Genomic DNA, 230,686 nt, shown 5'->3' with positions numbered 1-230,686 from the left:
AATAGCGTACCACTTCGTAAAGGAAATGTTAGAAGAAGATGGTCTTAACTATGGTTTTTATCCAAAGGGCCTGCTTCCTTTTCATAAGTACGATTCAGGTTCGGCTACTCCTTTTGAGGAGCATTTAAAGGAAGCAGCTTTATATGCGAAAACGGAGGGTAAGGCCAATTTGCATTTTACCATTTCTGAGCAGCACGAAACCATGTTCAAAGCTGAAGAGAAAAATAGTGGCCCAAAGGTTTCAAAAAGTAACAATACTACTTTTGATATTACCTACTCTAATCAAAAACCATCGACCGATACCTTGGCGGTAACCGTGGATAATGGGCCTTTTCGGAATCCTGATGGGTCTATTTTATTCAGACCAGGAGGGCATGGGGCATTGATTGAAAATCTCAATGACCAAGATGCCGACATTATCTTTATCAAAAATATTGACAATGTTGTTATTGAAGAAAATCTAAGTGCCGTGTCTGATAGCAAGAAGGTATTGGCTGGGTTATTAATTAGACAACAAGCAAAGGCTTTTGAGTATGCCAGACTTTTAGATACAGAACAGATTACTTCAGAACAAGTTGCCGAGATTTCCAGTTTTTTAGAGAAAGAATTGAACGTAAAGATTGCAGAAGACATTAATGGCAAGAGCAATGCAGAAATAATCAAAATATTAAAGGATAAGATAGACAGGCCAATACGAATCTGTGGTATGGTCAAAAATGAGGGTGAACCGGGTGGTGGTCCTTTTTGGGTGAAAGGCGCAGATGGTACGATTTCTCTTCAAATTATTGAATCTGCTCAAATTGATATGAACGATACGACCCAAGTTGCTATTTTGAAAAATGCTACCCATTTTAATCCCGTAGACTTGGTATGTGGTATTCGCAATTATAAGGGAGAGAAATATAATTTGTTGGATTATATAGATACCAAACAAGGTTTTATTACCGGAAAAACCAAAGAAGGAAAAGAATTAAAGGCTTTGGAGCTTCCAGGGCTATGGAACGGCGCAATGGCCTACTGGAACACTATTTTTGTTGAGGTACCTTTGGTGACGTTTAATCCCGTAAAAACGGTAAACGATTTATTGAAACCGACACATCAGGTATAATTTTCGATTTTGCACTTGGTAATAGTGTGTAAAAAGTATACGTTTTTTTAAACTAGTATACATGTTTACACAGTTTCTGCTTTCTCAAATAAATTGCAATACACTAAAAATCAATAACTTAAATAATTATTTGCAAAATAACTTAGATGGCATTGTTTTTCCTTTAGACTAAGCAATTAAAGTTTAATCTAAATATAAAGAGAATGAAAAAGTTATTTTTTGCTACGGCATTAGTTTTAGGAAGTTTAACGGCAATCAGTGCCTCAACAACAGTTATCGAAGATGATAAGGGTATCGAGGTAAAAGTTAGTGAGTTTAAAGAGATTTCAGCTTCTGACTTGCCTGCTGCGGTTGTTAAAGCTTTAGAAACCGATTTTGCTGGTGCAACTATCAATAAGGCATATGTAAACGAAGAAAATCAGTACAAGCTAGAGGTGACCGCTCAAGACGGAACTGATGGAACTTTGTATGCAGATGCAGAAGGTAATTGGTTAGAAATGTAGTCGATTTTGGTTTGAGTTTTTCGTAACTAGATTTAAGGGGTGCATTTGCACCTCTTTTTTTATGATAATTTTACAATAAACACATACATAGGGCATTGTATCTTTACAATAATAAGATTGCCCCATGCCCCAAAAAATCTTAATTATTGAAGACGACATTGCGTTTGGTCAAATGTTGAAGAATTTCTTTTTAAAGAATGCCTGGCAAAGCGAGGTTTGTTCAACGGCAAAAGATGCTCGAGCAAACATTGACTCTAGCACTTATGATATTATTCTTTCTGACCTTAGACTTCCGGACAGTAATGGTATTGATTTGTTGTGCGAAATTAAAGAGATACATCCTAATACACCAGTTGTTTTGATGACGGGTTATGCCGAAGTCGGTACTGCGGTTGCCGCTATGAAAAAAGGCGCAGATGATTATATATCCAAACCGTTTACACCTGACGAGATTTTGATGGTTATCAATCAAGCCATGCAATTATCAAGAGCTACAACGATTCAGAAATCAGCTGATAGTTTAGTTTCTAAAGTGAAAAGTGATACTCAAGAGAATATTCTAGAGGGGGTTGATGAAAAATCTAAAAAGCTCCAAGAGCACATTCAATTGGTCGCTCCAACCGATATGTCCGTACTCATTACTGGTGAAAGCGGCACGGGAAAAGAAGTAGCTGCCAAGGCCATACATGAAAATAGCAACCGAAAACGTAATAATTTCATAGCTGTCGATTGTGGGGCTATACCCAAAGAATTGGCAACAAGTGAATTTTTTGGTCATTTAAAAGGAAGTTTTACGGGAGCAGTAAATGATAAAATAGGTCATTTTGAAGCAGCCAATGGGGGCACCTTGTTTTTAGATGAAATTGGTAATCTGAGCTACGAAAATCAAGTTCAGTTACTCAGGGCAATTCAAGAACGAAAAATTAAGCGAGTAGGCAGCACTGATGAGATTTTAATAGATGTCAGAATTATAAGTGCTACTAATGAGAACCTGCAAAATGCCGTTAAAAAGAATGCGTTTAGAGAAGATTTATACCATCGGTTGAATGAATTTTCTGTTGAGGTTCCGGCTTTAAGGGAACGCCTTGAAGACTTGTTAGTATTTGCCGAACATTTTTTAAAGAAGGCCAACGATGAGCTGAATAAGGACATTATAGGTTTTTCTAAAGAAGCGATTGCGCTTTTTCAAAAATACAGTTGGCCCGGAAATTTAAGAGAACTTAAAAATGTAATTAAAAGGGCCGTTCTACTATCCACAAAGACATACATTGATATTGATGCTTTACCAAAAGAGGTAATAAATGTCGATAATTACAATGATGGGTTCTCAGCTTCCTTTTCTAAATCAAATTATGAAAAAGAGCAAATAGTTAGGGCCTTAAAAAAAACTAACTTTAACAAATCAAAAGCTGCGGAACTACTTCAAATTACAAGAAAAACACTTTACAATAAAATCAGTCATTACAATCTTGATGTATAATGAAATCGTTTTGTATTGTTCTCACGAGGTTATTTACATGTTTTTTTAAAACATTAAATATAGCTGTCATTTTTTCTGAATCGCTTTGTTGTGCCATTACTTCAAGTTGTTCTAAGTAAGGAACGATTTTATATGCTTTGAGCTGCCGAAACATCGGTAACATTTGATGGGCTAGTTCATTTACCTTTTTAACCTTTCTAAGTGCAATAAATTCCTTAAGTCTTCTAATGTTTTCTTGGCTTGTTTGTGAAAAGGTTGTTAGCACATCTTTTACAATAAGGGTGTCATCCCCTAAAAAAGCTTTAATATCGGTTAGGTCGTATAAACCGGCCTCTTTATTTAAAGTAGTTTTTGCTGTTTTTTTATCACGCGTGTAGTTGTTTTTTACTTTTGGGAAGCTCTTAACTAGCTTCTCTAGAAAAACCTCTTTTGTAAATGGCTTTTGTACAACTTTAGTGAACCCCTTAGAAATATAGAATTGTTCATCAATATGTGTTTGCCCCGTCATGGCCAAAATGGGTTGTTGGTTGTAGTGCTGATAATCGCCTGACCGTAATTTTTTAGCCACCTTAAAACCATCTACGGTAGGCATTTGAATATCGGTAAGCACTGCATCGTAATGGATAGCATCATTTTTTTGAATACTATCGAAATTCGAAAAGGTATGGGCGCCAATTCCTAAGGTGTTGCACATTTCTTTTAGCATATCTAACAGGGCCAAATCGTCATCAATAATAAGTAAGGTGATGCTATTCAATTTAGCATGTTCAATTTTGGCAGGGCTTTTTTGAGCAAAAACAAAGGGAATGGTAAAAGTGAAGGTGCTGCCTTTACCTTCTTTACTTTTCAATTGTATGGTACCGCCAAGTAGCTCAATGAGTTTTTTTGAAATGGTCAATCCCAATCCATAACCCCCATACTTTTTCCCAATAGTATCTTCTCCCTGTGAAAATTCTTGAAAAATGGCTTTCTGTAGTTCCTTTTTAATACCGATTCCGGTATCCGCCACGTCTATACGAAGTGTATTTTCTTTTTCAATATTTGCTTTAATGGTAACTGAACCTTTGTGCGTAAACTTTATTGCATTGCCTATTAGGTTGGCCAGAATCTGCTTTACACGAAGGGCATCACCAATAATTTCATTTTTAAGTTTGTGAGAAATATCTAAGATTAATACTACCCTTTTTTTATCATGAAATTCCTTTAGGTCTTCGGCGAGTTGAGTTATTAATTGATCAATTCGAAAAGAACTATCTTCTAACTTTATTTTTCCTGCCTCAATTTTCGAAAAATCCAAGAGGTCGTTTACCAAACCATCAACATATTTAGATGCTGATGCTACGCTTTCTACATAATTTAGCTGAGTATCATTTAAAGGAGTTGTGTGCAGTAAATCTGAATAACCGAGTATAGTATTTAAAGGGGTTTTAAGATCATGGCCAACAGTGGCGATTAATTGTTCTCTACTCCTTAAAACCGATTCAGAAAAAGCTTTTTCAGATTCAAGTTTGCGTCGATACGTCTGAATTCTCCAAAAATCTTTATTGATTAAAAAGGTGAACAGGGCAACCACTAAAAGTCCTATTATTGCAGTTATTCCAGCCAGGCGAATACTTTTTGCCAAGGCATTGTTCTTTATTTTTTCGTTCGTAATGGTATTTGATGTAATCTCTTCACTAATTACTGAAATTATACGCTGCAGTTTAAGTGATAGGGTAAGGTTTGCATTTGAAAGCTCTCTTTCTTTTTTACTCAGCTCATAGTTTGTTTTCTCACTTTGAAGTTTGGCTTCGGATAATATAAGCTTTGAAGCAGCCAAAACGGAATCCAATTTTTTAGATTTTTCGTCATCCGGGATATTCTTGTTTAGAAAAGAAACATAATTTTTTATAACCTCCCTGCTTTTATCGGGCAACTTTTTAAAGTTGGAAACGAAAGATTCAGGAGTAATATGACCAATTGAAACTTCAATCTTACCAAATTCTTTTAAAAGAGAGTCTATTGAATTGCTCGTGTTATTTTTTCTGCGCAACTTTCTTAGTTCACTTACATTAAAGACTTTTTGTTGTAATAAAAGTTGAATACTATCCAGCAACTGCTTTTGCGTGTCGCTTTTTGAATTTACTTTTAAGGTATCTATTTCTGAAAAAAGCGAGTCTACCTTTTGGGTATATTTCTTAAGGCTTGTATTGGTATTTCTTTGTTGCGCTAGGGTAGAAAGGTTCTCTGAGATATATATTCCTGTTAGTAGTGAACTGGTTTTCAATAGTTTTTCATCATTTCTTTCTAAAAGATCAGAAGAAGTATATGTTTTAATTTCTGAGTAAATAAATATACTTGCAATAAGCCCCAAAAGCACCAGCAATGCATAGCTAACAATTATTTTTGCCGTAAAACTTCTGCGGGATCTATCTTTCATAAGCCCTAAGTTCTCTTTTTGATATAATACCTACGTTTTAAGGCTGCTGTTAGATACCAATGGTATGTTAATACTGTCGATACCATTTTTAGGGTTCGTTTCTTCGATTTTTTAAAAAATGTGACTTTTTAAAAACACTTGTGTCTTATATAATGAACAAACAGAAGAATGGAAGATATTTTTAAATCAGGGTTGTTAGGACTAGCATTAATAGGAGCATTGGCACTTGCTTCGGCCAATTCGAGCGAATCTGAAAACTCAAATAACGATTACACAGAAAGTAAAACAGAAGAAGTAACGATGGCGGTAGAAGAGACAGTTACTGAAGAAGCTAAGATAAAAAACAAAAAAGATTTTCACATTCCGCTGTAGCCGTTCTGGCTCGCGGATTTTGGTTGGTTGATTGGTTGTAGGGCCGCACTGATTATGCGGCCCTTTTTTTAACAAAAAAAGAAATTTTAGAAAGGATGCTAGCTATGTTACACTAACCATGCGTATTCCTAGACCATCAATAATTTGATAGGTTGTTAAAGGCTGCTTCGGCAGCCTTTTTTACTTTGGGATAGGGGAATAAAGTACTTTAAAAATCCATCAGACGTTTTACTTCGTACATAGTTCGTCCTTAAAATTTAAAATTGTTTTAAAAATGAAAAGCGTTTTTTTATTTATCATAGCGATTATAACGTTCAATAATGTCAACGCGGGCAGCACCATACGCCATTTGCATATTGAGACAATCGGTATTACTGATGAGTTTAAGAAAATAAAGTCTTCTGAATTGCCCCCAGCCGTGGTCGAAGAAATATTGAAACAGTACCCAACCTCAAAGTTACGCCAGGCATATAAAGACAATAGAAATACGTACAAATTGGTAATGGTTTTAAGCAGCGGTACCGCTAGAACAGTTTATATCGATGCTTATGGAAGATGGATCCAAAAGAAGAAGAATTAACTACTTTTACACGCTTCTTGTTTTCTATAGAATTGCGCATTACATTTGCCCCGTCTCAAAGGGGTGCTATACAAGTTCCAGGTTTTGAGTTTAAAGTTTTAAGAAAGCATCTCTTAAAACTTTTAGCTTTTAACCAATAACTTTAAAAGGCTGAGATTATACCCAATGAACCTGGGCAGGTAATGCTGCCAAGGGACAAACAAATAAAAAGGTCTAGCAGACCTTTTTATAAGTAGTGAGATGGTGCGGCTGCAAAGAGTTTAAAGCTTCGTCATTTTTCAAAGTAAGGTATATAAATTACTGAAAATCAAATTTTAACTTAGAATAATAGCCCCTTTTATTCGTAATAATTTTTACGGATGAAACACACTATTTTAACTATGTCGGCTTTTTTTGTATTGGCCACGAGTGTTTTTGCTCAACAAAACCCAACAGATTCTTTAGTAGGCAAAAAAGTAGTGCTCGATGAGGTTTTTGTTTCGGCAGTGCGTGTCACTAAAGAATCACCGGTAACTTTTTCGAATCTTACAAAAGAAGATATCAAGCCAAGAAATTTGGGGCAAGATATTCCTATTCTTATGAACTTTCTCCCTTCTGTGGTTACAACTTCAGACGCTGGGGCTGGCGTGGGTTATACAGGCATTCGTGTTAGAGGTAGTGATGCTACGAGGGTGAACGTAACCATAAATGGTATACCGTATAACGATGCCGAATCACAGGGCACTTTTTGGGTAAACATGCCCGATTTTGCTTCATCTGTTGAAAGTTTGCAACTCCAAAGAGGCGTAGGTACCTCAACTAATGGGGCTGGTGCTTTTGGCGCAAGTTTGAATTTGTTGACAGACGCTTTTTCTGAAGACGCCTACGGACAAATTTCATCATCTTTTGGAAGTTTTAATACCCTCAGAAACAATATTAAGTTCAGTACAGGATTACTTAATGACCATATAGAAATTTCAGGAAGATTGTCTAGAATAACCTCTGATGGCTACGTAGATAGGGCATCATCTGAACTCGATTCTTATTTTTTACAAGGGGCGTATAAAGATGACAATACCTTGATAAAAGCATTGCTTTTTGGCGGCCATGAAATAACTTACCAATCTTGGTTCGGGTTAGATCCTGAAACCTTGGCGACCGATAGAACATTTAATCCAGCGGGTATTTATACCGATGAGGATGGCAATACCCGTTTTTATGAGAACGAGGTGGACAATTACAAACAAGACCATTTTCAATTATTATGGAATGAGCAGCTTTCAGATTTCTGGAGTACGAACATAGCATTGCACTACACTCGTGGAAGGGGTTATTTTGAGCAATTTCGCGAAGATGACGATTTTGCCACGTATGGTTTTGAACCGATTACGGTGGATGGCGAAGAAGTAAACACCACAGATTTGATTAGAAGAAGATGGCTCGATAACGATTTTTATGGCACTGTTTTTTCTGCTAATTATTCTAAGGATAAACTAGATTTAATTATTGGTGGTGGCTGGAATACGTATAAAGGAGACCATTTTGGTGAGGTCATTTGGGCGCGTTTTGCCAGTGATAGCCAATATAATGAGCGTTATTACGACGATAATTCCACAAAAACAGATTTCAACATTTATACCAAGGCCAACTATAGATTAACGAACAAATGGTCTTTGTATGGGGACCTTCAATATCGAACTGTTGGGTACGAGGCTAATGGAGAAGATACGGGCTTGGTAGACGATACCTTCAATTTTTTCAACCCTAAAGCGGGCCTGACCTTTGATTTGAATACAAACAACAACTTCTATTTGTCTTACGCGGTTGCGAATAGAGAACCGAACCGTAACGATTATGAAAACGGAAACCCTAGACCAGAGCGATTAAATGATCTTGAATTGGGTTGGCGCTATGTTTCTTCTGATGTTCAGGTAAATACCAATATCTATTACATGAACTATAAAGACCAATTGGTTTTAACGGGTGAATTAAATGATGTTGGCGCTCCTTTAAGAGCAAATGTTGGCGACAGCTATCGTCTGGGGCTAGAGATAGATGCCAATATTCGATTTAATAATCAATTTAGTTTGCGTCCGAATATCGCCTTAAGCACAAACAAAAATCGAGACTTTTTGTTTCAACGTGATGGGGTGGTTCAAAATTTAGGAAATACGAATATTGCTTATTCGCCTAATATTATAGCAGGTAATATGTTCGTGTACAGTCCGGTTTCTCAGATGCAAATAAGCTTATTGTCAAAATATGTAGGTAAACAATATATGGGTAATATAGATGCGGAAGCCTCCGTTTTAGATGCTTATTCACAAACGGATTTTAACTTGCAGTATGAACTGGAATGTGATGGCTTTTTAAAGAGCATCGTGTTCTCTGGCTTGGTGAATAATCTTTTTAACGCTGAGTTCGAATCTAATGGGTACTTTTTCACTTTTGACGACGATTTTTCAAACCCTGGTACTATCACAACAATTGAAGGAGCCGGCTTTTACCCACAAGCGGGTATCAATTTTCTATTAGGGGCAACGGTTAATTTTTAAAAAATGAAAAATTTTAAAGTTGCACTCGATTGGACAGCAAATACAAATCACAGTGGCTTTTATGTTGCTAAAGAAAAGGGCTGGTATGCAGACCAAGGCTTAAAGGTGGAATTGTTAACCCCAGATGCGGATAATTACATGGTAACACCTGCTAAAAAAGTAGAACTCGGTTTGGCCGATGTAGCCCTTTGCCCTTTTGAGAGTGTTATAAGTTACAATACCAAATCAAAGCCTTTTGAGGCTGTTGCCATTTCAGCCATTTTTAGGGAAGATATTAGTGCAATCGCGGTTCTTGAAAATAGCGGAATTGATAGGCCAAAAGCCCTAGATGGCAAATTGTATGCATCTTATAAGGCACGCTATGAGGACCATATTGTTTCTCAAATGATAAAAAATGATGGAGGTGAAGGTTCGTTACAACTGGCCTATCCCGATAAGTTAGGTATTTGGGAAACCTTGCTTTCGGGTACCTACGATGCAACTTGGATTTTCACCAATTGGGAAGGCGCGCATGCCAAAGCAAAAGGGGTTAAACTGCGTTTGTTCAAAATGGCTGATTATGGTATTCCATATGGCTATTCGCCAGTTTTAATGGCAGACAAAGAATGTGTAGCGAAGAATGAGGATTTATTCAAAAAATTTCTAGCGGCAACAAAAGCCGGGTTTTTATATGCTCAAAATCATCCAGATTTTGCCGTAGCTTCTTTAAAGGCTTTTATATCGGAAAACGATAGGGGAATCGATTTACTTCAAAGTCAACTCATGACCAATCCATTTTATGGTAATGAAACCAACTGGGGTATTTTAGAACAAGACGAAGTAAAACGTTTTATAAATTGGTTACATGACAATGGTTTAGAAAAAGCTTCATTGGAATATCATAGTTTAGTATACTCCGGACTTTTATAGTACTCTATATTTTCCATAACTTCATAGTGCCATGTTTGAAAATAAGGATAGCATTCGCTGGGGTATAATCGGTTGTGGTAATGTCACCGAAGTGAAGAGTGGCCCCGCTTACCAAATTACAGAAGGTTTTGAGCTTTTTGGTGTGATGAGACGTAATCTAGATAAAGCTGAAGATTATGCCAAACGACACAAGGTTTCTTTTTATACAGATGATGCAAATGCCTTGATTCATCATCCTGAGATAGATGCTATTTATATTGCAACGCCCCCAGATACGCATAAATTATATGGTTTACAGGTTGCGGCGGCTGGCAAACCCTGCTGTATAGAAAAACCCATGGCACCAACGTATGCAGAGAGCTTGGCGATTTATAATGCTTTTAAAGAAAAAGATATCCCGCTATTTATTGCTTATTACAGGAGGTCTTTACCGCGATTCTTAAAAATTAAAGAATGGTTGTCAGAGAATATGATAGGGGAAGTGCGCCATATTAAATGGTATAAAAGTAGGACGGCAAGTCCATTGGATATAAGTGGGGAATACAATTGGCGGACAGATGCCAAGATAGCCCCAGCAGGTTATTTTGATGACTTGGCAAGTCATGGCCTGGATCTTTTTATCTTTTTGCTAGGGGATGTCGTAAAAGCAAATGGCTTTGCTACAAATCAACAAGGCTTATATTCGGCATATGATGCCGTTTCAGGTAGTTGGATGCATAAAAATGGAGTTATGGGTTCGGGCAGCTGGAATTTTGGGGCAAATGAGGCAAAAGACGAGGTTGAAATTATAGGTAGTGATGGAATAATACGATTTTCTGTTTTAGATGAAGAACCGGTCGAATTGCTAACACCTGAAAAGAGTATAGTTGAGGTAATAGAACACCCCAAGCATTTACATGAATTTCATGTATTAAATATGAAAAAGCATTTAGCTAAAAAAGGAACGCATCCTTCCACTGGGGAGTCAGGCTTACATACAGCTTGGGTAATGGATGCAATTCTTAATTAAAATTAATTTGTAAGAAAATACGTATTATATTATTTTCTTTCCTACCTTTACTTAGAGACAACTATATGATTCTTTAAACTTGTCAATGAACGAAAGTGAGCGACTTCAAGATTTATTGAGTTATAAAATATTAGATACTCCGGCTTCAAAAGAATTGGATGAGTTGGTGCAGATTGCTTCTGCGGTTTGTGACACCCCTATTTCTCTTATCTCTTTGGTAGACAATGGCCGACAGTGGTTCAAATCCAAAAAAGGCTTGTCGGTTCAAGAAACTCCTAGAAGAGATGCTTTTTGCCAACATGCACTTCACAGACCTTCTGAAGTTTTGGTAGTAGAAGAGCCTTTGGCCGATGAAAGGTTTAAGAACAATCCATTGGTTAACGGAAATCCCAATATCAGATTTTATGCAGGTGCACCCTTACGTACTCCAAAAGGTAATGTTTTGGGCACCTTATGTGTTATCGATACCAAGCGACGTGCAATTACCGAAGAACAGAAGAAAGCCTTGCAATTACTTTCCAACAAGGTGATGGATTATTTAAATCAAAGAAAACTTTTATTAGACCAAAAGCTACAACTAGAATTAGGAAAATCTCGTTTAAATAAGCTGACGAATCAGGTCCCTAGCTTTTTTCTTCATTTAGAGATAGATTCCGTGGGCGAAATTTCCTTTCCTTTTGTGAGTGAGGGTATTGCAACGGCCCATCCCAAACTTACAGAAAAAGCCCTGAGAACAAATCCTGAATTGGTTTTTGAGATTATTCATCCTGAGGACAAACAAAAATTTGCAACGGGAATTAAAGAATCATTTACAAATCATTCCATATGGCGTCAAGAATTTAGGGTTACCGCAGAAAATGGAGTCGTACAATGGTATCTAGGTAAGGCAATACCTGAGGAAAAAGAAGATGGCACCGTGGTTTGGTACGCGACTTTTCAAAATATCAGCATTAAAAAAGACTATGAACAGGCCTTAGAAGACATTTTATTTTATATTTCACATGTACTGCGTAAACCTGTGGCCAATCTACTTACTATAGCTGCGGTAATTGAAAAAGAGAAAAATATTGATGAAGATGCCTTAAAGCTATATTCTGGTTACATTAAAACCGCTAGTGAAGAACTGGATTCATATACCAGAATGCTCAACAAAGATTATTTTGACCGAAAAATCAAGCTATAATTTAGTTAGAAATGCTAACCGTATTTCCACTTTGGGTTGTTCTGTAAAATAAGAGGTCATAATACCTATTGCCGTCGTCAGGCCTATTTAACTGCCCACCGGTAAAAAGGCTATACTCAAAATCTTCACAAGAACAAATCACATTTTGCCCTTGAATAGTCATTGTAGAGCAGTTGTTAGGAGTGTGATTCGGACAACTGGCTTCAAAAGCTAGAAAAGTATCAATGCCTGTGCGCATAACAAAAGCTCCCCTGGTACCAACACCGTTATTACCTACGTAAACAGGATTTCCGATATTGTTCAAGCCATTGTATAGCGGTAGGTTCAGGTTTAGATCAAAACGAAATGATACTTCCTGTAAAAACGGATTTCTGTTGGAAGTATTCTTTTCACAAGAAATAAACAATAAGAGTAATACTAGTCCAAAAAAGGGTTTCATCAATAGTACTTTAGAAGCAAAAATGGCTAAAAATTATGTATATTTGCGTTAAATCCTCGCTAAAAAAACTATAGAAATATAGGTGTAGCAGAGGATTTTTCGATTAAAACATAACATAAGACATTGGGAAAACAATTGCTGTTTTCTTCAATGTTCTTTTGCATAAAAATAAACGACATGAGCAAAGTATCTTACTACACACCAGAAGGGTTAAAGAAATTGCGCGAAGAATTAGATTATTTACGTGATATAGAGCGACCTAAGGCTTCACAGGCTATTGGTGAAGCTCGGGATAAGGGCGATTTATCTGAAAATGCAGAATATGATGCTGCAAAGGAGGCTCAGGGTTTGTTAGAAATGAAGATTTCTAAAATGGAAGAAACTTTGGCCAATGCCAGACTTATTGATGAATCACAATTGGATACTTCAAAAGTTTTGGTTCTTTCAACGGTGAAGTTAAAAAACCAAACCAATGGTATGGAAATGAAGTATACCTTGGTAGCCGAAAGCGAGGCTGATTTAAAAGCGGGAAAAATATCGGTAAACTCTCCAATAGGTAAAGGCCTATTAGGTAAAACAGTGGGTGAGGTAGCCGAAATAACCGTGCCGAACGGAACTTTAAAGTTTGATATTTTAGAAATCACACGTTCGTAATTATCAGGCTATGACTAGCTGTCGATGGATAGTTCTTGGTCGAAACTCACTATATTTGGTTATATTTAATCCTATCCGACCGATAGGATTTTTTTATTTAAGCCAAAACCAATGCCAAGTATTTTTACAAAAATCATAAATGGGGAAATACCTTGCTATAAGGTAGCCGAAGATGACGAATTCTTTGCTTTTTTAGATATTAACCCTAATGCTGCCGGGCATACACTATGCGTGCCCAAAAAAGAAGTAAATAAAATATTAGATTTAGATGAAGCTTCCTATATGGGTTTAATGGCTTTTAGTAGAAAAGTTGGTAAGGCTATTGAGGCTACAATTCCATGTGAACGAGTGGGAATGACGGTTATCGGATTAGAAGTTCCACATGTACATGTACATCTCATTCCCCTACACAGCATGAAAAATGCTACGTTCCAACATAAGGAAAAATTAGAACCAAAAGAATTTGAAGAAATTGCGAGTAAAATTAGAGCGGCACTTAAATAATACCCTCTAGGTGTAGATATACACCTGTTCCGATAAGGGCAAGTATTAAGAGTAGAATTACATAGAATAAAGTTGTAAACCGGGTCGATTTTTTAGCGGGTTCAACCAGTTTATTATAATACTCAAAAACACGTTCTATATCAGGTGTCCAATTAACGGGATAAATAATGGAGTAGCATTTTCTGCACTTGATTTCGTGGGTTACCTCACCAGTAGTTTTATGGTAGAAAGCGTTGTAGGTGTGCTTTTGGTAAAAAGTAAGCTTTAGCTTTTGGTTAAAACATTCAGGGCAGTTGTTGGTAATCTCCGCATCCTTTATCGCTAGCTGTTTTTCCTTTGCCATGATTATACATTTGCTTTAAGGGAAATTTGCATGATTGTTCCTTCTTTACTTGACGAAAATACTTTAATTTTTCCTTTATGGTACTCTTCGATTATCCTTTTAACTAAAGAAAGACCAAGTCCCCAGCCTCTTTTTTTAGATGTTACCCCCGGATTGAAGATATTCTGAAACTCACTTTTTACAATGCCATGGCCTGTATCAGATATCATAATGTGAACAAAATTGCCTTGCCGTTCTATCTGTATGGCAATATTGCCTTTGCCTCGCATGGCGTCAATACCGTTTTTGACCAAGTTTTCAATACTCCAATTGTATAGCGGCGGATTTAATAGCACAGGAAGTTCTTCAATTTCAGAACTAAAAGAAAAGTGGATGAGTTTAGAGCTTCTACGCTTTAAATATTGGTAAGCTTTTTCAGTTTCTTCAACGATATCGTGTACCTCTAAAGTTGGTATAGAACCTACTTTTGAAAAACGTTCTGTAATAGTCTGTAACCTCGAAATATCCTTTTCAATTTCTTTTGTAATATCAGGATTTATATTTTCAGATTTTAATAGTTCGTTCCATCCTAAAAGTGAGGTGAGGGGCGTGCCAATTTGGTGCGCGGTTTCTTTGGCCATACCTGCCCAGACCTTGTTTTGTTCTGAAGCTTTGTTGGTCTTGAAAAAGAAAAATATAACCGCTGCGAACAGAAAGATGATGAGCAGTAAAGCTATTGGGTAATACTTGAGTTTATTCAAAACATCAGAATTGCCATAATATAACATAGCTAGCTCTTCGCCTTTATAAGACATGGCTATAGGTTCATTCTCTTTGCTGAATTTTTTTATTTTCTTTTGAAGTTTTATAGAGTCTTCTTCTAGCTCCTTTGGCATGTTGTGTGTTTTTACAGTACCATCTTTATTGACTAAAATCATGGGAGTAGATGAGTTGTTCTGTAGAATTTGTACGGGCAGGTTCCCTAATTCTTGATCAACGGGAGAGTTATCAATTTCAGCCTGGGCCGCCGCCCAATTTTCTATTTTCAAGCGTTCTTCTTGCTTAAATTTTTCAAAGAAAATGTTAGTGTTCCACAGAATGAGGCTTACAATAACGAATGCTGAAATCAGTAAAATGATATTCGAAGTCCTGCGTTTTGGATTGAATTCCATTAAAAGGTCAATATTGTATTTAAAGATAACGTAAAAAGACTGGAATTGTTGAAAAGGAGTTCATAAACTCTTTTCTAAAAGTGATGCTTTTCATGTATTTTTGAACCTTATACTAAAGCGACACACATGGAAGTTCAGGGAAGAATAAAAATGATCGGGGAAACTAAGACTTTTGGCAATAATGGTTTTAGAAAAAGAGAGTTGGTGGTTACAACCGAAGAGCAATACCCGCAACATATTTTGGTGGAGTTTGTTCAAGACAAATGCGACCTGCTGAACAACTATGCTGATGGACAAATGGTTAAAGTTAGTATCAATCTAAGAGGTAGAGAATGGGTAAACCCTCAGGGTGAAACCAAATATTTCAACTCTGTTCAAGGATGGCGCATAGAAAATCTTCAACAAGAAAATACAACTGAAAACATGCCTCCCGTTCCACCAATGGAAGCTTTTGAGCCAGCTGACAATATTAATGAAGAAGACCACGACGACCTTCCGTTCTAAGGAATGGCCATCACCAAGCTTATAACACATCTGTTTAGAAGGTATTTGCCTTCACCCTTTACAATTGCAGTGTTATTGACATTACTTACAATAATTCTTGCCATTGTTTTTACTGAAAATACTACAGGAGATAGTCATATAGTTGCTGTTCTTTCGTATTGGGAGAATGGAATCTGGAATAATGGTCTTTTGGTATTTGCTTATCAAATGATGTTGATTCTGGTGCTGGGGCATGTATTGGTTTTGAGCAAGCCCATGGAGCGCTTGATTCTTAGCATCACTAAATACGTTAAGAATACTTCTAATGCCGCAGTTTTGGTTGCGTTATCAACAATGCTGGTATCTTTTTTCAATTGGGGGCTAGGACTTATTTTTGGCGCAATCCTCGCGAGAAAGGTTGGCGAATATGCCCAAGAAAATAATATACCGATCAACTACCCTCTAATAGGTGCATGCGGTTATGTAGGGTTAATGGTATGGCACGGGGGCATTAGCGGATCGGCTCCCATCAAAGTTTCTGAAGCCGGTCACCTTAAAGAGTTACTAGAAAATATCACAACTACGGATATTGTGGACCATTTTCCAGAGTCCGTTTCTACTGCACTTACGGTCTTTAGCTATTCGAACCTCAGTATATTTTTCACGGTTTTGGTTGCAATTTCATTTTTGGTGTATTTTTTAGGGAAAAGAGTTGCCCCGAGTACAATAGCACTTAATAAATATCAATTTAAGTCTTCAGATAAGGAAAATCATATAGGGGCCGAAAAATTAGACCATTCAAAGAGCTTTTCAATGCTATTTGGCATTTTGATATTAAGTGTTTTTTTAATTCAATATTTACCTGCAATACGCACTCTAAATATCACCCCGAATATGCTCAACTTTTTTATGTTCGGTCTGGCAATCATACTTCACGGAAGTTTTAAGAGCTTTTTACTTGGTGTTGAAGAAGCCATTGGTGATGTTTCGGGTATCCTTATTCAGTTTCCATTGTATTTTGGAATTATGGGCATTATGGGAAGCAGCGGTATGATCAATCAAATCTCTGATTTTTTTGTATCCGTAAGTACGACTACCACCTTACCAATTTTTACTTTTTTCAGTGCTGGCCTAGTTAATATTTTTGTGCCTAGTGGCGGTGGACAATGGGCAGTTCAAGGGCCGCTGGTATTGCAATCGGCATTGGCATTGAATGTACCATTACCTAAAGCAATTATGGCACTGGCATACGGTGATCAAATTACAAATATGCTTCAACCTTTTTGGGCGCTGCCGTTATTGGGTATTACAAAACTAAAAGCCAAAGAAATTCTGCCCTATACACTTCTATTTATGCTTGTTGGCAGTATTATTTACATTGCAGGGTTGCTTATTTTCTAGTGGCTATTCCATAACTTTATTAAAAAATTGCACCCTTGGATAATAATGGCAAAAATCGCCCTTTATTTTTTTTAAATGACCGTTTGGAGTTTCCACCCTTGGAGACTGCAAATGAAGATGGTCTTCTGGCCGTTGGTGGCGATTTATCGCCCGAACGCTTACTGCTAGCGTACAAAAAAGGTATTTTTCCGTGGTTTAACGAAGACGCTTTAATTTTATGGTGGAGCCCAGATCCGCGAATGGTCTTATATCCTGAGAAACTTAAGGTTTCTAAAAGTATGCGAAAAGTACTTAAAAACAATCAATTTAAGGTCACACAAAATACTTGTTTCCGTGTGGTAATAGAGCAATGCGCCCAACTAGTTCGTAAAGGACAGGAAGGTACTTGGATTACCCCAAACATGATTGATGCCTATTGTACACTTCATGAAAAAGGCTTCGCAAAATCTTATGAGGTGTGGCAAAAAGATAAACTTGTTGGGGGGTTGTACGGTATTGATTTAGGTCATGTTTTTTGCGGTGAAAGTATGTTCAGTTTAGTGTCTAATGCATCTAAAGTTGCCTTTGTAAATTTGGTGGAGGAATTTAAGGATCAGGGAGGAAAACTAATTGATTGTCAGGTTTACACGGAGCATTTAGAAAGTTTAGGGGCCGAAGAAATGGGCAGAAAAGCTTTTGAAAAAGTATTACAGGGAAATGTTTAGACCTGTTAAAAAAAACAGTACCTGTTCTAGGTCTTGGCTATAGTCTTCTAAACGATATTCCGTGCCTATTTGAAACTTAGTTTTTTCGCTTAGTTTCCATCCAAAATTTAATGTAAAACGAGTATCGTATTGGGGTTTTGATTTTGAAACACTTAAGAGCTTTTCGACATTAGCAACAAAGTACGGTTCACCTAAATCTAATTTTTCACCTTTTAGAGGGCGATCTAAAGAAAATCGATATCGAAATCGATGAATGGTCTTGGTGCGGGTAATACGCTGCTCACTTCGCAATCGATGACCATACCTTACAATGTTTGGTTTTAATTTGATATTATATTGCTGGGTCAAACGCAGTTCGTTGTTGCCACCATCAAAATTTTCACGAAAGCGATACAGAATTCCAAAAGCCAAGCTTTGATTGTCTTGAATCTGAAAATTAGAAAAGTGGGCAATATCAATTTGTCTAACCTCTAAAACAGCCCTTTCATCATTATAAATATAGTTTCTATTTTGAACGGATAAATTATGGGAATACGTTGCGGAAACATGATAATTTAGACCAATAGCAGGTTGCCAGTAGGTGGTAAAATTTTCTTGTCCAAAACTGATTGCAGTCATTGCACCAAGAATACCAAAGAGAAGCGATTTTGACAGTTTAGTACAAGACATGATCATAGCCTTGTTTAACTAGTCTTCTTGAGAGTATGTGTGCTCCGTCGGCATTAAAAGTGACTTCATGTTCAACATAGCCACTATCATCTTTTGACGCGATGATTATTTCATAGTTGATTTCTGGCAAAATAAGATTCTGAAAAGCAGTTTTCAAGACTTCAGAAGCATTGCCAGTTTTACAAGGGTACTGCTGCTGTATTTTCTTAATGCGATATTTTTGATGATTCGATTCAAGATAGTTTTTAATCGTCTCAAAAGTACTATCGGGGATGTCGGCTGATTTAATTATAAACTCAGCATCTTCCAAGTTTCCGTTTTGATCAAATTCAATGCTATAACGAAGACGGTCTTTTTTGAATTTGGCTTCATAAGAAACTTTTTCTCCATCGAATTCTTTGTAATATTTTATGCGCTTAGTGCCCGTTAAAAAGGGTCGTAATACTTCGGCGGCATTTGTTGGGAATAGTTCTTCGTCAATTCTAAATTCTTGTTCTTTTTTGGTTTGGGCCTTCAAAGCCATCCCCATAAAAATAAAAAGACCAATAAGTAATACTTTAAACTTCATTGTACCTAAAACAGTTTATTTCATGATCATTTACCATTCCCGTTGCTTGCATATGTGCATAGACCACAGTACTGCCAACAAATTTAAAGCCTCTTTTTTTTAAGTCTTTACTAATGGTATCTGAAAGTGCGGTGTTGGTTGGAGCATCCTTGTAGTTTTTAAGTTTGTTTTTAATGGGTTTTCCGTCTACAAATCCCCATATGTATTTGCTAAAGCTTCCAAATTCCTTTTGAACATTCATAAATGCCACAGCATTGGATACGGTGGCATTTATTTTTAGTTTATTCCGAATAATTCCAGCATCTTGTAATAGCTCAGCTATTTTAGGCTGTTCGTAGTTCGCTATTTTTTTATAATCGAAGTTGTCGAACGCTTTTCTGAAATTTTCTCGCTTTCGAAGAACAGTAATCCAACTTAAACCTGCTTGAAAAGTTTCTAGAATAAGAAATTCGAACAAAGATTTATCATCTTTTACAGGCACGCCCCATTCATGGTCATGGTAGGCTTCATAAAGGGTGTCTCCTTCGCACCAACCACATCTGTGTTTTTGCATTTTGTACTAAAAGTTTTGTACAATATACATATAAAGTGGCATGCCAAGGGTTATGTTGAACGGAAAGGTAATCGCTAGCGCCATAGGTAAATACAAACTCGGATTCGCCTTTGGTGCCGCTAAGCGCATAGCAGCGGGTACAGCAATGTATGAGGCACTTCCTGCAAGTATCGCAAACAGAAAACGGTTGCCTTCGGCCCCGGTAATGAATTGACTAAACCAGGCTACATAGACTCCGTTAATGATTGGAACTACAATTGCGAAGATTAAAGCAAAACCACCCTTTTTAATAAAGTCTTTAAGCTTTTTGCCGCTCGTTATGCCCATGTCTAGAAGAAACACCGCCAAGAAACCTTTAAAGATATCCGTGGTAAAAGGTTTAATGCCCTGAGCTTGATGGTCGTTGGCCAAAAAGCCAATAACAAGACTACCCAATATGAGCAGCACACTACCATTGGTTAAAGCATGGTGAAATACTTTTTTTACTTCGCCATTCTTTGGCTTATCTTTTCTAAAGAGCGCCATCAAAAGAACACCTACGATAATAGATGGTGCCTCCATTAAGGCCATCACAGCCACCATATGCCCGCCAAATTCTACTTGCTCCATCTCTAAGAATGAGATTGCGGTTACAAAAGTAACGGCACTTACAGAACCATAGGCCGCAGCAATAGCCCCCGAGTTTTCTACTGAAAATTTGCGCCTAAGAATGAAATAAGCGTAAATGGGTACGGCCACAGCCAATAATATTCCAAAGAGAAGTGACCAAACGATTTCCATATTAAGGTCACTGTGAGAGAGTTCTTGCCCCCCTTTGAAACCAATGGCAAAAAGAAGGTAAAGTGAAATGAATTTTGATGAGTTTTGAGGAATCTCAAGATCACTTTTTAATTGCACTGCTATAATTCCTAAAAAGAAAAATAACAGTGCGGGGTTGGTGAGGTTATCTATTAACAAGTGTAAGTCCATGCAATTTCTTATTCTTCTAAAGTGATGTTTAGAACACCATCGATACGAAGTTTTTTACCTTCGTTACGGACCGATGCGATGAATTCTTTCGCGATGCGTTTCTCTTCTTGAAGTTCTTGAATTCTTCCATCAGGATAGTTGGTGTTCGCATCTGAACTACCTTCGCACCAAGAAATACGTTGCAATTTGTGAAAGTTTATTTTTTCATCGATTAAGGCTAAGATTACATCTCCCGCTTCTGAAGGTGTAAAAGTTCCATCGACCAATTGAATCTTCTGTTTTGTTTTTATCATTGTTTCCATAATTTTTGAATTTTAATTTTTGAATCTTTTTGTTTGTTGTTCTCCTATTAAATGAATTGTCATTAGGCCAAAAATGATTGCCATTGAAATGGCCAGCCAGCCAAAAAACAAGAAATTGTTAATTGCAGATAAAAGTAGAACACCACCAAAGATGAGCCCCATTAGGGTGTAATAGATAGGATAAAGAACGTCATGCGATTTTGATGCTTCTTTTTTCTGTGTGAGTTTCTGTGTAATCGGAAGTTTAAATAACATGTTTTAAAATTTTTGACAAAGTTGAGGCAAATAATTCATTAATAATTATTTATATTTATAATGATATATATAAATATTACTTATGAATTATACTTTAAACCAGTTGCGAGTTTTTCAGAAAGTAGCTCAAAATCAGAGTATTACAAAGGCATCGGAGGAACTACATTTAACCCAGCCGGCAGTATCTATTCAGCTGAAAAATTTTCAAGATCAATTCCCAATTCCATTGACCGAGGTGGTAGGTAGAAAACTTTACCTCACCCAATTCGGTAAAGAGATAGCTGTGGCTGTAGAACGTATTTTAAACGAGGTTTACGCCATGAACTATAAGACTTTGGAGTACGGTGGAAAACTAGCGGGGCGTTTAAAAATTTCTGTGGTTTCTACCGGAAAATACGTAATGCCCTATTTTTTATCGGGTTTTATGGAGTTGCACCCTGGAGTGGAGTTGGTGATGGATGTAACCAATAAATCTTCGGTAGTAGAGCATTTAGAAAACAATGCTGTAGATTTTGCCTTGGTTTCTGTATTGCCCAATCATTTGAAGGTCGATACCATTAAACTGATGGAGAATCACCTTTACTTGGTAGGGAGCCCCCATGTGGTAGGTTCGCCAAAGAAGCCCACATTAAAAAATTTGGACAAGGCTCCACTGATTTTTAGGGAAAATGGTTCGGCAACAAGAATGGCAATGGAGAATTTTCTTAAAAAGAGGCAGATAGAGGTATCAAAAAAAATAGAATTAACTTCAAATGAGGCGGTCAAGCAAGCGGTTTTAGCAGGGTTGGGCTATTCTATAATGCCTTTGATCGGGATTAAGAATGTGATAAAAACGGGTGATTTACAGGTTCATCCTATGAAAGGCTTGCCTATTAAAACTAATTGGAACTTAACTTGGATGGCTTCTAAAAGATTTTCACCAGTAGCTCAGGCCTTTTCGGAATACATCCTTGCAGAGAAGCAAAATATTATTCAAACTCGCTTCAAGTGGTTTGAAGAATACCCAAATTCCATTGACTAGTTATTTTGCCTTGATTGTAGGGTAATGTTCAAATCACTTTGAATTATCATTTCTTGATTATTCTTACGCGCATCTAACACCAAATTGGTCAACTTTACTTTGGCTTTTTTTAATTCTTCTATGCGCTCTTCAGAACTTTCGATAGTAGTTTCACATCCGTTCTGTAAGTTTAGCAGCTGTAATGAATGAAACTTGATCTTGTAGTTAATTAAAGAGAGTAAAACTTCGGCGGCATCTTGCGGCGAAAATAGTCCTTCAACTAGTTTTATGGTCTCATCAGGGTTTGTTTTTGAACCAGAACTAAAAAGATTGTACTTTTTTAGTTTAAACTTAAAATCCTTTTGATTGCTCATGGTTCGACTATATAATAATTGATGAAGATTTGGTGTATTGTCAATTTTTGTAAAGGCTTAGCGTGATGCTTCTTGTTGCGAATTCTTATTTGATAAAACCGCTTTTATGGTTTGCTTAAAACCATAGAATTCTTTACCGTCCTCTCTTCTAAGAACCAATTGCATATCTCCATTGGGTAAAGTTTGCATTTGGTCTACAACCACTATGGTTCCATAATAATTGAATGTTGGTCCTAAGCCGGAATTTGAGTTGAGGTTGTCATGCAATCGTATAATCTCTTGGTACGGAAGCGTTAATATTCGCCCGTTTTCAGAATCTCCTCTACTCTCTGAAAAATGCTCAAACCGCTTTACATATTCTCTTTCTTGCGCAAAGATTGATACACTTGCAAGTAGAAAAATGATAAGATATTTCATATTGCCTCATATTAATTAAATAAAGATAGTATCAATATTAATAAAAGAAAGTAATGCATAGTTAAAAGAAAGTTAAACTATTATATAATGATAGTATTACTATTATATTTGTGCTAACAATTAGTAAACTAACATGGAAAGGTTATTACAAACAGTTAAAATTGCCATAAACGATAAGATATATGTGAAAGATCCTGAGTCTTCTGATTTGGGTAAAAGAATTGTCGAACATAGTATCTTGATGATAGACGAAATAGGTTTTGAAAGCTTTACCTTTAAGAAATTGGGTAGAAAAATAGATTCTAATGAGAGCTCCATCTATCGTTATTTCGAAAACAAGCACAAGTTATTAGTATACTTGACTTCATGGTACTGGGGCTGGTTAGAATATCAATTGGTTTTTGCTACCAACAGTATTTCAGACCCTACAGAAAAGTTGACTAAAGCAATCAATATTGTTAGTAAAACCGTAGTACAAGATAATTCTTTTTCACATGTTAACGAGGTGTTGCTCAACAAGATTGTAGTAAACGAATCTTCTAAATCCTTTTTGACCAAAGAAGTAGACGAAGAGAATAAAGAAGGCTACTTCACAATTTATAAAAGAATGGTAAACAGGTTAGAAGAAATGATAAAGACTGTCTCTCCGAAATACGAGTATCCTTCAAGTCTGGCAAGTACGGTTTTAGAGAGTACCCTACATCAGCATTTTTTAAAGGAACATTTTCCGACCCTGACGAATTGCAATACTTCAAAAACCCCAGGAGATTTTATTTCCGACCTCGTTTTTAAAACACTTAACCAATCCAATCATGGCTAAAACAATATTGACCTCTTGGCAACGTCTAATAGGTCTTCTCTCACTGGATAAAAAAGATGTTTTCCAGGTATTCTACTATGCAATCTTTGCAGGTCTTGTAAACCTTTCTTTACCGTTAGGGATACAAGCGATCATTAACTTGATACAAGGGGCGCAGGTAAGTACTTCATGGATAGTTCTTGTGGTATTGGTAACACTTGGCGTAGCCTTTGTTGGTGCGCTCCAACTTATGCAGATAAGAATTATTGAGAATGTACAGCAGAAAATTTTTACTAGGGCTTCTTTTGAATTTGCCTATCGCTTTCCAAAAATTAAGATGAGCGAGTTAAGAAACTATTATCCGCCAGAGTTGGCCAATCGTTTTTTTGATACGCTTACCATTCAAAAAGGGCTTTCTAAAATTTTAATAGATTTCCCAGCGGCACTTTTACAGATTATTTTCGGATTGTTATTGCTTTCTTTTTACCATCCGTTCTTCATTATATATGGAATCTTATTACTGCTTTTAATTTATGTGGTATTTAAGTTCACCGCACAAAAAGGTTTGGAAACTAGTTTAGATGAATCAAAGAACAAGTATAAGGTTGCCCATTGGATTCAAGAAGTGGCCCGTTCTATCATAAGTTTTAAACTCTCTGGTAAAACCTCACATGCCATTAATAAAAATGATGCATTAGTTACAAATTATCTAGAAGCTAGAGAAGGTCACTTTAGAATACTGGTCATTCAATTTATTCAAATGATCGGGTTTAAGGTTTTGGTTACTGCAGGTTTACTGTTAATAGGTGGTCTTTTGGTATTGAATCAAGAGATGAATATTGGTCAGTTTGTAGCGGCAGAAATCATTATTCTATTGGTTATTAGCTCCGTTGAAAAGTTGATTCTTGGGCTAGAAACCTTTTACGATTTGTTGACTTCACTTGAAAAGTTAGGCCAAGTTGTTGATAAAGATCTAGAGCTTCAAGAAGGCGAAAAACCATTTAAAGAGAATGATGGGTTTACAGTAGAATTGCAAAATGTCACCTATCAAGTACCTGATAGAGAGAAAAAAATTATAGATGATGTTTCATTGACCATCACTCCCACTTGTAGTATTCTGTTGAGAGGTTCAAGTGGCTCGGGCAAGTCAACACTGCTAAGACTAATAGCGGGCATATTAGAGCCCGATGAAGGCAAGATTTTTATTAACGACGTTTCTTTAAAAGGGATCAATCTTAGTTATTATAGATCACATCTAGGACAATCTCTAACGGAAGAATCTCCTTTTGAGGGAAGCATTCTTAATAACATCACCTTTGGTGATACAACCATTCCTCAAGAAGATATTTATTGGGCCTTGGAAAAAACCAACTTAACATCATTCGTGAAGGAACAACCAGACGGGTTGAATACTATTTTATATCCGGAAGGAAAACAAATACCAAATTCGATAGCCAAGAAGATAGTCTTGGCCCGTAGTATCATCCGCAGACCAAAACTATTGATTCTTAAAGACCCTCTTGATCAGTTTAATGAAGCCGAAGCGGAACAAATTATAGATTTCTTAAGCGATAAGGCCAATGGTTGGGCCTTGGTTATTGTTAGTGAAAACGCTAAGTGGGCCAAGCATTGCAGTAGGATAATAACGATGGAAAATGGACGATTGTTGAACGAAAAAACGAATAAAGATGCTTAACATTTCACCTAATAAGTTAAATGAAAAGGTAGACTTGCTTAGTTTTAAAGCTGCGCAAAAGGTATTTCATAAGCGCCACTATAAGCAGTTTAATCGATTTTTATTGGCCTTTTCGCTACTGGGGATTATTGTACTTTTTCTCCCTTGGACACAAAATATTACAGGTAAAGGCTATTTGACCACGCTGACCCCAGATCAAAGACCACAGACCATACAATCTCCCATTCCTGGGCGAATTGAAAAGTGGTATGTAAGAGAAGGAGACTTTGTTCAAAAAGGGGATACCATCTTATTCTTTTCAGAGATTAAGAACGAGTATTTTGATCCAAACCTAGTTGAAAGAACGGGGCAGCAGATAAAAGCAAAAGAAATGTCGGTCACCTCATATCAAGGTAAGGTAAAAGCTTTGAACAACCAGATTGGAGCTTTGGCAAATGAACGTTCTTTAAAGTTACAGCAGGCAAAGAACAAGTTACTTCAGTCTAAATACAAGGTTCAAAGTGATAGTATAGACTTAGAAGCTGCAAAGACGAATATTGCTATTGCCGAGAGACAATACGATCGTACCGTACAGCTACAATCTGAAGGCTTAAAAGCGGTAACGGATGTTGAAGAAAAACGCCTAAAACTGCAGGAAACACAGGCAAAACTGATTTCTCAGCAAAACAAGCTTTTAGCTAGCAAGAATGAAGTTATTAATGCCGAGGTCGAAATAAATAGGGTACAGGCTTCCTACACGGATAAGATTTCTAAAGCGCAGAGCGATATGTATACGGCCCAATCGAATCAATTTGATTCTGAAGCACAGGTCACCAAGTTGGAGAATGAATTTACCAACTACTCCATGCGAAATGATATGTATTATATAAAGGCACCCCAAACGGGCTACATTAACAGAGCCATACAAGGTGGATTGGGGGAAACTTTTAAAGAGGGGGACAAACTCGTTGGCATTATGCCGGCCAATTATGATATGGCGGTTGAAACTTATGTAGAACCTATCGATTTGCCTTTGGTGCATCTAGGTGAAAAAGTACGTATTCAGTTTGATGGTTGGCCCGCAATCGTATTTAGCGGTTGGCCCAATGCATCATACGGTACCTATGGTGGAACCGTAATAGCCATTGAAACATTTATTAGTGATAATGGTAGATACCGTATTTTATTGGCTCCAGATAAAGAAGACCATCCATGGCCCAAAGATTTAAGGGTCGGTTCTGGAGCAAATACCATCGCACTTTTAGAAGATGTTCCTATCTGGTTCGAATTATGGAGGCAACTTAACGGATTCCCACCAAATTATTATCAGCCAGAAAACGATATGGCAAAAGCAGCAAAAAAATGAGAATACTCTTTTTCATATTATGTTTTTGCTTAGCACTACCTATGGGTGCCCAGCAAGATACCCTAAGACTTCAGTTCAATGAGTATCTAGGCTATGTAAAAAAATACCATCCCATAGCAAAACAAGCTCAGCTAACAATTTCTATCGGTCAGGCCAATTTGATGAAGGCCAGAGGTGGTTTTGATCCCAAGGTCGAGGTCGATTATGATAGAAAAGAGTTTAAAGAGACCGAATATTGGGACCGATTGAATGCGACCTTTAAAATTCCGACCTATTTCGGAATTGAGTTGAAAGGAAATTTTGAGCAGAATGAAGGACAATTTATTAATCCTGCTGAGTTTTTACCGGAAGACGGGCTGTATAGTGCAGGGGTATCCATGTCTTTGGGCCAAGGTTTTTGGATCAATGAGCGTATGGCAACCTTAAGGAAGGCCAAGTTTTTTAGAGAGCAGGCCAAGGCCGATCAAGACCTATTGGTAAACGAAGTGCTATACAAAGCTTCATTGGCCTATTTTAATTGGTTGCAGGCCTATAACGATGCTGAAATCTTCAGAGATTTTCTACAGAATGCCCGAATAAGATTTGAAGGGGTGAAAACAAGTGCCTTATCAGGGCAGGTAGCTGCTATAGATACTGTTGAGGCTAAAATAGCAATGCAGAACAGGGCGCTGAATTTAGAGCAGGCAAAGGTAAAGCTCATGAAAAAGTCATTGGAGTTATCGAATTTTCTGTGGATCAATGATGTGCCGGTAGAGCTGCAACCTAACGTTATTCCCGATACCGAAGTTGCAGATGAGATTGATCTCACTTTAGAGATAATGGGTAAACCTTTGGATAGTTTTACTTTAGAAAATCATCCTAAACTAAAATCTCTTAATTTTAAGATTGACGGTCTTACTGTGGATAAAAGGCTAAAAGCAAATAAACTGCTTCCTAAAATCGATGTAGAGTATAATTTTCTAACCGAAACTCCAGATCAGATAAGGTCTTTTGAAACACAGCAGTATAAAGGCGGACTCAGTTTTAGGTTCCCACTTTTTTTGAGAAAGGAACGCGGTGATTTAAAATTGGCGAAATTTAAATTACAAGATGCACAGTTTGAGCGAGACAATGCCGAGGTTCAAATTCAGAATAAAGTAATCGCCATTTATCGAGAACTGGATTCTTACGTGGTTCAAAACGAATTAATCGATAATATTGTAACCGATTACAATACCTTACTTGCAGCAGAAGAAAGAAAGTTTAGCTTTGGAGAAAGTTCGCTATTCCTCATCAATTCTCGAGAAAGTAAACTTATAGATGCCGAATTAAAGCAAAACGAGGTTCAGAACAAATTCTTTAAAACGAAGGCCAATCTCTTTAAAAGTTTAGCGGTCAACCCTCAGAATTTGTAACTTAAGGTTTAAAACCAACTAATTTGAATACTACAGCAAGTATTACCAACAAAACCCTTTTAAAAGATACTTTTTTTATTGTCTTAGGTATTTTTACCGCTGCTTTTGGGTTAGAGAGTTTCTTGCTTCCCAATAGTTTTATAGATGGCGGGGCAACAGGTATATCGCTATTGCTAACTACAATTTCTTCTTTGCCCCTATACGTGCTGATTATTTTGGTGAATATCCCTTTTATGGTTCTTGCCTATAAAGTGATCGGCAAAATGTTCGCCATAAAAACTACAATTGCCATTTTAGGGCTTTCCTTGGTACTGGCCTTTGTCCATTTCCCTGAAATAACAGAAGACAAATTGCTTGTTGCAGTTTTTGGGGGATTTTTTCTTGGTGCCGGAATTGGACTTTCAGTAAGGGGAGGTAGCGTTTTGGACGGTACTGAGGTACTGGCAATTTATTTAAGCCGAAAGTTGGGCACCACCATTGGTGATATTATTGTGCTTATTAATATTCTTGTATTTCTGGCTGCTGCTTACTTATTATCCATTGAGACGGCATTATATTCTATGCTAACATATTTGTCCGCTTCAAAGACTTTAGACTTTGTCATAGACGGTATAGAAGAGTATACGGGCGTTACCATTATCTCACAATCAAATGAAGAAATACGCCAGATGATTACCGAGAAAATGGGCCGTGGGATTACCATTTACAAAGGCAAAGGCGGGTATGGCACCCATGGTACTCAAAAAGATCATGATGTGATTTTTACCGTAATCACGCGATTAGAGATACGCAAACTTAATATTGAAATCTCAAAAATAGACCCTAAAGCTTTTGTGGTAATGCACCGAATTAACGACACTCGAGGGGGGATGATTAAGAAACGCTCCCTATAATAAATAATTTAGCTATGAAAATAAGTAAGTTCTTAGTAATCATTTTCTTATGCTTTGGCCTGTATTCTTGTGGTAATTCTGATTCGAAAATCACAGATACCAATAGCGAAGAACAAACTCAGCAAGAGGAAAATGATGCTAATGAAAATGAAGCAAAAGGATTGGTTTTTGTGGATGAATATAGTATTCCTGCTGATTTAAGTTTCGAGGAGACTCGAGTTGGCGGTTTATCAGGTATCGATTATGCAAATGGGCAATGGTATCTCATAAGTGACGACCCCAATACGTCTAGATTTTATACCGCTGATATCGTCTACAATAGCTCGGGATTTACTGATTTTCAATTCAGTTCGGTAGTAATTTTTAAAGATACTTCAGGGGTGATTTTTAATGATGGTTTTAATGATCCCGAAGCGATTAGAATAGATGGAGAAACGATTATTTGGACCTCAGAAGGCAATATTAATAACAATCAGCCTCCATCGGTTAATTTTTCTAACGGCGAAGGCGATTTAATCAATACTGCAACACTGGCATCGCGTTACAATGATTTTTCCGAAAATAACGGGCCACTGCAAAATGGGGCTTTTGAAGGACTTTCTTTAAGTGCAGACAATCAAGGGTATTGGGTCAGTATGGAACTGCCACTACAGCAAGATGGCCCAGCACCTACAACTGCCAGCACCAATTCACATGTTAGAGTGGCCTTTATAGATAAAACTACAGGGGCAATGGGAGAGGAATTTGCGTATAAATTGGATCCAGTCGCAAGAGCAGCAACATTAGGGACTTCTTTTGAGCTAAATGGTGTTGTAGAAATACTTGCTGTAAGTAGTACCAAGTTTCTTTTTTTAGAACGTTCTTTTGCCACAGGCTATGCCGATGGAGGGTATAATATTAAAATTTATGAAGTTGATACATCCAATGCTACGGATATTAGTTCAATTGAAGCTTTAGATGGCGCGGATTTTATATCGGCTACCAAAACGCTGCTTTTTGATTTTGAGGATATAAGGCCTGAATTAACCAATGGATTGCTCTATAATTTAGAAGGAATGACTTTTGGCTCCAATTTTGAAAATGGAAATAGATCATTGCTCATTATTGCCGATAATAATTTTAATGCAATTGTACCTCAATTAAATCAATGTATTCTTTTAGAGTGGATAGACTAAGCTTCGTTGTAAGTTTTTTTAATGAACTACTACAAATACCCTGTTAGAAGGAAAAAAATGCAAACAACACAAGATACAAATACCATAGATATTATAAACGAGAGCTTATCAAGGTCTTGGTCTTACGAAATTTATAGAGAGAAGGTTCATGAACTCGCAATGAACGGTAAGACGATAGGTGAGGTTCAATCGGAAGCTTTAATAAATTATACCCAGCTGAATGATAGGCGTATGAGCCGTTGGGATAAAACTTTAAAGATTCCCGCAGCTATTCAAGAAAGTATTGCGCAGCTAAATAAAAGCCTTCTTTTTTTAGTGATTACGGAAAGTTGGTGTGGAGATGCTTCCCCTAGTTTGCCTGTTATAAATAAAATAGCGGAGCTCAACCCAAATATTGAGTTAAGAATTGTGCTTAGAGATGAGAATTTAGATTTAATGAATCGTTTTCTGACCAATAACGCCATGTCTATTCCAAAACTGATTATTGTAGACCATGATACCGAAGAAGTTATTGCAGACTGGGGCCCAAGACCAAGTATGGCGACTAAATTGGTAGAAGACTATAAGACCTTGCATGGTATGCTCACTCCAGAATTTAAACAAGACTTACAAGTTTGGTATAATAAAGATAAAGGTCAGAATACCTTATCCGATATTGTTGGTTTACTTCCCCTGAAATAAATAGGTGATAGTTCCTTTTTGTGATGTTTTATTAGAAGAGTTGAAATAGGCTTTTTCGGCGTATGCCATAGCGTTATCTACCAAACAACCATTGGTGGTAGTGGAGCTTTTTTCGTTAAAACTGGTTTCGGTTACATAACCGTCAGAATCTACTTGAATATTGATAACTACTTTGCCGGCTTCAATACAAGTATAGATTGGTGGTGGCAGGTCATAAGCATTTCTATCTACCAAAGAATAAGATATAGAAGTTCTTTTTTCAGCAAGGTTGTTGGTGAACTCCTTTTTCTGGGCTTCTTTTTCCCCCAACTGTTTCTTTTTTTCTTCGCGCTGTTTGGCAAGTTCTTTCAGATTTGCTGCATAGCCGCCATCTGAAGTCAATAAGTCATTTGGAGCTTCATTCATGGCCCGTTCTTCCATGATTTCTTGAAGTGTCTTCAAAGGCTCGGGACTTCCAACACTTGGCTTTGCAGTTTGATTAAAAGCCATATGACTTTTTATAGGATCGGCATTTGAGGCCATTTCTTCCAAACGTTTTTCCTCTTCTTGCAATAATTCTTCAAGATCTTCGTCAGCTAAGGCCATCTCGATCACATATTCGTCTTCTTGTTTGGCGCCTAAACGAATACTATACAAAAGCAATAGCACAATAGCCATTGAAAAAATGGTAATTATTAACGATAACTGCTTTCTATTCAGGTTCATGGTCTTACTATAACCGATTTTTTATAAAAATATTTCATCTTGACGGTTAAAGCAAACTAGTGTTAATGCTACTTTTCTAAAGCATAGTTTGTTTAAAATCATCAGGACTCACAGCATTATCTACGTTATAATCGCCTATTTTGGTTCTTCTAAGGGAAGAAAGATGCCCGCCAGAATTTAATGCTTTACCAAAATCATGGGCTAGTGAGCGTATATAGGTACCCTTACTGCAGCTTACCCTAAAATGGACATCTGGGAGTTGAATTTTGGTAATTTCGAATTCGAATATTTCGATTTGGCGTGATTTTATTTCTACGGTTTTACCTTCACGAGCAAATTCGTATAAACGCTTTCCATCTTTTTTAAGAGCCGAAAATATAGGTGGTATTTGTTCAATTTTTCCTAAAAATTTTGATGTGGTATTTTTTATAAGTTCTTTGCTTAAGTGGTCCGTTGTATAAGTATTATCTACCTCCGTTTCCAGATCATAAGATGGTGTAGTTGCGCCCAAAGTTATAGTTCCTGTATACTCTTTGGTTTGCCCCTGAAGTTCCGGTATGCGTTTGGTAAATTTCCCCGTACAAATAATCAAAAGACCTGTTGCTAATGGATCTAAAGTACCAGCATGGCCAATCTTAATTTTTTTAAGATCAAATTTTTTTCGAATCCCCCATTTTAAAGAATTTACCGCTTGAAAAGAGGTCCAGTTCAAGGGTTTGTCAATTAGTAGAATTTGACCGGTTAAAAAGTCTTCTTTGGTTTTTTTATCCATTTTTTTGAAGAACAATTTAGTCCCCTTGGGGGTTAGGGGGCTCCCCAAATACTCCAAGCGATAGCGATTAGACCTACCACTAAACAATAAATGGCAAAGTAGCTTAACTTACTTTTTTTCACTAATTGAATCATCCAAGTACAGGCAAAAAGTCCTGCAATAAATGCGGCTCCAAAACCTGCTCCCATAGCAGCCATTTGCGTACTTTCAAAATTGAGCTCACCACCTAAAATATCCTTGGCAACTTTTCCAAAAATCAAAGGAACTACCATCAAGAATGAAAAACGTGCAGATTTGGTTTTATCGATACCGAGAAGAACAGAAGTCGAAATAGTAGCACCACTTCTAGAAATGCCTGGTAACATAGCTACCGCTTGGGCTAAACCAATAACAAAAGCACTTCGAAAAGAAACATCTTTTTCGGTGGTTTTTGCCATATCGGCCAGATATAATAACACCGCCGTAACGATTAGCATAATACCAACTATAATGATGGCCCCATCAAAAAAGACCTCCATAAAATCTTCTAAAAAGAAGCCTACGATTGCGGCAGGTATCATTGAGATAATAATCTTTAAAGCAAATTTTGCCTCTTCGTTCCACTTAAACTGAAACAAGCCCTTGAAAATATCAAGAACATCTTTTCGAAAAACAACAATAGTACTTAGTGCCGTAGCAAAGTGAAGTACTACGGTAAATAATAGACTTTCTTCGGGAATGGAATCATCCCCTAAAATGGCTTTTCCCAATTCTAAATGTCCACTTGAAGATACGGGTAAAAACTCGGTTAAGCCTTGTATAATCCCGAGAATAATAGCATCAATAATTTCCAAACTATTCTTTCTTTTTGTGAGGGTTCAACAAGATAGCGTATATCTGTATGCCCAATCCGATAAGAATTAGGGTTGGTGCCAGACGAATTCTTCTAAAATTGTAGATTTCAGGATTGAATACATTGGGATCGTCACTTCCACCACCAGCCATCAGTATAAAACCCAAGGCAATAAGCCCCAATCCAATAAAAAGAAAAATGTAATTCTTTCTTTGAAAAATGAATTCTGATTTCGGTTTTTGAACTTCTTTGTTCTTTTTACTCATACCGCAAATTTAAAAAGTTTAGACCATTTCAAACTTAGTTCTGATAAGTTTATCAAATTTCAGTAAACAATTTTCTAAAATCTCATATCTATAAGCAAAGTGTTCTAATTGCTAATAGTACAGGTCGTCTGTTCGCAAATTCAAAAAACGTTGGGTAGCAAAATAGGTGCTGAGGTAAGATATTAAGATGCCCAAACCTAAAATACTTAAGAATAATAGCAACAAAACTTTGATGTCTTGAAATAGATTTAGCTCTGGAAAGTTATTGTTTACATAATACAAAACTACCGCTAAAGCGATTAAAGCGATTAGCGCACCAAAAAGGCCCAATTTGATGTTGGTAGCTATAAAGGGTTTACGAATAAACTTCTTGGTAGCCCCGACCATTTGCATGGTCTTTATAATAAATCGTTTGGAATAAATAGATAAACGAATAGAACTATTGATCAAAAGCACGGCAATTACGGTAAAAACAGCACAGGCAATTAATATCCAAAGGCTAATTTTTTTAACATTATCGTTCAACAATGAAATTAGAGGCTTGTCATAACTAACTTCATCAACATAAGTTTTGGCTGAAAGCGTTTCGGCGATTTCGGTAACTTGTTCAGGTGAAACAAAGTCTGCTTTCAGATTTACATCAACAGAGTTTTTTAAAGGATTATAACCCAAAAATTCTTGAAAGTTTTCACCAATATCTTCACTGTATTGTTCTGCTGCGTCTTCTTTCGATACGTAAACTGCTGACTTGGTATAAGCTGCCATGGCGAGACTTTTCTGTAATTGGTCAACCTCTACAGGTTTGGCATTATCTTTTAAAAAGACCGAAATGGTAATCTGTTCTTTAAAGTGGTCTCCAAGTTTCTTGGTATTTAAGACCAACATTCCTAAAACACCTAAAAGAAAAAGTACTAACGCGATGCTCAAAACCACCGAGAAGTATGATGAAATCAATCGTCGTCTCTGATACTGTTCAATATATTGCGCCATATTGGAAAATCGATGTGTAAAAATAGAAAAGTAAATCGGTTTTAAAGGGATTACCCCTATTTTTGCGCTTTACAAAAGAAGAAGAGAAATGGATTACGATTTTCAGCAAATCGAGAAGAAATGGCAAGACTATTGGGCTAAAAACGAAACTTTTAAGGCCAAGAACAATTCTGATAAGCCTAAATTTTATACACTTTCTATGTTTCCCTACCCATCTGGGGCTGGCTTGCATGTTGGGCATCCATTAGGTTATATTGCTGGGGACATTTATGCTAGATATAAAAAACTCAAAGGCTTTAATGTATTGCATCCAATGGGTTACGACTCTTTCGGTCTGCCGGCCGAACAGTATGCGATACAAACGGGGCAGCACCCTGCCATAACTACCGAAACCAATATAAATAGGTATCGCGAGCAGCTGGATAGGCTTGGTTTTTCTTTTGACTGGAGTCGTGAGGTACGTACTTCAAATCCGTCATACTACAAATGGACGCAGTGGATCTTCATACAATTATTCAATTCATGGTACAATAAGGAGGCGGACAAAGCCGAGGATATTGCTTCGTTAATTTCAATTTTTGAAAAAGATGGGAATTCAAATATAAATGCCGCTTGCGATGAGGATATAACTGCGTTTTCCGCTGAGAATTGGAAAAACTATACTGACAAAGAGAAACAACAAATATTACTAAAGTACAGATTAACATATTTGGCCGATGCCGAGGTAAACTGGTGCCCGGCATTGGGTACGGTTTTGGCAAATGACGAAATTGTAAACGGTGTTTCAGAGCGCGGGGGGCATCCGGTAATCCGTAAAAAGATGACCCAATGGATGATGCGCATTACTGCCTATGCGCAACGTTTGTTAGACGGTCTTGATGGTATAGATTGGCCACAACCGCTTAAAGATTCACAAACCAATTGGATTGGTCGTTCTCAAGGTGCTTCGGTTACTTTTTACACGGTCACTTCGAGCGGAGTCGAGAAGTCGTATACAATTGAAGTTTTTACTACACGCCCCGATACCATTTTTGGTGTTTCTTTTATGACCTTGGCACCAGAGCATGAATTGGTTGCCAAAATCACTACGGCAGAACAAAAGGCCGAGGTGGATGCCTATATTGAAGCTACGGCAAAACGCTCTGAGCGTGATCGTATGGCTGATGTTAAAACCATTTCCGGAGCTTTTACGGGTGCTTATGCAGAACATCCGTTTACCAAAGAGCCTGTACAAATCTGGATCGGTGATTATGTATTGGCAGGTTATGGAACTGGTGCGGTGATGTCAGTGCCTTGTGGCGACCAGCGTGATTATGATTTTGCAAAACATTTTGATATTCCTATCCCAAATATTTTTGAAGGGGTAGATATTTCTGAAGAAGCTTTTGCTGATAAGGAAAAAACAGTGATAGCTAATTCAGATTTCTTAAATGGCTTACCGTATAAGAAGGCAGTAAAACGCGCCATTTTTGAACTAGAAAAATTAGGACAAGGAAAAGGAAAAATCAACTATCGCTTGCGTGACGCGGTATTCAGTCGCCAGCGTTATTGGGGAGAACCCTTCCCGGTCTTTTATGACTCGGATGGCATGCCACAAATGATAGCGGACGAACATTTACCAATAAAATTACCAGAGGTAGAAAAGTATTTGCCCACAGAAACTGGTGAACCACCATTGGGCAATGCCACCGATTGGGCTTGGGATACGAATACGAACAAGGTCGTAAGCAATAAAAACCTGCCATCTCGAGCGGAGTCAAGAGAAGAAGGTTTTGTTGATAACGGAATCTACCCGCTTGAATTAAATACAATGCCCGGTTGGGCAGGCAGTTCGCAATACTTTAACCGCTATATGGACCCACATAATGACAAGGTTATATATTCTAAAGAGGCTATTAATTATTGGGAAGATGTGGACTTATATATTGGAGGTAGCGAACATGCTACAGGGCATTTGTTATATGCCCGTTTTTGGCAAAAGTTTTTGTTTGATAGAGGCATTGCTTCAAAAGATGAGTTTGCTAAAAAACTCATTAATCAGGGAATGATTACGGGGACGAGTGCTTTTGTTTATAATATTCAGGAGAATCCTAATTTCTTTGTTTCAAGTAAGATTTTTGACAATTATCAAAATCAAGATTCGAAATCGGAAACCTTAAAGCTTATTCAGGGATTTACGGGTCAATCATTAGATACAATCCGGTTAAATCCTGTCCGAGTAGATGTAAAATATGTTAACTCCTCTAATGAAATAGATATTCCTGGTTTTAGAAAATGGATGGAAGAGTTTAAGTACGACCATATAAAGTTTATTGTTACTGATAAAGAGGAAGATTCTGATGTTGTAACTGTACACCGCGAGATTGAAAAAATGTCCAAATCCAAATACAACGTAGTAAATCCAGATGCGATTTGCAATGAATATGGGGCGGATTCGTTGCGTTTGTATGAAATGTTCTTGGGGCCGTTAGAGCAATCAAAACCTTGGAATACTTCTGGTATTACGGGCGTACATGGTTTTCTTAAGAAACTGTGGAAATTGTATTTAACTATTAATGATTCAGAACCGTCAAAAGACAGCTTAAAGACGCTTCATAAAACCATAAAGAAAGTAGAAGAAGATATTGAAAACTTTAGCTTCAATACATCGGTCTCTACCTTTATGATTTGTGTAAATGAATTAACGGCCCAAAAATGTACGAGCAGAGCTATTTTAGAGCCTTTGGCGATCTTGGTTTCACCTTATGCGCCGCATATTGCAGAAGAGCTTTGGGAAAAGTTGGGGCATACTTTATCAATTTCTGAGGCGCCTTTTCCAAAATTTGAAGCTTCTTATTTAGTAGAAAGTAGTAAAGAATACCCAATTTCCTTTAATGGAAAAATGCGCTTTACTATGGAACTGCCATTAGATATGTCTAAAGATGAGATAGAGGCTGCTGTAATGAACCATGAAAAAACACAGGCGCAACTACAAGGGCGTACGCCTAAAAAAGTTATTGTGGTTCCTGGTAAAATTGTGAATATTGTAGGATAATATCCCGCAGAAGCTCTCACACTCAGCTTGTCGAAGTGCTGTTAAAACGTTAATTTATAGTCTGGCAATACTTCTGCACGATGAATATGACAATTGGTTACCATGGAGAAAATTGAAATTTTAGGGCTTATTGCGGCAGCCTTGACTACGTCATCATTTATCCCGCAAGTCTATAAAGCTTGGAAGTTTAAATCTACCAAAGATATTTCCTTAACGATGTACACGGTTTTTGTTATAGGCACAGTGTTATGGCTAATTTATGGCATTGCTATAAACAGTTTGAGTGTGATTGTTGCCAATACAATTACAACTGTATTCGCATTATTCATCATTATAGCTAAAATTAAATATAAATAAAAAGACCCCTAAAAAAATAGGGATCAAAATAAAATTAACTATATAATTATGAAATTAACCCTATAAAAATAGGGGTTATATATTTATAACTATACTTTTTAAGTTAAATTATCTGCATTTTATCGATTTTTTCTTCCTTCGGTCAATTATTTAATTCATTTTTGATGCATTAATCAATATAAATACAAAGATGATAGTAGGCGTACCCAAAGAGATTAAGAACAATGAAAGTCGTGTAGGTATGACACCGGCCGGTGTTTTTGAATTGGTAAAGAACAATCATACCGTTTATGTACAATCTGGTGCAGGTGATGGTAGTGGTTTTTTTAATAAAGATTACCAACAGGCCGGAGCTACTATTTTAGATACGATTGGCCAAGTATATGCCATGAGTGAAATGATAGTGAAGGTAAAAGAACCTATCGCTGAAGAATATGATTTGGTACAGGAAGGGCAGATTATATTTACGTATTTTCATTTTGCCTCAAGTGAGCCGCTTACCAAGGCAATGATTAAGCAAAAGGGAATATGTATCGCTTACGAAACTGTTGAAGATGAAGAAGGCACCTTACCCTTATTGACCCCAATGTCTGAAGTGGCCGGTAGAATGGCTATACAGCAAGGGGCCAAATACTTAGAAAAACCTGCAAAAGGTAGGGGGCTACTTTTAGGGGGAGTGCCAGGCGTGGCACCAGGTAAGGTTTTAGTACTTGGCGCCGGGGTTGTTGGCATTCAAGCTGCAAAAATGGCAGCAGGTCTGGGGGCCCATGTTACCATAATGGACGTGAATATGAAGCGTTTACGCTATGTGAACGATGTGATGCCACCTCACGTAGTTACCGACTTTTCCAACGAATATAGTATTAGAAAACATATAAAAACGCACGATTTGATTGTTGGTGGGGTGTTGTTAAAAGGGGCAAAAGCTCCTAACCTTATCACTAGGGATATGCTTAAAGAAATGCGCCCAGGGACTGTAATTGTGGATGTCGCTGTAGATCAGGGAGGATGTGTGGAAACAACAAAAGCTACTACCCATGAAGACCCAATTTACATTATTGATGATGTAGTACATTATTGTGTGGCAAACATGCCTGGTGCGGTACCCTATACTTCAACCGTTGCGCTGACAAATGTAACCTTGCCTTACGTACTTAAGCTAGCAAATCTAGGTTGGCAAAGTGCATGCGAAAAAGATAAATCTTTACAAAAAGGATTAAACATCATTGAAGGAAAAGTAGTTTATAAAGAAATAAACGAAGCTTTTAACTGGGATACACCTGTATTGGTATAACCAGCAATTTGGCAGTATTAAGGACCTCGCTCTAAAATGGCGGGGTTTTTGAGTTTTAGTTGTTATATTTAAAGTATAAAACGATAAAATTATGATGGGATATTATATATTGATAGGTGCAATTGCGCTTGTCAGCTGGATAGTAAGCAGTAGATTAAAGAGTAAATTTAAGCACTATTCCAAAGTGCATTTACAAAATGGCATGAGTGGCGCAGAGATAGCCCAAAAAATGTTGGACGACCATGGCATCAGGGATGTAAAAGTTGTTTCAACGGGGGGAATGCTTACCGATCACTACAATCCAAAAAATAAAACGGTAAACTTAAGTGAAGGTGTTTACAGTCAGCGCAATGCTGCTGCTGCTGCAGTTGCTGCACATGAAGTAGGTCATGCAGTGCAACATGCACAAGCCTACGAATGGTTAGGAATGCGTTCTAAGCTTGTCCCGATAGTTAGTGTAACCTCAGGTATGTCCACTTGGGTAGTCTTTGGAGGTTTGGCTTTGGGAGCCGCTGCAGGTATCGGATTAGGGTATTGGGTAGCAGTTGCCGGTCTGGTGATGATGTCTTTCGCGACTTTATTCAGTTTTATTACGCTTCCCGTTGAATATGATGCGAGTAATCGTGCATTAAAGTGGTTAAAACAAAAAAACATAGTAACCCAACAAGAATACAAAGGTTCTGAAGATGCTTTAAAATGGGCAGCAAGAACGTACTTGGTTGCAGCAATAGGCTCTTTGGCGACCTTAGTCTACTGGGGACTGCAAGTTTTTGGTGGAAGAGACTAGTTCTTTTTTTAAATAGTATATGAATGAAGCCTGTCGTTTATGCGACAGGTTTTTTAGTTTAAAAACGAAGCCCGTACGAGAGCATTACATATTTATGTTTTCGTGAAAGTTGTGTTTCGGCGGAGTTGTAGCGTAATCCGAATTTATAGTCATTTCGCTGAAAACGATGGTAAAAATCAAAACCTAAACGCCAGATACCGCTAGAAGGCTCTTTTAGTACTGGAGAATTGTCACCAAATAGATTGCCTTCAATAAGACCGTTGTAGAACACACTTCGGTAGCTTGCTCTTAAGGCAAAATAGATTTCCTTGTCGGTTGAACCAATCTGGTCATAAGCAATAGTTTTAGCTACTTCATTTCTTCTCCCGAAATAAAAAATTGCTTCGGGTTCCACATAAATATCACGCGACCCTAAAGCTAGATTGGGCTTTAATGCAAAACGAATACCAAAAGGATTTGGCACTATCTCCCATTCTTTTACATAACTAAAGTAAAAATTTAGATGAAAACTATCATTTAATTCGTCTATCCATAGGGGAGAATCTGAAATGGCAATCGCCCTGTGATACCAGCGCTGAAAACCTCCAGCCCCCGAGTTAAGGCCCGCAAGGCCTATCAAAGCACTTATTTGATATAGATGATCAGCCCTTGATGTTGACCATGTCGCCTTGACACCTGAAAATCCCGCATAAGGTCTATCAAAAAACGCACTATTCGTTGATTGTGTCTGTGAAGGGGTGTAAACCTCTTGTCCGATAGTAAAATCTAATTGTTCTTGGTCAGTTTTAGAAATACCTTTTGACAGTCGCTTGCGGTAGGTCAAAAATAAGCCTGAGGAGTAATAGCGATCGGTAAGCATAAAAAAATCATTATCGTGCCGTAACTCAAGTTGTTGACTTATATTTTTTTGAGAAATGTCCTGTGAATATAATTGCACCGAAAAAAGCACAAATAAGGTCGCAAGACCCAAAAAAAGAAGAAGTTCTTTGAACATGAATCGTTTGGTCGTCAAATAGTGATTTGCCTATCAATTTGCTGGTCTAGAGAAATAAAGGTTTCCGTTCTGGATACCCCTTCTATTTGCTGAATTTTTTTGTTTAAAAGATGCATTAGATGTTCATTGTCTTTACAAAGAACTTTGATGAGTATGGACCAATTTCCGGTCGTATAATGGCACTCTAAAACTTCTGGAATTTTTTCAAGTGCGGCAACAGCCCTTGGGTTTGACATGGCTTTGTCGAGAAAAATACCAATGTAGGCCATAGTCGTATAGCCTAGAACTTTTGGATTGATAACAAATTTAGAACCAGATAATAGGCCAGAAGCTTCTAGCTTTCGAAGCCTTTGATGAATAGCGGCGCCCGAAATACCAATGTTTCTGGCTATTTCAAGAATAGGTCTTCTAGCATCAGACATTAAATACCTAAGTATTTTTTTGTCGATACCATCAATTTTAACCAAACTGTTAGATGATTTCATTATAAACTTCGAATTAGAAACTCAAAGATATTGAAACAGTTTTAATTTGTTAACTTAAAATAGAATCTGGGTTATACCCTAAATAAGGCACTTGATATTCTTTAAAGTGTATGTTGTATGACTTGAGTTCGGTAAGTATAGGTTTGTAAACTTCTTTGTTTATAGGTATTTGAACTCCCGGAGTCGTAATTTTTCCATTTAAGATATTCAGTGTCGCCATAGCTACGGGTAAACCAACGGTTTTTGCCATGGCCGTATGAGTTTGACTTTCGCCAAGAACGACCATATTAGCATCTATTTGTTTCTTTTCACCGTTAAGTTCGTACCCAAATTTATGGTACATCACTATCATGTCTTTTTCATCACTTTCCAATGTCCAGCTAGCTTCAAGTATTTCTTGAAGTATTTGTGCAGGTGTCCCTTTATCTTGTGAAATGGTCTTGTTCTTATCGAAAATATGGAGCTCGATAAGCTTGCCCCACATAATATCGTCTTGTTCTATCTTTAAATAGTGTCTTAATTTAAGCTCGACAGAATCTGTAGGTGAATAAGGAAGAAAAAGATTTGTAAAATCTCGATAAGACATACCTTTTGAGTTCTCAATAACATAGCTATCATCTGTCATGCCAAGCTGAACAAACATGTTCCATGCTTTAGAGAATCCAATTCTCCTCATCGTTCCTCTATAGAGTGTCAAGACATCGGTAAGGCCATAAGCATCTCTATATTTTAAAGAATCGCGATTGGCATAAGCCTCAAATCTTCCATAGTTTTCAACATCTAGAAATTCAGTTCTTCTAAAAAGTTTATGATAGGGAATGTATTTATAGGTGCCTTCTTGAATAAATTTTGCTGTTCCACCTTGGCCGGCCACAACAACATTTCTTGGGTTCCATGTAAACTTATAATTCCATAGGTTGTTATCACTTTCAGGTGCTACCAATCCGCCTGTAAACGATTCAAAAAGTAACATTTTACCCCCTTTTTCACGAATGCGGTCCAAGACTTCCATAGCACTCATATGGTCGATTCCCGGATCCAAGCCAATTTCATTCATAAATACCAACCCTTTTTGCTTGGCTTCTAAATCAAGCTCCATAATTGCATCGCTTACATAAGATGCGGTGACCAAGTGCTTATCAAAGGCGATACAATCTTTTGCTACTTCTATATGTAACCTAGGCGGAAGCATAGAAACGACTATGGCTGCTTTTGAAACTAAGTCTTTTCTAGCAGTATCATCAAAAATATCTAAAGCTACTACCTCACAATTGCGATGATTGCTGATGTGCTCAGGAATATTTTTCGGATTTAAATCCCCAATAGTCAAATGAAGATTTTCTTCTGTAGATTTTTCTAAAAAGTAATCAAGCAGATATGAAGTTGATTTTCCTGCTCCGAGCACTAATATTTTTCGAGACATAAGATTCGCTTACCTTTGTATATAACGATTGCTAAGGTATCAAATTGTTATATTTTTAAAGAATTAAGCTATTTGAGTTATGAACAAAACAATTTTAATTACAGGACTGATTATTGGATTGCTGGCTGTTCTTTTAGGAGCTTTTGGAGCCCATGGTTTAAAGCGTGTCATCGGCCCTGATGAAATCAATACCTTTGAGACAGGGATCAAATACCAAATGTACCATGCCTTGTTTTTAATGCTATTGAGCATGTTACAAGATGTCTCAATTGGAACTAAAAATATTGTTTTTTACCTGGTTGTAGTAGGATTGATTTTGTTTTCAGGCTCTATCTATTTTCTTGCAACTAACGCACTTACTTCATTTGACTTTAAAAAAATCGGATTCATTACTCCTATTGGTGGAACTTTGTTGATTGCGGCATGGGGGTATTTGGTATTTTCCGTTTTAGTAAAGAAATAGTTTTTTATAGAAAAAAATTGTGTGCATGTTGGCGCAAATGGTTCAAGGCTTTTGACATTTGTCCTTCTACCGTTTTGACCGATATGCCCATTTCTTCGGCAATCTCTTTGTATTTAATATTATGGATTTTACTTTTCACGAAGACTTCTCTACACCTGGGAGGTAGCATGGCTATGAGTGATTGTAGTTTTTCTAATTTTTTATCGCTATCAGATTCTTCTGTAAAAAAATAGTTTTGATGTTCTTGTGCCACCAGGTCCCATCTTATTTGTTCTAGGAGCGTTTTGTTTTTTTTCTCTTTTCTTACGTGCATCAAAAATTGATTGTGACTAGATTTGAACAAGTAATTTTTTATAGATGAAGAAATTACTAATACTTTTCGTTTTTCCCAGATGTTTAACATCACGTCTTGTATTAAATCTTCAGCTAGCTCTTTATTCCCGCCAAGTTTGTATACATAATTGCATAACCAATTATAGTATTCATCAAATAAATATTGATAAACATCTAAGTTGCCACTACGTAATTTTTTTAACAGAATTTTTTCTTCCATCTGTAAAATTCAGTGTTTAAATATAAAAAAAATATAAAATGAATAGGGGTATTTTGATAATATCGCATCTATAGACAAAATAAACAACGGATCCGTGAAAAAAATGGATACTATTATCAATAATTATTTAAATGGTTCTATTAGACCCGAAGAAAAAGAGACTTTAGAATCATGGGTATCACAAAATACCCAGAACAGAGTATACTTTGAGGCTAAAATCAGAAAATTTGCTCTAGAGCACCCTGAATTAGATTTTAATTCTGATGAGGCTTTTAAAAAGTTCATTTTAATTGTCAAACAACGTAAAAAGCCAATTATTCCAAGGTTACTCCCTTATGCGGCATCAGTCTTAGTTTTAGTCAGCGTTGGTTTGTTTTTTAAGCTAAACTATTTTGGTACTGAAATCGAGAATGATATTGTTAATGCCAAAGCATCAATTCAGGAAGAAAGTCATGTTACTATTACACTATCGGATGGCACAAAACAAGTATTGGTCAAATCAGGGAGTTCAACAATAACCGATAAATCTGGTAAGATTATAGCAAACACTAACAATGGCGCGATAGTCTTTGGAGAGAGTACTAAAAAAATGGGTCATGAAGAGCCCGATTATTCAGAAATATTTATTCCGTACGGAGAAAAGTTTATCATTTATCTAACCGATGGAACAAAGGTTTGGTTAAATTCTGGATCGCGGCTACGATTTGCACAGAATTTGAATCGAACCGAAGGAGAGCGTCTGGTTTTTTTAGATGGAGAAGCTTTCTTCGATGTTGCTAAAGATACCAGCCGTCCTTTCATTGTAAAAACAAGTGATTTAGATATACAAGTGCTAGGAACAAAATTCAATGTAGCAGGGTATGAAATGGACAGGCAAATTTCAACAACTCTTGTGGAAGGATCTGTTAGAGTGTTAAATACAAAAAAGACTACTGATCAAATAGATCTTAAGCCAAATTACCAGGCCACATTTAAGCGTGATGGCGGTGAACTATCAAAAAGACTTGTAGATACCGATTTGTTTACCGCTTGGATGAATAATCGTCTTGTGGTAAATGGGTTGAACTTCTCTGAGATTTTAGAAAAACTAGAGCGAACTTATAATGTGACAATTAAAAGTTCTGCAAAAAATCTAGAAAAACAGGTATATAAAGGGGAATTCGAAAATGAAGATTTAGACACTATCCTTAAAACAATCTCTTTGAGCACGCCATTTAACTATAAAATTAAAGGAAATGAAGTAACCATAACCAACTAAAAAGGAAGGTGCGGCAACACCTTCCTTATGATTAGACCGCTAACTAGAATAATTAACAATCACAAACATTTAAAATTATGAAAAAATGTACTAACCATGGGTATCTAAAGGAGAAAGATACCTTAAGGGTAAAACACTTAAAGTTGAAACTCACAGCATCACTAGTTTTTTTAATGATATTTCAACTATCTGCAAATGATATGTTTTCGCAGGATAAAATTGATATAGCCTACCAGAATGTTCCGCTTTGGAAAATATTCAGCTCTATAAAAAAACAATCAGGATACAATTTTTTTTACAATGTAAATGAGATTAATGATACTAAACTAGCATCATTTACGGTGGCTAAAAAACAACTAAGAACAGTTCTTGATAATTTGAGCGATCAAGAAAATTTTAATTATAAAATCAATGGCAAACAAATTATTTTAACCAAAAAAAATCTCAAAAGAGCAACAAAAGAAACTATATCTAAAGATTCAGAGATTAATGGTTCGGTTAAAGATGAGAACGGAGACCCTTTGCCTGGAGCTAATGTTTTGGTGAAAGGTACCACAGTTGGAACACAGACTGATTTTGATGGAAATTTCACCTTAGAAGTGCCTGATGGTAGCACTACGCTAATAATATCATATATAGGGTACAAAACCATAGAGGTCGATATTACTGATAAAAATTCCGTAACGGTTCAACTAGAAATTGCTGCAGCTCAATTAGATGATATTGTTATTATAGGGTCAAGAGGTAAGCCAAGAACTGATGTTGATAGGCCAGTACCTGTTGACGTTGTTCAAGCAAAAGAATTGGCAGCCACTGGGCAAACAGACCTTGGTCAACAAGTTCAGTTTTCTTCACCTTCTTTCAATTCTGCCAAGTATGGAGTAAACGGGACTACCAACTATGCCGAACCAGCTACCCTTAAAGGTATGTCACCAGATCAATCGTTGGTATTGATCAATGGTAAAAGAAGGCATCAGTTTTCTACACTTAATTTGAATGTTTCTCCCGGTTTAGGTACTATAGTCACAGATTTAAACTCCATACCAACAGGTGCGCTTAGTAGAATTGAAGTACTACGTGATGGAGCAGCTGCGCAATACGGTTCAGATGCAATTTCGGGTATCATTAATTTAAACTTAAACAAATCGGTAGGAGAAGGTACTTATAATGGTACTGCGGGGATTCATAAAGAGGGAGATGGTGTAACATTTAAACATAGCTTTAATTATGGTTTTGGTTTAGGTAAAGAGAATAGTTATTTCAATGTAACCCTAGAGACTTTTACCTTTTCGGGCACTAATAGATCCGACACATATACGGGAGGTATCTATCCAGCAACACCAGATGACTATGACGTAACAGGGCCAACACCAGACTTTCCGTATGACACCGCAAACCCAAGAGAAGATAGAGGTTTTTACCCTCAAGGCGATTTTGTTGTTGGTAATTATGGTGCCAATGAAAATGATACGTACCAAGCCTTTTATAATGCCGGACTTCCAATTGGAAAAAAAGATTGGAAACTATATAGTTTTGGTGGAGTTTCAAGAAAAGATATCTTGGCTTTTGGTTTCTTTAGAAATCCAGGTCGTTTCAGTAGAGCGGCATTAGGAATTTTCCCTGATGGCTATGTGCCTGAGTTACCAGGTACATCTGTAGATGTATCTTCAGTAATTGGCTTGGATAGAGTGACCGTCAATGGATGGAATTATGACTTAAGTTTTAGTTATGGCAGAAACTATTTAGATTTATTTGCAAATAATACGGTTAATCCATCTTTAGGCTCAGCATCACCGACTGAGTTTAAGGTTGGCAGATATGATTTTAGACAAACTATAGGAGAGTTTAATATGTCTAAAGCATTGAGCGAAACATTCAACTTGGCATTTGGTGCGCAATACAGAACAGATAGGTTTCTATTAAGTCAAGGTTCTCCAGAATCATTTGAAGTTGGACCATTGGCTGCTGAAGGAAAGGATATTGGTTCAAGTGCTAGACCAGGTATCGCAGATATTGATGAAAATGATTTGTCTAGAAGTAACACGGCCCTATATGTGGACGTGGAAAAAGATTTTTCTGATAGCTTTTTGCTTGGAGCCGCGGTTAGATATGAAAATTATAGTGATTTCGGTAGTAATCTTTCAGGAAAACTAGCTGGGCGTTACAAGTTGACCGATAATTTCGCGATAAGAGGTTCTTATAACAGAGGTTTTAGAGCCCCTTCTGTAGCTCAGATCGGTAACAGGGTAAATACTTCAACGGTTCAAAATGATGTTATCGTAATTACTAAGCAAGTATCAAGTGACGATGAAAGATTAGCTCAATTGGGTGTTGAAGATCCACAAGCGGAAATTTCAAACAATTATAATATTGGGGTTACTGCTAAATTATTTGGAGGTAAACTTTTATTGACTGCAGATGCCTTTCAAATTGATATCGATGATCGAATTGTGATAACAGAAAGATTAAACACGGGTAGCTTTCCTGCAGTAGCCGCTTTGTTTCCTGAAGCAAGGGAGATACGATTCTTTACAAACGCCATTACTACGAAAACTACTGGTTTAGATATTGTTGCCGCTTATAAAGAGACTTTTTCTGAAAAAAACAGTTTTTCTGGTAGTTTAGCCCTAACTGTAAATAAAACTGAAGTTGTTAATCAAAAAGATGCGCCTTCTGAACTTACTGCAGGTGGTGACCCAGATTTTAAATTGTTAGGAGAGGTGGCAACACAATTAATAGAAGTTGCTCAACCAAGATATAAGTTGCTTGCTAACTTGAATTATAATACGGGGCGTTTTGGTTTTACCGGGCGAATGACTCATTTTGGTGAGGTTCAAGCTTCAAGTGGAGGTCTTTCTTTAGAAGATTCCAACGTGATTGCAGGAGAAGGTACCAGAAACATTCAAGTCTTTGCTGCCAAGGCTTTAGTCGATTTAGCTATCTCGTACAAATTCAGTGATAATTTCACCTTTTCATTGGGAAGTAATAATGTTTTTGATGTATATCCTGATAAGTGGAATAACACAAGAGATGGTTTTGTAGGTCAAGCTTCAAACTATTCTAATGGTCAGATAACGTATTCTCGTAACTCAAACCAATTTGGGTTTAATGGCGCTTACTACTATACTGGTCTTAACATCAATTTTTAAGTTTTTTTGTAATTAGTTTAAGTTAGTTTGAGAGGCTCCGAAAGGAGCTTCTTTTTTAACCACCATGGAAAAATCATTAATACTGTTGTTTTTTTTGCTTCTTGGAATGTTTTGCAAGAAGAACAAATTATTGCCTGTTAATTCAGCTATAATATTAGGCAAGGTTATCATCAACTTTTTTATCCCGATACTCATTTTAAAGCACTTGCCAAACTTAAGGTTAGACGCATCACACATATGGTTGGTTATTTCACCTTGGATTATTTATTTGTTTTCATTCTTATTTTTTGAAGTTCTTAACTGCATTCAGCCTATTGAAAAACCAGCTAGAGCAACATTAATTATGACATCGGGGATTGGTAGTATTTCTTTTGCAGGGTTTCCAATATTTGAAGTTTTTTACGATAAAGAAGGGTTAAGTTTAGGTATAATATTATCGTTGGCCGGCACCTTTATCGTCTGTAATACCGTAGGTGTTTTTACTGGATTTTGGTACGCAAATAAAAGAACAGACTATTACAAGCTCGTAAAGGATATTTTCACGTTTCCGCCTTTTGTAGCAATGCTGTTTGCAACGATATTGATGAATTTAAATATTCAATATTCGGAATCTTTGACTGAGGGGTTAAAATTTTTAGGGGCACCATTTTCGCCTTTAGCCTTATTTGCAGTCGGCCTTAATTTAGATACTGCTTCTTATTATAAAAATAAAAGCTACTTTATAAAAGGGCAATTTTATAAACTTATCATTGCTCCTTTTTTAATTTACGTAGTGTTGTATTTTTTTGAAATGCACAATTCTTTGGTGGGCAAGATATGTATTTTGGGAGCTGGTCTTGGTTCAATGAACACCATAGCCATTGTCGCAGCAGAACTCAAGCTAAGACCTAAATTGGCTTATTTGATGCCGGGTATTGGTATACCAATTTCTATAATAACGGTCATCTTAATACATTTTATTTTCTTGTAATTATGAATATTTCAAAAAAAATCGGTCTCGTATTAGGTCCGATAGCTTTTTATTTAATCTATTTTTTCTTTCATCCCGAAGGACTTTCAAAAGAAGCCAATGCAGTTTTGGCAGCAACCTCATGGATAGCCATTTGGTGGATATCTGAGGCGGTACCTATTGCTATAACAGCGTTATTGCCTTTGGTTTTGTTCCCGTTATCTGGCGGTTTGGATTTGCCTACAACTTCAAGTTCATTCGGGCATAAATATATTTTTCTTTACATGGGCGGTTTTATTATAGCTATTGCAATTGAAAAATGGAACCTTCATAAAAGAATAGCACTCAACATAATAAATATTATTGGATCAGATGTAAGAATGATTATTCTTGGCTTTATGGCTGCAACTGCATTTTTATCAATGTGGATTTCTAACACGGCCACCTCTGTGATGATGTTACCAATTGGTGTTGCAATAATTAAACAGCTTCAAGACAACCCCAATACCATAAAAGATGAAAACAAACTTTTTGGCAAGGCCTTAATGTTGGCAATTGCTTATAGCGCTTCAATTGGGGGCATGGCAACTTTAATAGGAACTCCACCCAATTTAGTACTCGCAGGAGTAATTCTTGATACCTACGGTTACGAAATTACTTTTGTACAATGGCTTATGTTTGGATTACCGGTTTCACTACTCTTATTGGCAGTTTGCTGGCTATATCTTACAAAATACGCATTCACTTTTAAACAAAAAGAGTTTCCAGGAGGTAATGCAGAGATTAAAAGGCTTTTGGGGCTGTTAGGAAAAATAAGCTATGAAGAAAAAACAGTAGCTTTTGTTTTTGCACTAACCGCCTTTTGCTGGATTACGCGGTCCTTTATTTTACAACGTTTTTTGCCAAGTTTAGATGATACTATAATCGCAATCTTTTTTTCGATAGTACTTTTCTTGCTTCCAACAAAAGATAAGAAAAGAAGAATCATCAACTGGGAAGAAGCTGTAAAAATGCCTTGGGGTATCATTTTACTTTTTGGCGGGGGAATGGCATTGGCAAAAGGTTTTGAAACAAGCGGTTTGGCAGTTTGGATTGGAAGTCAGATGGGGAGCCTCTCTAACTTCCATATACTTGTATTGTTATTAATCTTAATCGCCTCTGTCAATTTTTTGACTGAAATCACCTCCAATTTAGCAACTACTGCAATGTTGTTGCCAGTACTTGCGCCAATGGCATTGAATTTAGATGTGCATCCTTTTGTATTAATGGTAGGGGCTGCGGTGGCCGCTTCTTGTGCTTTTATGCTACCAGTAGCAACACCTCCCAACGCGGTTGTTTTTGGGTCTGGGTATTTAAGAATTCCAGATATGGTGAGCAAAGGGTTTCTTATGAATATTGTTTCGATTATTCTACTCACTTTTTTGGTATATTTTCTTTTACCTGAGTTGTGGGGTTTGGTTGTAGAAAGTTTTCCAGAGAAATTCAGATAAGCTTAAAGTATGTTTAAAGACTTTCAAAATTTTACTAAGAGGGTTAATGGGGTTAAGATAAACTATGTTATAGGTGGTAGTGGTCCACCATTATTATTATTGCATGGCTACCCTCAAACCTACTTTATTTGGCATAAAATTGCTGGGAAATTAAAAAGTAAGTTTACAGTTGTAGCTTCTGATTTAAGGGGTTATGGTGATAGTGAAAATCCACCAACCAATAGTAATCACTACCCGTATTCCAAACGTGAAATGGGCAAAGATCAAGTTTTGTTAATGGAGTCACTCGGGTTCGATAAATTCTATTTGGCAGGTCATGATCGTGGTGGGAGAGTTGCCCATAGAATGGCGCTGGACTATTCTGCAAAAATTATAAAAATGGCGGTATTAGATATTGCGCCTACCCATAGCATGTATAAGACAACTGATATGGACTTTGCCAAAGCTTATTATCATTGGTTTTTTTTAATTCAACCTTTTGATATTCCGGAAAGGCTGATAGGTGCTAATCCAGCATATTTTTTAAACAAAAAATTTGGCCAATGGGGTAGGGATAAGGCGGCAATTACCAAAACAGCTAAACATGAATATCTGCGCTGCTTTACAAGCGAGACCATCCATTCAAGTTGTGAAGATTATCGAGCTTCCGCTACTATAGACTTAGAGTTTGATCAATATGATATCGAGAATTCTAATAAAATAGCTTGTCCAGTACTTTGCTTGTGGGGTGAAAAGGGTTTTGTTGGTAGAAAATACAATGTAGTAGAAGAATGGAAAAAATGGTCAGAAGATGTTACCGGTTTTGGATTGCAATGTGGGCATTACTTGCCTGAAGAAGCTCCTGTTGAAACTCTGAATGCCTTAATAAATTTTTTTGAACCAATCTAATTAAGTATTTATGAAAAATTATGAAATAGCTGTTATCCCTGGAGATGGAATAGGAAGAGAAGTTGTACCCGAATCAATTAGATTACTTGATATAGTTTCTGTGTTATGTGGCTTTAGTTTGAGCTATAAATATTATGATTATTCATGTGAATATTACAAAAAACATGGAACAATGATGGATAATGACGGACTCAAAAAGTTAAGAGATAGTGATGGTATTTTTTTAGGTGCGGTAGGTTATCCAGGCGTTCCTGATCATATTTCACTTTGGGGATTGTTGGTTCCTATTAGAAGAACTTTTCAGCAATATGTTAATTTAAGACCTGTAAAGCTTTTAAACGGAGTGAGCTCACCTTTAAAATCACCTAAAAACATTGATTTTTATATCGTAAGGGAGAATAACGAAGGAGAGTACTCCTCCATTGGGGGTAAATTCAATGAGGGAACAGAAGACGAACTAGTTGTTCAAGAAAGTATTTTTACAAAGCGAGGAGTGGATCGTGTAATGAAATATGCTTACGAATTAGCAAATAAGCGAGATAAGAAATTAACCAGCGCGACAAAGTCAAATGGAATAATTCATACAATGCCTTACTGGGATGAACGTTTTAAAGCAATCGGAAAATTATACCCTGAGATTAAGCAATCTCAATTTCATATAGATATTTTGGCAGCTCATTTTGTTACTAAGCCACATGAATTTGATGTTGTAGTAGCAAGCAATCTTTTTGGTGATATACTTTCAGATCTTGGGCCTGCAGTAGTTGGGGGAATGGGTATTGCGCCGGGAGCAAACCTTAATCCAGAGAAAGAATTTCCAAGTATGTTTGAGCCAGTTCATGGAAGTGCACCGGATATTGCCGGAAAAGGAATTGCTAATCCAATAGCATGCGCTTGGACTGCCGCTATGATGCTCAATCATTTTTGCGAAGATGATGGGGCAGAATTAATAATTAATTCGATAGAAGGGCTAACCTCAGAAGGTAAATTCTTGACTAAAGATTTAGGCGGTAGTTCTTCGACAAGAGAAGCTACAGAAGGTCTTATTAAACATATAAAAAAACTGGCTTAATAATTAGAATCAAATAAATCGTATTTAGAAAAAAGCGCAAATTGGCTAAGGGTATTTCATACAAAAAGCATCTTATTGCTGTGGATGCGATTTTTTAGCCGATAAGTTGGCAGTTAATAGTGAATACATAAATATTTACCCTTTATTTTTTTAGCTTTGCACTAACTTTAAAAAAGAAGTTTTATGGCAACTAATGCCCAATCAACGAAAACGATTTCGTTACACAAAGATGGAATCACCCATGACAACATTCATTATCAATTAAGCTCGGCAGAACTGCACGATATTACCATTGCCAAAGGCATGGGTGTTAAGTCTTCTCTGGGAGCTATTGCTGTCAATACGGGTGAGTTTACAGGAAGGTCTCCCATGGATCGCTTTATTGTTAAGGATGAGATTACGGAAGATAAAGTATGGTGGGGTAATATTAATATTCCTTTTGATAGTACCAAGTTCGATGCGCTTCATGAAAAGGTCATTTCGTATTTAAATGAAAAAGAGTTATTTGTACGTGATGCTTATGCGTGCGCAGAAGATGACTATCGTTTAAATATTAGAGTGATAAATGAGTATCCGTGGTCTAATATGTTTGCATATAACATGTTTTTAAGACCCAGGGAAGCAGAGTTGGAGAACTTTACCCCTGAATGGACGGTAATCAATGCACCTGGTTTTATGGCGGATGCCGAAGTTGACGGAACACGGCGACACAATTTTGCTATTTTAAATTTTTCAAAAAAAATAGCTTTAATCGGTGGAACGGGTTATACCGGGGAGATAAAAAAAGGAATTTTCTCTGCACTTAATTTTATACTTCCTGTGTTCAAAAATACACTACCCATGCATTGCTCTGCGAATGTTGGCGAAGCCGGGGATACTTCAATCTTTTTCGGACTTTCTGGTACAGGAAAAACTACACTTTCTACAGACCCGAATAGAAAACTTATTGGAGATGATGAGCACGGTTGGACAGCCGAGAATACTGTTTTTAACTTTGAGGGCGGATGTTATGCCAAGGTAATCAATCTCTCAAAAGAAAGTGAGCCAGAAATCTATGGAGCTATAAAAAAGGGAGCTATACTCGAGAATGTGATTTTAAATGATGCCGGGGAAGTTGATTTTGAAGATACATCAATCACTCAGAATACTCGAGTAAGTTATCCTATTTATCATATTGATAACATACAAGAGCCTTCGATAGGCAGAAATGTCAAGAATATTTTCTTTTTAACTGCTGATGCTTTTGGGGTACTTCCTCCCATATCCAAACTTACGCCAGCGCAAGCGGCTTATCATTTTATATCAGGTTATACCGCTAAAGTTGCAGGTACCGAGGCGGGAGTGGTAGAGCCACAGCCTTCTTTTTCGGCCTGTTTTGGTGCTCCGTTTATGCCTTTACATCCGGCGAAATATGCTGAAATGCTTAGTCAAAAAATGCAAGAGTCTGGGGTTGATGTTTGGTTGGTAAATACGGGTTGGACAGGTGGCCCATACGGAGTAGGAACAAGAATGAAATTAAAGTATACCAGGGCAATGATTAGTGCGGCAATGAGCGGTGAGCTTGGTTTATATAATTATGATAACTATCACATTCATTCGGTTTTTGGAGTAGCCCAACCACGTGAATGCCCTGGGGTGCCAACGAAAGTTTTGAGCCCTAGAGCTACTTGGAACGATGATGACGCATATTACAAAACTGCCTTTAAGCTATCCAATGCTTTTAGAGAGAATTTTAAAAAGTTCGAAGCACATGCAAATGAAGAGATTAGGCGTGGCGGGCCACAGCGATATGCATACTAGAATTTTTAACTGAGTAGATTTTACTGGGTTTCATTATTAACTTTAGCTTTTTAATTAGTTTCTGTGTTTTGAACTCTGTAGAGAACGCACTGTAATTTTAATGCGTTTTATTAAAGAGGTAATTGAATTTCTCTATTTGATTGAAAAAATAGGGTATAATTTCAATGTAATGGCTTTAAAACAACAAATGCCATGTCACATAGAAAATTTATTTATACCTTAAATATTATTTTTTAGATTTTGAAAAACGCAACTCTACTTTTTTTATGTACTTACTTGTTTCTGTCATGTACCGATGACAATAGTATAAGTTCGAAAATGATATCTGAAGAGAATCTTCTTACTGATTTTTTCCCATCAGTGACGAGAATTTCTAATAATCCAGAGATAGACGGTATAAATGGTATCACGGTTGCTTTTAAAGGGGGTGTCGCAGTATCTGACATAGCCCAATACCATGCTATTTATGTTACCGCTAGAAGTGTTTCTAAGGTGACTCCTGAAAAAATTTTAAATTTACCTGAATATCAAGTGAAAATTATTGAGAATGTATCCGAGAATAATCTTTTTGAGTTTACATTTCCTGATGATCAACTTGATTTTCAGGGAGTTCCCTTATCGGATAAACATGTATTTGCAATCATGTTATTAACAACTGGTGTTGACAGTAATGGAAAATCAATTTATGCGTTATCTCCGGCATATTATTTTTTTGGGCCTTAGTATATAGAAAAAAGCCTTGTTTTAATTTTAAAGAAAGCATTCTTGTTTCAAGTGCCATTTATAAATAAAAAGCCCCATTTTTAATGGGGCTTTTTTTATGCTTTTTCTTTCGAGGTTTATTTATTGACGCTCGTAATATATTTTTGAAGTGCCATAGTCATAGACGGTGTCTCTGGTGTTGGCGCTTTTATATCACATCTAAGGCCAGCGTCGGCGGCAGCCTTCACCGTGCTATTACCAAATACCGCTATACGTGTATCATTTTGTTTAAAATCAGGAAAATTCTTTAAAAGAGATTCTATCCCCGAGGGGCTAAAGAAAACCAAGACATCATAATAAACCTCTTTAAGATCAGAAAGGTCGCTTATAACGGTTTTATAGAAAACACCTCTTTTCCAATCAAGATCTAATTTGTCAAGAGTTTGTGGTACTATTGGTTTTAAACTGTCCGAAGAAGGAAGTAAAAACTTTTCGTCTTTATATTTCTTGAACATAGGTGTAAGGTCGTCAAAAAGTCTTTTCCCTACATAAATCTTGCGCTTTCTGTAAACCACATATTTTTGCAAATAATAAGCAACTGCTTCAGATTGGCAGAAATACTTCATAGAATCAGGAACTTTAAATCGCATTTCCTCTGCAATTCTAAAAAAGTGGTCAACCGCATTTCTGCTCGTAAGAATAATAGCTGTAAAATCGTTAAGATCAATCTTTTGCTCTCTAACAATTTTAGCGTTTACGCCCTCAACATGAATAAAAGGTCTAAAATCGACTTTTACCTTCTCTTTTTCAATCAAACGAGAATATGGAGAGTTATCCATCTTAGGTTCCGGTTGAGAGACCAAAATCGTTTTTACTTTCATAAGAATCAATCGTTTAGATAGCTTCCGATAAGCACTAAGGGTGCAATTTCGAGTGCGCAAAGGTACAAAATAAAATAGAAAATGTTGATTGAAATCAACTTTTGATGGTTTCGCAATGCATTGACCAGACCAATGCCATTAACGAAAAAAATACAGAAAATACTTATGTATACTACAGGTTTTGAGTCTTTTAATATGTAAGTTAAAACTATATTCGCTAGAAAGGCGATACAACTACTATAGTTAAAGTAAGATAATTTATTAAAGATCAATCCTGTGACCAATTCATTGGCATCAAATACGAATCCGTTTGCCATTTGTATACCCATCTTAACAAGAAGATAAGCGATTAAAATACCTAATGCAGCAAAAAAGACAACAGGGTAAGAACCAAACCCTTCTGAGGATAAAATATTTTTGGACAAGAAAATAAATAAGGAAAAATTTACGAGCTGAAAAACCGTAAGCAATAAATGAAACCAGTTAAAGAGCTTTCCCTTTTTATTATAAAGGGTCACGTACTTGTTATTGAAAGGTAAAATGATAAAGTTAGAAAACATTCCTTTGAACAGATATTTGCTCAATGTCAACAGTAATAGACTACAGAAAATAACCAGGGTAATCCAATCTAAAGAATCCACGCTCCTGTAAATGATCTCCATTAGCGTTCAGCTTTATAAGTTTGACTACTAATTCCTGATTGAAGGCCATTCTCTGAAATAGAAAATTTAAGATAACTCAAGTCTTCTAATTTAGAATCGGGTAGACTACAAGTAAAATAGGTCGTATCCCTTGCCTTTAGTAAAGTCGTTCCGTCTTCGATTGGTGAGTACTTTATATCTTTTGTTTCTTTTAGTTGTTTGTAAGGATTGAGATAGCCGACCCTAATATTTATTTTTTCTAAAGGAATAGCAACATCGTAAGGGTTATAAATTTTCAATGGCATATCCTTTTGCGAAAGTTGAATTACTTCGCTATCTGCATAACACCTTAGTTTTCTGAAAGATTCAAAATTTTCAATGAAAACACCTTTAAATACACCACCTTTAAGGTCTTGATATTCAAAATCACCTGTGTTCATGTAGAGCGATACATAGGCGACTTTTTTGCCTTGAACTTTGGCTTCAGAAGCATCAATGGTATATTGGTTTTGTCTGTAATGAACATTATTCAATGAAAAGGTAGTTGTGCCTCCCGAATAGAATTGATACATCGGGGATCTGCGATAACTATTTTCAAATACAATAGGGATATCTCCAGCTTTTGATTTTAACTCGTTTACCCATTCTTTATTACCATGTGTTTCATAGACAATGGGGAAAAGAGGTTGGTAGGCGAGTCCGATACGACCTATTAAAAGTAGCACCAAACTTAGCATACTCAATTTGTACATCCATTTGCGGCTTTTAGCATTTTGTATAAGATAGTCATAAGCAAATAAGGCCATAGGAATGCATATAACAATGACCCACTGAGTTTGGGTACGCCGCTGAAAACTGGACAGTAAAAAGAAAAGGATAATACCATAACTTAAAAAGAGCAGTGCCTTGTCAAAATCTCCATTAGCTTTTTTCTTAAAAAGCGCCCAGTAGGCAAAAGGAAAAATCAACCCAAAATTCAAGACGAGGTTAAGAATGTAACCAAGTGTAAACCCTTCAAAACTATAGGGTTGGTTAGGCCGTTCAAATAGATGGTATTTTATGGTTACAAAGTCATTATTATATAACCAGGCAAAGTGCGGCAAATAAGCTAGCAAAGAAATAAAGACAGCTAACCAAGCATATTTGCTTCGAAGTAACTTTAGATTTGACAATAGAACAAAAAAGATGACCAAAACCGCGTGGTATTTACTATACATCAGACCTGCCATAACTAATCCCAGAAATACCGCGTTGCCAACTGAAGCTTTTACCAAAAATCTTTTATAAATCAATAAAAAGAGTGCCGTAAAAAATAAGAGCGGAGTATCGGGTAGTGTTAGAAAACCGTAGACGTTCAACAAAGGCATTGCGAACATCATTAGAAAAAAATGGACAACGTAGTCTTTCTTTCGCTCGTCTTCTATGATATGCCATAATACTGCGAGGGTACCAATACCAAGAATACAGCTCATTAGACGCACGCCTAGTTCTCCATTAAACAGAAAACTACTTAGTTTAATCAACAAGGCCACCATTGGTGGATGATCAAAATAGCCCCAGTCTAGATTTTGCGCGTAATACCAGTAATATGCTTCATCGTAGATAAGTTCCGTAAAAAAACTTTGAACCAAATTTAAAAGGAACAACGCTCCTAAAAGATATAAAAAAAGCTTTGGAAACTTCTGAGTCATTACATGCACTATTACCGCCGGCAAAGTTACGAATAATGCTTAGATGCAATTTTTACCATTACCTCAAATGCGATTCATAAAAACTGGGCTGATAAAAAACACTATTTTTACTTTTTAATTTGAATGAATTGGCAGACGGACTTGTAATCATACCTACTTATAACGAGATTGAAAATATCGAGGCTATTGTAAGAGCTGTTTTTGACCTTAAAAAAGACTTTCATGTCTTGGTGGTAGACGACAACTCACCCGATGGTACTGCGCAAAATGTTGAAGAACTTCAAAAAGAGTTTTTCAACAGATTGTTTTTAGAGGTGCGAAAAGAAAAATCTGGCTTGGGAACCGCTTATATTCATGGCTTCAAGTGGGCAATCAAGAAGGGGTATGATTTTATTTTTGAAATGGATGCCGATTTTTCGCATAAACCAAGTGATTTACAACGATTGCATCGCGCCTGTTTGAATGGTGCCGATGTTGCGGTAGGCTCTCGATATAAAAAAGGCGTCAATGTGGTAAACTGGCCACTTTTTAGAATTTTATTGTCTTATGGTGCATCTTTTTATGTGAAACTAATTACAGGGATGCGCATACACGACCCTACTGCCGGTTTTATGTGTTATAAAAGGAGTGTTTTAGAGGCTATTGATTTAGATGCTGTGCGTTTTATAGGCTATGCTTTTCAAATTGAAATGAAATATAGAGCCTATTTGAAAAAGTTTAAAATAGAGGAAGTATCAATAATATTTACCGATCGAATTAATGGGGAATCAAAAATGAATTCCTCAATAATTAGGGAGGCTATTTTTGGAGTTATTGGTATGAAATTTAGAAGCATGTTCAATAAAAATAGTTTTAAATAATGGGGCGGATACTCATAAAAAATGCTAAGGTTGTTAATGAGGGTAAAGTGTTTGAGACCGATATCCTTATTAAGGACGATTATATTGAAAAGATAGAGGCCGGACTATCAGATTCAAATGCAAAGACTATTGACGTCTTAGGAAATTATATTTTACCCGGGGTTATAGACGATCAAGTACATTTTAGAGAACCAGGTTTAACCCATAAAGGAAATATTGAAAGTGAAAGTCGGGCGGCTTTAGCCGGGGGAATTACTACATTTATGGAGCAGCCCAATACGAATCCGCAGACGACAACTATTGAAAAATTAGAAGAAAAATTTTCCGTAGCGTCAAAAGCTTCTTATGCAAACTATTCTTTTTTGTTCGGAGGTACGAATGATAATCTTGAGGAGCTTAAAAAATTAGACCCCAAAAGTTGTTCGGGCGTAAAGTTGTTTTTAGGTTCTTCAACGGGTAATATGTTGGTTGACAATGAAGAAGTTTTAGAGAAGATTTTTAGAAATACCGAGTTGGTGATTTCTACCCATTGTGAAGATGAAGGCACTATTAGAAGAAATTTAGAACACTACAAAAATCAATTTGGTGATGCCATTCCCATAAAATATCACCCAATAATTCGTAGTGAGCAAGCCTGTTATTTATCTTCTTCAAAAGCCATTGCATTAGCAAAAAAGACGGGGGCTCGACTTCATGTCTTTCACTTGTCTACAGGAAAGGAGACAAATCTATTCACGAATGATATTCCATTAGAGCAAAAGAAGATTACTGCTGAAGTTTGTATTCATCACCTTTGGTTTAGTGATGTGGACTATGGCACAAAAGGCACGCTTATCAAATGGAATCCTGCTGTCAAAACAGCGAATGATAGAGCACAGCTTTGGGATGCATTGTTGGACGACCGTATTGATGTTATTGCTACGGATCATGCACCGCATTTGCTAGAAGAAAAGGACAATGCTTATACTAAAGCCCCTTCTGGCGGACCACTGGTACAGCACGCTTTGCCCGCAATGTTGCAAAAGCACAAAGAAGGAAAAATTAGTTTAGAAAAGTTGGTTGAAAAAATGTGTCATAACCCTGCAAAGCTTTTTGACATTGAAAAACGTGGTTATGTAAAAGAAGGTTTTTTTGCCGATTTGGTTGAAGTTGATTTGAATTCTAAATGGGAAGTTAAAAAAGCTAATATTTTATACAAATGCGGATGGTCACCATTCGAAGGTGTTACTTTTGATTCTAAGGTGAAACGTACTTTTATAAATGGGCATCTAGCCTATGAAAATAGTGGGTTTTCAAAAGAAAAACATGCAAAACGTTTGACATTTAATAGATAAGCTATGCGTTTAAAGCTTCTTTTTTTTGTATTTCTTTCGTGCTTCTTTCTTGTGGCGAAAAAGTAATAGAGCCACCAGAAAATCTAATCTCTAAAGAAAAGATGGCTTCTATCCTATATGATATGGCGATTTTGAATAGTACAAAAGGTACTAGTCCAAGCCTTTTGAGCAAGAACAATATTGAGGTTATGCCTTTTATATTTAGAAAGTACGATATCGATAGTATTCAGTTTACGCAAAGTGATGTGTATTATGCTTCAGTACCTCTAGAATATCAAGCCATATATGAAAATGTAGAGGCACGACTAGAAAATGAGGTTAAACTTTTAGAGGAGCAAAAAAAGCGTAAAAATGACAGTATTAAAAAGGCAAATGAGCAGCGCAGAGATAGTATAAAAAAGCCTAATACTCTGCAGTTGAATGATTCTCTTTCAAAAAAGTAGCGGCACAAGAATTTATGGCAGCTGCTAAATTTTCGAATTTAAAATTGCTATCCTTTTTGATTTTTTCATTGCTATAAATAGTAGTGGTATCAAATGAACTCGCAAGTTTTTTAGATAAGACTTGTTCGGAGCCGATGAGGTTAGATTTTAACCAATCAAGTCGCCATAAAATAGCCAAGAGTCCTTTTTTTAATAACAGTTGTGGGGCTTTCTTTTCTACCGCTTCGGCAATTTTTGTGAATGCCTCTTTATAAGTCAAATTTTCAGAGACAAGAATATAGTTTTCGTTTGTAATCTCAGAATCCATTAAGTTGACCATAGCGCCAACCACATCTTTAACGGTAACGAAACCGGTGCCTCCAGGGGGGTAGAACTTTAATCCCTCTGAAATCTTTTTAAAAAGACGACCGCTTCCATTATCCCAAAATCCTGGACCAATGATAACCCCAGGATTAACGATAATGGTATTTATCCCTTCTTGTGAGCCACGCCAAACCTCCATTTCTGCCTGGTGTTTTGATAGTGCATAAATATTTGCAACAGAAGCATTGAATTCTTTAGTTTCGGCAACTGGTTTTTTATCTAAAGACTCCCCAATTGTGGCTATAGAACTCACATGACACAGTTTTTCAACCTTGTGTTCAATGCAGAGGTTGACAAGGTTTGCTGTGCCTTCCGCATTAACTTTAAAGAGCTGTTTTCTTTTTTTTGGATCAAAGGAAATTAATGCGGCACAGTGGTATACTCTGGTAATTCCTTTAAAGGCTGTGCTTAAAGAAGGTATGTCATTTATATCGGCTTTGACCCAATCAATTTCATTAAAGGTTTTATCAGGGGAATCGGTATAATACTCAAAAACCTTTCTGGTTAAAGCAATACGGTCTCCGTTTCGGTATATTGCTCTAATTCGAATTCCTTTACTAGCTAAATGAAATAGTAAATGTGAACCGACCAAACCAGTACCTCCAGTAACTAAAACCATATTCAAAAGTACCTATTTACAACTGATTTTCTTAGTTATGAACATTCAAGATTCTATATTTGTACCTATTGAAAACTAAAATTAAAATGACCAAAGATTTTGTTGAAGAGTTAACATGGCGAGGAATGGTGCATGATGTAATGCCGGGCACTGACAAACATCTGATGACTGAAATGCAATCTGCCTATTTGGGTATTGACCCTACCGCTGATTCATTACACATTGGCCATCTTGTTGGGGTTATGATGTTATGCCACTTTCAATTAGCAGGTCATAAACCTATTGCTTTGGTGGGTGGTGCAACCGGAATGATAGGTGATCCATCGGGGAAATCAGCGGAGCGAAATTTGTTGGACGAAAAAACTTTAAGATACAATCAAGAAGCGATTAAAAAACAACTTTCAAGATTTCTTGACTTTGATAGCGCAAGTGCTAATGCAGCAATTTTGGTCAATAATTACGATTGGATGAAGGATTTTTCCTTTCTAGATTTCATTCGAGATGTAGGCAAACATATTACCGTAAATTATATGATGTCTAAAGACTCGGTAAAAAAAAGACTTTCTTCTGATGCCAAAGAAGGAATGTCTTTCACGGAATTTACGTATCAAATGGTACAAGGCTATGACTTTCTCCATTTGTATAATGCCCATAATTGCACATTGCAAATGGGTGGAAGCGATCAATGGGGAAATATTACGACAGGTACCGAACTTATCCGCCGTATTGGTGGTGGAAAAGGATACGCACTCACCTGTCCATTGATTACTAAGGCAGATGGCACAAAATTTGGAAAAACTGAGGGAGGAAATATTTGGTTGGATGCGGAACGGACCTCACCCTATAAATTTTACCAATATTGGTTGAATACGTCAGATGAAGATGCCGAGAAGTATATTAAGATATTTACTTTTTTATCAAAAGATGAGATAACCGATTTAGTTTCAAGTCATCGACAAGAACCCCATTTGCGGAGCTTGCAAAAAAAACTGGCCGAAGAAGTAACCAAAATGGTACATTCTCAAGAGGATTTAGACAACGCAATTAAAGCAAGTAACATTTTATTCGGAAAATCTACTTCTGAAGATTTAAAGCAATTGGATGAAAAGACGTTTTTAGATGTTTTTGACGGTGTGCCGCAGGCTGAAGTCGATAAATCTGAGTTAGATTCGGGGCTTGATATGATCGGTGCTTTGGCTGCCAAAACAGGATTTTTAGGATCAAATGGAGAAGCAAGACGTGAATTAAAGCAGAACTCCATTTCGGTAAATAAAGAGAAAGTTAAAGAAGATTATCTTATCAAGGGGTCAGATTTAATCAATAACAAGTTTGTGCTATTGCAAAGGGGTAAGAAAAATTATTTTGTTCTTGTGATAAAATAGAAAGCAACGCTTTTGCTTAAGAGCTATCTAATAATAAAGACAATTATGAAAAAAGTACTGGTAAGCCTTTTTGTAGTTTTTTTGGTTTCTTGTTCAAATGATGATGATAGACTTGAAGATAGTGTTTTAAATGGGCAGTGGACACTAACTAATGTTAGTTGCTTTTGTGGATTTCCAGACCCACCGGAATTTAATCTGACTCAAGTTACCTTTGTTACAGCGAGCAACCAAATAATTGTGTCAAATAACGGGAGCCAAGTTTATTTTAGGGAAGATGGCACGTATTCCTATTCAGGTAGTAACAATCAAATTACTCTGGAAGATGGAAGCTCTTATGATTTTGAAATATCAGAAAACACATTGGAACTGATATTTGTTGATGAACCAAATATTGCGGACGATGAAGTGAACTATTCTTTTGTTAGAAACTAATTTATAAAGCCATTAAATTACAACCCCGTATATCAGAATGGTCAAATCTACCTAAAATCTCAAAGCTGCCGTCTGGATAGATTTTCCCTAAATCTTGTGTCGCAATAAACGAACAAGAATAAAGATTTGCCAAATCAATGATATTGATGCCTCCGGTTTTTTCAACTTGTTGAATTTCCAATGGGTTTTCGGTATCCCTAGTTAAAATCTTCATCCATGGGGGAGATTTAAAAATGCCCTTATCTTTTGAGTACGCTTGAGATAGTAGTTCGGTCATACCGTATTCTGAATGTACGGCATCAACACCAAACCCCTTTTTTAACTGGTTGTGTAATTCATTTCTTAACATCTCTTTGCGCCTGCCCTTCATGCCTCCAGTTTCCATAACAATGGTATGCTTGAGTGAGAAGTTATATTTTTCAACTAAATCTAGCAAAGCAAATGAAACCCCAATGAGCAAAGTTTTTGTTCCCAAGCTTTCTAATTTTTCCAATGTCACCTTTAATTGGTCAAGATTATTAAGATAAAAGCCGCTATCTGGGTGATTTGATTTTCGAATAAGGTCATCGACCATGTATATCAACGAAGAACCTTTACGTTCTAAATAGGCCGGTAATAGAGCGAGAATGCAATAGTCTTCTACATCACCATAAAACGCCTTAAATCCGTTTAAGTAGCTTTTCTTGTAGATATCAGTATCTAATACAAAGTGTTTACTTGCGATAGCACCGGTAGTTCCGCTGCTTTCAAAAACTATCTCGGCATTTTTTTTTGTGGCTAGTATTTTTTTGGACTTAAAAAATTGGATAGGTAAAAACGGAATATCAGAGACTTGTTGTACACTATCCTCATTTCGTTTTAAATGCTCACAAAAAGTATGGTATACCCCATTGTATCGGTATTGAAATTTGAACGTTTTAAGTGCCAACGAATCAAATTCTTTTTGACTTTGAATATCAAAAAGGGTATCAATTTCAAAGTTTGCCATACAGCACAAAAATAACCAAATAAAAAGCCCCTAACAATCTTGTCAGAGGCTTTTAAATTGATTAGTATGGGTTATTATTTTATGACAAGTTTTCTTGTCATTGTTTTTTTATCTTCTGTTACCTGCAATACATAAACGCCCGGCACAAGTCTAGAAATATCTAGAGTGTTCGTACTTATTTTATCGACCAAAACAAGTTCTCCAAAAACATCGTACACCTTAATATTCTTTTTGGCATTAGATGTTGTCGTAATATATATTTCTTCCCCATAAGCGGGGTTCGGATACATTTTAAAACCTTTTACTTGCGTTTCTTTTTCGTCGTTCACGGTAACCAATTCTTGGCCAAAAGATAGTAACGGCAAAATTACTAGTGCTATGAAGTAGATTTTTTTCATGTTCAAGATTGTGGGATATCTGAAGTAAAATTACTGAAAGGCAGAAGGTTACACTATTTTATGTTGTAAAATAGAGCCGTTTGGTTGTGAGCACGATGAAATGCAAAAATCATCGATAAAGCAACATTTTTTAAATAGCGAGTAGGTGTTACTTAATAACTAATTTACGTGTAGCCATCTTATCTTTCTCCATAACACGAAGAATATAAACACCTTTATCTAAATTGGATAGATTTAATTCTTTGCCTAGAATGGTGGTCTCTAGAACTTTTGTGCCTAGAACATCAAAGACTAAAATCTTTTTAGGGGCGTTTTGCGCAGTGCTGATATAAATTTTTCCGTTGGTAACAGGATTCGGATACAATTTAAATCCGTCAATATCACCCTTGGCTTGGTTTTGAGAGAAACCAAACGAGCATACCATAAAGAAGATTACTAAGTAAAGTTGCTTCATATAAAGTATTGGTTACAAAGGGTATGCCACAAATATAAAAATTTGAAGAAGGAACGACCAGTGCTATAAAGATAAATCCCACATTTTTCGATGAACTGCACAAAAAAAGCCCCGCTAAGCGAGGCTTTAGTATGAAAAATCGATTTTTTAGTTAATTCCCACGGTCCAACCAGCTCCCCATGAAGCAACATCCGTACCTGTACCGTTACCTATTCCTGTAACTAAATCTTCTTCCGTGGCAGTTCCATCAATAGATGTATTGGAAACTACGTCAGTGAAAGTAACATCGGTAAAAGTCAAATTAGAACCTATTTCTTGAGATGTAGGTGTAGAAGCTTCATCATCATCAACGGATATACCTGTGTTCTTACCTTCAATTAAAATGTTTGTAAAAGTACCTTGGGTACCAGCGCGCAATAAGAAACCTCTTGTGCTATCGTTAGAACCACTTTCACTTTTAATAGTGACATTGGTTACGGTAGGGTTAGAGAAAGAACCAGAAGCATTGGTGAAATCCGTATTAAAACCATCACACTCAAAAGCTTCATCCCCAATACCATTGCCTTGTAACACGTAAGCATTGGTTATTGTACCGTTGTAACCTTCTGTCCAGTCAATAGAATCGTCTTGTGCATTCACAACGGCCACAAAGTTTGCATTAACCGTTCCTCCAAAAAATTCAACACCATCGTCAGCACCTTCAAAAGCTTGTATATATTCAATGGTCGTTCCGTTACCAACACCATAGAAAGAGAAACCATTATTTTCTGATTGCCCGTCTGCAGCACCACCCGAGTATTGTACGCGTACATATCTTAAAATACCAGAATTGTCATCTGCTACGTTACCTCCGTACGGTAAATTTCCAATTTCTGAAGTTGCAGTAGAAGTTCCAGTTACAGAGTTTACAGGTGCTCTACCTAATAAAATAATACCACCCCAATCACCAGCAGAAGGTGCTGTTGAGTTAGATGTGAAAATAATAGGATTAGAAGCCGTTCCTTCAGCCATAATTTGAGCTCCTTGCTCAATAGCTAAATAAACATTAGGTCCTGCTTCTGCTTTAATAATTGTTCCAGGCTCTATAGTTAAGGTAACCCCAGATGCAACAATAGTTGCGCCTGTTAACATATATTCAACATCAGCTTCTAATGTAGTATCTTCTGTAATAGATCCAGATGCAGGAGTTAAAACCACAGTATCTTCTTCGGTTGTAGTTCCTTGATTATTGTTTACTGTAGTAACACTGTTATCGTTAATTACAATATCGGAAGTGTCATCACGCTCACAAGACGCAAATACTGCTAAAGCAATACCAAATACTAAAAATTTATTTTTCATCGTTTTAAGTTTAAAAAGTAATTATTATGGTTTTTTAAAATTTGTATTTCAAAGTAATTCCTACGTTTATTCCAAGATTATATTCTCTAATCACAACATCGCCGTTGCCAGTATTTTCCCTAAGTAAGGTAATATCTGGATCCAATAGATTGCTAGCACTTAGGTTAGCTTCAAAATGCTCTCCAATTGGATTTTTCCAAATAAAATTTAGTGTTGGAACGGCTTTTTCTACAATGTTTCCTAAAGAACCTGCACCTAAGGCAGATATTCTGTCAGAGAAGTATGAAAACACCAAAGTTGCTTTCGGGCTATAGTTTTCAAATACTGGGCTATAATTTAAATCTGCATTTATGATGAAAGGAGATGCCCCCTGTAGTTCATCAGAACTTCTGTCGAAAGTGGTGCCGAATGTATTTGCCTCACCAGCCTCAATATTTCTTAAATCTTGGTTAGTTCTTGTGTAAGCTGCATTTAAACCAAGGGAAAGGGTTGTTTTTTCCTCGGCATTGGTGATTAGATTTTTTCTTGCTTCTACTTCTAAACCAATTACCTCTGCTTGATTCCCTGTACGGAAAAGACGTTGCGTACCGGTAGCATCGGCTGCAATAACCCTATTCACAGGATCTTTAATTAGTTTTCCGAAAGCGGCTATGGATAAAATCTCACCTCTTTCCATAAACCACTCATATTTGAGGTCAAAGTTGTAGATTTTAGAGAAATTCACGCCATCCCCATTCTTACCTCCGAACAAATCTGGGTTTCCACCAAAGCGTTGTGTAACACCTTCGTAAACAAAGGGAGCTACTTCTTTAAATTCTGGAAAAGAGACGGTATTACTAAATGCAAACCTCAAATTGGCATCTTCATTTAGCTTATATCTCATATTTAAACTGGGAAGGAAAATGTTTTCATAAACGTTTCTAAACCCAGGGTCAGAAGGCGGAAGATTGATTACGTCATATTGAATTTGCTGACTTACCGATTCTGCCCTGATACCGGGAACAATCAAAAATTTATCACTAAGACTTAACTCTGCCATTAGATAACCAGCATGGATATCAAGGTTACCAGTATAGGTGTTATCTGGTAGACCAGGTCTGTTTACGGCACCTATGTCGTTGTTTATCGGGTTTAAGTTTCTTATTTCATAAAGAGCTCCTTCTACACCAGCTAAACTGCTATTTTCAATGGTGAAAAAATCATCAAAGTTGTTTACGTCGGTAACTGGTGTAGTTCGGTCAAAAATTCTGTAACCATATCGAATACTCTTAAAGTTACGTTCTTTGGTTCTTCCGTTATAGCCAAATTTTAATACTGTTTTTTCAGATAATTGGTTGCTTAAATTGATAAAGCTATTGAACTCTTCGTCTTCAATGTTTTGAAAGAAACGTTGATTTTCGAAAGCTGTGTTGGTAAAAAATACAGGATTGGTATTTGGGTCATTATCCAAGGCAAATTGGTAATTCTCTAGGGTAATACGTTTTCTATCCGGTTCATCCGAAAAAACCTTGTTATAACCAGTGCCCCAGTCCAACTTCCATTTTTCATTGAAACGATGCTGACCAGTTAACTGATTAACAAAAATCATATCTTGATTGAACTGGATATTGGAAACAAAAAAACCATTGTCAGATGTTATACCATCACGGTTGAAGCCTTGCCCATCTACTCCAAAAAAGCTTACTGCATCTTTGGCGCTGTTTATGAATAATGAGCTGTATTTGATCTTATTTTCGTTATTTATCTTATAAACAATATTTCCGAGTGCCGTAGTAGTTGTTTTATATGCGTACTCCGCGGTATTCGGAAAGTCAAACTTTAGCACATTGGTGAAGTCTCTTGCAGGGCCTTGCAAAAACTCATAACCATTGCCAAAACTTGCAGTACCAAAAAAGCTCAATCGCGATTCATCATTTAGGTTGATAGAGTAACCTCCCTCGATTGAACCATTGATATTAATAGGTGCAGACATACTTTCTGGGTCTATTCCGTGAGATAGAATTACAGCAAATGGGTTGTTATTATATCTATTGTAGAAACCAAAGAAGCTAGTTCCCTCGCTCTGTAAAAAGTCTTCACCAATGGCATTACTGTTAATACCACTGCCTAAAGAGAAAGATAAATAACCATCACCTGTGTATTCTTTGGAATCTATATTAACGTTACCTGCCGCAAAATCCCCGTAAAAATCAGAGTTATATGCCTTGCTTACAGCTACATTTTCTATAATACTAGATGAGAATAAGTTTAAATCGATGTTCTTTTTATTGACATCGTTGGAAGGAAGTGATAAGCCGTTCATTGTTGTGTTTTGGTAGCGATCACCAAGACCACGTACATAAACGTTACTTGAACCCTGTTGTTTTGAGATTCCGGATATTTGCGCTACGGCACCCGCAGCATCATCTATTCCTTTTAAAGTCAATGCCTCGGCACTTATGGCTTCTTGAAGAACGACAGCATTTTTTTGTTCTAAAAGCAAGGCAATTTCAGAATCTTTTCTGGCGGAAGTAGTAATTACCACTTCATCTAAGGCAAAACCCTGAGAAGCACTCATGGGTACATTGATTGTAGTAACTTTATCCGCGACGACCTCGACATCTGGTATTTCTACAGTTTCATAGCCTAAATAACTATACTGAACTGTGTAAACACCTGGCTCTAGATTCGCAATTTCATACAAACCATCAAAATCTGATGTTGTTCCTATTGTCGTTCCTTTAATTAGAACATTTGCAAAAGGTAATGGTTCGTCGTTTAATTCTTTGTCGGTAAGTTTACCAATAATACTACCTGTTCCTTGCGAAAGCACAGTTGTAGTGAATATTAATACTAATATGGTAAAAACGTTTTTCATTGTACGGTTTGTGGTTTAACGCTGCGCAAAGAAAGACATGTGTTGTAAAAGCTTTGTAAGGCGTAGGTTAAGAGTTTATTTTAAAAGTATTACCATAATGTTATCACATTAAATCAACGTTAAGAGATCAAAGTGTAATTGTATTATATTTACATTTGGGTAAACAACAAAGAAAAAACCATCCCGCGAAATAAGCTTTTGCAGTGAATTATTTAGACGATAAAAAGTTGAGGCGAATTGCATCTGAGCGGTTTCTAACACAAATTTATAACAGATGAAAACCAGTGATATTAGAATACTTTTGGTTGATGATGAACCTGATATTCTTGAAATTGTAAGTTATAATCTCGCTTCTGAAGGGTATGTAGTATTTACGGCCAAAAATGGTGTGGAAGGTGTCGCAAAAGCTAAAAAAAAACATCCCCACCTCATTATCTTAGATGTTATGATGCCTGAGATGGATGGTATCGAGGCCTGTGAAATTATGCGGAACACCCCTGGTTTAGAAAACGCTATTATTACCTTTCTTACAGCTCGTGGCGAAGATTATTCTCAAGTTGCCGGTTTTGATGCAGGGGCTGATGATTACATTACCAAACCTATTAAACCTAAAGTGCTTGTCAGTAAAGTGAAGGCTCTTTTACGAAGGTTGAAAGAAGATAAAGAAGATACTGAAGATATCGTGAAAGTAGGTAATATCGTCATTAATAGAGAAGAGTATAAAATTGTAAATGATGGTAAAGAAATTATATTACCTAGAAAAGAGTTTGAGCTTTTATCATTACTTACATCTAAACCTAGTAAAGTATTTAAAAGAGAGGTTATTCTTGACAAGGTCTGGGGAAATGAAGTTGTTGTCGGGGGTAGAACAATAGATGTTCATATTCGTAAACTAAGAGAGAAAATAGGAGACCATCACTTTAAAACTGTGAAAGGGGTAGGGTATAAGTTTGTTCTATAATGGCTATTAAGCTTAAAAAGTCATATAGATTTGCCCTGCGTTCCTCGCTATATATTTCAATCCTTCTTACGGTATCACTTTTACTGGTTTTCTGGATAACCGACAGTTTAGATTGGAAACAATTGTTGCTATTTTTGCCTATTTCTTTCCTGATTCCTTTCATTATTATTCAGACTAGGGTAGAACGCTTTATCTACCGCCGAGTAAAGAAAATATATGATGATGTTTCCTTACTGGAATCTTCTTCGTTTTCTTCAAGACCGGTAACCACCGATATGAAAACCTTAACTGAAGAAATTGGCAAATTTGCGAAGGATAAGAAGGTGGAAATAGACACGCTCAAGATTCGGGAAGAATATAGAAAAGATTTTTTAGGTAACGTGTCGCATGAATTAAAGACACCTTTATTTACGGTACAAGGCTATATTTTAACGCTTTTAGATGGTGCGCTAAAAGACAATAAAGTAAACGAAAAATACCTTAAAAGAGCGAGCAAAGGGGTAGAACGCCTAATCTATATAGTTAAGGACCTTGACCTGATTACAAAATTAGAAGTGGGCGATTTAAACCTTGAGAAAGAAGAGTTTGATATTATTGAGCTTATCAAGAATGTGTTTGAACTTTTAGAAATGAAGGCTGCTAAAAAACACATTACGTTGACATTTGATATGGCGTATGTCAACCCTATTTATGTGTTGGGTGATGACGAAAAAATTCAGCAGGTTTTAACAAACTTATTGGTCAACTCTATCAAATATGGTCACGAAAATGGCACTACTGAGGTTAGCGTAGAAAATCTTATAAAAAATAAGGTTATCGTAAGGGTGACGGACAACGGAGAAGGTATTTCAAGGGAGCATATCCCTAGACTTTTTGAGCGATTTTATAGGGTCGACAAAACGGGAAATAGAGATGTCGGAGGTTCTGGCTTAGGCTTATCCATAGTCAAGCACATTATAGAAGCTCACGGTGAGAAAATTTATGTGGAGAGTGAAGAAGATGTTGGTTCTGAATTTTCTTTTACCTTAGAAAAAGTATCTAAGCGAGATTAGCCCCCTAAAACAGTTCATTCTTATTGCTCTTGATAGTCGAGTCGTTTTAGATTTGATTAGTTTTGCCAAAAATTAAACAGTTGTTTTGGGAAGCAAGAATAAACTAAAGCGTTTTGCTGAAAATGAAACATTTTCGAATGTAATTCAACCTACTAGAGATGAAATTTTAAAGGGCTTTGAATTCAAGGGCAAATGGAATTCATTTTTTAAAAATGAGAACCCTATTGTATTGGAATTGGGTTGTGGTAAGGGAGAATATACCGTTGGTCTTGCAAAATTAAACCCCAATAGAAATTATATTGGAATTGATATCAAAGGAGCCCGCTTTTGGCGTGGTGCCAAAACGTCAATTGAAGAAAACATGAATAATGTTGCCTTTGTTAGAACACAAATAGAATTGGTAGACCAGCTATTTGAAAAAGATGAAGTTTCAGAGATATGGATAACTTTTCCGGATCCTCAAATAAAGTATAAAAGAACCAAACATAGAATGACCAATGAGGTCTTCCTTAAAAAATATCAAAAGATTTTAAAGCCTAACGGTATAATGCACCTTAAAACAGATAGTGAGTTTATGCATGGCTATACGCTTGGACTGTTACATGGTTTAAACTATGAAGTTATTTACGCTAACCACGATGTTTATAAAAACGAAGGCAGCCCCCAAGAAGTCCTAAAAATTCAGACTTTCTATGAAAATCAGTATCTTGAAAAGGGAAAACCAATAACCTATATCCAGTTTAGGATAACAAACTAAATGACACAACTGCTAACGCTTTTTTTAGCTACTTTTTCTGCTGCTTTTTTGGCATCCGCACCACCGGGGCTACTAAATGTAAATGCGGCAAAAACTAGTGTAGAAAAAGGGAAATCCAATGGTATTATTTTTGGATTAGGAGTCGCTCTAATGGTCATGTTACAAGTGTACTTGGCCGTTAGAATAGCCAAATACCTTTTAAGAAACCCAGAAGTAATAGCAATGTTGTTACAACTAGCCATAGTTGTATTTGGGGTACTTGCTATCTTTTTCTTTTTCAAGGCTAAGAAATCAAACAGCGAACCATTACAATTTGTTGAAGGTAAGAAGAGAAGCAGTTTTAGTAAGGGTCTGTTTTTGGCCGCAATAAACCTGTTGACCGTGCCCTATTATAGTGGATTAAACACCCTATTTAATTCACAAGGGTTTATGGATTATGAAATAATCGATGAGGTCATCTTTATTTTAGCGGCAGGTTTGGGTACTTTTTTGGTGATGTATTTGTACGTGTTTTATTTTAATAAAATGGAATGCAAATCAAACCGTTTTTCTAAAAATTCTAATTATATCTTGAGTGGCTTAATGTTGGTTTTACTTTGTATAACCCTAATACGTGTTTTTTATCATTAAATGGAAGAGAAAAACTTTTTCGATAAGGTTTACGAGGTGGCACAACAGATTCCCTACGGTCGTGTAACCTCCTATGGTGCCATTGCGAAATATTTGGGTGCGGCACGCAGCGCTAGAATGGTGGGTTGGGCCATGAACAATTCACTTACGAAAGATGTACCTGCTCATCGCGTAGTGAATAGAGTGGGTTTGCTTACCGGTAAACAACACTTTGACGGTACTAATCTGATGCAACAATTATTAGAGAATGAGGGTATACAAGTTGAAAACAATCAAATTATTGATTTTCAAAAACATTTTTGGGACCCTGGTAAAGAATTAAGGAATTAAGACATCAAAATTATCTCCTTTCCAATAATTTGAAGATTTTTTATTGACCGCTATTTTTTTTGCAAAACCTTTATCCACTAACTCTTCTAAATCTGTTCTTGCGGTTTGATTTGTTACTGAGAAAATTGTTTCTACTTCTTTTACGGTAAAAAAGCGATTCGAATCTTTTTCCAACCAAAAAAGTAACTGCGCTTGTCTTTCATTAACACCATCGATTTTAAAGAATTTAGATAGGTCTTTCTGTTGTCTTTTCTTTTTGGCAATGTATTTTTTTAGATCTTCAAATGCCTTGGTCAATACTTTTACTTGATAATGAACAAAGTAGGTAACATCCATATCATCTATTTCTGTGTAGATATATGCTTTTTCATATTGGGTCTTGGTTTCCATAATTACACGTGATATGGAAAGGTATTCTGTTAGCCAATAACCATTTTTGAGTAAATACCAATAAAACAAAGCACGTGCTGTTCTTCCATTACCATCATAAAAAGGATGTATATAGCCTATTAAAAAATGAAGAATGGACGCTTTTACTATAGGATGGATAAAGTTTTCTTTGGGATTGGAATTGAAAAATTCACAAAAAGATTCCATCAAAGCATTTAACTCTTCATGTTTTGGGGGAGTGTGTACAATTTCTCCAGTAATTTCATTCATCACATGAACATCATCAGTACTTCTTAAAATACCAATATGCTCATTTTCTAGAGTATTTTTGGTAACTATTTGATGAATTTCATAGAGTTTCGCTAAGGAAATATCCTCATTTTGGTTTTCACTGATGTATTGAATAGCTTGATAATTATTCATTATCATCTGCTCGGATTTGTTACGAGGTTTGGTTTTTTTACGTAACATTTCTTTCGCTTTGATACGGGTTGTAGTGGCACCTTCTATCATAGAAGAAAAGATAGATTCTTCCATTAAAGCGTTATTTAGATATTGGGCTTTGTCCAAATCTGAAAGTAACTGTTCTTTTTGAAGTCCAGCACCAAAGTTGAAGTCTAGGTAGTGGAGTTTTTGATGGAGGTATAAATTTGATGCATGATAATATATGATTTTATATTCTAAGCCTATTTCTCCAAATTGTGCTTCTAAATTTCTTTTGAACTTTGTTATTCCCCATAATTCTTCTACACCGAACGTTCTACTCTTTAGATACTTAATTTTATCCCAAAAGAGATACTCTTTTTCGATTTTTTGAAATACTGGTAACTGAGAAGTTTTCGTTACTATGTTTGCTATAGTCTTATTTGTTTTACTGAGTTTGACTTTTGGTGCTTTTTCAATCATAATCATCAATATTTCCTAATTTTTAAAAAATTAGGATAAATCATTATAAACCAAATATAGATCATTATTTGTAAATTTTTAAAAAATTAGGATAAATTAATAAATCGGCATTAATAATAGAACCTTATCATACCATCTTCATTTTCAATCTACCGACTTCTTAATCTGAGGCCTACGCCGTATCTTTGTAATTTAGAATCAATTTAAACGACTGTGCTTTTATAAGCTCAGAATCACTAGACAAATTTGATTAATGAAGATAGATAAGAAAGAAGTTTTAAAAGCTCTTGAGAATATTACAGTTCCTGGTGAAGGCCAAAATATGATTGAAAGTGGCGCGGTTACCAACGTTCAGGTTTTTGGCGATGAGGTAGAAGTAGATTTAACTATAAAAAATCCTAGTTTGCAGGCCCGCAAAAAAACCGAAGTTGAAATTTTAAAAATTATCCATGAAAAGGTATACGCAAAAGCTAAGATTAAGGTAAATCTAAAGGTAGAAGCAGCAACAAAACCCAAGGTCAATGAAATTAAAGGGAAACCAATACCAGGTATACAAAGTATTATAGCTGTCGCCTCAGGCAAGGGAGGGGTTGGTAAATCTACTGTCACGGCGAATCTGGCCGTTACATTGGCTAAAATGGGTTTTAATGTGGGTGTTTTAGATACTGATATTTATGGACCTTCTATGCCCATAATGTTCGATGTTGCTTTAGAAAAACCACTTTCTATCAATGTAGATGGCAAAAACAAAATGAAACCTGTAGAGAATTATGGTGTTAAATTATTATCCATCGGCTTTTTTACGCAGCCAAATCAGGCCGTGATTTGGAGAGGCCCCATGGCATCGAAGGCTCTAAATCAAATGATTTTTGATGCGCATTGGGGAGAACTTGATTTTTTATTATTGGATCTGCCCCCAGGTACCGGAGATATTCATTTGAGTATTATGCAATCACTTCCTGTGACCGGTGCAGTTGTGGTCAGTACTCCGCAAGAGATTGCTTTGGCAGATGCAAGAAAAGGCGTGGCAATGTTTCAACAAGAGGCAATTAATGTACCGGTTCTAGGGATTATAGAAAACATGGCGTATTTCACACCGGAAGAACTGCCCGAGAACAAATACCATATCTTTGGTAAAGATGGAGCAAAGCATTTGGCCGAAGATTTAAAAGTTCCGTTTTTAGGGGAGGTTCCTTTGGTTCAAAGTATTAGGGAAGCAGGAGATGTAGGAAGACCGGCTGCATTGCAAACTGCTACACCGACCGAAGTAGCTTTTGAGGAATTGACCAAAAATGTAGTGCAAGAATTGGTGAATAGAAATACGGCTTTACCACCAACGGAAGCAATTAAAATCACAACAATGGCAGGCTGTGCCGCTGTTAAAAAATGATTCTTATGACATCAGAAGAAGTAAGATTAAATGTAGAAAAAGCATTAGAAGAAATTCGTCCTTTTTTGCAAAATGATGGAGGGGATATTTCTTTGATATCTATCGATAATGACACATCGGTAAAAGTAAAATTAGAAGGTAACTGTATCGGTTGTAGTGTTAATCAAATGACATTGAAAAGCGGTGTTGAGATGACCATCAAAAAATATGTACCTCAAATTGAAGAAGTAATTAACCTTAGTTAAATCGTATAAGTCATAGTTTCCCATAGACTACACTACTTAGTTTTGACCAATTCTAAGAGATTTTCATGATTAAAACAGATATATTGATAATTGGCGCGGGCCCAACAGGGCTTTTTGCTGTTTTTGAAGCAGGACTTTTAAAACTAAAATGCCATCTTATTGATGCATTACCCCAAGCAGGTGGGCAATGTTCAGAGATTTATCCTAAAAAACCGATATATGATATCCCAGGTTTTCCAGAGGTTTTGGCGGGAGACCTGGTCGATAATTTAATGGAACAGATTAAACCTTTTCAACCTGGCTTTACACTTGGGGAACGCGCAGAAACGATAGAAAGGTTAGCCGATGATTCTTTTGTAGTAACTACAACGAAAGGAACAAAACATAATGCCCCAATTGTTGCTATTGCTGGAGGCTTAGGTAGTTTCGAGCCTCGTAAGCCAAAATTGGAAAATCTTGAATTTTTCGAAGATAATGGAGTGGCCTACATTATAAAAGATCCAAAGGTTTACCGTAATAAAAAAGTATTGATTGCCGGGGGGGGAGATTCCGCTTTAGATTGGTCTATTTTTTTAGCTGATGTAGCTGATGAGGTGACTTTAGTACACCGCAGAAATGAATTTAGGGGTGCGTTGGATTCCGTTGAGAAAGTGCAAGAGCTTAAAAATGCTGGTAAGATAAATCTAATTACTCCTGCCGAAGTTATCCAACTAAAAGGAGAAAATAGTTTAGAAAGTGTTGTAGTTCAAAAAACTGATACAAAAGATAACATTGAGGTTCAAGTAGATAATTTTATTCCACTTTTTGGGCTTTCGCCTAAATTAGGACCTATTGCAGACTGGGGACTTGAGATTGAAAAAAATGCTATTAAAGTTGATAATACATTGGACTATCAAACCAATATTCCCGGTATCTACGCCATTGGAGATGTGAACACGTATCCGGGTAAATTGAAATTGATTCTCTGCGGATTTCACGAAGCTACTTTAATGTGCCAAAGTGCCTATCAGCGTATTTTTCCAGATAAGAAATATGTCATGAAATATACCACAGTAGGGGGTGTAACCGGCTTTGATGGCAGTAAAAAAGAAGCACCTAAAGCAGTTGTGAAAGCAATAGATTGATTTTAGAATTCAGTAATTAGGGAAAAGGTATTAGTTCAATGGGAGTAAAACGGTTTGAGGATTTATTGGTATGGCAAAAATCACAAGACTTTGCAGTAAATATTTACCGTAATTTTACTTTACAAAAAGATTATTCTTTTAAAGACCAAATCTCTAGGGCCTCTGTTTCAATATCAAATAATATTGCAGAAGGATTTGATAGAAGAACAAATCCCGATTTTATTCGATTTCTATATATAGCAATGAGTTCAAATAGTGAGGTGCGTTCAATGTTATACCTGTCTGAAAGATTAGAATATCTGAGTTCAGAGAATGTTAAAAAGTTGATTGACCAATCAAATGAAATTTCAAGAATGATTTACGGACTAATCCAATCAATGAAGTAGCTTTTAGTTAACTTATTCCTAACTACTAAATCCTGTTATGGACATAAAAATTAAAATAACCGACCGCGAAGGAGTTTTGCATGAGATTGATGCACCAACAGACATGAATATGAACTTGATGGAAGTGGTTCGTTCATACGAACTAGCTCCAGAAGGTACAATAGGTATTTGCGGCGGTATGGCCATGTGTGCATCATGCCAATGCTATATCAAATCTGAACATGATTTGCCAGAAAAATCAGACGATGAAGATGCCATGCTTGCTGAAGCGTTCAATGTAGAAGACAATTCTCGTTTGGGCTGTCAAATTCATATTACCGAAGAGCTAAATGGACTTGAAGTGGAATTAGCCCCAGAAGAAATTTAAAAATGACCTTCCTCAAAATGCTTTTTTCTCTAAAAATTTCTTTTTCTACGTTTTGATTTATCCATAGCAATCTAATATCTAAAAGCAAAGCGGTCTAGTATCTCATGTCTCTTTTTATATCCTTGCCTGATACGTAAACAAATTATAATACCTTCCTTCTTTAGCAATCAACTCATCATGAGTTCCTTGTTCCGCTATTCTACCATTTTCAATCACTAGAATCTGGTTTGCTTTGCGGATAGTACTTAAGCGGTGCGCTATTACAAAGGTTGTTCTTCCTTTGGTAAGTTCCGCCAAACTTTTTTGAATCAAAGCTTCACTTTCCGTGTCCAAATTAGAAGTTGCTTCATCTAAAATTAAAATTCTAGGATTCGCTAAAACAGCTCTTGCAATAGCAATACGTTGCCGTTGACCCCCTGAAAGCTTTACACCACGTTCTCCGATTAGGGTGTCTAATCCATCATCAAAACGGTCAGTAAATTCATCTACATAAGCAGCTTTTACAGCTGCCTTAAGTTCCTCTTCTGAAGCATTTGGTCTTGGGAATAGAATATTAGCTCGAATAGTTCCTTCAAAAAGGAAATCATCCTGTAAAACAACTCCTAAAAATTGTCGAAAACTGGTTAGATCAACCTTGGCCAAATCATTGCCATCAATAGTGATTTCTCCTGAATCGGGATTTAAAAAACTCGCCGCCAAACCTGCAATGGTCGATTTGCCCGAACCAGAGCTGCCTACCAAGGCGATTACATCACCTGATTTGGCTTCAAAACTAATGTTATGTAAAACATCTTTATCTTCTTCATAGGCAAAAGAAACATCTTTAAAAGCTACGTCTCCATGAATAGTTGAAAGTTGAATAGTTCGGTCTTTCTCGTCAGATTCTGAAGTTTCGTTCATTAATTCTTCTGTACGGTCAAGACCAGCTAGAGCTTCTGTTAACTGGCTACCAATATTGCTCATTTGAACAATAGGGGCGACCATTAAGGCCAATAAAAAAGTAAATTCAAAATACTCTCCTGTTGTCAATTCTCCCTGCATCATTTTATACCCGCCATAACCCATCATAATTCCGGTTGTGGCCAAACCTAAAAGAAAGGTAGACGAACTGGTCATCACCGCAGTGGCAGTCAAACTCTTCTTTACATTTTGATAGAGCCTATCTACACCGCTTTCAAAAACTTTTCCTTCTTGTTCTTCTGCATTGAAACCTTTTATCACTCTAATTCCACCAAGGGTTTCGGTTAGTCGGCCTTTAACTTCGGCGTTTATTTTACCACGTTCTCTAAAAACTGGGCGGATTATTTTAAATGCTTTTAAGGCTATAAGTGCGAATGCAATTAACGGAACAAAAGTTAATAAGGTCATAGTTGGGCTAATACGCAATAGTAAAATCAAAGAAACTACAGCTGTTATAGTTCCTCCTACTAATTGTACCAATCCGGTGCCGATTAAGTTTCGAACCCCCTCAACATCACTCATGATTCGAGAAACCAGAGCGCCCGATTTTGTATTATCAAAAAAACGTATGGGTAGCGAAAGTACTTGCTTTTGAACCTGTGCTCTGAGTTCAGAAATCATATATTGGGCTTGAATACTTAATACTTTGGTAAGCAAGAATGACATAACCGCCTGCACCAAAAACGATAGAATTACCACAATGACCAGAATCTTGAGTAAGTCGTAATCTTTATTGGGTACAATATCATCTAAAAAGTAGCGTAGTGAAACCGGAGCTACAAAGCTGGCTGCCTTACTTATAACGATTAACAATAAACCGATAAAAACTAGTTTTCTTCGAGGCCATATTATGGTCTTGAAGGCTTTTAAGATGCTTACTTTTTTCTCTGCCATTAAAATTGTTTGAAATAAGAATTGCAAGGTACTTGAAATTGAAGAGAAAACAGATACCTAACCCATGCTTGTTGGTCTTAGTTTATTTTTTAAATGGCTGACGTATCTTTATAAGATAACTGCTGACCGTACTATGATCAAGAAAGGTATCTTATTTCTCTCTCTACTGCTTTCGTTTTTTAGTTTTTCACAGAATATTTATCCAGAATTACGTGAAATAGTTACCGACAGTGCACGAATATTTACACCAAACCAGTTAGAAGATTTAAAAACAAAACTTTACAATTTTGAGTCTGAAACCACCAATCAATTGGCAGTATTAACGGTACGGGAGTTAGGCGGAGAAACTATTGAAACCTATGCTAATAAGGTCTTTAACCAAAATGGTCTTGGTCAGAAAGATAAGGACAATGGCCTACTGATACTTTTTTCTCGTAATGATAGAGAGGTGAGAATTGAGGTTGGCTACGGCCTAGAACCTTATATTACCGATGCGGTGGCGTCAAGAATTATTAGGAATACTATGATTCCCAGTTTTAAGGAAGAGTTTTATTTTAAAGGAATAAACGAGGCAGTTGACAAACTGATTCTTTATTTAAAAAATCCTGAAGCCCTTGAAGAACTTAAAGAAAAGATGGTAGCTGAGGAACAGAAAAATAGAAATATCGGATTGGTATTTTTAATAGGATTTTTATCAATTTTTGCGGGGGTAGGCGGTTTTTTCTTTTTTAAATCATACAAAGGTCTAATAGAACTATTTAGAGGAATTTTCATAGGTAAACTTGGTTTTTTCTATGGGTTGTTTATGATACCTTTTAGTCTGTTTCCCATCCTTTTTGGTCTAATTTTTATTGCTGTGCCAACCGTAATCGGTCTTGGGTTTTATGGCTTCGACTTTGAGAAGTATTCGTATGTGCTAGAACAACCCCAAAAGTTGCTTTGGGCATTGGTCCCATTTTTAGGTATAGCTATGTTGATTGCCTTAATAAAGATTAAGCTTTATGGAAAAGAAAATGTAAAAATCTCATGGCTTAAAAATGATAAAAGCTACGTTCGAAAAACTTTTTCATCTTCTGGTTCACATTCATTTGGTTCAAGTTCTGGCAGCAGTTCAAGCGGTTTTTCGGGTGGTGGTGGCAGTTCAGGTGGAGGTGGGGCAAGCGGAAGTTGGTAATTAGTAAATAGCAACTAATTCTTGTATTTTCATGGTGTAAAACAAAATCTCCTATGCGCTCTAGCTATTTCATTTTTATATTTCTCATTACGTTTTCTTGCAAGACAAAACCGGAACCAAGAACGGAAGTTGAACGTTGGCAAGATCAAGCCCAAAACATTGAAATTATCCGTGATGACTATGGTGTGCCCCATATTTTTGGAAAAACAGATGCAGATGCTGTTTTTGGACTTTTGTACGCACAATGTGAAGATGATTTTAATCGTGTTGAGCAAAACTATATTTGGGCAACAGGTAGGCTTGCCGAGGTAGAAGGTAAAGATGCACTTTACAGTGATTTAAGGGCCAAACTATTTATGACCGAAGCCCAGGCAAAAGCCAACTACGAAAAAAGCCCAGAGTGGTTGAGAAAGCTTTGTGATGCTTTTGCTGATGGCATCAATTACTACCTACACACCCATCCGGAGGTCAAACCAAAACTATTGACCCGTTTTGAACCATGGATGCCAATGTATTTCAGTGAGGGTTCTATTGGCGGTGATATTGAACGTATTTCCACTCGAAAGATAAAAGCTTTTTATGAAAGCGAGATGGAAGTTCCGCAATCTGAATTAATTAGCATTCGAAAAGAAGAAGAGATGGCTGAGCCTCAAGGTTCAAATGGTATTGCTATTTCTGGTGAATTAACACAATCTGGCAATGCGATGTTATTGATTAATCCCCATACTTCGTTTTATTTCAGGGGAGAAGTTCATGTAGTCAGTGAAGAAGGACTTAATGCCTATGGAGCGGTTACTTGGGGGCAGTTTTTTGTCTACCAAGGATTTAATGAGAAAACAGGTTGGATGCATACTTCTACCTATACAGATGTGATGGATGAGTTTAAGGAAAACATTACTTCGCTAGATGGAAACATCATGTATCAATATGGTGAAGAATTACGGCCTGTTGAAGTTTCAGAAATAAGTTTAAAATACCAAGATGATGATAGTCTTAAAATAAAAAGCTACCCGGCATATCGAACACACCATGGCCCCATTACGCATATGGCGGATGGAATGTGGACGGCATCTGCTATGATGTGGGAACCTGTAAAAGCTTTGGAACAATCTTTTATTAGAACAAAGCAAAACGGGTATAAAGGTTTTCGTGATATGATGGATATTAGAACCAACTCTAGTAACAATACAGTATATGCAGATGCTGGCGGGAATATTGCCTATTTCCATGGAAATTTTGTCCCTAAACGAGATGTTAGTTTTGATTACTCTAAACCGGTTGATGGTTTCAATCCTAAAACAGATTGGCAAGGATTGCATACTGTAGATGAAAATATTTTAGTCCTAAACCCTGAAAATGGGTGGATTCAAAATTGCAATTCAACCCCATATACTTCGGCAGCCGAGTTTAGCCCTAAAAAGGAGGACTATCCTTATTACATGTCTCGTGATCAAGAAAACTTTCGAGGTGTTCATGCTATAGAGTTACTTAATGATAGGGATGGTTATACTTTAGATAGCATAATTCAACTGGCTCATGACCCATATTTGCCAGCTTTTGAAACATTAATCCCGGGTTTGATAAACGCATACAATCGTTATGATGACAAAAACCCAAAACTTCGAGAAGCAATGAAAATTTTGGAAAAGTGGGATTATAAAACTTCAAAAGAATCCATTGCAATGACTTTGGCTCATTTTTACGGAACCCGTTACTATCAAGAAGGCAAATATGAGAAAGGTATGACTGCAATGGAAAGAGTGCAATTTTGGGGAAGTGAACCCGGTGAGCAATTGAAAATTTTTGAAAAAACAATAGATCAACTGACTGAGGATTTTGGTACTTGGCAGATGCCGTGGGGTGAGGTAAATCGGTATCAACGTTTGAATGGGGATATCCGTCAGAATTTTGATGATAGTAAACCAAGTATTCCTATTGGTTTCGCTTCTGGCAGATGGGGGGCTTTAGCAGCTTATGGAGCAAGATATACAACAGAAGGGGCTAAGAAATTATACGGCACACGGGGTAATAGTTTTGTCGCTGCGGTCGAATTTGGAGAAAAAGTAAAAGCAAAAACGATTCTAGCGGGTGGGCAAAGTGGCAACCCAAAATCACCTCATTTTAATGACCAGATTCAGAAATATGCCGATGTGGATTGGAAAGAGGTACCTTATTATAGGGAAGATGTTTTAAAAAGGGCCAAAAGAACATATAGACCAGGAGAGTAATTATTCTTCTCCTTCTTTAATTACGATCATACTCGCTTTAGAACCTGTAGATAAGTTCCACTTGTTGTTATGTATGATTTTACCTAAATCGTCGGTAATTATGACTTGAGCGGTATTAGGGCCAGATGACCCCTGATTTAATGCTTCGAAATCTATTCGATTAAAGCCTTTTGTTAAGTCAATATTTATGCCTTTATAAGAACCGGTGAGTAAAATATTTGGTTCTACCACTTCACCATTTAAATAAATCTTGACGCGATCACCATCTACATATTCATGGTCTCTACAGACGATACCTATAAATTTGGCCCCGGTTTTAACATCGCCTAAATATTGATCTCCAAAATGTTCTTTAGACCCTTTTTTCTCTCTAACTCCAACCTTTGGGTCAATGACTAAATCGTGTCCTGCACGCACCAATTCTCTAGTAGGTAACATTTGAATTGTTGGCTTATTATTTTTAGAGGTGAGGTTTTCATCCAATACAGAGGGCATTCTTAATGATGTACCTTTATTACTGGCTTTAACATCGAGATTATTCTTGGCACCAACCTTTAAAGGTTTGGTGGTAGGAATATCACCTTGAGCAATAGAGACATTGCAAAAGAAAATGAAAACCAGAAATAGAAAAACATGTTTCATGTAAAACTAAGTCGAAATAGATTAATAAAGTTAACAAATACCCTGCCATAGTCTTGATAAAGAGCTGTTAAAACTGCGCTACATTCGACAAAGGGTTCTTTTTTAATCCGAATAATGGGTGTAAAAAAGGGATTCTTAAAATTATCAAATCATAAATCAACCAGCTTAGTCCAAATGTGCCAACAATCAATATAGAAGATTTTGCAATAAAGCTCCAATTCAAATCGATTAAATAATAAGCAATAATTATTGTAATGGTTTGATGCAATATATAGAATGGATAAACTGCTCTGTTGGCATAAGCTATTTTCTTACTTGGTTTATTCAGATACTTTGCGGCAAAACCAAAAAGTACTAAAATCCAAGACCAAATATTGATGACTTTTAGTAGGGCTTCCGTAAAATGAATTACGAAGCCGTCTTCAAAGAAAGACCAAATTACTGCTTGCCCTAAAAAGGCAAAACAACCTATGGCCAAGGCTTTTATCTTAATCTTTTTTAATCTGTCCCAAAAAACTTGCCCTGTGGCAATTAAAATAAAGCCATAAAAAAATAAAACGATACTAAAGCTAAAGTTAAACCAATCATCAATCAAGGCATGTGTAACATCAAAAAAAGGTTCCATAAAGGCTTCTAGCAAGTACAACGGAATTATGAAGAGGTATAAGTTTATAGGCTTTTGAATTAATTTTTTCACCCAACTAATCAATTTTGTTTCTCTTCTTTTTATGTAAATAAATGCTGGACTTAAAATAAGTGAGAAACATAGAAGATAAGGCAGAAACCACAAATGGTGCCAGCTAATATTTCCTTTAGGGTAGGTGCCGCCCCTAAACAAGGCTTTTTGGTAAAACTCTAAATACGAACCAACGAATTCACTATTAACGATTCTTTCAATATAAATTTGTGGTGGTACAATTAGTAGCATTCCAACTAAAAGAGGGATGCCTAAACGTTTAATACGTTCTAAAGAAAATTGTCTCAAATTTCTCTTTGAAAGGGCATAATAGGTACCCATGCCAGATATTACAAACAGAATAGGCAATCGCCATTGGTTTAAAAATGCCATTGGCCAACGGAGCCAATTATAGGTTTCGTTATTTTTAATATGCCAACCCCAGGGAACAAAAAACATTCCTACATGATAAAATATAAGAAGGGCAAATACAATAACTCGTAACCAATCTAAATCATATCTTCTAACAGTTTTTTCCATGACTAATTTGTTTTAGCCAAAGATGAAGTCTATGGTTCGAATCTTGAAATTTTTTGGTTTTGAAAATGTACTGAATTACAATTCAGGAGAACTTAGGTTAGTTTTGGTGCTTTCTTCCTTTTACAAACACTAATGGAGAAGTGCCAACATGTTTTTTAAAAGCATTGTAAAAGGCAGATTTAGAATTAAAGCCTACAGAGTTACCAATTGCTTCAATGGTTAAATGGGAAAAATTTGAATCGAGAAGTCTTTCTTTAGTGACTTCAACACGCTTTTTATTGATATAATCGTTGAAGTTGATTCCTTCCTTAGTATTAATTGCTTTTGAAACGGAGTTGGGATTACTGTTCAGCTTTTCTGAAAGCTCTTTTAAGTTTGCTTTTTCTGAAAGAAAGTATTTCGTGGAATAGATATAGCCCTCTATTTTGTCAAAATCTACTGTTTGACTTTTTAAAGTTTCGTATTTGTCTGCAAACCATGATTTTTCAAAAAAACGAGATTCCATAAAAATCACATAGGACGTGGAAAAAGCAATTAGAGTTTGTACCATTCCAATATAATGGTCGCCACCATCATCGTCATAATTATACAAGACAAGAAATATAATTCCCAATAAGATACATAATAAAATTGCTGAGTTTCGGGTAAACAAGTATTTGTTTAAGTTGGCTTGGTGCGGTATTTCTTTTATTCGACTGCGTTCTCTCCAAACCAATCTAAAAACCAATATTGAATAGAATGAAAAACTGAAAAGGATGAGCCAGTCAAATTCATCTTTGATCCAATGATAATTGTAGTTAAATGTATCGGGTACGCTTGCAGTTTCAAGCTGATCATAGTAGGCCCCTAAATATGCATTAAGCTTTACCGATTTTGGGGCAGTATAAAATGAAAATTGGGTTACTGCATAAAAAAGTGGAATTATAAAATGTGGTAATTGCTTTCTAAAGACTGGAAATTCCCTTTTTATGGCACAATAGATAAACAAATAAAAAGTAGGGGCAATCATAAGCACGAACGATTCGGTAGAGTCATTAAAAATCAATCCATATTTAATAAGGCCTGTATAACATAAATAAGTGTCAAGAAAAACAAGCGCTTGAAAGAATAAGGACCAACCTAAGAATAAGATTGCAGAATTATTTTTAGTACGGATAAATAACAATAAGCTGAGAAAAAAACCTTGAACAATACCCAAAAACATAAGCTGCGACGCAAGATTATGTCTTATGGGGATCTGGTCTATTATATGCTGAATGCTATCCAATTTTAGTTTTCTATATAATCAATCAACTTTTCTGGGCCTTCCAACACCAAACGTACAATTTGTAAAGTGCCATCTGGCTTGGTAGCTATTTGCCATTTTATTAAGGTGATTTGGCCGTTTTCAACCTCAATACCAGTTATACTTCTTGGATGGACACAGCTACCATCGTTAAAAAAAGGAATTTGGCCTGGCTCCGGAAAACGGGGTCTATGGGTATGCCCAGCGATGGTTATTTTTAAATCTTTCTTTAAGATCCAGCGTTTAATCCGCTTTTCGATTCTGATAAGTTCTTTATAATTTTTGGCAGGACTAGTCGGGTCTGCTATACCCACAACCTGTAAAGGTTTCCATAAAATACGAACTAAAAAACGTCCAATACGCCAACATCTGTAGTTCCACCAATCTGCTTGATGTCCATGCATGCAAAAAATTTCCTGTCCGGTTTTTTCATGGGTAAGCAGCAATGCCTCGCTATAGGTTAAGCCTTCAAAAAGTTCTTTGTCTACCCCATCAATAGGCTCAAAATAGCTTGATAGATGTTTGTCTACGTAGGCCTGATCACGATAAACCATATCGTGATTGCCCCAAACCATGTGTAATCTATTTTCTAAGTGAAATTGACGTAAGAGCTTATAAACGTTTTTATGTGCTTCAAAAAGGGATTCAAAATTCAAGTTCTCCCAAAGTTCATCTCCATCACCAAGCTCACAGTACTGAAAACCTTGGTTGTAATAATGATTCAAGGCATGAAAATAAATGTTTCTATTGTTGGCAAAATCGTCCGCAAAACTATTGTCGCCTCGGTGACAATCACTAAAAAAAACCAACTTGGTAGCATCATTGAAAGAAATCCGCTTTGCGGCGGCGTAGGCATTGTTCAATCTTGAAAATGAAGACATGCTTTAAATTTCTTTAAATATCATAAAAAAGCACTCAAAACCATAAAGATTACGTTAACAATAACGTATTTCTTCTTTTTGTAATTTTACTAGAGAAACCGAGACCAATAGAGGTATGAAACAGGATTACAATGGTGAGGCACCTATGGTGCAGCTGGTTAGTTTTAATAAGCTCCTTAATCATTATGATGAGCAGCTGAAAAGCAAAGATAAATCGCTGGTGGCAAGGGCAAAGTATGTGCTTGAACAACAAGCACCGTATCCTGAACTAAGAGATGGCTTTGATGACCTTTCCGTTTTGGAGAAAAGAAAAGAGGTCATTAGCACTATTTTGGCAGATACCTTTTCGCCGGTTTTAACTCATAATGAGATTAAAACTGCCTCAATAGCATTTGAAAATTTGGTCTTTAATTCGTCAAAACGTTTTCAAAAAATTATTGAAGATGCAGGAGAGGGTTTTGAGCTTGAGATGAGAAATATGCCCGATCATTTGCATTACATCATGCAATGCACGGTTATTTTGGGTTTCTATTATGGCTATATGCTCGATTTTAAAAGACCGCTTTTTTATGATATTCCTGATAAAAATGGTGTTATGCGCCATTATCGCATTTTGTACAATGCCGATTTTATGGAGATTATTCCGACGGAAAAAGCAAAAAAACTAAATCAGAACGATGTTGATGAACTACTAGAGAATTTTGAAGACTTAGAGCTTTGGAAAGAGAAAATACCGCCTAATAGTTTTATATCAAAAGGTTTCGTTATTTCGAATATGTTCGATGTAACGGCCGAGCATTCCATCTCTGAAATAAAGTCGACTCTCATAGGGAGCAACAAGCGCGGGAGTGATAATTTCATGCTTGATTTTCAAAATACATTTAGTTCTCTCTTTAATTTGAACGGAATAAATGTAGGTTTTGCAGGCTATGACCCAAACACCAATAAATTTCTTAAAATACATGGTAAGGGAATAGAAAGCTATCTTTTAAAAGGGCAAGAAATGGAGTCATGTGACGCGATGTTATGTGATTATTCTTATGGAAAGCTATTGAAAGACAGTACATATTACGCTATTTCGAATGTGGAGAAATATTATAAGAAATCTAAGGGTAAGGTTCAACCCTATAAAAACCTATATGAACAAGGTATTAAAAGTGCTATTCTAGCCCCAATTGCGGATAAAGGAAATCTTTTGGGAGTGTTAGAATTGGTATCCACAAAGGTAAACGAGCTCAATAGTATAAACGCAAATAAGCTCGTTGATGTTATGCCATACATTGTATCTGCGGTACTAAGATCTATTGAAGAAGAGCAGAATTTGATAGATGCAATCATACAGCATGAATGTACAACAGTACACTCGTCGGTTTATTGGAAATTTCAAGAAGAGGCCAAAAGATTTATGACGGATGAACTTAGTGGCAATCAACCGGCATTTAAAGAAATAGTTTTTAAAGATGTATATCCGCTATATGGTCAAATAGACATTAAAGATTCTTCAAGGGAACGTAATTTGGCTATTCAGCGAGATTTAATGATTCAACTTTCAGAGATTAATTCCATCTTATCAGAGGCATTAAAGAAATTTAAGTTGCCGATTTATGAAGAGCTTCAATTTCGGGTAAATGATTACCTAGAAGAGATAAAAGAAACCTTATATACAAATAGTGAACAGGCTATTTTCGACTTTGTACAGGAAGAAATCAACCCTGTATTTCATCATTTAAAGCGTGAAGATAAATACTTAAATGATTTGATCATAGGCTACGAGAGTGGTATTGATATGGGTACGGAATCGTATTACGATCATCGCCGTAATTACGATGAAAGTGTTATGGAAATAAACAAGAAATTGGCCGCTATGCTTGATAAAAAACAGATAGAGGCGCAAGAAATGTTCCCGCATTATTTTGAGCGTTATAAGACTGATGGCGTAGAGCATAATATGTATATCGGGAAGGAAATTGCAAATGATAGAAATTTCGATTCTCTTTATCTCAATAATTTGAGGTTGTGGCAGTTGCAGGTAATGGTTGAAATGGAAAATAAACATTATGAGTTAAAACCGAACCTTCCCTTACAATTAGATGTTGCTTCTTTGATGTTGGTATATAGTACTCCCTTAGCTATTCGTTTTCGAATGGATGAGAAAAAATTTGATGTTGACGGCACCTATAATGCGCGCTATGAGATAATTAAAAAACGTATAGATAAGTCATATATCAAAGGAACCAATGAACGCTTGACCCAGAAAGGCAAGCTTGCCATTGTTTATTCCCAGAGGAAAGATGAGAAAGAGTATTTACGATATGTAAAATTCTTAAAGTCTAAAGGATACTTCACCGACAAAATTGAAATAGTTGAACTTGAAGGTCTACAAGGCGTAACCGGTCTTAAAGCAATACGTGCAGAGATTCTTTACAAAACAAACAAAAAGTCTACGAAGACATACACTTATAATGATTTAATGGAGGAATTAGAATCGTAGTTATATTGCTATTCTATCTGGCCCAAAAAAACGAAAGGCTATTCCAAAAGCTAGAACAGAAATTACGATACCTATTATAAAAATGGTATAAGTAAGTCGTAGTATTTTATATTTCCTATTGAGAACTAAACCAAGAAAGTATAAGTCTTTAGTTAAAGATGAATAAATAAATTTATTGTCTTTAACTAGTTCTTGTATGGCCCATTCGTATTCAGACAAACTCATTTTATGAAAGTTGCCAAAGAATAGAAGATTTACTTTTTTCTTTTCTACATCTTCTTTCGTGAATTTTCCACTGGTAACATTTGGTCTTGTTGCTAGAACCGCCAAAACCATAGAAATAACACTAAAGGTGATGAAAATCAATGTTGGATAAATTAAATAGCCATTTGAAGGATTATCTAATTTCGGTATAAGGTTAGATAGTGCAACAGAAATAATAATAGCGTTTACCGATAATAAGATGTTGGCTTTGGTATCGGCAATATCACTAAGTGTCAAATGATTTTTTAAGGTAACCCTGAACAAGGTCTGAATGCCCCTATCTGGGCTCTCACTTTTATATTTGGCCTTAAGCTGTTCTTTTTTAGCTATTTGTTTTTCAGTTTTTTTATCTTTTAGTAACCTTTTCAGATTTTTTTTCTTGGCACTATCCCAATTCTCCTTTGCATAAGTAGTATAAAACTGATGCTCGTTTCTGAACATTTTAATATTCTCATTTCGCCACTGCTTTTCGCTATAATTGGCAATACCCAACATTTTTAATTCTTCTTTTAAAAAGTCTGTTGTTTCCCAATAGCTTTTCTGGGCAAAATGTGAAGAATCGGCGTCTCTTATTATTTTTTCACTAATATTTTGCGGCAAATAGTGGCGCTTTGTGGCCATTATCAAACTTCCTACTTCTTTTATATCTTCTTTTGGATAGGCTTCTTTTTCTAAAAATTCAGTTGCTATTTTACAGCTGGCTTCTTCATGATTTTCAACTCCAGTGGTATAACCAGTATCATGAAACCACGCGGCCACCAGTAACCTTTCATGATCATCATTGTTTAAATCATGATTTTCAAGCAGCACTTTAGTGCTTTTGACAACACGTTGTGTGTGTTTTAAATTATGGTACAGAAATTTTTTATCAAGTTTATCTTTTAGAATTTGGGTGACAAATTCTTCAGCTTTTTGAACAATCTCTGACATAGTTGTATATTGAATAATCCAAAATACGAAATTTTGGAACGAAGCCCTTTGATATGAAAAAAATTTACCTAACCACTTTGGTATTACTTATAGTAAGTTGCGCAACTTACAAGCCAAAATATGCAGAAGAATTTTCTGGGCAATCAGTAGATAGTAATAAAGAGGCAATACATACTTTTTATTTAATCGGCGATGCAGGATTGTCGCCAATAGGGGAAATGAACCCAATTCTTAAATCTTTTAAGTCTACATTAGATGCCGCACCTTCGAACAGTACTGCGATATTTTTAGGGGATAATATTTATCCTGCGGGCTTACCCGACAAAAAAGATTCGACCAGGGCATATATTGAAGCTAAAAGTCACCTTGATGCACAATTGAAAACATTGGTGAATTTTAAGGGAAATCCAATTTTTATTCCAGGAAATCATGATTGGTACAATGAAGACTTAGAAGGCCTGAAAAGGCAAGAGAAATATGTAGAGAAATACTTAGAGGATAAAAAAGCCTTTTCTCCTGATAATGGTTGTCCAGTTGAGGAGATTGAGATAAATGATGAGATAACACTTATCGTGATAGACACCGAATGGTTTCTTACGAATTGGGATAATAAACCAGATATAAATGACGATTGTGAAATAAAGGATAGAGAGCGTTTTTTCTTGGCAATGGAAGACGCCATAAAAGACAATAGTCAAAAGACGACTATTATCGCCATGCATCATCCGATGTTTTCTTATGGTTCGCATGGTGGTCAATATTCTTTTAAACAACACATATATCCAAGCAATGGAAAAGTGCCGTTACCAATTATTGGAACTGTTATTAACCTTCTAAGAAGAACTTCAGGTGCTTCCATAGCTGATATTCAGAACAAACGTTACAATCAACTAAAAAAGCGTCTGGTCACGCTGGCACAATATTCAGATAAGGTCATTTTTGCTTCTGGTCATGAACATACATTGCAATATATAGTTGAAGAGAACACACCACAAATTGTCAGCGGCTCTGGTGCCAAGAAAGGGGCTACGAGATTATTGAACGGTAGTAAATTCTCAAGTGGTCAGACAGGCTATGCCATTTTAGAGGTTTATAAAGACGGTTCTTCTAAAGTTCGATTCCATGGGGTTGAAACTAACAAAGAAAGTTTGTTATACAGTACTCAGGTACTACCACCAAATAGAGAAAAACAAAAATTCAGTGGGGAATCGGAATTTCCTGAATTTGTCGAAGCTTCAATCTATACAAATGAAGAAGTAGATAAAACAGGTTTTTTTAAAACTATATGGGGTGAGCGTTACAGAAAGTATTATGCTACAAAAGTAAAAGCCCCGACCGTTAATTTAGATACATTAATGGGAGGCCTTAAACCTGTAAGAAAAGGAGGTGGACACCAATCGAAGTCTTTACGACTTGAGCATAAAGATGGCAGGCAATTCGTTATGAGAGCACTTAAAAAAAGTGCAGAACTCTATTTACAGGCGCTAGCTTTTCAAGAAGAATATATAGTAGGGGATTTTGAAGGAACGATTACTGAAGCCATATTACAAGACTTTTATACTGGCGCACATCCTTATGCACCATTTACGATAGGTGAACTATCAGACGCCGTTGGTGTATACCATACAAACCCAAGACTTTATTATATACCTAAGCAAGCAGCGTTAGAAGATTTCAATAAAGATTTTGGTGATGAGTTGTATATGATCGAAGAACATGTTTCTGATGGTCATAACTTACAGAGTTTTGGCTACACCAAAAAAATTGAAAGTACGGATGATTTAATGAAGAAACTTCGAAAAGACGAAGATTATAAGATAGATGCAACGGCTTACGCACGTGCTAGACTTTTTGATATGATGATCGGTGATTGGGATAGGCATGTGGATCAGTGGCGTTGGGCCCAGATGAAAGATGATAACGGAACTAAAATTTTTAAACCAATACCTAGAGATAGAGATCAGGCTTTTTCAATAATGGGTGACGGAGCGCTGATGGGTTTTGCTTCTAAAACGGTACCCTCACTTAGATTATTTGAAGGTTTCAACGAAGAAATTCGAAGTGTCAAAGGTTACAACTCCTCACCAATGACTTTTGCTTTGGATATGGCCTTACTCTCTGAAACTGATTTAAAAACTTGGGAGGAGCAGGCAAAATATATTCAAGAAAATCTTACTTCGGCCAATATAGATAATGCTTTTGAGCAATTTCCGGTTGGGGTAAGAGACGAAACAGTAACGAAAATTAAAAAAACACTTTTAGCAAGAAAGTCAAATTTGGTTGAAACCGCACAAGAATATTTTAAAGTGATAAATAAGTATAGTGTGGTAACGGGCACTGATAAAGACGATTATTTTGTAATTAACTCAGGCAATGATGGTGATCTAGTAGTAAAAGTGTTTCGCATTAAAGATGGAAAAATGACTGACCTCTTTTTCGATAAGACATATAGTAGTGCTACTACAAAAGAGGTTTGGATTTATGGTCTAGATGATGATGATGTTTTTGAAGTAAATAAGAATGATGGTAAAATAAAACTCCGTTTAATCGGGGGACACAATAATGATGTTTATAAGATCAATGAAAATAGCAGAGGAGTTCATGTTTATGATTTTAAAGACAAAAAGAACACGTTTGATGAAGCGTACAGTGGCAAAGTCCATAAAATCAGGGACTATAACACCAATACATATCAGTTTTTAAAGATTAAAGCTAGCAATAACCAATTATTACCGGCCCTTGGGTTTAATCCGGACGATGGTTTTCGTCTAGGTATCACCAATACATATACATTTAATGGATTTAGACAAAACCCTTTTACGCAACAACATACTTTTAATGCAGCTTACTATTTTGCCACAAGCGGATTTGATTTTGGTTATAATGGAGAATTTGCCAATGTGTTTGAAAACGTAAACCTAGAATTAAATGCGAAGTTTACCAGTCCTAATTTTGCGATTAACTTTTTCGGATTTGGTAATGACACTGAAAATAATGACGATGAAGAGGAATTGGAACTTGATTTTAATAGGGTAAAAATCAGAACTATCAAATTTGCCCCTTCATTGGTTTGGAGAGGACAATTAGGTTCAAAAGTTCGTGTAGGCGCCTCATATGAAAATTATGATGTTGAAGAAACCGAAAATCGCTTTATTGAAGGATTCTTCACTAGTGACAATAGGGATACCCAGCATGATTTCTTTGGGTTAGATGCTGAGTACAGCTATTCTAATGCTGACAATGAAGCTTTTCCGACTATGGGAATGGAATTTAATTTGCATGGTGGTTATAAAACAAACTTGAGTGAATCGGGAAGAGCTTATGGTTTTATAATTCCAAGTTTGTCTTTTGATTATAAACTAGTTGCCAATGGGAGACTGGTTCTAGCAACAAAAGTCAAGGGCCATTTTAATATTGGCAATGATTTCGAGTTTTATCAAGGAGCTACAATTGGCGCGAACAATGGTCTTAGAGGATTTCGTTTTCAGCGCTTTAATGGAAAAACGGCTTATTTTCAAAATACTGACCTAAGACTTAGTTTTCGAAAAAGGCAAACAGGTTTATTACCTGTTACACCTGGTATATTTGGGGGTTTTGATTATGGTAGGGTTTGGTTGCCAGGTGAAGATTCAAATACATGGCATAATTCTTATGGCGGCGGATTTTTCGTAAATGGCTCTAATATTTTATCTGCAAATTTTGGGCTATTTAATAGCACCGATGGGTTGCGTTTCGCATTTGGTGTAGGTTTCGGATTTTAAAACTTGTTTAAATCTAAACGGTATAGATTTCCACCTTGAAGATGTGATTTTTCATCTGATAGAAATAAGGTAGAATCGTTTTTAAAACATAATGCCTCTAATTGTGTGCGCAAACCTAAATCAATTAGTTGCTTTTTTCCTTTTGAAAAATCGTCAAATTTAAAATCTGTAATTAGAATAAGATAGCCATAGGTTAACAAGGCAATTTTAGTTCCATCTGAAGATATATCAGCTGAAGTAATAGAACAAGTATCTTGATTGTCACATACTTCAAATTCAGCAATTAGCGTAGCTTCATAGGTTCCCTTTTTATCTGGAACCCTATAAATTAAAGCCTTGCCATTGTATGGTCTTGTTCTGTTTTTTGTGATGATATATAAAAAATTATTCCAATGAAAAAAAGCCTCTGCATCGTACAGTAGTTTTGACTTTTTAGGAGGGAATTTTTTCTGTTCGGGATACACGAACTCAATCTTTTCAGCTTCAATTTTATCTCCTTGTTCCCATTCTGGATTTGACAATTTATAAATCGTCAATTCTTTTCTATCATTACCATTGTTTCCAAAATCACCAATATATAGATTACCTTCAAGGTCTTTGGCTAAATCTTCCCAATCGTCATTTTTAGCATTTTTGACTTCAAATTGTCGCGTAATTTCTCCTTTTAAGTTTATTCTGTAGATATTGTCTTTGTTGCCATTATCCTCTATAAGCCACAACGAATTACTTGTGAACATTTGTATACCTGAGTTTTCATCTAGATTAGAGGGTATATCGGTAATTATATCTAGTTTTCCATGGTTTTGACAGCTTACTTGAAATAAGAAAGTAATAAAGAAAAATATGGTGTAATATTTTTTACTAATATGCACCATTCCTTATCGGTCTTCAGATTTGATAGGAAGATAAACTTCAGCTTTCCACTCTAATTCATTGCCACCCAGGTTTGGATTGTCAAAAAAAATCTCAATGGGTTTTATGTCCACACTTATCTTATTCTTTTTAGCGTAATCTAAAAGTGCATACCAAGCTCTATCCGAAGTTATGTAATTGCCGTTATAAATAGCCTTAATGGCCTTACCCCCATTGAACTGTTTGTACTGTATCTCCTTGTGTTTAGGCAAGCTATCCGAAAGTTTTACTGGATAACAAAAATTATAAGTAATGCTATCATTTTGCCTATCCCAATTCGTAATTTCAATAAAAGGAATTCCACCAATACCCAAATTATTATCATCAACAAAACCAGATAAGTATGGGTAATTGGCCATCATTCCGAAAGCTTTATTTTCTTGAGATTCCTTAACTGCCAAATAGGCACAGAAGACAGGTTCTACCTTTTCTTCACCTATAATTTTCACCTTAAAACTTTTTAGATGACCATATAGTAACTGGTTAAACTCTAACAATATTTTTTTTGACCTCTTCTCTAATACGGTATTCCTAAATGGAATCTGAATTTTATTTGCTAAGCTATGATCAAGATCTTTAATTTGCACCTGTATTTTGGAAACGGAGTCATTTAGGTTTTTGATTTTCCAATCATAAATTACAGTGGTGTCATTAAACTTCAATCGTTGTGTAAGCGAATAATTATCTTTTTGTTCTATTAATTCTGCTCCAACTTTGTTTGTCCAAATCTTTACGGTTTGGCTAACCGTACCAGGTGTTGTTTTTGCCCTAAAAGTGATTAAGTAATCAAAAGGTTTTAAAAAAAGATACCAACTTAACCCTGCAATTATTAATATCAGAATAACTATAAAACTTCTTTTCATTTAGTATTACTCATTTAGTACAACTTTTCCTTTAGCGTTTGTCATTTTAAGGTTATTAATGACAAATTCCCCTAAATCCCTTCCTTGTTTAACTCCAACTTCAACAGCTGCTCTATAATGAATACCTCCATACATTCTGCTAATTGCAGCTTCATCTGCTGCAGCTTCAAAAGATTTAAAAGAACGTACTGGAAGTCCATAAGGAATTTCAGTTGTATCATCAAAAGCAAAGTCCTCACCAAAAATATGAGTCAAGACCGTTGAAGCTGCTCCAGAAACGACACTGTGCCCACTGGTATATTCTGGAAAAGGAGGGGTTTGAAGCACTGGCTCCCAATTTTCATCAATATGTTCATTAATAAGCGTTTCAGGTCGGATTAAATTGCTTCTATACTTCTCATCCCAACAACTAATAAAAGCATCTGCAATTGCAATAGAAGTTTTTGTATAAGCATAAATGGTCTTTGCAAAATCAGAATTGGACTCAGTACTTGCAATTTTAGTTATACCAATCCAATGTGCACCTGGAGTGATTTTTTTTGTAGCAAACATCAAGTGCCCTCTAGTAACTGAAACATAGGGGTTACAGTCCCAAAATTGTGCTATGGCAACTTCCTCAGAAGTATCTCCTTTTGCGGTTATCTCATTGCTAATATCATATACTTCTCGCAATTCCTTATAGAAATCAGAATCTTCTTCCATAGAAAATTCAGGAGGCATTACAGGCTTAAACTGTGAGGCAGAATCAATTACAAAAGGCCTAATTTTGTTCCAATGCGGTTCAATACCGGCCATATATGCGGGGGGGGTTGGTTGCCATCTTGATGGATTATCGGAATCAATAGTAAATTTTGGCATGGTACGAGTCTGTTTATAATTGTCTTTATCCATCCAAAGTCCTATATGATCTGCTACTCTGAGCCCATAATTTTTTGAAATTTCAAAATCTTGATTGTTTTTGTCTTCCCAAATAGTATAGAGGCTATCACGATATTGCTCAACTCTATCTTCTGAAAAAATAAGCCTTTTGCTAAGTTCTAAATGTGCTACTAAGGCGGCAAGGTTATAGTTTACTTTTTTGTTTTCTTCTGGCCTTGGAATTTCTGACAGGCCAGGTAATTGATTTGTCAAGGATATATAGTTGCTATCTTTTTGAGCAATAATTTCATAGGCAGCAATATTAGGATAAGCAAAAATTCTGCTAGCAACAGGAGGGGAAAAGATATCATGTATCATGACCTCAGTGACTTTATCCACTGCATTATGAATCTCAATCGGCAATATTTCTATAGGCTCTTTCTTATTGCACGAAAAAAAGAAAAAGGCTAAAACGAATATGAATACTAATCTTTCTTTCATCATCTTTTAATTTGTAAGTTCATATATATGGCATCTTTCGTTATTGAAAGTGACGCACAAATACTTTTTATCTTTAAGAGTAATTATATTTAAATGTCTTGCGGATTTTTGCTCCAAATTAAGACCTAACCTGTTACCCAAAATTACATTTTTTTCAGTTTTTATAAGTGCCCCTGAAAAGGAATCGAATCGACCATGAAATGGCTTTACACCAAAGTAATTACCAGCACTTAAAACCTCTTCTCTACCATCATTATCAAAGTCAAAATTTAAAAAAGTGGTTATTGGGGCCACTTGTAATTCTGTTTGAAATGGGATAAAATTGAACTTTCCATCATTGTTTTGCAGGTATCCAGATTTCAGTTCATTTACCTCAAGAAGTTCGGCTTCGTTCAAAATCTTTTTTTCAAAAATTTCAGAAATGGTTTTACCAGCAAAATCTTTGTAATTTTTGTATTTTTTTCGCAAATGTACCATTTGGCTTGACAATTCATCAAGGCCTAGTAAAGGGTAATAATCTCCATTTTTTTCTATCGCTACAATTGTTTCAGTACTTCCATTGTCATCAAAATCAGAAAAATACATTCTCATTGGACTTTCGTTTGTGGCTGAAAACTTTGAATTTTGGCCCCAGTTGCCCAATAAGTAATCCGTATCTCCATCACCGTCAATATCAAATGGGGCTATGCTTTGCCACAGACCGTTGAGTTTTTTATCGATGAGATTGATTTCAATTAATTTACCGTTTGAATTCTTGAAAAACCGTGGACTCATCCACTCACCTATAACAATTAAATCTTTATTGTTGTCATTATCAAAATCATGCCATATGGCATCTGTTACCATACCTAATTTTGAGAGCTTGAAACCTTCATGCATTAATAGTTCCCCGTTGATATTTTCAAAAATTACACTGTTTGGTGATTCTCCAAAATTTTTAGAAACACTATTCGCACCAACAAAAACGTCTAAATCCCCATCTGAATCAAAATCATAAGGCTTAATTACAGACGTATTTTCAAAATAATCTGCAACCTCTTTTTCAGTAAAGGAAGTATCTTGTTGTATATAATAATTATCGAGTAGCGGTTTCATTTTCGCGTAAAAGTCAGCCCCACCTGATCCTAAAAAAACATCTTCTTTTGAGTCTCCATTTATATCAAAAATGGCAGCAGCTACTTCTTCCTTAACTAGATTATTTTGTAAACTGGAAAATTGGGCTTCCACATACGAAGTGTCCTGCTGAATATAAATTTTAGAAGTGTTGAATTTAGAACTACCAAAAAAGATATCTTCTCTCCCGTCATTATTCAAATCACCAATTGCTGTAGCAGGTCCGCGGTCTGAAACTTGATAAGGAATCAATTTTTCACGAGTAAAGTCTATGTAATTATCTTCTTTATGGGTAAAATCGATGCCCAAGTTGGAGTCTATTTTTTTGAACAAAGTATTATTTTTTTCCTTCAGAGAACCATAATCAAACGGCTTGGTATTTTCTTGAGCAATAGTTAAAGTTTGGTTTACTTTTACCTTCTTTAGCACTTGATAACTTTTATCTGGCCAAATGACCTTTAATGAATCAATAATTTCCTCATTTCCATAGCCAAAATGTATAAAAGGTTCTGAAGAAGCCTGGAACCCTCTTGTAGTATACAATTCTTTGTATTGTAACTTTCCTTTATGGAATGAAAAAACTTTAGTTCCTATCCCAAGCTTATTTCTATTTTTATAATCAAACTTTAATTTTATATAGTTAGAGGTATTATCTGTTTTATTAACATAAAGGGTTGGACTTTTATCAATGTTATTGGTGATCAAATCAATATCACCATCGTTATCGAAATCTGCTAAGGCAGTAGCTCCAGAAATTATGGTATCATTTACAATCCATTCTTTGGATTTATCCTTAAAGCCTAAATTGCCATCTCCCTGAAAAATATAGTTATGCGTTGCCCCCGAAGGCATCAAATTCAATGCGTTTTGATCTACTAATTTTGTGTTATCTATTTTCTTTCTAATCTGTTCATTAGAAACATATTTTATGAAATCGAGGTCATTCGGTCTTTTTGTTATTCCGTTTGAAATAAATAGATCTTGCTCTCCATCTTGATCATAATCTGCAAACAAAGCACTCCAGCTCCAGTCTGTGGCAGCTATACCACTGAGTAGTGCAGTTTCCATATATTGTCCAGAAGGTTGGTTTACATAAAGCATGTTTCTAGTAAACTGATAGTGGTAACCATAATTTTTAACTCTCAATTTTTGAACTTGAATATTATCGTCTCCCTCAGAAGATTTTAAAGCAACTTCTTCCTCGGGCAACATATCTAAAGAAATTAAGTCAGGAAAACCATCATGGTTAATATCAGCAGCATCACTACCCATAGAAAATCTACTTGTATGACCAAAGTATTTTCTTAGGCTTTCAGTAAAAGTGCCATCGCCATTATTTAAATAGTAGTAATCATCTTCATGGAAGTCGTTTCCAACATAAATATCAGGATAACCATCCTGATTAAAATCTGCAACGGAAATACCTAAGCCATACCCGTTAATTCCCCCATAGATACCCGCTTCTTCGCTTACCTCAGTAAATTTGTCACCATCATTCCGCATCAATTTATCACCTGTTTGATAATTTCTTTTAAACCTTAAATCCATCTTTCCAAAAGATTTTTGAGTATGCACCGCATGATTTAAAATATACAAATCTAAATCTCCGTCAAGGTCGTAATCCAAAAAGGCGGCGTTACTGCTATAAGAGTCAAAGTCTAGACCATACTTACTTGCACTTTCTGTAAAAGTAATCTGTCCCGAACTTACCGAAGGACCATTATTAATATATAACTCATTATAACCATCAAAACCATTTATACCTACAACGGCACATACATAAATGTCAAGGAGCCCATCCCCGTTTACATCTCCCATTACGGCACCTGTATTCCATGTACTATTGCCTTGCACTCCAGCAGTGGCGGAGATATCTTCAAATTTTAGATTGCCTTTGTTTATATATAAGGCATTACTGACTTGATTTCCTGAAAAAAAGATATCTGGCAGGTTATCATTATTAATATCACCGACAGCTACGCCACCACCATTATAATAATAGAGATAATCTAAAATATTGAGTTCATCATCACTTTCAAGGGTGTTTTTAAAGCTAATGCCAGTGCCTTTAGAAGTGGCATTTGAGAAAAGCTCACCTTCATTGTTTTTGCAACTAATGATGAACAATAGAAGTAAAATATAAATGACGTCTTTCATAAAATAGCTTTTCACTTGCTTTTTACCTTAAACAGAACAGGTTCCATATTATTAATGCCAACTAGAAAATTTGTTTCACCACCTATATTGATTTCAGTGATACTTCTTGCCGGTCCAGAAATATCTACTTGCCAGTTTTCCGGATATTCAAATCCATTTTTTTTATCAAACCTCAAAAATATGCCATGAGACGCATCCATCCTACCTAATTGGGTGCTTATTTCATATGTGTTGCCAACAAGTAATGCATCTTTAAAACCATCATTGTCAAAATCCTTAATTATGATATCTTGAACTGTGGAAATCTGAGCCATTAGAGGAAGTTCTTTCTTGATAAAATTTCCTTCTCCATCATTTTCAAAGTAACAACTTGCCAATTCAAAAACCCATTTTTTCTCTGCCTTTTCAAGGTTTTTTGTTCCAAATAATTCTTTTACGGAGGCAGAAGCAAAAGCATTGTAAGACAAAAACTTCTTGTTTAAAAAAGGCATTTGTTTGACTAATTCATCTTTTGACGTGAATGTAGTTTCCCTGTTTTTGTAGAAATAGGTCACCAAAGGTTCTCTGGAGCCGTTATTATCAAAATCATTACTGTAAAGGGTTATGGGCTCTTTTTTTGAAGCTGAAAACTTACTGTTCTTGCCCCAGTTACCTACAATTAAGTCTATATCTCCGTCATTGTCAAAATCTTCAGCCTTTACAGTATTCCACCAACCGTTTGTTTCTTTTAATCCACTTAACTCTTTTTTTTGAAGTGTTTTTCCGTCATTTAAAAATATTGATATTGGCATCCAATATCCAACTGAAATAAGATCTTTAAATCCGTTATCGTCAATATCAATCCAGATTATGTCTTTTACGGTCCCGATATTTTCAAAATCTGGTGCTTTAGTTTTTGTGATAGTGGTAAAATTTCCTTTTCCATCATTCTCAAAAAGGTACTGCTTAGGGTTTTTTCCGAACTGCCATGGCACTTGGTCAGATACGATAACAATATCAAAATCGCCATCATTATCGAAATCACTAACACTAGTTTTTGAGGCATTCAATTCTATACCATTAAATTGAATTGAATCTTTATAAAAAGTACCATTCTTGTTAATGTAAAGTCTAGGTTTAATATTGTCCGAAGTTTTAAACTCATTGCCTCCACTTACAACTAACAAATCTTCAAAACCGTTGTTGTTGGCATCAAAAAAAACATGCGAAACGTCTTCGCTTAGTGCATCAATAGAAAATAATTCTTCTTGCGTAGTTTGAAATTTCTTATCAATGGTTTGAAGAAATAACGCTGAAGGTTGTGCCTTGGCACCACTTATAAAAAAGTCGTCCAGGCCATCTTTATTAATATCTACAACTGAAATTGATGGACCCTCATTCGTATTTGCAAAAGGGACTAAAGGATCGCGATCAAACTCTATAGATGTATTCTCTTTATGCACAAACTCAAATGGAAGCTCTTCTTTAGAGGTAAAAATATTTTTTTTGAGTTGGGTTGATTCGAAATAGTTTCCTGAAGCCTCGAGATAATCCATTGTAAGTAAAGGGATAGTGCTATTTATTTGGATCAATGTTTGGTATTTATGGTCTGGCCAAATAACTTTTAAGGAATCTATTATGCTATCATTTCCGATACCAACAAGTAATTCATTGGGCACGGCAGATAAATAAGATCTTGAAGGATAATTCTCAATTACCTTTTTATTGCCTTTAAGATAAATAATAATTTTAGAGCCAATACCAAATCTATTTTTTTCATTTCCTTTTAATTGGATTTTTATAGACCTGTTTTTACTATTCAGTGTATTCTTTAAAATATAGGCTTCTGTATCAATATTGTTTACTACGATATCCAGATCGCCATCGTTGTCTAAGTCTGCATAAACACAACCATTGCTAAAGGATTCTTCACTTTTAAACCAGGTATCTGTAACGTCATCAAACGAGATGCCATCTTTATTTTTAAAAAAATAGTTTGCCACTTTTTTTTCTGGAATTTCTTTAACAAAAGCCATTTCCTTTTCTGTCATGCCCTGTTCTATTCTTTTTTGAATATTGTCATTGGCAATGAAACTTATAAAGTCCATATCGTTAGTGGCTCCCTTGATGCCGTTTGAAATGAAAATATCTTTAAGGCCATCATTATCAAAGTCGGCTAATAATGCACCCCAAGACCACTCCGTGGCAGTTATACCACTTAGATTTCCTATTTCACTAAAATTAGTATCGCCTAAATTTAGGTGAAGCGTATTTTGCATATACTGTGGCGCATAACCATTTCTTAAATATTGTCGATAAGTTGAGAATGGAAATTCTAAACCAGATGTTTTATAGGTCTCAATATTTTCTGGAAGCATATCTAAAGAAACAATATCAGCCAACCCATCATTATTTAAATCTGCAATATCATTACCCATGGAAAAATGTGTCGTATGACCTAGGTATTTACCACTTGTACTTATAATTTCTTTAAAGCTTCCATTTTTTTGGTTAATGTATAAGTAGTCATTTTCAAAGAAGTCATTTCCAACATAAATGTCTGGATATCCATCATTGTTTAAATCACTAATGCTTAAGTCTAATCCATATCCGATATTTCCTTGAAATATTCCAGCCTCGGCAGAAACATCGACATATACACCATCATCATTACGAAAAAGTTTATCGCCAGATTTTTCATCAATTTGTTTGCGTTTAGTCCCTTTACCATATGTGCGGTTTGGGTGTAAGGAATGGTTTAATAGAAACATATCTAGATCACCGTCAAGATCATAGTCAAAAAAAGAGGCCTTAGTTGAAAAACCTTTGAAATCCAATCCATATTTGGCAGCATCTTCTTTAAAAATGGGAATACCATCCTTATTTATCCCTTGATTAATATATAATAGATTGTGTCCTTTAAAATCTTTGTAGTTAACAACTTTGCAGACATAAATATCCAATAAACCATCATTATTTATGTCTACATGTGTTACACCCGTTGTCCAATTTCCAATATTAGACAGCTTTGATCTAATGGTAATGTCTTCAAATTCAAAATTTCCTTTGTTCAAATACAATTTATCCTCTCCTTGATTAGCGGTAAAATAAAGATCTATCAATTTATCGTTGTTGAAGTCGGCAGCAGCTACTCCAGCACCATTATAAAAGTATAAGTAGTTGAGAATATTAAGTTGTGGTAAACTTTTGAGTTCATTTTTAAACTTAATACTGGAAGTAGAAGAGGGAATTTTTTTAAAAAGGTTAGTTTTCTCCTTTTCAGTACAACTACAAAAAAGAATACTTATAACAACAATGGCAAAGAGATGAATTTTCATTATACGAAAAAAGGGGAATATAAGAATTAACTGCTATATGCAAAAAGTACTTTTAGTTAATGTTTTTGCTAAAAAGAATAGTACTTCTTATTTAAGAGATTACAAATGCTTATAGGGCTTTTTTTATGGCAAGAGATTGTTCTTTTTGCGTTTTTAATGAAAAATAACATGTAATGCAATCAAGGATAATGCCATGCCAATCCCCACTTTTCCCAGTAAGGGAGATGCTGGTTCGGGTTTTAATTTATCTTTAATGAAACTACTCTTTGAACCTAACCAAATAATGGCAAATCCGACCAAAATTACCCACATTGCCCTAACTAGATAGTTCATGTCCGGGAACAAGTAGATAAATAAAAACTGAAGGGGAATGGTTGTCGCAAAACCAAACAAAGCCACCCGATGTTTTGGAGCCATTAAGAAAGCTGCAGCACATATTAAAACCACAATTCCGCAATTAATAAAATATCTTAGCTCGTTGAGCGTATGGGTAAATGCCGCGCCGGAGTCTTTAAACTTAATGAACAACAATACAATACCGATAATTACACCAGATATAAAAGATAATAAAATGGCCTTTTTACCTGATTTAACTATTTGTTGGTCTGTAGCGTCTTTTTTGATATAGACTTTATAGATGTCTATAGACCATAATGTGGCTAATGAATTAAAGGTAGAATCCACCGTACTCATAAGTGAAGCGAATAGGGCACATAGAATAAGTCCTTTTAGGCCAACAGGGAGGTAAGTATTTACCAGATACGGGAAAGCAGAATCAGGATCTGTCAATCCGTTTTCCCCTAAAATACCTACAAGTGCTATCCCTGGAAGAATAATAATGGCAGCCATAAAGTATTTCATAAGACCACCTACCATAAGACCTATTTGTACATCTTTTAGACTTCTTGCAGCTAAAGATCTTTGCACTACAGATTGATTTGCGCACCAATAATTTATGTTAAGTAAAAATGCCCCAAAAACATGTATCCATGGTAATTTAGGATGATCGGCGGGAAGATGTAAGTGCATTAAATCACCCGTTTTTATGTACAGTTGCGACCAGCCCCCCAAATGATGAATGGCGATTAACATAACCACTACCCCTCCAGAAAGAAGTATTACAAATTGAATCACATCAGTTCTAACAACGGCTGCAAGACCTCCAAAATAGGTGTATGTTGCAGAGAACAATCCTAGGAACACAATAAGAACGGCGATTCGAGTTAGCCGGTCATTATGAATAAATGACAGATAATCGCCAAAAACCAAATCAACGGAATATGCACCCCAGAATAGCGCAGCTCCGAGTGTTATCGTAGAAAAAAGCAGAATATTCGATCCAGAATATATAAGTGCAATAGTGCTTCCCAATCTGGTTTTTATGAATTGGGTTATTGTAATAATCTTTTCACGCAGATACATCGGCACAAAGATGAACGCCGCTAACAAAAGACCTTGAATAGCATTAATTTCAAAGTTTGCTTGGGCTAAACCATATAGGTATGCCGAACCCATAAAACCTAAAAACTGATAGCCTTGAACATTTGTAGCGATAGTTGAAAAAGCGATAGAAGGCCAACGAAGGTTCCTAGAACTCAAAAAGTATTCTTCGGTTGTTGCTTCTTTTGAGGTCTTGCCGGTAATCGCAGTTACAAAAACTATAACGAAATATGCGCAAACAATCAGTAAGTCAATCATAAATGGTGCTAGTTATGCGTTTGGTTTAACACTGTAAGATAAGACTTTTGTTCCAAAAAGATTATTTTAAACTTGATTATTGCCGAACTCCAGCAGCCAACGGAGATAAAGGTTCTTCATTGGTTATTTTTCCCTGAGCAATAGGCATTGAAAAGGTCTTTATTTTCGGCAATACTAATTTTGCAAACCTTTCACATTCTTCTTTATGTGGGTAACCTGAAAAAATAAATGATCTTATTCCCATATCCATATAACGGTTAAGTTTTGCTATAATTTGATCAGGAGTCCCAACCAATGCTGCACCACAACCAGAGCGCCCTTTGCCGATACCGGTCCATAAATTGTCCTCTACATAACCATCGTCTTTAGAAATTTCTCGCATTTCAGCTTGTCTGCTAACACCGTAAGACTTGGCGTCCAACGCACGTTCGCGCATTTCTATGCCCTGTTCTACCCCTAATTTAGAAATTATACTATCCGCGTAGGCTCTTGCTTCCTCTTCAGTATCTCTAACTACAACATGAACTCTCAATCCAAAATCTACTTTCCTTCCATATTTAGCCGCTTTTTCGCTCATGTTCTCCATTAAAGTTCTCAAATTTCCTTCTGTTTCCGGCCACATAAGGTAGACATCACAATGTTCTGCACACAAATCTACCGCAGCAGGGGAGTACCCCCCAAAATAAAGTAAAGGGCCATTTTTTTGATAGGATTTAGCTGGACTAGAAGGTAACTTCATATTATAAAATTTTCCTTGAAAATCAATTTCATCCTTTGTCCATGCTTGTTTTAAAATTTCAATGACTTCCCTTGATCTTAGGTACCTATCTTCGGAGGATAAATCTTCTCCGGGTAGGTTGGAAGAAATAATATTTATGGTAAACCTTCCTTTTAGGATATGATCAATTGTTGTTAATGTTCTAGCTAACATCGGCGGATGAATTTCACCACATCGTACGGCCGCTAGAATATTTATCCGTTCGGTCATTGGGGCCACTGCAGCTGCAAACGGCAATGTATCTTGCCCAACTTGGTATGATGAAGGGCATAAAATATTTCTATACCCATTTTTGTCAGCAGTTAAAAGAATCTGCGAAGCATTTTCAAACGTGCTTTTGTAGGCCATACTTCGCTCCCCTAAATATCTATCATCTCCATTACATATTGGCGCAAACCATGAAACTTCTGCACCTTCAAGGTGAGGGGATCTAATCTGTATTTTACCGTTTTCCATTGTGTATATATTTATGTTTAATCAACTTCTCTTCCTATTGCAGCTTCCCATAACATATACCATTCTTCATGAGTAAGGTTTATATCCAATACCTTTTGCGCCGCTTTAATACGTTCTAATTTAGAAGTGCCAAGAACTGGTATAATTCCAGCAGGGTGTTTTCGTAACCAAGCATATAATAGCTGATCATTTTGTAACCCATATTTTCTTGATAGCTCTTTTAAAGTCTTTTGTATTCTTAAAATAGACTTATCCTTGGTCTCATTAAATAGTAAGCCGCCACCTAAAGGTGACCATGCAGACGGGATAACGCCTAACTTTTGGCATTGGTCCAATGTGCTATTTTCAAAAGCATTTCTGTGTACTAACGATATTTCAACTTGATTGGTTATTAATTGAGTAGATGCATTTAAAAGGTCAAATTGGGAGGGAGAAAAATTTGAAACTCCAAAAGCTAGTACTTTACCCTCTTTTTTTAAATCGGAAAAAATTTCTGCAATCTCCTTCGAATTAAATAGATAGTCCGGTCTATGCAGAAGTAAAACATCTAGATAATCCGTTCCGAGTTCTTTTAAAGAAGTTTCCACAGAGTTTTTTATATGTCTTGATGATAAGTCATATGATTTAATGGCATGTTGAGGCCTGTTTTCGGAAATTAATTTGATACCACACTTTGTGGTTATCCTCATCTTTTTGCGAAGGTCAGCTCTATTTTTTAAAACATTACCGAATTCGCTTTCCGTTGTGTAATGACCATAAATGTCTGCATGGTCAAAATCAATTAAGTCTAAATCGATACATCCTTCAATAAATCTCTCATATTCTTTGGCGGACAAGTTACTGCCCCATTTGCCCAAACGCATGGTACCTATTATAAACGGAGATATATTATCTTTTGAAAGCATAGGAGTATGATTTAGTCAAATGTAACCAAATAATTCAAAATGTAAACGTTTACATTAAAAAATAAACTAATTTTACGACACGATTTACGAATGATTAAAACGTAATTAATGATTACAATTATCTCAGGCTCTAATAGAAGTAATAATAAGACACTTCACTTTGCCAAATATGCTTACGAAGCGCTCCAAAAAATAACTGATGAAAAGGTGCTATTTTTAGATTTATCCACTATAGATGGAAGTGTAGTAAGCGAGACCATGTATAAGGACTCTGATCAACCAAAAACTATACAACACATTCAAGATACTTATTTTATACCTGCATCTAAATTCTGGTTTTTTGTGCCTGAATATAATGGGAGTTATCCAGGCATAGTAAAGTTGATCTTAGATTCAATGTCCGTAAGAGAATACAAAAATAGTTTTAGTGATAAAAAAGCCTGTATTACTGGTATTGCTTCAGGAAGGGCAGGAAATTTAAGGGGAATGGATCACCTTGCCGATGTGTTAAATCATTTGGGCATACATGTGCATTCTAACAAGAACCCCATTTCATCAATATATAAATTACTTGATGCTAAGTCTAATACGGTAAATACTGAAACGGCAGAAACACTACATAAACAGATTTCACAACTTTTAAAATTTTAGTCAAAAGAAGATTTTCTTATAACCAATTTTGGAGAAAGGATTTTTGTTTTAACAGAAATCTCATTTTTTGGTTTTAATAACTCTAAAACCCTAGAAGTAGCTATTTCACCCATTTCAAGACATCTTTGATCAATTGTGCTTAGCTTAGGTTGTGTTAATCTACTGAATTTCTTGTTGCCAAAACCAATCATTTTTACATTTTTTGGAACATCTACTGCAATTGTTTTTAAGATGTTTAAAAGATAAAGACAGCTTTCGTCACCATGGGCAAAAATCCCATCAAAAGAATTTTGGCTCTTGTATAGTTTTTGAATTGTTTTGGTATCTTCAGACTCGTTCATGCTCAGGTAGATAATAGAAGATTCGCTTAAGGAATAACTATTCTTTTTAAGTGCATCCATAAATCCGTTCTTCCTTTTTCTATGAATAGAAACTTTTGGTTCTCCAGCAATATGTATTATGCTCTTACAGCCTTGTTTAATTAGGTGTTCCGTAGCGATGTAGGCACCCTTATAATCATCAAAAACTACTTCATTTACGTTTTTTACAGGGGGGGGTCTATCAAAAAAAACAATTGGCATGCCATTTGATTTTAAACTATGAATAATATCAAAATCATCGGTTTCTTTTGAAATTGATATTAATATCCCGTCTACTTTTGATTGAATTAAAGACTGAATGGCCTTAGTTTCCTTTTCTTTGGACTCACGGGATTGGGCTATAATAATGGTATAATTATGAGCGTTGGCTTTTTGTTCAATCCCGTTTATAATTTTGCTAAAAAAAGAATTGTTTATTTCCGGGACAACTACCCCAATAATTTTACTTTTTCCGCTTCTTAATGCAGCGGCCATGAGGTTGGGTTGATAGTCAAGCTTTTTGGCAGCTTTAAGCACTTTATCCTTTGTGTCTTTAGATACTAAAGCACTATTATTTAAGACCCTAGAAACTGTTGCAACTGATAGTCCAGTTTTTTTCGCTATGTCCTTTATTCCTGCCATTACTTATTATAATTCTATAAACTATTTGGCTTTTAAAAATAATTGACAATGTATGCCAAGGAAATAATGGCTAAGATAAGCCAAGTTAGTACCGCCACTATTAAAATGCTGAATCCTAGCTTTTTTATTTGAGAAATATTGATTTGAAGACCGATTAGAAAAAGAGTGAAAATCAGTAGTTTTCTGGCACCCCAAACTATGTGATGGTTTATATCTTGTATTTGGGGAATATATGAGGCTATTATCATGGCGACTAGAAAGCCAAAAATAAACCAAGGGAATTGAATCTTTTTTTTAGAATCAGTTCCAAAGGAGATGATTAATACCAAAGGAATAATCCATAAAGTTCTTACCAATTTTGTAGTAGTTGCAATATTCAATGCTTCTTCACCAAATAATTCTGCAGCACCTACTACCGAACTAGTATCATGTATAGCTATGGCCGACCATAATCCAAATTGTTCTTGATTGAGATTAAAATAATGGCCTATTGAAGGAAAAATGAATAATGCTAAAGCATTTAGCAAAAACACAATCGCCAATGATATTGATGTTTGGTTGGAATTTGCCTTAATGCTCGGACTAACAGCAGCTATTGCGCTACCTCCGCAAATTGCTGTGCCTGAGGCTACCAATATTGTTGTAATTCTATCTGATTTTAGTAATCTACCAATTGCAAATGCCACAATAAATACAAAGACTATTGTAATGAGCGTAATAAAAAAGCTGTTTGAGCCTATCTCAACGGCTTGCTTAACATGAATGCCAAATCCTAAACCTACTACAGATGCCTGAAGAAGGTATTTTTGGAAAGGTTTATTTTTAGATACCAAATCTTCATTGGCCAGTTTAAAAATACCACTTAACATACCAATACCTAAAGCTAATGCCGGCGAAATGAAATTTAAAAGTATTCCTATAAATACAAGGCATACTATACCATAAGTGGACAATTTATTTAGCATAATAAGTTTTGATAAACATACGAATAAAATGTAAACGTTTACATTTATTTATAACGAAGAAAGCTCAAAACCCGAAAGAATTTAATTGAATTTGTAGGTTATTGGCGTATCATTGTTTCTTGCTACAAAGAGGAAGTTATTTTTGTCGGCATCTTTGAAAGAGGCGATATGCTTTATTTCTCCTTTTTGAAAAAAACCTGATTTAATATTAGGGAGCCATTCGTAACTCCCATTATCTGAGCCTAAAATTACATCGCCGTAACTTGAATCTTGTCTGGAGTATTGTGGTTTAAGGTCATAATTATTGCCCCCTAGAATGATATCAATATTACCATCTTTATTTATATCAGTACAATTAATGGCGCATACGCAGGAGTACTGTACTTGTTGCGGGAGTTCCTTAATATAAAAATTCCCTTCTCCATTATTTATAGCAATTACGCTTTCCATAGTATTTACAGTCTTAATAATAGTATTATTAAGGATTTCTTCGGAAAAAAGTTGGTCAATGCTTTTTTTGGCATAGTCAGAAAATTTTAAATTTTCTTTTTTTAGTGAAACAATTTGATTTGTTAGTTCTCGCTTTAGAATTATAGGAAAATCTTTACCATCTATACTTTGGGTCATGATTTGTTCTATTGTACCATTTTCATCAAAATCATTAATATAGATTTTAGCAGAATTTTGATCGGAAACCTTGTATACAATGTTGCTACCACTATTGCCCAAAATTAAATCTATGTCTCCATCCTTATCAATATCAACTGGTTTAACAACATTCCACCAACCGTTTAAGCTATCTAAATTTGTTTTTAGTTGCCTTAAACGGCGACCATTGTTTGTAAATATTTTTGGTGCTCCCCAATCGGTTACAACAACTAAGTCTTTTTTTGAATCTTGATTAATGTCAGCCCATTCCGCAGATGTTATCATTCCAATATCTTTTAAAACAAAGGCTCTATTTTCAGTTACATCAGAAAAATTGTTGTCTCCCATATTTTCTAGAAATAAGTGTTGCGGATTTATACCATATATACCTGGCACACTTCTGCTAGTAATGATAATGTCAATATCGCCATCATCATCAAAATCATATGGTAATATATCAGAGACGTTTTGTTTAAGGCTTGGTATAGGATTTGGGCTTTTGCTAAAATTACCCTTCCCATCATTTAAGTATAGCCTGTTTAAATATTCATTTGGCTCATTTGGATTGTTACCTCCAGAACCTACCATTAAATCTGCATCACCATCATTGTCCGCATCAAAAAAGTTAGCTGCCACATCTTCAAACGAACGATCCTCACGAAATATATTTAAAGTTTTTTTAGGGACTAGCTTTCCATTACCCATGTGTAAATAAAATTTTGCTACCTGCCCTTTAGAACCTCCAATAAAAACATCTTCATTACCATCACCATCAATATCAGCTATTGCAATAGCCGGTCCTTCTTGTGAAAGCATTTTTGATATTAAACCCTCATAATCGAAATCTACATGTCTATTTTCAATGTGTTTTGAAAAATTGTTTTCAATTTCTTTTAACAGGGACTTAGTTTTTGGTTTTACTATGTTATAATTTAAGTTTGCCTCCTCTTGATTAAACGACAAGACTTGATTTAAAGTGGGATTTTTTAGTATTTGGACTTTATCATTGGGCCAAATAATCCTTAACGAATCTATTTCTTTATTCTTGCCCAATCCCAAAGTGATTGTATAGTCAACGGATGATTGAAAACCACGAGAGGGCATCAATTCATGTCTAATTATATCGCTCCCAATAAAGAGCTCTACTACACTGCCGATTGCAAATGTATTCTTGCCTTGACCTTTTAATTTTAGTTTAATATAGCTATTACCTAATTTTTCACTATTGTTCCTATAAACAAATACTTCTTGATTTACATTGTTTATTATTAAATCAAGGTCGCCGTCATTATCAAGATCTCCGTATGAAGATCCATTGGAAAAACTGGGTGTAGCTAAACCCCAATCAACTGCTTTATTCGTAAAAGATAGATTTTTGTTGTTCTTGAAAGCATAGTTAGCTATTGGAACTGAAGGCATAGCGTCTATTACCTTTTGTTTTTCATCTTTACTGCCGCTTATAGCGGTTTGTTGTCTGGTTACATCTTCAAAAAAATCGATAAAATCTTGATTCGTTAAGTCATGATAAATACCGTTACTAACAAAAATATCACGAAAACCATCATTGTCCATATCAAAAAGTAATGCTCCCCAGCTCCAATCTGTATTAGAAACACCGCTATAATTTGCAACCTCCGCAAAAGTATTACCTTGATTCAATTGCAAAGTATTTTGCATGTGTTGATGGTAGTAATCATTTCTTAATTTAAGCTGATAGGTATCATATGTTTCAAAATTAGTAGTGGTCTTAAGTCTTTCATCACCTTCGGGCAACATATCCGTAACAAAAATGTCAGCTCTACCATCATTATTAATGTCGGCCATATCCGCGCCCATTGAAAACAAACTTAAATGATTTGTCCAATTTTTAATGTCTTCAGTAAAAGTTCCATCTTGATTGTTTATATAGAGATAGTCATGTTCAAAGAAGTCATTTGAGACATATATATCAGGATATAAGTCATTGTTTATGTCACCAACGGTTACGCCTAAACCAAAACCAATGAGACTTCCATATATTTTTGCTTCTTCACTTACATCTATAAAAACACCATTGTCGTTCCTTAATAACTTATCGCCACCACCTTTCAATTTTTCAGGTACATTCCAATCTTTGGCCCTAACATGGCGTTTGTTTTCATATCCCAAACTGGCAACTGGTATAAAGCTATTGTTTAGAATATACATATCTAAATCACCATCTTTATCATAATCAAAAAAAGCAGCATGTGTTGTAAGGCCACTATCAGCTAGGTTATATTCTTCAGCTTTTTCGGTAAATGATAAATCGCCATTATTGATAAACAACTCATTTTTTTGATCATCACCTTTAATGTTACCTGCATTACAAACGTATATATCTAAAAAACCATCTGCATTAATATCTACAAACACAACTCCTGTAGACCAAGCTTTGGTGCCCAGGACACCTGCCTTTTCGGTTATATCCTCAAAATTAAAATTCCCTTTGTTTAGATACAATTTGTTCTTCTTTCTGTTCGAAGTAAGGTATATATCTGGCAGGCCATCATTGTTTATATCGCCAATGGCGACACCCCCGCCATTGTAAAAATTACGATATAGAAAAATATTGAAACCTTCTTCGTTTTCAATAGTATTTGTGAAGTCTATACCAGTAGTTTGGGCTTCCAGTTTTGAAAATAATGAAGTTTCTGTGTTTTGTGCTTTTTTTTTCTCTACACCGTTTTTACAGCTAAGAAGGGTTATAAGCATGAGGCAGAAGTAAGGTATTTTTTTCAACATGAAAATCTACTTTTTTCTAATAAATTAATCGGTAATAAGTTGGAAATCGAGAGTATTAAGTTTTGATTGATAGTAAAAATCTACAAAATTTTGTTGGTAAAAACTCTTTAAAATGAGAGACTCTATTGATATCTATTTTAATCATTTGCTAATATAAAAATAAAAAAGGGCTTCATATGAAGCCCTTTTTCTTAATATTAAAATTAAAATATTAGTACCCTTCGTTTTGAGTTAAATTAGGGTTTGTTGCCAATGCGTCTGCGGGAATTGGGAATTTTCTTCTAAAATCCTCGGTTACATTCTTAAGCGACCAAGTATTGGCGAATGTGCCAAATCTAACCTGATCTTGTCTTCTCCAGTTCTCGGCGTTTAATTCACGCATTCTTATATCAAGCATATCATCAAGAGATACAGACCCAAGTGGTGCTGCATTTGCTCTAGTTCTAATGGCGTTTACATCGGCGAGAGCATCTGGTCCGCCAGTGCCACCTCTAAGCGTTGCTTCTGCACGCATTAAAACAGCATCACCATATCTAAAGAATACAGCGGCATTTGATGGAGCAGGAAAACCATCCGCATTTCTTTGAGGATATTTAATGACTCTCACGCCTGTTCTTTCATTATTAACTTCTAAACTTTGTAAAGGAGCAACTTCATAAACCAAAGGATTGTTTTGGCGGTCAGTTAAAGGAGTTCCGTCAGACGCTAATTGCTGACCTCTCAGATAACCAACGGTAACACCGTTAACTTGATCACTTGGTACACCAACACGAGCGTCTTCTGCAGGGTCTTCCGTTCCAAATAACTGGAAATTTTCTGTTAAGGTTACAAAACCATTCCATCCTGTTTGGTTTGGATGCAACATGTTAAACACTCTATTACCGGTGAATGTATCTAATGCCCATATAACCTCTGTATTACCAGCGTCAAGATCCCAAATATCAAAGTAACCGTTTGGCCCGGTACCTGGATCTAAGGAGTAACCTAATGCTTCAATTGCATTTACATCCGCAATTACGGAATTCATATTTCCAGCTGTACCCGTAAACGCTTCAGCATTTAATTGAAGTTTAGCCCTTAACATCAAAGCCATTGCCTCGCCTGCTAAGAAAACTTCTTCAGGTCCATGAGCTGATAAGTTACCACCAGAAATAGCAGTATCTAAATCGTTCAAGATAAAATCAAACGCTGCTTGTGCCTCTAAAACTTCAGGATTTACATCTACCCCGTCATTTACGCCCCTGAAAGGTACTTTACCAAACCAGTCTAAAATCCAGAACATATTGAATGCTCTTAATACTCTCGCTTGCGCGGCGACGGCAGGTGCTGCTCCTGAAGCAGGATCCAATAATTGTGTGGCGGCTAGAACTTGCGAGTTACGATTGTTCCATGCATTACGTACATAGCCATGTTGAGCGTCCCAAGTATGTGCGTGCAATGTACGCCAGATACCATTATCACTCCAGTCTACACCTCTGGTTAAAACTGCAATACCATCGGCGCTAACTTCCATAAGGGCGTACTCATTGGCTTGGTCACCCATATTTTCGATATTATCATACAGGGCGGCAAGAGCGTTGGTAGTATTACCTACACCCCCAAAGGAACCTTCTTCACCAGATTCAATTTCTACAGAATCGCCGAAAGTTGGCTCTAAATCTGTACATGCTTGTGCAAGTATAAAGGCACTAGCTATACCAAAATACTTCACAAATCTTTTACTAATCATTTTTTTTCTCATCATTTTGAATTTTTTTTATTAAAAACTAGCATTAAAGCCTAAAGAAATTGTTGTTGGTCTAGGAAATGCTGTTAAATCAATACCCAAAGAAGGTACATTACCGATAGCTCTGTTAACCGAAACTTCTGGGTCTTGACCGCTATAATCTGTAATAACAAATAAATTTTGGGCATTGGCGAATACTCTAAGATTACTGAAAATACTGCTCTCAGACAATGGAAAATTATGTCCTATTGTGACATTCTGTAATCTTAAGAAAGAACCATCTTCCAAAAATCTTGTTGAAACTTCTGCAGGGTTAAAAGGATTTTCAACACCAACAAATGGTAAAACATCAGTTGTTACATTTCTACCTTGAGATAAGTTACCAATAGTAAAGAAGGCATTTCTGTTATTGTTATACACAGATTGTCCAAACAAACCATTGAAGAAAATACTCATATCCCAATTTTTATATTTGAAATTTTGGGTGATACCCAAGGTTACGTCAGGTAATGCACTCTCTCCAACAAATACTTGCGAGCCTTCATTACCAAATATGTTTCCACCAGTTGCTGAATCAATACCTTGCCAATCCCTTACGAAAAAGCTAAATAATGGCTGGTCGTTAGCAATTCTTTGTGCAAAAGCACCAGTTAGACCAGGACCGTTGATTTGACCTGTATCTAAAGCAGGACCATCATAATTCTGAACTATATTATTGTTATAGCCAATGTTAACATTAAAATCCCAAACAAAATCTTCTGTTTCAACAGGGATAACATTTAGACTTAGTTCAGCACCAGTATTCTTGATGTCTCCATCAATATTCTGGAAAAAGAAAGGTTGTACCGCCGGTTGTGCACTTTGTATTTGAAGAATGAAATCAGAAGTGGTTTTATTGTAATATTCCAAAGAACCACTGATTCTGTTATCTAAAAATGCAAAATCTACACCTATGTTGAATTGTTCGTTTTCTTCCCACTTAAGGTCAGGGTTGGCAAACGCAACAATACCAGTGCTACCAGGGTTAAAAGTACCACCATTGTCAATACCTCCTGTATTAAATCGTGTGCGCTGAGTAAATTGATTAGAACCTAAACCTTCTTGATTACCAGTTACACCATAGGCCAATCTAAGCTTAAATCTATCAAAGGCTTTTGGGAACCAATCTTCTTGAGACATTTCCCATGAAGCACCAACTGCGCCAAACGTACCATACTTGTTGTTACCACCAAATCGTGAAGAACCATCTATTCTTACGGTACCAGAAAAATTAAACTTTCCGTCCATAGAGTAGTTACCACGCGCAAAGAATGATTGTAATTCATCTCGCTCTAAACTTGAGTTGGCAGCAAAAACCTGTGCAGATGCGATATTGTTGGTCATTTGTAAAAGGTCATTTGTTCTAAAACCGTTAGCCTCCATAAAAATAGTTTCTGTTACAAACTCTTGATATGAATGACCTATAGTTGCATCAAATACGTCATCACCGAAAGACTTGTTATAATTGAAATAAGATTCCCAAGTAGTATTGGTTAAATCAAATTCATTTAAAGTAGCTCTACCAGTCCCTAATGTAGGGGCAGAATTAAATAAAGCCGAAATCGCTGAATTTGCAGATGATGTGGATTTATCTAAACCAATAGTGGTTTTGAAACGTAAATTTTCAGTAAATTGGTATTGAGCTCCAATACTTATCAAAGCTCTCAAAGTACTCGAAATATTTCGTGACAAACCTAAGACAGCTAAAGGGTTTCTGGTTTCGAAAGTTGGTTGATTAAAACTACCGTTATCTAGAAAAATAGGTCTAGTTGGATTGAATGACCAAGTTGTAGCTAATAAATCTCCACGTGCATTAGGGTCATCAGAGATTGGAGGTCTTTGACTTTCTATGTTAGAAATTGTCGCTTGCGTCTCAAAGGTTAATTTATCATCGAAAAAACGTTGAGATGCATTAATACGTGCTGTTAGACGATCAAATGAACTATCTTCAACTTCCCCTCCCTGGTCTTGATAACCAAACGATAATCTGAAGTTACCATTTTCTCCACTGGCACCATAGGAAAGGTTATAATTCTGGGTAAAACTAGTTCTATAAATTTCATCTTGAAAATTGTTTCTGGCCCCAAAATCTGCACCAGTAGCTCCTAAATCAGATTGAGCTTGTAAAAATTGATCTGCCGATAGCACATCTATTTGATTTGGGATATAACCAACCGACAGAGTAGTAGAGAACTCGAGGATACCTTTGGTTGAGCGACCACTTTTGGTAGTAATTAGAACTACACCATTGGCACCACGAGAACCATAAATAGCGGTTGCGGAAGCATCTTTCAAAATATCGATGCTAGCTATATCTGCAGGATTCAAGAAACTAAGAGGGTCTAATGATGCAGCACTACCAATATCGGTAGTACCACCACCTGTTCCAGCAGAAGTGTTAGCACCGCTAAGCGGTATTCCATCAACAACATAAAGCGGGTTGTTGTTTGCACGCACTGAAGCTGTACCTCTAATCCTTACATTCACAGCTGCACCTGGTTCACCTGTAGAAGCAGAAATCTGTACCCCTGCAGTCTTACCTTGTATTAATTGCTGAGGATTCACAATAACACCTTTGTTGAACTCTTCAGCTTTGACACTTTCAACTGCACCAACAGAATTTCTTCTAGATTGTGTACCATAACCTACCACAACAACCTCATCAAGCTCACTTGCATTTTCCTGCAAGACAACATCTATTGTTGCTTGGCCGTTAACTGGAATCTCCTGTGAGGAAAAACCAATATAACTAAACACCAGTGTAGCATCGGAAGCCACATCATTGAGGGTGTAGTTACCGTCAAAATCCGTTTGTGTACCGTTAGTTGTTCCTTTAACAACTACACTAGCTCCCGGCAGAGGACCTGTAGCATCAGAAACCGTACCCGATACGGTCTGTGCCTGTAATGTTCCAAAGCAAATAAATGCCCCCAACAAAAACAAGCTTTTAAGTAGCGTAATCTTCATAGATAATTAATTTTAAGTTTAGTTAATTTAAATTCAAGAGTTAAACATATATAAAAATTATGTTAAATCCCTGTTATTTAAGAACTCCAGCTTTCGAAAACGATTTCGTGTTGATAACTTCTCGTGATTGCGGGCTAGATAATTCAACAAGAAAGAAAATACATAATTCATAAATAATGAGCGAAATATATGCAAATTCGGTGGAAATACCTTGAAATATGTTTTTTTTGTTCTTTATTGTATTTACTTTGAACGGTGATAAAATTGTGACCTAAGCGTTAACTAAAGGTTAATATGTTAGAGATATTTTACCCAAAAAGTATGCTATTTTTATGAAGTTTTAAAACCGGAAAATGCTCAAAAAAAAAATAACACTTAAACATATAGCTAGAGAACTTGAAGTCTCTATATCCACAGTCTCGAAAGCGCTGAAAAATAGTGAGGAAATCAGCAGAGAAACCAAAGAAAAGATACAGGCATTTGCAAAACTTTATAATTACAAGCCCAATAACATTGCGATTAGCTTAAAAAACAAGCGTACAAAAAATATTGGGGTCGTTATTCCTGACATTGTACATCACTTTTTCACCACTGTGGTTCGGGGTGTTGAAAAATATGCCAATACTAAAGGTTATAATGTAATTGTATGTCTTTCTGATGAGTCTTTTGATAAGGAAGTCATAAATATGGAACTTCTTGCTAATGGTAGTATCGATGGTTTTATCATGTCCTTATCTTCGGGAACCCAAAAAGAAAATGACTACAATCATTTAAAAGAAGTAACAGAGCAAGGCATACCTTTAGTTTTATTTGATAGAATTACAAATGAAGTCGAATGTGATAAGGTTATTATTGACGATGCTATGGGAGCTTACTTGGCTACCAAGAAACTTATTGAACAAGGAAGAAAACGCATCGGGCTTATTACCACACACGATTATTTAAGTGTGAGTAAAGCTAGAACAACTGGGTATCAAAAAGCCTTAAAAGATTTTGGGGTTAGCGAACAACAAGATTTGATACTAAAAATGCCTTCTATGGAAATGGATGGTCAATTGATAGAGAATTTCATTAAAAATTCTAAGGTCGACGCTATTCTAACCGTTAATGAGATTTTCTCTATTTATGGTATGCAAGTAGCGCAGGATCTGGGCTTGAAAATTCCGGATGATATTTCGTTTATCGGTTTTACCGATGGCTTATTGTCGAAGTATGCAAACCCGAGTTTAACCTCTATTGCCCAGCATGGCGAAAGAATGGGCGAAATATCAGCAGAAATGTTGATTCAGAAAATAGAAAGTGAAGAAGAGGAAGAGACCTATCAAACGAAAATTTTAGAGCCTACTTTGATAGAACGTAATTCTACAATTAATTAAGTTTGCCCAAACATTTAGAGCATGCACAAAGTCGGATTTATTTTTGACCTAGACGGGGTAATTGTCGATACCGCTAAATACCACTATTTAGCATGGAAAAAGTTGGCAGAAGAGTTGAATTTTGATTTTACCAAAGAGCACAACGAACTTTTCAAAGGTGTAAGTAGAAAAAGATGTTTGGATATACTTTTGAATCTTGCAGATGCAACGGCAACAGAAGAACAGTTTGATACATGGATGGTCGAAAAGAATAGAGATTATCTGGCTTATATAGAGAAGATGGATGCTTCCGAAATTTTGCCAGATGTACCCAAAGTGTTAGATTTTTTAAAAACGAACAACATACCGATTGCATTGGGTTCGGCAAGTAAAAATGCGCAACCCATACTTGAGAAAGTAAATCTGTTATCTTATTTTGATACCATTATAGATGGAAACTCAGTATCAAAGGCGAAGCCAGACCCAGAAGTTTTTCTTATCGCTGCTGAAAAGTTAGATGTTGCTCCAAAGAATTGTATCGTTTTTGAAGATGCCGTTGCAGGTATTGAAGCTGCTAATGCCGGAAATATGACAAGCATTGGAATAGGAGATGCAAAAATATTACAAGAAGCAGATTATAATTTTAACGATTTCACGGAAATAGATTTAGATTTTTTAAGAAAATTAGCAAAAGTTTAGATGAACCAAGATTATATACAACCCGATGAATGGTCAATTATAGAAAAAGACTTTGATTATGAACGAGTTAAATCTTCAGAAAGCCTTTTTAGTATTGGAAATGGGGCCATGGGGCAGCGAGCCAATTTTGAGGAGCATTACTCCGGCGAAACGTTTCAAGGAAGTTATATTGCAGGCGTTTATTATCCTGATAAGACCCGTGTAGGTTGGTGGAAAAATGGATATCCAGAGTATTTTGCTAAGGTTTTAAATGCACCAAACTGGATAGGTATCAATGTCTTTGTTAATAAGAAAGCACTAGATTTGAATACCTGTAAAATAGTTAAAGACTTTGAAAGGGAGCTTAACATGAAAGAAGGTTGGTATAAACGTAGTTTTATTGCCGAAATGCCTAATGGAGTAGAAGTTTCAGTCTCCACTACCCGATTTTTGAGCTTGACCATAGACGAACTTGGTGCCATCGAGTATACGCTCGAAGTATTGAACTCTGATGCGGATGTAAAACTAATTCCTTATTTGGATTCTGGAATTAAGAATGAGGACAGTAACTGGGATGATAAGTTCTGGAATACCACTAATGTTTCTTATAAAGATGATAGAGCTTTTATAGAAGCGCATACTATGAAGACTAACTTCGCCACCTGCAGTTTTATGCAGGCGGAGGCTTTTTTAGAAGGAAACAGAGTAGTCGCAACAAAATATGAAAAGTCTGAAAACTTTGTTTCTATCGAATTTCAACAAGCCCTAAAGAAGAATCAGAAAGTAAGCCTGGTGAAATACGGGGGGTATACTGTTTCTAGAAATTATAAAACGGATAATCTGGTAAAAGCTGCCAATACAACTTTAGACCAAGCTTTAAAACTTGGTTATGAGACTCTTCTTAAAAAACAGAAAGAGGCTTGGGCTGAAATATGGGAAATGAGCGATATTACTATTTCCGGTGATGTTAAAGCGCAACAAGGAATTCGATTCAATATTTTTCAATTAAATCAGACTTATTTAGGAACAGATTCTAGATTAAATATTGGTCCAAAAGGCTTTACCGGAGAAAAGTATGGTGGGAGTACGTATTGGGATACTGAAGCATACTGTCTTCCTTTTTATATGGCTACAAAAAACCAGACCGTAGCCTGGAATTTATTGGAATACCGTTATAATCACTTAGAGAAAGCAATAGAAAATGCCGAAAAACTTGGCTTTTCTAATGGAGCAGCTTTGTATCCCATGGTAACCATGAATGGCGAAGAGTGTCACAATGAATGGGAAATCACTTTTGAAGAAATTCACAGAAATGGGGCTATAGCTTTTGCGGTTTACAATTACTACCGTTTCACAGGTGACTACAGTTATATTCCCGAAATGGGACTAGAGGTTTTAATAGGAATTTCTAGATTCTGGCATCAACGAGCCAATTATTCCAAAAAGAAGAAAAAGTATGTGATTTTAGGAGTAACAGGCCCCAATGAATATGAAAATAATGTCAACAACAATTGGTATACCAATTATTTAGCAAAATGGTGTATTCAATATACTTTAGAACAGCTTGAAAAGGTAAAAGATGGGTATTTAGTAGATTATGATAGAATAGTTGCGCAAACCAGACTTACCAAAGCCGAAACCGATTTATGGTCAGAGGTCGCTGAAAATATGTTCTTCCCCTATTCTAAAAAGCACGAGGTCTTTTTACAACAAGATGGTTTTTTAGATAAAGAACTGGTCAAAGTTGATAATTTGGATTCATCTGAACGACCCATAAACCAGAAGTGGAGTTGGGATCGTATTCTGCGCTCACCTTATATAAAACAGGCAGACATTTTGCAGGGTTTTTATCTTTTTGAAGATCATTTTTCCAATGAAGAATTAGAAAAGCATTTCGATTTTTATGAGCCTTTTACGGTTCACGAGTCTTCGTTGTCGCCTTGTGTCCATAGCATACAGGCTGCAAAATTAGGCCGAATGGACCAAGCATATGCGTTTTATTTAAGAACCTCTCGTTTAGACCTTGATGACTACAATAAAGAAGTCGAAGAAGGACTTCATATAACTTCTATGGCCGGTACTTGGATGAGCGTAGTAGAAGGTTTTGGAGGTATGCGCATTTTAGATGATAAATTACATTTTACCCCAAGAATTCCTGAACAATGGAAATCTTATTCCTTTAAAATCAACTTTAGAAATAGAATTATTAAGGTAACGGTATCGGCTAAAGAATCAAGCTTTGAGCTGACCGGCAAAGAAGAAATGTCAATTCGGGTCAATGACCAAAGAGTAGTTCTTATTCCTGGTAAGATAGTAGAGGTATGAAGAAGACTATTTGGACTTCATTAAGCTTGATCATTCTTTTAATTGCAGCATGCGCCAATGAAGATTCAAATAAAAATGAAGTTAAAATCATGAAGAAGAAAAAGGCAGTTGTTTATCAAGTGTTCACAAGACTTTTTGGAAATACAAACACTACAAACAAACCTTGGGGAACTATTGAAGAAAATGGCGTAGGTAAGTTTGAAGATTTTGATGGTAAGGCGCTTACCGAGATTAAAAATTTAGGTATTACCCATATTTGGTATACAGGGGTGCCACACCACACCGTAATCAATGATTATACTGAATTCGGAATTTCAAATGATGATCCCGATGTCGTAAAAGGTAGGGCAGGGTCGCCATACGCTGTTAAGGATTATTACAATGTAAATCCTGATTTGGCTTTAGATCCAGATAAGAGACTTGAAGAGTTTAAGGCGCTTATTGATAGAACGCATCGGCATAATATGAAGGTTCTTATTGATATTGTGCCTAATCATGTTGCTAGAAACTACGAAGGACTTACCAACCCTAAGGGTATTGCTGATTTCGGGGTGGATGATGATACTTCTTCAGAATATAAACGGGATAATAATTTCTATTACATACCAGGATCAGAATTTAAAGTGCCGAATTGGGAAAACGGCTACTCTCCTTTAGGAGATAATACGAACCCTTTAGAGGATAATATGTTTATCGAAGTTCCTGCGAAATGGACAGGTAATGGATCAAGACTACCTCAACCCAATTTTAATGATTGGTACGAAACCGTAAAAATCAATTATGGCGTTCGACCAGATGGAAGCAAAGATTTTGAAGAACTTCCAGACTCTTATGCCGAAAAAGACTTCAAAGAACATTTTGAGTTTTGGGAAGCTAAGGATGTACCAGATTCATGGAAAAAGTTTCGCGATATAGCACTTTACTGGTTAGATTTTGGTGTCGATGGTTTCCGTTTTGATATGGCTGAAATGGTTCCTGTTGAGTTTTGGAGTTTTATGAACTCAGCTATCAAAATGAAGAATTCTGAGGCTTTTCTTTTGGCCGAGGTCTACAATCCGCAATTGTATCGAGATTACATCCAAAAAGGAAAAATGGATTATCTCTATGATAAAGTTGAACTGTATGATAGTATAAAACATATTATGCAGGGTCATGGTTGGACAGATCACATCCCCGTTGTACAAAAAGGGATGCAAGATATTGAGCATCATATGTTACATTTTCTTGAAAACCATGATGAGCAACGAATTGCAAGCCCAGACTTTGTGGGCAAAGCAGAGATTGCAAAACCTGCAATGGTTGTTTCTGCAACTTTAAGTACCTCACCGACCATGATATATTTTGGGCAAGAGGTAGGAGAACCGGCTCAAGAAAACGCAGGTTTTGGTAGCCCGACAAGAACCTCGATTTTCGATTATATAGGGGTTCCAAACCATCAAAGATGGGTAAATAACAAAAAATTTGATGGAGGTCAACTTACTGATGATGAAAAAGACCTCAGAGATTTTTACAAACGGCTTTTGAATTTTACAATAACTAGTGACGCTTTAATGGGCGAATATCAAGAGATTCACTTTTATAACAAAGAACATACAGAAGGCTATGACCATAGGATTCTATCTTATGTTCGATGGGTCGATGATGAAAAATTGGTAGTGATTTCCAATTTTGATGTTGAAAAATCGTATGATATTGAGTTTAAGCTTCCACCTGAAATCATTAAAAAATGGAGGTTAGGTGGGAATACATATAAATTGCAGGAACAACTTTACGATAGTACTGATTATGAATTAAATATTGAAAATGAGGTAGGTCTGATTAATCTACGACTAAGACCACTAGAATCCCTTATTTTACAGGTAAGGGAATAAAAAAGCGGACTTGAAGTCCGCCTAGTTTTCAATTTTTATGCTCCATCAGGAATCTGCTTTTTTGCCGGTTGATTTATAAATAAGAGCAATTATAATACCGATTAACAGGTAGTAAATAATGTTTAAGACGGCGTCGATTAAGTGCCCGGTTAAATTCATCATTGTAGAGGTGGCGTACCAAATTAGTCCCATTCCCAGTCCAACGAAGATTCCAATCCAAATACCGAATTCAGCCCCCTTCTTTAGCGCTGTGATGACCGCGTGCCCATTTTCCATAAAGTGTACTCATGGCAAAAGCACTCAATAGGCAGCCCAAAAATAAATGAATGAAATCTGGCTCGGTCTTCATAACATTGGTCAAAACATTGTCCCTATTTAAGCTCTCACCTAACATACCCCATAAAAGATACCCTAATACAAACATAGCGATACCCCCTATCAGGGTAGCTAATAAATTAGATTTTGAAAACATAATAATTCATTTAGTTGGTTAATAATCAACACAATATATAAAATAATTGATTAGATTACACTTTAAAAAACCCCTAAGAAGATATTTTAATTACCATAAGCAAGTAGTACGTTTTTCATTTTCAAATTGTATTTTTAAGCACTAAAATTGGGGTGTATGAAAAAACTTTCCATATCGGCACTTGTTTTGGTATTCTTTCTAAATAGCTGTGAATTGAAAAGGGATAATTTTTTAGTTATTGGGCATAGGGGTGCAATGGGCTATGAGACTGAAAATACGCTTGCTTCGGTTCAGAAAGCACTTGATTTAGGGGTTGATATGATTGAAATCGACGTCTTTAAAATAAAGAGTGGGGAAGTTGTCGTTTTTCATGATGAAAGACTAGAACGCCTGTCTAATGCTGGCGGTAAAATAGAAGAGTATTATATTTTTGATTTAAAAAAGGTGATTTTAGATGGCAATCATCAAATCCCTTTGCTTCAAGATGTCTTGAAACTTATTGATAATAAGGTAGCACTGAATATTGAACTGAAGGGGGCCAATACTGCCGACAGGGTCAATTTTATAATGAAATACTATATAAAACAAAGGGGCTGGTCTGCTGAAAATTTTATTATATCAAGTTTTAATTGGGATGAGCTTCGCGAGATGCGAAGAATTAATTCAGATATTGCTATCGCTGTATTGACAGAAGAAAATCCTATTGACGCTATTCCAGTGGCAAAAGAACTAAATGCAATTGCCATAAATCCTTGGTTCGAAAAATTGACAGCTGAACAAACCGAAGCCATACAAAAAGAAGGTCTTAAAGTATATACTTATACAGTAAATGAAATTGAAGATATCGCCAAAATGCGAGAGTTCGGTGTAGACGGAATCTTTACCAACTATCCAGATAGGGCAAATTAATGTACGACATCATTATTATCGGTGGTGGAGCTGCGGGTTTTTATGCAGCAATTCAAACCGCTACAGAAAACCAAAACTTAAAAATCGCAATTTTTGAACGCGGAAAAACCGTGCTCGGTAAGGTGAAAGTCTCTGGGGGCGGTCGTTGTAATGTGACACATGCAGAATTTGACCCTAAAGAACTTGTGCGCAATTATCCCCGAGGTAAGAAAGAACTTTTAGGTCCTTTCCATGCCCATTCTACGGGTGATGTTATGGCTTTTTTTGAGGAGCGTGGAGTCCCTTTAAAGATTGAGGATGATGGTCGTATTTTTCCAAAGAGCGATTCTTCACAAAGTATAATCGACTGTTTTTTAAAAGAGACCGAGCGTTTGGGAATAAGCATTCTTAAAAACAGCTCGGTAAAATCTTTTTTGCCATTAAAAGAAAATGACGGTTGGCAGATTACCACAATGAACAAGCATTATAAGTGTAAAACCCTTTTAATCGCATCTGGTAGTAACCCTAAGATATGGCAGCAATTAGATGATTTAGGTCACACTATAGTGCCTGCTGTTCCTTCACTTTTTACATTTAATATTAAGGACGAAAGAATAGCTGATATACCTGGTCTCAGCACAAATGTTGAGGTTAAAATTCCGGCTAAAAAACAATACAACTCGAAAATTGTAGTACAACTTAGAAGTCAAGTGAACGAACAGCCCATTTTAGAAAGTGACGGCCCTCTTTTGATAACACATTGGGGTATGAGCGGCCCCGCAATCTTAAAACTTTCTGCTTGGGGGGCGAACATTCTTAGTGAATACAATTACAATTTTAAAATCAACGTAAATTGGATTCCTGAATATTCTACCGAAATGCTAGAACAGGTGTTATTTGAAATTAAAGAAGTAGAGGGTAAAAAAACAATCGCTCGCACAAATGCATTTGATATACCCAGACGTTTATGGATAAATTTAGCTGCCGCGGCCAAAATTGACAAGGGATTGAAATGGGCCGATGCGACAAAAGATATTCTCAAAGACTTGGCGGAACAACTTACTCAAAGCTCGTTTAAAGTTGAAGGAAAAAGCACCTTTAAAGAAGAGTTTGTTACGGCTGGCGGAGTAAGTTTAAAAGAGATTGACTTTAAAAGCTTTAAAAGTAAAAAATTGCCTAATCTGTTTTTTGCCGGAGAAGTTATTAATGTTGATGCCATTACTGGTGGGTTTAACTTTCAAAATGCCTGGACGGGGGCCTATGTTGCTGCTAAAGCAATGGCAAGAACATAGCCTATTGCAAGACCAGAAATAATCCTGCCGCCAGTAATCCGCCTAAAATTGGGCCAACTACAGGAATCCAAGAATATGCCCAACCATTCGAACCTTTATCTTTAATAGGGGCCAATGCATGTACTATTCGTGGGCCTAAGTCTCTTGCGGGGTTTATGGCATATCCGGTAGTACCTCCTAGGGATAAGCCAATTCCCCAGACCAATAGTGCTACAGGAAGAGCACCCAAAGAACCTAAGCCAATAGTGGTATTGGTGTCCGTAATTGTAGCATCCGAAAAATAGAGTACGGTAAATACCAGAACAAAAGTGCCGACAATCTCATTAAGAATGTTAATTGGCACATTCGGTATAGCCGGTGTGTTACAAAAAACACCTCTTTTCGTATTTCCGTCCGAGGTTGCATCAAAATGATCTTTATTAATTAGCCAAACTAGAAAGGCGCCTAAAATAGCACCTATAAACTGAGCTAAAATGTAAAAGGGAACATCATTCCATGAAAATTTACCTGCCATAGCTAGCCCTGTAGTCACTGCCGGGTTTAAATGTGCCCCACTGTAAGGCGCCGAAACGACAACACCTACGTAAACCGCAATAGCCCAGCCAGTAGTGATTACAATCCAACCTGAACCGCTACCATAGGTTTTGGCAAGGGAAACATTGGCGTTTACACCACAACCCAAGAGAATCAATAAAAAAGCGCCTATGATTTCTGCAATAAACGGAGTCATATTAATTTTACTTACAACTTACAACTTACAACTTACAACTTACAACTTACAACTTACAACTTACAACTTACAACTTACAACTGCCTACTGTTTTGTCCAATGTTCCAAAGCTTCAATCGCTCTATACCAGCCTTTGATACCGCTATCGATTACCTCTCGTTCTTCAGTCGGTTTAAAGTGGACATCAGATTGCCAAATATCTTGAATTTCTTCGGGGCTTTTCCAAAAGCCAACAGCTAGACCGGCCAAATATGCAGCGCCCATCACTGTGGTTTCTATAATTTTAGGTCTAACCGTAACCGTATTTAAAACATCGGCTTGAAATTGCATCAACATATTATTCACTGTTGCCCCACCATCTACACGTAGTTCTTTTATGTTAATGCCCGAATCTGCTTCCATAGCTTTCAAAACATCCATGGTTTGATAGGCAATTGATTCTAAGGCCGCTTTAGCAATATGGGCATCGGTGCTACCTCGGGTTAATCCGAATATGGTGCCCTGTGCCTGTTGATTCCAATGCGGAGCGCCAAGACCAGCAAAGGCAGGAACAAAATATACCCCTTCAGAACTTTCTACAGCACCAGCTAGCTGCTCCACATCCGAAGACTTTTTTATAATTTTTAAACTATCGCGAAGCCATTGAACAACAGCACCCGCAATAAAAATACTTCCTTCGAGGGCATAGGTGGTTTCTCCGTTAATCTTCCATGCAACGGTTGTCAAGAGATTGTTTTTTGATGGAACCGGTTTGTCACCAACATTCATCAACATAAAACAGCCAGTACCATAGGTGTTTTTTACCATGCCCTTCTGCGTGCACATTTGGCCAAATAGCGCAGCCTGTTGATCACCTGCAATGCCAGCAATTGGTATTTCACTTGCAAAGAAATTAGGGGCTGTATGCCCATATACTTCACTTGATTGTCTTACCTCGGGGAGCATACTTTTTGGAATGGTAAAAAGCTCAAGAAGCTCATTATCCCAAGCCATGGTATTGATATTGAAAATCAAGGAACGGCAGGCATTTGTCACGTCGGTCACATGAAGATTGCCCTGGGTCATTTTCCAGATTAACCAAGAATCTATGGTTCCCCAGGCTAATTCTCCAGCTTCAGCTCGTGCTCGTGCGCCATCCACATTGTCCAATATCCATTTTACCTTGGTTGCAGAAAAGTAAGAGTCGATTACCAAACCTGTTTTTTCTCGGATCAAAGCCGATTTGCCAGCTTTTTTTAATTCATCACAAAAATCCGACGTTCTTTTATCTTGCCAGACTATGGCATTGTAGATAGGTTCGCCCGTTTTCCTGTCCCAGACAACCGCGGTTTCCCTTTGGTTAGTGATTCCGATAGCTGCAATTTGATTTCCTTGAATACCTTTTTTGGCCACTGCTTCTGCGGCCATACCCGCTTGAGTAGACCAAATTTCTGTAGCATCGTGTTCCACCCATCCCGGTTTCGGAAAAATCTGTGTAAACTCCTTTTGGGCAGTAGAGACTATGGCGCCCTTTTTATCAAAAACAACTGCTCTAGAACTTGTAGTGCCTTGGTCTAAGGCTAAAATGTATTGACTCATTGCGGTATTTTAATTCACGGAAATTACTAAAAATAATTATAGTAGATTTAAGTATGTCAAAGTAAAAATTACATTAGAATGAAGACTTTTATTGCTTTTTTGAGAGGGATCAATGTAAGTGGTCAAAAAAAGATTAAAATGATAGAATTGAAGGCCAGTCTTGAAAAAGAAGGCTTTAAAAATGTTCAAACTTATATTCAAAGTGGAAATATTATTTTAAATAGTGAAGAAGATATCTGTTCTGTCAAAGAGGGTATCAGAAAAGTTATTCTAAAAGATTTTGGTTTTGAAGTGCCAGTTTTAGTAACAACAAAAGAGGTGTTGGGTGTTATTCTAGAGAAATATCCATTTGAAGACGCCGATGATAAGAATCAATATTACACCTTGTTGTTCGATAAGCCCGATGCAAACTTAGTAGACGGGTTCAATACTCTTAAATTTAATACGGAGGACTTCTTAATTGCAGAAGACTGCGTCTACTTAAATTGTAAGGTGGGTGCCGGAAAGGCAAAATTGAACAACAATTTGATAGAGAAAAAATTGAAGGTAACGGCCACGACCCGAAACTTAAGAACAATGCAAAAAATGCTCTTACTTGCTTCTTAGTTAAGTTCCCAAATTTTATAATTAAGTATGGTAGCGAAGCATACCCAAAGCAAATAGGGAACCATGAGCAACGCGGCCTTTTTGCTCACGACATTGAACCATTTTATAGTAAGAATTATAGCTACGACTAAGGCAATGATTATAAAAAGCGCGGCCAGAACATTTTTCAATCCAAAGAATACCATACTCCAAAGTGAGTTTAAAAGCAGTTGAAAGCCAAAATGATATAATGCAGTTTTAACCCAGATATGGTGAAAGCCTTTTCCCCAAACTACCCCGGCAGCAACACCCATCATTAAATAAAGAACGCTCCAAACAGGGGCAAAAATACTGTTGGGTGGATTAAAACTGGGCTTATTGAGGGTAGGGTACCAGTCATTCACCGAGCTTTGGGTTGCAAAACTTGAAAGGAACCCAATAATCAGGCAAATGGCAACAGTGATAGTTATCTTAAGAATTTTTCTTTGCATAAGGGGCACTATTTGCACTAAAATAGCAATTTATTTTTAGCAAATGATGTAGTCAAAAACGCATTGTTATCTTTGCCAAAATTTGTTTGCATGACAGAGAGCGAGTTTATTTTAAAAGATGGTTTTGAATACCCTAACGAAGGTAAAGTTGCCTGGAAAGCACCAAGTAATATAGCTTTAGTAAAATATTGGGGAAAGAAACCAAATCAAATACCTGCAAATCCCTCAATTAGCTTTACCTTAAATGCTTGTGCAACGACAACTAGCTTGGCTTTTAAAAAGCTGGATAAAAAGTCAGATACATTCTCCTTTGATCTTTTCTTTGAAGGAAAACCTAAGGAAGAGTTTGCCCCTAAAATCATCACATTCTTTGAAAGAATTGAAAGATATATACCCTTTTTAAAAGAATATCATTTTATCATTGAAACGTCCAATTCCTTTCCGCATAGCAGTGGAATTGCTTCTTCCGCCAGCGGAATGGCCGCTTTGGCCCTTTGTTTGTTATCAATCGAAAAATTAGCTAATCCTACTTTAGGAGAAGATTATTTAAAGATGAAAGCTTCTTTTTTGGCAAGATTAGGTTCTGGTAGTGCCTGCAGAAGTATAGAAGGAGACTTGATTCAATGGGGCGCTTATGAACCAATCTCAAAAAGCTCCGATTTATATGGAATACGGTATCCTTTCAAAGTAGATTCTGTTTTTAAAAACTATCACGATACTATTTTATTGGTACATAAAGGCCAAAAAACTGTAAGTAGTACAGTTGGGCATGATTTAATGCATGAGCATCCTTTTGCGCAACAACGCTTTCAACAGGCAGACCATAATTTAAACAAATTGAAAGAGGTGTTTGAAAAAGGTAATCTCAATGAATTTGTTAATATTGTTGAAAGCGAGGCCTTAACGCTACATGCAATGATGATGACCAGCTTGCCTTATTTTGTATTGATGAAACCGAATACGCTTGAAATTATCAATAGAATTTGGGCGTTTCGTAAAAAATCAAAAACCCATGTCTGTTTTACATTGGATGCAGGGGCCAATGTTCATGTTTTATATCCTGAGTCCGAAAAGAAAGAGGTATTTCAATTTATTCAGGATGAACTAGTTGCGTTCTGTGAAAATGGACATTATATTTGTGATCGAATTGGTCATGGCGCCAAGCAATTGAAAGGATAAACAGGAATTAGAACGAAGCAATTTGATATCACTACCAATAATGTTTACCTTTAACATACAAAAGTCTAGACAATAGCTATGAAAGGACCCTTATTCTATTCTAAAATACTTCTCTTTGGGGAGTATGGAATTATTAAAAATTCTAAAGGACTTTCGATACCATATAACTTTTTTAAAGGGGCCTTAAAAACAGATTATAACCCGTCTAAAGAGGCAAAAGAATCTAACAGAAGTTTAGAGAAATTCTGTGAGTATTTATCGGAAATGCAAAGTGAGGATCTGGTGCAGTTTGATATTGATTCGTTCCGTAAAGATGTTCAAGATGGAATGTATTTTGACAGCTCCATACCTCAAGGGTACGGTATTGGAAGCAGTGGGGCATTGGTCGCCGCTATTTATGACAAATACGCATCAGATAAGATTACCGTCTTAGAAAATCTAACTAGAGAAAAGCTATTAAAGCTTAAAACCATTTTTGGAAACATGGAATCTTTTTTCCATGGAAAGAGCTCTGGTCTAGATCCCTTAAATAGTTATTTAAGTTTACCGATTCTAATAAATTCACAAGATAATATCGAATCTACTAGCCTTCCTACCCAAAATAAAGAGGGTAAAGGCGCAGTATTTTTATTAGATAGCGGAATCACCGGTGAAACTGCTCCAATGGTACAAATCTTTATGGAGCAAATGAAGCAAGAGGGCTTCCGTAGCATGCTAAAAGATAAATTTATCAAACATACGGATGCTTGCGTTGAACACTTTTTAAACGGTGATATTAAATCGCTTTTCGGTCATGTAAAGCAGTTGTCAAATGTGGTTTTTGATAATTTTAAGCCTATGATTCCAAAAGAGTTTCATAATCTTTGGAAAAAGGGTATCGAAACCAATGATTATTACCTAAAACTCTGCGGCTCTGGCGGTGGTGGTTATATTTTGGGCTTTACAGAAGACATCGATAAGGCTAGAAAAGCACTTCAAGACCACAAATTGGAAGTGGTTTACAATTTCTAGAAAAATTCTAATGCTTAATAGAAAAAATAGGCTGTTACTCTACAAGTTGTTGAGCCTATTTTCGGTGGTTAGAGGTTATAATATCTTAATGATAACCCTTGCCCAGTACTTGGCCTCTATTTTTATTCTTTCACCCGATTTGCCGCTAAGTCAAGTTGTTTTTGACATAAACCTTTTCATTATTGTAACAGCGTCGGCATTGGTCATCGCAGGGGGCTATATCATCAATAATTTTTACGATGCAGAAAAAGATCTGATCAATAAACCAACCAAAAGTATGTTAGATCGTTTGGTAAGCCAACGTTTTAAGCTAACCACATATTTTATATTGAACTTTGCTGCTGCTTTTTTGGCAAGTTATATTTCATTTAGGGCAGTACTGTTCTTTTCGGCCTATATTTTTGGAATCTGGTTGTATTCCCATAAACTTAAACGCATTCCGTTTTTAGGTAACATAGTATCGGCGATATTGGCCATAGCACCTTTTTTTGTGGTTTTTGTGTACTATAGAAATTTTGAAACGGTCATCTTTTTTCATGCTCTATTTCTATTCTTATTGATTTTGGCTCGTGAACTTATAAAAGATTTAGAGAGCATGGCCGGTGATTTAGCCCAAAACTATAAGACTTTGCCAATACTGTATGGCCCAAGAATGTCTAAACTTATCATAGGTATTCTTATTGTATTGACACTTGTTCCTGCTTGGTTGTTAACTAACCAATTTGATGTTGGTTATATGTATTTCTATTTTGGGGCCAGTAGCCTATTGCTTGTAATTTTTATCTTTTTATTATGGAAAGCAAAAAATAAAAAAGACTATGTTTGGTTACATAATATTCTTAAGCTTATAATCATATCAGGAGTGTTCAGTATTCTTTTGATTGATGTGGATTTGGTTCTAAATCGAATTTTATAATGGAAAACTTACTTAATGTCGCCCTTGCTCAAATAGCACCGGTTTGGTTAGATAAAAAAGCAACACTGGAAAAAATTGGGACAACAATTCTTGAAGCCGCCAAGAACGGCAGTGAATTAATTGTTTTTGGAGAAGCCCTGTTGCCAGGCTATCCGTTTTGGTTGGCATATACTGAAGGTGCTGCGTGGGATTTAAAAGTGAACAAAGAATTACATGCACATTATGCCAGAAATTCAATTCAGATTGAAGCAGGGGAGCTTGACGGCATTTGTAAATTGGCAAAAGAGCATCACATTTCGATATACCTGGGCATTATGGAGCGAGCTAAAGATCGCGGAGGTCATAGTTTGTACTGTTCTTTGGTCTATATTGATCAACAAGGAGAAATTAAATCGGTGCATCGTAAATTACAACCCACTTATGATGAACGTTTGACTTGGGCCCCTGGCGATGGTAATGGTCTTCAAGTACACCCATTAAAACAGTTTACGGTCGGTGGCCTTAATTGTTGGGAAAATTGGATGCCTTTACCACGAACCGCCTTATATGGTCAAGGTGAAAATTTACACATAGCGGTTTGGCCCGGAAATTTGAATAATACCAAGGATATTACCCGTTTTATTGCCCGCGAATCGCGCAGCTATGTGATTTCTGTTTCGTCGTTAATGCAAAAGAAAGACTTTCCCAAGAATACCCCGCATTTAGATAAGATTTTGGATAAAGCCCCCGAAGTTTTAGGTAACGGAGGCTCTTGTATCGCAGGCCCCGATGGCGAATGGCTTGTAGAGCCTATAGTTGACAAAGAAGGATTAATTTACCATACTTTAGATTTTAATCGCGTATACGAAGAACGCCAGAATTTTGATGCCGTTGGCCATTATTCAAGACCTGATGTTACAAAATTAACGGTAAATCGAGAACGACAACGTACCGTTGAATTTGAAGACTAGAATGATGAGGTAATATTGTGTTGAGGGAGTAATTAAGTTCTACCTTTGCAAAAAATTAAATGACTGATGGCGAAATCAGACTATAAAGGCAATCGCAAACCCAATTCGGATAAGAATAAGAATAACCCAACTGGTAGGTTCAGAAAAAAGAAAAGCTTTTCAAAAAGCATACCTCCTAACAAAAGAAAAGCACCTCCAAAAACAAATACAAATCCTGATGAGATTCGGTTAAACAAGTTTATCGCCAACGCCGGCGTTTGTTCGCGTAGAGAAGCGGATACCTATATCGCTGCAGGGAGTGTAACCGTAAACGGAAAAGTAGTTTCCGAAATGGGGTATAAAGTAAAACGTACCGATGATGTTCGTTACGACGGAAGGCGTTTGAATCCTGAAAAAAAGGAATATATTCTGCTGAATAAGCCCAAGGGTTTTATCACTACTACGAATGATGAAAAGGGTAGAAGAACGGTAATGGAACTTATTTCAAGTTCTTCCAATAACCGTCTTTTTCCGGTAGGGCGTTTAGACCGAAATACAACAGGATTACTTTTATTCACCAATGATGGTGATATGACCAAAAAGCTAACGCACCCCAAGTTTGGAGTTCGAAAGATCTATCATGTGGTTTTAGATAAAAATGTAACTGCCGCCGACCTCAAGAAAATTCAAAATGGTTTGGAACTTGAAGACGGACCGGTACAAGTAGATGAAGCCGCTTATATTCAAGGGAGTACCAAAAAAGAGGTGGGTATTGAGATTCATTCTGGGCGAAACAGAATCGTGCGCCGAATTTTTGAGCATCTGGAATATAAGGTAACTAAATTAGATCGTGTGGTTTTCGCAGGACTTACCAAAAAAGATTTACCGCGAGGGCATTGGCGGAATTTAACCCCACAAGAGGTGATTAATTTAGGGATGATAAAGTGAAATATTGTTAGTATTACTTGGTAATGAAAAATTTAAAGCAAATCTATATATTTGATTTCAATAGAATTAACAATATTTTTGAAATTATTCCGATATATTAGCGACAGATAGAACTATTATCTTTTTGAAAATCAATGGATACATCTAAAATTGAAAGGCATACTGGTAAACCATTTAAAGAGGAGACCATTAGTATTTCTCAAAAAACTTTTAGTTTAAAAGTTAATACCATTACGGGTAAAGAAGGTGATTATTGGGTTGTGATTTCACCTTCATTACAAGTTAGTGGCTATGGTAAAACTAAAGAAGAGGCAGTAGATTCTTTTGATGAAAACATATATCTTTTTCTTGAAGATATTAGAGAACTGAGTTTTCAAAGAAGGATTAATGAGCTCAAGAAGTTAGGGTGGATTCAATCACGTTTTTTCAAAAAAAGACTTTCCAAAGTATTTGTTGACGAAAGTGGAGCATTACAAAACCTTGAGCACGCCCAACTAAACTCTCTTGAATCAGTAGTATAGAATGGGTAACAATAGACCTATTAAAACTAAATGCTGGTTAAAATTTCTCTCGGACCATAATTGTAAATACTTAAGAACGAAAGCCTCACATGTACATTATAAATGTCCAGATTGTTGGCGCACAATTACACACAGAGAAAAGGACAAAGAAATACCTGCGATGCATTTGAGGACTAATCTTAGAACAATGGGACTGACTTTGGCTTACCTTTATGCGTGGGTTGAAAAGAATTGCTAGAGTACTAATTTTAATATTTCTTATTTCCTTTTTATAGATTGTAAGAGTATCCATTCCCAGCTCGATAACTAAGTATAATACCATGCGTATTTCCAATAGGGGCATCACCCCCTCTTTGGGTATAGTTGTACATTGCCCTAAAATTTTTAAGTAGATAGAAACCAGCAGCAAAGTTTATAGAACTGCTCGTTCGATACCCCAAGCCTAATTCAAAACTGTTTTTGTAACTAATGCCCATATTTACATCTATTTGAAAGGGAGCCCCCGACTCGTATTTGAAAAGCAAGCTGGGCTTTACTATAAAGTCAGGTTTGTATCGGTTCAATAAAAAATGGTAACCTGTATACCCATATATGGGTTGTGATAGTTTTAGATTGTCTTGGTTTGATAGGGTTTCTCCCAAAAGATTTGGTGCTGAAATACCCGCAAAAAAGTTGGCACGGCCAAAAAGAACACCTGCGCCGACTGTGGGTAAGGTGGCATTTACATTTTCTGCAAAGTTGGGATCATCTTGTATACCCAAACTCAAAAGGTCTTGATTATAAATAAGGGCTCCGGCACTTAGACCAAAAGAAATAAAGGTACGGTCATATACTTTCCAATACGGATGGGCATTGTCATTTAAAATAATGCTGTACGAGTAAGCTCCAAAAATTTGAGTGGCCGAAGTAACCCCAATCTCATCATTGATGACGCCTCCTCCCAAACCCATTTTTTCATTGCGTAAGGAAGTGTTAAAGGTAAAAGCAAAACTTCTGGGAGTACCATCAAAGGTTTGATTGCCAAAACCGATATTGCTCAAGGTAGCCTCAGAGCCGTCAAGCACTCCCGCATAGGCAGAATTGATCAAAAACGGATTGTAATTGTATTCGGTAAATACTGGGGTCTGTTGAGCCTTAAGGCTTAACGTGCTCCCTAATGCTATGAGTATTAAGAAATATATGGGGTAATTTTTCTTCATAATTATCTTTTTAGCACCAAATAGCCTTTGGTCTGCTTTAGGTTGTTTGTTTCGGGGATGATAATATTAAAGAAGTAGGTGCCTTCCGGTAATTGTGAAGCTCCTAAACCATTTAACTGGTTGGCTTCACCGTTGAAAGTATTGGTCGTGTTATTATATCCTTCAACTTTATAGACCATATCGCCCCATCTGTTGTAGATAACAACGGTATTGTCGGGGTATTCTTCTATTCCTTCAATTCTCCAGAACTCGTTGATACCATCACCATCAGGAGATATGCCGTTAAGTGATTCAATTTCAGGTGAAACTTCTGCAATGGTCGTAAAATACTGTTCTTCACAATTCTCGGCATCTCCGTCAGCGTTATAGGGTATAATAGTAACAAATATTTGCTGCTCAAAAGGAAGGGCATTTGGTAATTGATATGAGGTAAGAATACCCACATCTTCATTATCCAAAATATCATTTCCTCCAACAGTTGTGCCCACGCTTAAACGGTAACCGTTAGCATTTAGAACTTCGTTCCAGGCAATATTTGTATCTACGATAACATCGGTAGACCCATTCAATGGTGTGGTCAATACGGTACATGAAAGTACATCTGCCATTGGAGAAGCGATGGTAAAACTTTCCTCGGCGCAATTAAGGGCATCACCATCCATATTATAAGGTGTTATAGTGATATATACAGTTATTCCTTCAGCAAAAGGACCGGAAAAATCGAATGTCAGGGTATCTCCTGCGTCAAAATTGTCAATGATATCATTTCCTCCAGGCGAGCTTCCTACTGTCAATCGGTATCCATCGGCATTGGCCACGGCATTCCATGAAATGTCGGTATCTGCCGAAACATTGCTATCTCCGTTTAATGGACTTGATAAGGTGGTACAATCTGGTAAGACAGCGGTTCTATCTCCAGTGGTAAATTGGTCATCACCACAAACAATGGATTCATCAGCGGCATTAAACGAAGTTATGGTTACAAATACCCTTGTATTTGCCGGTAGATCTGCAGGGGGGTCAAAAGTGGTATTGTTGCCTACATCAGTTGTAGCGAGTATATCATCCAATCCTGTTGCCGTACCAATAGCAATAGAATAGCGAACAGCATTAGTGGCCGTATTCCATGTCAAATTGGTATCTATGGGTACATCTGTGGCATCAAATGTAGGTGTAATCAAATTGGCACAACCAGGTTGGGCAATTTCTGTAGTAAAGCTTTCTTCAGTACACCCGGTAGCATTCTCCGTTCCTATATAAGGAACAATAGTTACGAATATTTCGGTGTTGCCAGGGAGGTCATTCGGTGGATTATAGGTAAGTAGGTTACCTACATCTTCGTTGTCTAAAATATCGTTCCCTCCTGTTGTAGTTCCTATCGTCAATCGGTAACCTTCAGCACCGCTTACTGCATTCCAAGTAAGATCTGTGGCAATTGAAACATCGGTATCTTCATTGACTGGTGCTACAAGAGATGTACAAGCTGGGGTAGTTCCTGTATTTGTGATTGTTAGAAGAAAAGACTCTTCACTTGCACAAGAACCAGCACCATCATAAATGTATAGTGTTATAGGGTAACTTGTGAAATCAGCAAAATTGATAATAGCACCGGCGTTATATCTAGTGCCTCCGCCGTCAGGTTCGGTATAGTATGCCTCTGCTCCTGTAAGTTGCGAGCCTGTAATCACGGGTAGCGTATAGGTGTTTGCCTGGGTTTGGTCTGTTAAATCATTGACTGTGGGGCCTGCACTGCCACCATCAGTAATCGTCCAAGTATCTACTCCTAGCATATTGGCTCTTGCCGCTGCACCGTCACAATATTGACTGTCACCTCCACTAAAACTGACATTGGGCTGTAAATTTTGTGCGTTCCAGCCAATTAGAAGTGCGTCATAATTGGCTGTCGACAGGGTGACCCCGTCAAACATATTGCTAGCGTCAGTAACACTTGTAACGTCCCAAGTTGAAATATTTTGGTCGAAAGAGGTTGCTCCTCTAAACATATCGCCCATATCGGTTACCAAGCCAACATCCCAATTTCCAATATTCTGATTGAAGTTTGAGGCATTGACGAACATACCGTTCATAAACAATACATTCGATGTATTCCAAGCTGAGATATTTTGATCGAATATTGTATTGACAAACATAAGACTCATGCTTGTAACACTGCTGACATCCCAACCTCCGATATCTTGATTAAACGAAGAGGCCTCTAGAAACATAGATCCCATGTTCAACACGTTTGTGGTTGTCCATCCACCAATATCTTGATTAAAATTAGTTGCAAACCTAAACATAGACAACATATTAGTTACATTCGAGACGTTCCAATTGTCTAGCGGCTGGTTAAAACTAACTGCTGAAGAAAACATAGAACTCATTGAAACTACGCTATCCGTGACCCAGCTGTTCACATCTTGATTAAATGCAATTGCAGATCTGAACATGCTAGCCATATTCTGAACAGTGCTAACATCCCATTGGTCTAGAGGCTGGTTGTAGGCTGCGGCACTAAGAAATAAAGAGCCCATATCAGTAACATTCCTTACATCCCAATCATTTATATTAGAATTGAAGACAGAACAGCTCGAAAACATAGATCCCATTGAAGTTACATTGGTTAAATCGGGGCGATCAGTAAAATTACCTGTCAAATTGGTGCAACCCCTGAATGCATTGCTCATTGAGGTCCATTCAATACTGCCCCATTGCTCAATTGTTAAGATTTTTTCTCTGTCGCCTGAGTTGTCAAAGTAAATTCTTGGAAAAAGCCCAGTGATCGAAACCGTATGAATACCTGGAGTCGTGTAGGTATGGGTAGCATCTCCATTTACGTTTGTATCAATATTTCCATCTCCCCAATCGACATCATAATCATAAGTTTCTGTGTTAAATGTTGGTACGGTTATGGTTTCGTTGGCCACAGTCGTCTCCCAAGTGGTAATAAAAGCCCCTAGGGTAGCGCTACTGGTAATGGTCAACTCAAAGTTTTCTTCACTGGAACAACTGCCCGAACCGTCATAAATATATAGGGTAACCGGATAATTTGGAAAATCGGCAAAATTGATGGTTTCGCCTGCATTATATTGGGTTCCCGTTCCATTAGGACCTGTAAAATAGGCTTCGTTTCCAGTTAATTGCGTTCCGGTAATAACTGGTAGGGTATAACTATTTGCCTGGGTTTGGTCTGCCAGATTATTTACGGTTGGTGAAGCTGTACCGCCATCAGTAATCGTCCAAGTATCTGAAGCAATTATATTTGCTCTAGCGGAAGCACCGTCGCAATATTGGCTATTTCCACCACTAAATGTGACATTCGGTTGTAGGTTTTGTGCGTTCCAACTTATTAATAAAGCATCATAGTTTGCTGTAGAAAGCGTGGCGTTATCGAACATTCTGTCAGCATTGGTTACGTTTTCTACAATCCAATTATCGAGAGGTTGGTCGAAAATGATAGCGCCTTGAAACAAAATGAACATGTTCGATACGTTGGAAACATCCCAGCTGTTAAGAGGTTGATTGAAACTACGATTATTCTGAAACATAAATGAAATGTCAGTGACATTACTCATGTCCCAATTGTCTATATTAGAATTAAATAGTCTGCAGGTAGCGAACATTCCCGAGGTATTGGTAACATTAGACAAATCAGGTACGTCAGAGAAATTCCCAGTCAAATTTATACACCCAGTAAAAGCTTTGAACATAGAAGTCCAAGGGTTGGTGCCCCATTGTTCAATAGTCAAGATTTTAGCAGAATTATCCGTTGCAGTTGGATTTCCATTGGTATTAAAATAAATTCTTGGAAAAAGCCCAGTGATTGAAACCGTATGAATGCCGGGAGTTGTATAAGTATGGGTAGCATCTCCATTTACGTTTGTATCAATATTTCCATCTCCCCAATCGACGTCATAATCATAAGTTTCTGTATTAAATGTTGGTATGGTTATGGCTTCGTTGGCCACAGTCGTCTCCCAGGTGGTAATAAAAGCCCTTAGGGTAGCGCTACTGGTGATGTTCAACTCAAAGTTTTCTTCGCTGGAACAACTGCCCGAACCGTCATAAATATATAGGGTAACCGGATAATTTGGAAAATCGGCAAAATTGATGGTTTCGCCTGCATTGTACTGAGTTCCCGTTCCGTCTGGACCTGTAAAATAGGCTTCGGCCCCCGTTAGCTGCGTTCCCGTAATAGCGGGTAGGGTATAACTATTGGCTTGATTTTGGTCTGCCAAATCATCTACAGTGGGTGCCGCAGTCTCACCATCTGTAATTGTCCAGTTATCAGAAGCAATCATATTTGTCCTAGCTGCCTCACCCACACAATATTGGCTACTGCCCGCATGAAAACTAACGTTAGGTTGTAAATTTTGGGCATTCCACCCAATCAGTAACGCATCATAATTTGCTGTGGATAAGGTAGCGCCAGCAAGCATGTTGTTGGCATCCGTTACACCACTTACATCCCATGCCGATATATCTTGATCAAAACTTGTGGCATTTCTCAACATTTGGCTCATGTTGGTCACACTACTCACATTCCAGTTACCTATATCTTGATTGAAAGCGGTAGCGTTGTAAAACATCACTATCATGCTTGTTACATTGCCAGTATTCCAAGCATCGCCAGAGGGAATACCTTGGCCCGGTTTAAAGCTGATGTCTTGATTAAAGGCTGGTGAAAACATGAACATTTGGTTCATATTTTGAACGTTGGACACATTCCAACTACCGATATCTTGGTTAAAAGAGTCCATGCCATATAGCATAGTATTCATATCTACCACATTGCTAACATCCCAACCACCAATATCTTGATTGAAATTTGTTGCATTTGCAAACATAACGGCCATACTGGTTGCGCTAGAAACGTCCCAGGCTCCAATGTCTTGGTCAAATGCAGATGCACTTTCAAATAGCCTGGCCATTCCGGTAACATTGCTTACATTCCAGCTTCCGATATTTAGGTTAAAAATGGTCGCATTGCGGAATAATCCAGTCATATTGGTAATGGTACTAACATTCCATTGCGTAACATCCCCATTAAAATTAGTGCAATCCCTAAATGCATTGCCAATATCGGTCGCTAAACTTAAATTGGGCACATCGATTGCAGGATTGGTGATATCTAATCTGCTACAGCCATAAAATGCTCCCTGCATTGATAACCATTCAATATCTCCCCATTGCTCAACGGTTAAAATCTTATCTCTATCAACCGCTGCACCATTAAAATAAATTTGAGGGAAGGTGCCCGTAATGCTCACGGTATGTGTACCAGCACTTACATAGGTATGAGTGGCATCACCTGTAATGTTATTGTTAATAGTACCGTCACCCCAATCCACTGTGTAATCATAGGTATTCCCTGTACGTGTGGGTATGGTAATGGTTTCGTTGGCCACAGTGGTTTCCCATGTGGTGATAAAAGCATTGCCAGTAGGCGCAGCCGCCTCAATGGTAAATGTCTCAGGTGTACAACCAGTGGCATCGCCATCTGTATTAAAGGGTACAATAGTGACCGTAACAGTTTCCCCATTGTCAAAATTATTGGTAAAGGAGTATGTGGTACCGTTTACAACCAAGTCGGTCACATCGTTGGTGTTACTGGTACTCCCATCAACTGTAATTCGATACTGGGTAGCCCCTGGCGCGCTGTTCCACGTTATAGAGGCTAAATCTACAGCGATGTCAGTTGCCCCATCGGCTGGTGTAATTAGGGTTGTGCAATTTGGAGGTGTTGAAGCTGTAGTGGTGAAAAAAGAACGCTCCGCGCACCCAGTGGCATTCCCTGCCGAATTATAGGGTTCAATGGTTACAAATATTTCAGAATTTTCAGGGAGGACAAGGGGTAAGTCATATGTGGTTAGGTCACCTACATCAAAGGCATCACGAATATCATTGCCACCTGTGGTGCTGCCCACAGTTATTAAATACCCGTCTGCTCCTGAAACGGAATTCCAAGATATATCAGCATCAATTTTAACATCAGTCTCACCGTCAAAAGGAGCTGCTAGTGTAGAACAAGATGGTTGACTACTTGTAGTTGTATTGGTTATAATGGTAAAAATTTCTTCAGTACAAGCAACATCTCCGGTTTCATTAAAGGATGTTAGCGTTACATAAATGGTTTGGCCCTCTTCAAAATCAAAAGGAGGATTGTAAAAACTTGAGAAGACGGTAATGTTATCAATAATATCATTACCCCCTGGCGTTGTACCTGCAGATATGCGATAGCCGTCGGCTCTTGCCGCATTGGGCCAGTCAAGATTAGTGTCCACTGCAACATTATTTTGTCCGTTGGTGGGGGTACTTAGGCTAGTACAGGCAGGGAGTGTAGGATTAGTACAAGAAGCATTTTGATTGCTTTGAATCTCATAGGCTCCCATATCAATTGTTGTTTGGAATACCCTAGTATCTCCGTTGAGGTCTATTGTTTCGGAAGTGTACGAGTTGTTGCCTGCGTTAACTGTCGGGGAACACCGCTGTTCTCTAAAATCTCCATTTTCTGGACTTAGAAAAACGGGAGCATTGGCAGCTTGATTGCCATTTAGATTACCCGTGCCAGAAGGATTCTCACTTTTGATTAAAGAATTTCTTACTTGGAGATTTGATGTATTGCCATGAAAACCACTTTGCGAAAGGTCATTGCCCGACCAAATAATGGAATTACGAACTCTTGAAACCAAATCTGCATTAAAACCTACACTGACATTGGTGTCATTGAAATCGGTAGCAGAGAATGTGGAATTGATAATATTCAAAGCGACGTCTCCACTTGAATTGATGAGTCTGTGATTTCCATTTTGTTGTGTAGAAATCATAGCTGTATTGGTAATGGTAAAGCCCACTTCATCTAACGCCATAAAACTACTTCCTGAGCTATTACCCTCGAAATAATCGTTAGTCATTGTCCCCGTGCCACAGTTATCTATATCAACAAAAGTGTCACCATAGTATTTGTTGTTCTCAAAACTAAAATCGGTCATTCGACCAAAATCAATAGTTTTTCCGACATTATTTAAAAATGTGTTGCCTTCAATACGTATTCCGCCGCCGGTGCCTCTCTCAACATAGTCGATACTGAGTACGCCAGGACCAACACTATGGTTCATAAAGGTATTATTGGTAATTACCGCCCCACTAGCAGCAAATGAAGCAATAACATACTCCCCAGGACTTGAATTGGCATCAAAAACGCAGTTATTAATTAAAATATTGGTATCGTATGAAGCATCAATAATGCCTTGTTGGCTAGAGCCCAAGGTGCTATTTTCTTTAAATAAACAGTTTTCGAAGGTGGTCAAGGCATCTGTGTCGTCTGCTCTGATATCGGCCAATGCTGAAAAGGTTCCTTGCGAATAGTTGTTCTCAAATCTAGAGTTCGTTACTGTAAATACCGTATCCCATATTAAAAAAACGGATTTTGGACCACTACCAATTACTGAATTTCCTGAAAAGATAGAATTATCAATACTGACCGTTGCATCTGAAGTTTGAATACAGGGAGTACCATTCTGACCATTATTATTTTGAAATTCGGCATTTGAAAAAGTAACGTTGGAGTTGTCAATTAAAAAAATGGATCCAGAACTAGCTAAGGTATTGTCGTATGCCTTAAAATTTGAGATTGTTGCCGGGTTTGGAACATCTCTAAAATAAATTATCCTATTGGAAGTGTTGAAGTCTCTTACAATGATATTTGTAAAACTAAAGTTGCTAACTTCATCGTCTATTGAGAGTATCGTACCTGTTCCTTTTTGGAATATGGTATTTGATATATTTAGATTTGTAATTGCACCACTATGGGAAAAAGCAGTCCCAGTGAAATCAGAAAATTTGCTGTCTTTAATGAAACAAGAGGATATTGCGCCAGCAACCCTTATTCCAAAATTGGAGAATTGTTCAAACTCTACTTGTTCTAGGATAAGACTAGAACGGGTTTCGATACCGTATCTAACATTATAAAACCGCAGACCTTCAATGGAACAATCTGCACTTGTGCCAATATCAAAAACCCTGAACAATAAATTACCTGGGTCAAAGTCAGCCTGAATTTGAGTTGCATTCGCATTGATATTTTGGGTACCTCCACCCTGTGGATACCCTCCCCTAAAATTAAGAGGAATGTTAATATCAATTTCACTCTGAGGTTGATAAATACCTTCTGCAATAAAAATAGTGTCGCCCGAGGATGCCGCCGTAACTGCTTCTTCAATGGTCTGGAAAGCTAATATCCAGGTGGAGCCGTCACCCCCAGGTGAAGCAGATTGGTCAACAAAAATATCAGCAGCATAACTAAAAAAACTAAAAAAAAGACTGATAAAGAAAAGTAGAAATCTGGTCATACAATTTGCGATCTGGTTAATGCTTACAGCTAACGCAATGTTAAAAGCTAATATTGCTTAAAGTGTACCACTCAAGGGAGTGAGACCAGTTTATTGGTAAATTTCACTGTTTACGGGCACTAAGAGGTAAGATTTTTCTTATATTCTGAAGGTGTGGTACCCGTATGCGCCTTAAAAACCCTGTTGAAAGAAGTCTTGCTTTTAAAACCGGAATCAAAAGCAATTGCTAAAATTTTAGTGTTCTTAAACTCATCTTTTTCCATAAGTCTTTGTGCTTCTAGAACCCGATAAGAGTTAATGAAATTGTAGAAGTTTTGATCAAAACCAGTATTCAAGACTTCCGACAAATGATGGCTGCTAATGTTTAATTGCGAAGCTAAATTAGACTGAGATAATTCATTATTAAGATACGGTTTTTGCTCGGCCATATAACTTAACAATTTGGCTTTATACTTGGTAAAATCTTCTTCGGTCAACGAAGAGTTCTTATAAACCGCCATTTTTGTTTTTGTAGATTCCGGATAATCTGAATAAGAATCTTCGGGCTCATTTTGATAACTATCCCTTAGAGATATAAATTGCTCTTGAAGCAATGCTTGCTCTTTCTTAAACCTTTTGTGGTTTACAAAAAACAATAGGGAAACTAGCGCCAAAATACCGGCAAATACCCCGCTCCAAAGAAGAAGCCTATTCTTGTTTTTTAATAGTCCTGAAATAACCGACTCTTTGGACTTTATAATCTCATTTTTAGCTGAGATGTCCTCTTCAAAGTCCATTTCGGTAGCACTTTGGCGATTTGCTATAATCTTGTTCTGTAAAGCCAAGAATTTTTCATTGGCAAGACTCATGCTTTTAAAATCTTTATTTTCTTTATATGAATTGACTATATGTTTGTAAGCTTCCATTTCAATCTTTGGCAGGCCTTTGCTTGCGGCCAATTCTTGCGTTTTCTTAAAAACTTCAATAGATTTCGTATTGTTTCCTAATCCATGTTCTGCTATACCTAATTTTAACAGCAACCAAGCCCTTTGTTTTGTCGGTTTTTGAGCATGTTCAAACAATAGTGCGGTATTTATGTGTTCTATGGCCTCTTTATAATTTTCACGTTTAATGTAGGCATCACTGATATTGCTTAAAGCAGTTACTACAATAGATTCGTTCTCTATATCTTCTCCTAACTTTTTTGATTTAAAATGATAGGCTAAAGACTTTTCTATTTCACCTAAGCTTTCATGATTATTGGCAAGACCATTGTAGGCCGATGCCCTTATTTTCGGATTGTCTTCATATTTATCTAGCATATCAAGAACATCGTGCATTGTGGCGATAGCCTTTTTATGAGAATCGATATTCGTATAAACATTACCTAAATTGACCAAGACAATGATTTTGGTTCTATAATCTTCAGGAATGCTATCTGCAAGAACCAGTGCATCTCTATATAATCGAATCGATTTATCGTGCTCGGTTCGATTATTATAGTAAACCGCTTGATTTACCATACCTAAAATCTGAAATTTCGGTAACCCCTTTTCTTTGGATAACCTATAAAGCGAATCACTATATAGTTTATGCGATTGGTAATCTCCATTTTTATATTCTGTTCGAAGCTTTTTTAGATAAAAGTTAGCCTTTGAAACCGATATGGAATCTTTTTGCCCTGAAGATTTTGGTAACTGGCCAATGGTAATAAAACCGAAAAAGAGAAAATACAATGGTAAAAATCTGTGCATTTTTGGGGAAACAATTATTAGCTATATTTAAAGATATTAGGATGAAGTATGAATTCCAAACTTTTAGGGACATATCCCAAATTACGACAAGATTGAGATTTTATCGGTTCTTTCATGTTTTAATTTTAATTAATCACTGTAAAACTATCGTGAATTACTTACCTATTACTCCCTGGTAACAGTGAAATAATTATAGTAGAAGTTTCTTAGGTTTGTGTTATTATACAAATGAACCCGTTGGAATGAAAAAATCAGCAATAGTCTTTGCCATATTAACATGGCTCTTTGCGAGCCTGTGCTATTATTTTATGTTTTATGCGGATGGGGGCCCAGACGGACTTGGAACTTTTTTCACAATCATTATTATTGGAGTATTCAGTTTGGTCTGTTTTCTCATTTTTTGCCTTCTCATATGGTTTAAAAATGACCAAGCTACTTTTTACAAGTTGCTATTTACGACCACTATAGCATTGCCTATTATTATAATCTTATGAGGGTTTTTAATCCACAAACAATCGATGCACACGAAATAGAGGTCATTGAAGTTTTGGAATAAAGCATTTTCGCTAAGGTAGATTGTCCATTTTAGCCCTTATCTCTTCCAAACACAAATTGCCCAAACTGCCTTCGTGAGTATGTGAAATATCCCTTTTTGGTTTAAAGTTTCCATTTTCGATAGCCTTTCCCATTGTTTTATAAGCATCACGAAACGGAATGCCGTTTTTGACCATTTCATTTAGCGTATCTACGCTGAACAAATAATCATATTTAGGGTCCTTTAAAATACTTCCGTTGACCCTAATTTCTTTAAGACTAAAGGTCAGAATTTCAAGGCACGCTTTCATATCTTGAATGGCAGGTATTATAATTTCTTTCACCAACTGCAAATCACGATGATAGCCACTAGGGAGGTTGTTTGTGACTAATGTAAGTTGATTGGGGATTGCCTGAATTTTATTGCATTTGGCTCTTATTAATTCAAATACATCGGGATTTTTCTTGTGGGGCATGATACTAGAGCCAGTAGTCAATTCATCTGGGAAAGAAATAAATTCAAAATTCTGGCTCATGTACAAGCAAATATCCATAGCTAGTTTGGATAGTGTAGCGGCGATATTGGCCATTCCGAAAGCTGCAGCTTTCTCCACTTTTCCTCGGTTCATTTGCGCGGCAACCACATTATATTTCATGGTTTCAAAACCCATTTCTTGGGTCGTAAAACTTCGGTCGATAGGGAAGGAACTTCCATAACCTGCAGCGCTACCTAAAGGGTTTTGATCGGCCACTTTGTAAGCAGCATTTACAAAATATAAATCATCAATGAGACTTTCCGCATAGGCTGAAAACCAAAGCCCAAAGGAGGAAGGCATTGCAATTTGAAGATGGGTATACCCTGGGAGCAATATTTTTTGATGTTTCTCGGCCAATTGTAAGAGTAAATCGAAAAGGCTTTTTACCATTGCTTTTATTTCGGTAAGCTCATCTTTTAAATACAAATGCATGGCCACCAAAACCTGATCGTTTCTAGAACGTGCCGAATGGATTTTTTTTCCGGTGTCACCTAGCTTTTCAGTTAGAAGAAACTCGATTTTTGAGTGCATATCCTCAAAGGTATCTTCAATCGTGAAAGTTCCTTCTTCTATAGATTTTGCAATAATGTTCAGCTCCTTGACAAGTAGTGTTCCTTCCTCATCTTTGATTAGACCAACCTTGCCGAGCATCTTCGCATGTGCTTTTGAAGCGATAACATCATATTTTGCCAAAAGTAAATCCAATTCACGGTCATTACCGACGGTAAAGTGGTCTATTTTCTTGTCAGTACTAAATCCTTTGTCCCAGAGTTTCATTTTTTATAGTTCTAAGTTTTTAGTTTGAAGTTATAAGTCTTTGGGATTAGAATATTTTCTAATGAGTGAATACATCATTTTTTGGACTTCACCGCAAAGATTCAAGATAGCGTCTAATTCTTCTTTTGAAATATAATTCAATCTTTTACTAATTTCTAATTGGGTTTTAAGTTCATTAACTGAACCATTGGAAATTTCGAGAAAATGCCGAAATGATTTTTTTGAGTTCCGCCCTGCTCCTTCAGCAATATTACTTGGAATAGAGACTGCACTTCTTCGGATTTGACTTGTTAACCCAAACTTTTCTTCATTTGGAAGCTGCCCTGTGGTTTTATATACCAACTCAACCAAGTTCATTGCTTTCTGCCACACTATTAAATCACTGTAATTATACATGCTTAGAACTAAAAACTTATAACTGCTAACTATTTTAAAAATCCTTCTAAAATAGCTATGTAAAGCCCTACTCCTTCTTCGACTTCTTTTACATAAATAAATTCATCAGACGAATGCGAACGTGTACTATCGCCAGGACCTAACTTTAAAGACTGGCAACTTAGTTCAGTTTGGTCAGAAAGGGTAGGTGAACCGTAAGTCTCTCTTCCAAGCGCAATGCCTGATTTTACCAAAGGGTGGTCTATAGAGATAGCTGAACTGCTTTTATCAAGGGAGCGCGGTATGAGTTCACAAGGTGCTTCTTGTTGTAGTATCTCATTTATTTGTTCGTTCGTATAACAATCATTTACCCGTGTATCTATCACCAAATCTACATGAGCAGGAACTACGTTATGTTGTGAACCTGCCTTAATTTGGGTAACGGTCATCTTTACAGGGCCAAGCACATCGGAAACTTTTGGAAAACGATAGTTTTTAAACCATTCTAAAACCTCAATGGTATTGTAAATAGAATTGTTGTCATTTGGATGTGCCGCATGAGAAGGAGTGCCGCTTACTTTACCATCATACACGATTAGTCCTTTTTCAGCGACTGCCAATTGCATTAAAGTAGGTTCACCAACTATGGCAAGTTCAATTTCTGGTAAAATTGGTAACAAGGCGGAAATACTTAGTTCACCAGCATCTTCCTCTTCTGCGGTTGCCGACATTATAATGTTATGGCTTAAATCGTTTCGCTCATAAAAATGAACGAAAGTCGCCAACAACGAACACAGACAGCCCCCGGCATCGTTGCTTCCTAAACCATACAGTTTTCCATCTTCCACATGCGGATTGAATGGGTCTTTGGTGTATGCCGAATTTGGTTTAACCGTATCATGGTGCGAGTTCAGCAGTAAATTGGGTTTGTTTTCATCATAATATTTGTTGAACGCATAAATATTATTGTATTGGCGTTTGGTTTTTACTCCAAATTTTTTGAGCCAAGTAGCAATAGCTTCAGCAGTTTCATCTTCTTCTTGCGAAAATGAAGGAATGGAAATCAGTTGCTTTAACAGAGTGATGGCTTCTTGGGCCAAAGTATCTTTATCGATTGTCATAAAACTAATCTTGTATAGTTTGTATTTTCTTTTTCGAATAGGGCTAAATTACCCATTCTAACTTCTTTAACACCATTTTTTAGGGCATGAAAGCAGTTATGCATTTTTGGAAGCATTCCGTCTGCAATAATTCCATCAGAAATTAAATTTGCATAAGAAGCAGAATCAATTTTTTTAATGACAGAAGTTTTATCTTTAAAATCTCTCAGAACACCGTTTAACTCAAAGCAGTAATAAAGTGTCGTTTCATAGTTTTTGCTCATACCAATCGCCAATTCAGATGCAACGGTATCGGCATTGGTATTTAATAGTTGCCCCTTTTGATTATGGGTCAAAGCACAAAAAACAGGTGTAAGTCCCAATTGTAAAATGGAATTCAACGTATTGTTTGAAACCCCATCTACATCACCAGCAAACCCATAATCAATATCATTTACAGGTCTTTTATGGGCTTGAATTGCATTTGCATCTGCGCCACTCATTCCGATTGCGTTACAATTTAAAGCCTGAAGTTGGGCTACTATTTTCTTGTTTGTCAACCCACCGTAAACCATAATGGCCACATCAAGGCTTTCTAGATCGGTAATTCTTCTCCCATTCACCATTTTAGGGCTTATCCCCATTTTTTCTAAAACCTGATTTGCCTTTTTGCCACCCCCATGAACTAGAATTTTAGAACCCTCTAGCTTTGAAAACAAAGTCAAGAACTTTGAGAGTTCTAGCTCATTCTCAATGATGTTACCACCAATTTTCACTATAGATAATTGCTGATTCACAGTTTTTCTAAAATTCTTTTTAAGACCAATTGGGCCGAATAAGTTCTATTGTTCGCCTGGTCGATAACCAAACTTTGGTTGCTGTCTAAAACAGCATCTTCTACCACCACATTTCTCCTCACAGGAAGGCAATGCATGAATTTGGCATCACCCAATTTTTTCTTGGTCATCATCCAATTCTTGTCTTCAGATAAAACCTTTCCGTAATTCGAATAACTACTCCAGTTTTTAACATATACAAAGTTCGCATTTTCCAAGGCTTTTTCTTGGTCATACACAATTTTACAGTCCTTTGTGATTTCTTGATTTAGCTCATATCCTTCAGGATGCGTTATTACAAAATCGGCATCTTGCAGCTTCATCATTTCAACAAAAGAATTTGCCACGGCATGGGGCAGGGCTTTAGGATGGGGCGCCCAAGACAAGACAATTTTTGGTTTCTTTATGGTTTTATGTTCTTCTAAGGTAATGGCATCGGCTAGGGCTTGTAACGGATGGCCTACTGAACTTTCCATATTCACAACAGGAATGCTAGCATATTTTTCAAAACTTTTCAGAACTATTTCTGCTTCATCTTTTTCCTTATCAATTAAACCTGCAAATGCCCTTATGGCGACAATATCTGCATATTGCGAAACTACCTTTGCCGCTTCTTTAACATGTTCCGATTTTCCTTGGTCCATTACGGTTCCATCTTCAAACTCTAGCTGCCATCCTTCGCTTCCAAAATTCATGACCATGACATCAAGTCCAAGAGTCATAGCGGCTTTTTGTGTGCTCAAACGGGTACGAAGGCTATTATTGAAGAATAATAGACAAATGGTTTTTTGTTTGCCCAATTCTTTAAACTGATACGGATTTTGCTTTAGTGCAATAGCTTCTTTAACCGCATCTTGCAGGTTTTCTAAATCGCTGATATGAAGGTAATTTTTCATTATAATTCTGCTTTAAGCGCATTAAAGAAACTAGTGATTTGCTCTTTTGTAATATTTAGGGCAGGTAGAAATCGGAGGAGTTTTTTATTGGCCGAACCACCTGTGAACACATGTTGATTATGGATTAATTTTTTTCTTAAACCGGAAACTTCAAAATCAAACTCAAGGCCTAACATTAAACCCCTTCCCTTTACCTTTTTTACCTCAGGAATGGTACTGGCAATTTCTTTAAAATAAGAGTCAAGTGTTGATGCGTTTTCAATTAAGTTCTCAAGTTCTAAAACCTCTAAAACTGCCAGTGTTGCAACACAGGCTAAATGATTGCCGCCAAAAGTGGTTCCTAAAAGTCCGTAGGATGCCTTAATTGATTTATGAATCAGTATTCCGCCTACAGGAAAGCCGTTGCCCATGCCTTTAGCTATTGATATGATATCTGGCTGAATACCATGATGTTGAAAACCGAAGAATTTACCGCTGCGACCAAAGCCTGATTGTACTTCATCTGCAATGACCAAAACATTGTTTTCTTTACACTTTTCTTGTATAAATTGATAGAATTCTGAGCTTGGTTCATCAAGACCGCCTACACCTTGTATGGCCTCTAAAATTACAGCGCAGTAATTACCAGTTTTTAGTTCGCCTTCTAAACCGGTAAAATCTTCAAAATCAAGAAATGTAACCTTTTGCTGCTGGTTTAAGGGGGCATTTATTTTTTGGTTATCCGTAGTAGCGACCGCTGCCGAAGTTCTACCATGAAAAGCATTCTTAAACGCGATAACTTTAGACTTTTTTGTATGAAAAGAGGCCATTTTAAGTGCATTTTCATTGGCCTCGGCTCCGGAATTGCACAAAAACAGGTTGTAGTCTTCACATTTTGAAAGTGCACCTAATTTTTGAGCAAGCTCAGCCTGCAATGGGTTTTGAACAGAATTACTGTAAAATCCAATTTTATCTAGCTGATTTTTTAAGCGTTGAACGTAATGCGGGTGCGAGTGCCCAATAGAAATAACAGCGTGCCCACCATAAAAATCCAAATATTTTTGCCCCTTATCATCTATAACTTCGATTCCCTTTGCGGAAACCGGAGTTACATTATAAAGGGGGTATACATCAAATAGTTCCATAATTACTTTTTTGTTATTCCCGCGTAGGCGGGAATCTCATTATTTAGGTCTCGACTCCGCTCGACCTGACAGCGTTAACCTTTTCTAATATCACTTATTTTTTCAAAGGAGGTTACAATACCTCGTATCAGTGAAGAACTTAAACCTTGATGCTCCATTTCATTAAGTCCTGAAATGGTACACCCTTGTGGTGTGGTTACTCTATCAATTTCTTCTTCAGGATGACTGCCGGATTCAATTAATAGACTGGCGGCCCCATTACAAGTATGCATTGCCAATTCTTGAGCTTCTCTGGCATCAAAACCCAGTTGAATAGCACCTTGTGTAGTCGCACGGATTAGTCGCATCCAGAAAGCAATTCCGCTTGCGCAAATAACCGTTGCCGCTTGCATTTGTTCTTCTGGTATTTCTAAAGAATGTCCCATTCTATTGAAAATAGCTTTGGCCAATTCAATTCGTTTTTGGCCCAATCCGTTACTACAAATACATGTCATTGATTTACCGACCGAAATAGCCGTATTGGGCATTGTTCGAATAATGTATTTATCTGAACCGATTATAGATTCTATTTTATCAATACCAAAACCGGTAATAGTACTCATTATTACGTGCTTCTCGCCCAATTCATTTTTAATGTCATACAAAATGCTCTCAAAATGCCCTGGTTGAACGGCAAAAATTAAAATATCCGAATTTTTTACGGCCTCGTTGTTGTCATTGGTTACCGTGACATTGCCATACTTTTCAAAGTCTTCGATATCAGCGGTATTTCTTTTCGTAAGGTACATTGTTGTAGCACCGTTACTATGCAAAATTCCTTTGGCAATGGCTAGCCCTAAGTTACCTGTTCCTATAATTGCTATTTTCATTGTTTTTATTTTAAAATACGCCTGCTTTTAATTGTAAGCCCTTTGCTTCTTCAAAACCGAACATAAGGTTCATATTCTGTACGGCCTGCCCAGATGCGCCTTTTAGTAAATTATCGATAGCTGAGGTTACCAATAAAACGTCATCATCTTTATGCAAATGAATATGGCAATTGTTCGTATTTACAACTTGTTTTAGGTGGATAGGCTCTTCTGAGATTTGGGTAAATAATGCTTCGGAATAAAAACTCCTATACAATTTAATAGCATCCTCTAAAGAACCATCAAATTTGGTATAGGCCGTTGCCAATATTCCCCTAGTGAAATTACCCCTATTAGGAAGAAATCGTAGTTTTCCCGTAGCATGCCCAAATGAGTTTAAACTTTCACCAATTTCACCTAAATGTTGATGGGTAAAAGGTTTATACCAGCTTACATTATTGTTGCGCCAGCTGAAATGGGAGGTTTCTGAAGGTTTTATACCTGCGCCGGTACTACCAGTAACTGCATTGATATGAACTTCATTGGCTAATAGTTCTGCTTTTGCCAATGGTAGTAATGCCAATTGAATTGTTGTCGCAAAACATCCAGGATTAGCAATAAACTGTGTCTGTTCAATTTTCGATTTGAACAGTTCTGGCAATCCGTAAACAAATGTTTTTCCATCAAAAGTTGCATCTGCCTGTAGTCTAAAGTCGTTGCTGAGGTCAATGATTTTTGTTCGACCGGAAAATATATGTTCTTTCAAAAACTTAGAGGAATTGCCATGCCCAAGGCATAAAAACAAAACATCGACTCGCTCATTTACGGTGCTTGAAAACCTTAAATCGGTTTGACCCAGTAAATCGTGATGCGCCGATGAGATTTTTGTCCCCGCTTTTGTTGTACTGTAGACAAAATCAATTTCAATTTCAGGATGATTCAATAATAATCGGATCAGTTCACCACCGGTATAACCAGAACCCCCTATAATGCCTGCCTTAATCATGATGTTGATTTACATGGTTTGCAATTTTCCCTGCGTTGGATGCTATTTTTATAAAGCCTTTAGCTTCATCTGCTGTCCAGCCTTTATTCATTTCACCATAGCTTCCAAAGGAGGCATTCATTAGATCATGTTCAGAGAAGATACCGTTTAATCTGAATTGAAAAGGATAAAGGCCTACAAATACATCACCAGAAACATACTTTTGAGTATCCGATAAGAAGGCCTCGGTATTTCGCATTACTTCATCCAAATAATTACCCTCATGCAAGAGCATACCATAAAAATTTCCCAGTTGCTCTTTTTGATATTGCTGCCATTTGCTTAGCGTGTGTTTCTCCAATAAATGATGGGCCTTAATAATAATCAGTGGCGCTGCAGCTTCAAAACCTACCCGACCTTTAATACCGATAATGGTGTCTCCCACATGAATATCTCGGCCTATAGCGTACTTTGATGCCATAGCTTCAAGTTTTTCGATGTTCTTTACAGGAGTATTTTTTTCATCATTGATAGCTGTAAGTTCCCCTTTTTTGAAAGTCAGTTTCACCTCTGAAGGCTCTTTTTGTTGCAATTGACTTGGGTAGGCACTATCCGGTAGTGGCAGGTTAGATGTCAATGTCTCTGCACCACCAACAGAAGTTCCCCATAAACCTTTATTAATTGAATATTTTGCTTTTTCCCAAGAATAGTCTACTCCATTAGCTTTTAAATATTCAATTTCTTCCTCTCTAGCCAATTGATTATCTCTAATAGGGGTTATAATTTCAATTTCCGGAGCCAAGGTTTGAAAAATCATATCGAACCGTACTTGGTCATTACCGGCACCGGTACTACCATGCGCGATGTATTTAGCACCTACCTTTTTAGCGTGATTTACAATTTCAACAGCCTGCACTATTCGTTCTGCACTAACCGAAAGCGGGTAGGTATTGTTCCGTAAAACATTGCCGAAAATCAAGTACTTCACTACCTTATCATAAAAGTTCTGTACGGCATCGATAGAAGTATAGCTGGTTGCGCCCAAGGCAAGAGCCTTTTCTTTTATGGTCGCAATTTCTTCAGTCGAAAATCCGCCAGTGTTTACGCTTACGGCGTGAACTTCATATCCCTTTTCTTTTGAAAGGTATTTGGCGCAATATGAAGTATCTAATCCACCACTGTATGCCAGTATTAATTTTTTCATTGTCTTATATAGCTAAATGTCAGCTCAAACGTAGTCGAGATTGGTTTTTTTTGTACTATGCATCTCGACTCCGCTCGATGTGACAGGGTTATTTCGATTTTTTCTTTAAAAACAGGTTTTCTTTAATTCCTTTTAGTCTTTGAAAGGCCTTACTGTTTAGTTTCTCTTTATCTCTTGATTTGGTTACGGGGTCGTATAACATACCTGTACATAGGCACATTTTTCTTTCCGTCCGGGTAAGAATATCAAAGTTCTTGCAGGTCTGACAGCCCTTCCAGAAATCAGGGTCATCCGTTAATTCCGAAAAGGTAACAGGCTTGTAACCTAACTCGTAATTCATTTTCATTACGGGAAGCCCGGTAGTGATTCCAAAAATTTTGGCATCAGGAAACTTTTCTCGTGACAGTTCAAAGATTCGCTTTTTGATTTTTTTGGCAAGGCCTTGATTACGAAAATCAGGATGAACAATTAATCCAGAATTGGCCACGAATCCTTTATTTCCCCAAACTTCTATATAGCAAAAGCCAGCGAACTTATCGTCCTCTAATGCTATTACCGCATTACCATTTTCGAGCCTTTTCAGAATATATTCTGGTGTACGCTGCGCAATACCGGTACCTCTAACCTTTGCAGATTCAGTTATAGTATCGCTTATAATTTGAGCGTATTTAAAATGTGATTCGTTAGCAACAATGATTTCCATTGCTAAATGTTTTAGAGTAAATAATAAAATTGTTTTTGAGACTTGCGGGAATGGACTCACCTATTCCCATAGATATTATGCACCCTTACGGGCGACGGCGACGAGCGAACGGACATACTGGAGCTGAGTAGCTCTCAAGTGTGGATATGTAGTTTTGTTCGTTCATTATGGTTCAAAAGTACAAATTAATTTTAAAGCACCTAACCAAGGTTGATTTTTTTACTAAACCTTGCTTTTATGTTATGATTTTTAAAAATTTCATAAATGAAGTACCCAAATACCAAACAATATTCAAGGTTAATTAACCATAAGTTCTCTTTAAAATCAGGGTTTGCATAGGTAAAATAGCTAAGAACAACAGTGGCAGACCACACCATAGCAAAACGGTAATCAGAGAAAATTGCCAGCACCAAGAGGAATATGATATACCAAGGATGCACCGTACTAGAAAGAAAATAATAACTAGAAAGCAATAAAAGCATAGAACCAAGTAATTTTTTTAGGTCTTGGTTTTTTCTTAGAAAAGTGAGAAGCAAAGCAATGCTGATGACCAATTTTGGAACTAGACTTCCGTAAGCTTTAACAAGCTCCCACGGTTTGGCTTCAAAATAGACAACGCCTACTTTTTTGACTAAATTATAGACGGAAGCATTAAACTCAAAATTAGAAAACCATAGCCCTACAGTTTGTGCATAGTTAGTAATGAACTCTGATGAATAAAAGGGGAGGAGAAATATAAGGCAGGTAAAACCAACTAAACTATAGAACAGGGCACTTTTTTTAAGCCCTAAATGTTTTAAAAATAAGGGTAAAAATAAAATGGGAACAAGTTTTACCAGAATTGAAAGCGCATAGACGGGGGCGGCCAATTTCCATTTTTGAATAGAAATTAAGTACATCGCCCAAACAAAGAAAAAGAGCATGACCCCCTCAAAATGCAAGTTTCCCGAAAGCTCTATTATAACTAGGGGATTTAGAAAATACCAGAATGCAAGATGATTTGAACGCCCTAAATGCAGTAGCAGCTTTCTTCCAAAAATTAGAATGCCAATATCTGCTAAAATAATGACGAGACGCATCACAACTAATGACCCTAATATGGTACCACCTCCTATAAAGGTAGAAATGGTGAAAATAAGTTGGTTTAACGGAGGGTAGTTGCTAAAATGTCTAGCGCTTAAAGAACCCATTCCTTCGTAGAGCTGTTGCGCGTTCGCTACAACTAAATCAGATTGTTCTATTAAAGTATTAGGTGTATATAAATAGGGATTAATGCCATTCTTGATGAGTTCCCCATCCCATATAAAACGGTAAAAATCTTGAGAAAGATTAGGGTCTGAAAAAAGAAAAATAAGTCTAAAAAGTATGCCGGTAACTAAAAGAAATTTAAAGTTCCATTTTTCAAACTGAATAAGCTTGTAATAAAAGAAGAAAAGCGCAGAATATAGGCTAAGTAGTTTTACGAAGTCTTCACGAATTAAATGATAGGCAAATGTGTAATAGAATAAAACACAACCCAGTGCAATGATTATGGGGTATTTGTGTAATTTCCAGTAAGAATACATTCGTTAGGCTTTTGCCGTCAAGGACTTAAAGAAAACAAAACCAAAACCTAAGAATAACATTAAATGAAAAGGAAAAAGCCCATAATCATTTAAAGGAACGGCACTATACATTCCAAACAAGAAGTAAAGCATTAGGGCAAACTCAATAATCATATTTGGAGAAAGCTTGGTTGCTAAATAGCGATTACCTTTCCAACTATCCGTTAGATTATTGATATTAAATTTTGGTGTGCGAACAAATTCACTTCGCTTACCTAAATGACCTTCCATAACTGCGATAGAGTTGTGCAAGGAAAGGCCTAAGGCTACCGAGAAAAAGGTAAAAAATAACTTGATATAATCAATAAACTTATCAAAGCCACTGCCTTGAATACTCTTATAGGTATACCAATAACAAAAGAATAAAATTATAGTACTAACAATGAAAAAACTTGTTACCTCAAAAACCCATGCTAGATGACCATATGTATTTTTGATGTAAAGCATCGGTATGCTCAACAAGGCAACAATGAATACACAAAGGAACATTGAACTGTTCAGTAAGTGCATCACCCCATGAAATTTGGTTTTAAAATCAATATTCTTCGACTTTACTACACTTAACACTGTTTTTCTGAAGTTTTCAGCACCACCTTTATTCCAACGGAATTGTTGCGAACGCGCTGCGCTCATTACTACAGGTAACTCTGCAGGAGTTTCTACATCTTCTAGGTATTTGAACTTCCAGTTTTTAAGTTGCGCGCGGTAACTCAAGTCTAAATCTTCAGTCAGCGTATCACCTTCCCAATTACCGGCATCGAGGATACATTCTTTTCTCCAAATGCCTGCAGTACCGTTAAAATTGATAAAATGCCCTTTTGAATTACGACCGACCTGTTCTAAAGTAAAATGGGCATCTAAAGCAAAAGCTTGAATTCTTGTTAAAGTGGAATAGTCTCTATTGATATGCCCCCATCTGGTTTGAACAACCCCAATCTCACTATCCTTGAAGTAAGGTACGGTCTTTTTTAACCAATCGCGCTCAGGTAGAAAATCAGCGTCGAAAATGGCAATGAACTCCCCTTTTGCAATCTCAAGTCCTTCTTTCAAAGCTCCGGCCTTAAAGCCTTGGCGGTTAGTTCTGCATATATGTTTAATATCCAATCCAGCTTCTTGAAGAGCCTGAATACGTTTTGCAGTATCTATTACGGTATCGTCGGTGGAGTCGTCTAGAACTTGGATTTCTAACTTACTTTTTGGGTATTCTATTTCGGATATATTTTCAAGTAATCGTTCCATCACATACTCCTCATTATACACAGGGAGTTGTATGGTAACATGAGGAATTTCCCTAGGGTCTAAAAGATTGAATTTGGGTGCCTCATCGTTTTGCTTTTTATTACTCAAATAATTGACCAATAAATTCAATTGCGCCAGACTGTAGAAAAAAATCAGAATTAAGGCTAAACTGTAAACCGCAATGATAATATAAGCTATTGTGAGTCCCATAGTTATTTAATGCTGTATTTGAATATCCAACCTAAAATTTTTACGCCTGCAAATATAGCACCTTTTACGGTACCAGAAACTTTTGAGACACCAATTCTTTTTTTGTAACGCACTGGTACTTCGGTATATGCTAGTTTTTTACGTAAGGCTTTTAACTGCATTTCTACCGTCCATCCATAAGTTTTGTCTTCCATCTGCAATTCTTTGAGTTTTTCATATCGAATTGCACGAAAAGGTCCTAAATCCGTAAATTTTGCTCTAAAAAATATACGCATTAAAAAAGTGGCCAGTTCGTTACCGAAGATTTGAGGAAAAGTCATTGAGCCTGCTTCCCTAAGTTCTTTTTTTCGCGCTCCTATTACAAAATCCATTTTCTGATTTAAGATAGGAGCTACAATTTTATCCAATTCTTCTGGATAATCAGAATAGTCTCCGTCAATAAATACGATAATATCAGGTTGTTTGGACTGTTTGGCTATGTAATCCATTCCTTTTAGACAGGCATAACCATAGCCTCTTTTGTTCTCGGTTAATACAGTAGCCCCTGCGTTTTGTGCATTTGTAACCGTATCGTCAGTAGAATTGTTATTGACCACAATAATTTCAGAAACCGATTTCGGAATCTTTGATACCACATGGCCTATAGAATCACCTTCGTTGTAAGCAGGAATAATAACTTTAATATCAGCCATTACTTGAGGTCAGAAAGTTTGTTTTCTTTTTTAAAACTACTAAAGCTAAACCACTCCTTTATTTTTTTTCCATTTCTATATTTCTCGGCCGACGTTAATTCTTCATCCATGTATTTAAGGCAATAGCCATTTTTAATACCATCTTTTAATTGGCATTTGTGGTTAACTTTACCATTTTCGTCGTAAAAAAGCCACCACTTTACTTTTTGTCCATTTTTAAAATGGCCTTCCATCTCTAATGTCCCGTTCTCATTATAGAAATACCAATAGTCTATTTCACGATTTTGGCTATAGTGCCCCTGAGCTTTTATGCCACCATTTTGGTGATAATATTTCCAGAAATCTTCTTTAGATTCTCCTTCTTTCCAACCTTGCGCTTTTAGATTTCCATTCTCATAATAGTCGCGATGATAGGTTTTTGCAGGTGAAACAACCAAAAAGAAAATAACAAAACTCAAACGTAGCATGTTTATTTTTTGTTTACCAAAGACATTAGATCTACATCATTACCCAATAAAACCTGCTTGCTATCTATGCGACCTTCTAAAGGGCCATTCTCTAATTTTAGCACCCCTCTTGGGCATACAGCCGAGCAGATACCGCAACCAACACAACTAGAACGAACAATATTTTCGCCTTTTTGGGCATATGCACGTACATCTATACCCATTTCACAATACGTAGAACAGTTGCCACATGAAATACATTGCCCTCCATTCGTTGTTATTCTAAATTTTGAGAATAGACGTTGTTGAAAACCTAAAATGGCTGCCATCGGGCATCCAAAGCGACACCAAACACGGTTTCCAAAGATTGGATAGAATCCAGTTCCGATTACCCCAGAGAAAATACTGCCAATTAAAAAAGAATACGACTTACGCAGCGTTTCTGATTTGAATAAAAATACATTGCCTTCTCCACTAAAAAAATGGATACCTATTAAAGCAAGTATTATGACCAAGTAACCTATCGCGCCATATTTAGCATCTTGTTGAAGTTGCTCCCTTTTAAAAATCATCACCAAGGTAAAAACGGTGGTAAGTAATGCCGCAACACCAATCAAAAAGGTGCTTTTAGTGAGCCAATATTTGCTGGTGTCAGTTCCTAAATACGAGTAAACAACGGCAGTGGTCATTAAGGTTACAAAAACTACAACGCTATGAACAACCCAGCGTTCAACTTTCCAAGCTTTTACAGTTTTGTCACTAAGTTGGCGAAAAGAATCTCCCGCAGTTTCTGCCAAACCGCCACAGCCGCAAACCCATGAACAATACCAACGTTTACCGTATTTGTAGGTTAGTATCGGGCTTATAATGAATACGGTTGCAACACCAAAAATCAATAGTGCGAAACCAATATCACCAGAACTCAAGAAGCCTTTTATTCGATAGCCTTCAAAATTATAGTAGTTCAAAGGCCACATATTTTTTAGATCATAGTAGGGCAGACTACCACCATTTAAGACCGAACTTCCATTTAAACGAGCCATTAACTCAGGGATAATGAATGCAAAACCCGTTTGAAAGAACATAACGCTCATCGTACGAATTCGCTCATACCTGTTATGGCGATATTTCCACATGAATTTTATGCCAAATGCCAAAATAGCAACAGTATATAGGGTTCCGTAAACAAACCATTGGCTGGCGGGGTTGCCACTTAAAAGTCTACTTAAAGGGTCAAAAAGGCCAATTACCCCTTTGTTGTCGCCTTTGGCGACCAATCCTAAATACTCTGGATAGAAATAAAGAATAATATAGAAACTCGTTAGGGCGATACCAGCTATCCAACCCCAAAATCCTTTACTCGAAATGGATTTGAACCAAACACCATCGTTTTTAATACCTGGTTCTTTGTTGGAATAAGCATCCCAAGAAAACCAGATAATACCTGTAGAAATGGCGGCCAAAGAAATACTTAACCATAATCCCTTATTAGGAAAGCTAATATTAAAAGCCGCAAGCAGAATTACAGCTAGGCCTGCAAGGCCAATTAGTGTTGCAATTTTTTGGTTTCTGCTTAAAGTTGTAGGTGGTTGACCCGTTAAGGCCATACTTCTATCGTAGTTACTCATTGTATGCTATTTGAGTTGAAATATTCGTTTTAAACTTTTCTTTTTTGTTTGTATCGATTTGTTGAAATCAGAATTGAACTTAGAAACAATTTCTTTTTCGTATTGTTTGTAAAATTCAGGGTCGAAATTGGCATCTGTTAAATGTTCCATTACATAATCGACATCACGTTCTTCGGTCAACCATCTATCAAAAATTTCATGACGCATACGGATGCCGAATGTGTTGATGCCCAAAAACAGATTTGTCTCTTTATGAAAGGATACTGTAACACAAACTTTTTCGCTGGAATGTCTCCAATGAAATTGCTCTTCGTAATCTTTTTGACCTCTGGCACCAAAAACCCAACCATAGGTCTGGTATTCAATATCTAAGAATTTGGCAGAATTAAACCAATGTCCGGGCTTGTATTCCAACTTATTACCGCAAATCGTTTGAGCTACTGTCTCGCCCATCATACGCCCTGTATACCACACCGCCTCTATGGGTCGTCTATTGCCAATTGCCTCGTGCTGTTCGGCACAATCACCTATGGCATACACGTCACTCACATTTGTTTCTAAAAACCGATTTACTTTCACCCCTCTTCCTAGTTCAATGCCCGAATCTTTAAGAAAATCAATATTTGGGGTTACGCCAGCTGTTAGGCCGACCATATCGCAGGCCAATTCTTCACCGGTTTCATCGATGATTACCGATTTTACCTTACCATTATCATCAGAAACAATTTCTTTAAGATTAGTGGAAAGGCGCAAATCGATATGATGTTCTTTAATATGTTCATTGATCAATTGTGATTCGCCTTCTGGTAAGACCCCATTCCAGAAGCTGCTTTCCCTTACAAGAAATGTGACAGGGATATCTCTACTTCGCAGCATTTCGGCAAGTTCTATTCCTATTAATCCACCTCCAACGATTACTGCCCTTTTACAAACATCTTTATTGGGGGCATTTACTTCTAATAAATCAAGGTCTTGTTTAGAATAAAGACCTTGAACCCCATGTAAGTCTTGGCCTGGCCATCCGAATTTATTAGGCTTCGAACCTGTGGCTATAATTAGTTTGTCATAATTCAAAGCTCTTGAACCATCCAATAATAGCTGTTTTTGTTCGGTATCGACTTTATTTACATAAGCCCTGACCAATTCTATGCGGTTTTTCTCCCAAAACCAATTCTCATATGGTTGTATGTGGTCGAATTTCATGTGACCCATATAAACGTACATGAGTGCGGTTCTGGAAAAAAAGTAATCTGTTTCGGCAGAAACTATTATGATTCTTTTATCTGAGAGTTTTCGAATATGTCTTGCAGCGGAAACTCCGGCAATGCCATTTCCTATAATAACAATGTTCTCCATTGAATATGTATTGGTTGTTTACTAAATGTCGTTTTTAAAGATAGGAACTTAAAACAAAACCTTAATTTAGAAAGAATATAAATATATCTGGGTGTCGTAAGGTAATTATGGTAATTACGAACGTGTAACCCTTTGATTTGTAAAATCTTAAATAATTCATAAAATTTAAATTCTTTGTAGGTAGTTTTAGTTATGTACGACTTAAGCACAAGATTTTAATCAACTAAATTTTTTAAAATGATAAATAGAACAACACTAACCGGTATTTTTCTCATACTTGTTTTTCAGTTTAGTATAGGACAAAGCACTTCTGATTTCTTTTCAAAATCAGATACTTTCTTTAAGACCTATGTAAAAAACGGTAGGGTAGACTACAAGCGTATTAAGGAAAATCCAGCTTCTTTAAACGAATTGGTAAATATTGCTGAGAATATTTCCGTTTCTAAAAGTGACAAAACCACTTATCAAGCTTTTTGGATCAATGGGTATAACCTTTCTGTTATAAAGGGCATTGTCGATAACTATCCTATAAAATCTCCATTGGACAAGGCAGGCTTCTTTGATAAAACCAAATATAGCATAGGTGGAAAGGCCATCACTTTAAATGATATAGAGAACAAATTACTGAGAGGTAACTTTCCTAAAGAGGCGAGGTTTCATTTCGTGCTGGTTTGTGCAGGTTTGGGCTGCCCTCCTATTATTAGTAATGCTTATTTACCATCAACGCTAGAAACGCAATTGCAAAAGCAGACGAAAAAGGCTTTGAACAACCCTAATTTTATCAAAGTCAAGGGTAATAAAGTGCAGCTTTCTCAACTTTTTGAATGGTACAAAGGTGACTTTACGCAAGACGGAAAAAGCCAAGTCGATTTTGTAAACCAATATAGAAACGAAAAAATAGATTCAGGGGCTAAAGTAAGTTACTACAATTATGACTGGACCTTGAACGAGATTAAATAATTAAAACAACAATCCTTTAAAAACAACTGAAATGAAAATTTTAAAAAACCATATTCTTATGGCTGGGCTTTTATTGTCCACAATTAGCGTAATTGCGCAAGATGACAGTGATGATGGCGGAAGTGTTATTCAAAACCTTACCCCTTCTAAATTGATAGGCCAAGGCCAGTGGGATCTTAAACTGTTCAATAATCTTTATACCCAAACGGAAAGTACTTTTGCTTCTGAGGATGGAATTCGACAAAACTTTTTTACTTCTACTCTAGAAGCTTTTACAGGGGTTTCAGAAAACAAAAGAGTAAATATTGGGGCCATTGTTGAATATAGGGCCAATGGAAGAGATTTCAATTTAGACAATGGAACAACAGAGCGTAGAACTACATCAGGTATCACATCTATTGCTCCGGCTATTAAGTTTGTACCTTTTAAAAATGTAGGTAATTTCTCGATTTTAAGTGCATTTTCAATTCCTTTGATAAGTCAAGAAGAAGATGATAACGGAGTCTTTTTGGATCAAGATGGGTTTACCTGGCAGAACAGATTCTTCTATGACTATACCTTTCCAGGAAAGAAATGGCAATTGTTCACAGAGATTAATTCTGAATATAATTTTGGTAAAGACGCAGTTGAAAATGTCAACGGTATTACTGTAGAGGGTAGTTTTGCTAACAATAGTCTTCGAGTTACACCTGGCGTGTTTTTAAGCTATTTTCCTAGTTCTAAATTTACTATTCTAGCTTTGGGGCAACATACCGAGCTTATAGATTTAGGTAATAACTTTAGCCAAAATTTTACTGCTTTGGGAGGTGGAGTTAAATATCAACTGACAAAAGAACTTAATATAGAAGGTCTTTACACCAATTTTGTTAGGGGTAGGGATACTGGTCTTGGAGAAACTTTTAACATAGGTTTGCGTGCCGTTTTTTAGTCTTCTGTAGGCAAAAGAAGTATTTTAGAAGTCTTAATTTTTTAACTATGAAAAGATTAGGGCTTCTTTTTTTATGCCTGCTTCAGTCTTCTTGTGTCAGTCAAATTGATGAAAAGATAAACGGAGTAAGTTTTGTTGGTTCAAGAAACAAGGTCACGCAGTCAAATGTAGACCCGGTCGTAAAGGTAAATGCGAACTATGCGGCCATTATGCCTTTTGGCTTCATAAGAAGCCTGAGCACGCCGAATGTCGTTTTCAATACGGATAGGCAATGGTTTGGCGAGACTAGAGCTGGTGCCAAACAGTATATTCAATTACTACAAAAGAACAAAGTGAAAATAATGCTCAAACCTCAAATATGGGTTTGGCGTGGTGAGTTTACCGGAGATATGCTTATGGAGTCTGAAGAAGACTGGAAGACTTTAGAAAAGACCTACACTGATTTTATAGTGACCTATGCGGAGCTAGCGCAAGAAACCAAGGCAGATATCTACTGTATTGGAACGGAATTGGAAGAGTTTGTAAAGAATAGGCCCGACTATTGGCAAGGGCTCATTAAAAAAGTAAAAGAAGTTTACACAGGAAAACTGACCTATGCCGCAAATTGGGATGAATATACAAGAACACCTTTTTGGGGCCAACTAGATTTTATAGGGGTAGACGCCTATTTTCCCCTCAACGAAGCACAGTTTCCATCTCAAGAGCAAATGCAAGAAGGTTGGCAAAAATGGAAGACAAAGTTAAAAGCGGTTTCTAGCGAAAAAGACAAGCCGATTTTATTTACCGAATTTGGTTATCGCAGTATGGATTATACAGCAAAAAAGCCATGGTTAGTAGATAGAAATGAAATGGCAGTAAATCTCAAAGCCCAAGTAGATGCCACAAAAGCTATTTTTGAAGAATTTTGGAAAGAAGATTGGTTCGCTGGAGGATTTGTGTGGAAATGGTTTATAAATCACGAAAAATCAGGCGGAATTGAAGATAATCGTTTTACCCCCCAAAATAAACCTGTTGAAAATGTAATTAGAATGTATTACGGCGACTATTAAAAAAAATATGCCGATGAAAAGGGAAGCCTCTTTTTTCTTTTTAGTATTCATATTCTTCTATTCCTGTTCTTCTGATAACAGTTCTGCAGATTCTAATATTTCTTTAGAAGAGGCATTGCGAAACAAAGAATTTAGTATTGATAATGTTATTGCCTGCGCAGCCGGCAATATAGATTCGAACGTGGTCAGCGTTTTTTTGTACCCTCGATCAGGGGTCAGCAACATAAATTTTTATCAAACCAAAACCGTAGATGTTGATAAGAACGATTTTGCAGAATACACTAAAGGAGAAGGTGATTTAATTGATGTTTTTAATGGTTATCTTTTAAAATATGAAATAGTGCCAGAACAAGAGAAATGGATAATCGTATCTTTTGAAGAGCGCGGAGAAATTCACCTTTCAAACCCAATTAGATTAAAGCAAACTTCTAAGCCGACCGAGTATTTGTCTGAAAATGTTAGGGTTCAATCATCCAACATGCCGGTATTTACCTGGCAAGATGGAGTTTTTGATGACACGAAAATATATTTCCATGTGGTTTCGAACGCTAATAACGATTTGTTATCGGGCACCTATACTTTTGAGAAGAGGTTTCAATATTACAAATTGGATAATGTTGTATTAAACATCACGGAAGAGATACCTCCGGTATTGGAAACAGGTGAAAGCTATGATTTTACACTTTTGGCCGTAAGTGAAGATAACTGGGTAAATCTATTTTCTACTGTTCCATTTAATATTCCTTAGTATGTTTTCAACTATATTTAAAGAAAAAAATTGAAACCCATTTTGAAATATTCGGGTATTTTAATACTGCTGTTTTCCACAGGAATTTTTGCACAAAGTACTGTGGTAGAATTGAAAATACAGGGAAATAAAAGAACCAAAACTTCTTTTGTAAAAAAAGTCACAAGACTAGAACCGGGTATGTTGTTAGATTCCGTTCTCCTTGAAGATGATATTGCTCGTTTAAAAAGATTACCATCAATATCACATGCCTATTATCAGGTTTTCTATAAAGACAAGCAAAAAAAGGCAGATGTCGTCTATGGTATTGAAGAAAACTTCACCTTGATACCTTTTGCGAATATTTTCACATCGAACAACGATGAGTTTGCATTTAGGTTAGGGCTACAAGAATTTAATTTTTTAGGACAAAATGTTACCCTTGGGGGCTTTTATCAATACGATATCTTTAATTCATTTGGTATTAATGTGAGAGCACCTTATTTGTTTTCAAAACATTTAGGCTTAGCAATCAATTACCAAGATTTGACTACACAAGAACCTGTTTTTCTTGAAAATGGTAATGCAGATTATAGGTACAACAATGAATCTATTGAACTATTGGCACTTTACGAGTTCAATTATAAACATAGAATTGAGTTTGGAGTAAACTTCTTTACGGAAGATTACCAATATATTTCGGGTGCTACCGACCCAAACGTACCGCAAAGTCTTAACGTAGATAAGTATTTATATAAGTTTATCTATAATTATGATGGCATTGAATACTATTACCAATACCTATCAGGCTTTAGAAGTACCTTAAATTTTCAGTATGTAAACAGCGCCAACCCGACGTTGCCAGAATTTGCAATAGGGTTTAATGATTTCTCTTATTTTACAAGAGTGGGCAAGCGAGGTAATTGGGCCAATAGATTAAGATTGGGCCTGGCAAGTAATTTAAATACGCCTTTTGCCCCTTTCGCAGTAGATAATAATCTAAATATTAGAGGTGTTGGTAATACGATTGATCGCGGTACCGGGGCCATTGTATTGAATACCGAGTATCGACATACGTTAGTAGACAAAGATTGGTTCGTACTGCAAGGAAATCTGTTTGTTGATGGAGGTAGCTGGCGTAATCCTGGAGGAGATTTCGGAGATTTTGCCGACAACCAAAATCTGAGGGTATATCCGGGAATCGGTATTCGATTTATCCATAAACGTATTTTTAATGCCATTTTCAGAATTGACTACGGCCATGGCATTACTAAGGATGCTACTAGGGGCGTAGTATTTGGAATTGGACAGTATTTTTGACACTGACCTGTAATATTTTTCTTTATCAAATAAATATTTTAATACATTTCATCGTATTTTTTTGCATTTCATCGATAATTATGCATATTTGCAGGGCATCCCACTGCATAAACAATTTATCATGAAAGTAGTATTTTCTGTCCTTTGGATTTTATGTCCGTTATTAATGCTTGGGCAAAACAGCAATCATATTGCAGTTGCAGAAAGTGGTGATGGCATTTTCTCAATCCTCAGAAAGCAAGGCTTAAATCCGACAAAGTATTATGCGGAGTTTGTAGCGTTAAATGAGAAGAATCTAAGAAATGGAAGTGAACTTCATTTGGGTAGAGCATACCTTATACCCTATGCAGCGGATTCTTTTAAGAAAACGGCAGTTCAGGTTCGAACTGATGATAAAACGGAAGAATCGATTTTTAAATCGGAGTTGGCGGAAATTTCACCAAAGAGTACGAAGCTTAAAAATGCTGTGATTTACCTTATTTCTGGTAATAGTGTTGACGGAACATCTGCATCTGTAAATAAACTAACGGATGAAATCACGCTAAATTTAGCTCAAGAATTAATGGTGCACGGTGCCCAGGTATACTTAATAGAAAGTGAGGCAGAAAATAAACATGCACTAGTGCAAAAATCACCATATAAAAAGACAGAAGGTGCTATGGCTCCCTTAAGTCAGATGCAAGAGTACGTTGAAATTATTAATAAGAAGTATTTAAAACATCAAGGTAAATACCAGCGCTTGCTGATTACAAGGGTAAACGACGATATCACTGACGAACATTGTGAGGTTTCTGTTTACCATCACAACTCGAGCGAAAATGGACGACGTATTGCCGCCAATATACAGCGCACTTTTAATGAAAATAGTATAGAAAGTAAACCCTTTAGAGAATATACCGAGATTTTTACTGATAAGAATAATCTGTACTTGGCAAAGAATGCCCTTCCGGCAATCACCCTGATCGAGATTGGGAATGGAAAAAAACCTACCATTGAAGACACGATTCTTGTAAATGCGAATCAAGAGTTGCTGTCAAATATTATCACAAGCGGGGTTTTAAATGATTATGCCGATTTAGAAATTGAAAAATAGCTGTTAGATTTGCTTAAAAAAATTGGGCAAATCATTCTTACTCTTTTTTCTTTTTATATGCGCAGATATAACTGCGCAAGATTCCTTAAAAACCGTGACTGCGGAAAAAGGCGATGGTATCTATTCCCTTCTCCGAAAAAATGGAGTGAATCCCAGCAAGTTTTACAATGCTTTCGTTGAGGCAAATAAAGCCAAACTTACGGAAGAAGAGTTTTTAAAAATCGGGGAAACTTATTTTATTCCGGATACAACGGTATTAAGTAAGGTTAAAAATGTGAATTTATCAGCTTTTAGAGAGTATCCAATTTTTGGAGAAGATTTTGCACGAATAGATTCACTCAGCAATCGCCTAAAAGGCAATATCTATTATTTGGTTTCTGGTCACGGAGGTCCTGACCCCGGAGCAGTGGAGAACTATAACGGAAAGTTGATAGCGGAAGACGAGTACGCTTATGACATCACATTACGATTGGCAAGAGAATTGATTTCGCACGGTGCTGAGGTATTTCTGATTATTAAAGATGAAAATGATGGTATTAGAGATAGTAGAAGATTAGAACTCGATACTGATGAGGTTACCTATCCAAACAAAGAAATTCCTCTAAGCCAACTGGCAAGGCTAAAGCAAAGGGTAAAGGTGATCAATAAGCTTTATAAAGAAAACCTGGACAAGTATCAACGCCTATTGGTTACCCATGTAGATAGTCGTAGTAAAGGAACCAATATAGATGTATTCTTTTATCATCATGAAAAAAGCAAAAATGGAAAGCGTTTAGCGGAAAGCATTCACCAGACTTTTTTAAAGAAGTACGCCAAGTTTCAGCCAAATAGAGGTTATCAAGGCACTTTTGAAGACCGCAGTTCTCTTTATTTGGTGAAAAAGACATTGCCCGCAATGGTTTATATCGAGGTGGGAAATATTCGTAGTGAAAAGGATCAAAGACGTATTCTAGACCCTGATAATAGACAGGCCCTTGCCAAATGGATTTCTGAAGGGGTTATTGTAGACTTTGAGGCTTCAACCTCTTTTGATAAATAGACATCTAAGACAGTAAGTTTTGGGCATAGTAGCGATACAGCTCCCTAGGGCCTGCGCCTAAGTAATTTTTTAAATGAATTACTCCAAAATGAAACTGCACTCGTATCCATCCTTTTTGGCGGTACTTTCTTGCGGATGTAATCACGCTTTGCGGTAAAATGGTAAAACGTGTTTCTTTATAGAGCCTAGAAATAAACTCGCTATCTTCATAAATGAGGTAGTTTTCATTAAAACCTCCTTGTTTTTCAAAAAGTAATCTATCTATAAACAAAGACTGATCACCGCCTCGACATAACGTATGGTTTATGCGAGATAACCAAGCAAAAAATTTAAGAATGGGATTTTTGGAGTCAAATTGCATTCTAAAACACCCAGTTTCAGCACCGCTTTTATATGCGTCAACTATTAATCTGTCAAAATCATCTGGAGGAAAAGTATCGGCATGAAGAAAATATAAGATATCGCCCGAAGCTTTTTTTGCACCAAAATTCATTTGTGCTGCCCGCCCCCTATTAGATGAAAAAACCTTTGTATTATAATCTTTTAAAATATCTAAAGTGCCGTCGGCACTACCACCATCAATTAAGAAGATTTCAGAAATGTATTTTGAATTTATGCCCAGAATACGGTCAAGCAATCTGCCAATTCCAGTAGCCTCATTTAGAACAGGTATTATGATACTTATTTTGGGTTCTTTAACCTTGGTCATCATATATAATTACCCATTTTAGGTAGTAAAGAATTACCAAAACTTACAGCAATAATCTAAATTTCTTTCAGCAATTCTTTAAAGAGCTTGATCATTTTCGGCTCTGTATTTCCTGCAATTTCGATAATCTCTTGAATATTCACAGGCTGCAGATTATCTGGGTCACACTCATCGGTCAATACAGAAACCGCAACTACTGGCAAGCGTAAATGATTGGCGACGATAATTTCGGGCACTGTGCTCATACCTACGGCATCTGCACCAATTGTTTTTAACATTCGATACTCGGCCTTCGTTTCTAATTGCGGACCTACAACCGAAGCATAGACGCCTTTTTGTAATGAAATGGCTTCGCGCTCTGCGATTTTTTCAATCTTTTGTCGCATACTTACATCATAAGGCTCCATCATATCAACAAAACGATCTCCGAACTCGGCAACGTTCTTAAATGCCAAGGGTGAGCCACCCTGAAGATTAATATGGTCTTCGATAAGCATAATATCACCTTTCTTAAAATCTAGATTTATCGCTCCCGCCGCATTAGAAACAAAAAGTTTATCAATCCCTAACTGTCGCATCACTCTTATTGGGTAAGTCACATCTGAAAAATCGTAACCTTCATACAGGTGAAAACGTCCCTGCATAACCACTACTTTTTTAGTGCCAATGGTACCGTAGATTAATTTACCCGTATGAAATTCTACTGTCGCAAGCGGAAAGTAGGGGATATGATTGTAATGCGCCTCTATCGGGTTTTCTATCTCATTAACAAGTTGCCCGAGGCCTGTGCCCAATACGATACCGATCTCTGGGGTATCAAAACCTTTGGTTTTTAAATGTGCTACTGATTCGTCTAGTTGTTTTTGAGTCATTTTTTTAGATTTTTTAAAAAAGGTTGAAAGGCATCGATATTTTGAATGTCTTCATAAAGGTCAACATCATTTCTGGTATCCAAGGTGTTGAAGCTTCGCTCTTGCAAATCGAGCAAGGTATGTTTTAAAACATTACCAGTGCCCCACGCTTTATCTTGAAATAATTTAGGCTCTAAAGTCTTCATGCCCAATAAGTAATAACCACCATCTTCCGCAGGTCCGATTACAAAATCATGGGTGTCAAGTTCGGCGAAAGCATTTTCAAGGTCTTCTTGAGAAAGGTCGAACATATCACTGCCTATGATGCATATTTTCTTGTATCCGCTACTGAATCCCTGTTCAAAAGCGCTTGCCATACGAGCTCCGAGGTCGATACCTTGTTGTAGTTTTTTTGTAAATATTTTTGAATCCCAAACATCATCTTCCCAAACTTCTTCAGAATAATAAACGTATTTGTCAAAATTCAAGTCTTTGATAATTGCTACCGTATGCTCAAGTAAGAATTTGTAGATATCTAAGGCTACTTCGTTTCCGACAGTTGATGCCAATCGGGTTTTACATTTGCCCAGTTCAGGGTTTCTAGTGAAAATAAGTAGAAGGTTATCTGAAGTTTTCTTCAAGGTTTTTAGATTTGGTTGAATAAATTTTTTCGGCATTGGTCAATAATTTGCCCCAATGCTTACTAAATGCATGTACTTTTTCCGTTTGGTTATTTTTATTGTCAAATACCGGATTTCCTTTATTTTTCCACTCAAAGATTCCACCATAAAGGTTCCTGACATTTGAATAACCGGCTTTTAGTAATTTTTCACCAACGTTCTCTGACCGGACCCCAATGGAACAATAAACAATAATCGGGGTATCCTTATCCTGAAATTTATTTTGTATCTGCTCTATTTTGAACTTTTTATGTCCGACCCAAACGGCACTTTCAATATGACTTACTTCATATTCTTCTTTTTTTCTGGTATCTAAAAGAACTACATTTTTTAGAGACTTTAATTCGTCTACGGAAATGTAGGCAACCGTGTTTCTATTGAATTTTTCTAAGGTATTATCAATAGATTTTTGAGAAAAAACTCCAACGGAAAAAAAGTAAAAGAAAAGTATCTGAAAAGTTAAGCGCACATAGTAAAATTAATATACAAAGATAAAGTATTAAAAGAACTGTTTTTGCTTTTATGATTATATTGCCTTATCGAAATACCACATAAAGATGAAGAAATTTGCCTATTTATTACTAATTGGCACGGTTATTTTTAGCTGCAAGAATGCAAAAAAGCAAGAAGAAATTGGTGTTGCCGAAAGTAAGTTAAGCTATAAAGAAACTTACCGACCACAGTTTCATTTTTCTCCGCCTGAAAAATGGATGAATGACCCAAATGGATTGGTATATAATGATGGGGTATATCATTTGTTTTATCAATATTATCCAGATGCGACTGTTTGGGGTCCAATGCACTGGGGTCATGCCACTAGCAAAGATATGGTCACATGGGAAAATAAGCCGATAGCGTTATACCCTGATAGGCATGGTCTAATATTCTCTGGAAGTGCTGTTGTTGACAACAACAATACCAGTGGTTTTGGCAAAGAGGGTGAAACCCCATTAGTTGCCATTTATACCTATCATTTAATGGAAGGCGAGAAAGAGGGACGAAAGGATTTTCAAACGCAAGGAATAGCTTATAGTTTGGATAATGGAGAGAGTTGGACAAAATATAACGGAAATCCGGTAATTGAGAATAATGGAATTAAAGATTTCAGGGATCCTAAAGTTTTTTGGCATCATGAGACACAAAGTTGGGTAATGGCCTTAGTTGCAGGTGATCATGCAAAGTTTTACAGGTCGAAGAATTTAAAAGAATGGAATTATATAAGCGATTTTGGAAAAAACCAAGGTGCACACGGAGGAGTGTGGGAATGCCCAGATTTATTTAAACTAAAAGTTGGGGGAACGGACGAAGAAAAGTGGGTACTTATTATTAGCATTGGCTCTGGAGGACCCAACGGTGGTAGCGGCACACAATATTTTGTAGGCGATTTTGATGGAACAACATTTACTTCAGAACAGAACGAGTTTAAGTGGCTCGATTGGGGAACCGATAATTATGCTGGTGTCACCTATAATAATAGTCTTAATGATGATAGAATTTTTGTTGGATGGATGAGCAATTGGCAGTACGCCTTATCTACTCCAACAACAACATGGCGAAGTGCTATGACCGTTCCTAGAAGATTAAGCCTTAAAAAGCACAATGAGTCGTATACCTTACAAAATTATCCATTGGAAAGTTTAAGTACATTGATGCAAAAAACAAACAAGGAAACTTTAAATATCGCATCAAATGAAGAGAAGAAGCTGATATATGATAATTTAAACGAAACAAAAATCACTTTCAAAACAGATTCTAAAGATTTCAAGATAAAATTGGGAAATAAAGCTGGAGAGTCTGTTTCAATAAAGTTCGATTCAGCTTCTGAATTGGTAATTATTGATAGGACAAGGTCAGGTAAAACGGATTTTCAGCCAGAGTTTGGGAATAAACTTCACTATATGCCAATAAATAATTTACAGGCTTCACAATTTGAAGTTCAAATTCTAATGGACCGATCTTCGATGGAGTTGTTTATAAATGGAGGGCAGTATGTTATGACTGAGCAGCTTTTTCCTAATGAAAATTATACAGATTTGTATATTAAAAACACCAATGCTATGGCAGGGCTTAGTTTAAAAGACCTTAGCATAGCTAAAATGTCATCAATTTGGGATTAAGGCTAGTTAATGTATAGGTAAAGACTATTGGCAAGCAAAACAAGCGAACTTGCTAAAACTAGATACCAAAAAGCATAACCCAATTTTTCTTCTACAGTGTTCATTTGATTGAAGTTTTGTGTTTATCTATGGTTGTCGATAGGTCTAAATTATTAATAAATTAGCCTTAAAATAGAACAACTATATAGCCTGTAGGTAGTATTTTATAGATGGTAGTAAATAAGTTGTGAATGGACTTTAAGACTGTAGATCGAAATATCTCTAAAAATATGCGAAAGCTGGGGATGCCTGCCATACGCATATCTTTTGCGATACTATTTTTTTGGTTTGGCATATTAAAACCATTGGGTCTTTCTTCGGCAGAGCCTTTACTTAAGGCAACTGTGGCATGGCTTCCTTTTGGTGGGCCACAACAATGGTTGAGCATTATAGGTTGGTGGGAAATGCTTATCGGAATTACCTTTCTATTTAAGCAAACTACAAAAATCGCAATAGGATTGTTATTTCTTCAAATGGTCGGCACTTTTATGCCCCTAGTATTTCTGCCAGAAATAACCTTTCAAAAAGGAAACTATTTGTTGCCTACACTAGAAGGTCAATACATAGTTAAAAATGTAATGATAATTTCTGCCGCCCTTGTTGTTGGAGGTAAGTTCTATAAAAATAAAAAGTGAAGACTTAGGTATTAAGCAAGCGGATTGCCTTTTAATCGTTTTTCAATTTTCTTCTTTTTTTCTGTAAGACGCTTCATGATATCCATTAGGTTGGAGTCTTTGGTCTCTTTATATATTTCGTTGATAGAAAGTATAAGTGCTTTTGCTTCTCTAGATGCAGCTACACGGTCACTAGTAGACATGTGACTTAATGTTCTATTCTCAAACTCATCTGCCTTCTCAAGTAATTCTTTGGTCATTTTTATGTAAAATTATGCGGTAATCTATAAAAAAAAAGTAAGGTTACCATATTTTGTATCAATAGAATCATCAGTATTTAATATTTATAAAAACTTTAAGAGTTTTAAAACATATCAAAACGAGACCTTATTGAACAAAAAACCCCGAAAGCTTCGGGGTTTTTTGTGGTACCTCCAGGAATCGAACCAGGGACACACGGATTTTCAGTCCGTTGCTCTACCAACTGAGCTAAGGTACCTTTCTGCCCTTTGTAAGGGGCTGCAAATATAATTTCAAATTTATGATATCCAAACAAAAACTTTAAAAAACACTTCCATTTTTTTACAAATAGGCATCTTTGTAATATGAATCTGGTCGTAGATATTGGAAACACGCGCATAAAGCTCGCCATTTTTGAGAATCAAAAATTGATAATCGATGAGAAAATAACCTCAGTAATTTTTCTTTCAAAGATTAAAGAAATGTTTGAGGCTTTTCCAAAAATTGAAAATGCCATTATTTCATCGGTCAGAAAACTTGATAAAGAGCCTGCTATTCTTGCACTGTTTTGTAAGGTTCATGTATTGGCGCATACCTCAAAAGCACCATTTAAAAATAGTTATGCAACGCCACAAACATTGGGTGTCGATAGAATAGCCCTGGTAACTGCCGCTTTTTACAAAAACCCTCGAAAAAACACCTTGGTTATAGATGCTGGTACTTGTATTACCTATGATATAATTAATGATTATGGTGAATACCTAGGTGGCGCAATTTCCCCAGGGTTGGCCATGCGATATAAGGCGCTGCACAACCAGACAGATGGCTTGCCATTATTAGAGCCAAATGAACTGCTAGATTTTGTTGGAAATACTACGGAAAGTAGCATGCATAGCGGTGTAATTAATGGATTGACAAACGAAGTAGATGGTGTAATCGAACAATATAAACTGCGCTTTAAAGATTTAACAGTTATTTTAACAGGCGGTGACGCTCATTTTTTTGGTAAACGGCTAAAAAATTCCATATTTGCGAATTCTAAATTTCTGTTGGAGGGGTTAAATTACCTGCTGGAATACAATAAAAGCTAGATGATTAAGAATTTTTTGATTTCATGTGCATGCCTGATTTCTTTTAGTATATATGCGCAGAATGGTACAGTTTCTCCCTATTCGTACTTTGGTATTGGAGACTCCCGCTCAAACGGAACCGTAGAAAACCAGATGATGGGCGGTTTGCAAATGTATCCAGACAGTATTCACATTAATTTACGCAATCCGGCAGCATATTCGAGACTGGCTTTAACAACATATACCGCCGGTATTTCTAATACCACCTTACGTTTAAAAGATTTTACAGAACAACAGAACACTTCGGTTACCAATTTAGATTATTTGGCCATTGGTTTTCCAATAGCGAATAAGGTAGGTCTTGGTTTCGGATTAATGCCCTATTCTTCGGTAGGTTATAACCTTACTTCGGTTAGCGGTGAAACCACAAATATATTTTCTGGTGAGGGCGGATTAAATAGGGTATACCTTTCTATTGGCTTTGAGCCAATTAAAAATCTTAGCCTAGGGGCAACTATAAATTACAATTTCGGGAAGTTAGATTATGACCGTTTGCAAACTGTCGAAAGCGTTCAGTTTGGTACTATTGATAATAGAGAATCTAAAGTAAATGGCTTTGATTTTAACTACGCAGCCAATTACATGAAAAAGGTGGGGGAAAAATATACTTTTTTTGCCCATGCCGGGGTTAACACCCAAGTAAACCTTGTGTCTAAAAACACCGAAATCATTGGGTCTTTTTCAACGACTAACGGGCAAGAGATTGAAGTCATAGATGTAGATTTAGATGCACAAAACCTAAGAAATACAGAATTAAAGATACCTACCAATACAACTTTAGGTCTTGGGTTTGGCGAAGAACGCAAATGGTTCATGGGTGCCGAATATAGTTTTCAGCAATTAAGTTCTTTTGAGAATACCTTTTTAAGAATCGAAAATATACAGTATGATGATGCAAGTAGTATAGCATTTGGTGGCTACTTTGTTCCTGATTATGATTCTTTTACCAGTTACTTTAAGAGAATAACCTACAGAGCCGGATTGCGCTATGATCAAACCGGTATGGTAGTTAATAATAAAGAGATAAACAACTTTGGCATAACTTTTGGATTTGGTCTACCGTTAGGAAACAATTTTTCTAATTTGAATCTAGGTTTTGAACTTGGCAGAAGAGGTACTACTGATGCCGGTCTAATTGAAGAAAGTTACTTTAAAGTAAATGTAGGGCTTTCACTAAATGACAAATGGTTCATTAAAAGAAAGATAAACTAACACGGTGTTTTTTCTTAATTCAATAATTTATGTTTGATAAACAGTTAGTTAAGAGAAACATTTTATAAAAATTTGTACATTAACCACTTTAAAAATACAAAAATGAAGACGAAACTCTACTTAACGATGATAGCGATACTTATGTCGATAGGATTAAGTATGGCTCAAGCACAAAATCCAGAATGCATGACAAACCTGTCTATTTATGCAGAGCATGCAAAAGTTAAAAATTATGATGCGGCTTACGAGCCTTGGAAAAAGACGTATGAGGCTTGCCCTGATATCAATAAGGCAAACTTTTCTTTAGGAGAAAAAATCTTAAAACATAAGATCAAGAACTCTTCAGGGGCGGACAAGGATGGTTACATCCAAGATCTGTTAAAGATGTACGACGATAGCAACAAATATTTTCCTGCTAAATATTCAGAAATAGCTGTTCTAGAAGATAAAGTTGTCTTTATGAGTGATAATGACATGGCATCTGATCAGCAGTTTTATGATATGATTAAGCCAAAATTTGACTCAAATTTAAAGGGGTTTAAAAATGCCAAGGTGTTATATATCTATTTTTCTAGTTTAGTGAATTTACACAATGCTGGAAGCAAAGATTTACAAGAAGTTTTTGATGTATATGATGAGGTAAATGGCCAAATGGAGGTTATTAACAAAGGGTATACAAGCAAAATTAACAAGTACCTTCAAAAGGAAGAAGCGGGCACGGCATTGACTTCGAAAGAGAAAAGAAATTTAGGTATATATACGCGTAACTCTGAGTTGTTAGGTAAAGTTTCTGGCAGTATCGATAGTAAATTAGGTGCTTTGGCAGATTGTGATAACTTAATTCCTTTATACCAAAAGAGTTTCGATGCTAAGAAAAGTGATATTAAATGGGTAAAAAGAGCCGTAGGTAGAATGTACGCCAAAGAGTGTACCGATGACCCAATGTTCCAAAAATTGTTTGAGCAGCAACTTGCAATGGACCCTTCGGCAGATGCCTATTTTTACTCTGGCGTTTTGAAGTCTAAGTCTGGAGATTCTAATGGAGCGGTTGCAGATTTTAATAAAGCTGTGGAATTGGAATCTGATAGTAATAGAAAATCGGACATCCTTTATAAAGTTGCTACAATGATGAAAAAGAGAGGTAGCAAATCTCAGGCAAGAAACTATGCTCAAAAAGCTATAAATGAAAACCCATCTAATGGTAAGGCATATTTACTAATTGCAGGTTTATACGCCTCTAGTGCCAATGCTTGCGGAACAACGGCTTTCGAAAAAAGAGCGATTTACTGGAAAGCTGCGGATATGGCTAGAAAAGCAGCAAGGGTAGACCCATCTTTAAGTGGTAGGGCAAACCAAGCTGCGGCATCGTACAATGCCAAGGCTCCAGACAAGACAATGATATTCAACTCAGGTATGGGAGGTAAAACAGTAACTTTCAACTGCTGGGTTGGTGGTAGTGTAAAAGTGCCTAACTTATAAGGAGTGCTATACGCTTTAAAAAATAGAATAGGATTAATTGCCACGGTTTTAACCGTGGCAATCCTTTTTACGGCATGTCAAGATAATTATAAGCGGGTAGGCGAAGAGGCGGCAACCAATATTTTTCCTGAAGGCGTGGCTAAAAACTTCACTTTAACCTACACTGAGGCCGTTAAAGAATTAAGTAATCAAGATTCATCTGAAACTAGAATAATTGCGGTTCTAAAAAGCCCTCTAACTAAAAATTACGATAATCTTAGTTTTAAGCACCGCATTTTTCCAGACGGTCTGCAAGTAGATTTTTATGATGAAGACAATAAAAAAAGTGTCATTACTGCAGATTACGGAATTGTTTATTCTAGTACAAATTTGATAGATTTACAAGGTAATGTGGTCATCGAGAGCCATGACGGCAAAAAGCTCGAAACGCCCCAGTTATATTGGGATAGGTCTGATAATTGGATTTTTACCGAAGAGACCTTTATATATACCAATCCGGAAGATGGAACTATTATGGACGGCGAGGGTATGGATTTTAATAGGGATTTTACTTTTTTTAACGCTCATAAAACATATGGTCTTATGACCATTTCAGAAGAAGATTAATATGGTCAAGATTTTAAGATATACCGAATACCTTTATATCGTCGTAGCTTTTTTCTCGATATATCGAATTTTTACGGATTGGAATACGGACAGAAACTCAGCATATTTATTTGTCTTTTTTGCTGTGATTTCTTTAGCAATGTTCTTTTTTAGAAGAAACTACCGTAAAAAGTTCGAAGCACGAAAGCGTGAAAATCAAGAATAAATTTTGAGTGCCTCCATACTAATTATTATAGTTTCTTTGCTGTTTTCCGCTTTTTTCTCAGGAATGGAAATTGCGTTTATTTCTGCGAACAGAATTCATATCGAAATAGAGAAAAAGCAAGAAGGTTTTCTTGCCAAGCTATTAACTTGGCTGACCGAGAAACCATCTAAATTTATTGCTACCATGTTAATTGGCAATAATATTGCCCTTGTGGTTTATGGGTTTTTTATGGGCGATTTATTAATGGCATGGTTTCAGAATTTTCTTCCGTCGACTTCTAATCTTATAAATCTCCTTTTTATAGATTTTAACCTCTTGACCCAAACGGTTATTTCAACCCTTGTTATTTTAGTAACGGCTGAATTTTTACCCAAGGTATTGTTTCAGATTTATTCAAATACCTTACTTAAAATACTTGCAGTACCTGGGTATGTTTTTTATTTGTTTTTTTATCCGATTTCATGGTTTGTTATAAAAGTTTCCGACTTTATTTTAAAAACTTTTTTTAGAACCGATGGCGACGAAGTGCAGCTGGCTTTCACCAAATTAGAGCTGGGCGATTATATTACAGAACAGATGGAGTCTGTAGAAGAAGAGGATGATATCGATTCAGAAATCCAGCTTTTTCAGAATGCATTAGAGTTCTCCGAGGTCAAGGCAAGAGAAGTAATGGTGCCAAGAACAGAGATTATGGGGGTGGAGCTTCACGAAACGCCAAAGAACTTGACAAAACTATTCACGGAAACCGGATATTCAAAGATTATAGTCTATAAAGATTCCATAGATGAAATCATTGGCTATGTACATTCTTACGAGCTGTTTAAAAAGCCCAAAACGATAAAGAGCATTCTGCTTCCGGTAGAGTTTGTTCCCGAAACCATGCTAATTCATGAGATATTGAACGTACTTACCAAACGCAGAAAGAGTATTGCCGTAGTGCTTGATGAGTATGGCGGTACGTCGGGTATTATGACTGTCGAAGATATTGTAGAGGAGCTATTTGGTGAGATAGAGGATGAACATGATACTACCGATTTAATTGAAGAGCAGCTCGATGGATCTACCTATAAATTTTCGGCACGTATGGAGGTAGACCATATCAATGAGAACTATAAGTTAGAATTGCCAGAAAGTGATGAATATGAAACTTTAGGCGGACTTATCATGAACGAAACAGGTGAGATACCTGAGCAGAATTCAGAAATAAAAGTGGAAAACTTCCTTTTTAAAATTCTTGAAGTATCTAATACCAAAATAGATTTGGTCAGTGTTCATGTTTCAGAACCGGAGCAATAATTTGTAACTGGTATTACCAAAGCATTTATCAACTATTTTTTAGCTTTCTTTTTTGAAAAGAAAATGGTATTTTCGCGCACTAATTTGAAAGAAAACACGCGGTAAGATGGCAATTCTAGGGAATATAAGAAAACGAACTACGGTACTTATTTTAATTATAGGTCTTGCGTTGTTCGCATTTGTAATATCAGGAATCTTTACAGGAAATGATAGTGGTGCTAAAATAGGTTCTTCGGTGGCCGAGGTCAATGGAGAAGATTTATCCATTGATGAATTCCGACAGAAGGTAGAGCAAGCTTCTAGAAGATATGGAGCTAATTTTTCATCTACCCAATTGGTAAATACAGTGTATGACCAAGAGATAAGAAGTGCACTACTGAATCAGCAGTTCGAAGATTTAGGTATTACAATCGAAAGTGATCAGATTGTAGAGTTTGTAAAAACTTCAGGATATGCACAGATTCCTGATTTTCAAGATGAAAACGGAATCTTTAATGCAGAGATTTTCAAAAGCGCTATTGCAGATTGGAAGGTAAACGATCCTTTACGTTACGATGCTTGGTTACAAGACGAGAAAAATATTATGCAAGCGGCCAAGGAGCAATTATATTTTAATTTAGTCAAGGCGGGTGCTGGCGCAACCTTGAACGAGGGAGAGTTCGATTACAATCTTACGAACAACAAGGTAGACGTACAATACGTTCGAGTGCCTTATGCTTCAATTGCCGATAGTACCATTCAGGTTTCTAAAAAAGAAATAGAAGCTTATGTAAAAGAGCATAAAGAAGATTACAAGCAAGATAAGGCAAGAGATGTGCGTTTTGTATTCTTTGAAGAGAAACCTTCTCTTGAAGATGAGAATGCCGTTAAAGGTGGTCTAGTAGCCTTGTTGGACGATACTGTAGAATATAATCAATCTACAGATCAGAACGATACTATTGCAGGTTTTAGAAACGCCACCGATATGGCGGCGTTCTTGGATCGCAACTCTGATTCTAAATACGATACTATTTTTAAAGCTAAAAAAGACCTACCTGCGGTCGCAGCAGATTCAATAATGAGTTTAGAAGTAGGTGAAATTTATGGGCCATATCGTGATGGAGATTTCTTTAAGTTATCTAAAATGATGGAAAGAAAGCCTAATGGTTCTGTTAAAGCGAGTCATATTCTTTTCACGTATGAAGGTGCTACTAGAGCTAACCCAGAGATAAAAAGAACAAAAGAAGAGGCGGAAGCAGAAGCTAAAAAGATTTTAGTCGAAGCTCAGAAAGAAGATGCTGTTTTTGCAAACTTGGCAAGAGATAATTCTGACGGTCCTTCGGCACCAAGAGGAGGTGACTTAGGTTATTTTCAAGAAGGTATTATGGCCGATGAATTTAATGATTTCTGTTTTGCAAATGCGGTAGGTAAAGTTGGTCTTGTAGAAACCGATTTTGGTTTCCATGTGATTAGGGTAGATGATAAGGTAGATATTGTTAAGGTTGCCACCCTGTCTAGAGAAGTAGAATCTTCTGAAGAAACCATAAATACTTTATTTACCGAAGCAACGAAATTCGAAATGGCTTCTATAGATGCCGATGCGAATGATTTTTCTGATATCGCCAAAGAAAGTGAGTTTACCGTAAGACCGGTGAACAAGATTAAAGAGATGGATGAAAACCTGCCAGGTCTGGGTTCGCAACGAGCTGTGGTACAGTGGGCTTTTAATGACGATACCAAAGTAGGGGCCATTAAAAGATTTGATTTAACAAACGGCTATGCCGTTTTGCAGCTTACTAAAAAGTATAAAGAAGGTGTAATGAGTTCAGAAGATGCTTCTGCAACTGCACTGCCAAAAATTAGAAAAGAGCGCAAAGCTGAGCAAATCATTGCAGCTAACAAAGGAAAATCACTAGAGGACCTCGCGTCTGCGAACAATGTAACGGTTTCTACCGCTTCTGCACTAACAATGAAGTCTCCAACAATTCCTGGGGCGGGTAGAGAGCCATTTGTAGTTGGTAGTGCTTTCGCCTTAGATGAAGGAGCTTCATCTAGCTTATTAAAAGGTGAGACTGGGGTATTTATGGTGAAAGTAACCAAGAAAACTCCGGCGGCAGAAATTCAGAACTTTAGTACCTACGCCAAAACCTTGAGTACTTCAAATGCAAATCGTGTGAATAGTGCGGTTTACAATGCCTTAAAAGAAGGGGCTGAAATTGAAGACAAAAGAGCAACCTTTTATTAAAATTCACTTGCTAAGGTGTTGCATTGTCGTCTTGAGTCTGTACTAGGATAAATACAACACTAAAGAACCATTTCCGTAAAAGGAATGACAATATCAAAACCCTTGGATTTAAAATATTCAGGGGTTTTTTCGTTTCCGGTGACCATGACGAAATCACCTCCCCATCCACCTAAACTTTTTACTGTTCCAAAATAATCGGGGAAAAGCTGTTCTTTAATTGGGGTAAGCCCTAATATTTTTGATAATAACTCTTCGTGTGCCTGTACCGCAGCTTCAAAAGCTGACAATTTATTGGCAGAAAGCATTTTTGAGGTGAGCGCATCAATGGAATTGATCAGGTCTTGCTTGTTAAATTGTTTGGTTCGGTAATTCGCGATCGCCTTTTTGCTGCTTTGTTTTTGGTTGAGGTAGACAAAGAAAATGGCCTTAGTGAATGCTGGGTTAAAGGTGACCAATTCTGTTTTTGGCACTCCTTTTTCTATGTGATATACTAAAGGGCTGTTGTGTTGTGCACATGAAATATCATAACCACTTCCACCAAAAGAATTCCAAAGTAATTCGTGCGCGTCCACCTGAGCCCACATTGCAATATTATTAAGTAAGGTCGACGAAGTTCCCAGTCCCCATTCCCTTGGAAAACTAAGCTTGGTAACAACCTCAAAACCATTAGGGGTATTTAAAAATTCAGGATTACTATTTCTGGCCGCTACTAAGATTTTTTGAAGGGTATTCGCTATGAGATTATCTGAACTCTTTATAAGCTTTAACTCATACGGATTAAACTGACCCGAAAACCAGACTTTTGCGTCTACGGCAATACTTTTCCAATGAATACTATCGCCTTGGGTTGGACTTACCTGTAACGATTGACCAAATTTTGTAGGTACGGCAAGTCCTTTGGCCCCATCTAAAATGGCATATTCACCAGAAAGCAATAATTTGCCGTTACTGTAAAACTCTTGTTGCATTAGTTGCGCATATCTTCCAAGGCTTCCTTGACCGAAGCGTTACTGACCGTTTTATCCTTAAAATAGTTTATGAGAGTTGTTTTTTCGGTTTTATCGGCACCCAATTGATTTAGAATATTCATGAGATGCATTTTCATGTGTCCTTTTTGAATACCGGTAGTTACTAAAGAGCGCAGGGCTGCAAAGTTCTGTGCTAGCCCGGCAACGGCAACTACTTGCATCAATTCTTTCGCTGTCGGTTTTTGCAATATTTCCAAGGCTATTTTTACCATAGGATGTAAAGAAGTTAGACCCCCTACCGTACCGAGCGCTAATGGTACATCGATCCAAAACCGAAAAGTTTCTTCCTCTATTTCGGCATGCGTTAGACTTGAATAACTACCATCTTTTGAGGCGTATGCATGAACACCCGCTTCAACCGCTCTAAAATCATTCCCAGTAGCTAAAATAACCGCATCGATACCGTTCATAACGCCTTTGTTGTGGGTAACTGCCCTATAGGGCTCTGTCTTTGCGATAGTCACCGCCTGCATCAATTTTTCGGCAAACTTTTTAGAGACAGAACTACTATCACCTTGCGCTGTAATAGGGCAGCTGACTTCAGCCCTTACTACGCAATTAGGTACATAATTGCTCAAAATACTCATTACAATTTCTATGGCATCTTTTTCCTTAGAAAAAATACTGGAGCCACTTGTCAGTGCTTCCAATGTTTTGGCAAACTGTTCGAGGCAAGAATTAATGAAATTCGCGCCCATGGCGTCCAAGGTCTCGAAAGTGCAGTGCAGTTGGTAGTAACCATCAAGTTTATGTGTCAGGTCGCGTAATTCAATACTGGTGATACCACCACCGCGCTTTTTCATACTTCGAGTAATGCTCTTTGCTTCTTCAAAAAAAACGGACTTGTTATCCTTAAAAAAAGACTTCAGTTTAGAAGGTTCTCCATGATACATAAAATGAACTTGGCCCACTTTTTCCGTGCCTAAAATTGTAGCCTTAAACCCTCCTCTTTCTAGCCAAAATTTAGCAGCTTTACTTGCCGCAGCCACAACAGAACTTTCTTCAATAACCATAGGAACGGTATAGAGTCTGTTATTGATTAAAAAGTTGGGGGCAACGGAAAAGGGTAGGTAATAGTTGGATAATGTATTTTCTATAAACTCATCATGCAATTGTTGAAGTTTGGTATCAGTATTCCAATATGATGCTAATAGTGCTTTTGTTTCTTCAGAATTGTCGGTATAATTTTTGGCTACCCAATCAATTTTTTCGGCTTTGGTAAATCTTGAAAATCCCGCTACTGGCGTTTGCATAGTAAAAGTTAAATTTCAAAGATAATAGATTAGCCTATTGCGGTCTGATTCTTGATACACAATTGTGATTCAAAGTTTACTTTTTCGATAAATTATTAGTAAACTTGATAGTTTTTAATCAATTTTTCACAAACATGAGAAAACTAAGTTGTCTGTTCTTTATTTCTATACTCCTTACCAATATTTCTATTGCTCAAAAAAAGAAAATTTCTTTAGAAGAAATTTGGGGTGGAACCTTTAGAACAGAAGGTCTTGACGTGCTTCGTTCTATGAAAAGCGGAACGGAGTATACTGTGCTCAACTTCGATAGAAGCACGGGGACCAGAAGCATTGATAAGTATGATTATAAAACTCAACAAAAGGTAGGTACTATTGTTTCATCTTCAGAAGAAATACCTCCTTTTAGCTCGTATCAGTTCAATAATGATGAATCAAAATTAATTTTAGCAACGGAGGTTGAGCCCATTTTTAGGCGTTCTAGACTTGGCGTTTATTATATATATGACCTGGCTAGTAAATCTTTAACTAAAATAGCCGAACAAAAAATTCAAGAGCCCGAACTCTCACCAGACGGCTCAAAAGTGGCCTACGTTTTTGAGAACAATATTTATGTGCGCGACTTAAAATCCAATACGGTTAAGCCAATTACCACAGATGGTAAAAAAGGTAGTATCATAAATGGCATAACTGATTGGGTCTATGAAGAAGAATTTGCATTTGTACAGGCCTATGAATGGAACAGCGATGGCACTAAAATTGCTTTTCTACGATTTGACGAGACCAAAGTACCTAACTTTTCGATGGATGTTTATGGTGCTAATTTATATCAGACCCAAAATCAATTTAAATACCCAAAAGCCGGAGAGGATAATGCCGTCGTAAGTTTGCATATGTACGATGTGAAAAAAGCAAATACTTCTACGGTTGATTTGGGAGAGGCTTATTATATTCCAAGAATTAAATGGATGAACAACCCGAACTACCTGAGTGTGCAGACCATAAACCGCCATCAAGACCATTTAAGACTACATGAGGTCAATGCAAAAGACAATACGGTTTCTATTTTATTGGAAGAAAAAGATGACGCCTATGTCGACATTCACGACAACCTAACTTTTTTGGCCGATGATAGCTTCATCTGGACAAGTGAAAGAGATGGTTACAATCATATCTATTTACATGATGAAGATGGTAAATTAATGAATCAAGTTACCAAAGGCCCATGGGAGGTAACCAATTATTATGGTTATGATCAAAATAATGATAGAATCTACTACCAATCTGTAGAAAACGGCTCGATTAATAGAGATGTTTATAGTATCTCAAGTTCAGGCAAAAACAAGAAAAGATTGTCGAATGCCGAAGGCACAAATTCAGCTGCTTTTAGTGCTGACTATACCTACTTTATAAATACCTTTTCTGACGCCAATACCCCCTTTAAATATACGCTGCATAAGGCTATTGATGGTAAAAAAGTAAAAGAAATTAAAGATAATACAGCTCTAAAGTCTAAGTTGGCAGCGTATGAAATCAGTCCTAAAGAGTTTTCCACTATTTCGATAAATGGAAATGATTTAAATATGTGGATGATCAAACCAATAGACTTTGATGCCAATAAAGAGTATCCGCTGCTTATGTATCAATATAGTGGACCAGGTTCACAATCGGTTGCAAACCGTTGGAACGGTGCCAACGATTACTGGTATCAAATGTTGGCATCTGAGGGTTATATTATTGCCTGTGTAGACGGAAGGGGAACAGGTTTAAAAGGAAGGGATTTCAAAAAAGTAACACAACTAGAATTAGGTAAACTTGAAGTGGAAGACCAAATTGCCGCTGCCGATAAATTAAGTGAATTACCCTATATTGACGCCGATAAAACTGGAATATGGGGTTGGAGCTATGGAGGTTTTATGTCGACCAATGCATTACTAAAAGGAAGTGAAACCTTTGAAATGGCAATTGCCGTTGCACCTGTCACCAGCTGGCGTTTTTACGATACCATCTACACGGAGCGTTACATGCAGACACCGCAAGAAAATGCTAGTGGTTATGATGATAATTCCCCTTTTAATTATCCAGAAATGTTGAAAGGAGATTATTTATTAGTCCACGGTTCTGGTGATGATAATGTACATGTTCAAAACTCCATGCGAATGATAGAAGCATTGATTCAGGCTGATAAAGATTTTGAATGGGCCATCTACCCAGATAGAAACCATGGTATTTTTGGAGGGAACACAAGAAACCATTTGTATAAAAAAATGACGGAATTCGCCCATAAGAACCTGCGCGATAGACCTAAAACAGATAAAACAATTAAGTCTCAAGAGATAAAAGGATAATAAAAGAATAGTAACCAAACCAAATTAATATGTCAGAAGTTGTAGACTCAAAAGGAGTTAAAAAGAAGTTTAGCCATCCAAAAGGATTGTATGTTTTATTTACTGCAGAAATGTGGGAACGATTTAGTTATTATGGTATGAGAGCCATACTAATTTTGTTCATGACTACAGACATGGCGGCTGAAGGCCTAGGCTTAACAACAGAGACAGCTGGTGCTGTTTATGGTCTTTATACAGCTTCGGTTTATCTAATGACTTTACCAGGTGGTTGGTTGGCCGATAATATTTTTGGACAACGAAAAGCGGTTTTTTACGGAGGAGTCCTTATTATGATAGGGCATTTAATTCTGGCAATACCAGGTTCTCCTGCAATATTCTTTACAGGTTTAGCTTTCGTTGCTTTAGGAACTGGCTTATTAAAAGGTAATATTAGTACACTCGTTGGAGAACTTTATGAAAATGAGGATGGTGCTAAACGAGATGCTGGATTTTCTATTTTCTATATGGGAATTAATTTGGGATCATTTTTTGGACAAATATTTGTTCCACTTTTAGCAGAATATAATTGGCATTTGGGCTTTGGGTTAGCGGCTATAGGTATGTTCTTCGGATTAATAGCTTATAAGGTTTATGCTCCAAGATACTTAAAGGAGATTGGTGTTGAACCAAAGGCTAAATCAATTGAAAAAACGGGAAAATCAAATAGTTCTGTTACATTCATCATAATTGCTTTTATAATTGGTTTATTGGTCACCTTACAAATGTTAGGTTATATTGATGTCACTACGGCTACGGGTATTGCCCAAGCTCTTGGACTTATTATCGTTGTCATTACCATGGGCTATTTTATCAATATCCTTTTTAATGGAGGTTTGAATTTAATGGAGAAGAAGAAGGTAACTGTGATTTTTATACTTTTTGTGGGGATTGCTATTTTTTGGTCTGGTTTTGAACAAGCTGCATCTTCGTTAAACTTGTTTGCCAGAGATTTTACTGATCGTTTTATTGGGGGATGGGAGATGCCTGCAGGTATGCTACAGTCTTTTAACTCTGGATTTATAATAATATTTGCTCCTATTATCGGGGCTCTGTGGGTAAAGTTGGCCGCAAGAAACATTAATGTACGCACCCCTTTTAAATTTGCTATTGGACTGATTTTACTAGGATTAGGGTTTTGGGTTATGGTTGAAGCTGCACAAGTGGCGGCCAGCGGAGCCAAGGCTGGTATGTTTGCGTTAATACTAACATACTTCTTGCATTCTATAGGCGAGTTGACTATAAGCCCGGTAGGTTTAAGTGCTACAAGTAAATTGTCCCCAAAAAAATATTTAGGTCAAATGATGGGTATTTGGTTTGTTGGTGCTGCATTAGGCAATTTGATTGCTGGTTTGATAGGAGGTAATTTTGACCCTGAAAATGTACTTGAAATGCCAAATATATTTCTTAATGTAGTATGGGTTTCAATTGGAGCTGGATTGATATTTTTTGCTGCAAGTCCATTTATCAAAAAATGGATGGGAGAAATAACATAAATTTCTTAAAAAACTATTTAAAATAATAAGCTCCCTTTTCGCCTGTATAGTGAAAAGGGAGTTTTTGTTTTTGGCAAGTAGCTCTCCAACGATTTATGTGGTTTTTGTAATTGCTTCCGTCGACTATTATGTTTTTAACCTTGATGCTATCTAACAAGCGTTCAAGATTTATTTTTGGAGATTGAGTTAGCACTAGATGGTCTAATTCGGTTCGTGGGTAAATACCAAGACTATCCATTACATATATTTTTGAGTTCTCAATTGAAAAACTGTTCTGTAGCGAATAACTACTTATAGTATCAATGCGTTCGGCCGTTTTGTAGTCGCTCACTAGCTGTTTTGAAAACCGGGTGGGTTTGCCAAAAACCTGTAAATGCTTGCCTTTCTGCTTTAGTAATGTTGTGTTCGCAATTTCATGGGTAAGAATTAATTCTTCCTTCGAAGTGCTTTCTACATTTTTCAAAACTACCCAAACTTGAAAAATAATCAGACCGACCAAAACAAAAACAAGGTTTTTGAACTTAGGTTTGGCAAGAAAAATTACAAAAAAGGCAACCGTACTATAGGATAAGAGCAATTGAATACTGTCAAAAGGAATATCACGAAAAACGAAAGCTTCTTGTGCAGCGACAAACTCGATTACAGAATTCATAGAGCCAATTAAAAAATTGTAGAGGGTTACAACGAACTGAGGTAAAATATTTAGACTGGCTAAGAATAAAACACAAATTCCAGTACCAAGAATAAGTCCTAAAAACGGAATTACAACAAGATTGGAAACAAAGAAGAGTGCTGGAAATTGATGAAAGTAAAATAGGCTTAATGGTAGAACGCCTAATTGTGCAGCAATGCTTACCGAGAGAAGTTGCCATACCTTTCTTAGAATACTATTTTCAGGATGCCAAAACCGTTGTAGTTTTGGATAAATCCAGACGATTGCGATTACAGCAGCGTAGCTCATCTGAAATCCGACCTGAAAAAGAAATAAGGGTTCCACAAGCAAAATAAAGAACATGGATAGCGCAACAATATTAAATGTATTTGTTGGCCTGTTTAAAAATAGGGCATAAGCGATAAAAGAGAACATGGTTACCGCACGAACGATTGAAGCAGATAAGCCGGCAATAAAGGCAAAACCCCAAAGAAAAACCAGTATTGCGATTAGCTTGATGATCTTGCCATGGGGTAAGAATTCTAAGGGTTTTAAGATAAATTGCAGTAGTAATAGAAGAATACCGATATGTAGCCCTGAAACAGCCAAAATATGAACGGCCCCAGCGTTTTTATAGTTATTGTAGGTGTCTTCAGAAATATCATTTCGTTGTCCTAAGAGTAGTGCTTGGATAATGGCCCTTTCCTCTTCACCAAAATTCTCTTTTTTAAGTTTTTCTATTAGAGAAAATCTTATGGCCGATGCATAACCAAATAGCGTTTTTTGTGGATTGGATTGCAATAAAAATTGGCTTTCTGTTATATTTAGTTGATGATAGATCTGTTTCTTCTTTAAAAATTCTTGATAATCAAATTGATTTGGATTTAATGGCCCAGGCACGGTTTCTGCATTAGCATATACAAGAAGCTCATCATCTACTTTTAACAAAGGGCCTAAGCTGTCGGATGCAATTCGTAAAACTAATTTTCCTGTTACCTTATTCTCATTTAGGTTTTTTGCCTTTACAATATATCTTTTAGAAAACGGCGATGGTTTTAGTATTTCATCGACCTTTATGATCCAAACATTTTTGTCGGTCTTAAGCTGATGTGAAAAATGACTTTTACCGTTTTTCGGATTTGATATCGCGACTATAGATACTCCCAAGGCCACAACGGTAAAAGAAGCTATAAGCCCAAAGAAAGGGAATCCATCCCTTTGCTGTTTTTTAAAAGTAATGGCCAATACTACTGTTAAAATAGTAAGGGCAGTAAGAACAAAATGAAGTTTGGGTTCAGCATAGGACCCAAAAACGATACCTAAAATCAAAGCGATTGTAAGTTTGACCGAAATAAAATTAAATTGACGCATTATAAAATTCGAGTGGCCTTTATAAAGGCAGAATTCCAAAACCCTTCTCTTAAGGAAGAGACAATAACTCCTCTTGAACTTGAGGAGTGTATAAATTTAATTTCATCATCATCAATGGCTACTACTAAACCAACATGGTTGATTCTTTTACTGTTCTTGCGGGTCTTAAAAAATAACAAATCTCCCTTTTGCACCTCATCAACGCGAATTTTTTTTCCTTCGTTTGCCATTTGATGCGATATTCTAGGGAAAACAATATCATTTTCCTGCAGCGCGACATAAATAAGACCAGAACAGTCCATGCCTTTTTTGGTAGTTCCACCGTATTTATAACGTACACCGCTAAATGCCATCGCTGAAGCAATAACCTTATCAGCTTCTCGGTTCTCTTCGACTTTCGCCCTCGTTTTTTTAAGAATTTTTGTAGTATCTGAAGATTCAACGGTAACAGTGCGTGTTTTGCTATAGCTTGTCCTTTTCTTTGCGAAACAACCTGATAGCAAAATGGCAATACCTAAAATGAGGATTTTTTTATACATCCAAGAACTAAGTTTCTTCTTGGTGTATAAAATTAAACATTTTCTATAATTAAAGCGGCGGCTTTTTCACTTGCCCCTTTTCCACCAAGTTTTTGCTCCAAAATACCATAGTCTTCAAGCATCTTTTCGCGATGAGCGGCGCCGATAATTTTATGTAGTTCTTCTTTAAGATTCTTAGTGGTTAAATCTTTCTGAATCAATTCTTTTACGGCCTCTTTATCCATGATTAAATTCACCAAAGAAATATATTTTAAGGTAATGATTCGTTTGGCTATTTGATAAGAAATCCAGCTTCCTTTATAGCATACGACTTGGGGTATTTTAAATAGTGCGGTTTCTAAGGTTGCGGTGCCGCTAGTTACTAGGGCTGCATGTGAGTATTTTAAAAGTGAATAGGTTTTATTGGATACAAAACCAATACTTTCACGCTTTAAAAATGACGCGTAAAAAGAATCATCAAGACTTGGTGCGCCAGCAATTACAAACTGGTACCCATCAAAATCGCTAACGACCGAAAGCATTAACGCTAACATTTTTTGTACTTCTTGTTTTCTGCTTCCAGGAAGTAGTGCGATTATAGGCTTGGTAGAATGTAACTTGTTTTTTGTTCTAAACTCGCTTTCTTTATCTAACGGACTATTGGAAATAGCATCAAGTAGAGGATGGCCAACAAATTCTACCTCATAATTATGTTTTTTGTAAAAGGCCTTTTCGAAAGGAAGAATAACATACATCTTATCGATATCCCTTTTAATTTTATGAATCCTGCTTTCACGAGAGGCCCAGATTTGAGGTGATATATAATAATTTGTTTTAAAATTCTGTTGTTTCGCCCATTTTGCTATGCGAAGATTAAAACCGGAAAAATCAATAAAAACTATAACATCGGGTTGAAATCTTGAAATATCCTCTTTACAAAATTTTATATTTTTAAAAATGGCGGGTATGTTTTTTATGACCTCTATGAATCCCATAAAGGCCATTTCCTTATAGTGTTTTGCCAAATCACCCCCGGCCTCTTGCATTAAATCGCCCCCCCAGCAACGAACGGTTGCTGCCTTGTCTTTTTCTTTTAAGGCTTTTATCAGGTTTGATCCGTGAAGGTCCCCTGATGCCTCACCGGCGATAATGTAATATTTCATTTTAGAAAACCTTGTAATATAAGATTATCATAGCTGTTAAGATGGTTGCAATCATCACGCCTCTTGCCCTATAATCACGTTTTAGTCTTAAAAAACCGAAAAAAGCAACTAAATTTAGAATAGCGCCTAAAGCCAATAAACTTCCAATATGTTCTTGGGCTATTGCTGCCTTAATGGTTTCTTCAACACCAAAATCAGAGAAAAGGAGTATGTAAAGTAATGTTCCAATCGTATTGGCAATAATTCCAACAACAAAACCTATTAAGACTTCTTTTTTATTCATTTAAATTCCAATTATTTATATTCTGAATAGCGTGATGCGCGGTTAAGTCGAATTGGGTGGGAACGATAGATACAAAACCATTGTTTAAGGCGTGCACATCGGTATCTTCTCCTTTATCCAATAATTCAAATTCACCAGTAAGCCAATAATATTCCTTTCCTGCGGGGCTTGAGCGCTTATCGAATTTTTCTTTCCAATTGGCTTTGGCTTGCCTACAGACTTTTACGCCTTTTGGCTCAGCGCCATCTGTTTTTGGGATGTTAACGTTTAAAACCGTTCCTTTGGGCATGCCATTCTTCAAGGCTTCTGAGACAATTTTTTTGGCAATCTCGCCAACTCCTGAAAAATTGGCATTCCAAGAATAATCACAGAGCGAAAACCCGATTGCAGGTATACCTTCAATGCCCGCCTCGATTGCGGCACTCATCGTACCCGAATAAATTACATTTATCGACGAATTTGAACCATGATTAATGCCACTGACAACGATATCGGGTCTTCTATCCAAAATTTCCTGAAGCCCTAATTTTACGCAGTCTGCAGGCGTTCCACTACAGCTATACTCTATGGGAGCATCTTTTTCATCGCTCAATTTTACCTTTTTTGAATATAAAGCGTTGTCTATGGTTATCGCATGCCCCATACCCGATTGCGGACTGTCAGGAGCGACCACAACAACCTCACCTATGGTACTCATAAACTTCACGAGAGCTCGCAACCCGGGAGCCGTGATTCCATCATCGTTTGTGACCAGAATCAAAGGTTTTTTCATGGGATATAATTAATGACGTAAAAATACGTTTTTAAATAGGATATGATAATCTAGGTGTTTAACAAAAAATTAAAAGCTAGCTAAAAAACTGGCATGATTTTTTCAGTATCTTAGGGAATTAATATCGATAAAAATTAAGACTGAAGCTTAGCGCTTTTGTTTAGTATCAGTTAACTACAGTCCCAAAAACTATAATATGAAGAAGAATTTTGCATTTGGCTTTCTAATAATTTTAATTGCCGTTGCTTCCTGTAGCTTTACCAATAAATCTTTTGAAACAAACGATAAAGACAAGTTATTACTTGATCTCATTACCTATGTTTTGGAGCGTGGTCATTATGAACCAAAGGATATCAACGATAATTTTTCGGCAAACATTTACGAAGATTTTATTGATGTTATAGACCCGACCAAACGGTACTTTTTAGAGAGCGATATCAAAGAATTTGAGCAGTATAAGTATCAGATTGATGATCAAATAAAGAACACCGATATTACTTTTTTCAATCTTGTATATCAGAGATTGATGAAAAGAATGGATGACGCGAAGGGAATCTATAAAGAAGTTTTAGAAAAACCTTTTGACTTTAATGCAAACGAAGAAATTACAATCGATTATAAAGATCAACCGTTTGCCAAGAACAAAAAGGAGCTTAAAGAGCGCTGGAGAAAGCAGTTGAAATATAATTCTTTAAGCGTTTTCGACAATAAAATAAAAATTAGAGACAAAGCGATTGCCGCGGGCACCGGTAAAAGTGAAGATTTAGTGAGTGTAGATACCTCTGTTGAACTGCCAAAGGAGCAAAGCGAATTGAAAAACTTGACCGTTGCAGAGGTTGAAAAAAAATCAAGGGAAACCACTGAAAATACTCTAGATGAGTTTTTTGATTTTGTAGATGACCTTGAGCGTAAAGATTGGTTTGTGCAATACATAAATACTATTGTTGACGAATTTGACCCCCATACATTTTACTTTGCTCCTGATGAAAAAGACAAGTTTGACATTAGTATGTCAGGCAAATTCGAAGGAATTGGAGCTCGTTTACAAAAGAAACCAGATGGGGCAAAAGTTGTAGAAATTATTTCTGGAGGACCCGTATGGAGAGCAAAGAGTCTCGAAGTTGGTGATGAGATTATAAAAGTAGGTCAAGCAGGTGAGGAGCCTATCGATATTGCTGGAATGCGTATCGATGATGCTATTAAACTGATAAAGGGCCCTGAAGGTACCGTGGTCGATTTAACCGTTCGTAAAGTCGATGGTACGGTCGATGTGGTTTCTATTACGAGAGACGTTGTCGAATTAGAAGAATCTTATGCAAAATCTGCCACTGTAATAAAAGATGATCGCAAATTCGGCCTAATAAATCTACCTAAATTCTATGTTGATTTCGATGATTATACCAACCGTAATGCGGCTTCAGATGTAGCTAAAGAAGTTGATCGTTTAAAACAAGCTGGAGCAGAAGGATTGATATTAGATTTAAGAGATAACGGAGGTGGTTCATTGAAAACCGTGGTTGAAATGGCCGGTCTTTTTATTAAAGATGGCCCAATAGTTCAAGTACGTTCTTCTGGGCAAGGAAAAGAAGTTCATGAAGATAAAGATGAACGAATTCAGTGGGATGGCCCATTGGTGATTCTAGTAAACGAACTTTCTGCATCGGCCTCTGAAATTCTTGCAGCAGCGATGCAAGATTATAAAAGAGCGGTCGTTATCGGAAGCAAACAAACTTTTGGTAAGGGTACCGTTCAAAATGTAATTCCTTTAGACAATATTGTAAGAAGTAATGAGCACGGTGATTTAGGCGCTATTAAGCTTACCACACAAAAATTCTATCGTATTAACGGTGGCTCTACCCAGTTAGAAGGGGTGAAGAGTGATATTGTTGTGCCAGATAGATATAGTTATATCGATTTGGGTGAGCGTGATCAAGAAAATCCATTAGGTTGGGATAAGATATCTCCTGCTGATTATAAAGTGTGGGATGGTTACATTGACTACGAAAAAACCATTGCAAGAAGTAAGGCAAGAATGGAAGGCAATCCTCAAATAAAATTGATTGAGGAAAATGCAAGATGGCTGCGTGACCAGCAAAATGAGACTACGGTTTCGTTGAACTATGACAGTTATAAGGGCCTTCAAGAAAAGAACAGACAAAGATCAAATTACTTTAAGTCGCTAACGGATTATGATTCTAAACTTACATTCGAATCTTTAAAGTATGAGCAAGAGTTATTTACTCAAGACCCGATATTAAGAGAGAAAAGAGATAGATGGCACATTGATTTGGCCAAAGATGTGTATGTAGAAGAAGCTATTAACGTACTTGAAGACTTGAAACTTAATGCGTTAAAACATAATAATTCAAAACTTGCCGTAAAAGGATAAGTTTAAAAGGCCAAAATATATTTTAAGTCCGGTTTTTACCGGACTTTTTTGTTTCTATATTTAGCCTGTTATTATGAGGAAATGAAAAATAGAACGGTTTATTCCATTTTAATTATTGTCTGTATTGTTGGATTCTGGCTATTCGAGAATTTTTATACCCCAAATTCATATTCAAGTACCGAAATAGGGAGGGCTACTTCTAATATCCCTTCAGATTTACTGCCCAGTTCAAGTACAAATGCAATTGTGTCTCACGATTATTATATGTTATCTTACAACGAACCTTTTGAACAAGCGGAGTGGGTAATGTATGAGCTAAAAAAAGACCATTTAACCTATGATGATAGAAGAAGGCCTTATTTTATAGAAGACCCAAAGGTAAAATCAAAATCTGCGGACTGGAGAAACTATAAGAGTTCTGGTTATGACAGGGGCCATTTGTGCCCCGCCGGTGACAGAAGATTTTCTGAATATGCATACAATGAGACTTTTTATACTAGTAATATTTCACCACAAAAAAAAGATTTTAATGCAGGGGTATGGAATAGGCTCGAACAGAAGATTCGTCAATGGTGTAAGAAAGACGGGGATTTGTATGTAATAACTGGGGGTGTGTTGGAAAAAGGGTTAGAGGAGATAGGAGATGAGGATGTAGACGTGCCCAACTCATTTTATAAAGTGGTCTTTCGAAAAAAGAACAAACAAATACAAGCGCTTGCTTTTTTATTTCCGCATGAAGAGAGTAGCAAGCCATTAACTAATTTTATAATTTCTATTGATGCTTTAGAAGCAAGAACAGGGATAGATTTTTTTCACCAACAATCTGAAGAATTGCAGCATGAATTCGAAAAAAAGATTTCAAAAAAAGGATGGAAATTTTAAATACCCTCATTCAGTCTTGAAGCATCAAACTTCAAAAAGATAAATAACATAGCGGTAAAAAATAACAATCCTGAACCTCCGTAGCTAAAAAAGGGTAAGGGAATCCCGATAGTTGGGAGTATGCCGATAACCATACCAATATTGATAAAATAGTGTATCAGTAGAATAGCGATTATACCATAGCCATACATTCTACTAAACTGCCTTTTCTGTCGCTCCGCTAGCTGAACCAATCTTAAAAAGAAAAAAGTAAAAATTATAATGACGAGTGATGTGCCGATAAAACCCCATTCTTCGCCGACTGAACTAAAAATATAATCTGTATGTTGTTCTGGCACAAAATCGCCTTTTGTTCTGGTACCTTCAAGAAAGCCCTTGCCAAAAAAACCGCCGGATTCAATGGCTTTTTCTGCTTGGTAGGTGTTGTAACCAATAGTTTTCTTGATCTGCTCTAGTTTTACAGGGTCTTTTTCTAAATTAAGCCAAAGTCCAAAACGGTCTCGGTGTCGTTGTTCAAAAACATTGTTAAACACAAAGTTTACAGAAAGCGAAACAACTAGGCATCCGACTATAAAAACAACAAGCGGTAATGTCGGTATTTTTAAATCAGGTCTTTTAAAGAAAAAAAAGAGCGATACCAGCATACCTAAGCCAATTGCTACCCAAATAGTGCCGAACATTAGCGTGAATACAAAAAGCGCTATGAACAATAGTGCAAGGCCTAAGTAATAGATAGGCAGGCCTTCTCTAAAAAGAACAAAGAACAAGGCAAAGAAAACCAGTGCGCTCCCAGGGTCTGGTTGTGGTAATACCAATAAAACAGGAATTAGGATTACCAAGATGGCATAGAATTGATGTTTTCTGTTTTTGATATCAGTTTGAATATCCCCTAAGTATTTCGCAAGTGCCAGAGCGGCCGCTACCTTTACGAATTCCGAGGGCTGTAAATTCATAAAGCCTAGGTCAAACCAAGATTTTGCGCCTCCGATTACTTTTCCGAAAGGAAATAATCCAATGAGTAAAACAAGCCCTACTACATAAAAGACTCCGGAAAATTTTTCAAAAAAATTGGAATCAACGAACAAAATTGCCAGAATGCCTAAAAAGCTTATTCCAATAAAAAGGAGTTGTTTTCCATATAAAGTAGAGGTGTCAAAAATAGATAGCGAAGTATCCGATAAAGTAGTGCTATAAATATTTATCCAGCCAAAGAAAACCAGCAAGGCATAAAAGAAAACGGTTAACCAATCAATACGTCTAAGCAAATCGTTACCAGTTATATTCGTTTATTTTAAAGGGCTCCCCACTTAAAGGTTTGGCATATTCATGCTCAAGGGTTTTCTCCAGCATTTTTTTCTCTAAATCAGTGCGGGTAATTTCACCTTTCAAATATTTTTCAATGAGTAGTGAAGCAATATGTCCCGCGTATCGCCCCCCATAATACCCATGCTCTATATAAACTGCTAGGGCTATTTTAGGGTTTTTAACCGGTGCGAATGCTACAAAAATGGAATGATCTGTTAACTGCACCCGCTCTCCATCAATTCGGGTGAAATTTTCTACGGTACCTGTTTTTCCGGCAATTTCAATTCCGGGTACTCGAAGCCATTTTGCAGTTCCGTATTTGTAAACATTTGTCATTGCATCTACTACAGGTTCAAAATGCTCTTTATCGATAGTAGTATAGCGTCGCTGCGTATATATGTGGTCAATGGTACTATTATTACCGATTTGTTTAATGATATGTGGGGTATAAAAGAATCCTCGATTGGCTATTGCAGCGGTCATATTTGCCAGTTGGATCGGAGTAGCGGCTACCTCACCTTGGCCAATAGCATTTGATATTATAAATGATGAGGCCCACCTACCATCACCATAGGCTTTATCATAATAGGCTTTGTTTGGTATTCTGCCTGGTCGACCTGTAGGTAGGTCAGTTCCTAAATAATCTCCAAGTCCAAAACTTTTCATATGTTTTTCCCAGGCATCCATGCCTTCATCGGTTGTTTTGTACTTGCCATATATCTTTCTAAAGGTACCGGCAAAATAGGCGTTGCAAGAATTAAATATGCCAGAGTTCAGATCACGTACGCCACCCCCACAATGACATCCTTTTTTGTTCTTACCAACATAAAAACCGTTGTAACATCTAAATTTTGTGTCAGGTTGAATTACACCTTCTTGGAGTGCAGCTAAAGCGTTTAGGGTTTTAAACGGTGAGCCTGGCGAGGGCTCTGCTAAAATAGAACGATCCCAGGTTGGTCTAGCAATACTATCGTAATGTAACTTTGTATAATTTTTAGAACGTTCTCTACCTACCAAAAGATCGGGGTCATACGTTGGACCGGAAATCATTGTTAAAATCTCACCGGAGGATGGGTCTATAGCGACAATTCCACCACGTTTACCATTCATTAAACGTTCTCCATATTCCTGAAGCGTTTTGTCTATGGTAATATGTATTTCTGTTCCTAATTCTGGCAGCGTATCAAGCTTACCATTTTTAAATCTACCGATATCACGATTAAAACGATCTTTTTGTATGTACTTTACACCCTTTCTTCCTCGCAAAACATCTTCATACTGTTTTTCGATTCCTGTGCGCCCCTTTAATTCTCCAGCTGCATAATAAGGGTTTACCCGTAGATCACTTTCGTTTACTTCACTAATATATCCTAAAACGTTTGCAGCACTATTGGTGACATAATCTCTAAGCGATCTTTTCTGAATGTAGAAACCTGCATACTTTCGCATTTTCTCTTGTAGTCGGGCGTAGTCTTCTTTAGACAATTGTGCTACCAAAACCGAAGGTAAACGAGGGGAATACCGTCTCGCTTTCTTCATTTTTGAGATGAATTCTTCTTTTTTTAATCCCAACAGGCGGCTGAATTCAAGGGTGTCCAATGCTTTTGTCTCTCTCGGTATAACCATGACATCATAGGCCGGCTGATTACCAACCAGAAGCTCGCCGTTTCGATCATAGATATAGCCTCGTTCGGGATAATCGTAAACAATTTTAATCGCGGGATCTTCTAAAATTTGGTTCGGTGAAAAGCTAAATAATTGCATGTAGGATAGTCTACCTAAAAAGGTGATTCCTATTATAATTATTATGGATGAGAGTAATAATTTTTTCATTGACCGCAATTAATTCTATAACGGAAGTTAGTCTCTTTTATTCGGTTTCTTTTGCAAAAAGTGAACTTAACAGTAAGCAAATCAAAAAAGTAGCTATCCCCGTCATAAATACTTTTTTCAAAATTAGCAGGAAATGCGAGAAACTTAAAAGTTCTAGCGAAAAGAATATCAAATGATGAAATACAGTTAATAAGCCTAAAAAGGTCATTCGCTGAACCCTGGTGGTATTTTTAAATGTAAATCCTTGAAACTCAAAATTCGCACCAAAACAAAAGCGCATAAGAACTGGTCTAGCAAAGGCCACTGTTACAATTGCCGCTGAGTGAATCGCCATAGTATCGGAAAAGAAATCAATGGTGAAGCCCAATAAAAAACTCACTAGTAAAAAGACCGCAATATTTTCACGTAGCGGATACCAATACAAGAAAATGATATAAATCATAGGATTTATTACCCCCATGAAATTCATATGATTAAAAATCAATACTTGTGCTAACACAAGAAGGATAAATCGGATGCTATTTAAGACGATATTATTATTGAACATTGTCTGTACGTGCTTCTAATTCAATGATTTCTTCTCTGTTCTTATTGCGAATGATATAAGTGTTTTTAACATTAGCCATGTCGTTAAAAAGCTGAATATCAATATTGTAAAAACTTTTTGCGTCGTTAAGATTAAATGCTGAAATAAGACCTATCGGAATATTCTCAGGAAAAATACTTGACATTGCTCCCGTTACTATGGTATCTCCAATAGCAACCGGTACCAATCTAGGGATATCTGTTAACTGAACGGTGGTGTAATCATTTCCATTCCAAACTAAAGAGCCAAAGTAATCGGTATTCTTAATTTTAGCATTTATGTTAGACTTTGTGTTTAAAATACTTTGTACGGTAGAAAAATTGGTTGAAGTATTTTCGACGATACCCAATATGCCTTTTGTGGTAATGACGCCCATATCTTGCTCAATGCCTTGTTTTTTTCCTTTATTGATGGTAAGGTAATTTCTTGGAGAGGTATAACTATTTTTAATGATTTGAGCATTAACGACATCAAAGTTAGAAGCAGAACTATCTAAGTCAATCGAATTTGAAATCTTTACATTGAATAATTGTTCTCTCAATCTTCTATTCTCTTCAACCAGGCTTTTATTTTCTTTTTTTAGATTGAAGTATGAAGTAATATTAGTAGAGGTCTCATATACATTTCCTGTTAACCATTTCGAAGAATTAAAGGCTTTTGATTGATGAAATGAATGAGAGCGAAACGTAAGTATTAAAGATATGAATAGTAGAAAGGCATAAAGAAATGCATTTCTGTTGCTTAGGATAAAATTGATAATCCGTTGCATTCAATTCTATTGTTTGAGTTCAAAGAAATTAGCTCTAAGACCTTTTTTTGTTATTTTATCAAGATGTTTTTATAACGCTCAAGATTTTTAAGTGCAATGCCCGTTCCTCGCACTACAGCTCTTAAAGGGTCTTCTGCTATATAAACAGGAAGATCCGTTTTCTGCGATAGCCTTTTATCCAATCCACGTAGCATAGAACCACCACCGGCGAGATAAATACCTGTATTGTATATATCGGCTGCCAACTCGGGAGGAGTTTGCGATAAGGTCTCCATCACGGCATCTTCTACGCGTAAAATACTCTTATCCAATGCTTTTGCAATTTCTCTATATGAAACGTGAACTTGTTTTGGTTTACCGGTTAGTAAATCACGTCCTTGAATGGATTTATCATCTGGGGGAGACTGTAAGTCTTCGGTCGCAGAACCAATTTCTATTTTTATAGCCTCCGCGGTGCTCTCACCGACGTAAAGGTTGTGTTGCGTGCGCATGTAATAAATGATATCGTTCGTAAAAACGTCACCCGCAATTTTTACCGATTTATCACAAACAATACCACCTAAGGCAATAACTGCTATTTCGGTAGTACCACCACCTATATCCACAATCATGTTTCCTTTTGGCTGCATGATATCTAAACCGATACCAATTGCCGCGGCCATTGGCTCATGAATAAGATAAACTTCTTTTCCATTTACGCGTTCAGCAGATTCGCGTACCGCGCGCATTTCTACTTCGGTAATTCCAGAAGGAATACAAATGACCATTCGCAAGGCCGGCGGAAACCATTTTTTCTTTAATGCAGGAATGTTCTTAATGAACATGTTGATCATCTTTTCAGATGCATCAAAATCCGCAATAACCCCATCTTTAAGTGGACGAATGGTTTTTATATTTTCATGGGTCTTACCTTGCATCATATTGGCTTCTTTACCAACTGCAATGATTTTTCCTGAAACCCTATCACGAGCTACTATGGAAGGACTATCGACTACTACTTTATCTAAATGAATAATTAAAGTGTTTGCCGTACCAAGGTCAATGGCAATCTCTTCGGTCATAAAGTCAAAAAAGCCCATAAAAGTTTTTGTTTATCGGATTAACGGTAAAATTTATCGGCAAAAGTAGTAAAATTAATGCTTAAAATGACGAGTGCCGGTCATTACCATCGAAAGTCCATTTTCATTACAATAATCGATACTTAGTTGATCTTTAATGGATCCCCCTGGCTGTATGACACTTTTAATTCCGGCCTTGTGGGCTATTTCAACACAATCTGGAAACGGAAAAAATGCATCACTCGCCATAACGGCACCGTTCAAATCAAAATCGAACGAGCCAGCCTTGTGTATGGCTTGATTTAGAGCATCTACACGCGAAGTTTGCCCTGTACCACTGGCACATAGTTGTTTGTTTTTTGCGAGTACAATGGTATTGCTTTTGGTATGCTTGCATAATTTAGAAGCGAACAATAAGTCTTCTAATTGTTGCGCTGACGGTTTCGTATCGGTTGCATAGGCCAAATCTGCCAGCGTATCTGTTTTGTGGTCTTTATCTTGAACCAAAACACCGTTAAGACAAGTGCGAACTATGGTCTCAGGAAGTTTGACTTTATTTTGAATAAGGATAATTCGGTTCTTTTTTCCTTTTAGAACGACAAGTGCTTCATCAGAATAACTAGGCGCAATGACAACCTCGCAAAAAAGTTGATGAATTTCTTCCGCAGTGGCCAAGTCTATTTCGGTATTGCTTATGAGGATACCGCCAAAAGCGGAAACCGGGTCTCCGGCCAGGGCATCTACATAAGCCTGATGAACGGTGTCACGTTGTGCCAGACCACAGGCATTGTTGTGTTTTAGAATGGCGAAGGTTGGTGCATCTCCTTTAAATTCGTTCATCAAAAGCACAGCAGCGTCAACATCTAAAAGATTGTTATATGAAAGTGCTTTACCATGTAACTTATCGAACATGGCGTCGAAATCACCAAAGAAGAATCCTTTTTGATGCGGATTTTCACCATATCTTAAAACCTGACCTTTTTGCTCGCTTATTTTTAAAACCGCCTCTTCGTGGTTCTGATTAAAATAATTGAAGATAGCTGTATCATAGTGCGAAGAAACGTTAAATGCTTTTGCCGCGAACCGTTTTCGGTCTTCTAAAGTAGTATTACCATTTCCTTCTGAAATTACTTGAAGGAAATCAGAATAGTCTTCCATCGAAGAAACACAAAGCACATCTTTATAATTTTTCGCAGCGGCACGTATGAGCGAAATGCCGCCTATGTCGATTTTCTCAATGATATCTTGCTCAGAAGCACCACTGGCAACCGTTTTCTCAAAAGGATACAAATCTACTATGACGATATCTAACTGCGGAATTTCAAATTCTTCCATTTGGGCAACATCACCATCGTGATCTTGCCTATTCAGAATGCCTCCAAAAACTTTTGGGTGCAATGTTTTTACGCGTCCTCCTAAAATTGAAGGATAGCTCGTGACATCTTCAACCGGAACTACATTTATTCCTAAATCTTTTATGAATTTTTCGGTTCCGCCGGTAGAGTAAATGATAATACCTAATTCATCGAATTTTTTTACAATAGGCTCTAAACCGTCCTTATGAAAGACCGAAATCAGTGCCGAAGTAGCTTTTTTGGTAGTGCTCATGTGTATTTTGATGCAAAAAATTAAGCTTCAAAAATACTTTTTTTAAGGCCAACAAATTCATCGGGTTATCAACAAAAACCTATAAGTTTTAAAGAATTTTGGCTACTTCCCTATTAACAAATTCTAAAAAGCGCTCATCTTCTGAAGTGAATGGGTCGGGTGTGTTAGAATCGATGTCAATTTGACCAATATTTTCTCCATCTTTAAAAAGAGGCACTACAATCTCTGATTTCACGGTTATACTACAGGCTATGTAATTGTCTTGAGCTTGCACATCGGGCACGACAAAGTTTTTATTGCTTTCGGCAACCTGTCCACAAATGCCTTTTCCAAACGGGATGATGGTATGATCCGTTGGTGCACCTGCGTATGGGCCTAGTTTTAGTTCACGTTTATCACCGTTTTTAAAATAAAAACCTACCCAGTCATAGTACGGAACCGAGGACTTCAATAATTTGCAAATCGCTAATAATTTTGAGTCTTTGCCCCCTTCCGATTTAAGTAAGGTGACCACTTCTTTCTGTAATTTCTCAAACATGGAATGAAATTTGATTTCTAATGTCAAAAGTCGATTTTTAAACACTAACTAACAATAATTAGTAACCTAAATATTCGTTAACATATTGCTACATTGTAAGTTGGGCATTTTTATATTTTATATCTTTACAGCGTGAAACTAAGGTTACAAAAAATCTTATCCAGTATAATGGCACTTATGCTATTGCTATCGACCGTCTCTTGGACTGTGGACAAGCATTTGTGCATGGGCAGGGTCATGGATGTTGCACTCTTCGCAAAAGCTGAGGATTGTGGTATGGAGGCTGCCATTGCCGTTCTGGAAGAAGAAGGTGTTGAGAACCATTGTTGTGATGATGAAACTTTCGTTGTTGAGGGTCAGAATGATTTAAAACTGAGTTTTAATGATTTTGAATTTGAGCAACAACTTTTTTTAGTTGCATATACTTTATCCTTACCTTATCTCAATAAAAAGATTGAAAGCGAAAAGCTTTCTTACGAATACTATCCACCTCCTATACTCATCAAGGATATTCAACTACTTGATGAAGTGTTTCTAATTTGATTCATTCTTGAATAATGTATTTCCAATACCTTGGAAATCTGATATCATCCATTTTTGGATGGTTTCAATAGTTTAAGAATTAAAATCAAATTAAGAAATAATGAAAAACACATATGTAATTTTAACCTTGGTGCTATTGTTCTCAAGTATGGCAGCAGCTCAAGGCCCACCCATTACAGCAGATAAGCCAATTATGCTGGGCGGTGGAAGTTTTACTGCCAAAACCTTAACGGAAATTAGAACAACTGAACGCGGAACCTTTGTTTATGTTCCAGTTATGTTGCACTATTTACCAACATCAAATTCTCTGGTAGCGGTACATTTGCCATATATAAATTATGATATTGAAAATGGCGCTTCTGGAAGCTCTTTGGCCGATATCAAAATTTTAGGAAAATATCAGTTCTTTAGAAAAGATGCTACGGGAAAGACTTTTAGGGTAGTAGCAAAAACATTACAAAGTTTACCTACCGGCGAAGAACTTGATGTAATGGAACTAAGTACCGGTAAGTATTCTGGGTATTATGGTATTGTAGCAGGTTATGAAACCCTAAAGTATGGTATTTCGAACGAAGTAGGCTATAATTGGATGCCCAATGGAACTCTTGACGAGTTTAGGTACAAACTGGGTTTTGGTCTTCCGCTTCTAAAACCACAATACCCAAATAAGCAGTTAAACTTATATTTTGAATATACTAATTCTTGGTTAGTAGAGCGTGATTGGTATCAATTGTTATATGCACAAGGCATTCAATACGCACGGAAAAATATAACTTTTGATTTGGCAGTTCAAGTTCCTTTGGTCAACGATGTTGATGCAGGACGAAGATTAAGGCAAAGTATCTTTTTAGGTACCCGATTTACATTTTAATAAAATAAAAAATACAACAATGAAAAAAACTATAATAATGACATTGGTTGTCGGTATGATGACAATGTTTGGTGCAAATGCACAAAAAGCGATGGATAAATTTATGGTACAGGTAGACGGCTTGGGCTGTCCTTTCTGTGCATACGGATTAGAGAAAAAATTTAAGGAATTTAAAGGAATTAAAAACGTAAAGATTGATATTGAAACTGGGGATTTTAGTTTTAACTACCCAGCAGAAAAGGCTTTGACCATGGAAGCTGTAGAAAAACAAGTTGAAAAAGCGGGCTATACTCCGGTAACTTCCAAAATAGAGCGAGCAAACGGTAAGGTTGAGGAATCTATGGGTGCTACTTTGTCTGAAAATACAAAAGGGACTATTACAAAAAATGTGATGGTTGCTGGTAATTGCGGTATGTGTGAAGCACGTATTTCTAAAGCGGCGAGTAGTGTGAACGGTGTTTCAGAAGTTTTTTGGAATAAAGATACCAAGATGATGAAGGTCTCTTTTGATTCAGGTAGTACAAGTTTGTCTGAAATTGAAATGGCGGTTGCCAAGGCTGGTCACGACACTAAAAATCATAAAGCGCAAAACGGAACTTACGATGAGTTGCCTGCTTGTTGCCATTACGAACGTTTAACGAAATAGGGTTATGAAATACTTATATATACTAGTTGTGGCAACTATTCTGTTCAGCTCTTGCAAACAAAAACAAGAAGTGCCAAAAGAATGGGAACTGTTAAATATTGTTCAATTAGAGGGTGTGAACCCTATTGGAATAGCTGAAATAGACGGAAACTTATGGTTATCAGATGGCGACCATAACCGTTTAGTTCAAATAGATAGCAAAGGCGAAATCATAAAAGCGATAGATTCTTTGGAAAGGCCCATGCACATAGCTACTGATGGGTCGTCGCTCTTTATCCCCCAGTATGGTAGGGATAATGTTGCCGTTTATAAAAATGGCATAATGGAAGAGCTTTTTTTAAAGGATAGTCTGGATGCCCCAGCTGGTGTAGGTGTTTTTAGAGGAGAAAAAGCGATTGCCGATTTTTATAATAATCGTATTCTTTATAACAATGGTAAAAATTGGATTTCTTTCGGAGAAGAAGGCAAGAAACAAGGAGAATTCTATTATCCTACCGATGTGCAAATTACCGATAGTCTAATTTGGGTAGCAGATGCTTATAATAATCGCATTCAGGTTTTTGATAAGCAAGGGAGTTTTGTGAAAATGATAGGAGACGACCAAAAAATGAACGCTGCTACGGGAATTTATGTTTCGGATAATGAGGTGTTTATAACAGATTTTGAAAACGACCGTGTGTTAATTTTTGATAAAGATGGCAATCTCAAACAAACATTAAAAGATGAGATTGAAAAGCCAACGGATATGATTATTATGAACAATACTTTGTACATTATTAATTATAGAAATGGAAAATTATCATCTTACACCCTGAACCCTGTTGTTAAGGAGTCATGAGAAATTCTTTTAAAGTTGAGGGAATGACATGTCAAGGCTGTGTAGCTTCAGTCAAGGAAAGGCTCTCAAGTATAAATGGAGTAGAGGCAGTTGAAGTTGATTTGCAAAAAGGTGAAGCCGAAATAGAAATGGATGTACCTATTTCTATTTCGGTATTTAAAAGTGCGCTACCTGAGAAGTATAGTATTCAAGAAAAACAGGAGTCTTTTGCAGATTCCCACGCTAGCTTGAACGAAGAGGTAAGTGAGAAAAAAACTAAACTTCGGCAATTAAGGCCCTTGATTTTGATTTTTGCATATCTCTTCGCCGCTTCTTTTTTGTTGAATTATAAGGATTGGGACACCAATGAAGCCATGCTAGACTTTATGGGTCTTTTTTACATTGTGTTTAGCTTTTTTAAACTACTGGATTTAAAAGGTTTTCCTGAAAGTTTTAGAATGTATGACCCCTTAGCAAAAGCGGTCCCTTTTTACGGTTGGATATATCCCTTTTTAGAGTTGGTATTAGGGCTACTGTTCTTATTGAGGTTTCAAATTGCTTTTGCATTAATTACTACTATTGTGATTTTAGGAATCACAACATATGGAGTGGTCAAGACACTTTTAGATAAAAAGTCCATTCGCTGTGCTTGTTTGGGAACGGCTTTGCAATTACCAATGACAGAGGCTACTTTTATCGAAAATAGTATTATGCTGGTGATGGCATTTAGCATGTTGGCTGAAGTTTTCTAAAAAGAATAAATGGTAAATAGAAAAATAGCAATTAGAATTCGTAAAGCGCATAGGTATTTAGGGCTTTTTCTTGGTATTCAATTTTTGTTATGGACTATAAGCGGGCTATACTTTAGCTGGACTAACATTGACGAAATTCATGGAGACCATTTTAAACAATTACCTCCTTCAAAACCATCTTTTTCTAACTTATTAGGTACTTCAGATATCGAATCTATTTCTACAATCACTTCATTGGAACTTACTGCTATTGCAGACAAACCTTATTATTGGATTAATGATAGTGTTCTGATTGATGCAAAAACGGGAGAGAAAAAGTCAGAAATAACATCTGATGAGGCTTTAAAGGTTGCCTCAAGATATGTTAAGAGAGATTTGAAGGTAAATAGTGTTCTGCGAATCGATAGTGTTGGGCCACACCATGAGTATCGAGGTAGACCATTACCGGCTTATGAAATTTCATATGCATCCGATAAAAATGTTAAAGCTTATGTAGCTCTAAAAAACGGCGCTTTTCAAACTGTGAGGCATCGAAATTGGCGTTGGTTCGATTTTTTGTGGATGACACACACTATGGATTATCAAGGGCGTGACAATTTTAATACACTTGTTTTAAGGGCATTTAGTTTAATGGGCTTGATTACAGTTTTAAGTGGTTTTAGCCTTTGGTTTATTAGTTCCCCGAGCATTCGAAAAAGATTTAAAAAACAAAACCGCACTTGAATCTCAAGTGCGGTTTTTTAATATCTATAACAAGCTCATAAATGCTTGTCGGCGTTGCCGACTACATCATGCCTGGCATTCCGCCACCGCCACCCATTGGAGGCATAGCAGGAGCATCTTCTTTAATATCTGTCAAAGCACATTCTGTAGTTAGAATCATACCTGAAACAGAGGCAGCATTCTCTAAGGCTACTCTTGTTACTTTTTTAGGATCAATGATTCCTGCCTTCATCATTTCAACATACTTGTCAGATTTTGCATCGTAACCATAATCTCCTTTTCCTTCAAGGATTTTAGCGATTACTACAGAGCCTTCACCACCTGCATTAGAAACGATAGTTCTTAGAGGAGCTTCAATTGCTCGAGCTACGATTTGTAAGCCAGTAGCTTCATCTTCGTTTTCTGTAGCAACCTTTGCGAGAACAGATTTAGCTCTAACTAAAGCGACACCACCACCAGCAACAATACCTTCTTCTACAGCTGCTCTTGTAGCATGTAATGCATCGTCAACTCTATCTTTTTTCTCTTTCATTTCAACCTCAGAGGCGGCACCAACATAAAGCACGGCTACACCACCGGCCAATTTGGCCAAACGCTCTTGTAACTTCTCTTTGTCATAATCAGAAGTAGTACTTTCTATTTGAGATTTAATCTGGTTTACTCTTGTTTTAATGTTTTTAGCAGCACCGGCACCATTAACAATTGTGGTATTGTCTTTGTCGATTGTTACTCTTTCTGTAGTACCCAGCATATCGATGCTTGCAGTCTCTAAAGAGAAACCTCTTTCTTCAGAAATTACGGTACCGTTGGTTAAGATGGCAATATCTTCTAACATTGCTTTTCTTCTGTCTCCAAAACCAGGTGCTTTAACAGCAGCAATTTTTAAAGAGCCTCTTAACTTGTTAACTACTAATGTTGCCAACGCTTCCCCATCAACATCTTCAGCAATAATTAAAAGTGGTTTTCCTGACTGCGCAACCGGCTCTAAGATTGGAAGCAAATCTTTCATTGAAGATATCTTCTTGTCAAAAAGAAGAATATACGGATTGTCTAAATCAGCAATCATTTTTTCAGAGTCAGTTACGAAATACGGAGACAAGTAACCTCTGTCGAACTGCATACCTTCAACAACATCAACATATGTATCTGTACCTTTGGCTTCTTCAACGGTAATAACACCTTCTTTTCCAACTTTTCCAAAGGCTTGCGCAATCAAATCACCAATAGTATCATCGTTATTGGCCGAAATCGAAGCGACTTGCTTGATTTTATCAGACGAGTCACCAACTTTTTTAGATTGTTTTGCCAAATCTGTAACAATTGCTTCTACAGCTTTGTCGATACCTCTTTTAAGGTCCATTGGGTTTGCGCCGGCAGCAACGTTTTTTAGTCCCTCTTTTACGATTGCTTGAGCTAGAACAGTAGCGGTGGTCGTACCATCACCTGCTAAATCATTGGTTTTAGAAGCAACTTCTTTCACCATTTGTGCACCCATATTTTCAAGGGCGTTCTCTAATTCTATTTCTTTTGCAACGGTAACACCATCTTTGGTTACTTGTGGAGCACCAAAAGATTTACTTATAATTACGTTTCTACCCTTTGGTCCTAATGTTACTTTTACAGCATTTGCCAATGCATCGACACCTCTTTTAAGGCCGTCACGTGCATCTATATCAAACTTAATATCTTTTGCCATTTTTAAATTTTGTTTTTTTATTCCCGTGAAGTCGAGAATCTATATGATTATACTTTCTGTTAGTTTTTTTGATTCCCACTTTGTGGGAATTACAAAGAATAATTATACGATTGCTAAAATGTCGCTTTCACGCATCATTAAGTAATCTTTTCCTTCTAATTTTAATTCGGTACCGGCATACTTTCCATAAAGTACGGAATCACCAATTTTTACGGTGATGCTTTCATCTTTGGTTCCTGGGCCTACGGCAACAACTTTACCTTTTTGCGGTTTCTCTTTTGCCGTATCTGGTATGATAATGCCAGATGCAGTTTTGGTTTCAGCTTGCATAGGTTCTATTAGAACTCTATCTGCCAATGGTTTAATGTTAACTTTAGCCATTTTATTAAATTTTTAGGTATTAATTTTATGTTGAATGCTTTCTAATTGACAGAAATTATGCCAACGCATAAAAACTGACAATATGTTAAAATAAAAATGCCAGCTTGTCACTAAGCTGGCATTTTTTTATTTCTCTATAGCTGAACTTTATTGAAGGGTATCCGAAGGATTTGTTCCACTTGATGTTGGAACTGCCTCTGGAACTTCTTCCGGTACTGTTTCTGGCACCGTAGCTTCAATATCATCACCTTGTAACAGCTTTGAATCTGCCTGAGTATAATTTCCTTTTAATGCCACATTGGACAAAAGAATAAGAACAATTAATAACGCGGATAAAGTCCAAGTACTTCTATCCAAAAAGTCCCCTGTCTTTTTTACACCACCAGCTATTTGTGTTCCACCACCCCCGAAGGAAGATGACAATCCACCACCTTTTGGGTTCTGCACCATAATCACCAATACTAGAAGTAAACAAACGGCGATAATTAGAATTAAAAATATGCTAAACGTACTCATACTATCAATCTTTATTTTTCTGCAAATTCTTGACTCTCCGAATTTGGTCTGCAAAGAAACCACTTTTTTCCGGATATTTCAAACTCAAAATCTTGAAGGCCTGAATGGCTTTTTTATACTTTTTCTGTTCTAAATAAACCTTTGCCAAAGTCTCTGTCATCAACTGGTTTTTATCGATTTTTATCGATTCTTCTATATCGACTTTGGTTTCTAATGCCGCTGTTGGAATTATCTTAGGTTTACTCTCTATAAACTTGTCTAAAAGCTCGAATTTTTTCTTTTTTTCAAGTGTATTTTCTTTCCGTTGAATCGGTTTTGGAGACGCAATCTGCAACCATTCACCAAAAGAATGCTTTTCAGTTTTAGTAAAAGGGAGGGGTTTACCCAATTGTAAACTTTCTTCTGCCTTCTCAATTTTTTGATCGTCAACAGGTTCTTCTTTTTTAGACTCGAATAGTGCAGGGTCTAATATTTGCTCTGCATCTTTGATATTTTGTGGTAAAGGACTTTTTTCTTCTGATTCTCCTAGAAAAACTTCGGTCTCCGGATTAGGAATGATCTCTTCGGATATGGTTTCTTTTTCTTCGAGCTTTTGGGTTCTTCCTAAAATACTATCGGCGATACTGTTCTGGGTAAATTCCTTCGAAGTGATGTAGTCAAAAAGTACTTCTCTATCTGCCGTGTGTGCAGCGGTAATTTTTAAAGCGTTGTTGTATTTGTAACTGTCCAGATTTTTAAGTCCTTTTAAATGTAACGCCCGTGCAGCTTGAAAATAAGGATATTCTTCTAATATATCTTCTAACTCCCTTGTTTGCTTTGGAGAAAGAATAGTGTCTGATTTTTGAAGAATATGTATAAAATCTGAAACGTTCATAGTATAATTACCAATCCGCTAAGGACTTGTTAAAAATATCTTGTGTAATTCGTTCAAAAAGCTCTTCGTGGGCCTCACTTTTTACGGATTCTAATAACGAAGTGCCGGGGAAATCATAAAAAAATGAAAAACGTTGTTCAAAATCGGAGTCTTCTTTGGTTTTGTTGTAAAAACGAACATTTACGGTCATGGTAAGTCTGTTCTGAGCTGCGGTTTGATTCGCTGTTGCCGTCATTGGCGAGACACGATATTCAACAATTTCTCCTTCATATAAAAGGTCGCCATTGTTATTGGTTAAGTTAAGACTGGTCAAAGTAGTAATAACATCTTGCAAAGCATTGGTGAAATCTCGGTCCAGTCCTGGTTCTATAGTAGAACCTGGGCTTTGGTCGGCAAAATTCTGAAAAAAGCTTACCTGAAAACTCTCTGCCGTACCGGTGCTAGCACCAGAAAAATTATAAAACCCACAACCGTTAAAAAGCCCCGTTGCGATAATCGCCAATAAGCTTAAAATATTTCTTTTCATTTTTCTGTATTCTCGATTTTACTACAAATCATATTGCTTTATTTTTCGGTACAAGGTTCGTTCCGAAATACCAAGCTCTGCAGCTGCGGCCTTTCTTTTTCCTCTATTACGCTCCAAAGATTTTTTAATGAGTTCAATTTCCTTTTCTTGTAAAGATAAGGTTTCTTCTTCCTGAATTTCCTCTGCAAAATGATAACGATCTTCTTGAACAGAAGTATTTTGAAGTCCATTTTCAATAATAGGTTCCGGCAAATGCAATACTTCGGTCAGCGTGTCTTCCTCATCTCGTATTTCATCATCTTTACTACCATAGATTTTGCGAATAAGGGTTTCATTTTCTTCTTGTACTTTTTCAGAATCATTGTTCTTTAAAAGTTCTAAGGTCAATTTTTTAAGGTCGGTCAAATCGCCTTTCATATCAAAGAGCACCTTATATAAGATTTCCCTTTCGTTGCTAAAATCGCTTTCCTTTTTTTGAGATCCGACAACCGCTGGCAAGTTGCTTGCATTCGAATTTGGCAAATAGCCATGCAGGGTATTGGCCGTAACCACTCTCTTTTCTTCGAGAACGGATACCTGCTCTGCAATATTACGCAACTGTCTAATGTTGCCCGGCCATCTGTACTTTAGAAGCAGATTAATAGCATTGTCTTCTAAGCGGATAGTGGGCATTTTATACTTCTGCCCAAAGTCAGAGGCAAATTTTCTAAACAATAAATGAATATCGTCTTGACGCTCGCGTAGAGGAGGAATATTAATTTCAACAGTGCTAAGCCTATAATAAAGATCTTCACGAAATTTTTCTTTTTTGATAGCCTCGAACATATTGACGTTTGTGGCTGCAACAATACGAACATCGGTTTTTTGTACTTGTGAAGAACCGACTTTAAGAAATTCCCCATTTTCTAAAACACGTAGTAAACGAACCTGTGTAGTTAATGGTAATTCGCCTACTTCATCTAGAAAAATGGTACCTCCGTCAGCTACTTCAAAGTAGCCGCTACGCGTTTGCGTTGCCCCGGTAAAGGCGCCTTTTTCATGTCCGAAAAGTTCACTGTCTATAGTTCCTTCAGGAATAGCACCGCAGTTAACGGCTATATATTTCGCATGCTTTCGATGTGAAAGCGAGTGTATGATTTTTGGAATGGCCTCTTTACCAACCCCACTTTCACCGGTCACCAAGACTGAAATATCCGTTGGCGCCACTTGAATCGATTTTTCGATAGCCCGATTCAGTTTTACATCATTGCCAATGATTTCAAAACGCTGTTTAATGGATTGTATACCTTCCATACTAATTGTTCTTTGAATAACTCACTGCCTCGCCTAATAAAGTAGCGGAGGTGCAATCGTAACTTTTTACGTTTACAAACTCCCCAATCTTGTAATTTTCTTTTGGAAAAACCACAACTGTATTTTGCGAATTTCTACCCATCCAATGCGCGTCTGACTTTTTAGAGGGTCCTTCAATTAAAACTTCTTGTACCTTACCTACATGTTGTTGCGTTCGGTATAAAGAAGATTTTCGCTGTACTTCGATAACTTCTGCCAATCTTCTTTTCTTGGTTTCTAACGGAACATCATCTTCCAATTTTCTTGCGGCCAAGGTTCCGGGCCTTTCTGAATATGCGAACATAAACCCGTAATCGTATTTTACATACTCCATTAAAGATAAGGTGTCTTTATGGTCTTCTTCGGTCTCTGTAGGAAAGCCTGTAATCATATCTTGGCTAATAGCACAATCTGGTATTAGCTCGCGAATATTATCAATAAGCTCAAAATATTCTTCCCTTGTATGTAAGCGATTCATCGCTTTTAGAATACGATTGCTTCCACTTTGCACCGGTAGATGAACATAGTTGCAAATATTTTCAAACTTCGCCATGACACGTATTACATCGAGCGTCATATCTTGCGGATTGGAAGTGGAAAAACGAATACGCATTTTAGGTTGGGCCAATGCTGTAAGTTCTAAAAGTTTGGCAAAATCAACAGCGCTTGCTTTTTGAATTTCAGAGGCCTTATCGTAGTCTTTCTTTAATCCTCCACCATACCATAAATAGCTATCTACATTTTGACCGAGTAGCGTAATCTCTTTAAATCCTTTGTCCCATAAATCGTTTACCTCTTCCAAAATGGACTGAGGGTCTCTACTACGCTCCCTTCCTCTGGTAAACGGAACTACACAAAAGGTGCACATGTTGTCGCAACCTCTGGTTATAGATACAAATGCGGTTACCCCATTGGAATTTAATCTGACAGGAGCAACATCGCCATACGTTTCATCCTTAGAAAGAATAACATTAACTGCGTTTCTTCCTTCATCAATTTCTTGGATAAGGTTGGGCAAGTCTTTATAAGCATCAGGGCCAACCACCATATCCACAATTTTTTCTTCCTCCAGAAACTTATCTTTTAAACGCTCGGCCATGCAGCCCAAAACCCCAACTTTCATATTTGGGTTTATTTTTTTGACCGCATTAAACTTTTCTAAACGCTTGCGAACGGTTAGCTCGGCTTTTTCTCGAATAGAACAGGTGTTTACTAAAACTAAATCGGCCTCACTAAGTTCTTGAGTAGTATTAAAACCTTCTTTGGCCAAAATGGAAGCTACGATTTCACTATCAGAAAAATTCATCTGACACCCGTAACTTTCTATATAGAGTTTACGTGTATTTTTTTCGTTGCTTTCCAGCGTTAGGGTTGCTCCCTGTACACTTTCATCAATCTTTTTCTCTATTCCTTCGTTAGGATTCATCATACATCATTTGCGTCTGCAAAGATAATGCATAATGCATATTGATGACAATATGACAGTTAAATTTTAAGTATACCTTTATAAAATATAACCAACCAAGTTTTTAGTTAAAGAATGAATGTCTTAAAAGCCTTTTTTCGTAAGAAGCGAAATACCCCAAAACAAAAAGATCAAACAGAATTCAAAGAGACTAGTGCAGGTAAAATAATGCGCGATATTTATTTGAACAAAAAATGGGGAGGTAAAAAGCATGATTTTTATTCAGGTTTCGGCTCACATTCAAGAAAAGTAGTGAAACCATATGTTAAGGCAATACGCCGTTTTTTCGATTCTCATCAAAATAAGTTTGTTGTTTGTGATATTGGCTGTGGAGATTTTAACGTAGGCTCACAGCTTGTGAACTCTACTAGTGCGTATAAAGCTGTTGATGTGGTAGATGAGCTTATAGTTCGAAATAGAAATTTGTTCAAAAATAAAAAACTAACTTTTGATTGTGTTGATATTATTAAGGATAAGCTTCCTGAAGGCGATTGTGTTTTGATTAGGCAAGTATTACAGCACTTATCAAATGATGACATCGAAAAGGTATTGCCAAAACTTCAAAAATTTAAATACGCAGTTGTTACAGAACACCTACCTAAAAAAGAGTTTACTGCCAATATGGATAAAAGCACAGGTGCAAGTATTCGTCTTTCAAGGGGTAGCGGGGTTGTTCTTCATAAGCCCCCATTTAACCTAAAAGCAAAAAAGAATACAGAGCTCGTCAGAAAATATTATAACAAGGGGGTTATTGTGAGCACCTTGTACGAGTTTTAAAATTTTATGTGTTCGCAACGCAACTTTGTTTGATCTTTTTCATCATTAATTTAAAATTACTATCCAAAAATTAAACAAGTATGAAAAAGAATCCAGTATTTATCGTTTTATTCTTTCTACTCAGTTTTGTTGCTTGCAATGATTCTGATGATTTGCTCCCAGGCTACAGCGAATACATAATTGCCACTCCTTTGACTGCCGATTTAATCACTTTTAAGGAAGAGGCCGTTGAGGTTACTGACCCAATTGATATTGTGCAGTCTGGTAAAATATATGCGTACAAAAACTACATTTTTGTGAATGATATAGGTAGAGGGGTCCATGTGTTGGATAATACCAATCCAGAGGCACCACAAAAAATTCGATTCATAAAACTAGAAGGTAATCAAGATATTTCGATAAAAAATGACCGTTTATATGGTGATAGTTATGGCGATTTGGTTGTCATGGATATTTCTGATATGAATAATATTGGAAATATAAAACGTCTAGAAAATGCTATTTACCAACAATTTTGGTGTACTGTTGGCTTTGATGTTGACTGGCCTACGGCCGATGCCTATGATTACAGTGATTTAGATGCAAACCGCGAAGCCATTGTAGGGTGGGAGACCAAAAAAGTAATCATGTCCGAAAAGGAATTCAATGAAAAATATGGCTATACTTTTGCCGAAGACAGCGCTTTAAGTAATTCGGACGCTTCACCAAGTTCAGATTCTGGGCAAGGGGGTTCTTTGGCACGTTTTAGAATTGTAGGCGATTATTTGTATGCGGTAGAATGGTCGAGCATCAATGTTTTTGATATTTCAGACCTTGATGCTCCAGAGGTATTGGATGAAGTTTATACAAGTGGAGGAATTGAAACCATTTTTAATCAAGGAGATTTATTGTTTTTAGGCGGAAATAGGGGAATGTATATATACGACATTTCAAATCCAGCTACTCCAACATTTGTTTCAGATTTTGAACATGGTACCGCGTGCGATCCAGTAGTGGTAGATGGTAATTATGCATATGTGACCCTTCGTGGGGGTAATTTCTGCGGTGCTATTGAAAGCGGACTTTATGTCATTGACATATCTAATATTGAAAACCCTGAACTTAAAGTCATATATCCTATGGATGAGCCTTATGGGCTAGGTACTAAAAATGATAAGTTGTTTATATGTGATGGGTCTTCTGGGCTTAAGGTATATGACAAATCCAATGTGCCTGATTTACCTCAGTTAAACCATTTTAAGGATATTGTTACCTATGACGTTATTCCTATGCAAGAACAGTTGCTTATGATAGGTGACGGTGTGCTCTATCAATATAGGTATTTAGACAATGATATTCAGCTCATAAGTCAATTACAACTCAATTAGAATTTCGACTGATAAAGTAAATATCCCGTTTTTAACGGGATATTTTTTTGCGCAGAAATTTTAATAAAAATCTGAAATCAAAAAATTGATATACTTTTGTTACCTCAAAACCTATTGAATGCCAAAGAACTTAGTTATTGTTGAGTCCCCTGCAAAGGCAAAAACCATCGAAAAATTTTTAGGAAAAGACTTTCAGGTAGAATCCAGTTTTGGCCATATTGCCGATTTACCATCTAAAGAATTAGGAGTAGATGTAGACAATAATTTCGAACCTAAATATATAGTCGACAAGGATAAAAAGGCTTTGGTCAAAAAGTTGAAAGACTTGGCCAAAAAAGCTGATACCATATGGCTCGCAAGTGATGAAGACCGAGAGGGAGAAGCGATATCATGGCATTTGGCAGAAGAACTTGGTCTAGAGAAAAGTAAGACCAGAAGAATTGTTTTTAATTCTATCACCAAATCTGCAATACAAAAAGCAATTGAAAATCCAAGAGAGATAAATTACAACCTGGTCAATGCCCAACAGGCACGAAGGGTTTTAGATCGATTGGTAGGTTATCAATTATCTCCGGTATTATGGAAAAAAATCAAGCCGGGACTCTCTGCAGGAAGGGTGCAATCAGTCGCGGTGCGTTTAATAGTTGAACGCGAAAGAGAGATTGAAGGTTTTACTCCCGAAGCTTCTTATCGAATAAAGGCAGCTTTTAAAACAGAAAGCGGAAAAGTTTTTGAAGCAAAACTGAGCAAGACCTTTTCATCAAAGGAAAAAGCCGAAGCTTTTCTTCAAGAAAATATTGGAGCAGATTTTTCGGTGGCTAAATTAGATAAGAAGCCTGCTAAAAAATCTCCTGCAGCTCCGTTTACCACATCCACATTGCAACAAGAGGCGTCTCGAAAGTTATACTTTTCCGTTGGCCGTACCATGCAAGTGGCGCAACGTTTGTACGAGGCAGGTTTGATCACCTACATGCGTACCGATAGTGTGAACCTTTCAAAAGAGGCATTGGATGCTGCCAAGGAAGCCATTACTTCGAATTATGGTAAAGAATATAGTGAGGTAAGAAATTATACAGGTAAGTCTAAAGGTGCCCAAGAAGCACATGAGGCCATACGCCCAACCGATATGAAATTGCAGTCTCCGTCTTTGGAGCGTGATCAGTCCAAATTATATGAATTAATTTGGAAACGGACTTTAGCATCTCAAATGAGCGATGCGCAGTTAGAGCGAACTAATGTTAGAATAAGCGCAAATAAACATCAAGAAGAGTTTACTGCCAATGGCGAAGTGGTGAAGTTTGATGGGTTCTTAAAAGTTTATCTAGAAGGAAGTGATGATGAAGATGCTGAAGAACAAGAAGGTATGTTACCTGCAATGAAGGTTAATGAAACCTTATTGAATGAATATATTTCTGCTACAGAGCGCTTTACAAGACCGCCTTACCGATATACGGAAGCATCTCTTGTGAAAAAACTTGAAGAGCTAGGTATTGGTCGTCCTTCTACATATGCGCCAACGATTTCTACGATATTAAATCGTGGTTATGTTGAAAAAGGAACGATAGAAGGTGTTGAGCGCAAATACACTCAGTTAATTTTAGAAGAAGGTGCAGTCAATGAAAAGAACCTTACCGAAACAATAGGCTCCGATAAGGGTAAAATGGTGCCAACAGATATCGGAATGATTGTAAATGACTTTCTGGTAAGTCATTTCACCAATATTTTAGATTATAATTTTACAGCAAAGGTTGAAGAAGATTTTGATGAAATTGCCACTGGTGATAAAGACTGGCAGAAAGTAATGAAGTCCTTCTACAAAGACTTTCATCCAACCGTATTGGATGTTGAAGAGAACGCAGAACGAGCAAGTGGAGAACGTATTTTGGGCGAAGATCCAAAGACAGGTAAACCATTGCTAGTTCGCTTAGGTCGTTTTGGGCCTATGGCGCAAATTGGTGATGCAGAAGATGAAGAAAAAAGGTTTGCCAGCTTATTGCCCGACCAATCGATAACCACAATTACGTTCGATGAAGCCCTCACACTTTTTGAACTTCCAAGAAAGCTAGGCGTTTATGAAGGCGAAGAAGTTGAGGCCAATGTTGGTCGTTATGGTCCTTATGTAAAATTTGGCAAGAAATTTATTTCCCTTGAAAAAGGGGAAAGCGCATTTGAGGTAGATATGGATAGGGCCATTGAGTTGATAAAAGCAAAACAACTTGCTGATGCCCCTATTGCTCATTATGAAGATGAGGAAGTTACCAAAGGCGTAGGAAGATTTGGTCCTTTTATTAAATGGAACGGGTTATTTATAAATGTAAACAAGAAGTACGATTACGATAATTTGACAAAGGATGATATTGTTGAATTAATTGAAGCCAAAAAACAAAAAGAGATAGAAAAGCTAATTCAAGAATGGCCCGAAGAAGGTATTCGAATTGAAAAGGCTAGATGGGGAAGGCATAACATTTTAAAAGGAAAGGTAAAAGTAGAACTTTCGAAAGATGTGGATGCGACTAAAATTTCTTTAGAAGAAGCTAAGGCCTTAATTGAAAAGAAAGCCCCGAAGAAAAAAACAAGAGCAAAAGCGAAGACCAAAGCAAAAAAGTAAGTATAACACCCCAAGCAATTTATTATGGCATTTGATTTTTTGGTTCCCGTCAAAGATAAGGTCTTGGCGTTTTCCGAATTTTTACCCCCGCAAGCCTTAGGAAAAAGTATTTACAAGCATACCGAGAAAAAAGGATTGCCCGTTTTTGCGAACGCTACGGTTGCAATTTTTGGTGTATTAGAGTCAAGAAACGCTTTTGAAAAGAAAACCGAAAAACTCGATGTAGATGCCATCCGCATTCAGCTTTATAGATTAATGACAGGTAACTGGAATTCAACAATTATTGATATTGGTGATGTTGAAGAAGGTAATAAGGTCGAGGATACTTATTTTGTTGTTAAAGAAATTGTTGCAGGTCTTTTAGAAGAAAACATCATACCTATTGTAATAGGTGCTACTCAAGATATCACTTTTCCGACATACCGAGCTTTCGATGGCATTAAAGATATGATCAATATGGTTGCTATAGATAGCCGTTTTGATTTTGGTGAGGATGATGAACTGATTTCTTCACATTCTTATATGAGTAAAATAATTACGGATAAACCCAATAACCTTTATAATTTTTCTAATGTAGGCTATCAAAGTTATTTTAATGCCCAAGAAGAGATAGATTTAATGGAGCGCTTATTTTTTGATGCTTACCGTTTGGGAGATATCGCTTCCAATATTCAATTGGCAGAACCGGTATTGCGTAACGCACATTTGGTAAGTCTAGACGCCCGTGCTATTCGAGCAAGTGAAATGGGCTTATCAACAGGGTTTTCGCCTAACGGATTTACGGGGCGAGAGATTTGTGCCATAGCACGATATGCCGGTATAAGCGATAATGTATCACTCTTTGGTATTTATGAAATAGAAAATTCTAATTTATCATTTCAATTAGTGGCCCAAATTATCTGGTACTTTATTGAGGGCTTAAGTTATCGTATAAGAGAAGTACCAAGCTCTAACAGTGACGATTTTACAAAGTTTACAGTACCAACAGATTCAGATGAGCTCGTTTTCTTCAAGAGCCATCTTACCCAAAGATGGTGGGTAGAAGTACCTTCTATTTTACCTGAACATACTAAAACGAATTCACCTGCGTTATTACCTTGCGCCGAGCAGGACTATTTGGATGCTTGCAACCAAAACATTCCTGAAAGGTGGTTCAAGGCCTATAAAAAGGGCTTTAACTAAACAAATTATTTTTAAGTATAAATTGTATTTACACAATAATTTATTCAAAAAATAGTTTTAGTGAATAGTGAATTTGTGTTTACAGTTTGTAATCTTAAATCGAAAAATTTAACCTAAAGTATGAGAAAGCTATTGTTGTCATCTATAGCACTTGTTTTTTTATTGACCAGTTGTGGTTCAAAATCAAGATCAAAAGGTGAATTGGTAGGCGTCCAGGGTAAGAAATGGTATCCTGAGAAACCGTATGGAATGGAACTTATCCCTCGTGGCTCATTTATAATGGGTAAAGCGGAAGAGGATCAAGCCAAAGTTCAAAATGCTCCGACACGAACTGTGACTGTTCGTTCATTTTATATGGATGATACAGAAATAACAAACAGTGAATATCGTCAGTTTGTAGAATGGGTAAAAGATTCCATTACTAGAACGAAATTGGCAATTCTTGCTGATCAGTTAGGTATAGGCCCAGAAGATGAAGGTATAGGTGAGTATGCATTTAAAGATGCCGATACCACGAAAATGTCTGCGTATGATAAATATATGTTAGATAACTATGCTGGTCTTGGAGATACCGGTTATGAAGGTAGAGCCTTAAATAAAGAAGTAGACCTTATCTGGGATAGAGAAGATTATCCAGATGAATATTACACAGAAATCATGGTAGATTCTATTTATTTACCTGATGAAGAGACCTATAATGGTCAGCGTAGCGTTGATGTTACCAAATTAAAGTACAAGTACAATTGGATGGATATCGAAGCTGCGGCCAGAGCAAAAGCTGGTAGCAGAAAAGACTTTATCCGTCAAGAAGAATTAGGTATTTATCCTGATACTACAGTGTGGATCAGAGATTTTTCATACTCGTACAACGAGCCTATGCACAACGATTACTTCTGGCACGATGCATACAGCGAATATCCTGTTGTAGGGGTGAGCTGGCAACAAGCAAAAGCGTTCTGTAATTGGAGAACTAAGTTCAAAAACGATGATCAAAAAAGTCGTGGTAAGCAATTTGTAAATCAGTTCAGATTGCCAACGGAAGCAGAATGGGAATATGCCGCTAGAGGTGGTATTGAAGGTGGAACATATCCGTGGGGTGGTCCTTACGTTATAAGTGATACAGGTTGCTTTATGGCAAACTTTAAACCACAACGTGGAGATTATGCTGCCGATGCTGCTTTATATACAGTAGAAGCAAAATCATACGAGCCAAATGATTATAACCTTTATAATATGGCTGGTAATGTATCGGAGTGGACAAACTCAAGTTATGACCCGGGAGCATATGAATATGTTTCAACTATGAACCCAAATGCAGGTTCTGGTCAAAACAAAAGAAAAGTTATCAGAGGAGGTTCATGGAAAGATGTTGCTTATTTCTTGCAAGTAAGTACAAGAGACTATGAATACCAAGACTCAGCAAGAAGTTACATCGGCTTCAGAACCGTACAAGATTATATGGGTGAAGAAGATTCAACAAAAGGAAATAACGGATTATAAAACAATTAAGAGAGAACATTATATAAACCTAGTAACCAAATACTTATTTATATACACTTAATTTAAAATTAAAATTATGGCACAGTCAAAATCAACAAAAAAGCTGTTTAACATGGCCTACGGGCTTGGAGCATCGATTGTAATTATCGGAGCATTGTTTAAAATTCTACACTGGGAATTTGGATTTCTTAACGGAGGTTTATTACTAGCGGTAGGTCTTATTACAGAAGCATTAATTTTTGCCATTAGTGCATTCGAACCAATTGATGACGAATACGATTGGTCTTTAGTATACCCAGAATTGGCAGGTGCTACTTCTACGGGTAAAAAGAATGAAAAAGCTCAAATGAAAGAAGCAGAGGCTTCTTTATCTGCTAAGCTAGATAACTTATTAAAAGAAGCTGGTGTAGATGCTAACCTAATGGAAAGTTTAGGGGAAAGCATTAGAAATTTTGAAGGTGCTGCCAAAGGTATTGCCCCAACAACAGATGCAATGGAATCTACACGTAAGTATTCTGAAGAGATGGTGCATGCTGCCGCTCAAATGGAATCTTTGAACAGTCTTTATAAAGTACAGTTAGAAAGTGCGAGCAAGCAAGCTTCTGTTAATGAAGAAGTAGTTCAGAATGCAAGTGCGCTTAAAGAACAAATGGCATCTTTATCATCTAACCTTTCTTCATTGAACGGTGTTTATGGTGGTATGTTATCTGCAATGTCTAAGAACTAATTAGAGATTTAATTCAAATCCAAACCCAATTATTAATTAAATCTAATTAGAAAAAGATGGCAGGAGGAAAACAGTCACCACGTCAGAAAATGGTAAACCTAATGTACTTGGTTTTCATTTGTATGTTGGCGTTGAACATGAGTAAAGAGGTATTAGCGGCATTCGGTCTTATGAATGTAAAAATGGAACAAGCTAATGCAAAAACTTCAGAAGACAATTTAGCTTTTCTTGGAAGTTTAGAAACGAAAGCAGAAGAAAACGCTGCTAAATATGCCAAGGACTATGAGAATGCACAGAAAGTGCAGAAAATGTCCCAAGAGTATTATGATTATTTAGAAGGTCTTAAAAAAGAAATGACCGAAGGAATTGAAGACCCTACGGACTACCAAGTGATGGACAAGTCTGATTATTTGGATCAAAAATTCTTTCAAGGTGATAACTTGAGCAAAGACGGTAAAGAATTCTTGAACAGAATTGAAACATATAGTAAAGAAGTATCTGCTTTAGTACCAGAAAGATTGCAAGCCACTGTTAAAAGTCGTTTTAGCACAGGTGATGCAAATGGTAAAGTTGAAAAGCGTGACGGTACAAAGCAAGATTGGATTAACTATCACTACGAAGGTTTTCCATTGATTGCTTCTTTGACTAAGTTAACTGCTTTGCAGTCTGATATCAAAGCTACTGAAGAAGATGCGTTAAAAGCAATGTTAGAGGGTAACTTGAGCAATCAGGTTTCTTTAAAGAATTTTGCAACTTCGTTGGCAGCATCAAAATCTGCTTTCTATAATGGAGATAAGTACGATGGTAAAATTATTATCAGCAAAACTGATGCAACTTCTACTCCCGTAAGAGCTGAATTGACTTTAGATGGTAGAAAATTAACTGAAGATAAAGATTATAGATTAGAAGCTGGTGGTATTCAAATGTTGATTGGTGCTGGTAGCCCAGGCGACCACGAAATCAAGGGTACTATGTTCTTTATGCAAGATGGAGAAGAAATTCCTGTAGAAGTTAAAAATTCTTTTGCAACAATTTCTAAGCCTAATTCTGCTTTGATTGCTGCAGATAAGATGAATGTAGTTTACCGTGGTGTAGCAAATCCAATGTCGATCTCTATACCTGGTATTCCTAACAATAAAGTGTCTGCTAGAGCTCCTGGACTAAGAGCGGTTAGTGGTAGCAAGTATATCATGAATCCTGGTAAAGGTAGAACTGTTAAGATTACTGCTTCTGGTACTTTACCTGATGGACAAGGAATCTCTACAACATCTGAATTCCGTATTAAAGATATACCAAGACCTTCTGGTGCTATTAGAGGTGAAGCAGGTAGTGTAAAAATGCCTAGAAGAAACCTTGAGATTTCTACAGTATCAGCAATGTTAGAAGACTTTGATTTTGATTTAAATCTTGGTATTAGCGGATTTAAATTTAAAGTTCCGGGTCAACCAACAGTAGTTGTAAAGGGTAATAAATTAAATGGTGCTGCTAAATCTGCCCTGAAGAGAGCAAGAAGAGGAGACGCAGTACAGATATTTGACATTCAAGCTTACATTTCAAATAACAAGAGTTACAAGTTGAAGAAAGTATCTCCTGTTGTGGTTGAGCTTACAAACTAATAAAGTAAAGTATAGTAATGATGAATTGGAAAAATGTTTTAGTAATCGGAGCGTTCAGCTTCCTACCTATAACTCTCGCGGCACAGGCTAATATTTTAAATGCCAAAAAGCCTCAAGAAGTAGGTAAGAAAACCGAGGCCCAAATGGCTGCGGACAACGATGCACCTCTAGCATATGGTTATGTTGACGATAGAGATATTCTTTGGTCAAAAACTGTGTGGGAGACCATCGATTTAGATGAACGTGTTAACTTTCCGTTATACTATCCAACCGATACCATTGGTATCGGTGCAGACAGAAGGTCTTTGTACCACGTTTTGATGAAGAATATCAAAAATGGAAAATTGACCGATGTGTATACGGATTCATATTTTACTGAAAAGCGAAATTTTGGTGACCTAACTGCAACCTTGCAGAAAATAGATACCACAGATTTAGGGTACGAACAAATAAATGCTGGCGAGCAGATTTCTCAGGAGTTTATAAACCGAAGAGATTTAGGAGCCGCTGATATTGAAGAGTACAGAATTAAGGGTATCTGGTATTTTGATAAGCGCCAAGGTGAGCTTAAGTACCGTTTATTAGGTATTGCTCCTGTTGCACCAGATGTTAACTTTATCGATGACGAGTCTACAGACCAAAATGCCAACAAAGTTGAGCTGTTTTGGGTGTGGTACCCAAGCGTAAGAGAGATTTTGCATGAGGCAAAGGTCTTTAATCAGCGTAATTCTGCACAACCGATCACTTTTGATATGTTGTTGAATGCGCGCCGATTTAATGCTGTTATCTATAAAGAAGATAATGTTCATGGTGACCGTAAAATTGATGATTACGTTTTTGATAATGCTTTGTTTCAATTATTAGAGGCCAAGCGTATCAAAGAAACTATCAGAGATAAGGAGCAAGACATGTGGGCTTATTAGGCCTAAATAAATAGAATATTCCAATTCAATAAATATAAGCGCCGCACATTTGTGCGGCGTTTTTTATTTGATAATAAATCTACCAATGTTCTTTTTCTTAAATGGACTAATTTAGCCGAATGCTAGATTATTTAGTGGTTGGTTTGGGCCTAGCCGGTATTTCTTTTTGTGAACAGTTAGAGCGTAAGGGTAAATCGTTTAAAGTAATTTCCGATAATTCACAACAAGCTTCTTTGGTTGCAGGGGGGTTGTATAACCCAGTGATTCTAAAACGATTTACTTTGGCCTGGAACGCCAAAGAACAACTGGATTTGGCGCTTCCTTTTTACGAAGAACTAGAAAAAAAGCTAAAGGTAAAGTTGGATTATAAAATACAGGTGTTAAGACGTTTTGCCTCGGCAGAAGAGCAAAATAGTTGGTTTGAAGCTTCTGATAAGCCTGGTCTAAATTATTTTTTAGACCAAAACATAATTTCCAACGCAAATACAAACCTTGATTCCCCATTCGGATACGGACAGGTTAGATATACCGGTAGAATTAAGACCAAAACCCTTTTAGAACGATACACTAGCTACCTTAATGATAAAGGGTTGCTAGTTGAAGAAACCTGTGATTTCGATGCTCTAGAAATCCTGAAGGATGAAATTATTTATAAGGATATGAAAGCCAAGCAAGTTGTTTTTTCTGAGGGTTATGGACTTAAAAAGAATCCTTTCTTTAATTATTTACCCCTAAATGGTACAAAAGGCGAGCTGCTAACCATCAAAGCCCCTAAATTAAAAGAGTCTAAGGTAATCAAGTCTTCGGTTTTTATAATACCATTAGGTGATGACCTTTATCGCATAGGTGCCACCTACAAATGGAAAGATAAAACAAACCTACCTACACAAGAGTCTAGGGA

203 protein-coding genes and 1 tRNA gene (2 of these 204 running past the window's edge) are annotated in these 230,686 nt (G+C 36.7%); 103 read left to right on the top strand and 101 right to left on the bottom strand.

Annotated elements, in window-relative coordinates; translation table 11 throughout:
* From ACZ1GR_RS08495 to ACZ1GR_RS08485, 3 genes are all read left to right on the top strand, one after another.
* Positions 1–1,108: the 3' portion of a DUF4301 family protein gene (locus ACZ1GR_RS08495; RefSeq protein WP_472611703.1), read on the top strand. Its footprint begins 992 nt before the window's first position; only the last 1,108 of its 2,100 coding nucleotides appear in the window; its start codon lies beyond the left edge, outside the window; its stop codon occupies positions 1,106–1,108.
* A gap of 203 nt (positions 1,109–1,311) precedes the next feature.
* Complete coding sequence (locus ACZ1GR_RS08490; protein WP_377766098.1) at positions 1,312–1,611, top strand: hypothetical protein; 300 nt, start codon at positions 1,312–1,314, stop codon at positions 1,609–1,611.
* A gap of 124 nt (positions 1,612–1,735) precedes the next feature.
* Positions 1,736–3,091, top strand: coding sequence for a sigma-54-dependent transcriptional regulator (locus tag ACZ1GR_RS08485; protein ID WP_472611702.1), 1,356 nt, complete (start codon positions 1,736–1,738; stop codon positions 3,089–3,091).
* Here ACZ1GR_RS08485 and ACZ1GR_RS08480 read toward each other — a convergent pair.
* Positions 3,066–5,510 (bottom strand): hybrid sensor histidine kinase/response regulator, encoded by a 2,445-nt coding sequence (locus tag ACZ1GR_RS08480; protein ID WP_472611701.1) that lies wholly within the window; start codon positions 5,508–5,510, stop codon positions 3,066–3,068. The two genes, ACZ1GR_RS08485 and ACZ1GR_RS08480, sit on opposite strands and share 26 nt — an antisense overlap.
* A gap of 168 nt (positions 5,511–5,678) precedes the next feature.
* Here ACZ1GR_RS08480 and ACZ1GR_RS08475 point away from each other — a divergent pair, with 168 nt between their 5' ends.
* From ACZ1GR_RS08475 to ACZ1GR_RS08450, 6 genes are all read left to right on the top strand, one after another.
* Positions 5,679–5,882 (top strand): hypothetical protein, encoded by a 204-nt coding sequence (locus ACZ1GR_RS08475; protein ID WP_377766095.1) that lies wholly within the window; start codon positions 5,679–5,681, stop codon positions 5,880–5,882.
* Positions 5,883–6,156: 274 nt separating this feature from the next.
* Complete coding sequence (locus tag ACZ1GR_RS08470) at positions 6,157–6,462, top strand: hypothetical protein (protein ID WP_472611700.1); 306 nt, start codon at positions 6,157–6,159, stop codon at positions 6,460–6,462.
* 359 nt (positions 6,463–6,821) lie between these two features.
* The gene (locus ACZ1GR_RS08465; protein WP_472611699.1) at positions 6,822–8,996 is read left to right on the top strand and encodes a TonB-dependent receptor; all 2,175 of its coding nucleotides are present in this window, start codon (positions 6,822–6,824) and stop codon (positions 8,994–8,996) included.
* A gap of 3 nt (positions 8,997–8,999) precedes the next feature.
* Positions 9,000–9,905 carry an ABC transporter substrate-binding protein gene (locus ACZ1GR_RS08460; protein WP_472611698.1) on the top strand — a complete coding sequence of 302 codons (906 nt, stop codon included), beginning with the start codon at positions 9,000–9,002 and terminating at the stop codon, positions 9,903–9,905.
* A gap of 31 nt (positions 9,906–9,936) precedes the next feature.
* Positions 9,937–10,914, top strand: coding sequence for a Gfo/Idh/MocA family protein (locus ACZ1GR_RS08455; RefSeq protein WP_472611697.1), 978 nt, complete (start codon positions 9,937–9,939; stop codon positions 10,912–10,914).
* Positions 10,915–10,999: 85 nt separating this feature from the next.
* Positions 11,000–12,097 carry a GAF domain-containing protein gene (locus tag ACZ1GR_RS08450; RefSeq protein WP_472611696.1) on the top strand — a complete coding sequence of 366 codons (1,098 nt, stop codon included), beginning with the start codon at positions 11,000–11,002 and terminating at the stop codon, positions 12,095–12,097.
* A 1-nt stretch (position 12,098) separates the two neighbouring features.
* Here the strand turns inward: ACZ1GR_RS08450 and ACZ1GR_RS08445 are convergent, their stop codons facing one another.
* Entirely contained in the window at positions 12,099–12,536 is a 438-nt protein-coding gene (locus tag ACZ1GR_RS08445; protein ID WP_472611695.1) for a Rieske (2Fe-2S) protein, read from the bottom strand.
* 177 nt (positions 12,537–12,713) lie between these two features.
* On the opposite strand from ACZ1GR_RS08445, the gene greA reads away from it, so the two are divergent.
* Together greA and ACZ1GR_RS08435 are read left to right on the top strand one after the other, a co-directional pair.
* A complete protein-coding gene (gene greA, locus ACZ1GR_RS08440; protein ID WP_377766090.1) occupies positions 12,714–13,190 on the top strand; it encodes a transcription elongation factor GreA in 477 nt (158 codons plus the stop codon).
* 111 nt (positions 13,191–13,301) lie between these two features.
* Positions 13,302–13,694 (top strand): HIT family protein, encoded by a 393-nt coding sequence (locus ACZ1GR_RS08435; protein WP_377766089.1) that lies wholly within the window; start codon positions 13,302–13,304, stop codon positions 13,692–13,694.
* Here ACZ1GR_RS08435 and ACZ1GR_RS08430 read toward each other — a convergent pair.
* Positions 13,687–14,037 (bottom strand): hypothetical protein, encoded by a 351-nt coding sequence (locus ACZ1GR_RS08430; RefSeq protein WP_472611694.1) that lies wholly within the window; start codon positions 14,035–14,037, stop codon positions 13,687–13,689. The two genes, ACZ1GR_RS08435 and ACZ1GR_RS08430, sit on opposite strands and share 8 nt — an antisense overlap.
* Positions 14,038–14,039: 2 nt before the next feature.
* The gene (locus ACZ1GR_RS08425) at positions 14,040–15,188 is read right to left on the bottom strand and encodes a sensor histidine kinase (RefSeq protein ID WP_472611693.1); all 1,149 of its coding nucleotides are present in this window, start codon (positions 15,186–15,188) and stop codon (positions 14,040–14,042) included.
* A gap of 126 nt (positions 15,189–15,314) precedes the next feature.
* On the opposite strand from ACZ1GR_RS08425, the gene ACZ1GR_RS08420 reads away from it, so the two are divergent.
* The 3 genes from ACZ1GR_RS08420 to aat all read left to right on the top strand — a co-directional run bounded on the left by ACZ1GR_RS08420 (position 15,315) and on the right by aat (position 17,776).
* The gene (locus tag ACZ1GR_RS08420) at positions 15,315–15,692 is read left to right on the top strand and encodes a DUF3127 domain-containing protein (protein WP_377766086.1); all 378 of its coding nucleotides are present in this window, start codon (positions 15,315–15,317) and stop codon (positions 15,690–15,692) included.
* 3 nt (positions 15,693–15,695) lie between these two features.
* Entirely contained in the window at positions 15,696–17,072 is a 1,377-nt protein-coding gene (locus ACZ1GR_RS08415; protein ID WP_472611692.1) for a short-chain fatty acid transporter, read from the top strand.
* Positions 17,073–17,155: 83 nt separating this feature from the next.
* Entirely contained in the window at positions 17,156–17,776 is a 621-nt protein-coding gene (gene aat / locus ACZ1GR_RS08410) for a leucyl/phenylalanyl-tRNA--protein transferase (protein WP_472611691.1), read from the top strand.
* Here the strand turns inward: aat and ACZ1GR_RS08405 are convergent.
* From ACZ1GR_RS08405 to ACZ1GR_RS08380, 6 genes are read right to left on the bottom strand one after another with little or no spacing between them, the layout of a single operon-like run.
* The gene (locus tag ACZ1GR_RS08405; RefSeq protein ID WP_472611690.1) at positions 17,759–18,445 is read right to left on the bottom strand and encodes a DUF2490 domain-containing protein; all 687 of its coding nucleotides are present in this window, start codon (positions 18,443–18,445) and stop codon (positions 17,759–17,761) included. The genes aat and ACZ1GR_RS08405 overlap by 18 nt on opposite strands.
* Positions 18,432–19,013 (bottom strand): hypothetical protein, encoded by a 582-nt coding sequence (locus ACZ1GR_RS08400; RefSeq protein ID WP_472611689.1) that lies wholly within the window; start codon positions 19,011–19,013, stop codon positions 18,432–18,434. Before ACZ1GR_RS08400 ends, ACZ1GR_RS08405 begins: the two co-directional genes overlap by 14 nt.
* The gene (locus ACZ1GR_RS08395) at positions 19,003–19,566 is read right to left on the bottom strand and encodes a DNA-3-methyladenine glycosylase I (RefSeq protein ID WP_472611688.1); all 564 of its coding nucleotides are present in this window, start codon (positions 19,564–19,566) and stop codon (positions 19,003–19,005) included. The genes ACZ1GR_RS08400 and ACZ1GR_RS08395 overlap by 11 nt, the downstream gene beginning before the upstream one ends.
* A gap of 6 nt (positions 19,567–19,572) precedes the next feature.
* Positions 19,573–20,535, bottom strand: a complete 963-nt coding sequence (locus ACZ1GR_RS08390; protein ID WP_472611687.1) for a sodium-dependent bicarbonate transport family permease — start codon at positions 20,533–20,535, stop codon at positions 19,573–19,575.
* 8 nt (positions 20,536–20,543) lie between these two features.
* A complete protein-coding gene (locus ACZ1GR_RS08385) occupies positions 20,544–20,837 on the bottom strand; it encodes a hypothetical protein (RefSeq protein ID WP_377766079.1) in 294 nt (97 codons plus the stop codon).
* Between the two features lie 12 nt (positions 20,838–20,849).
* A complete protein-coding gene (locus tag ACZ1GR_RS08380) occupies positions 20,850–21,092 on the bottom strand; it encodes a hypothetical protein (RefSeq protein WP_472611686.1) in 243 nt (80 codons plus the stop codon).
* Positions 21,093–21,174: 82 nt separating this feature from the next.
* On the opposite strand from ACZ1GR_RS08380, the gene ACZ1GR_RS08375 reads away from it, so the two are divergent.
* Complete coding sequence (locus tag ACZ1GR_RS08375; protein ID WP_472611685.1) at positions 21,175–22,113, top strand: LysR family transcriptional regulator; 939 nt, start codon at positions 21,175–21,177, stop codon at positions 22,111–22,113.
* Here the strand turns inward: ACZ1GR_RS08375 and ACZ1GR_RS08370 are convergent.
* The gene (locus ACZ1GR_RS08370; RefSeq protein WP_472611684.1) at positions 22,110–22,466 is read right to left on the bottom strand and encodes a hypothetical protein; all 357 of its coding nucleotides are present in this window, start codon (positions 22,464–22,466) and stop codon (positions 22,110–22,112) included. The genes ACZ1GR_RS08375 and ACZ1GR_RS08370 overlap by 4 nt on opposite strands.
* A 57-nt stretch (positions 22,467–22,523) precedes the next feature.
* On the bottom strand, positions 22,524–22,883 hold the full coding sequence (locus tag ACZ1GR_RS08365) for a hypothetical protein (RefSeq protein ID WP_472611683.1): 360 nt from the start codon (positions 22,881–22,883) through the stop codon (positions 22,524–22,526).
* A gap of 133 nt (positions 22,884–23,016) precedes the next feature.
* Here ACZ1GR_RS08365 and ACZ1GR_RS08360 point away from each other — a divergent pair, with 133 nt between their 5' ends.
* From ACZ1GR_RS08360 to ACZ1GR_RS08330, 7 genes are read left to right on the top strand one after another with little or no spacing between them, the layout of a single operon-like run.
* On the top strand, positions 23,017–23,703 hold the full coding sequence (locus tag ACZ1GR_RS08360; RefSeq protein ID WP_377766075.1) for a TetR/AcrR family transcriptional regulator: 687 nt from the start codon (positions 23,017–23,019) through the stop codon (positions 23,701–23,703).
* Positions 23,696–25,378: a peptidase domain-containing ABC transporter gene (locus tag ACZ1GR_RS08355; RefSeq protein WP_472611682.1), complete on the top strand. Its 1,683-nt coding sequence runs from the start codon at positions 23,696–23,698 to the stop codon at positions 25,376–25,378. The genes ACZ1GR_RS08360 and ACZ1GR_RS08355 overlap by 8 nt, the downstream gene beginning before the upstream one ends.
* Positions 25,371–26,723, top strand: coding sequence for an HlyD family secretion protein (locus ACZ1GR_RS08350; RefSeq protein ID WP_472611681.1), 1,353 nt, complete (start codon positions 25,371–25,373; stop codon positions 26,721–26,723). The genes ACZ1GR_RS08355 and ACZ1GR_RS08350 overlap by 8 nt, the downstream gene beginning before the upstream one ends.
* The gene (locus ACZ1GR_RS08345) at positions 26,720–28,117 is read left to right on the top strand and encodes a TolC family protein (protein ID WP_472611680.1); all 1,398 of its coding nucleotides are present in this window, start codon (positions 26,720–26,722) and stop codon (positions 28,115–28,117) included. The genes ACZ1GR_RS08350 and ACZ1GR_RS08345 overlap by 4 nt, the downstream gene beginning before the upstream one ends.
* 23 nt (positions 28,118–28,140) lie before the next feature.
* The gene (locus ACZ1GR_RS08340; RefSeq protein WP_472611679.1) at positions 28,141–29,010 is read left to right on the top strand and encodes a YitT family protein; all 870 of its coding nucleotides are present in this window, start codon (positions 28,141–28,143) and stop codon (positions 29,008–29,010) included.
* 14 nt (positions 29,011–29,024) lie between these two features.
* Positions 29,025–30,185, top strand: a complete 1,161-nt coding sequence (locus ACZ1GR_RS08335; protein WP_472611678.1) for an esterase-like activity of phytase family protein — start codon at positions 29,025–29,027, stop codon at positions 30,183–30,185.
* A gap of 57 nt (positions 30,186–30,242) precedes the next feature.
* The gene (locus ACZ1GR_RS08330) at positions 30,243–30,866 is read left to right on the top strand and encodes a thioredoxin family protein (protein WP_472611677.1); all 624 of its coding nucleotides are present in this window, start codon (positions 30,243–30,245) and stop codon (positions 30,864–30,866) included.
* On the opposite strand, the gene ACZ1GR_RS08325 is transcribed toward ACZ1GR_RS08330, so the two are convergent.
* From ACZ1GR_RS08325 to ACZ1GR_RS08305, 5 genes are all read right to left on the bottom strand, one after another.
* A complete protein-coding gene (locus ACZ1GR_RS08325) occupies positions 30,849–31,571 on the bottom strand; it encodes a hypothetical protein (protein WP_472611676.1) in 723 nt (240 codons plus the stop codon). The genes ACZ1GR_RS08330 and ACZ1GR_RS08325 overlap by 18 nt on opposite strands.
* A 76-nt stretch (positions 31,572–31,647) precedes the next feature.
* A complete protein-coding gene (gene truB / locus ACZ1GR_RS08320; RefSeq protein WP_472611675.1) occupies positions 31,648–32,343 on the bottom strand; it encodes a tRNA pseudouridine(55) synthase TruB in 696 nt (231 codons plus the stop codon).
* Positions 32,344–32,375: 32 nt separating this feature from the next.
* The gene (locus tag ACZ1GR_RS08315; RefSeq protein ID WP_377766066.1) at positions 32,376–33,176 is read right to left on the bottom strand and encodes an undecaprenyl-diphosphate phosphatase; all 801 of its coding nucleotides are present in this window, start codon (positions 33,174–33,176) and stop codon (positions 32,376–32,378) included.
* A gap of 1 nt (position 33,177) precedes the next feature.
* Positions 33,178–33,441, bottom strand: a complete 264-nt coding sequence (locus ACZ1GR_RS08310; RefSeq protein ID WP_377766065.1) for a DUF3098 domain-containing protein — start codon at positions 33,439–33,441, stop codon at positions 33,178–33,180.
* 111 nt (positions 33,442–33,552) lie between these two features.
* Positions 33,553–34,431: a cell division protein FtsX gene (locus ACZ1GR_RS08305; protein ID WP_472611674.1), complete on the bottom strand. Its 879-nt coding sequence runs from the start codon at positions 34,429–34,431 to the stop codon at positions 33,553–33,555.
* 88 nt (positions 34,432–34,519) lie between these two features.
* Here ACZ1GR_RS08305 and ACZ1GR_RS08300 point away from each other — a divergent pair, with 88 nt between their 5' ends.
* The 4 genes from ACZ1GR_RS08300 to ACZ1GR_RS08285 all read left to right on the top strand — a co-directional run bounded on the left by ACZ1GR_RS08300 (position 34,520) and on the right by ACZ1GR_RS08285 (position 39,903).
* Positions 34,520–37,465 carry a leucine--tRNA ligase gene (locus ACZ1GR_RS08300; RefSeq protein ID WP_472611673.1) on the top strand — a complete coding sequence of 982 codons (2,946 nt, stop codon included), beginning with the start codon at positions 34,520–34,522 and terminating at the stop codon, positions 37,463–37,465.
* Positions 37,466–37,567: 102 nt separating this feature from the next.
* Positions 37,568–37,822 (top strand): SemiSWEET family sugar transporter, encoded by a 255-nt coding sequence (locus ACZ1GR_RS08295; protein ID WP_472611672.1) that lies wholly within the window; start codon positions 37,568–37,570, stop codon positions 37,820–37,822.
* A 190-nt stretch (positions 37,823–38,012) separates the two neighbouring features.
* Positions 38,013–39,116: an alanine dehydrogenase gene (ald, locus tag ACZ1GR_RS08290; RefSeq protein WP_377766061.1), complete on the top strand. Its 1,104-nt coding sequence runs from the start codon at positions 38,013–38,015 to the stop codon at positions 39,114–39,116.
* 91 nt (positions 39,117–39,207) lie between these two features.
* Entirely contained in the window at positions 39,208–39,903 is a 696-nt protein-coding gene (locus ACZ1GR_RS08285) for a zinc metallopeptidase (RefSeq protein ID WP_377766060.1), read from the top strand.
* A gap of 58 nt (positions 39,904–39,961) precedes the next feature.
* Here the strand turns inward: ACZ1GR_RS08285 and ACZ1GR_RS08280 are convergent, their stop codons facing one another.
* From ACZ1GR_RS08280 to ACZ1GR_RS08270, 3 genes are read right to left on the bottom strand one after another with little or no spacing between them, the layout of a single operon-like run.
* A complete protein-coding gene (locus ACZ1GR_RS08280; protein WP_472611671.1) occupies positions 39,962–40,897 on the bottom strand; it encodes a lipid A-modifier LpxR family protein in 936 nt (311 codons plus the stop codon).
* Between the two features lie 14 nt (positions 40,898–40,911).
* The gene (locus tag ACZ1GR_RS08275; RefSeq protein WP_472611670.1) at positions 40,912–41,382 is read right to left on the bottom strand and encodes an Lrp/AsnC ligand binding domain-containing protein; all 471 of its coding nucleotides are present in this window, start codon (positions 41,380–41,382) and stop codon (positions 40,912–40,914) included.
* Between the two features lie 49 nt (positions 41,383–41,431).
* Entirely contained in the window at positions 41,432–42,805 is a 1,374-nt protein-coding gene (locus ACZ1GR_RS08270) for a saccharopine dehydrogenase family protein (protein WP_472611669.1), read from the bottom strand.
* A gap of 79 nt (positions 42,806–42,884) precedes the next feature.
* On the opposite strand from ACZ1GR_RS08270, the gene ACZ1GR_RS08265 reads away from it, so the two are divergent.
* Positions 42,885–43,268 (top strand): DUF423 domain-containing protein, encoded by a 384-nt coding sequence (locus ACZ1GR_RS08265; protein ID WP_472611668.1) that lies wholly within the window; start codon positions 42,885–42,887, stop codon positions 43,266–43,268.
* Positions 43,269–43,272: 4 nt separating this feature from the next.
* On the opposite strand, the gene ACZ1GR_RS08260 is transcribed toward ACZ1GR_RS08265, so the two are convergent.
* Complete coding sequence (locus tag ACZ1GR_RS08260) at positions 43,273–43,821, bottom strand: RNA polymerase sigma factor (RefSeq protein ID WP_472611667.1); 549 nt, start codon at positions 43,819–43,821, stop codon at positions 43,273–43,275.
* A gap of 103 nt (positions 43,822–43,924) precedes the next feature.
* Here ACZ1GR_RS08260 and ACZ1GR_RS08255 point away from each other — a divergent pair, with 103 nt between their 5' ends.
* Together ACZ1GR_RS08255 and ACZ1GR_RS08250 are read left to right on the top strand one after the other, a co-directional pair.
* Positions 43,925–45,079 carry a FecR family protein gene (locus tag ACZ1GR_RS08255; RefSeq protein WP_472611666.1) on the top strand — a complete coding sequence of 385 codons (1,155 nt, stop codon included), beginning with the start codon at positions 43,925–43,927 and terminating at the stop codon, positions 45,077–45,079.
* 77 nt (positions 45,080–45,156) lie between these two features.
* A complete protein-coding gene (locus ACZ1GR_RS08250) occupies positions 45,157–48,228 on the top strand; it encodes a TonB-dependent receptor domain-containing protein (RefSeq protein WP_472611665.1) in 3,072 nt (1,023 codons plus the stop codon).
* Positions 48,229–48,240: 12 nt separating this feature from the next.
* Here the strand turns inward: ACZ1GR_RS08250 and ACZ1GR_RS08245 are convergent, their stop codons facing one another.
* Positions 48,241–48,423 (bottom strand): hypothetical protein, encoded by a 183-nt coding sequence (locus ACZ1GR_RS08245; protein WP_472611849.1) that lies wholly within the window; start codon positions 48,421–48,423, stop codon positions 48,241–48,243.
* Between ACZ1GR_RS08245 and ACZ1GR_RS08240 the strand changes: the two genes are divergently transcribed.
* The 6 genes from ACZ1GR_RS08240 (at position 48,335) to ACZ1GR_RS08215 (ending at position 55,150) form a co-directional block, all read left to right on the top strand.
* Positions 48,335–49,198, top strand: coding sequence for an AEC family transporter (locus tag ACZ1GR_RS08240; protein ID WP_472611805.1), 864 nt, complete (start codon positions 48,335–48,337; stop codon positions 49,196–49,198). The two genes, ACZ1GR_RS08245 and ACZ1GR_RS08240, sit on opposite strands and share 89 nt — an antisense overlap.
* A gap of 2 nt (positions 49,199–49,200) precedes the next feature.
* The gene (locus ACZ1GR_RS08235; protein WP_472611664.1) at positions 49,201–50,667 is read left to right on the top strand and encodes an SLC13 family permease; all 1,467 of its coding nucleotides are present in this window, start codon (positions 49,201–49,203) and stop codon (positions 50,665–50,667) included.
* Positions 50,668–50,676: 9 nt separating this feature from the next.
* Complete coding sequence (locus tag ACZ1GR_RS08230) at positions 50,677–51,555, top strand: alpha/beta fold hydrolase (RefSeq protein ID WP_472611663.1); 879 nt, start codon at positions 50,677–50,679, stop codon at positions 51,553–51,555.
* A 10-nt stretch (positions 51,556–51,565) separates the two neighbouring features.
* Entirely contained in the window at positions 51,566–52,627 is a 1,062-nt protein-coding gene (locus ACZ1GR_RS08225; RefSeq protein WP_472611662.1) for a tartrate dehydrogenase, read from the top strand.
* 183 nt (positions 52,628–52,810) lie between these two features.
* On the top strand, positions 52,811–54,427 hold the full coding sequence (pckA, locus tag ACZ1GR_RS08220; RefSeq protein ID WP_472611661.1) for a phosphoenolpyruvate carboxykinase (ATP): 1,617 nt from the start codon (positions 52,811–52,813) through the stop codon (positions 54,425–54,427).
* 318 nt (positions 54,428–54,745) lie between these two features.
* A complete protein-coding gene (locus ACZ1GR_RS08215) occupies positions 54,746–55,150 on the top strand; it encodes a hypothetical protein (protein WP_472611660.1) in 405 nt (134 codons plus the stop codon).
* A gap of 116 nt (positions 55,151–55,266) precedes the next feature.
* On the opposite strand, the gene ACZ1GR_RS08210 is transcribed toward ACZ1GR_RS08215, so the two are convergent.
* Genes ACZ1GR_RS08210 through ACZ1GR_RS08200 form a run of 3 tightly spaced genes read right to left on the bottom strand, consistent with a single transcriptional unit; the run spans position 55,267 to position 58,342 of the window.
* Entirely contained in the window at positions 55,267–56,010 is a 744-nt protein-coding gene (locus ACZ1GR_RS08210) for a uroporphyrinogen-III synthase (RefSeq protein WP_377766054.1), read from the bottom strand.
* A gap of 5 nt (positions 56,011–56,015) precedes the next feature.
* Positions 56,016–56,672 (bottom strand): DUF4271 domain-containing protein, encoded by a 657-nt coding sequence (locus tag ACZ1GR_RS08205; protein ID WP_472611659.1) that lies wholly within the window; start codon positions 56,670–56,672, stop codon positions 56,016–56,018.
* Entirely contained in the window at positions 56,672–58,342 is a 1,671-nt protein-coding gene (locus tag ACZ1GR_RS08200) for an ArnT family glycosyltransferase (RefSeq protein ID WP_472611658.1), read from the bottom strand. The genes ACZ1GR_RS08205 and ACZ1GR_RS08200 overlap by 1 nt, the downstream gene beginning before the upstream one ends.
* A gap of 128 nt (positions 58,343–58,470) precedes the next feature.
* On the opposite strand from ACZ1GR_RS08200, the gene ACZ1GR_RS08195 reads away from it, so the two are divergent.
* Genes ACZ1GR_RS08195 through ACZ1GR_RS08185 form a run of 3 tightly spaced genes read left to right on the top strand, consistent with a single transcriptional unit; the run spans position 58,471 to position 60,979 of the window.
* On the top strand, positions 58,471–59,202 hold the full coding sequence (locus tag ACZ1GR_RS08195) for a polyprenol monophosphomannose synthase (RefSeq protein WP_472611657.1): 732 nt from the start codon (positions 58,471–58,473) through the stop codon (positions 59,200–59,202).
* A complete protein-coding gene (locus ACZ1GR_RS08190; protein ID WP_472611656.1) occupies positions 59,202–60,536 on the top strand; it encodes a dihydroorotase in 1,335 nt (444 codons plus the stop codon). Before ACZ1GR_RS08195 ends, ACZ1GR_RS08190 begins: the two co-directional genes overlap by 1 nt.
* 38 nt (positions 60,537–60,574) lie before the next feature.
* Positions 60,575–60,979: a DUF4296 domain-containing protein gene (locus tag ACZ1GR_RS08185; RefSeq protein WP_472611655.1), complete on the top strand. Its 405-nt coding sequence runs from the start codon at positions 60,575–60,577 to the stop codon at positions 60,977–60,979.
* On the opposite strand, the gene ACZ1GR_RS08180 is transcribed toward ACZ1GR_RS08185, so the two are convergent.
* Complete coding sequence (locus tag ACZ1GR_RS08180; RefSeq protein WP_472611654.1) at positions 60,939–61,961, bottom strand: NAD-dependent epimerase/dehydratase family protein; 1,023 nt, start codon at positions 61,959–61,961, stop codon at positions 60,939–60,941. The genes ACZ1GR_RS08185 and ACZ1GR_RS08180 overlap by 41 nt on opposite strands.
* An 86-nt stretch (positions 61,962–62,047) precedes the next feature.
* Between ACZ1GR_RS08180 and tyrS the strand changes: the two genes are divergently transcribed.
* Positions 62,048–63,343, top strand: coding sequence for a tyrosine--tRNA ligase (tyrS, locus tag ACZ1GR_RS08175; RefSeq protein WP_472611653.1), 1,296 nt, complete (start codon positions 62,048–62,050; stop codon positions 63,341–63,343).
* 45 nt (positions 63,344–63,388) lie between these two features.
* Complete coding sequence (locus ACZ1GR_RS08170) at positions 63,389–63,775, top strand: lipocalin-like domain-containing protein (protein WP_472611652.1); 387 nt, start codon at positions 63,389–63,391, stop codon at positions 63,773–63,775.
* 1 nt (position 63,776) lies between these two features.
* Here the strand turns inward: ACZ1GR_RS08170 and ACZ1GR_RS08165 are convergent, their stop codons facing one another.
* The 5 genes from ACZ1GR_RS08165 to ACZ1GR_RS08145 form a co-directional block, all read right to left on the bottom strand.
* Positions 63,777–64,763, bottom strand: a complete 987-nt coding sequence (locus ACZ1GR_RS08165) for a LuxE/PaaK family acyltransferase (RefSeq protein WP_472611651.1) — start codon at positions 64,761–64,763, stop codon at positions 63,777–63,779.
* Between the two features lie 74 nt (positions 64,764–64,837).
* A complete protein-coding gene (locus tag ACZ1GR_RS08160) occupies positions 64,838–65,161 on the bottom strand; it encodes a T9SS type A sorting domain-containing protein (protein WP_377766044.1) in 324 nt (107 codons plus the stop codon).
* Between the two features lie 148 nt (positions 65,162–65,309).
* On the bottom strand, positions 65,310–65,615 hold the full coding sequence (locus ACZ1GR_RS08155; protein WP_472611650.1) for a T9SS type A sorting domain-containing protein: 306 nt from the start codon (positions 65,613–65,615) through the stop codon (positions 65,310–65,312).
* 147 nt (positions 65,616–65,762) lie between these two features.
* Positions 65,763–66,956 (bottom strand): multidrug transporter, encoded by a 1,194-nt coding sequence (locus ACZ1GR_RS08150; protein WP_472611649.1) that lies wholly within the window; start codon positions 66,954–66,956, stop codon positions 65,763–65,765.
* A gap of 34 nt (positions 66,957–66,990) precedes the next feature.
* Positions 66,991–69,813, bottom strand: coding sequence for a TonB-dependent receptor (locus tag ACZ1GR_RS08145; protein WP_472611648.1), 2,823 nt, complete (start codon positions 69,811–69,813; stop codon positions 66,991–66,993).
* Positions 69,814–70,087: 274 nt separating this feature from the next.
* Between ACZ1GR_RS08145 and ACZ1GR_RS08140 the strand changes: the two genes are divergently transcribed.
* From ACZ1GR_RS08140 to ACZ1GR_RS08120, 5 genes are all read left to right on the top strand, one after another.
* A complete protein-coding gene (locus ACZ1GR_RS08140) occupies positions 70,088–70,774 on the top strand; it encodes a response regulator transcription factor (protein WP_472611647.1) in 687 nt (228 codons plus the stop codon).
* Positions 70,774–71,826, top strand: a complete 1,053-nt coding sequence (locus tag ACZ1GR_RS08135; RefSeq protein ID WP_472611646.1) for a sensor histidine kinase — start codon at positions 70,774–70,776, stop codon at positions 71,824–71,826. The genes ACZ1GR_RS08140 and ACZ1GR_RS08135 overlap by 1 nt, the downstream gene beginning before the upstream one ends.
* An 85-nt stretch (positions 71,827–71,911) precedes the next feature.
* Positions 71,912–72,583 (top strand): tRNA (guanosine(46)-N7)-methyltransferase TrmB, encoded by a 672-nt coding sequence (trmB, locus tag ACZ1GR_RS08130; RefSeq protein WP_472611645.1) that lies wholly within the window; start codon positions 71,912–71,914, stop codon positions 72,581–72,583.
* On the top strand, positions 72,584–73,213 hold the full coding sequence (locus ACZ1GR_RS08125; protein WP_472611644.1) for a LysE family transporter: 630 nt from the start codon (positions 72,584–72,586) through the stop codon (positions 73,211–73,213).
* Positions 73,214–73,543 carry an MGMT family protein gene (locus ACZ1GR_RS08120; RefSeq protein ID WP_472611643.1) on the top strand — a complete coding sequence of 110 codons (330 nt, stop codon included), beginning with the start codon at positions 73,214–73,216 and terminating at the stop codon, positions 73,541–73,543.
* Here ACZ1GR_RS08120 and ACZ1GR_RS08115 read toward each other — a convergent pair.
* Positions 73,532–74,839: a Fic family protein gene (locus ACZ1GR_RS08115; protein WP_472611642.1), complete on the bottom strand. Its 1,308-nt coding sequence runs from the start codon at positions 74,837–74,839 to the stop codon at positions 73,532–73,534. The two genes, ACZ1GR_RS08120 and ACZ1GR_RS08115, sit on opposite strands and share 12 nt — an antisense overlap.
* A 253-nt stretch (positions 74,840–75,092) precedes the next feature.
* On the opposite strand from ACZ1GR_RS08115, the gene ACZ1GR_RS08110 reads away from it, so the two are divergent.
* From ACZ1GR_RS08110 to ACZ1GR_RS08090, 5 genes are all read left to right on the top strand, one after another.
* Entirely contained in the window at positions 75,093–76,229 is a 1,137-nt protein-coding gene (locus tag ACZ1GR_RS08110) for an Mrp/NBP35 family ATP-binding protein (RefSeq protein WP_472611641.1), read from the top strand.
* 5 nt (positions 76,230–76,234) lie between these two features.
* A complete protein-coding gene (locus ACZ1GR_RS08105) occupies positions 76,235–76,474 on the top strand; it encodes a NifU family protein (protein ID WP_472611640.1) in 240 nt (79 codons plus the stop codon).
* A 65-nt stretch (positions 76,475–76,539) separates the two neighbouring features.
* Positions 76,540–77,598: an NAD(P)/FAD-dependent oxidoreductase gene (locus ACZ1GR_RS08100; RefSeq protein ID WP_472611639.1), complete on the top strand. Its 1,059-nt coding sequence runs from the start codon at positions 76,540–76,542 to the stop codon at positions 77,596–77,598.
* A 38-nt stretch (positions 77,599–77,636) separates the two neighbouring features.
* Positions 77,637–77,984, top strand: a complete 348-nt coding sequence (locus ACZ1GR_RS08095) for a four helix bundle protein (protein ID WP_472611638.1) — start codon at positions 77,637–77,639, stop codon at positions 77,982–77,984.
* Positions 77,985–78,021: 37 nt separating this feature from the next.
* Positions 78,022–78,351, top strand: a complete 330-nt coding sequence (locus ACZ1GR_RS08090; RefSeq protein ID WP_472611637.1) for a 2Fe-2S iron-sulfur cluster-binding family protein — start codon at positions 78,022–78,024, stop codon at positions 78,349–78,351.
* A gap of 114 nt (positions 78,352–78,465) precedes the next feature.
* Here the strand turns inward: ACZ1GR_RS08090 and ACZ1GR_RS08085 are convergent, their stop codons facing one another.
* Positions 78,466–80,205, bottom strand: coding sequence for an ABC transporter ATP-binding protein (locus ACZ1GR_RS08085; protein WP_472611636.1), 1,740 nt, complete (start codon positions 80,203–80,205; stop codon positions 78,466–78,468).
* Between the two features lie 133 nt (positions 80,206–80,338).
* On the opposite strand from ACZ1GR_RS08085, the gene ACZ1GR_RS08080 reads away from it, so the two are divergent.
* Together ACZ1GR_RS08080 and ACZ1GR_RS08075 are read left to right on the top strand one after the other, a co-directional pair.
* Positions 80,339–81,379, top strand: coding sequence for a TPM domain-containing protein (locus ACZ1GR_RS08080; protein WP_472611635.1), 1,041 nt, complete (start codon positions 80,339–80,341; stop codon positions 81,377–81,379).
* Between the two features lie 53 nt (positions 81,380–81,432).
* On the top strand, positions 81,433–83,607 hold the full coding sequence (locus tag ACZ1GR_RS08075) for an acylase (RefSeq protein WP_472611634.1): 2,175 nt from the start codon (positions 81,433–81,435) through the stop codon (positions 83,605–83,607).
* Here the strand turns inward: ACZ1GR_RS08075 and ACZ1GR_RS08070 are convergent, their stop codons facing one another.
* The 4 genes from ACZ1GR_RS08070 to ACZ1GR_RS08055 form a co-directional block, all read right to left on the bottom strand.
* Positions 83,608–84,249 carry a hypothetical protein gene (locus ACZ1GR_RS08070; protein WP_472611633.1) on the bottom strand — a complete coding sequence of 214 codons (642 nt, stop codon included), beginning with the start codon at positions 84,247–84,249 and terminating at the stop codon, positions 83,608–83,610.
* Between the two features lie 67 nt (positions 84,250–84,316).
* Positions 84,317–85,465, bottom strand: coding sequence for an acyltransferase family protein (locus tag ACZ1GR_RS08065; protein ID WP_472611632.1), 1,149 nt, complete (start codon positions 85,463–85,465; stop codon positions 84,317–84,319).
* 97 nt (positions 85,466–85,562) lie between these two features.
* A complete protein-coding gene (locus ACZ1GR_RS08060) occupies positions 85,563–86,474 on the bottom strand; it encodes a helix-turn-helix domain-containing protein (protein ID WP_472611631.1) in 912 nt (303 codons plus the stop codon).
* Between the two features lie 260 nt (positions 86,475–86,734).
* The gene (locus ACZ1GR_RS08055; RefSeq protein WP_472611630.1) at positions 86,735–87,631 is read right to left on the bottom strand and encodes a metallophosphoesterase; all 897 of its coding nucleotides are present in this window, start codon (positions 87,629–87,631) and stop codon (positions 86,735–86,737) included.
* A gap of 115 nt (positions 87,632–87,746) precedes the next feature.
* Between ACZ1GR_RS08055 and ACZ1GR_RS08050 the strand changes: the two genes are divergently transcribed.
* Positions 87,747–90,122, top strand: coding sequence for a GAF domain-containing protein (locus tag ACZ1GR_RS08050; RefSeq protein WP_472611629.1), 2,376 nt, complete (start codon positions 87,747–87,749; stop codon positions 90,120–90,122).
* Here ACZ1GR_RS08050 and ACZ1GR_RS08045 read toward each other — a convergent pair whose 3' ends face one another.
* The gene (locus tag ACZ1GR_RS08045) at positions 90,123–91,316 is read right to left on the bottom strand and encodes a Pycsar system effector family protein (RefSeq protein ID WP_472611628.1); all 1,194 of its coding nucleotides are present in this window, start codon (positions 91,314–91,316) and stop codon (positions 90,123–90,125) included. It abuts the gene before it with no gap.
* Positions 91,317–91,369: 53 nt separating this feature from the next.
* On the opposite strand from ACZ1GR_RS08045, the gene ACZ1GR_RS08040 reads away from it, so the two are divergent.
* Entirely contained in the window at positions 91,370–95,077 is a 3,708-nt protein-coding gene (locus ACZ1GR_RS08040; RefSeq protein ID WP_472611627.1) for a metallophosphoesterase, read from the top strand.
* Here the strand turns inward: ACZ1GR_RS08040 and ACZ1GR_RS08035 are convergent.
* From ACZ1GR_RS08035 to ACZ1GR_RS08000, 8 genes are all read right to left on the bottom strand, one after another.
* Positions 95,074–95,952, bottom strand: a complete 879-nt coding sequence (locus ACZ1GR_RS08035) for a hypothetical protein (RefSeq protein ID WP_472611626.1) — start codon at positions 95,950–95,952, stop codon at positions 95,074–95,076. The two genes, ACZ1GR_RS08040 and ACZ1GR_RS08035, sit on opposite strands and share 4 nt — an antisense overlap.
* A 3-nt stretch (positions 95,953–95,955) precedes the next feature.
* Entirely contained in the window at positions 95,956–96,852 is an 897-nt protein-coding gene (locus ACZ1GR_RS08030) for a GyrI-like domain-containing protein (RefSeq protein WP_472611625.1), read from the bottom strand.
* Positions 96,853–96,858: 6 nt separating this feature from the next.
* Positions 96,859–98,211 carry a vanadium-dependent haloperoxidase gene (locus ACZ1GR_RS08025; protein ID WP_472611804.1) on the bottom strand — a complete coding sequence of 451 codons (1,353 nt, stop codon included), beginning with the start codon at positions 98,209–98,211 and terminating at the stop codon, positions 96,859–96,861.
* A 6-nt stretch (positions 98,212–98,217) separates the two neighbouring features.
* On the bottom strand, positions 98,218–101,481 hold the full coding sequence (locus ACZ1GR_RS08020) for a VCBS repeat-containing protein (protein WP_472611624.1): 3,264 nt from the start codon (positions 101,479–101,481) through the stop codon (positions 98,218–98,220).
* 11 nt (positions 101,482–101,492) lie between these two features.
* The gene (locus ACZ1GR_RS08015; protein ID WP_472611623.1) at positions 101,493–104,798 is read right to left on the bottom strand and encodes a VCBS repeat-containing protein; all 3,306 of its coding nucleotides are present in this window, start codon (positions 104,796–104,798) and stop codon (positions 101,493–101,495) included.
* A gap of 153 nt (positions 104,799–104,951) precedes the next feature.
* The gene (locus ACZ1GR_RS08010) at positions 104,952–106,496 is read right to left on the bottom strand and encodes a sodium:solute symporter family transporter (protein ID WP_472611622.1); all 1,545 of its coding nucleotides are present in this window, start codon (positions 106,494–106,496) and stop codon (positions 104,952–104,954) included.
* 76 nt (positions 106,497–106,572) lie between these two features.
* Positions 106,573–107,730 carry an LLM class flavin-dependent oxidoreductase gene (locus tag ACZ1GR_RS08005; protein WP_472611621.1) on the bottom strand — a complete coding sequence of 386 codons (1,158 nt, stop codon included), beginning with the start codon at positions 107,728–107,730 and terminating at the stop codon, positions 106,573–106,575.
* A gap of 17 nt (positions 107,731–107,747) precedes the next feature.
* Complete coding sequence (locus ACZ1GR_RS08000; protein WP_472611620.1) at positions 107,748–108,635, bottom strand: aldo/keto reductase; 888 nt, start codon at positions 108,633–108,635, stop codon at positions 107,748–107,750.
* Between the two features lie 108 nt (positions 108,636–108,743).
* Here ACZ1GR_RS08000 and ACZ1GR_RS07995 point away from each other — a divergent pair, with 108 nt between their 5' ends.
* Positions 108,744–109,286 (top strand): NADPH-dependent FMN reductase, encoded by a 543-nt coding sequence (locus ACZ1GR_RS07995; RefSeq protein WP_472611619.1) that lies wholly within the window; start codon positions 108,744–108,746, stop codon positions 109,284–109,286.
* Here ACZ1GR_RS07995 and ACZ1GR_RS07990 read toward each other — a convergent pair.
* From ACZ1GR_RS07990 to ACZ1GR_RS07970, 5 genes are all read right to left on the bottom strand, one after another.
* Entirely contained in the window at positions 109,283–110,287 is a 1,005-nt protein-coding gene (locus ACZ1GR_RS07990; RefSeq protein WP_472611618.1) for a LacI family DNA-binding transcriptional regulator, read from the bottom strand. The two genes, ACZ1GR_RS07995 and ACZ1GR_RS07990, sit on opposite strands and share 4 nt — an antisense overlap.
* Positions 110,288–110,319: 32 nt before the next feature.
* Positions 110,320–111,252 carry a YeiH family protein gene (locus ACZ1GR_RS07985; protein ID WP_472611617.1) on the bottom strand — a complete coding sequence of 311 codons (933 nt, stop codon included), beginning with the start codon at positions 111,250–111,252 and terminating at the stop codon, positions 110,320–110,322.
* 81 nt (positions 111,253–111,333) lie between these two features.
* Positions 111,334–114,633, bottom strand: coding sequence for a VCBS repeat-containing protein (locus ACZ1GR_RS07980; RefSeq protein ID WP_472611616.1), 3,300 nt, complete (start codon positions 114,631–114,633; stop codon positions 111,334–111,336).
* Between the two features lie 241 nt (positions 114,634–114,874).
* A complete protein-coding gene (locus tag ACZ1GR_RS07975) occupies positions 114,875–116,407 on the bottom strand; it encodes a RagB/SusD family nutrient uptake outer membrane protein (protein ID WP_472611615.1) in 1,533 nt (510 codons plus the stop codon).
* Between the two features lie 15 nt (positions 116,408–116,422).
* Positions 116,423–119,395, bottom strand: a complete 2,973-nt coding sequence (locus ACZ1GR_RS07970) for a SusC/RagA family TonB-linked outer membrane protein (RefSeq protein ID WP_472611614.1) — start codon at positions 119,393–119,395, stop codon at positions 116,423–116,425.
* Positions 119,396–119,748: 353 nt separating this feature from the next.
* Between ACZ1GR_RS07970 and ACZ1GR_RS07965 the strand changes: the two genes are divergently transcribed.
* The 4 genes from ACZ1GR_RS07965 to ACZ1GR_RS07950 are packed head-to-tail and all read left to right on the top strand — an operon-like array spanning position 119,749 to position 125,624.
* A complete protein-coding gene (locus ACZ1GR_RS07965; RefSeq protein WP_472611613.1) occupies positions 119,749–120,771 on the top strand; it encodes a LacI family DNA-binding transcriptional regulator in 1,023 nt (340 codons plus the stop codon).
* Positions 120,772–120,792: 21 nt separating this feature from the next.
* A complete protein-coding gene (gene pgmB / locus ACZ1GR_RS07960) occupies positions 120,793–121,449 on the top strand; it encodes a beta-phosphoglucomutase (RefSeq protein ID WP_472611612.1) in 657 nt (218 codons plus the stop codon).
* Positions 121,450–123,753, top strand: coding sequence for a glycoside hydrolase family 65 protein (locus tag ACZ1GR_RS07955; protein WP_472611611.1), 2,304 nt, complete (start codon positions 121,450–121,452; stop codon positions 123,751–123,753).
* On the top strand, positions 123,750–125,624 hold the full coding sequence (locus ACZ1GR_RS07950; protein WP_472611610.1) for an alpha-amylase family protein: 1,875 nt from the start codon (positions 123,750–123,752) through the stop codon (positions 125,622–125,624). Before ACZ1GR_RS07955 ends, ACZ1GR_RS07950 begins: the two co-directional genes overlap by 4 nt.
* Before the next feature lie 229 nt (positions 125,625–125,853).
* On the opposite strand, the gene ACZ1GR_RS07945 is transcribed toward ACZ1GR_RS07950, so the two are convergent.
* Positions 125,854–126,096, bottom strand: a complete 243-nt coding sequence (locus ACZ1GR_RS07945) for a hypothetical protein (RefSeq protein WP_472611609.1) — start codon at positions 126,094–126,096, stop codon at positions 125,854–125,856.
* A 156-nt stretch (positions 126,097–126,252) separates the two neighbouring features.
* Between ACZ1GR_RS07945 and ACZ1GR_RS07940 the strand changes: the two genes are divergently transcribed.
* Both ACZ1GR_RS07940 and ACZ1GR_RS07935 read left to right on the top strand, forming a co-directional pair.
* The gene (locus ACZ1GR_RS07940; protein ID WP_472611608.1) at positions 126,253–127,005 is read left to right on the top strand and encodes a glycerophosphodiester phosphodiesterase; all 753 of its coding nucleotides are present in this window, start codon (positions 126,253–126,255) and stop codon (positions 127,003–127,005) included.
* On the top strand, positions 127,005–128,276 hold the full coding sequence (locus tag ACZ1GR_RS07935; protein WP_472611607.1) for a BaiN/RdsA family NAD(P)/FAD-dependent oxidoreductase: 1,272 nt from the start codon (positions 127,005–127,007) through the stop codon (positions 128,274–128,276). Before ACZ1GR_RS07940 ends, ACZ1GR_RS07935 begins: the two co-directional genes overlap by 1 nt.
* Position 128,277: 1 nt before the next feature.
* Here ACZ1GR_RS07935 and ACZ1GR_RS07930 read toward each other — a convergent pair whose 3' ends face one another.
* Both ACZ1GR_RS07930 and glpK read right to left on the bottom strand, forming a co-directional pair.
* Entirely contained in the window at positions 128,278–129,006 is a 729-nt protein-coding gene (locus ACZ1GR_RS07930) for an MIP/aquaporin family protein (RefSeq protein WP_472611606.1), read from the bottom strand.
* 84 nt (positions 129,007–129,090) lie between these two features.
* Positions 129,091–130,584, bottom strand: coding sequence for a glycerol kinase GlpK (glpK, locus tag ACZ1GR_RS07925; RefSeq protein ID WP_472611605.1), 1,494 nt, complete (start codon positions 130,582–130,584; stop codon positions 129,091–129,093).
* Positions 130,585–130,662: 78 nt separating this feature from the next.
* Here glpK and ACZ1GR_RS07920 point away from each other — a divergent pair, with 78 nt between their 5' ends.
* Positions 130,663–131,190 carry a DUF1697 domain-containing protein gene (locus tag ACZ1GR_RS07920; RefSeq protein WP_472611604.1) on the top strand — a complete coding sequence of 176 codons (528 nt, stop codon included), beginning with the start codon at positions 130,663–130,665 and terminating at the stop codon, positions 131,188–131,190.
* On the opposite strand, the gene ACZ1GR_RS07915 is transcribed toward ACZ1GR_RS07920, so the two are convergent.
* Complete coding sequence (locus ACZ1GR_RS07915) at positions 131,187–131,660, bottom strand: TspO/MBR family protein (RefSeq protein WP_472611603.1); 474 nt, start codon at positions 131,658–131,660, stop codon at positions 131,187–131,189. The two genes, ACZ1GR_RS07920 and ACZ1GR_RS07915, sit on opposite strands and share 4 nt — an antisense overlap.
* 90 nt (positions 131,661–131,750) lie before the next feature.
* On the opposite strand from ACZ1GR_RS07915, the gene ACZ1GR_RS07910 reads away from it, so the two are divergent.
* The 6 genes from ACZ1GR_RS07910 to ACZ1GR_RS07885 all read left to right on the top strand — a co-directional run bounded on the left by ACZ1GR_RS07910 (position 131,751) and on the right by ACZ1GR_RS07885 (position 137,164).
* A complete protein-coding gene (locus ACZ1GR_RS07910) occupies positions 131,751–132,839 on the top strand; it encodes a diphosphomevalonate decarboxylase (protein WP_472611602.1) in 1,089 nt (362 codons plus the stop codon).
* A 78-nt stretch (positions 132,840–132,917) separates the two neighbouring features.
* Positions 132,918–133,850 (top strand): mevalonate kinase family protein, encoded by a 933-nt coding sequence (locus ACZ1GR_RS07905; RefSeq protein ID WP_472611601.1) that lies wholly within the window; start codon positions 132,918–132,920, stop codon positions 133,848–133,850.
* 10 nt (positions 133,851–133,860) lie between these two features.
* Positions 133,861–134,766, top strand: coding sequence for a geranylgeranylglycerol-phosphate geranylgeranyltransferase (locus tag ACZ1GR_RS07900; protein WP_472611600.1), 906 nt, complete (start codon positions 133,861–133,863; stop codon positions 134,764–134,766).
* Positions 134,766–135,716, top strand: a complete 951-nt coding sequence (locus tag ACZ1GR_RS07895; protein WP_472611599.1) for a carbon-nitrogen hydrolase family protein — start codon at positions 134,766–134,768, stop codon at positions 135,714–135,716. Before ACZ1GR_RS07900 ends, ACZ1GR_RS07895 begins: the two co-directional genes overlap by 1 nt.
* A 66-nt stretch (positions 135,717–135,782) precedes the next feature.
* On the top strand, positions 135,783–136,643 hold the full coding sequence (locus tag ACZ1GR_RS07890; RefSeq protein WP_472611598.1) for a pseudouridine synthase: 861 nt from the start codon (positions 135,783–135,785) through the stop codon (positions 136,641–136,643).
* Between the two features lie 134 nt (positions 136,644–136,777).
* Positions 136,778–137,164, top strand: coding sequence for a type II toxin-antitoxin system HicB family antitoxin (locus tag ACZ1GR_RS07885; RefSeq protein ID WP_472611597.1), 387 nt, complete (start codon positions 136,778–136,780; stop codon positions 137,162–137,164).
* 269 nt (positions 137,165–137,433) lie between these two features.
* On the opposite strand, the gene ACZ1GR_RS07880 is transcribed toward ACZ1GR_RS07885, so the two are convergent.
* The 19 genes from ACZ1GR_RS07880 to ACZ1GR_RS07790 form a co-directional block, all read right to left on the bottom strand.
* Entirely contained in the window at positions 137,434–138,363 is a 930-nt protein-coding gene (locus ACZ1GR_RS07880) for a PorP/SprF family type IX secretion system membrane protein (protein WP_472611596.1), read from the bottom strand.
* 2 nt (positions 138,364–138,365) lie between these two features.
* Positions 138,366–146,714 (bottom strand): BspA family leucine-rich repeat surface protein, encoded by an 8,349-nt coding sequence (locus ACZ1GR_RS07875; protein WP_472611595.1) that lies wholly within the window; start codon positions 146,712–146,714, stop codon positions 138,366–138,368.
* A 119-nt stretch (positions 146,715–146,833) separates the two neighbouring features.
* Positions 146,834–148,447 (bottom strand): helix-turn-helix domain-containing protein, encoded by a 1,614-nt coding sequence (locus ACZ1GR_RS07870; RefSeq protein WP_472611594.1) that lies wholly within the window; start codon positions 148,445–148,447, stop codon positions 146,834–146,836.
* A gap of 566 nt (positions 148,448–149,013) precedes the next feature.
* Positions 149,014–150,294, bottom strand: coding sequence for an argininosuccinate lyase (gene argH, locus ACZ1GR_RS07865; RefSeq protein ID WP_472611593.1), 1,281 nt, complete (start codon positions 150,292–150,294; stop codon positions 149,014–149,016).
* Positions 150,295–150,324: 30 nt separating this feature from the next.
* Positions 150,325–150,690, bottom strand: coding sequence for a four helix bundle protein (locus tag ACZ1GR_RS07860; protein ID WP_472611592.1), 366 nt, complete (start codon positions 150,688–150,690; stop codon positions 150,325–150,327).
* 29 nt (positions 150,691–150,719) lie between these two features.
* Complete coding sequence (locus ACZ1GR_RS07855; protein ID WP_472611591.1) at positions 150,720–151,790, bottom strand: M20 family metallo-hydrolase; 1,071 nt, start codon at positions 151,788–151,790, stop codon at positions 150,720–150,722.
* A complete protein-coding gene (gene argB / locus ACZ1GR_RS07850; RefSeq protein ID WP_472611590.1) occupies positions 151,787–152,566 on the bottom strand; it encodes an acetylglutamate kinase in 780 nt (259 codons plus the stop codon). The genes ACZ1GR_RS07855 and argB overlap by 4 nt, the downstream gene beginning before the upstream one ends.
* Complete coding sequence (locus tag ACZ1GR_RS07845; protein ID WP_472611589.1) at positions 152,563–153,501, bottom strand: Rossmann-fold NAD(P)-binding domain-containing protein; 939 nt, start codon at positions 153,499–153,501, stop codon at positions 152,563–152,565. Before ACZ1GR_RS07845 ends, argB begins: the two co-directional genes overlap by 4 nt.
* The gene (locus tag ACZ1GR_RS07840; protein WP_472611588.1) at positions 153,501–154,625 is read right to left on the bottom strand and encodes an aspartate aminotransferase family protein; all 1,125 of its coding nucleotides are present in this window, start codon (positions 154,623–154,625) and stop codon (positions 153,501–153,503) included. Before ACZ1GR_RS07840 ends, ACZ1GR_RS07845 begins: the two co-directional genes overlap by 1 nt.
* A 74-nt stretch (positions 154,626–154,699) precedes the next feature.
* On the bottom strand, positions 154,700–155,494 hold the full coding sequence (gene proC, locus ACZ1GR_RS07835) for a pyrroline-5-carboxylate reductase (protein WP_472611587.1): 795 nt from the start codon (positions 155,492–155,494) through the stop codon (positions 154,700–154,702).
* Positions 155,495–155,504: 10 nt separating this feature from the next.
* On the bottom strand, positions 155,505–156,479 hold the full coding sequence (argC, locus tag ACZ1GR_RS07830; RefSeq protein WP_472611586.1) for an N-acetyl-gamma-glutamyl-phosphate reductase: 975 nt from the start codon (positions 156,477–156,479) through the stop codon (positions 155,505–155,507).
* Entirely contained in the window at positions 156,472–157,662 is a 1,191-nt protein-coding gene (locus tag ACZ1GR_RS07825) for an argininosuccinate synthase (RefSeq protein ID WP_472611585.1), read from the bottom strand. The genes argC and ACZ1GR_RS07825 overlap by 8 nt, the downstream gene beginning before the upstream one ends.
* An 88-nt stretch (positions 157,663–157,750) precedes the next feature.
* A complete protein-coding gene (locus tag ACZ1GR_RS07820; RefSeq protein ID WP_472611584.1) occupies positions 157,751–158,365 on the bottom strand; it encodes a GNAT family N-acetyltransferase in 615 nt (204 codons plus the stop codon).
* A gap of 200 nt (positions 158,366–158,565) precedes the next feature.
* The gene (locus ACZ1GR_RS07815) at positions 158,566–159,930 is read right to left on the bottom strand and encodes an MptA/MptB family glycosyltransferase (RefSeq protein WP_472611583.1); all 1,365 of its coding nucleotides are present in this window, start codon (positions 159,928–159,930) and stop codon (positions 158,566–158,568) included.
* Positions 159,931–159,933: 3 nt separating this feature from the next.
* Positions 159,934–161,418 carry a cellulose synthase family protein gene (locus tag ACZ1GR_RS07810; RefSeq protein WP_472611582.1) on the bottom strand — a complete coding sequence of 495 codons (1,485 nt, stop codon included), beginning with the start codon at positions 161,416–161,418 and terminating at the stop codon, positions 159,934–159,936.
* A gap of 2 nt (positions 161,419–161,420) precedes the next feature.
* Positions 161,421–162,110: a glycosyltransferase family 2 protein gene (locus tag ACZ1GR_RS07805; protein ID WP_472611581.1), complete on the bottom strand. Its 690-nt coding sequence runs from the start codon at positions 162,108–162,110 to the stop codon at positions 161,421–161,423.
* Positions 162,110–162,577: a toxin-antitoxin system YwqK family antitoxin gene (locus ACZ1GR_RS07800; RefSeq protein WP_472611580.1), complete on the bottom strand. Its 468-nt coding sequence runs from the start codon at positions 162,575–162,577 to the stop codon at positions 162,110–162,112. Before ACZ1GR_RS07800 ends, ACZ1GR_RS07805 begins: the two co-directional genes overlap by 1 nt.
* A 2-nt stretch (positions 162,578–162,579) precedes the next feature.
* Positions 162,580–164,184 carry a 4Fe-4S binding protein gene (locus tag ACZ1GR_RS07795; RefSeq protein WP_472611579.1) on the bottom strand — a complete coding sequence of 535 codons (1,605 nt, stop codon included), beginning with the start codon at positions 164,182–164,184 and terminating at the stop codon, positions 162,580–162,582.
* Between the two features lie 6 nt (positions 164,185–164,190).
* Positions 164,191–165,540, bottom strand: coding sequence for an NAD(P)/FAD-dependent oxidoreductase (locus ACZ1GR_RS07790; protein WP_472611578.1), 1,350 nt, complete (start codon positions 165,538–165,540; stop codon positions 164,191–164,193).
* Between the two features lie 237 nt (positions 165,541–165,777).
* On the opposite strand from ACZ1GR_RS07790, the gene ACZ1GR_RS07785 reads away from it, so the two are divergent.
* The 7 genes from ACZ1GR_RS07785 to ACZ1GR_RS07755 all read left to right on the top strand — a co-directional run bounded on the left by ACZ1GR_RS07785 (position 165,778) and on the right by ACZ1GR_RS07755 (position 172,656).
* On the top strand, positions 165,778–166,500 hold the full coding sequence (locus ACZ1GR_RS07785; protein ID WP_472611577.1) for a DUF547 domain-containing protein: 723 nt from the start codon (positions 165,778–165,780) through the stop codon (positions 166,498–166,500).
* 31 nt (positions 166,501–166,531) lie between these two features.
* Complete coding sequence (locus ACZ1GR_RS07780; protein ID WP_472611576.1) at positions 166,532–167,428, top strand: hypothetical protein; 897 nt, start codon at positions 166,532–166,534, stop codon at positions 167,426–167,428.
* Between the two features lie 47 nt (positions 167,429–167,475).
* A complete protein-coding gene (locus ACZ1GR_RS07775; protein ID WP_472611575.1) occupies positions 167,476–168,477 on the top strand; it encodes a glycoside hydrolase family 113 in 1,002 nt (333 codons plus the stop codon).
* 13 nt (positions 168,478–168,490) lie between these two features.
* Positions 168,491–169,225 carry a hypothetical protein gene (locus tag ACZ1GR_RS07770; RefSeq protein ID WP_472611574.1) on the top strand — a complete coding sequence of 245 codons (735 nt, stop codon included), beginning with the start codon at positions 168,491–168,493 and terminating at the stop codon, positions 169,223–169,225.
* 30 nt (positions 169,226–169,255) lie between these two features.
* On the top strand, positions 169,256–170,524 hold the full coding sequence (locus ACZ1GR_RS07765; protein ID WP_472611573.1) for a POTRA domain-containing protein: 1,269 nt from the start codon (positions 169,256–169,258) through the stop codon (positions 170,522–170,524).
* 121 nt (positions 170,525–170,645) lie between these two features.
* Positions 170,646–171,617 (top strand): hypothetical protein, encoded by a 972-nt coding sequence (locus tag ACZ1GR_RS07760; RefSeq protein ID WP_472611572.1) that lies wholly within the window; start codon positions 170,646–170,648, stop codon positions 171,615–171,617.
* A 22-nt stretch (positions 171,618–171,639) separates the two neighbouring features.
* Positions 171,640–172,656, top strand: coding sequence for an N-acetylmuramoyl-L-alanine amidase family protein (locus ACZ1GR_RS07755; RefSeq protein ID WP_472611571.1), 1,017 nt, complete (start codon positions 171,640–171,642; stop codon positions 172,654–172,656).
* A gap of 4 nt (positions 172,657–172,660) precedes the next feature.
* Here the strand turns inward: ACZ1GR_RS07755 and ACZ1GR_RS07750 are convergent, their stop codons facing one another.
* From ACZ1GR_RS07750 to ACZ1GR_RS07735, 4 genes are read right to left on the bottom strand one after another with little or no spacing between them, the layout of a single operon-like run.
* Complete coding sequence (locus tag ACZ1GR_RS07750) at positions 172,661–173,368, bottom strand: TIGR04283 family arsenosugar biosynthesis glycosyltransferase (protein ID WP_472611570.1); 708 nt, start codon at positions 173,366–173,368, stop codon at positions 172,661–172,663.
* A gap of 53 nt (positions 173,369–173,421) precedes the next feature.
* Positions 173,422–174,237 carry a purine-nucleoside phosphorylase gene (locus ACZ1GR_RS07745; RefSeq protein WP_472611569.1) on the bottom strand — a complete coding sequence of 272 codons (816 nt, stop codon included), beginning with the start codon at positions 174,235–174,237 and terminating at the stop codon, positions 173,422–173,424.
* Complete coding sequence (locus ACZ1GR_RS07740; protein ID WP_472611568.1) at positions 174,234–174,857, bottom strand: TIGR04282 family arsenosugar biosynthesis glycosyltransferase; 624 nt, start codon at positions 174,855–174,857, stop codon at positions 174,234–174,236. The genes ACZ1GR_RS07745 and ACZ1GR_RS07740 overlap by 4 nt, the downstream gene beginning before the upstream one ends.
* The gene (locus ACZ1GR_RS07735) at positions 174,838–175,365 is read right to left on the bottom strand and encodes a rhodanese-like domain-containing protein (protein WP_472611567.1); all 528 of its coding nucleotides are present in this window, start codon (positions 175,363–175,365) and stop codon (positions 174,838–174,840) included. The genes ACZ1GR_RS07740 and ACZ1GR_RS07735 overlap by 20 nt, the downstream gene beginning before the upstream one ends.
* Before the next feature lie 88 nt (positions 175,366–175,453).
* Here ACZ1GR_RS07735 and ACZ1GR_RS07730 point away from each other — a divergent pair, with 88 nt between their 5' ends.
* Positions 175,454–177,013 carry a glycoside hydrolase family 32 protein gene (locus tag ACZ1GR_RS07730; RefSeq protein ID WP_472611566.1) on the top strand — a complete coding sequence of 520 codons (1,560 nt, stop codon included), beginning with the start codon at positions 175,454–175,456 and terminating at the stop codon, positions 177,011–177,013.
* Positions 177,014–177,243: 230 nt separating this feature from the next.
* The gene (locus ACZ1GR_RS07725; RefSeq protein ID WP_472611565.1) at positions 177,244–177,687 is read left to right on the top strand and encodes a hypothetical protein; all 444 of its coding nucleotides are present in this window, start codon (positions 177,244–177,246) and stop codon (positions 177,685–177,687) included.
* An 11-nt stretch (positions 177,688–177,698) separates the two neighbouring features.
* Here ACZ1GR_RS07725 and ACZ1GR_RS07720 read toward each other — a convergent pair whose 3' ends face one another.
* Both ACZ1GR_RS07720 and ACZ1GR_RS07715 read right to left on the bottom strand, forming a co-directional pair.
* A complete protein-coding gene (locus tag ACZ1GR_RS07720; protein WP_377765955.1) occupies positions 177,699–177,926 on the bottom strand; it encodes a hypothetical protein in 228 nt (75 codons plus the stop codon).
* Positions 177,927–178,092: 166 nt separating this feature from the next.
* Positions 178,093–178,165: transfer RNA gene (locus ACZ1GR_RS07715), tRNA-Phe, on the bottom strand.
* A gap of 106 nt (positions 178,166–178,271) precedes the next feature.
* On the opposite strand from ACZ1GR_RS07715, the gene ACZ1GR_RS07710 reads away from it, so the two are divergent.
* The 7 genes from ACZ1GR_RS07710 to ACZ1GR_RS07680 all read left to right on the top strand — a co-directional run bounded on the left by ACZ1GR_RS07710 (position 178,272) and on the right by ACZ1GR_RS07680 (position 186,058).
* The gene (locus ACZ1GR_RS07710) at positions 178,272–178,997 is read left to right on the top strand and encodes a type III pantothenate kinase (RefSeq protein WP_472611564.1); all 726 of its coding nucleotides are present in this window, start codon (positions 178,272–178,274) and stop codon (positions 178,995–178,997) included.
* Complete coding sequence (locus ACZ1GR_RS07705) at positions 178,998–180,248, top strand: hypothetical protein (RefSeq protein ID WP_472611563.1); 1,251 nt, start codon at positions 178,998–179,000, stop codon at positions 180,246–180,248. It abuts the gene before it with no gap.
* Positions 180,249–180,350: 102 nt separating this feature from the next.
* Positions 180,351–181,727 (top strand): tetratricopeptide repeat protein, encoded by a 1,377-nt coding sequence (locus tag ACZ1GR_RS07700; RefSeq protein ID WP_472611562.1) that lies wholly within the window; start codon positions 180,351–180,353, stop codon positions 181,725–181,727.
* Positions 181,728–181,730: 3 nt separating this feature from the next.
* Complete coding sequence (lptC, locus tag ACZ1GR_RS07695; RefSeq protein WP_472611561.1) at positions 181,731–182,333, top strand: LPS export ABC transporter periplasmic protein LptC; 603 nt, start codon at positions 181,731–181,733, stop codon at positions 182,331–182,333.
* A 1-nt stretch (position 182,334) separates the two neighbouring features.
* Positions 182,335–182,538 (top strand): hypothetical protein, encoded by a 204-nt coding sequence (locus ACZ1GR_RS07690; RefSeq protein ID WP_472611560.1) that lies wholly within the window; start codon positions 182,335–182,337, stop codon positions 182,536–182,538.
* 3 nt (positions 182,539–182,541) lie between these two features.
* Positions 182,542–183,834: a hemolysin family protein gene (locus tag ACZ1GR_RS07685; protein ID WP_472611559.1), complete on the top strand. Its 1,293-nt coding sequence runs from the start codon at positions 182,542–182,544 to the stop codon at positions 183,832–183,834.
* A 106-nt stretch (positions 183,835–183,940) separates the two neighbouring features.
* Positions 183,941–186,058 carry a peptidylprolyl isomerase gene (locus ACZ1GR_RS07680; RefSeq protein ID WP_472611558.1) on the top strand — a complete coding sequence of 706 codons (2,118 nt, stop codon included), beginning with the start codon at positions 183,941–183,943 and terminating at the stop codon, positions 186,056–186,058.
* A gap of 59 nt (positions 186,059–186,117) precedes the next feature.
* On the opposite strand, the gene ACZ1GR_RS07675 is transcribed toward ACZ1GR_RS07680, so the two are convergent.
* Together ACZ1GR_RS07675 and ACZ1GR_RS07670 are read right to left on the bottom strand one after the other, a co-directional pair.
* Positions 186,118–187,026: a GYDIA family GHMP kinase gene (locus ACZ1GR_RS07675; protein ID WP_472611557.1), complete on the bottom strand. Its 909-nt coding sequence runs from the start codon at positions 187,024–187,026 to the stop codon at positions 186,118–186,120.
* Positions 187,026–188,339, bottom strand: coding sequence for a hydroxymethylglutaryl-CoA reductase, degradative (locus ACZ1GR_RS07670; protein ID WP_472611556.1), 1,314 nt, complete (start codon positions 188,337–188,339; stop codon positions 187,026–187,028). Before ACZ1GR_RS07670 ends, ACZ1GR_RS07675 begins: the two co-directional genes overlap by 1 nt.
* 134 nt (positions 188,340–188,473) lie before the next feature.
* On the opposite strand from ACZ1GR_RS07670, the gene ACZ1GR_RS07665 reads away from it, so the two are divergent.
* Positions 188,474–190,684 carry a S9 family peptidase gene (locus ACZ1GR_RS07665; RefSeq protein ID WP_472611555.1) on the top strand — a complete coding sequence of 737 codons (2,211 nt, stop codon included), beginning with the start codon at positions 188,474–188,476 and terminating at the stop codon, positions 190,682–190,684.
* A gap of 29 nt (positions 190,685–190,713) precedes the next feature.
* Positions 190,714–192,216 carry a peptide MFS transporter gene (locus ACZ1GR_RS07660; protein WP_472611554.1) on the top strand — a complete coding sequence of 501 codons (1,503 nt, stop codon included), beginning with the start codon at positions 190,714–190,716 and terminating at the stop codon, positions 192,214–192,216.
* 13 nt (positions 192,217–192,229) lie between these two features.
* Here the strand turns inward: ACZ1GR_RS07660 and ACZ1GR_RS07655 are convergent, their stop codons facing one another.
* The 5 genes from ACZ1GR_RS07655 to surE are packed head-to-tail and all read right to left on the bottom strand — an operon-like array spanning position 192,230 to position 196,975.
* Positions 192,230–194,239, bottom strand: coding sequence for a ComEC/Rec2 family competence protein (locus tag ACZ1GR_RS07655; protein ID WP_472611553.1), 2,010 nt, complete (start codon positions 194,237–194,239; stop codon positions 192,230–192,232).
* Positions 194,239–194,778: a C40 family peptidase gene (locus ACZ1GR_RS07650; RefSeq protein WP_472611552.1), complete on the bottom strand. Its 540-nt coding sequence runs from the start codon at positions 194,776–194,778 to the stop codon at positions 194,239–194,241. The genes ACZ1GR_RS07655 and ACZ1GR_RS07650 overlap by 1 nt, the downstream gene beginning before the upstream one ends.
* Before the next feature lie 32 nt (positions 194,779–194,810).
* Complete coding sequence (lpxB, locus tag ACZ1GR_RS07645) at positions 194,811–195,920, bottom strand: lipid-A-disaccharide synthase (protein ID WP_472611551.1); 1,110 nt, start codon at positions 195,918–195,920, stop codon at positions 194,811–194,813.
* A gap of 1 nt (position 195,921) precedes the next feature.
* Positions 195,922–196,203 (bottom strand): hypothetical protein, encoded by a 282-nt coding sequence (locus ACZ1GR_RS07640; RefSeq protein ID WP_472611550.1) that lies wholly within the window; start codon positions 196,201–196,203, stop codon positions 195,922–195,924.
* Positions 196,196–196,975, bottom strand: a complete 780-nt coding sequence (gene surE, locus ACZ1GR_RS07635; protein ID WP_472611549.1) for a 5'/3'-nucleotidase SurE — start codon at positions 196,973–196,975, stop codon at positions 196,196–196,198. The genes ACZ1GR_RS07640 and surE overlap by 8 nt, the downstream gene beginning before the upstream one ends.
* Positions 196,976–197,171: 196 nt before the next feature.
* Between surE and ACZ1GR_RS07630 the strand changes: the two genes are divergently transcribed.
* Positions 197,172–199,364: a carboxy terminal-processing peptidase gene (locus tag ACZ1GR_RS07630; RefSeq protein ID WP_472611548.1), complete on the top strand. Its 2,193-nt coding sequence runs from the start codon at positions 197,172–197,174 to the stop codon at positions 199,362–199,364.
* A gap of 81 nt (positions 199,365–199,445) precedes the next feature.
* Positions 199,446–200,246, top strand: a complete 801-nt coding sequence (locus ACZ1GR_RS07625; RefSeq protein ID WP_472611547.1) for a DNA/RNA non-specific endonuclease — start codon at positions 199,446–199,448, stop codon at positions 200,244–200,246.
* Here the strand turns inward: ACZ1GR_RS07625 and rodA are convergent.
* The 7 genes from rodA to ACZ1GR_RS07590 all read right to left on the bottom strand — a co-directional run bounded on the left by rodA (position 200,243) and on the right by ACZ1GR_RS07590 (position 207,943).
* Positions 200,243–201,526 (bottom strand): rod shape-determining protein RodA, encoded by a 1,284-nt coding sequence (gene rodA / locus ACZ1GR_RS07620; RefSeq protein ID WP_472611803.1) that lies wholly within the window; start codon positions 201,524–201,526, stop codon positions 200,243–200,245. The genes ACZ1GR_RS07625 and rodA overlap by 4 nt on opposite strands.
* The gene (locus ACZ1GR_RS07615; RefSeq protein WP_472611546.1) at positions 201,516–203,384 is read right to left on the bottom strand and encodes a peptidoglycan D,D-transpeptidase FtsI family protein; all 1,869 of its coding nucleotides are present in this window, start codon (positions 203,382–203,384) and stop codon (positions 201,516–201,518) included. The genes rodA and ACZ1GR_RS07615 overlap by 11 nt, the downstream gene beginning before the upstream one ends.
* 37 nt (positions 203,385–203,421) lie before the next feature.
* Positions 203,422–203,844, bottom strand: coding sequence for a rod shape-determining protein MreD (locus ACZ1GR_RS07610; protein WP_377765934.1), 423 nt, complete (start codon positions 203,842–203,844; stop codon positions 203,422–203,424).
* 76 nt (positions 203,845–203,920) lie between these two features.
* The gene (mreC, locus tag ACZ1GR_RS07605) at positions 203,921–204,739 is read right to left on the bottom strand and encodes a rod shape-determining protein MreC (RefSeq protein WP_472611545.1); all 819 of its coding nucleotides are present in this window, start codon (positions 204,737–204,739) and stop codon (positions 203,921–203,923) included.
* Positions 204,740–204,789: 50 nt separating this feature from the next.
* The gene (locus ACZ1GR_RS07600) at positions 204,790–205,818 is read right to left on the bottom strand and encodes a rod shape-determining protein (protein ID WP_377765932.1); all 1,029 of its coding nucleotides are present in this window, start codon (positions 205,816–205,818) and stop codon (positions 204,790–204,792) included.
* Positions 205,819–205,872: 54 nt separating this feature from the next.
* A complete protein-coding gene (gene purH / locus ACZ1GR_RS07595; RefSeq protein ID WP_472611544.1) occupies positions 205,873–207,405 on the bottom strand; it encodes a bifunctional phosphoribosylaminoimidazolecarboxamide formyltransferase/IMP cyclohydrolase in 1,533 nt (510 codons plus the stop codon).
* Between the two features lie 88 nt (positions 207,406–207,493).
* The gene (locus ACZ1GR_RS07590; protein ID WP_472611543.1) at positions 207,494–207,943 is read right to left on the bottom strand and encodes a GAF domain-containing protein; all 450 of its coding nucleotides are present in this window, start codon (positions 207,941–207,943) and stop codon (positions 207,494–207,496) included.
* 132 nt (positions 207,944–208,075) lie between these two features.
* Between ACZ1GR_RS07590 and ACZ1GR_RS07585 the strand changes: the two genes are divergently transcribed.
* The 6 genes from ACZ1GR_RS07585 to ACZ1GR_RS07560 all read left to right on the top strand — a co-directional run bounded on the left by ACZ1GR_RS07585 (position 208,076) and on the right by ACZ1GR_RS07560 (position 212,295).
* A complete protein-coding gene (locus ACZ1GR_RS07585; protein ID WP_472611542.1) occupies positions 208,076–208,486 on the top strand; it encodes an HYC_CC_PP family protein in 411 nt (136 codons plus the stop codon).
* A 100-nt stretch (positions 208,487–208,586) separates the two neighbouring features.
* Positions 208,587–209,357 (top strand): hypothetical protein, encoded by a 771-nt coding sequence (locus ACZ1GR_RS07580; RefSeq protein WP_377765928.1) that lies wholly within the window; start codon positions 208,587–208,589, stop codon positions 209,355–209,357.
* A 19-nt stretch (positions 209,358–209,376) separates the two neighbouring features.
* Positions 209,377–210,003: a heavy-metal-associated domain-containing protein gene (locus ACZ1GR_RS07575; protein ID WP_472611541.1), complete on the top strand. Its 627-nt coding sequence runs from the start codon at positions 209,377–209,379 to the stop codon at positions 210,001–210,003.
* Between the two features lie 4 nt (positions 210,004–210,007).
* Positions 210,008–210,841 carry an NHL repeat-containing protein gene (locus ACZ1GR_RS07570; RefSeq protein ID WP_472611540.1) on the top strand — a complete coding sequence of 278 codons (834 nt, stop codon included), beginning with the start codon at positions 210,008–210,010 and terminating at the stop codon, positions 210,839–210,841.
* On the top strand, positions 210,838–211,572 hold the full coding sequence (locus ACZ1GR_RS07565) for a heavy-metal-associated domain-containing protein (protein ID WP_472611539.1): 735 nt from the start codon (positions 210,838–210,840) through the stop codon (positions 211,570–211,572). The genes ACZ1GR_RS07570 and ACZ1GR_RS07565 overlap by 4 nt, the downstream gene beginning before the upstream one ends.
* A 9-nt stretch (positions 211,573–211,581) precedes the next feature.
* Positions 211,582–212,295, top strand: coding sequence for a PepSY domain-containing protein (locus ACZ1GR_RS07560; RefSeq protein WP_472611538.1), 714 nt, complete (start codon positions 211,582–211,584; stop codon positions 212,293–212,295).
* Positions 212,296–212,356: 61 nt separating this feature from the next.
* Here the strand turns inward: ACZ1GR_RS07560 and groL are convergent, their stop codons facing one another.
* The 7 genes from groL to miaB all read right to left on the bottom strand — a co-directional run bounded on the left by groL (position 212,357) and on the right by miaB (position 219,028).
* A complete protein-coding gene (gene groL / locus ACZ1GR_RS07555; RefSeq protein ID WP_472611537.1) occupies positions 212,357–213,991 on the bottom strand; it encodes a chaperonin GroEL in 1,635 nt (544 codons plus the stop codon).
* Between the two features lie 102 nt (positions 213,992–214,093).
* On the bottom strand, positions 214,094–214,372 hold the full coding sequence (locus ACZ1GR_RS07550) for a co-chaperone GroES (RefSeq protein ID WP_377765920.1): 279 nt from the start codon (positions 214,370–214,372) through the stop codon (positions 214,094–214,096).
* Between the two features lie 147 nt (positions 214,373–214,519).
* The gene (gene secG, locus ACZ1GR_RS07545) at positions 214,520–214,888 is read right to left on the bottom strand and encodes a preprotein translocase subunit SecG (RefSeq protein ID WP_377765919.1); all 369 of its coding nucleotides are present in this window, start codon (positions 214,886–214,888) and stop codon (positions 214,520–214,522) included.
* Positions 214,889–214,892: 4 nt separating this feature from the next.
* Positions 214,893–215,762, bottom strand: a complete 870-nt coding sequence (locus tag ACZ1GR_RS07540) for a hypothetical protein (RefSeq protein WP_472611536.1) — start codon at positions 215,760–215,762, stop codon at positions 214,893–214,895.
* Between the two features lie 7 nt (positions 215,763–215,769).
* Positions 215,770–216,288 (bottom strand): LPS assembly lipoprotein LptE, encoded by a 519-nt coding sequence (lptE, locus tag ACZ1GR_RS07535; protein ID WP_472611535.1) that lies wholly within the window; start codon positions 216,286–216,288, stop codon positions 215,770–215,772.
* A gap of 21 nt (positions 216,289–216,309) precedes the next feature.
* Entirely contained in the window at positions 216,310–217,581 is a 1,272-nt protein-coding gene (locus ACZ1GR_RS07530; RefSeq protein WP_472611534.1) for a sigma-54 interaction domain-containing protein, read from the bottom strand.
* Position 217,582: 1 nt separating this feature from the next.
* A complete protein-coding gene (gene miaB, locus ACZ1GR_RS07525) occupies positions 217,583–219,028 on the bottom strand; it encodes a tRNA (N6-isopentenyl adenosine(37)-C2)-methylthiotransferase MiaB (protein WP_472611802.1) in 1,446 nt (481 codons plus the stop codon).
* A gap of 132 nt (positions 219,029–219,160) precedes the next feature.
* Between miaB and ACZ1GR_RS07520 the strand changes: the two genes are divergently transcribed.
* The 9 genes from ACZ1GR_RS07520 to ACZ1GR_RS07480 all read left to right on the top strand — a co-directional run.
* Positions 219,161–219,862, top strand: coding sequence for a class I SAM-dependent methyltransferase (locus tag ACZ1GR_RS07520; protein WP_472611533.1), 702 nt, complete (start codon positions 219,161–219,163; stop codon positions 219,860–219,862).
* An 80-nt stretch (positions 219,863–219,942) separates the two neighbouring features.
* Positions 219,943–221,229 (top strand): LVIVD repeat-containing protein, encoded by a 1,287-nt coding sequence (locus ACZ1GR_RS07515; RefSeq protein WP_472611532.1) that lies wholly within the window; start codon positions 219,943–219,945, stop codon positions 221,227–221,229.
* Positions 221,230–221,347: 118 nt separating this feature from the next.
* Positions 221,348–223,837: a type I DNA topoisomerase gene (gene topA / locus ACZ1GR_RS07510; RefSeq protein WP_472611531.1), complete on the top strand. Its 2,490-nt coding sequence runs from the start codon at positions 221,348–221,350 to the stop codon at positions 223,835–223,837.
* Between the two features lie 24 nt (positions 223,838–223,861).
* On the top strand, positions 223,862–225,019 hold the full coding sequence (locus ACZ1GR_RS07505) for a formimidoylglutamase (protein WP_377765912.1): 1,158 nt from the start codon (positions 223,862–223,864) through the stop codon (positions 225,017–225,019).
* A 120-nt stretch (positions 225,020–225,139) separates the two neighbouring features.
* Positions 225,140–226,519, top strand: coding sequence for a T9SS ring complex lipoprotein PorK/GldK (gene porK / locus ACZ1GR_RS07500; RefSeq protein ID WP_377765911.1), 1,380 nt, complete (start codon positions 225,140–225,142; stop codon positions 226,517–226,519).
* A 76-nt stretch (positions 226,520–226,595) separates the two neighbouring features.
* Positions 226,596–227,246: a type IX secretion system motor protein PorL/GldL gene (porL, locus tag ACZ1GR_RS07495; protein ID WP_377765910.1), complete on the top strand. Its 651-nt coding sequence runs from the start codon at positions 226,596–226,598 to the stop codon at positions 227,244–227,246.
* Between the two features lie 56 nt (positions 227,247–227,302).
* Complete coding sequence (gene porM / locus ACZ1GR_RS07490; protein WP_472611530.1) at positions 227,303–228,862, top strand: type IX secretion system motor protein PorM/GldM; 1,560 nt, start codon at positions 227,303–227,305, stop codon at positions 228,860–228,862.
* Between the two features lie 20 nt (positions 228,863–228,882).
* Positions 228,883–229,785 carry a type IX secretion system ring subunit PorN/GldN gene (gene porN, locus ACZ1GR_RS07485; protein ID WP_377766244.1) on the top strand — a complete coding sequence of 301 codons (903 nt, stop codon included), beginning with the start codon at positions 228,883–228,885 and terminating at the stop codon, positions 229,783–229,785.
* Positions 229,786–229,904: 119 nt separating this feature from the next.
* Positions 229,905–230,686: the 5' portion of an NAD(P)/FAD-dependent oxidoreductase gene (locus ACZ1GR_RS07480; protein WP_472611529.1), read on the top strand. It continues 274 nt past the right edge of the window; the window shows 782 of its 1,056 coding nt (coding positions 1–782); it begins with the start codon at positions 229,905–229,907; its stop codon lies beyond the right edge, outside the window.

The organism is Croceitalea sp. W27 (assembly GCF_055693185.1).
Note: the sequence above shows the minus strand (reverse complement) of the source record. Positions and strands in the feature narration are given on the sequence as shown.

Bases quoted from the DNA above. Each gene is read 5' to 3' on its own strand.
- ACZ1GR_RS08490 (WP_377766098.1), top strand. From the start codon at position 1,312: ATGAAAAAGTTATTTTTTGCTACGGCATTAGTTTTAGGAAGTTTAACG.
- ACZ1GR_RS08485 (WP_472611702.1), top strand. From the start codon at position 1,736: ATGCCCCAAAAAATCTTAATTATTGAAGACGACATTGCGTTTGGTCAA.
- ACZ1GR_RS08480 (WP_472611701.1), bottom strand. From the start codon at position 5,510: ATGAAAGATAGATCCCGCAGAAGTTTTACGGCAAAAATAATTGTTAGC.
- ACZ1GR_RS08475 (WP_377766095.1), top strand. From the start codon at position 5,679: ATGGAAGATATTTTTAAATCAGGGTTGTTAGGACTAGCATTAATAGGA.
- ACZ1GR_RS08470 (WP_472611700.1), top strand. From the start codon at position 6,157: ATGAAAAGCGTTTTTTTATTTATCATAGCGATTATAACGTTCAATAAT.
- ACZ1GR_RS08465 (WP_472611699.1), top strand. From the start codon at position 6,822: ATGAAACACACTATTTTAACTATGTCGGCTTTTTTTGTATTGGCCACG.
- ACZ1GR_RS08460 (WP_472611698.1), top strand. From the start codon at position 9,000: ATGAAAAATTTTAAAGTTGCACTCGATTGGACAGCAAATACAAATCAC.
- ACZ1GR_RS08455 (WP_472611697.1), top strand. From the start codon at position 9,937: ATGTTTGAAAATAAGGATAGCATTCGCTGGGGTATAATCGGTTGTGGT.
- ACZ1GR_RS08450 (WP_472611696.1), top strand. From the start codon at position 11,000: ATGAACGAAAGTGAGCGACTTCAAGATTTATTGAGTTATAAAATATTA.
- ACZ1GR_RS08445 (WP_472611695.1), bottom strand. From the start codon at position 12,536: ATGAAACCCTTTTTTGGACTAGTATTACTCTTATTGTTTATTTCTTGT.
- greA (WP_377766090.1), top strand. From the start codon at position 12,714: ATGAGCAAAGTATCTTACTACACACCAGAAGGGTTAAAGAAATTGCGC.
- ACZ1GR_RS08435 (WP_377766089.1), top strand. From the start codon at position 13,302: ATGCCAAGTATTTTTACAAAAATCATAAATGGGGAAATACCTTGCTAT.
- ACZ1GR_RS08430 (WP_472611694.1), bottom strand. From the start codon at position 14,037: ATGGCAAAGGAAAAACAGCTAGCGATAAAGGATGCGGAGATTACCAAC.
- ACZ1GR_RS08425 (WP_472611693.1), bottom strand. From the start codon at position 15,188: ATGGAATTCAATCCAAAACGCAGGACTTCGAATATCATTTTACTGATT.
- ACZ1GR_RS08420 (WP_377766086.1), top strand. From the start codon at position 15,315: ATGGAAGTTCAGGGAAGAATAAAAATGATCGGGGAAACTAAGACTTTT.
- ACZ1GR_RS08415 (WP_472611692.1), top strand. From the start codon at position 15,696: ATGGCCATCACCAAGCTTATAACACATCTGTTTAGAAGGTATTTGCCT.
- ACZ1GR_RS08405 (WP_472611690.1), bottom strand. From the start codon at position 18,445: ATGTCTTGTACTAAACTGTCAAAATCGCTTCTCTTTGGTATTCTTGGT.
- ACZ1GR_RS08400 (WP_472611689.1), bottom strand. From the start codon at position 19,013: ATGAAGTTTAAAGTATTACTTATTGGTCTTTTTATTTTTATGGGGATG.
- ACZ1GR_RS08395 (WP_472611688.1), bottom strand. From the start codon at position 19,566: ATGCAAAAACACAGATGTGGTTGGTGCGAAGGAGACACCCTTTATGAA.
- ACZ1GR_RS08390 (WP_472611687.1), bottom strand. From the start codon at position 20,535: ATGGACTTACACTTGTTAATAGATAACCTCACCAACCCCGCACTGTTA.
- ACZ1GR_RS08385 (WP_377766079.1), bottom strand. From the start codon at position 20,837: ATGGAAACAATGATAAAAACAAAACAGAAGATTCAATTGGTCGATGGA.
- ACZ1GR_RS08380 (WP_472611686.1), bottom strand. From the start codon at position 21,092: ATGTTATTTAAACTTCCGATTACACAGAAACTCACACAGAAAAAAGAA.
- ACZ1GR_RS08375 (WP_472611685.1), top strand. From the start codon at position 21,175: ATGAATTATACTTTAAACCAGTTGCGAGTTTTTCAGAAAGTAGCTCAA.
- ACZ1GR_RS08370 (WP_472611684.1), bottom strand. From the start codon at position 22,466: ATGAGCAATCAAAAGGATTTTAAGTTTAAACTAAAAAAGTACAATCTT.
- ACZ1GR_RS08365 (WP_472611683.1), bottom strand. From the start codon at position 22,883: ATGAAATATCTTATCATTTTTCTACTTGCAAGTGTATCAATCTTTGCG.
- ACZ1GR_RS08360 (WP_377766075.1), top strand. From the start codon at position 23,017: ATGGAAAGGTTATTACAAACAGTTAAAATTGCCATAAACGATAAGATA.
- ACZ1GR_RS08355 (WP_472611682.1), top strand. From the start codon at position 23,696: ATGGCTAAAACAATATTGACCTCTTGGCAACGTCTAATAGGTCTTCTC.
- ACZ1GR_RS08350 (WP_472611681.1), top strand. From the start codon at position 25,371: ATGCTTAACATTTCACCTAATAAGTTAAATGAAAAGGTAGACTTGCTT.
- ACZ1GR_RS08345 (WP_472611680.1), top strand. From the start codon at position 26,720: ATGAGAATACTCTTTTTCATATTATGTTTTTGCTTAGCACTACCTATG.
- ACZ1GR_RS08335 (WP_472611678.1), top strand. From the start codon at position 29,025: ATGAAAATAAGTAAGTTCTTAGTAATCATTTTCTTATGCTTTGGCCTG.
- ACZ1GR_RS08330 (WP_472611677.1), top strand. From the start codon at position 30,243: ATGCAAACAACACAAGATACAAATACCATAGATATTATAAACGAGAGC.
- ACZ1GR_RS08325 (WP_472611676.1), bottom strand. From the start codon at position 31,571: ATGAACCTGAATAGAAAGCAGTTATCGTTAATAATTACCATTTTTTCA.
- truB (WP_472611675.1), bottom strand. From the start codon at position 32,343: ATGGATAAAAAAACCAAAGAAGACTTTTTAACCGGTCAAATTCTACTA.
- ACZ1GR_RS08310 (WP_377766065.1), bottom strand. From the start codon at position 33,441: ATGAGTAAAAAGAACAAAGAAGTTCAAAAACCGAAATCAGAATTCATT.
- ACZ1GR_RS08305 (WP_472611674.1), bottom strand. From the start codon at position 34,431: ATGGCGCAATATATTGAACAGTATCAGAGACGACGATTGATTTCATCA.
- ACZ1GR_RS08300 (WP_472611673.1), top strand. From the start codon at position 34,520: ATGGATTACGATTTTCAGCAAATCGAGAAGAAATGGCAAGACTATTGG.
- ACZ1GR_RS08295 (WP_472611672.1), top strand. From the start codon at position 37,568: ATGGAGAAAATTGAAATTTTAGGGCTTATTGCGGCAGCCTTGACTACG.
- ald (WP_377766061.1), top strand. From the start codon at position 38,013: ATGATAGTAGGCGTACCCAAAGAGATTAAGAACAATGAAAGTCGTGTA.
- ACZ1GR_RS08285 (WP_377766060.1), top strand. From the start codon at position 39,208: ATGATGGGATATTATATATTGATAGGTGCAATTGCGCTTGTCAGCTGG.
- ACZ1GR_RS08280 (WP_472611671.1), bottom strand. From the start codon at position 40,897: ATGTTCAAAGAACTTCTTCTTTTTTTGGGTCTTGCGACCTTATTTGTG.
- ACZ1GR_RS08275 (WP_472611670.1), bottom strand. From the start codon at position 41,382: ATGAAATCATCTAACAGTTTGGTTAAAATTGATGGTATCGACAAAAAA.
- ACZ1GR_RS08270 (WP_472611669.1), bottom strand. From the start codon at position 42,805: ATGTCTCGAAAAATATTAGTGCTCGGAGCAGGAAAATCAACTTCATAT.
- ACZ1GR_RS08265 (WP_472611668.1), top strand. From the start codon at position 42,885: ATGAACAAAACAATTTTAATTACAGGACTGATTATTGGATTGCTGGCT.
- ACZ1GR_RS08260 (WP_472611667.1), bottom strand. From the start codon at position 43,821: ATGGAAGAAAAAATTCTGTTAAAAAAATTACGTAGTGGCAACTTAGAT.
- ACZ1GR_RS08255 (WP_472611666.1), top strand. From the start codon at position 43,925: ATGGATACTATTATCAATAATTATTTAAATGGTTCTATTAGACCCGAA.
- ACZ1GR_RS08250 (WP_472611665.1), top strand. From the start codon at position 45,157: ATGAAAAAATGTACTAACCATGGGTATCTAAAGGAGAAAGATACCTTA.
- ACZ1GR_RS08240 (WP_472611805.1), top strand. From the start codon at position 48,335: ATGTTTTGCAAGAAGAACAAATTATTGCCTGTTAATTCAGCTATAATA.
- ACZ1GR_RS08245 (WP_472611849.1), bottom strand. From the start codon at position 48,423: ATGAGTATCGGGATAAAAAAGTTGATGATAACCTTGCCTAATATTATA.
- ACZ1GR_RS08235 (WP_472611664.1), top strand. From the start codon at position 49,201: ATGAATATTTCAAAAAAAATCGGTCTCGTATTAGGTCCGATAGCTTTT.
- ACZ1GR_RS08230 (WP_472611663.1), top strand. From the start codon at position 50,677: ATGTTTAAAGACTTTCAAAATTTTACTAAGAGGGTTAATGGGGTTAAG.
- ACZ1GR_RS08225 (WP_472611662.1), top strand. From the start codon at position 51,566: ATGAAAAATTATGAAATAGCTGTTATCCCTGGAGATGGAATAGGAAGA.
- pckA (WP_472611661.1), top strand. From the start codon at position 52,811: ATGGCAACTAATGCCCAATCAACGAAAACGATTTCGTTACACAAAGAT.
- ACZ1GR_RS08215 (WP_472611660.1), top strand. From the start codon at position 54,746: ATGATATCTGAAGAGAATCTTCTTACTGATTTTTTCCCATCAGTGACG.
- ACZ1GR_RS08210 (WP_377766054.1), bottom strand. From the start codon at position 56,010: ATGAAAGTAAAAACGATTTTGGTCTCTCAACCGGAACCTAAGATGGAT.
- ACZ1GR_RS08205 (WP_472611659.1), bottom strand. From the start codon at position 56,672: ATGGAGATCATTTACAGGAGCGTGGATTCTTTAGATTGGATTACCCTG.
- ACZ1GR_RS08200 (WP_472611658.1), bottom strand. From the start codon at position 58,342: ATGACTCAGAAGTTTCCAAAGCTTTTTTTATATCTTTTAGGAGCGTTG.
- ACZ1GR_RS08190 (WP_472611656.1), top strand. From the start codon at position 59,202: ATGGGGCGGATACTCATAAAAAATGCTAAGGTTGTTAATGAGGGTAAA.
- ACZ1GR_RS08180 (WP_472611654.1), bottom strand. From the start codon at position 61,961: ATGGTTTTAGTTACTGGAGGTACTGGTTTGGTCGGTTCACATTTACTA.
- tyrS (WP_472611653.1), top strand. From the start codon at position 62,048: ATGACCAAAGATTTTGTTGAAGAGTTAACATGGCGAGGAATGGTGCAT.
- ACZ1GR_RS08170 (WP_472611652.1), top strand. From the start codon at position 63,389: ATGAAAAAAGTACTGGTAAGCCTTTTTGTAGTTTTTTTGGTTTCTTGT.
- ACZ1GR_RS08165 (WP_472611651.1), bottom strand. From the start codon at position 64,763: ATGGCAAACTTTGAAATTGATACCCTTTTTGATATTCAAAGTCAAAAA.
- ACZ1GR_RS08160 (WP_377766044.1), bottom strand. From the start codon at position 65,161: ATGAAAAAAATCTACTTCATAGCACTAGTAATTTTGCCGTTACTATCT.
- ACZ1GR_RS08155 (WP_472611650.1), bottom strand. From the start codon at position 65,615: ATGAAGCAACTTTACTTAGTAATCTTCTTTATGGTATGCTCGTTTGGT.
- ACZ1GR_RS08150 (WP_472611649.1), bottom strand. From the start codon at position 66,956: ATGAAAAATAAATTTTTAGTATTTGGTATTGCTTTAGCAGTATTTGCG.
- ACZ1GR_RS08145 (WP_472611648.1), bottom strand. From the start codon at position 69,813: ATGAAAAACGTTTTTACCATATTAGTATTAATATTCACTACAACTGTG.
- ACZ1GR_RS08140 (WP_472611647.1), top strand. From the start codon at position 70,088: ATGAAAACCAGTGATATTAGAATACTTTTGGTTGATGATGAACCTGAT.
- ACZ1GR_RS08135 (WP_472611646.1), top strand. From the start codon at position 70,774: ATGGCTATTAAGCTTAAAAAGTCATATAGATTTGCCCTGCGTTCCTCG.
- ACZ1GR_RS08125 (WP_472611644.1), top strand. From the start codon at position 72,584: ATGACACAACTGCTAACGCTTTTTTTAGCTACTTTTTCTGCTGCTTTT.
- ACZ1GR_RS08120 (WP_472611643.1), top strand. From the start codon at position 73,214: ATGGAAGAGAAAAACTTTTTCGATAAGGTTTACGAGGTGGCACAACAG.
- ACZ1GR_RS08115 (WP_472611642.1), bottom strand. From the start codon at position 74,839: ATGATTGAAAAAGCACCAAAAGTCAAACTCAGTAAAACAAATAAGACT.
- ACZ1GR_RS08110 (WP_472611641.1), top strand. From the start codon at position 75,093: ATGAAGATAGATAAGAAAGAAGTTTTAAAAGCTCTTGAGAATATTACA.
- ACZ1GR_RS08105 (WP_472611640.1), top strand. From the start codon at position 76,235: ATGACATCAGAAGAAGTAAGATTAAATGTAGAAAAAGCATTAGAAGAA.
- ACZ1GR_RS08100 (WP_472611639.1), top strand. From the start codon at position 76,540: ATGATTAAAACAGATATATTGATAATTGGCGCGGGCCCAACAGGGCTT.
- ACZ1GR_RS08095 (WP_472611638.1), top strand. From the start codon at position 77,637: ATGGGAGTAAAACGGTTTGAGGATTTATTGGTATGGCAAAAATCACAA.
- ACZ1GR_RS08090 (WP_472611637.1), top strand. From the start codon at position 78,022: ATGGACATAAAAATTAAAATAACCGACCGCGAAGGAGTTTTGCATGAG.
- ACZ1GR_RS08085 (WP_472611636.1), bottom strand. From the start codon at position 80,205: ATGGCAGAGAAAAAAGTAAGCATCTTAAAAGCCTTCAAGACCATAATA.
- ACZ1GR_RS08080 (WP_472611635.1), top strand. From the start codon at position 80,339: ATGATCAAGAAAGGTATCTTATTTCTCTCTCTACTGCTTTCGTTTTTT.
- ACZ1GR_RS08075 (WP_472611634.1), top strand. From the start codon at position 81,433: ATGCGCTCTAGCTATTTCATTTTTATATTTCTCATTACGTTTTCTTGC.
- ACZ1GR_RS08070 (WP_472611633.1), bottom strand. From the start codon at position 84,249: ATGAAACATGTTTTTCTATTTCTGGTTTTCATTTTCTTTTGCAATGTC.
- ACZ1GR_RS08065 (WP_472611632.1), bottom strand. From the start codon at position 85,465: ATGGAAAAAACTGTTAGAAGATATGATTTAGATTGGTTACGAGTTATT.
- ACZ1GR_RS08060 (WP_472611631.1), bottom strand. From the start codon at position 86,474: ATGATTGCCCCTACTTTTTATTTGTTTATCTATTGTGCCATAAAAAGG.
- ACZ1GR_RS08055 (WP_472611630.1), bottom strand. From the start codon at position 87,631: ATGTCTTCATTTTCAAGATTGAACAATGCCTACGCCGCCGCAAAGCGG.
- ACZ1GR_RS08050 (WP_472611629.1), top strand. From the start codon at position 87,747: ATGAAACAGGATTACAATGGTGAGGCACCTATGGTGCAGCTGGTTAGT.
- ACZ1GR_RS08045 (WP_472611628.1), bottom strand. From the start codon at position 91,316: ATGTCAGAGATTGTTCAAAAAGCTGAAGAATTTGTCACCCAAATTCTA.
- ACZ1GR_RS08040 (WP_472611627.1), top strand. From the start codon at position 91,370: ATGAAAAAAATTTACCTAACCACTTTGGTATTACTTATAGTAAGTTGC.
- ACZ1GR_RS08035 (WP_472611626.1), bottom strand. From the start codon at position 95,952: ATGGTGCATATTAGTAAAAAATATTACACCATATTTTTCTTTATTACT.
- ACZ1GR_RS08030 (WP_472611625.1), bottom strand. From the start codon at position 96,852: ATGAAAAGAAGTTTTATAGTTATTCTGATATTAATAATTGCAGGGTTA.
- ACZ1GR_RS08025 (WP_472611804.1), bottom strand. From the start codon at position 98,211: ATGAAAGAAAGATTAGTATTCATATTCGTTTTAGCCTTTTTCTTTTTT.
- ACZ1GR_RS08020 (WP_472611624.1), bottom strand. From the start codon at position 101,481: ATGAAAGACGTCATTTATATTTTACTTCTATTGTTCATCATTAGTTGC.
- ACZ1GR_RS08015 (WP_472611623.1), bottom strand. From the start codon at position 104,798: ATGAAAATTCATCTCTTTGCCATTGTTGTTATAAGTATTCTTTTTTGT.
- ACZ1GR_RS08010 (WP_472611622.1), bottom strand. From the start codon at position 106,496: ATGATTGACTTACTGATTGTTTGCGCATATTTCGTTATAGTTTTTGTA.
- ACZ1GR_RS08005 (WP_472611621.1), bottom strand. From the start codon at position 107,730: ATGGAAAACGGTAAAATACAGATTAGATCCCCTCACCTTGAAGGTGCA.
- ACZ1GR_RS08000 (WP_472611620.1), bottom strand. From the start codon at position 108,635: ATGCTTTCAAAAGATAATATATCTCCGTTTATAATAGGTACCATGCGT.
- ACZ1GR_RS07995 (WP_472611619.1), top strand. From the start codon at position 108,744: ATGATTACAATTATCTCAGGCTCTAATAGAAGTAATAATAAGACACTT.
- ACZ1GR_RS07990 (WP_472611618.1), bottom strand. From the start codon at position 110,287: ATGGCAGGAATAAAGGACATAGCGAAAAAAACTGGACTATCAGTTGCA.
- ACZ1GR_RS07985 (WP_472611617.1), bottom strand. From the start codon at position 111,252: ATGCTAAATAAATTGTCCACTTATGGTATAGTATGCCTTGTATTTATA.
- ACZ1GR_RS07980 (WP_472611616.1), bottom strand. From the start codon at position 114,633: ATGCTTATAACCCTTCTTAGCTGTAAAAACGGTGTAGAGAAAAAAAAA.
- ACZ1GR_RS07975 (WP_472611615.1), bottom strand. From the start codon at position 116,407: ATGATGAGAAAAAAAATGATTAGTAAAAGATTTGTGAAGTATTTTGGT.
- ACZ1GR_RS07970 (WP_472611614.1), bottom strand. From the start codon at position 119,395: ATGAAGATTACGCTACTTAAAAGCTTGTTTTTGTTGGGGGCATTTATT.
- ACZ1GR_RS07965 (WP_472611613.1), top strand. From the start codon at position 119,749: ATGCTCAAAAAAAAAATAACACTTAAACATATAGCTAGAGAACTTGAA.
- pgmB (WP_472611612.1), top strand. From the start codon at position 120,793: ATGCACAAAGTCGGATTTATTTTTGACCTAGACGGGGTAATTGTCGAT.
- ACZ1GR_RS07955 (WP_472611611.1), top strand. From the start codon at position 121,450: ATGAACCAAGATTATATACAACCCGATGAATGGTCAATTATAGAAAAA.
- ACZ1GR_RS07950 (WP_472611610.1), top strand. From the start codon at position 123,750: ATGAAGAAGACTATTTGGACTTCATTAAGCTTGATCATTCTTTTAATT.
- ACZ1GR_RS07945 (WP_472611609.1), bottom strand. From the start codon at position 126,096: ATGTTTTCAAAATCTAATTTATTAGCTACCCTGATAGGGGGTATCGCT.
- ACZ1GR_RS07940 (WP_472611608.1), top strand. From the start codon at position 126,253: ATGAAAAAACTTTCCATATCGGCACTTGTTTTGGTATTCTTTCTAAAT.
- ACZ1GR_RS07935 (WP_472611607.1), top strand. From the start codon at position 127,005: ATGTACGACATCATTATTATCGGTGGTGGAGCTGCGGGTTTTTATGCA.
- ACZ1GR_RS07930 (WP_472611606.1), bottom strand. From the start codon at position 129,006: ATGACTCCGTTTATTGCAGAAATCATAGGCGCTTTTTTATTGATTCTC.
- glpK (WP_472611605.1), bottom strand. From the start codon at position 130,584: ATGAGTCAATACATTTTAGCCTTAGACCAAGGCACTACAAGTTCTAGA.
- ACZ1GR_RS07920 (WP_472611604.1), top strand. From the start codon at position 130,663: ATGAAGACTTTTATTGCTTTTTTGAGAGGGATCAATGTAAGTGGTCAA.
- ACZ1GR_RS07915 (WP_472611603.1), bottom strand. From the start codon at position 131,660: ATGCAAAGAAAAATTCTTAAGATAACTATCACTGTTGCCATTTGCCTG.
- ACZ1GR_RS07910 (WP_472611602.1), top strand. From the start codon at position 131,751: ATGACAGAGAGCGAGTTTATTTTAAAAGATGGTTTTGAATACCCTAAC.
- ACZ1GR_RS07905 (WP_472611601.1), top strand. From the start codon at position 132,918: ATGAAAGGACCCTTATTCTATTCTAAAATACTTCTCTTTGGGGAGTAT.
- ACZ1GR_RS07900 (WP_472611600.1), top strand. From the start codon at position 133,861: ATGCTTAATAGAAAAAATAGGCTGTTACTCTACAAGTTGTTGAGCCTA.
- ACZ1GR_RS07895 (WP_472611599.1), top strand. From the start codon at position 134,766: ATGGAAAACTTACTTAATGTCGCCCTTGCTCAAATAGCACCGGTTTGG.
- ACZ1GR_RS07890 (WP_472611598.1), top strand. From the start codon at position 135,783: ATGGCGAAATCAGACTATAAAGGCAATCGCAAACCCAATTCGGATAAG.
- ACZ1GR_RS07885 (WP_472611597.1), top strand. From the start codon at position 136,778: ATGGATACATCTAAAATTGAAAGGCATACTGGTAAACCATTTAAAGAG.
- ACZ1GR_RS07880 (WP_472611596.1), bottom strand. From the start codon at position 138,363: ATGAAGAAAAATTACCCCATATATTTCTTAATACTCATAGCATTAGGG.
- ACZ1GR_RS07875 (WP_472611595.1), bottom strand. From the start codon at position 146,714: ATGACCAGATTTCTACTTTTCTTTATCAGTCTTTTTTTTAGTTTTTTT.
- ACZ1GR_RS07870 (WP_472611594.1), bottom strand. From the start codon at position 148,447: ATGCACAGATTTTTACCATTGTATTTTCTCTTTTTCGGTTTTATTACC.
- argH (WP_472611593.1), bottom strand. From the start codon at position 150,294: ATGAAACTCTGGGACAAAGGATTTAGTACTGACAAGAAAATAGACCAC.
- ACZ1GR_RS07860 (WP_472611592.1), bottom strand. From the start codon at position 150,690: ATGTATAATTACAGTGATTTAATAGTGTGGCAGAAAGCAATGAACTTG.
- ACZ1GR_RS07855 (WP_472611591.1), bottom strand. From the start codon at position 151,790: ATGACAATCGATAAAGATACTTTGGCCCAAGAAGCCATCACTCTGTTA.
- ACZ1GR_RS07845 (WP_472611589.1), bottom strand. From the start codon at position 153,501: ATGAAAAATTACCTTCATATCAGCGATTTAGAAAACCTGCAAGATGCG.
- ACZ1GR_RS07840 (WP_472611588.1), bottom strand. From the start codon at position 154,625: ATGGAACTATTTGATGTATACCCCCTTTATAATGTAACTCCGGTTTCC.
- proC (WP_472611587.1), bottom strand. From the start codon at position 155,494: ATGAAAATAGCAATTATAGGAACAGGTAACTTAGGGCTAGCCATTGCC.
- argC (WP_472611586.1), bottom strand. From the start codon at position 156,479: ATGATTAAGGCAGGCATTATAGGGGGTTCTGGTTATACCGGTGGTGAA.
- ACZ1GR_RS07825 (WP_472611585.1), bottom strand. From the start codon at position 157,662: ATGAAAAAATTAATACTGGCATACAGTGGTGGATTAGATACTTCATAT.
- ACZ1GR_RS07820 (WP_472611584.1), bottom strand. From the start codon at position 158,365: ATGGAAATCATTGTTGCTAACGAATCACATTTTAAATACGCTCAAATT.
- ACZ1GR_RS07815 (WP_472611583.1), bottom strand. From the start codon at position 159,930: ATGTATTCTTACTGGAAATTACACAAATACCCCATAATCATTGCACTG.
- ACZ1GR_RS07810 (WP_472611582.1), bottom strand. From the start codon at position 161,418: ATGGGACTCACAATAGCTTATATTATCATTGCGGTTTACAGTTTAGCC.
- ACZ1GR_RS07805 (WP_472611581.1), bottom strand. From the start codon at position 162,110: ATGGCTGATATTAAAGTTATTATTCCTGCTTACAACGAAGGTGATTCT.
- ACZ1GR_RS07800 (WP_472611580.1), bottom strand. From the start codon at position 162,577: ATGCTACGTTTGAGTTTTGTTATTTTCTTTTTGGTTGTTTCACCTGCA.
- ACZ1GR_RS07795 (WP_472611579.1), bottom strand. From the start codon at position 164,184: ATGAGTAACTACGATAGAAGTATGGCCTTAACGGGTCAACCACCTACA.
- ACZ1GR_RS07790 (WP_472611578.1), bottom strand. From the start codon at position 165,540: ATGGAGAACATTGTTATTATAGGAAATGGCATTGCCGGAGTTTCCGCT.
- ACZ1GR_RS07785 (WP_472611577.1), top strand. From the start codon at position 165,778: ATGATAAATAGAACAACACTAACCGGTATTTTTCTCATACTTGTTTTT.
- ACZ1GR_RS07780 (WP_472611576.1), top strand. From the start codon at position 166,532: ATGAAAATTTTAAAAAACCATATTCTTATGGCTGGGCTTTTATTGTCC.
- ACZ1GR_RS07775 (WP_472611575.1), top strand. From the start codon at position 167,476: ATGAAAAGATTAGGGCTTCTTTTTTTATGCCTGCTTCAGTCTTCTTGT.
- ACZ1GR_RS07770 (WP_472611574.1), top strand. From the start codon at position 168,491: ATGAAAAGGGAAGCCTCTTTTTTCTTTTTAGTATTCATATTCTTCTAT.
- ACZ1GR_RS07760 (WP_472611572.1), top strand. From the start codon at position 170,646: ATGAAAGTAGTATTTTCTGTCCTTTGGATTTTATGTCCGTTATTAATG.
- ACZ1GR_RS07750 (WP_472611570.1), bottom strand. From the start codon at position 173,368: ATGATGACCAAGGTTAAAGAACCCAAAATAAGTATCATAATACCTGTT.
- ACZ1GR_RS07745 (WP_472611569.1), bottom strand. From the start codon at position 174,237: ATGACTCAAAAACAACTAGACGAATCAGTAGCACATTTAAAAACCAAA.
- ACZ1GR_RS07730 (WP_472611566.1), top strand. From the start codon at position 175,454: ATGAAGAAATTTGCCTATTTATTACTAATTGGCACGGTTATTTTTAGC.
- ACZ1GR_RS07725 (WP_472611565.1), top strand. From the start codon at position 177,244: ATGGACTTTAAGACTGTAGATCGAAATATCTCTAAAAATATGCGAAAG.
- ACZ1GR_RS07720 (WP_377765955.1), bottom strand. From the start codon at position 177,926: ATGACCAAAGAATTACTTGAGAAGGCAGATGAGTTTGAGAATAGAACA.
- ACZ1GR_RS07710 (WP_472611564.1), top strand. From the start codon at position 178,272: ATGAATCTGGTCGTAGATATTGGAAACACGCGCATAAAGCTCGCCATT.
- ACZ1GR_RS07705 (WP_472611563.1), top strand. From the start codon at position 178,998: ATGATTAAGAATTTTTTGATTTCATGTGCATGCCTGATTTCTTTTAGT.
- ACZ1GR_RS07700 (WP_472611562.1), top strand. From the start codon at position 180,351: ATGAAGACGAAACTCTACTTAACGATGATAGCGATACTTATGTCGATA.
- ACZ1GR_RS07690 (WP_472611560.1), top strand. From the start codon at position 182,335: ATGGTCAAGATTTTAAGATATACCGAATACCTTTATATCGTCGTAGCT.
- ACZ1GR_RS07680 (WP_472611558.1), top strand. From the start codon at position 183,941: ATGGCAATTCTAGGGAATATAAGAAAACGAACTACGGTACTTATTTTA.
- ACZ1GR_RS07675 (WP_472611557.1), bottom strand. From the start codon at position 187,026: ATGCAACAAGAGTTTTACAGTAACGGCAAATTATTGCTTTCTGGTGAA.
- ACZ1GR_RS07670 (WP_472611556.1), bottom strand. From the start codon at position 188,339: ATGCAAACGCCAGTAGCGGGATTTTCAAGATTTACCAAAGCCGAAAAA.
- ACZ1GR_RS07665 (WP_472611555.1), top strand. From the start codon at position 188,474: ATGAGAAAACTAAGTTGTCTGTTCTTTATTTCTATACTCCTTACCAAT.
- ACZ1GR_RS07660 (WP_472611554.1), top strand. From the start codon at position 190,714: ATGTCAGAAGTTGTAGACTCAAAAGGAGTTAAAAAGAAGTTTAGCCAT.
- ACZ1GR_RS07655 (WP_472611553.1), bottom strand. From the start codon at position 194,239: ATGCGTCAATTTAATTTTATTTCGGTCAAACTTACAATCGCTTTGATT.
- ACZ1GR_RS07650 (WP_472611552.1), bottom strand. From the start codon at position 194,778: ATGTATAAAAAAATCCTCATTTTAGGTATTGCCATTTTGCTATCAGGT.
- lpxB (WP_472611551.1), bottom strand. From the start codon at position 195,920: ATGAAATATTACATTATCGCCGGTGAGGCATCAGGGGACCTTCACGGA.
- ACZ1GR_RS07640 (WP_472611550.1), bottom strand. From the start codon at position 196,203: ATGAATAAAAAAGAAGTCTTAATAGGTTTTGTTGTTGGAATTATTGCC.
- surE (WP_472611549.1), bottom strand. From the start codon at position 196,975: ATGAAAAAACCTTTGATTCTGGTCACAAACGATGATGGAATCACGGCT.
- ACZ1GR_RS07630 (WP_472611548.1), top strand. From the start codon at position 197,172: ATGAAGAAGAATTTTGCATTTGGCTTTCTAATAATTTTAATTGCCGTT.
- ACZ1GR_RS07625 (WP_472611547.1), top strand. From the start codon at position 199,446: ATGAAAAATAGAACGGTTTATTCCATTTTAATTATTGTCTGTATTGTT.
- ACZ1GR_RS07615 (WP_472611546.1), bottom strand. From the start codon at position 203,384: ATGAAAAAATTATTACTCTCATCCATAATAATTATAATAGGAATCACC.
- ACZ1GR_RS07610 (WP_377765934.1), bottom strand. From the start codon at position 203,844: ATGGGGGTAATAAATCCTATGATTTATATCATTTTCTTGTATTGGTAT.
- mreC (WP_472611545.1), bottom strand. From the start codon at position 204,739: ATGCAACGGATTATCAATTTTATCCTAAGCAACAGAAATGCATTTCTT.
- ACZ1GR_RS07600 (WP_377765932.1), bottom strand. From the start codon at position 205,818: ATGGGCTTTTTTGACTTTATGACCGAAGAGATTGCCATTGACCTTGGT.
- purH (WP_472611544.1), bottom strand. From the start codon at position 207,405: ATGAGCACTACCAAAAAAGCTACTTCGGCACTGATTTCGGTCTTTCAT.
- ACZ1GR_RS07590 (WP_472611543.1), bottom strand. From the start codon at position 207,943: ATGTTTGAGAAATTACAGAAAGAAGTGGTCACCTTACTTAAATCGGAA.
- ACZ1GR_RS07580 (WP_377765928.1), top strand. From the start codon at position 208,587: ATGAAAAACACATATGTAATTTTAACCTTGGTGCTATTGTTCTCAAGT.
- ACZ1GR_RS07575 (WP_472611541.1), top strand. From the start codon at position 209,377: ATGAAAAAAACTATAATAATGACATTGGTTGTCGGTATGATGACAATG.
- ACZ1GR_RS07570 (WP_472611540.1), top strand. From the start codon at position 210,008: ATGAAATACTTATATATACTAGTTGTGGCAACTATTCTGTTCAGCTCT.
- ACZ1GR_RS07565 (WP_472611539.1), top strand. From the start codon at position 210,838: ATGAGAAATTCTTTTAAAGTTGAGGGAATGACATGTCAAGGCTGTGTA.
- ACZ1GR_RS07560 (WP_472611538.1), top strand. From the start codon at position 211,582: ATGGTAAATAGAAAAATAGCAATTAGAATTCGTAAAGCGCATAGGTAT.
- groL (WP_472611537.1), bottom strand. From the start codon at position 213,991: ATGGCAAAAGATATTAAGTTTGATATAGATGCACGTGACGGCCTTAAA.
- ACZ1GR_RS07550 (WP_377765920.1), bottom strand. From the start codon at position 214,372: ATGGCTAAAGTTAACATTAAACCATTGGCAGATAGAGTTCTAATAGAA.
- secG (WP_377765919.1), bottom strand. From the start codon at position 214,888: ATGAGTACGTTTAGCATATTTTTAATTCTAATTATCGCCGTTTGTTTA.
- ACZ1GR_RS07540 (WP_472611536.1), bottom strand. From the start codon at position 215,762: ATGAACGTTTCAGATTTTATACATATTCTTCAAAAATCAGACACTATT.
- lptE (WP_472611535.1), bottom strand. From the start codon at position 216,288: ATGAAAAGAAATATTTTAAGCTTATTGGCGATTATCGCAACGGGGCTT.
- ACZ1GR_RS07530 (WP_472611534.1), bottom strand. From the start codon at position 217,581: ATGGAAGGTATACAATCCATTAAACAGCGTTTTGAAATCATTGGCAAT.
- ACZ1GR_RS07520 (WP_472611533.1), top strand. From the start codon at position 219,161: ATGAATGTCTTAAAAGCCTTTTTTCGTAAGAAGCGAAATACCCCAAAA.
- ACZ1GR_RS07515 (WP_472611532.1), top strand. From the start codon at position 219,943: ATGAAAAAGAATCCAGTATTTATCGTTTTATTCTTTCTACTCAGTTTT.
- topA (WP_472611531.1), top strand. From the start codon at position 221,348: ATGCCAAAGAACTTAGTTATTGTTGAGTCCCCTGCAAAGGCAAAAACC.
- ACZ1GR_RS07505 (WP_377765912.1), top strand. From the start codon at position 223,862: ATGGCATTTGATTTTTTGGTTCCCGTCAAAGATAAGGTCTTGGCGTTT.
- porK (WP_377765911.1), top strand. From the start codon at position 225,140: ATGAGAAAGCTATTGTTGTCATCTATAGCACTTGTTTTTTTATTGACC.
- porL (WP_377765910.1), top strand. From the start codon at position 226,596: ATGGCACAGTCAAAATCAACAAAAAAGCTGTTTAACATGGCCTACGGG.
- porM (WP_472611530.1), top strand. From the start codon at position 227,303: ATGGCAGGAGGAAAACAGTCACCACGTCAGAAAATGGTAAACCTAATG.
- porN (WP_377766244.1), top strand. From the start codon at position 228,883: ATGAATTGGAAAAATGTTTTAGTAATCGGAGCGTTCAGCTTCCTACCT.